The organism is Hymenobacter sp. BT730, assembly GCF_030542105.1.
In the GTDB taxonomy this organism is placed as follows: domain Bacteria; phylum Bacteroidota; class Bacteroidia; order Cytophagales; family Hymenobacteraceae; genus Hymenobacter.
This window is the reverse complement of sequence record NZ_JAUOFB010000002.1, coordinates 403,700-634,385: the sequence shown is the minus strand read 5'-3', so window position 1 is coordinate 634,385 and position 230,686 is coordinate 403,700. Positions and strand designations below refer to the sequence as shown.

191 protein-coding genes, 1 tRNA gene, 2 other RNA genes, 1 pseudogene and 2 riboswitches (1 of these 197 only partly in view) are annotated in these 230,686 nt (G+C 55.0%); of the genes and pseudogenes, 99 read left to right on the top strand and 96 right to left on the bottom strand.

Annotated features, from left to right (window positions below; all coding sequences use genetic code 11):
* The first annotated feature begins 1,108 nt into the window (after window positions 1-1,108).
* The 4 genes from Q4G72_RS09580 (at window position 1,109) to Q4G72_RS09565 (ending at window position 4,721) form a co-directional block, all read left to right on the top strand.
* Entirely contained in the window at window positions 1,109-2,611 is a 1,503-nt protein-coding gene (locus Q4G72_RS09580; RefSeq protein WP_303311193.1) for a hypothetical protein, read from the top strand.
* Window positions 2,612-2,689: 78 nt separating this feature from the next.
* Complete coding sequence (locus Q4G72_RS09575) at window positions 2,690-3,088, top strand: hypothetical protein (RefSeq protein WP_303311192.1); 399 nt, start codon at window positions 2,690-2,692, stop codon at window positions 3,086-3,088.
* Window positions 3,089-3,600: 512 nt separating this feature from the next.
* Window positions 3,601-3,927: a hypothetical protein gene (locus tag Q4G72_RS09570; protein WP_303311191.1), complete on the top strand. Its 327-nt coding sequence runs from the start codon at window positions 3,601-3,603 to the stop codon at window positions 3,925-3,927.
* A 200-nt stretch (window positions 3,928-4,127) separates the two neighbouring features.
* Window positions 4,128-4,721 carry a recombinase family protein gene (locus Q4G72_RS09565; RefSeq protein ID WP_303311190.1) on the top strand — a complete coding sequence of 198 codons (594 nt, stop codon included), beginning with the start codon at window positions 4,128-4,130 and terminating at the stop codon, window positions 4,719-4,721.
* 250 nt (window positions 4,722-4,971) lie between these two features.
* Here the strand turns inward: Q4G72_RS09565 and Q4G72_RS09560 are convergent, their stop codons facing one another.
* The 3 genes from Q4G72_RS09560 to Q4G72_RS09550 all read right to left on the bottom strand — a co-directional run bounded on the left by Q4G72_RS09560 (window position 4,972) and on the right by Q4G72_RS09550 (window position 8,056).
* Window positions 4,972-5,418 carry a hypothetical protein gene (locus tag Q4G72_RS09560; protein ID WP_303311189.1) on the bottom strand — a complete coding sequence of 149 codons (447 nt, stop codon included), beginning with the start codon at window positions 5,416-5,418 and terminating at the stop codon, window positions 4,972-4,974.
* A gap of 44 nt (window positions 5,419-5,462) precedes the next feature.
* Complete coding sequence (locus tag Q4G72_RS09555) at window positions 5,463-6,479, bottom strand: hypothetical protein (protein WP_303311188.1); 1,017 nt, start codon at window positions 6,477-6,479, stop codon at window positions 5,463-5,465.
* 239 nt (window positions 6,480-6,718) lie between these two features.
* Window positions 6,719-8,056: a hypothetical protein gene (locus Q4G72_RS09550; RefSeq protein ID WP_303311187.1), complete on the bottom strand. Its 1,338-nt coding sequence runs from the start codon at window positions 8,054-8,056 to the stop codon at window positions 6,719-6,721.
* A gap of 130 nt (window positions 8,057-8,186) precedes the next feature.
* On the opposite strand from Q4G72_RS09550, the gene Q4G72_RS09545 reads away from it, so the two are divergent.
* Together Q4G72_RS09545 and Q4G72_RS09540 are read left to right on the top strand one after the other, a co-directional pair.
* On the top strand, window positions 8,187-8,522 hold the full coding sequence (locus Q4G72_RS09545) for a YbaB/EbfC family nucleoid-associated protein (protein ID WP_044513373.1): 336 nt from the start codon (window positions 8,187-8,189) through the stop codon (window positions 8,520-8,522).
* A gap of 16 nt (window positions 8,523-8,538) precedes the next feature.
* Entirely contained in the window at window positions 8,539-9,660 is a 1,122-nt protein-coding gene (locus tag Q4G72_RS09540; protein ID WP_303311186.1) for a glycosyltransferase family 2 protein, read from the top strand.
* Here Q4G72_RS09540 and Q4G72_RS09535 read toward each other — a convergent pair.
* A pseudogene (locus Q4G72_RS09535) lies at window positions 9,661-9,771 on the bottom strand (PspC family transcriptional regulator); the annotation flags it as partial.
* Window positions 9,772-9,931: 160 nt separating this feature from the next.
* Here Q4G72_RS09535 and Q4G72_RS09530 point away from each other — a divergent pair.
* From Q4G72_RS09530 to Q4G72_RS09520, 3 genes are all read left to right on the top strand, one after another.
* Window positions 9,932-11,743: a tetratricopeptide repeat protein gene (locus Q4G72_RS09530; protein ID WP_303311185.1), complete on the top strand. Its 1,812-nt coding sequence runs from the start codon at window positions 9,932-9,934 to the stop codon at window positions 11,741-11,743.
* Window positions 11,744-11,841: 98 nt separating this feature from the next.
* On the top strand, window positions 11,842-12,834 hold the full coding sequence (locus Q4G72_RS09525) for a pyruvate dehydrogenase complex E1 component subunit beta (protein ID WP_303311248.1): 993 nt from the start codon (window positions 11,842-11,844) through the stop codon (window positions 12,832-12,834).
* A 173-nt stretch (window positions 12,835-13,007) separates the two neighbouring features.
* The gene (locus Q4G72_RS09520; protein WP_303311184.1) at window positions 13,008-13,559 is read left to right on the top strand and encodes a DinB family protein; all 552 of its coding nucleotides are present in this window, start codon (window positions 13,008-13,010) and stop codon (window positions 13,557-13,559) included.
* Window positions 13,560-13,570: 11 nt separating this feature from the next.
* Here the strand turns inward: Q4G72_RS09520 and Q4G72_RS09515 are convergent, their stop codons facing one another.
* Both Q4G72_RS09515 and Q4G72_RS09510 read right to left on the bottom strand, forming a co-directional pair.
* Window positions 13,571-14,023: an acyl-CoA thioesterase gene (locus Q4G72_RS09515; protein ID WP_303311183.1), complete on the bottom strand. Its 453-nt coding sequence runs from the start codon at window positions 14,021-14,023 to the stop codon at window positions 13,571-13,573.
* Window positions 14,024-14,045: 22 nt separating this feature from the next.
* Window positions 14,046-14,768, bottom strand: a complete 723-nt coding sequence (locus Q4G72_RS09510; protein WP_303311182.1) for a class I SAM-dependent methyltransferase — start codon at window positions 14,766-14,768, stop codon at window positions 14,046-14,048.
* 100 nt (window positions 14,769-14,868) lie between these two features.
* Between Q4G72_RS09510 and Q4G72_RS09505 the strand changes: the two genes are divergently transcribed.
* Window positions 14,869-15,252, top strand: coding sequence for a hypothetical protein (locus tag Q4G72_RS09505; protein WP_303311181.1), 384 nt, complete (start codon window positions 14,869-14,871; stop codon window positions 15,250-15,252).
* 224 nt (window positions 15,253-15,476) lie between these two features.
* Window positions 15,477-15,953: a nucleoside deaminase gene (locus Q4G72_RS09500; RefSeq protein WP_303311180.1), complete on the top strand. Its 477-nt coding sequence runs from the start codon at window positions 15,477-15,479 to the stop codon at window positions 15,951-15,953.
* Window positions 15,954-16,022: 69 nt separating this feature from the next.
* On the opposite strand, the gene ffh is transcribed toward Q4G72_RS09500, so the two are convergent.
* A complete protein-coding gene (gene ffh / locus Q4G72_RS09495; RefSeq protein WP_303311179.1) occupies window positions 16,023-17,378 on the bottom strand; it encodes a signal recognition particle protein in 1,356 nt (451 codons plus the stop codon).
* 145 nt (window positions 17,379-17,523) lie between these two features.
* Here ffh and Q4G72_RS09490 point away from each other — a divergent pair, with 145 nt between their 5' ends.
* Complete coding sequence (locus Q4G72_RS09490; RefSeq protein WP_303311247.1) at window positions 17,524-18,840, top strand: glycosyltransferase family 4 protein; 1,317 nt, start codon at window positions 17,524-17,526, stop codon at window positions 18,838-18,840.
* A 193-nt stretch (window positions 18,841-19,033) separates the two neighbouring features.
* Here Q4G72_RS09490 and Q4G72_RS09485 read toward each other — a convergent pair whose 3' ends face one another.
* Entirely contained in the window at window positions 19,034-20,851 is a 1,818-nt protein-coding gene (locus Q4G72_RS09485) for a hypothetical protein (protein WP_303311178.1), read from the bottom strand.
* 227 nt (window positions 20,852-21,078) lie between these two features.
* Here Q4G72_RS09485 and pseB point away from each other — a divergent pair, with 227 nt between their 5' ends.
* Window positions 21,079-22,104 carry a UDP-N-acetylglucosamine 4,6-dehydratase (inverting) gene (gene pseB / locus Q4G72_RS09480; RefSeq protein ID WP_303311177.1) on the top strand — a complete coding sequence of 342 codons (1,026 nt, stop codon included), beginning with the start codon at window positions 21,079-21,081 and terminating at the stop codon, window positions 22,102-22,104.
* 58 nt (window positions 22,105-22,162) lie between these two features.
* On the opposite strand, the gene Q4G72_RS09475 is transcribed toward pseB, so the two are convergent.
* Window positions 22,163-24,277, bottom strand: a complete 2,115-nt coding sequence (locus tag Q4G72_RS09475; protein ID WP_303311176.1) for a T9SS type B sorting domain-containing protein — start codon at window positions 24,275-24,277, stop codon at window positions 22,163-22,165.
* A gap of 150 nt (window positions 24,278-24,427) precedes the next feature.
* On the opposite strand from Q4G72_RS09475, the gene pseC reads away from it, so the two are divergent.
* The 19 genes from pseC to Q4G72_RS17880 all read left to right on the top strand — a co-directional run bounded on the left by pseC (window position 24,428) and on the right by Q4G72_RS17880 (window position 49,086).
* Window positions 24,428-25,591, top strand: coding sequence for a UDP-4-amino-4,6-dideoxy-N-acetyl-beta-L-altrosamine transaminase (gene pseC, locus Q4G72_RS09470; protein ID WP_303311175.1), 1,164 nt, complete (start codon window positions 24,428-24,430; stop codon window positions 25,589-25,591).
* A 14-nt stretch (window positions 25,592-25,605) separates the two neighbouring features.
* Window positions 25,606-26,262, top strand: coding sequence for a pseudaminic acid biosynthesis-associated methylase (locus Q4G72_RS09465; protein ID WP_303311174.1), 657 nt, complete (start codon window positions 25,606-25,608; stop codon window positions 26,260-26,262).
* Window positions 26,262-26,987 (top strand): cytidylyltransferase domain-containing protein, encoded by a 726-nt coding sequence (locus tag Q4G72_RS09460; RefSeq protein ID WP_303311173.1) that lies wholly within the window; start codon window positions 26,262-26,264, stop codon window positions 26,985-26,987. Before Q4G72_RS09465 ends, Q4G72_RS09460 begins: the two co-directional genes overlap by 1 nt.
* Window positions 26,984-28,474 carry a UDP-2,4-diacetamido-2,4,6-trideoxy-beta-L-altropyranose hydrolase gene (pseG, locus tag Q4G72_RS09455; protein WP_303311172.1) on the top strand — a complete coding sequence of 497 codons (1,491 nt, stop codon included), beginning with the start codon at window positions 26,984-26,986 and terminating at the stop codon, window positions 28,472-28,474. Before Q4G72_RS09460 ends, pseG begins: the two co-directional genes overlap by 4 nt.
* A 6-nt stretch (window positions 28,475-28,480) precedes the next feature.
* Window positions 28,481-29,533, top strand: a complete 1,053-nt coding sequence (pseI, locus tag Q4G72_RS09450) for a pseudaminic acid synthase (RefSeq protein ID WP_303311171.1) — start codon at window positions 28,481-28,483, stop codon at window positions 29,531-29,533.
* Between the two features lie 37 nt (window positions 29,534-29,570).
* Entirely contained in the window at window positions 29,571-30,518 is a 948-nt protein-coding gene (locus tag Q4G72_RS09445; protein ID WP_303311170.1) for an acyltransferase, read from the top strand.
* Entirely contained in the window at window positions 30,505-31,209 is a 705-nt protein-coding gene (locus Q4G72_RS09440; RefSeq protein ID WP_303311169.1) for a PIG-L deacetylase family protein, read from the top strand. Before Q4G72_RS09445 ends, Q4G72_RS09440 begins: the two co-directional genes overlap by 14 nt.
* 26 nt (window positions 31,210-31,235) lie before the next feature.
* Window positions 31,236-32,525: a glycosyltransferase family protein gene (locus tag Q4G72_RS09435; RefSeq protein WP_303311168.1), complete on the top strand. Its 1,290-nt coding sequence runs from the start codon at window positions 31,236-31,238 to the stop codon at window positions 32,523-32,525.
* Between the two features lie 5 nt (window positions 32,526-32,530).
* On the top strand, window positions 32,531-33,907 hold the full coding sequence (locus Q4G72_RS09430; RefSeq protein ID WP_303311167.1) for a DUF7033 domain-containing protein: 1,377 nt from the start codon (window positions 32,531-32,533) through the stop codon (window positions 33,905-33,907).
* Window positions 33,908-33,930: 23 nt separating this feature from the next.
* Window positions 33,931-35,409 (top strand): lipopolysaccharide biosynthesis protein, encoded by a 1,479-nt coding sequence (locus Q4G72_RS09425; protein ID WP_303311166.1) that lies wholly within the window; start codon window positions 33,931-33,933, stop codon window positions 35,407-35,409.
* Window positions 35,410-35,722: 313 nt separating this feature from the next.
* Window positions 35,723-35,814: riboswitch (SAM riboswitch) on the top strand.
* 313 nt (window positions 35,815-36,127) lie between these two features.
* A complete protein-coding gene (locus Q4G72_RS09420; RefSeq protein ID WP_303311165.1) occupies window positions 36,128-36,907 on the top strand; it encodes a phosphoadenylyl-sulfate reductase in 780 nt (259 codons plus the stop codon).
* Window positions 36,908-36,930: 23 nt separating this feature from the next.
* A complete protein-coding gene (gene cysD, locus Q4G72_RS09415) occupies window positions 36,931-37,842 on the top strand; it encodes a sulfate adenylyltransferase subunit CysD (protein ID WP_303311164.1) in 912 nt (303 codons plus the stop codon).
* 60 nt (window positions 37,843-37,902) lie between these two features.
* The gene (locus Q4G72_RS09410; protein WP_303311163.1) at window positions 37,903-39,189 is read left to right on the top strand and encodes a sulfate adenylyltransferase subunit 1; all 1,287 of its coding nucleotides are present in this window, start codon (window positions 37,903-37,905) and stop codon (window positions 39,187-39,189) included.
* A 47-nt stretch (window positions 39,190-39,236) separates the two neighbouring features.
* Window positions 39,237-40,034: a uroporphyrinogen-III C-methyltransferase gene (cobA, locus tag Q4G72_RS09405; protein ID WP_303311162.1), complete on the top strand. Its 798-nt coding sequence runs from the start codon at window positions 39,237-39,239 to the stop codon at window positions 40,032-40,034.
* 69 nt (window positions 40,035-40,103) lie between these two features.
* Window positions 40,104-41,948, top strand: coding sequence for an assimilatory sulfite reductase (NADPH) flavoprotein subunit (locus Q4G72_RS09400; RefSeq protein WP_303311161.1), 1,845 nt, complete (start codon window positions 40,104-40,106; stop codon window positions 41,946-41,948).
* A gap of 197 nt (window positions 41,949-42,145) precedes the next feature.
* Window positions 42,146-45,007, top strand: a complete 2,862-nt coding sequence (locus tag Q4G72_RS09395) for a TonB-dependent receptor (RefSeq protein WP_303311160.1) — start codon at window positions 42,146-42,148, stop codon at window positions 45,005-45,007.
* Window positions 45,008-45,018: 11 nt separating this feature from the next.
* Complete coding sequence (locus Q4G72_RS09390; protein ID WP_303311159.1) at window positions 45,019-45,792, top strand: DUF2490 domain-containing protein; 774 nt, start codon at window positions 45,019-45,021, stop codon at window positions 45,790-45,792.
* Window positions 45,792-47,507, top strand: a complete 1,716-nt coding sequence (locus Q4G72_RS09385) for an NADPH-dependent assimilatory sulfite reductase hemoprotein subunit (RefSeq protein ID WP_303311158.1) — start codon at window positions 45,792-45,794, stop codon at window positions 47,505-47,507. Before Q4G72_RS09390 ends, Q4G72_RS09385 begins: the two co-directional genes overlap by 1 nt.
* Window positions 47,508-47,559: 52 nt before the next feature.
* Entirely contained in the window at window positions 47,560-49,086 is a 1,527-nt protein-coding gene (locus tag Q4G72_RS17880; RefSeq protein ID WP_368408982.1) for a TSUP family transporter, read from the top strand.
* Window positions 49,087-49,160: 74 nt separating this feature from the next.
* Here Q4G72_RS17880 and Q4G72_RS09370 read toward each other — a convergent pair whose 3' ends face one another.
* The 7 genes from Q4G72_RS09370 to Q4G72_RS09340 form a co-directional block, all read right to left on the bottom strand.
* A complete protein-coding gene (locus Q4G72_RS09370) occupies window positions 49,161-50,618 on the bottom strand; it encodes an amino acid permease (RefSeq protein WP_303311157.1) in 1,458 nt (485 codons plus the stop codon).
* Between the two features lie 300 nt (window positions 50,619-50,918).
* Window positions 50,919-51,011: riboswitch (SAM riboswitch) on the bottom strand.
* A gap of 95 nt (window positions 51,012-51,106) precedes the next feature.
* Window positions 51,107-52,240: a glycosyltransferase family 61 protein gene (locus tag Q4G72_RS09365; protein ID WP_303311156.1), complete on the bottom strand. Its 1,134-nt coding sequence runs from the start codon at window positions 52,238-52,240 to the stop codon at window positions 51,107-51,109.
* Between the two features lie 199 nt (window positions 52,241-52,439).
* Window positions 52,440-52,694, bottom strand: coding sequence for a hypothetical protein (locus Q4G72_RS09360; RefSeq protein ID WP_303311155.1), 255 nt, complete (start codon window positions 52,692-52,694; stop codon window positions 52,440-52,442).
* A gap of 329 nt (window positions 52,695-53,023) precedes the next feature.
* Complete coding sequence (locus Q4G72_RS09355) at window positions 53,024-53,755, bottom strand: EcsC family protein (RefSeq protein WP_303311154.1); 732 nt, start codon at window positions 53,753-53,755, stop codon at window positions 53,024-53,026.
* Between the two features lie 24 nt (window positions 53,756-53,779).
* Window positions 53,780-54,292 (bottom strand): hypothetical protein, encoded by a 513-nt coding sequence (locus tag Q4G72_RS09350; RefSeq protein ID WP_303311153.1) that lies wholly within the window; start codon window positions 54,290-54,292, stop codon window positions 53,780-53,782.
* Window positions 54,293-54,371: 79 nt separating this feature from the next.
* A complete protein-coding gene (locus Q4G72_RS09345; RefSeq protein WP_303311152.1) occupies window positions 54,372-55,400 on the bottom strand; it encodes a Gfo/Idh/MocA family protein in 1,029 nt (342 codons plus the stop codon).
* A gap of 73 nt (window positions 55,401-55,473) precedes the next feature.
* Window positions 55,474-56,619, bottom strand: coding sequence for a DegT/DnrJ/EryC1/StrS family aminotransferase (locus tag Q4G72_RS09340; RefSeq protein WP_303311151.1), 1,146 nt, complete (start codon window positions 56,617-56,619; stop codon window positions 55,474-55,476).
* Between the two features lie 155 nt (window positions 56,620-56,774).
* Between Q4G72_RS09340 and Q4G72_RS09335 the strand changes: the two genes are divergently transcribed.
* A complete protein-coding gene (locus tag Q4G72_RS09335; protein WP_303311150.1) occupies window positions 56,775-57,635 on the top strand; it encodes a DUF6565 domain-containing protein in 861 nt (286 codons plus the stop codon).
* A gap of 54 nt (window positions 57,636-57,689) precedes the next feature.
* Here Q4G72_RS09335 and Q4G72_RS09330 read toward each other — a convergent pair whose 3' ends face one another.
* The 6 genes from Q4G72_RS09330 to Q4G72_RS09305 all read right to left on the bottom strand — a co-directional run bounded on the left by Q4G72_RS09330 (window position 57,690) and on the right by Q4G72_RS09305 (window position 61,302).
* Complete coding sequence (locus tag Q4G72_RS09330; protein WP_303311149.1) at window positions 57,690-58,598, bottom strand: glycosyltransferase family 2 protein; 909 nt, start codon at window positions 58,596-58,598, stop codon at window positions 57,690-57,692.
* Window positions 58,599-58,637: 39 nt separating this feature from the next.
* On the bottom strand, window positions 58,638-59,345 hold the full coding sequence (locus Q4G72_RS09325) for a cell division ATP-binding protein FtsE (RefSeq protein WP_303311148.1): 708 nt from the start codon (window positions 59,343-59,345) through the stop codon (window positions 58,638-58,640).
* A 92-nt stretch (window positions 59,346-59,437) separates the two neighbouring features.
* A complete protein-coding gene (locus Q4G72_RS09320) occupies window positions 59,438-59,641 on the bottom strand; it encodes a fructose-6-phosphate aldolase (protein ID WP_303311147.1) in 204 nt (67 codons plus the stop codon).
* A gap of 100 nt (window positions 59,642-59,741) precedes the next feature.
* Window positions 59,742-60,398, bottom strand: coding sequence for a fructose-6-phosphate aldolase (gene fsa / locus Q4G72_RS09315; protein ID WP_303311146.1), 657 nt, complete (start codon window positions 60,396-60,398; stop codon window positions 59,742-59,744).
* Window positions 60,399-60,481: 83 nt separating this feature from the next.
* Window positions 60,482-60,578, bottom strand: an RNA gene (ffs, locus tag Q4G72_RS09310) — signal recognition particle sRNA small type.
* Between the two features lie 235 nt (window positions 60,579-60,813).
* On the bottom strand, window positions 60,814-61,302 hold the full coding sequence (locus Q4G72_RS09305; RefSeq protein ID WP_303311145.1) for a carboxypeptidase-like regulatory domain-containing protein: 489 nt from the start codon (window positions 61,300-61,302) through the stop codon (window positions 60,814-60,816).
* A 288-nt stretch (window positions 61,303-61,590) separates the two neighbouring features.
* Between Q4G72_RS09305 and guaA the strand changes: the two genes are divergently transcribed.
* The 3 genes from guaA to Q4G72_RS09290 all read left to right on the top strand — a co-directional run bounded on the left by guaA (window position 61,591) and on the right by Q4G72_RS09290 (window position 64,723).
* Window positions 61,591-63,123, top strand: coding sequence for a glutamine-hydrolyzing GMP synthase (gene guaA / locus Q4G72_RS09300; protein ID WP_303311144.1), 1,533 nt, complete (start codon window positions 61,591-61,593; stop codon window positions 63,121-63,123).
* 143 nt (window positions 63,124-63,266) lie between these two features.
* On the top strand, window positions 63,267-64,022 hold the full coding sequence (locus Q4G72_RS09295; RefSeq protein WP_303311143.1) for a hypothetical protein: 756 nt from the start codon (window positions 63,267-63,269) through the stop codon (window positions 64,020-64,022).
* A gap of 5 nt (window positions 64,023-64,027) precedes the next feature.
* On the top strand, window positions 64,028-64,723 hold the full coding sequence (locus Q4G72_RS09290; RefSeq protein ID WP_303311142.1) for a type 1 glutamine amidotransferase: 696 nt from the start codon (window positions 64,028-64,030) through the stop codon (window positions 64,721-64,723).
* A gap of 19 nt (window positions 64,724-64,742) precedes the next feature.
* Here Q4G72_RS09290 and dgt read toward each other — a convergent pair whose 3' ends face one another.
* On the bottom strand, window positions 64,743-66,149 hold the full coding sequence (gene dgt, locus Q4G72_RS09285) for a dGTP triphosphohydrolase (protein ID WP_303311141.1): 1,407 nt from the start codon (window positions 66,147-66,149) through the stop codon (window positions 64,743-64,745).
* Between the two features lie 197 nt (window positions 66,150-66,346).
* On the opposite strand from dgt, the gene Q4G72_RS09280 reads away from it, so the two are divergent.
* The 5 genes from Q4G72_RS09280 to Q4G72_RS09260 all read left to right on the top strand — a co-directional run bounded on the left by Q4G72_RS09280 (window position 66,347) and on the right by Q4G72_RS09260 (window position 71,810).
* Window positions 66,347-68,197 (top strand): ABC transporter substrate-binding protein, encoded by a 1,851-nt coding sequence (locus Q4G72_RS09280; protein WP_303311140.1) that lies wholly within the window; start codon window positions 66,347-66,349, stop codon window positions 68,195-68,197.
* A 51-nt stretch (window positions 68,198-68,248) separates the two neighbouring features.
* Window positions 68,249-69,574, top strand: coding sequence for a glutamate-1-semialdehyde 2,1-aminomutase (gene hemL / locus Q4G72_RS09275; RefSeq protein WP_303311139.1), 1,326 nt, complete (start codon window positions 68,249-68,251; stop codon window positions 69,572-69,574).
* Window positions 69,575-69,694: 120 nt separating this feature from the next.
* Window positions 69,695-70,555, top strand: coding sequence for a hypothetical protein (locus Q4G72_RS09270; RefSeq protein ID WP_303311138.1), 861 nt, complete (start codon window positions 69,695-69,697; stop codon window positions 70,553-70,555).
* 21 nt (window positions 70,556-70,576) lie between these two features.
* A complete protein-coding gene (gene dcd / locus Q4G72_RS09265) occupies window positions 70,577-71,113 on the top strand; it encodes a dCTP deaminase (protein WP_303311137.1) in 537 nt (178 codons plus the stop codon).
* A 157-nt stretch (window positions 71,114-71,270) separates the two neighbouring features.
* Window positions 71,271-71,810: a DUF4890 domain-containing protein gene (locus Q4G72_RS09260; RefSeq protein ID WP_303311136.1), complete on the top strand. Its 540-nt coding sequence runs from the start codon at window positions 71,271-71,273 to the stop codon at window positions 71,808-71,810.
* Between the two features lie 68 nt (window positions 71,811-71,878).
* Here Q4G72_RS09260 and gldC read toward each other — a convergent pair whose 3' ends face one another.
* The 6 genes from gldC to Q4G72_RS09230 form a co-directional block, all read right to left on the bottom strand.
* Window positions 71,879-72,217 carry a gliding motility protein GldC gene (gene gldC, locus Q4G72_RS09255; RefSeq protein WP_303311135.1) on the bottom strand — a complete coding sequence of 113 codons (339 nt, stop codon included), beginning with the start codon at window positions 72,215-72,217 and terminating at the stop codon, window positions 71,879-71,881.
* 155 nt (window positions 72,218-72,372) lie between these two features.
* Window positions 72,373-73,497, bottom strand: a complete 1,125-nt coding sequence (gene dnaN, locus Q4G72_RS09250; RefSeq protein WP_121237433.1) for a DNA polymerase III subunit beta — start codon at window positions 73,495-73,497, stop codon at window positions 72,373-72,375.
* A 148-nt stretch (window positions 73,498-73,645) separates the two neighbouring features.
* Window positions 73,646-75,367 (bottom strand): gliding motility-associated ABC transporter substrate-binding protein GldG, encoded by a 1,722-nt coding sequence (gene gldG / locus Q4G72_RS09245; protein WP_303311134.1) that lies wholly within the window; start codon window positions 75,365-75,367, stop codon window positions 73,646-73,648.
* 16 nt (window positions 75,368-75,383) lie between these two features.
* On the bottom strand, window positions 75,384-76,109 hold the full coding sequence (gldF, locus tag Q4G72_RS09240) for a gliding motility-associated ABC transporter permease subunit GldF (RefSeq protein ID WP_303311133.1): 726 nt from the start codon (window positions 76,107-76,109) through the stop codon (window positions 75,384-75,386).
* A 165-nt stretch (window positions 76,110-76,274) separates the two neighbouring features.
* Window positions 76,275-77,183 carry a gliding motility-associated ABC transporter ATP-binding subunit GldA gene (gldA, locus tag Q4G72_RS09235; protein ID WP_303311132.1) on the bottom strand — a complete coding sequence of 303 codons (909 nt, stop codon included), beginning with the start codon at window positions 77,181-77,183 and terminating at the stop codon, window positions 76,275-76,277.
* A gap of 101 nt (window positions 77,184-77,284) precedes the next feature.
* Window positions 77,285-77,998: an SDR family oxidoreductase gene (locus tag Q4G72_RS09230; RefSeq protein ID WP_368408981.1), complete on the bottom strand. Its 714-nt coding sequence runs from the start codon at window positions 77,996-77,998 to the stop codon at window positions 77,285-77,287.
* Window positions 77,999-78,070: 72 nt separating this feature from the next.
* Between Q4G72_RS09230 and Q4G72_RS09225 the strand changes: the two genes are divergently transcribed.
* Window positions 78,071-78,772 (top strand): head GIN domain-containing protein, encoded by a 702-nt coding sequence (locus Q4G72_RS09225; protein WP_303311131.1) that lies wholly within the window; start codon window positions 78,071-78,073, stop codon window positions 78,770-78,772.
* Window positions 78,773-78,782: 10 nt separating this feature from the next.
* Here the strand turns inward: Q4G72_RS09225 and Q4G72_RS09220 are convergent, their stop codons facing one another.
* Window positions 78,783-79,496: an SDR family oxidoreductase gene (locus tag Q4G72_RS09220; RefSeq protein ID WP_303311130.1), complete on the bottom strand. Its 714-nt coding sequence runs from the start codon at window positions 79,494-79,496 to the stop codon at window positions 78,783-78,785.
* Window positions 79,497-79,611: 115 nt separating this feature from the next.
* Here Q4G72_RS09220 and Q4G72_RS09215 point away from each other — a divergent pair, with 115 nt between their 5' ends.
* Window positions 79,612-80,343: an MlaE family ABC transporter permease gene (locus Q4G72_RS09215; protein ID WP_303311129.1), complete on the top strand. Its 732-nt coding sequence runs from the start codon at window positions 79,612-79,614 to the stop codon at window positions 80,341-80,343.
* A gap of 90 nt (window positions 80,344-80,433) precedes the next feature.
* Window positions 80,434-81,243 (top strand): ABC transporter ATP-binding protein, encoded by an 810-nt coding sequence (locus Q4G72_RS09210; RefSeq protein ID WP_303311128.1) that lies wholly within the window; start codon window positions 80,434-80,436, stop codon window positions 81,241-81,243.
* Window positions 81,244-81,408: 165 nt separating this feature from the next.
* Here the strand turns inward: Q4G72_RS09210 and Q4G72_RS09205 are convergent, their stop codons facing one another.
* From Q4G72_RS09205 to Q4G72_RS09190, 4 genes are all read right to left on the bottom strand, one after another.
* Window positions 81,409-81,948 carry a YfiT family bacillithiol transferase gene (locus Q4G72_RS09205; protein ID WP_303311127.1) on the bottom strand — a complete coding sequence of 180 codons (540 nt, stop codon included), beginning with the start codon at window positions 81,946-81,948 and terminating at the stop codon, window positions 81,409-81,411.
* A gap of 112 nt (window positions 81,949-82,060) precedes the next feature.
* Window positions 82,061-82,681, bottom strand: coding sequence for a bifunctional nuclease family protein (locus Q4G72_RS09200; RefSeq protein ID WP_303311126.1), 621 nt, complete (start codon window positions 82,679-82,681; stop codon window positions 82,061-82,063).
* Window positions 82,682-82,863: 182 nt separating this feature from the next.
* Window positions 82,864-83,841, bottom strand: coding sequence for an electron transfer flavoprotein subunit alpha/FixB family protein (locus Q4G72_RS09195; protein ID WP_303311125.1), 978 nt, complete (start codon window positions 83,839-83,841; stop codon window positions 82,864-82,866).
* Between the two features lie 123 nt (window positions 83,842-83,964).
* The gene (locus Q4G72_RS09190; RefSeq protein ID WP_054413387.1) at window positions 83,965-84,705 is read right to left on the bottom strand and encodes an electron transfer flavoprotein subunit beta/FixA family protein; all 741 of its coding nucleotides are present in this window, start codon (window positions 84,703-84,705) and stop codon (window positions 83,965-83,967) included.
* 76 nt (window positions 84,706-84,781) lie between these two features.
* On the opposite strand from Q4G72_RS09190, the gene Q4G72_RS09185 reads away from it, so the two are divergent.
* Window positions 84,782-85,120 (top strand): tetratricopeptide repeat protein, encoded by a 339-nt coding sequence (locus Q4G72_RS09185; RefSeq protein WP_303311123.1) that lies wholly within the window; start codon window positions 84,782-84,784, stop codon window positions 85,118-85,120.
* Between the two features lie 6 nt (window positions 85,121-85,126).
* Here Q4G72_RS09185 and Q4G72_RS09180 read toward each other — a convergent pair whose 3' ends face one another.
* The gene (locus Q4G72_RS09180; RefSeq protein ID WP_303311122.1) at window positions 85,127-86,179 is read right to left on the bottom strand and encodes a cobalamin B12-binding domain-containing protein; all 1,053 of its coding nucleotides are present in this window, start codon (window positions 86,177-86,179) and stop codon (window positions 85,127-85,129) included.
* 523 nt (window positions 86,180-86,702) lie between these two features.
* Between Q4G72_RS09180 and Q4G72_RS09175 the strand changes: the two genes are divergently transcribed.
* The 3 genes from Q4G72_RS09175 (at window position 86,703) to Q4G72_RS09165 (ending at window position 88,387) form a co-directional block, all read left to right on the top strand.
* The gene (locus tag Q4G72_RS09175) at window positions 86,703-86,912 is read left to right on the top strand and encodes a hypothetical protein (RefSeq protein ID WP_303311121.1); all 210 of its coding nucleotides are present in this window, start codon (window positions 86,703-86,705) and stop codon (window positions 86,910-86,912) included.
* 168 nt (window positions 86,913-87,080) lie between these two features.
* Window positions 87,081-87,899 (top strand): transporter, encoded by an 819-nt coding sequence (locus Q4G72_RS09170; protein WP_303311120.1) that lies wholly within the window; start codon window positions 87,081-87,083, stop codon window positions 87,897-87,899.
* Window positions 87,900-88,129: 230 nt separating this feature from the next.
* On the top strand, window positions 88,130-88,387 hold the full coding sequence (locus Q4G72_RS09165) for a hypothetical protein (protein WP_303311119.1): 258 nt from the start codon (window positions 88,130-88,132) through the stop codon (window positions 88,385-88,387).
* A gap of 19 nt (window positions 88,388-88,406) precedes the next feature.
* On the opposite strand, the gene Q4G72_RS09160 is transcribed toward Q4G72_RS09165, so the two are convergent.
* The 4 genes from Q4G72_RS09160 to Q4G72_RS09145 all read right to left on the bottom strand — a co-directional run bounded on the left by Q4G72_RS09160 (window position 88,407) and on the right by Q4G72_RS09145 (window position 95,179).
* Window positions 88,407-89,741 carry a M20/M25/M40 family metallo-hydrolase gene (locus Q4G72_RS09160; RefSeq protein ID WP_303311118.1) on the bottom strand — a complete coding sequence of 445 codons (1,335 nt, stop codon included), beginning with the start codon at window positions 89,739-89,741 and terminating at the stop codon, window positions 88,407-88,409.
* Between the two features lie 282 nt (window positions 89,742-90,023).
* Window positions 90,024-90,800 carry a hypothetical protein gene (locus Q4G72_RS09155; RefSeq protein ID WP_303311117.1) on the bottom strand — a complete coding sequence of 259 codons (777 nt, stop codon included), beginning with the start codon at window positions 90,798-90,800 and terminating at the stop codon, window positions 90,024-90,026.
* 30 nt (window positions 90,801-90,830) lie between these two features.
* On the bottom strand, window positions 90,831-91,601 hold the full coding sequence (locus tag Q4G72_RS09150; protein ID WP_303311116.1) for a hypothetical protein: 771 nt from the start codon (window positions 91,599-91,601) through the stop codon (window positions 90,831-90,833).
* Window positions 91,602-91,657: 56 nt separating this feature from the next.
* A complete protein-coding gene (locus tag Q4G72_RS09145) occupies window positions 91,658-95,179 on the bottom strand; it encodes a pyruvate carboxylase (RefSeq protein ID WP_303311115.1) in 3,522 nt (1,173 codons plus the stop codon).
* A 200-nt stretch (window positions 95,180-95,379) separates the two neighbouring features.
* Here Q4G72_RS09145 and Q4G72_RS09140 point away from each other — a divergent pair, with 200 nt between their 5' ends.
* The 7 genes from Q4G72_RS09140 to Q4G72_RS09110 all read left to right on the top strand — a co-directional run bounded on the left by Q4G72_RS09140 (window position 95,380) and on the right by Q4G72_RS09110 (window position 103,267).
* Entirely contained in the window at window positions 95,380-96,093 is a 714-nt protein-coding gene (locus Q4G72_RS09140) for an SDR family NAD(P)-dependent oxidoreductase (RefSeq protein WP_303311114.1), read from the top strand.
* 36 nt (window positions 96,094-96,129) lie between these two features.
* Window positions 96,130-97,452: a cryptochrome/photolyase family protein gene (locus Q4G72_RS09135; RefSeq protein WP_303311113.1), complete on the top strand. Its 1,323-nt coding sequence runs from the start codon at window positions 96,130-96,132 to the stop codon at window positions 97,450-97,452.
* A 47-nt stretch (window positions 97,453-97,499) separates the two neighbouring features.
* On the top strand, window positions 97,500-98,129 hold the full coding sequence (locus Q4G72_RS09130; protein ID WP_303311112.1) for a TetR/AcrR family transcriptional regulator: 630 nt from the start codon (window positions 97,500-97,502) through the stop codon (window positions 98,127-98,129).
* Window positions 98,130-98,161: 32 nt separating this feature from the next.
* Entirely contained in the window at window positions 98,162-99,469 is a 1,308-nt protein-coding gene (locus tag Q4G72_RS09125; protein ID WP_303311111.1) for an ABC1 kinase family protein, read from the top strand.
* Window positions 99,470-99,550: 81 nt separating this feature from the next.
* On the top strand, window positions 99,551-100,438 hold the full coding sequence (locus tag Q4G72_RS09120; protein WP_303311110.1) for a dienelactone hydrolase family protein: 888 nt from the start codon (window positions 99,551-99,553) through the stop codon (window positions 100,436-100,438).
* A gap of 125 nt (window positions 100,439-100,563) precedes the next feature.
* The gene (locus tag Q4G72_RS09115) at window positions 100,564-101,037 is read left to right on the top strand and encodes an Mpo1 family 2-hydroxy fatty acid dioxygenase (protein ID WP_303311109.1); all 474 of its coding nucleotides are present in this window, start codon (window positions 100,564-100,566) and stop codon (window positions 101,035-101,037) included.
* Between the two features lie 43 nt (window positions 101,038-101,080).
* Entirely contained in the window at window positions 101,081-103,267 is a 2,187-nt protein-coding gene (locus Q4G72_RS09110; protein WP_303311108.1) for a tetratricopeptide repeat-containing sensor histidine kinase, read from the top strand.
* 8 nt (window positions 103,268-103,275) lie between these two features.
* Here Q4G72_RS09110 and Q4G72_RS09105 read toward each other — a convergent pair whose 3' ends face one another.
* Entirely contained in the window at window positions 103,276-104,067 is a 792-nt protein-coding gene (locus Q4G72_RS09105) for a LytR/AlgR family response regulator transcription factor (protein WP_303311107.1), read from the bottom strand.
* Window positions 104,068-104,255: 188 nt separating this feature from the next.
* Here Q4G72_RS09105 and Q4G72_RS09100 point away from each other — a divergent pair, with 188 nt between their 5' ends.
* Window positions 104,256-104,804: a hypothetical protein gene (locus tag Q4G72_RS09100; RefSeq protein WP_303311106.1), complete on the top strand. Its 549-nt coding sequence runs from the start codon at window positions 104,256-104,258 to the stop codon at window positions 104,802-104,804.
* Between the two features lie 78 nt (window positions 104,805-104,882).
* On the opposite strand, the gene Q4G72_RS09095 is transcribed toward Q4G72_RS09100, so the two are convergent.
* From Q4G72_RS09095 to Q4G72_RS09040, 12 genes are all read right to left on the bottom strand, one after another.
* Window positions 104,883-105,659, bottom strand: a complete 777-nt coding sequence (locus tag Q4G72_RS09095; RefSeq protein WP_303311105.1) for a phenylalanine 4-monooxygenase — start codon at window positions 105,657-105,659, stop codon at window positions 104,883-104,885.
* A 216-nt stretch (window positions 105,660-105,875) separates the two neighbouring features.
* Window positions 105,876-106,607, bottom strand: coding sequence for a phenylalanine 4-monooxygenase (locus Q4G72_RS09090; protein WP_303311104.1), 732 nt, complete (start codon window positions 106,605-106,607; stop codon window positions 105,876-105,878).
* A gap of 275 nt (window positions 106,608-106,882) precedes the next feature.
* Window positions 106,883-107,896 carry a 3-deoxy-7-phosphoheptulonate synthase gene (gene aroF / locus Q4G72_RS09085; protein WP_303311103.1) on the bottom strand — a complete coding sequence of 338 codons (1,014 nt, stop codon included), beginning with the start codon at window positions 107,894-107,896 and terminating at the stop codon, window positions 106,883-106,885.
* A gap of 34 nt (window positions 107,897-107,930) precedes the next feature.
* Window positions 107,931-108,713, bottom strand: a complete 783-nt coding sequence (trpA, locus tag Q4G72_RS09080; protein ID WP_303311102.1) for a tryptophan synthase subunit alpha — start codon at window positions 108,711-108,713, stop codon at window positions 107,931-107,933.
* A gap of 3 nt (window positions 108,714-108,716) precedes the next feature.
* Window positions 108,717-109,913 (bottom strand): tryptophan synthase subunit beta, encoded by a 1,197-nt coding sequence (gene trpB, locus Q4G72_RS09075; protein ID WP_303311101.1) that lies wholly within the window; start codon window positions 109,911-109,913, stop codon window positions 108,717-108,719.
* Window positions 109,910-110,566, bottom strand: coding sequence for a phosphoribosylanthranilate isomerase (locus Q4G72_RS09070; RefSeq protein ID WP_303311100.1), 657 nt, complete (start codon window positions 110,564-110,566; stop codon window positions 109,910-109,912). The genes trpB and Q4G72_RS09070 overlap by 4 nt, the downstream gene beginning before the upstream one ends.
* Complete coding sequence (gene trpC, locus Q4G72_RS09065) at window positions 110,566-111,378, bottom strand: indole-3-glycerol phosphate synthase TrpC (RefSeq protein ID WP_303311099.1); 813 nt, start codon at window positions 111,376-111,378, stop codon at window positions 110,566-110,568. Before trpC ends, Q4G72_RS09070 begins: the two co-directional genes overlap by 1 nt.
* Before the next feature lie 94 nt (window positions 111,379-111,472).
* Window positions 111,473-112,465, bottom strand: a complete 993-nt coding sequence (gene trpD / locus Q4G72_RS09060) for an anthranilate phosphoribosyltransferase (protein WP_303311098.1) — start codon at window positions 112,463-112,465, stop codon at window positions 111,473-111,475.
* Between the two features lie 139 nt (window positions 112,466-112,604).
* Window positions 112,605-113,183: an anthranilate synthase component II gene (locus Q4G72_RS09055; protein ID WP_303311097.1), complete on the bottom strand. Its 579-nt coding sequence runs from the start codon at window positions 113,181-113,183 to the stop codon at window positions 112,605-112,607.
* Between the two features lie 47 nt (window positions 113,184-113,230).
* A complete protein-coding gene (locus tag Q4G72_RS09050) occupies window positions 113,231-114,646 on the bottom strand; it encodes an anthranilate synthase component I family protein (RefSeq protein WP_303311096.1) in 1,416 nt (471 codons plus the stop codon).
* A gap of 287 nt (window positions 114,647-114,933) precedes the next feature.
* Entirely contained in the window at window positions 114,934-116,352 is a 1,419-nt protein-coding gene (locus tag Q4G72_RS09045; RefSeq protein WP_303311095.1) for an alpha/beta hydrolase-fold protein, read from the bottom strand.
* Window positions 116,353-116,399: 47 nt separating this feature from the next.
* Window positions 116,400-116,978, bottom strand: a complete 579-nt coding sequence (locus Q4G72_RS09040) for a hypothetical protein (protein ID WP_303311094.1) — start codon at window positions 116,976-116,978, stop codon at window positions 116,400-116,402.
* A gap of 726 nt (window positions 116,979-117,704) precedes the next feature.
* On the opposite strand from Q4G72_RS09040, the gene Q4G72_RS09035 reads away from it, so the two are divergent.
* The 3 genes from Q4G72_RS09035 (at window position 117,705) to Q4G72_RS09025 (ending at window position 123,483) form a co-directional block, all read left to right on the top strand.
* Window positions 117,705-120,716, top strand: a complete 3,012-nt coding sequence (locus tag Q4G72_RS09035) for a SusC/RagA family TonB-linked outer membrane protein (RefSeq protein ID WP_303311093.1) — start codon at window positions 117,705-117,707, stop codon at window positions 120,714-120,716.
* 10 nt (window positions 120,717-120,726) lie between these two features.
* Window positions 120,727-122,322: a RagB/SusD family nutrient uptake outer membrane protein gene (locus Q4G72_RS09030; protein ID WP_303311092.1), complete on the top strand. Its 1,596-nt coding sequence runs from the start codon at window positions 120,727-120,729 to the stop codon at window positions 122,320-122,322.
* A gap of 111 nt (window positions 122,323-122,433) precedes the next feature.
* The gene (locus Q4G72_RS09025; RefSeq protein WP_303311091.1) at window positions 122,434-123,483 is read left to right on the top strand and encodes a SusE domain-containing protein; all 1,050 of its coding nucleotides are present in this window, start codon (window positions 122,434-122,436) and stop codon (window positions 123,481-123,483) included.
* 83 nt (window positions 123,484-123,566) lie between these two features.
* On the opposite strand, the gene Q4G72_RS09020 is transcribed toward Q4G72_RS09025, so the two are convergent.
* Window positions 123,567-124,652 carry a T9SS type A sorting domain-containing protein gene (locus Q4G72_RS09020; RefSeq protein WP_303311090.1) on the bottom strand — a complete coding sequence of 362 codons (1,086 nt, stop codon included), beginning with the start codon at window positions 124,650-124,652 and terminating at the stop codon, window positions 123,567-123,569.
* A gap of 345 nt (window positions 124,653-124,997) precedes the next feature.
* On the opposite strand from Q4G72_RS09020, the gene Q4G72_RS09015 reads away from it, so the two are divergent.
* Window positions 124,998-125,846, top strand: a complete 849-nt coding sequence (locus tag Q4G72_RS09015) for an N-acetylglucosamine kinase (RefSeq protein WP_303311089.1) — start codon at window positions 124,998-125,000, stop codon at window positions 125,844-125,846.
* An 86-nt stretch (window positions 125,847-125,932) separates the two neighbouring features.
* Here Q4G72_RS09015 and Q4G72_RS09010 read toward each other — a convergent pair whose 3' ends face one another.
* Window positions 125,933-128,809: an alpha-amylase family glycosyl hydrolase gene (locus Q4G72_RS09010; RefSeq protein ID WP_303311088.1), complete on the bottom strand. Its 2,877-nt coding sequence runs from the start codon at window positions 128,807-128,809 to the stop codon at window positions 125,933-125,935.
* Window positions 128,810-129,001: 192 nt separating this feature from the next.
* Between Q4G72_RS09010 and Q4G72_RS09005 the strand changes: the two genes are divergently transcribed.
* The 9 genes from Q4G72_RS09005 (at window position 129,002) to Q4G72_RS08965 (ending at window position 142,947) form a co-directional block, all read left to right on the top strand.
* On the top strand, window positions 129,002-129,910 hold the full coding sequence (locus Q4G72_RS09005; RefSeq protein WP_303311087.1) for a DUF2279 domain-containing protein: 909 nt from the start codon (window positions 129,002-129,004) through the stop codon (window positions 129,908-129,910).
* A gap of 105 nt (window positions 129,911-130,015) precedes the next feature.
* Window positions 130,016-131,116 (top strand): Smr/MutS family protein, encoded by a 1,101-nt coding sequence (locus tag Q4G72_RS09000; protein WP_303311086.1) that lies wholly within the window; start codon window positions 130,016-130,018, stop codon window positions 131,114-131,116.
* A gap of 159 nt (window positions 131,117-131,275) precedes the next feature.
* On the top strand, window positions 131,276-132,166 hold the full coding sequence (locus Q4G72_RS08995) for an alpha/beta fold hydrolase (protein ID WP_303311085.1): 891 nt from the start codon (window positions 131,276-131,278) through the stop codon (window positions 132,164-132,166).
* 237 nt (window positions 132,167-132,403) lie between these two features.
* Window positions 132,404-134,266 (top strand): M1 family metallopeptidase, encoded by a 1,863-nt coding sequence (locus tag Q4G72_RS08990; protein ID WP_303311084.1) that lies wholly within the window; start codon window positions 132,404-132,406, stop codon window positions 134,264-134,266.
* Window positions 134,267-134,716: 450 nt separating this feature from the next.
* Window positions 134,717-135,119: RNase P RNA component class A (gene rnpB, locus Q4G72_RS08985), an RNA gene on the top strand.
* Window positions 135,120-135,195: 76 nt separating this feature from the next.
* Window positions 135,196-137,829, top strand: coding sequence for a cellulase family glycosylhydrolase (locus Q4G72_RS08980; RefSeq protein WP_303311083.1), 2,634 nt, complete (start codon window positions 135,196-135,198; stop codon window positions 137,827-137,829).
* Window positions 137,829-140,243, top strand: coding sequence for a glycoside hydrolase family 2 protein (locus tag Q4G72_RS08975; RefSeq protein ID WP_303311082.1), 2,415 nt, complete (start codon window positions 137,829-137,831; stop codon window positions 140,241-140,243). Before Q4G72_RS08980 ends, Q4G72_RS08975 begins: the two co-directional genes overlap by 1 nt.
* A 108-nt stretch (window positions 140,244-140,351) precedes the next feature.
* On the top strand, window positions 140,352-141,509 hold the full coding sequence (locus tag Q4G72_RS08970; protein WP_303311081.1) for a sigma-54-dependent transcriptional regulator: 1,158 nt from the start codon (window positions 140,352-140,354) through the stop codon (window positions 141,507-141,509).
* Window positions 141,510-141,720: 211 nt separating this feature from the next.
* Window positions 141,721-142,947: a S8 family serine peptidase gene (locus Q4G72_RS08965; RefSeq protein ID WP_303311080.1), complete on the top strand. Its 1,227-nt coding sequence runs from the start codon at window positions 141,721-141,723 to the stop codon at window positions 142,945-142,947.
* 119 nt (window positions 142,948-143,066) lie between these two features.
* On the opposite strand, the gene Q4G72_RS08960 is transcribed toward Q4G72_RS08965, so the two are convergent.
* Window positions 143,067-144,071, bottom strand: a complete 1,005-nt coding sequence (locus tag Q4G72_RS08960; RefSeq protein WP_303311079.1) for a long-chain-fatty-acid--protein ligase — start codon at window positions 144,069-144,071, stop codon at window positions 143,067-143,069.
* A 120-nt stretch (window positions 144,072-144,191) separates the two neighbouring features.
* Between Q4G72_RS08960 and Q4G72_RS08955 the strand changes: the two genes are divergently transcribed.
* The gene (locus Q4G72_RS08955) at window positions 144,192-144,716 is read left to right on the top strand and encodes a hypothetical protein (RefSeq protein WP_303311078.1); all 525 of its coding nucleotides are present in this window, start codon (window positions 144,192-144,194) and stop codon (window positions 144,714-144,716) included.
* Between the two features lie 71 nt (window positions 144,717-144,787).
* On the opposite strand, the gene Q4G72_RS08950 is transcribed toward Q4G72_RS08955, so the two are convergent.
* Window positions 144,788-147,205 (bottom strand): alpha-ketoacid dehydrogenase subunit alpha/beta, encoded by a 2,418-nt coding sequence (locus tag Q4G72_RS08950; protein ID WP_303311077.1) that lies wholly within the window; start codon window positions 147,203-147,205, stop codon window positions 144,788-144,790.
* Between the two features lie 308 nt (window positions 147,206-147,513).
* On the opposite strand from Q4G72_RS08950, the gene Q4G72_RS08945 reads away from it, so the two are divergent.
* From Q4G72_RS08945 to Q4G72_RS08930, 4 genes are all read left to right on the top strand, one after another.
* On the top strand, window positions 147,514-148,257 hold the full coding sequence (locus Q4G72_RS08945) for a DUF1573 domain-containing protein (protein ID WP_303311076.1): 744 nt from the start codon (window positions 147,514-147,516) through the stop codon (window positions 148,255-148,257).
* Window positions 148,258-148,404: 147 nt separating this feature from the next.
* The gene (gene ald / locus Q4G72_RS08940; RefSeq protein WP_303311075.1) at window positions 148,405-149,532 is read left to right on the top strand and encodes an alanine dehydrogenase; all 1,128 of its coding nucleotides are present in this window, start codon (window positions 148,405-148,407) and stop codon (window positions 149,530-149,532) included.
* A 73-nt stretch (window positions 149,533-149,605) separates the two neighbouring features.
* A complete protein-coding gene (locus tag Q4G72_RS08935; protein WP_303311074.1) occupies window positions 149,606-150,205 on the top strand; it encodes an SMI1/KNR4 family protein in 600 nt (199 codons plus the stop codon).
* 13 nt (window positions 150,206-150,218) lie between these two features.
* The gene (locus tag Q4G72_RS08930; protein ID WP_303311073.1) at window positions 150,219-152,162 is read left to right on the top strand and encodes an LTA synthase family protein; all 1,944 of its coding nucleotides are present in this window, start codon (window positions 150,219-150,221) and stop codon (window positions 152,160-152,162) included.
* A 38-nt stretch (window positions 152,163-152,200) separates the two neighbouring features.
* On the opposite strand, the gene Q4G72_RS08925 is transcribed toward Q4G72_RS08930, so the two are convergent.
* The 3 genes from Q4G72_RS08925 to Q4G72_RS08915 all read right to left on the bottom strand — a co-directional run bounded on the left by Q4G72_RS08925 (window position 152,201) and on the right by Q4G72_RS08915 (window position 155,021).
* Window positions 152,201-152,605 (bottom strand): response regulator, encoded by a 405-nt coding sequence (locus tag Q4G72_RS08925; RefSeq protein ID WP_303311072.1) that lies wholly within the window; start codon window positions 152,603-152,605, stop codon window positions 152,201-152,203.
* Window positions 152,586-154,463 (bottom strand): PAS domain S-box protein, encoded by a 1,878-nt coding sequence (locus tag Q4G72_RS08920; RefSeq protein WP_303311071.1) that lies wholly within the window; start codon window positions 154,461-154,463, stop codon window positions 152,586-152,588. Before Q4G72_RS08920 ends, Q4G72_RS08925 begins: the two co-directional genes overlap by 20 nt.
* A 99-nt stretch (window positions 154,464-154,562) precedes the next feature.
* Complete coding sequence (locus Q4G72_RS08915) at window positions 154,563-155,021, bottom strand: type I restriction enzyme HsdR N-terminal domain-containing protein (RefSeq protein ID WP_303311070.1); 459 nt, start codon at window positions 155,019-155,021, stop codon at window positions 154,563-154,565.
* A 103-nt stretch (window positions 155,022-155,124) separates the two neighbouring features.
* On the opposite strand from Q4G72_RS08915, the gene Q4G72_RS08910 reads away from it, so the two are divergent.
* From Q4G72_RS08910 to Q4G72_RS08900, 3 genes are all read left to right on the top strand, one after another.
* Window positions 155,125-155,898, top strand: coding sequence for an AMP nucleosidase (locus tag Q4G72_RS08910; RefSeq protein WP_303311069.1), 774 nt, complete (start codon window positions 155,125-155,127; stop codon window positions 155,896-155,898).
* 98 nt (window positions 155,899-155,996) lie between these two features.
* Entirely contained in the window at window positions 155,997-156,428 is a 432-nt protein-coding gene (locus Q4G72_RS08905; protein ID WP_303311068.1) for a hypothetical protein, read from the top strand.
* 37 nt (window positions 156,429-156,465) lie between these two features.
* Window positions 156,466-158,121 (top strand): amidohydrolase, encoded by a 1,656-nt coding sequence (locus Q4G72_RS08900; RefSeq protein ID WP_303311067.1) that lies wholly within the window; start codon window positions 156,466-156,468, stop codon window positions 158,119-158,121.
* Window positions 158,122-158,198: 77 nt separating this feature from the next.
* Here Q4G72_RS08900 and Q4G72_RS08895 read toward each other — a convergent pair whose 3' ends face one another.
* From Q4G72_RS08895 to Q4G72_RS08865, 7 genes are all read right to left on the bottom strand, one after another.
* The gene (locus Q4G72_RS08895; protein WP_303311066.1) at window positions 158,199-158,717 is read right to left on the bottom strand and encodes a DinB family protein; all 519 of its coding nucleotides are present in this window, start codon (window positions 158,715-158,717) and stop codon (window positions 158,199-158,201) included.
* 90 nt (window positions 158,718-158,807) lie between these two features.
* Complete coding sequence (locus Q4G72_RS08890; RefSeq protein ID WP_303311065.1) at window positions 158,808-160,223, bottom strand: MFS transporter; 1,416 nt, start codon at window positions 160,221-160,223, stop codon at window positions 158,808-158,810.
* 76 nt (window positions 160,224-160,299) lie between these two features.
* Entirely contained in the window at window positions 160,300-160,905 is a 606-nt protein-coding gene (locus tag Q4G72_RS08885; RefSeq protein WP_303311064.1) for a nucleotidyltransferase family protein, read from the bottom strand.
* Window positions 160,906-160,946: 41 nt separating this feature from the next.
* A complete protein-coding gene (locus Q4G72_RS08880) occupies window positions 160,947-162,134 on the bottom strand; it encodes an XdhC family protein (RefSeq protein ID WP_303311063.1) in 1,188 nt (395 codons plus the stop codon).
* A gap of 36 nt (window positions 162,135-162,170) precedes the next feature.
* A complete protein-coding gene (locus Q4G72_RS08875; RefSeq protein ID WP_303311062.1) occupies window positions 162,171-164,483 on the bottom strand; it encodes a xanthine dehydrogenase family protein molybdopterin-binding subunit in 2,313 nt (770 codons plus the stop codon).
* Between the two features lie 77 nt (window positions 164,484-164,560).
* Window positions 164,561-165,541 (bottom strand): FAD binding domain-containing protein, encoded by a 981-nt coding sequence (locus tag Q4G72_RS08870; RefSeq protein WP_303311061.1) that lies wholly within the window; start codon window positions 165,539-165,541, stop codon window positions 164,561-164,563.
* Complete coding sequence (locus tag Q4G72_RS08865; RefSeq protein ID WP_303311060.1) at window positions 165,538-166,188, bottom strand: (2Fe-2S)-binding protein; 651 nt, start codon at window positions 166,186-166,188, stop codon at window positions 165,538-165,540. Before Q4G72_RS08865 ends, Q4G72_RS08870 begins: the two co-directional genes overlap by 4 nt.
* Window positions 166,189-166,531: 343 nt before the next feature.
* Between Q4G72_RS08865 and Q4G72_RS08860 the strand changes: the two genes are divergently transcribed.
* Complete coding sequence (locus Q4G72_RS08860; RefSeq protein ID WP_303311059.1) at window positions 166,532-170,302, top strand: DUF8693 domain-containing protein; 3,771 nt, start codon at window positions 166,532-166,534, stop codon at window positions 170,300-170,302.
* Window positions 170,303-170,401: 99 nt separating this feature from the next.
* Window positions 170,402-170,854, top strand: coding sequence for an EamA family transporter (locus tag Q4G72_RS08855; protein WP_303311058.1), 453 nt, complete (start codon window positions 170,402-170,404; stop codon window positions 170,852-170,854).
* A 27-nt stretch (window positions 170,855-170,881) separates the two neighbouring features.
* Here Q4G72_RS08855 and Q4G72_RS08850 read toward each other — a convergent pair whose 3' ends face one another.
* From Q4G72_RS08850 to Q4G72_RS08840, 3 genes are read right to left on the bottom strand one after another with little or no spacing between them, the layout of a single operon-like run.
* Window positions 170,882-173,989, bottom strand: coding sequence for an efflux RND transporter permease subunit (locus Q4G72_RS08850; RefSeq protein WP_303311057.1), 3,108 nt, complete (start codon window positions 173,987-173,989; stop codon window positions 170,882-170,884).
* A 60-nt stretch (window positions 173,990-174,049) separates the two neighbouring features.
* Window positions 174,050-175,021 carry an efflux RND transporter periplasmic adaptor subunit gene (locus Q4G72_RS08845; RefSeq protein WP_303311056.1) on the bottom strand — a complete coding sequence of 324 codons (972 nt, stop codon included), beginning with the start codon at window positions 175,019-175,021 and terminating at the stop codon, window positions 174,050-174,052.
* Window positions 175,022-175,065: 44 nt separating this feature from the next.
* Window positions 175,066-176,283, bottom strand: a complete 1,218-nt coding sequence (locus Q4G72_RS08840; RefSeq protein ID WP_303311055.1) for a TolC family protein — start codon at window positions 176,281-176,283, stop codon at window positions 175,066-175,068.
* Window positions 176,284-176,599: 316 nt separating this feature from the next.
* On the opposite strand from Q4G72_RS08840, the gene Q4G72_RS08835 reads away from it, so the two are divergent.
* The gene (locus Q4G72_RS08835; protein ID WP_502213674.1) at window positions 176,600-177,181 is read left to right on the top strand and encodes a fasciclin domain-containing protein; all 582 of its coding nucleotides are present in this window, start codon (window positions 176,600-176,602) and stop codon (window positions 177,179-177,181) included.
* A 332-nt stretch (window positions 177,182-177,513) separates the two neighbouring features.
* A complete protein-coding gene (locus Q4G72_RS08830) occupies window positions 177,514-180,267 on the top strand; it encodes a S8 family serine peptidase (protein WP_303311054.1) in 2,754 nt (917 codons plus the stop codon).
* Window positions 180,268-180,451: 184 nt separating this feature from the next.
* On the opposite strand, the gene Q4G72_RS08825 is transcribed toward Q4G72_RS08830, so the two are convergent.
* Window positions 180,452-181,834, bottom strand: coding sequence for an alpha-amylase family glycosyl hydrolase (locus Q4G72_RS08825; RefSeq protein WP_303311053.1), 1,383 nt, complete (start codon window positions 181,832-181,834; stop codon window positions 180,452-180,454).
* A 370-nt stretch (window positions 181,835-182,204) separates the two neighbouring features.
* On the opposite strand from Q4G72_RS08825, the gene Q4G72_RS08820 reads away from it, so the two are divergent.
* On the top strand, window positions 182,205-182,591 hold the full coding sequence (locus tag Q4G72_RS08820) for a transmembrane 220 family protein (protein WP_303311052.1): 387 nt from the start codon (window positions 182,205-182,207) through the stop codon (window positions 182,589-182,591).
* Between the two features lie 25 nt (window positions 182,592-182,616).
* On the opposite strand, the gene Q4G72_RS08815 is transcribed toward Q4G72_RS08820, so the two are convergent.
* The 6 genes from Q4G72_RS08815 to Q4G72_RS08790 form a co-directional block, all read right to left on the bottom strand.
* Window positions 182,617-183,990, bottom strand: a complete 1,374-nt coding sequence (locus Q4G72_RS08815; protein ID WP_303311051.1) for an alkaline phosphatase family protein — start codon at window positions 183,988-183,990, stop codon at window positions 182,617-182,619.
* A 97-nt stretch (window positions 183,991-184,087) separates the two neighbouring features.
* A complete protein-coding gene (gene eboE, locus Q4G72_RS08810) occupies window positions 184,088-185,308 on the bottom strand; it encodes a metabolite traffic protein EboE (RefSeq protein ID WP_303311050.1) in 1,221 nt (406 codons plus the stop codon).
* Window positions 185,309-185,360: 52 nt separating this feature from the next.
* Window positions 185,361-186,536 carry a 3-dehydroquinate synthase gene (locus tag Q4G72_RS08805; RefSeq protein ID WP_303311243.1) on the bottom strand — a complete coding sequence of 392 codons (1,176 nt, stop codon included), beginning with the start codon at window positions 186,534-186,536 and terminating at the stop codon, window positions 185,361-185,363.
* A gap of 76 nt (window positions 186,537-186,612) precedes the next feature.
* Complete coding sequence (gene eboC / locus Q4G72_RS08800) at window positions 186,613-187,524, bottom strand: UbiA-like protein EboC (RefSeq protein WP_303311049.1); 912 nt, start codon at window positions 187,522-187,524, stop codon at window positions 186,613-186,615.
* Window positions 187,525-187,535: 11 nt separating this feature from the next.
* A complete protein-coding gene (locus Q4G72_RS08795) occupies window positions 187,536-188,441 on the bottom strand; it encodes a TatD family hydrolase (protein ID WP_303311048.1) in 906 nt (301 codons plus the stop codon).
* 59 nt (window positions 188,442-188,500) lie between these two features.
* Window positions 188,501-189,373, bottom strand: coding sequence for an EboA domain-containing protein (locus Q4G72_RS08790; RefSeq protein WP_303311047.1), 873 nt, complete (start codon window positions 189,371-189,373; stop codon window positions 188,501-188,503).
* Window positions 189,374-189,953: 580 nt separating this feature from the next.
* Between Q4G72_RS08790 and Q4G72_RS08785 the strand changes: the two genes are divergently transcribed.
* A complete protein-coding gene (locus Q4G72_RS08785; RefSeq protein ID WP_303311046.1) occupies window positions 189,954-190,139 on the top strand; it encodes a hypothetical protein in 186 nt (61 codons plus the stop codon).
* A 264-nt stretch (window positions 190,140-190,403) separates the two neighbouring features.
* Here the strand turns inward: Q4G72_RS08785 and Q4G72_RS08780 are convergent, their stop codons facing one another.
* The 8 genes from Q4G72_RS08780 to Q4G72_RS08745 form a co-directional block, all read right to left on the bottom strand.
* Window positions 190,404-192,863, bottom strand: a complete 2,460-nt coding sequence (locus Q4G72_RS08780; protein WP_303311045.1) for a TonB-dependent receptor domain-containing protein — start codon at window positions 192,861-192,863, stop codon at window positions 190,404-190,406.
* A 186-nt stretch (window positions 192,864-193,049) separates the two neighbouring features.
* Window positions 193,050-193,137, bottom strand: a tRNA-Ser gene (locus Q4G72_RS08775).
* Between the two features lie 79 nt (window positions 193,138-193,216).
* Window positions 193,217-194,290 (bottom strand): asparaginase, encoded by a 1,074-nt coding sequence (locus Q4G72_RS08770; RefSeq protein WP_303311044.1) that lies wholly within the window; start codon window positions 194,288-194,290, stop codon window positions 193,217-193,219.
* A gap of 152 nt (window positions 194,291-194,442) precedes the next feature.
* Window positions 194,443-195,210, bottom strand: coding sequence for a TatD family hydrolase (locus Q4G72_RS08765; RefSeq protein WP_303311043.1), 768 nt, complete (start codon window positions 195,208-195,210; stop codon window positions 194,443-194,445).
* 167 nt (window positions 195,211-195,377) lie between these two features.
* A complete protein-coding gene (locus tag Q4G72_RS08760) occupies window positions 195,378-196,553 on the bottom strand; it encodes a glycosyltransferase (protein WP_303311042.1) in 1,176 nt (391 codons plus the stop codon).
* Window positions 196,492-197,127, bottom strand: coding sequence for a polysaccharide deacetylase family protein (locus Q4G72_RS08755; RefSeq protein ID WP_303311041.1), 636 nt, complete (start codon window positions 197,125-197,127; stop codon window positions 196,492-196,494). The genes Q4G72_RS08760 and Q4G72_RS08755 overlap by 62 nt, the downstream gene beginning before the upstream one ends.
* Before the next feature lie 134 nt (window positions 197,128-197,261).
* A complete protein-coding gene (locus Q4G72_RS08750; protein ID WP_303311040.1) occupies window positions 197,262-198,392 on the bottom strand; it encodes a glycosyltransferase family 4 protein in 1,131 nt (376 codons plus the stop codon).
* Window positions 198,393-198,486: 94 nt separating this feature from the next.
* On the bottom strand, window positions 198,487-199,953 hold the full coding sequence (locus tag Q4G72_RS08745) for an oligosaccharide flippase family protein (RefSeq protein WP_303311039.1): 1,467 nt from the start codon (window positions 199,951-199,953) through the stop codon (window positions 198,487-198,489).
* A 142-nt stretch (window positions 199,954-200,095) separates the two neighbouring features.
* Here Q4G72_RS08745 and Q4G72_RS08740 point away from each other — a divergent pair, with 142 nt between their 5' ends.
* Complete coding sequence (locus Q4G72_RS08740) at window positions 200,096-201,205, top strand: GumC domain-containing protein (RefSeq protein ID WP_303311038.1); 1,110 nt, start codon at window positions 200,096-200,098, stop codon at window positions 201,203-201,205.
* Window positions 201,202-202,698: an O-antigen ligase family protein gene (locus Q4G72_RS08735; RefSeq protein ID WP_303311037.1), complete on the top strand. Its 1,497-nt coding sequence runs from the start codon at window positions 201,202-201,204 to the stop codon at window positions 202,696-202,698. The genes Q4G72_RS08740 and Q4G72_RS08735 overlap by 4 nt, the downstream gene beginning before the upstream one ends.
* A 50-nt stretch (window positions 202,699-202,748) precedes the next feature.
* Here Q4G72_RS08735 and Q4G72_RS08730 read toward each other — a convergent pair whose 3' ends face one another.
* A complete protein-coding gene (locus tag Q4G72_RS08730; protein ID WP_303311036.1) occupies window positions 202,749-202,874 on the bottom strand; it encodes a hypothetical protein in 126 nt (41 codons plus the stop codon).
* Window positions 202,875-203,110: 236 nt separating this feature from the next.
* On the opposite strand from Q4G72_RS08730, the gene Q4G72_RS08725 reads away from it, so the two are divergent.
* The gene (locus tag Q4G72_RS08725) at window positions 203,111-203,956 is read left to right on the top strand and encodes a universal stress protein (RefSeq protein ID WP_303311035.1); all 846 of its coding nucleotides are present in this window, start codon (window positions 203,111-203,113) and stop codon (window positions 203,954-203,956) included.
* Between the two features lie 118 nt (window positions 203,957-204,074).
* Here the strand turns inward: Q4G72_RS08725 and Q4G72_RS08720 are convergent, their stop codons facing one another.
* The 5 genes from Q4G72_RS08720 to Q4G72_RS08700 all read right to left on the bottom strand — a co-directional run bounded on the left by Q4G72_RS08720 (window position 204,075) and on the right by Q4G72_RS08700 (window position 209,045).
* Window positions 204,075-205,316: a PP2C family protein-serine/threonine phosphatase gene (locus Q4G72_RS08720; protein ID WP_303311034.1), complete on the bottom strand. Its 1,242-nt coding sequence runs from the start codon at window positions 205,314-205,316 to the stop codon at window positions 204,075-204,077.
* Window positions 205,309-206,484 (bottom strand): ABC transporter permease, encoded by a 1,176-nt coding sequence (locus Q4G72_RS08715; RefSeq protein WP_303311033.1) that lies wholly within the window; start codon window positions 206,482-206,484, stop codon window positions 205,309-205,311. Before Q4G72_RS08715 ends, Q4G72_RS08720 begins: the two co-directional genes overlap by 8 nt.
* Window positions 206,485-206,486: 2 nt before the next feature.
* Entirely contained in the window at window positions 206,487-206,744 is a 258-nt protein-coding gene (locus Q4G72_RS08710) for a helix-turn-helix domain-containing protein (protein ID WP_303311032.1), read from the bottom strand.
* 81 nt (window positions 206,745-206,825) lie between these two features.
* Window positions 206,826-207,980, bottom strand: a complete 1,155-nt coding sequence (locus Q4G72_RS08705; protein ID WP_303311242.1) for a glycosyltransferase — start codon at window positions 207,978-207,980, stop codon at window positions 206,826-206,828.
* 42 nt (window positions 207,981-208,022) lie between these two features.
* Window positions 208,023-209,045 (bottom strand): lysylphosphatidylglycerol synthase transmembrane domain-containing protein, encoded by a 1,023-nt coding sequence (locus Q4G72_RS08700; protein WP_303311031.1) that lies wholly within the window; start codon window positions 209,043-209,045, stop codon window positions 208,023-208,025.
* A 90-nt stretch (window positions 209,046-209,135) separates the two neighbouring features.
* Between Q4G72_RS08700 and ruvC the strand changes: the two genes are divergently transcribed.
* Window positions 209,136-209,771, top strand: coding sequence for a crossover junction endodeoxyribonuclease RuvC (gene ruvC, locus Q4G72_RS08695; RefSeq protein ID WP_303311030.1), 636 nt, complete (start codon window positions 209,136-209,138; stop codon window positions 209,769-209,771).
* Between the two features lie 18 nt (window positions 209,772-209,789).
* Here the strand turns inward: ruvC and Q4G72_RS08690 are convergent, their stop codons facing one another.
* On the bottom strand, window positions 209,790-210,185 hold the full coding sequence (locus Q4G72_RS08690) for a hypothetical protein (protein ID WP_303311029.1): 396 nt from the start codon (window positions 210,183-210,185) through the stop codon (window positions 209,790-209,792).
* A gap of 171 nt (window positions 210,186-210,356) precedes the next feature.
* Entirely contained in the window at window positions 210,357-211,163 is an 807-nt protein-coding gene (locus Q4G72_RS08685; RefSeq protein ID WP_303311028.1) for a PhzF family phenazine biosynthesis protein, read from the bottom strand.
* Between the two features lie 192 nt (window positions 211,164-211,355).
* Between Q4G72_RS08685 and Q4G72_RS08680 the strand changes: the two genes are divergently transcribed.
* The 3 genes from Q4G72_RS08680 to Q4G72_RS08670 all read left to right on the top strand — a co-directional run bounded on the left by Q4G72_RS08680 (window position 211,356) and on the right by Q4G72_RS08670 (window position 214,476).
* A complete protein-coding gene (locus Q4G72_RS08680; RefSeq protein WP_303311027.1) occupies window positions 211,356-211,898 on the top strand; it encodes an RNA polymerase sigma factor in 543 nt (180 codons plus the stop codon).
* A 220-nt stretch (window positions 211,899-212,118) separates the two neighbouring features.
* Window positions 212,119-213,480, top strand: a complete 1,362-nt coding sequence (locus Q4G72_RS08675) for a hypothetical protein (RefSeq protein WP_303311026.1) — start codon at window positions 212,119-212,121, stop codon at window positions 213,478-213,480.
* 33 nt (window positions 213,481-213,513) lie between these two features.
* Window positions 213,514-214,476: a hypothetical protein gene (locus Q4G72_RS08670; RefSeq protein WP_303311025.1), complete on the top strand. Its 963-nt coding sequence runs from the start codon at window positions 213,514-213,516 to the stop codon at window positions 214,474-214,476.
* A 70-nt stretch (window positions 214,477-214,546) separates the two neighbouring features.
* Here Q4G72_RS08670 and Q4G72_RS08665 read toward each other — a convergent pair whose 3' ends face one another.
* The 4 genes from Q4G72_RS08665 to Q4G72_RS08650 form a co-directional block, all read right to left on the bottom strand.
* Complete coding sequence (locus Q4G72_RS08665; RefSeq protein WP_303311024.1) at window positions 214,547-215,329, bottom strand: carbonic anhydrase; 783 nt, start codon at window positions 215,327-215,329, stop codon at window positions 214,547-214,549.
* 50 nt (window positions 215,330-215,379) lie between these two features.
* Window positions 215,380-216,984 (bottom strand): SulP family inorganic anion transporter, encoded by a 1,605-nt coding sequence (locus Q4G72_RS08660; RefSeq protein ID WP_303311023.1) that lies wholly within the window; start codon window positions 216,982-216,984, stop codon window positions 215,380-215,382.
* A gap of 121 nt (window positions 216,985-217,105) precedes the next feature.
* Complete coding sequence (locus Q4G72_RS08655) at window positions 217,106-218,506, bottom strand: HAMP domain-containing sensor histidine kinase (RefSeq protein WP_303311022.1); 1,401 nt, start codon at window positions 218,504-218,506, stop codon at window positions 217,106-217,108.
* Between the two features lie 111 nt (window positions 218,507-218,617).
* Window positions 218,618-219,295, bottom strand: a complete 678-nt coding sequence (locus tag Q4G72_RS08650) for a response regulator (protein ID WP_303311021.1) — start codon at window positions 219,293-219,295, stop codon at window positions 218,618-218,620.
* A 282-nt stretch (window positions 219,296-219,577) separates the two neighbouring features.
* On the opposite strand from Q4G72_RS08650, the gene Q4G72_RS08645 reads away from it, so the two are divergent.
* From Q4G72_RS08645 to Q4G72_RS08605, 9 genes are all read left to right on the top strand, one after another.
* Window positions 219,578-220,363 (top strand): polysaccharide biosynthesis/export family protein, encoded by a 786-nt coding sequence (locus Q4G72_RS08645; RefSeq protein WP_303311020.1) that lies wholly within the window; start codon window positions 219,578-219,580, stop codon window positions 220,361-220,363.
* 47 nt (window positions 220,364-220,410) lie between these two features.
* A complete protein-coding gene (locus tag Q4G72_RS08640) occupies window positions 220,411-222,798 on the top strand; it encodes a polysaccharide biosynthesis tyrosine autokinase (protein ID WP_303311019.1) in 2,388 nt (795 codons plus the stop codon).
* A gap of 45 nt (window positions 222,799-222,843) precedes the next feature.
* Window positions 222,844-224,415, top strand: coding sequence for a lipopolysaccharide biosynthesis protein (locus Q4G72_RS08635; protein ID WP_303311018.1), 1,572 nt, complete (start codon window positions 222,844-222,846; stop codon window positions 224,413-224,415).
* A gap of 46 nt (window positions 224,416-224,461) precedes the next feature.
* Window positions 224,462-225,706 carry a glycosyltransferase family 4 protein gene (locus Q4G72_RS08630; protein ID WP_303311017.1) on the top strand — a complete coding sequence of 415 codons (1,245 nt, stop codon included), beginning with the start codon at window positions 224,462-224,464 and terminating at the stop codon, window positions 225,704-225,706.
* An 11-nt stretch (window positions 225,707-225,717) separates the two neighbouring features.
* Complete coding sequence (locus tag Q4G72_RS08625) at window positions 225,718-227,019, top strand: O-antigen ligase family protein (RefSeq protein ID WP_303311016.1); 1,302 nt, start codon at window positions 225,718-225,720, stop codon at window positions 227,017-227,019.
* On the top strand, window positions 226,985-228,007 hold the full coding sequence (locus Q4G72_RS08620; RefSeq protein WP_303311015.1) for a glycosyltransferase family 2 protein: 1,023 nt from the start codon (window positions 226,985-226,987) through the stop codon (window positions 228,005-228,007). Before Q4G72_RS08625 ends, Q4G72_RS08620 begins: the two co-directional genes overlap by 35 nt.
* Before the next feature lie 68 nt (window positions 228,008-228,075).
* The gene (locus Q4G72_RS08615; RefSeq protein WP_303311014.1) at window positions 228,076-228,927 is read left to right on the top strand and encodes a glycosyltransferase family 2 protein; all 852 of its coding nucleotides are present in this window, start codon (window positions 228,076-228,078) and stop codon (window positions 228,925-228,927) included.
* Between the two features lie 23 nt (window positions 228,928-228,950).
* A complete protein-coding gene (locus Q4G72_RS08610) occupies window positions 228,951-229,859 on the top strand; it encodes an O-fucosyltransferase family protein (RefSeq protein WP_303311013.1) in 909 nt (302 codons plus the stop codon).
* Between the two features lie 17 nt (window positions 229,860-229,876).
* Window positions 229,877-230,686 carry the 5' portion of a glycosyl hydrolase gene (locus Q4G72_RS08605; protein WP_303311012.1) on the top strand. The gene runs 390 nt beyond the window's last position, so 810 of the gene's 1,200 nt are visible here — the first part of the coding sequence; the start codon lies at window positions 229,877-229,879; its stop codon lies beyond the right edge, outside the window.

Here is a 230,686-nt window from a genome sequence, read left to right as displayed (position 1 = left end):
TCAATTGCGCTTAATGGGCGTTTGGGCATTTACAAATGACTCTTTAACCACTAATAAATGAAATTCACGGCTCTTAACGGTACCATTTAACCCTGATACGGGGCGTGAAAATTTCACACCGGTCAGGGAGTAGGCAATTTGTACAGTCTCTCATCTTAGGCTAATGAAGGATTAAGATGTTGTGAAATTTTCACAGTCCGTATAACCATGAACCCTATCGCGCTGCATAACAACATTCGCGAGTAGAAGAATCTGAAATTAATCTCTGGCCTTTCCCAAGGCTAGGTCGAAAACATTAATGCCAGTCAATAACAGTTTGCTATAGACAGATAGCGAGGAGCGCTATTACAATAGACTATCCTTTCATTGAAATTTCAAACAAACCTGACCGGTATTCTGGTCAGGTTTTTTTATGTCCATCGGCAGTGTAATGCGCTACAGATACACAACGAATCCTACTGCCTTCATCACTCTCGCTACGCTTCGTTCTTCAGTTGTGCCTAGGGCACGGATTCTACCGATAACAGAGATTGATTTCTGATTAATATTGATTGTTTGGGCAATAAGAGAACGTAACAACGACAGTAGGTAAAGCGAGAGAAAGCAGGCGAAGTCGTTCTATTACCATTATTGCCCAAACAATAAACAACCATAGCTTAACTCATTGAAAACAAAGGAATAAGATCATTCATTTCTCATTCGATAGAAACCGTCAAACTAACGAATGAATGCAGCGCAGCGCAGCGAAATGAATTCAGAAGTAGTTTCCGCTACATGAGTGAGCGATGCATTTTCCTCTCTCGCTACTATGCTTCCATGTTTGGTTGCCCCTTTAAGAAAATATTCGACATCCGCACTCTACGGACCAAAAAATTCCCCACGCAGTTTTGCTACATCGGGAACAAAGCGAAACCAAGTTTCATCCCCGACGGAATTTCTCGAACATCGGGATTATTTATAGATGGTGGTTATCCATCCGGGGTGAAAGGAAGTTTCGTGTAATTCTCCCTTCCACATTCCAACCCGCTCAATTACACGCCCGGAATTGGAATACCGGTAATACATAACCTCAAACTTCAACAACTGATGAAGACAAAAATTACACGCATTGAAAACAGTAAGCGCAACCCCCAAAACCCCCAAGAAGAAATCCGTTAATCAGGAGAAGCATTTCTTTTTCCCATCGAATCTCAGCCCGAACGAATTGAATACGGTGCTGACTGGTATCCCCGGTAGTAGCAGTATCCTACGGGGAGTGATGTTTCTATACGACAATATCCTTGTCGATACCTACTGCGTGAAACCGCAGAAAGAAGAACCAGAACCCGAATTCCTGAAAGGGTACTCACAGGTTCATTCCGAAACCCTTCGCTCCTACTTCAGCAATAATTACGCTAAGGTGATTGACCTCCTGATACAGAAAGGGTATTTGGAACCACTCCAATACAATGAACGCGGCGAATACTTTGAGAACGGATATTACCATTTCGGTTGTACGAGCCAAGGAAGGTGCAAAAGCTTTCGTGTACCGGCACATCTATTCGCAGATGGCAAGAAGTATCAGGTTATCAAACAGAAGCTCACACAGCGCGAAATTAAGAAATTTGAAACCATACAAAACCGACAGATACAATACAGGGAAGAATTTCGCTTAACGGTGATTGAAAACATGAAGAACATCGAACTCCTACGGACTCCGGAAGCGCTGAAGACCGTTGACAAACTGTTTGCTTTAAACAAGGTCCGGGCTAGAGCAGAAACCTTCTTTGATGTTTTCAACCTGAATGCCGTTCCGAAAACCCCGGTCTGTAATTTCGGTCACCGGGTTCACTCGCAGGTCGTGTATTCCCCAAAGGTGTTACGGCCTTGGATGCGCTTCCGGGATGAACCCGATGCGCCACTGGTTGAAATTGACCTGATAAATTCCCAACCGGCCATCCTTGCCAACATTACCCCCAAGCTGATTCGGCTGTTTGCGCTGGAATGTGAAGCGGCTATCCCCTTCCTCGAAGAAGCGCTTAAGGAACCGGACTTCCAATACTACAAAGCGAAGTGCAATGAAGGGGTTATCTACGAATTCCTACGGGACGAATTCAACCGGGAATATGCCGATACCCTATGGGAACCCATTATTCGGGATGATGCCAAGGAAACGTATTACGTAGCGGGGTTCAGCAATTACCAGTACTACGAAACTACTACCGTACGGAAGTTCGAGCGGAAGCTGAACAAGGCAGTGTTGAAAGGCAACCCAGATAAAATAGAGAAGGCCCGGAAGAAGCTCTTCAAGGTGCGTAGCTACCATCTTTTCAAGAAGCTCTTCCCAGCGGCACACCGTCTGTTCACCCAGATTAAAGGACTGGATTGGTCCGGCTTCAACCCCGGGGAGCATCATTCCAACAACTGCCTATTGGCCCAGCGCATAGAGTCGGGTATCATATTCACCCGATTGGTGAAGGCATTGATTGACGCAGGTATCCCCAAGGAAAAAATTGTCACGATTCACGATAGCATCATGGTTCGGGAGAAAGATGAAGAAAAAGCCCGTAAAGTCATCCGGAGAGAACTGGACAAGCTTCACCTAAACATCCAATTGAAAACGAAATTCTAATTTTCACTCCTGTTTGAATATTAAATGAAATGATTATCATTACCCCGAACCCAATCATCCATCCAACTTACAAACATAATGGCACGTCAAACCCTCGAAGAACAAATGTTGGCTCTCCTGAACAAAGCGAAAGCTTCGAGCGCAGCACCATCACCAACCCGAGTTAAAGCGCGGGATATCAGCAAGGCACTTGCCATGTTTAAGAAATCTCAAGGCTTTTTGACGCAAGCAATTTCTCTGTTGGAAGGTAGTGATGATGCTGCAAATAAGTCCCCGAAGTATCAGGAGAACGTAGCCATATATCCATCGGCACCCTACGGACGCAAAGCGGATGGCACCCCCAAAATGGCTTCGGGAAAGCAAGCGCTGACAGATGAAGCCAAGGCTTTCAGTAATACCTATCCGGAGTTGTCTCCTACCGAAGGCGAAAGAGTAGGCAATGGACGGAAAGCCAAAGCCACTGGTAGCAAGAAATAATCATTAACCATGGATAAAGCATTTAAACCGTTACTCTTGCTATTGTTGGCCGGATTGATAGTGGTTTTGTACCTACATTCCCAGACTGGAAGATATCAGGTCGTTCGAACCGCTGGTGAGAATTCCATCCTTGTGGACAGCCAATCCGGAACTGCTTACAAAGCAGAAAACGGGAAGTGGGTAGTCGGACTGGAACGATAGCAATTTGGTATCTGCATGATAAAATTTAACATAAGCCCTGATACTCACAAGTCAGGGTTTCATGTTTCCAGATAGTGTCTAAATCATACTTACAACACTTTCAATTGGTTTATATACTGTCGAAATTCCTTACCAATGAACTGATACCTGTTGCATGAAAAATTCTAGCTTACCCAAGAACAACAGATAATTGCATACCGGTACATAAATAGGAAAGAACTTATGCAGCATGTTGAACGGTTAACTATCTTGCCTATACATACCCCCTTCCCATCTCCTACCCAATAGTAATTACCCTATAAAAATAGACCATGAAAAAGCTTCAACTTCTTCTATTTGTAGCCATTATCGGCTGCACCAATAAAAAGGCTCAAAGTGACATAGAGTTAGGCGAAATTGCTATGCAGAAAGCTATGCGGACAGTGATAAACGACAGCACGGCTTATATATCCCTGCGTTTCAACTATGATACAATAGAAACCATTGGAGATATTCGCAGTACCTACCGAGTGACCCATATTTACAGCAACAAATACAATCGAAACCAGACTAGAGAAATTCAACTGGAACTAGTTAAGTTTCATCGAAATGAGGACAGAGAGCCCAAGTTCTTTATCACGGATATCAAACAGTTATAAGAAAATTTACCATATCTATACTGGCGTATTTTCTTCCGTAAAAATTTAACAAAAAAACCGTCTCGAAAAACGACCGTTTTCCCGGACACTCGACGCTGGTGTAAATCCGTATTAAAAGAGGCAAATAATTGTCTCATAAACACGTCTCATTAATCTATGCTTCATTATCTTTGAAGTAGTAGACTTAATGAGACTTACCAATGATTTACGGATATGCCCGCGTCAGCACAGCGGACCAAAATCTCCATATGCAAGTGGATGCTCTCAAAGCATATGGCTGTACAAGTATTGCACAGGAAAAAGCTTCGTCCGTAAAAGAGCGCCCTACCTTGAGGAAACTGCTGACGGAATTACGTGCTGGTGACACTCTCGTCGTTTGGAAGCTTGACCGTCTGGGTCGCTCACTGAAAGATTTGGTGACGTTGGTTATTGGCTTTCAGGAGCAAGGAATCCAGTTTATCAGCCTACAGGATAATCTGGACACTACCACTGCTCAGGGTCGACTCATGTTTAACCTTTTTGCTTCACTGGCCGAGTTTGAAAGGGACCTAATACGCGAAAGAACAAACGCGGGTCTGTCGGCTGCGCGGGCTCGTGGTCGTCAAGGGGGCAGACCAAAAGGCTTGTCGAAAGAAGCTCAATCCAAGGCCGAAGCAGCGAAGACCTTATACTTGAAGCGAGATAAGTCAGTAGGTGAAATCGGCAAGCTGCTTGGTGTAGGTCGAGCTACTATCTATCGCTATTTAAACTACTTAGGAGTTAAAACGAGTCTCTCTGTCATGGAAATTTCTTAGACAAGTAACTAAGCCTTATCCTAAATATTTAGTTATAAAGCATATATAAGGAGAGAGCAGTTTAACTAATTTACTGTTTGCACTTGTGAAATTTTTACAAGTAGAAAGACATGGGTAACTATATTTCAAACCAATGTTATGTTGCCGGAGATAGAATACGTTTATAATAAGCTATTATGAGGCCATTACTTATAATAACCAACTAATAGAATAAAAATTTCAATGGCAGTGTATATAACAAGCACAAAAGTCATGAAATCTGTTTATTTAGCGTTATAGACATTTGATTAAATAAGTTTTTTAATTCCGAAATATCATTTTTAATATTCATAATCTCTCTTTTGCAATCCATAATATTCAAATCTTCGTTCTTTGAATCTCGGCTCTCAAAAGCTGTAGTACTTGATCCAGATAAGTCATGGTTATTACCTTTAAGCCCATTTATATTCATTAGTAAAGAATCTATTCTTCTTGATTGCAATTCAATTTTATTATTATAATTATCAAGTTTCATATTTATATTATCGGTTATTTTATCAATTTCAAACGCAGCATATACTTGAAAACTGTTCCCTTCATCAAACACGGGAGCTCTATTATAACCACCGCACTGCATGTTACCTGACCAACCTAAATCATGCCTGTCTATAACACATTCTGCTGGACCGGGCGTATAAAGTCTTGCAATGGTTTCCATAATTGAATGGCGTTACAAAGTTTAAAATTAGAGAAATAACAAATTTAATACGACAAATCGAAGGATCCATTTGTGATAGAAACAGTGCCGCTAGTTCCGTGGATTCCAGTGGCAGAGAATTCAAAAATTCCTTTAATTGTACGTGCAGACGAACTAAAGCTCGTAACTGTCATATACCCAGTCGTTGGGAATCCATAATATAAGGGGATCATAGCGCCACTCCGGTCATAATGAGCCATAAGTGGGTTACCAATTTTATACCCTCCGACACCAGAAAAAACTGGTAATTGCGGATTTGTTTCGATGTCAACATGCTCAGTATTATTACCATTAATTGCATCACCCGCAATAAATAGTTCACCTCCAATAATTGTACATTGCAATTTAGTAGCAGAATATGTTACCCCATTAAATACCCATGTCATTGTTCCAGTTACTGTATTCACAGTTTTAGAAACATTTACTAGATCTACATTTGTATTTCCTTCTGCAATAACAGTTACCGATCGTTCAGCTGGAGCATCATACCCATTTACGGGAATAAAAGACAATGTATACGTTCCAGCCTCAACAAAAAGTGTAAATTGACCATTAGATGACTCCGGAATAACATTGTATGTTTTTCCATTACTATTAGTTGCCACAACATTTTTAATAGCTGTAAATGGACTTATTTGTCCTCTAATTGCACCTAAATTTGACTTAACGGTTGTAGGACCAACATAGGTAGTAGAACCTTCACTAACATTAGCCGGAACTGGAGCAGGGGCTACGTAACCGTCGGCTGGGGTAAATGTCAAAGTATAATTCCCAACGGCAATGTTTGAGAAATTGTAACCACCACCAGATGGATCTGGAATGGCAGTATGTTTAGCTCCACCACTATGTAATGCTTCAACAGATGAAATAGACACTGATGGAAATACACTACCAGTTATTGATCCAGTTTTTGATCCAGTTTTAAGACTATCTGTATCGTCGTCTTCACAAGCTGGTATCAGAAATAGTAAAAAGGCGTTTAATAGCACATAGGCTAATCGGAAGTATAATTTTTTTTTCATTGCCCATGAGTTTAAAGGCAAATGCCTGTTGACTAACTATCAATGTTTTTCTTTTGCTAATATAGTCATATTTTTTGTTATTATATGAATATATTTATGACTAATTTATCCAACCATATAATTTACTTTTTTTAATATAGAAATTATATAAAGAGTCGTCGATCCCTCAAAACAATGCTATTTTGACACTTAATTCAACTTATAAGAAAATAAAGAATATAACTTTAAAGCACCCATGCCTAAATCCAGAGATTAGCTATAGCTTCTCGACCAGCTTGGCTACTCCCATAAGTATTCATAATAAGATGTGTTCCTTCGTGGCCAACGATATCGGCAATAGCTACGGGGTTTACTCCTCTCTCTAATGCCAGATTGATGAAATTTTTCCGTCCTGTATGGCAGGAAATTAGCTTGTCCTTAGTGAGATACTGCTTCGTAATCTTGCCCCCTCTATAAGTCTTCACCAGCTCCTTCCTTTCGGCTATTGATGGGATACGGCTACATATGGATTTGATATACTTGTTAAAATTTGACGCGGGGACATATTTGAAGTTGTAATCATGCGCCTCCAAAATTTCCTTGACCTTGGGAGCCATAGGAATGAAAATATCGGTGTCGGTCTTCTCCGTACTGAGCCGTATCTGACCGTTTACGATGTTGTCTCTGGTCAACCGGCTGTCAGAGAATCGGACTCCGGTTAAAGACATCAGTATGAACTGGTCCCGAACTACCCGTTCCGTAGGCTTCTCAATAGGCAGCGCTATTAAATCCGCCAGTTCTTCCTTGGTCAAGTAGATAACATTGCTCGTTTTCTTCTTCTTGAAGTCGAGTCTAAAGTCTTTGAGTTCGGAGATGTCCAGCCTTAATGTCCGGGCATAGTAGTAGACGACACTTTTCGTCTTCGTGATAAGGTCCGCTACGGTTTGTGACTGCTTCCCCTGCGCTAAGAGGAAGTTCTGAAATTCACGCAAGGTTGTCACGTTTACCTCGTCAATACGCCACTGGGGGCGAAATTTCGTCACCCATTCCGCTACATTGGTGAATAAGCGCAAGGAGTTCGGTTTGAGCGTTGACTCTCGGGCTTTACGGTAATCGAAAACAAATTTCGAAAGTAACCTCCCCTCGTATATACCCATCCGGAGCTCATAACTCTCCACCTCCTTCTTCTTGGCTTCTACCAAAAGCTCCAGTTCACGAAGCTCTCGGAGAATTTTTTCAAGTTCGGATTCACTGGCGACACACTTACTTTCCTGCAAAGGCTGAATAGCTGCTTGGTTAGCTAACAACTTGCCGTATTCATTGGCCATATTCGCCTTACAGGGCTCCAACCCTTTACCCAGTAAGTTCCGGGCTGTTACTTCCATCATGGCCCGAACGGACTCTATAGCGGCATTCAACTCGGGCGCTTGGGGAAGCTTGCTAATAACTCGACCGGTTTCAGCGTTGAAGTAGTCACGATGCACGACTGCGCCAGTTGACTTCACAAAGTGACTGCCCCTATGCGTATGCTTTACGTAAATTGCAGCCTCAGTCGAAGACTTACCGGTTACTCGCAGGAGATAGCTGATTTTGGACATTCTATAGGAATGTTACCGTTGTGAAATTTTGACACAGAAGCGATATGGGCATTACTTTTCTGTATCAATCCTGTATCAATTGAAATTCAAAAACCCTCTTTTTTAGCCACTACGTAAAGATTTTGAGCATATGTTTGATATGATGGGGATGATGGGGAAGGTAAAAGAGCTCCAGGATAAAATGAAGCAGGCGCAGGATGAACTGCAGCACCTCACGGTTACGGCAGAATCGGGCGGGGGCCTGGTGAAGGCTACCGTGAACGGCCAGCGCCGCGTGCTCAAGCTGGACATCGATGAAAGCCTGCTCTCCGGCCCCGACCGTGACATGATGGCCGACCTGGTAGTGGCCGCTGTGAATAAAGCGCTGGAAGAAGTAGGCGAAAAAGCCAAGGAAGAGCTCAAGAACAAAACCTCCGGCCTGCTGCCCAACATTCCCGGTCTCGATTTCGGCAACCTTGGCCTCTAGTCAGCCTACAAACCTTGTGGGTTCCTGCGCTGATGTAGCCGTCGTTATTCTGAACTGGAATGGCCTGCGCTGGCTGCAGCAGTTTTTGCCGGAGGTAGTGGCCCAGGCCGATGGAGCCACCATTGTAGTAGCGGATAATGCTTCTACCGATGAGTCGGTGGCCTGGTTGCGGGTGCAGTTTCCATCCGTTCGGGTGCTGGTACACGCTACCAACCTAGGTTTCTGTGAAGGCTATAACCAGGCGTTGCGCCAGTTGGATTTCCGGTACTTCGTGCTACTGAATTCAGATGTGGCCGTAACCCCGGGCTGGCTGCTCCCTCTACGCCGGCTGCTGGAAGAGCGGCCGGCCGCGGCCGCCTGTCAGCCCAAAATTTTAGCTCAACAGCAGCCTACTCATTTTGAATATGCTGGCGCCGGCGGGGGCTACCTCGACCGGCTGGGCTACCCGTTCTGCCGCGGCCGCCTGTTTGACACCCTGGAGGAAGACCACGGCCAGTATAACGATGCGCGGCCGGTGGCCTGGGCTACCGGCGCCTGCATGATGGTGCGCGCCAGTGCCTGGCACGCGCTGGGCGGCCTGGAGCCCGAGTTCTTTGCCCACATGGAGGAAATTGACCTGTGCTGGCGCCTGCAGAACGCGGGTCATGAAATCTGGTACCAGGGCGGCAGCACTGTTTACCACGTGGGCGGGGGCACGCTGCACAAGAGCAACCCGCGCAAAACCTACCTTAACTTCCGTAACGGGCTGGCATTGGTCTATAAAAACTCGGCGCCAGCTGAGCTAACCAGCACATTGGTGCAGCGCCTGTTGCTGGACTGGGTAGCTGCCGCCCGGTTCCTAACCCAAGGGGCAACCGGGGATTTCCGGGCGGTGTTGCGGGCCCACCGGGATGTACTAAGGAAGCTTTCTTATTGGAAGGCGCAACGCCAGGAGGCCCGGTCACACCTTTCCGTAGCCCAACGGGCCGGCACCTACCAGGGCAGCCTGGTGTGGGCATATTTTGTACAGGGAAAGCGGACGTTTACGGAGCTACAAATCCCAAACGGTGCTGCGCTGCCGGCGCAAAGCCCGGCGCACGTTCATCCAGAACGCCAGCGCGAAGTAGAGCACCACAGGGGAGCCAAACGTGAAGAATGAAGCGTACACAAACGAGAGGCGCACACTGCTGGTAGAAAACCCTAGCCGCTCGCCCAGCGCATTGCAAACGCCGAAGCTTTGCTTTTCAATAAAGTCGGTTAGTCGTCTCATAGCCCTTACTATCAACAGCTGCCTTTAGTGGCTAACCTGGTCTAAGGTAACACGATACGCCGAAAGGCACAACTTCTACCTGGCATTTTGCCCCAAGATACGCCCCTTGTCAGGAGTTTTTCGTTTGTTGTCTGAAATTAGCCTACCACGTTTTCAATACATGATCAGCCTATCCGTGCGCGTTTTACCACTATTTCTAGCGGCCACTCTCGGCGTCACCTTGTCGGGTTGTACGCTTACCCGGATGATGAAGGTTGCGGGTGAGGGTCAACAAATTACTGTTCAGCCTTCAGTGCTGGACACCAATGGCGAAAATGTTCTGTTTGAAGTGAAGGCGAAAGTACCCGCAGCGCATCTGCGCAAGGGAAAAGCATATAACCTGAACCTCAGCTACCGCTACGATAATGGGCTGCGGGAAGATACCGTGGGCCGCCTCAGCTTTGTGTCTGGCGAGTACGTGTATGATGAGGACCGCAAGGACCAGTTGGTAGTCAGCAAGCAGTTTTCGTTTCCCTTCACGCCGCGCAAAAACCCGGGCCAGTTGCTGGCCACCCCTGAAGCCCGTCAGCGGCGGACGGGCGGCAAAGTGCGCACGGGTAAACAATTTCAAATAGCCCGCGGCATTGTCACTACCAGCCGGCTGGTGGTGCGCCAGGATACGCTCATTCCTTACCTGCCGGAAACGGCCAGTCTGGAAGGGGGCGGCACCCGCGTGTTGCCTTTCTTCTTTGACACCGGCGAAAGCAAAATCCGCAACTACCTGGGCACAAATGTGGCCGCGCTGGAAGAATTCATCGAAGCCAACCAGAAAACCGAACTGGTGATGGTGGTGGCCGGCAACTCGCCGGAGCCCGCCGAAACCAAAAACCCGCACCTGGCCGACCAGCGCGTGCAGGCCCTGGTGAAGTATTATAAAAACCGCGTAGACGTCAGCTCTTACCTGAACTCGGTGAAAGCTATTCAATTTGACACCCGCGCCTACCGCAACCGCTGGGACTTGTTCGTGAACAAGGTGCAAGAGTCGGCGCTGCAGCCGGCGCAGATTGACTCCGTGCTCACCATTCTGAATGAGTCGGAAGGCACGTTTGCCGAACGGGAGCTACAGCTGCATAAGCTTTCCTTCTTTGATTATCTGGAGCAATACATTTATCCGGTGATGCGCTTTGGCACGGTGGCCGTGAAGTACAGCGCCCCCAAACGGTACGAATCAGAAATCTACCTGCTCTCCAAAAAAATTGTGGAGAAGCAAATGGAGGCCGATGCGCTGACGCCCGAAGAGCTGCGGTATTCGGCTACTCTCACGCCACTGTTGGCCGAAAAGCAGCGCATCTATGAAACTTCCATTGCTACTACCGGCCGCTGGGAGGCCTACCACAACCTGGGTGTGGTACTGGCTGCCCGGGCAGATAAGGAAGTGAACCTACGCGTGAAACGGGCTTACCAGCGCCGGGCCGCCACCAACTTCACGCTGGCCGCGCACCGTAACCCTACCGCCCTTACCTTCTACCGCACCGCCACCGCCTACCACCGCGCCGGCGACAAGCTGGAGGCCCTGCAGAACTACGACTACGCCATTAAGCTGGGCGGCCCTCGTCCCATTCTGAATAAAGTATTTGCCGATAAAGCCGCGCTGGAAATCGAAGTAGGCCAGCCCGATGATGCCCTGCGTAGCCTCAGCTTCAGCGACAAATCCTACCAGAATACTATGAACCGCGCCCTGATTTACCTGCTGAAGGAAAACTACGAAGGCGCGGCGCAGATTTACCAAGAGGCCCTCACCCTCAAGCCCAACGATGCCATGGCGTACTACTGCCTGGCCTTAGTAGCTGCTCGTCAGAAAGACGAAGCCCAAATGGGCCAGTACCTGCGCAGGGCCGTGCAGCTGGACCGCCAGTTTGCCCAGCGGGCCGTGGAAGACCTGGAATTCCGAGAGTTTACCGCCACCAAAACGTTTGTGGAGGCCTTAAAGTAGTGTTGTCTCTGGCATTTGCCCGTCCCGTCTGAGCGTCGTAGCTTTACGGGCCGGAAATCCTCCGGCTTTTTCTTTCTGATTTTTCGACTTTCTGTCAACTGACGACTATGCGGACCATCCAATTCCGGGAAGCCCTGCGTGAAGCCATGTCTGAAGAAATGCGCCGCGACCCGCGCGTATTTCTCATGGGCGAAGAAGTAGCTGAGTATAACGGTGCTTACAAAGTAAGCCAGGGCATGCTCGACGAATTCGGCCCGGAGCGCGTAATTGATACGCCTATTGCTGAGCTGGGCTTTGCCGGCATCGGCGTTGGCGCGGCCATCAACGGCCTGCTGCCCATCATCGAGTTCATGACCTTCAACTTCTCCTTGGTTGCTATTGACCAGGTGATTAACTCGGCGGCCAAGATTTATTCGATGTCGGGTGGTCAGTACTCCTGCCCTATCGTATTCCGCGGCCCTACCGGCAACGCCGGTATGCTTTCCTCGCAGCACTCGCAGAACTTCGAGAACTGGTACGCCAACTGCCCCGGTCTGAAAGTAGTGGTTCCCTCCACTCCTTACGATGCCAAAGGCCTGCTGAAATCCGCCATCCGCGACGCCGACCCGGTTATTTTCATGGAGTCGGAACTGATGTACGGCGACAAAGGCGAGGTGCCGGAGGAAGAATACCTGATTCCGATTGGCAAAGCCAACGTAGTGCGTCAGGGCGACAGTGTGACGCTGGTAAGCTTCGGCAAAATGATGAAAGTGGCTTTGGCCGCGGCCGATGAGCTGGCGAAAGAAGGCATCAACGCCGAAGTTATCGACCTGCGCTCCGTTCGTCCTATCGACTACGATACCCTCATTGAATCGGTGAAGAAAACCAACCGCATGGTGGTGGTAGAAGAAGCCTGGCCCCTGGCCAGCATCAGCTCGGAACTAGCCTACATGGTACAGCGCCGCGCCTTCGACTACCTCGATGCCCCCGTAGTGCGTATTACCTGCCAGGACGTGCCCCTGCCCTACGCGCCTACCCTCATTGAGGCTTCGCTGCCTAATGTGGCCCGCACCGTGGCTGCTGTGAAGGAAATAACCTATCAGAAAGCGTAGCTTTTAGCTTTCTGATACCAAAAAGCCCCACTGGTATATACCGGTGGGGCTTTTTGTTTGCTTTGGCCTGCTACCCTTAGCCGTTGGGCCGCTGGCTGCGTAGCAGGCATATTCCTCCATACTGAGCCGAATTCGTACTTTACTGCCTTCCTTCCCTTTTCCCACTCATTCATATGAACCACCGCTTACACATACGCTTTGAGCAGTTGGAACGAGCCACTAACCGCCTGCTGACTTCAGCTTCCGATTTAGGTGAGCAAGCTAATCAAGCACCAGGCCCCGGCCAATGGTCGGCGGCGCAGGTGGTGCAGCATCTGGTGGTGGCGGAGAGTGGAATAGGCCAGTACATAGAAAAGAAGCTCCTGCAAGCGGAGGGCTTACAAAAAGGCGGGGTAGGGTCCTTTCTCAAGTCCAGACTATTACGGGTGCTGTTACGCCTGCCCTTTACCCGCTTTAAAGCCCCTGCTTATCTGACTAACCTAACCCCAGAAACAGTTCCGACCCTGCCTGAGCTTCGTGCCCAGTGGGAAGCAACCCGCCGCCGCCTGGAGCGCACCTTAAATGAGTATCCGGGCAAATTCCTGGACCGGGCCATTTTCAAGCACCCACGCTCCGGTATGCTTACCATCACCCAAACGATGGACTTTATGCTGGACCATATTCTGCATCACCAAAAGCAGTTGGAGCGCATCAGCAAGCAAGTGGCGGTTAAAGCCGTGAAATAAGGCGTTAGATCTTATTCCTCCTTTTTGCGCACAATATCAGCATAGGTATCATGGTGGGTTAGTTGCCGCATAACGGCGGTAATTTCTGCTGGGGGCACCACCAGCTTGCGGGCGCGTAAATCCAGCCAGGCCCCGTCAACGGTAACGGTGGCCGCCAGGCGGTTATCGGCCTTATAAATGCTGTGCACAATACGCCAGCGGGACCCATCTTCATTAATCCCAGCCAGCTCGCCTGTAACCCGGATCTGCTCGCTTAAGCCTACTTCCTTGAAAAACCGCGTGTCCTCACGAAAAAGGATGGGCCCGATGGCCAGCTTAGCGAAGTGCGCTAAGGAAAAACCCTGCTCGGACAAAAACTCCAGCCGTACCTGCGCCGCATAGTCGGTGTAGGCAGAGTGGCGCATGTGCATGTTGGGGTCGAGGTCGGCCCAGCGGGCAGTGTAGGTTTTGGCGAATTCAATCATCCGAAAGAAAGTTTTTGTTAAGCTAGCGCACGGTAAGACGCACCAGATACTGTTCTTGTTCGTCTTCACTGACAAACTCTACTTCATAGCCTGCCGCTTCAGCATAGTCCTGCACAATACCCGCGCCAGCAAAAAGCCAGTGGAATGGCGCGCCGGTTTCATCTTTATACGTCATGCGGTACTCTACCTCGCCGTGGTACGGACCGTTCAGGTTGAATACCAGGGCGCCGTCCTCATCTTCGAACAGATAAGAAATATCGGACGAGGTAGCCAGTATCTGACCACCCGGCAGCAGAAGCGGGCGGGCGTATTCCAGAAATTGCTCCAGCCCTTCCAGCGTGCCTACCAGGCCCAGGCCATTCATGAGCATAAGAATGGTATCGTAATGGCCGGGCGGCAAGGAAAACAGGTCGTGGCAGGCCACTTCCCGCACGCCCCGCTCCTCCATTACCTGCACGGCACCAGGCGAAACATCCACGGCTTTCACCTGGAAGCCTCGGTTTTGCAGCTCCAGCGCATGGCAACCGGCCCCGGCCCCAACATCTAATATGCGGCCACGACACTCTTCCAGGGCGGTGCGCTCCAGTTCCGGCATTTCCCAGAGGGAGCGGAAGAAGTATTGAGCCGGCAGCTCTTCATCATCGGCTACGTTGGAATGCACCACCAGTACCGCCTTTGGGTCGGTGCTGTGGAGGTAAGCTAGCAGGGCGTGGCCCAGTGGATCGGGAGAGACAGAAGCAGACATGGGGCGAAGATAGAAAGGATGACGGCCAAAGTGGGTACCGTATCCTTTCCTATCGGCTCTTCGTTGACACCACCATACCTCCCTTTCGCCGTTTTTAGCCATGTCCGTTAACCTGGATTACCTTGACCCCGCCCTGCTTCCTTTGGAAGAAAAAGTGGAAGCTTACCTAAGCGCCAAAGAAGACTTACAGAAGGCTATTGTAGCCGCCCATACCCGGGAAGGCCAGCCTGTGCCGGAGGAGTTTGAACAGCGCTCTGCCACTGGTTCCTTCGACCAGCAGGCTGATGAAGTAGAAAATGCTGTAGAGAACTTACAGGCTGATCTGGCCATACTGCGCCGGGAGATTATTGAAATGCTACCCGTGCGCAACGAATGGGTAAAAGTAAACTTGGGCTATGGCCCTAGCCGCGTGGGAGCCTTCCGTAACGAGAAAAACCCGCTGCCAGAGGGTGAGGACGAATATATTCTGCGGGTGGTGCAATAGGGTTATTTTTGGAAAATAAAAAAGGAGCAGCTAATAGCCGCTCCCTTTTCCACAACCAAAACACCTAAAAAACTATTCTTTCAAAACACAAATAGCAATTTCGATGCCACTCTGACTGTGGCTAAAAAATTATTAAAATAAATTTCAGGCACTTCGCTGGTAAAGCACTTTCAATTCCTCCTTACCCCAACCTTGGCTACCTTGCACCCTTAATAAGTAAGATCATGCAAGACCCCAATCCTGAGTTTATGCGGGAGGCCATTCGCCTCTCAGTAGAGAAGATGCAAGCCGGCTTTGGTGGCCCATTTGGGGCAGTCATTGTGAAAGACGGCCAGATTATCGCCCGGGGCTTCAACCAGGTTACCAGTACCAACGACCCTACCTGCCACGCCGAGGTTGACGCCATCCGGAAAGCCTGCACCACGCTGGGCACCTTCCAACTCGACGACTGCGACCTGTACACTTCCTGCGAGCCGTGCCCCATGTGCCTGGGCGCTATTTACTGGGCCCGCCCGCGCCGCGTGTTCTACGGCAATACCAAGCAGGATGCCGCCGCCATTGGCTTCGATGACCAGTTTATCTACGACGAAATCGAGAAGCCCCTCCCCGACCGCCAGATTCCGATGCAGCAGCTACTTCGCGAAGAAGCACTGGCGGGCTTCCGGGCCTGGGAGCAAAACACTGGCAAAACGGAGTACTAAGCTCCTTAAGCCATAAAAAAGCCCGAACGATTCCTCGTTCGGGCTTTTTTTGTACGATAGGAAAGGCGCTTAGCGCATGCCTCCGCCACCGCGCATGCCCATCATGCGGGCCATTTGCAGCATGCCGCCTTTGCTCTGGCTCATTTTGTTCATGGTGCGCATCACTTTGCGCATGTCCTCAAACTGCTTCATCAGGTTATTTACCTGCTGAATATCGGTGCCGGAGCCTTTGGCCAGGCGGCGGCGGCGCGAGCCGTTCAGCAATTCGGGCTGGGCGCGCTCCTGTGGGGTCATGCTCTTAATAATGGCCTCAATCGGCTTGAAGGCATCATCATCGATATCCACTTCTTTGATGGCCTTGCTCATGCCGGGAATCATGCCCACCAGATCCTTCAGGTTGCCCATCTTCTTGATCTGCTCCAGCTGGGAGAGGAAGTCATCGAAGTTGAACTGGTTTTTGCGGATCTTCTGGTTGATGCGCTTGGCTTCTTCCTCATCGAACTGCTGCTGGGCGCGCTCTACCAGCGAAATAACGTCGCCCATGCCCAGAATACGCTGGGCCATCCGGTCGGGGTAGAACATGTCCAGCGCCTCCATCTTTTCACCCGTAGAGATGAACTTGATGGGCTTCTCCACTACCGCACGGATAGACAGGGCCGCACCACCGCGGGAGTCACCGTCGAGCTTGGTGAGGACCACGCCGTCGAAGTTGAGCCGGTCGTTGAAGGTCTTGGCCGTGTTTACGGCGTCCTGACCCGTCATGGAATCTACCACGAACAGGGTTTCCGAGGGGTTGATGGCGCGCTTTACGGCCTCAATCTCACGCATCATCTGCTCGTCCACGGCCAGGCGGCCGGCGGTATCAATGATGACTACTTTCTTGTTGTTCTTCTTGGCAAACTCAATGGCGTTTTGCGCAATCTGAACGGGGTTTTTGTTTTCTACTTCGGAATATACTTCCACGCCAATCTGCTCGCCCAGCACTTTCAGCTGGTCAATAGCGGCGGGGCGGTACACGTCAGCGGCCACCAGCAGCACCGTGCGGTTCTGCTTTTTGATGAAGCTAGCCAGCTTGCCGGCGAAGGTGGTTTTACCCGAGCCCTGCAGACCCGACAACAGCACCACGGCCGGGTCGCCTTTGATAACGATATCCTGCTTTTCGCCGCCCATGAGCTGGGTCAGCTCATCGTACACGATTTTGGTCAGCAGCTGACCCGGCGACACGCTGATGAGCACGTCGCGGCCCATGGCCTCTTCCTTAATCTTATCGGTGACGTCTTTGGCCACCTTGTAGTTCACGTCGGCATCCACCAGCGCCCGGCGGATTTCCTTCACCGTGGCGGCTACGTTGATTTCGGTGATGCTGCCCTGGCCTTTCAGCGTTTTGAAGGCCTTATCTAATTTGGTACTGAGGTTATCGAACATTGAATAGCGGATTTGCGCTGATTTCTACTGCTGCTGATTTCGAAGAAATACTCCGCATCGGCCAATTTTTCCCAAAAATAACCAGAAAACCCCGAAAGCCGACTACTGCTTACCTTCGCGGCTTCACCTTTGCTTTCCATTGCCCGTGTCTACGCTGCGCCTGCTTGTGATTACCTATTACTGGCCGCCCTCCGGCGGCGCTGGCGTGCAGCGCAGCCTGAAGTTTGTGAAGCACCTGCCGTCCTTCGGCGTGGAGCCTACCGTGATAACCGTAGACCCCGAAAAAGGTGCCTATCCGGTGCTGGATTTGTCGTTGGCGGCGGATATCCCTCCTTCCGTCCGCGTGCTGCGCACCGATACCTCGGAGCCGTTTGGCAGCTACAAAAAACTCACCGGCCGCCAGCAGATTCCATACGGTGGCTTCGCCAATGAAAGCAAAACCAGCCTCACGCAGCGGTTTTTCAAGTTTGTGCGCGGCAACATCTTCATCCCGGACCCGCGCCGGGGCTGGAACCGCCACGTGCTGCGCGCCGTGGAAGAATTGTATGCCAAGGGCGAGAAGTTTGATGCCGTACTCACAAGCAGCCCGCCTCACTCTACCCAGCTCATCGGCCTGGAGCTTAAAAAGCGTTACAACCTACGCTGGCTGGCCGATTTGCGCGACCCATGGACGGACATCTACTACCATCATGAGCTCAACCAAACGCCTCTGGCCCGCTGGCTGGATGCCCGCTACGAGCGCCAGGTGCTGGAGCAGGCCGATGCTGTACTAGTAACCAGCCCTGACACCAAGCGCCTGTTTCTGGGCAAGTCATCTAGCCTTTCCAGCGAGAAATTTCATGTGCTGCCCAACGGCTACGATGAAAGTGACTTCCGGGAGCCCTCCACCCCACCCGCCGATACGCTGCTCATCACCCACACCGGCACCATTTCCGAGACGTACCACATAGAGCTGTTCCTGAGTGCGGTGGCCGAGTGCGCCCGCCAGAACCCGGATGTGCCGCTGCGCCTGCGTTTTGTAGGAAAAGTATCGGATGGGGTGCGCCGGCAGCTGGAGGAAAACGACCTCACTGAGCTCACCGAGTTAATTCCATTTGTGCCGCATGATGAGTCCGTTAGCTATTTGCTGCGCAGTACGGTGCTACTGATGGCTATTCCTGATGTGCCGCATAATCTGGGAATTTTACCTGGCAAAGTATTCGAGTACCTGGCTGCCAACAAGCCCATTATCTGCATCGGCCCCTGCGACTCTGATGCGGCCCACCTGCTGGATGAATGCGGGGCTGGCCGCGTGTTGCCCTATGATGCCTACGGTGCTATGCTGGATTACCTGACCAACCTCTGCGAGCTGTGGCGCGCCAATTCCAGCCTCGATTTGCCCAAGCTTACCCATGCCGGCTACTCCCGCCGGGCCCTTACCAAGCAACTGGCCAAACTGATTAAAGCGCCACTGTCAGCTTAAGCCTGCGCCAGCCTTTCCCTTACTCCGGACTTCTCCTACTTGTGTCATCCTGAGCAAAGCGAAGGACCTTGTCACGCTAACACGGCTCTTGTCACAACATGATAAGGTCCTTTACAAGCTCAGGATGACAAATAATTTTGATTGGGTGGTAGAATAGTTTTTTTGAGCATTCTGTTGAGCAGACAGACTTGTGCTAAAGCTTCTGCCACAAGCCACGCAATTTGGCGGGCACCAAACTTACGGCCCGCGCTTTTAGATCTACCCAGCTAGAGTGCTCCAACTGGCGGCCGTGCCATTGGCCAATGGCCTCTGCCACGCGTTGGGCCAGTGTGCGGTAGTGCTGGCGCTGGTAGTGGCGTAGGTTGTTGGTGACATCGGCAGGTGTGTGCACAAAATCCCGGACGTCGAGCACAAAACAATTATAGGCCTGAGCTGCAAAATCAGCCAAGGCCTGATTCATTAGTACGTGGCGCGCTTTGGCGCCTGTTTCACCCGAGCCAGGCACTTCTATTTCGGCGCCGTTGAGAAAGAAAATGGGTACGTGCGCTGGCACTTGGGCCCGCAGCCAGCGCAGGTTGGCCGTAAAACCCTCGGGGCTGAGCTGACCTTCGAAGGTGAATTCCTGCTGGAAACGCTGTAAGAACGCTTCGTCCATTCCCCGGAAACGACGTTTGGCAAACTTTGCCGCCTGGGTGGCCCGGTCAGCTGCAATTAAGTTGTTGTAGCCGCCGAAAGGAATTAGGTGACCGGTTGACTTTTCGCGGTATAAATCCTGGGTGTAGTCCATCAGGGGGCTATACACCAGCACGTCATAGGCTTCGTTCCAGAGTTTGGTCTGGAAAGCTTCTTCGCCTAGAAACGGGAGACTAGCGGCCAGGCGCTTATGCTCCGTTTCGGGCCATTCGCGGCCACCTTTTAGCAGGGCGGTATGTTCTACGTGAACCGGAATCTGATTCTCATTCACGTAGTTGAACTCCTCTTCTACTGCCAGATCAAAAGCCTGCAAAAACGGGGTGAGCTGCCCCAGGTCGCAGCCGCCTTTCAGTAAGACGCGCAGCTTCTTGGTTACCGCATTTTCTGAACTAAGTGGGGTGGCGGCAGATTCGTCGGCTTCCAGGGTTATCCAGTCGGGCCGGTCGGTTTGGTTGAGTTCGGTGGCTACTTCGCCCTGCACTTCCAGTTGGGGGAAGCCCAAAGATGCGTATGTGAACTGCTCTACACCCAAATGCAGGATGCGGCAGGAAAATACCAGTTGCTCCAGTGTATAGTCAGACAGATTCAGACAGTACACGCCTACAAGGCCGTAGTCGCCGAAACGGTCCTGCACGCACACGGTGCCCCAGCGGCGGTTGGCATCCTGAAAACTGGCTTGCAACTCCTCTTTTTTGACGCGACGCTTGGTAAAATTGAGCTGGTTGGAGCGGTTAATTAACTCCTCAATCCGGTCGAGGTCCGGCAGAACGGCCTCGCCTTTCCGGAAATGGATGCGCACCTGCGAATCGCGCAGAAAAGCCAGATTATCCTGATAAGTAGAGCGGGCTTGCTGCTGGCGCTCCAGCAATTTGTATTGCTCCAGGCGTGAGAGGCCGGGGTCGGGTTTGCCGCTGGCGCGTAGCAGCGGGGCCAGCGTGGCCAGGTCGGCGGGGTCGGCTACCTGCAGTTCGGGATTATAAAACTGCGCTTCGGCCCGATTAATGGGGTTATCATCGAGAAACAGCGCGTTGGGGGCCCGAAGTTGCATCTGCTCCAGTAGCCGCTTGATAATAGGGCCTTTGGGTTGCCAGCTGATTTGCGGAAACACGAACATGTCGCGAATACCCAGCTCGATGAGTTTCGCTTCCGCTGCTGCGAAGTCATTTTTGGAAACGATAGTATGCACGATGCCCCGGGCCACCGTATCCCGCACTAGGTCCAGGTTTTCTTCTAAGGCTTCAATGGCCCCTTCAGAAAGGGTGCCGCGCCAGAACGTATCGTCCAGATCCCAGATAACGACTTTGACGGGTTCGGGCATACAAAAAGCAGATTGCAGTAGAAACAGATAACCGACGGGCATTCTGCGCTGGCGAAAGTTCTATCCTGATCGGAAAACCTCCCAAAAGGAGAACTTCAAACAGCGTCAGTCCCTTTACAAACGCCGGACGATAAGTCCGGCGCACAAAAGTACGCAAGCTCGTCCCGGAATGCCTACTTTTGCCCTCCTTACCCGGCCGGCCCGTTTGCCGGCCTTGTTTTCCTCGCATGGCCCTCGACCTCAATCATAAATCCATTCTGGTAACCGGTGGCACCGGTTCTTTTGGCAAGCAGTTTGTTCGCACGGTACTGGAAAAGTACCCGCAGGTGAAACGCCTAGTGATTTACTCGCGCGACGAGCTGAAGCAGTTCGAAATGTCCCAGACATTCTCGCACGCCCAATACCCCGCTATTCGCTATTTCATTGGTGATGTGCGCGACGCGGAGCGCATGAAGCGTGCCTGCGAAGGCATCGACATTATTGTGCACGCAGCAGCCCTGAAGCAGGTACCGGCCGCCGAGTACAACCCGATGGAGTGCATCAAGACCAATATCTTCGGCGCCGAAAACGTCATCAATGCCGCGCTGGACTGCGGTGTGCAGGAAGTGGTAGCACTCAGTACCGATAAAGCCGCCGCGCCTATCAACCTCTACGGTGCCACAAAGCTCTGCTCGGACAAGCTCTTTGTGGCCGCCAACAACATGAAAGGCGCACGTGACTTGCGCTTTTCGGTAGTGCGTTACGGCAACGTAATAGGCTCCCGTGGCTCGGTAGTACCGTTTTTCCTGCAGCGCCGCAAGGACGGAGTTTTGCCTATTACGCACCCGGACATGACGCGCTTCAACATCTCTCTGGAGGAAGGTGTGGATTTGGTGCTGTATGCGCTGGAGCACTCCTGGGGCGGCGAGATTTTCGTACCCAAGATTCCTTCCTATAAAATCACGGACGTAGCGGAAGCCATTGGGCCGAAGTGCAAGCAGGAAATTGTAGGCATCCGCCCCGGCGAGAAGCTGCACGAGGAAATGATTACGGAAACCGATGCCTTAAGCACGGTGGAGCTGGACCGTTATTACGTCATCCTGCCTGCTACTCCGCAGTGGGATACCGAGAAGTTTATCTCCCATTTCGGCGGCAAGCCCGTACCGCTTGGCTTCCACTACAATTCCGCCAACAACGACCATTGGCTGTCGGTGGAGGAAATCCGGGAGGAAATCCGGCTGCACGTGGATGAAGAATTCACGCATGACTGCTAGGCATAAAATAGATGAGCGGCTCTTGAGAAGCCGCTCATCTATTTTATGCCTAGCTAGTTTACCGGACAACTTCTACCCAACCCCGGTACTGTTTGCCGGAGATATGCGTGAGTAAGTAGTAGTACACACCATTAGCTTCGCCTGTAGCCCCCCACTGGTTATCATAATTTTTGGCTTGATATATCCGGCGCCCCCAGCGGTTATAGATTTCAACCTGCCATTGTTCAGAAGTTAGCCCTTTTAACACGAAGGTGTCATTCTGATTATCCCCATTTGGTGTAATGATGTTTGGAATGATAAATGGGCAGTTTGCCTCCCGCACTACAATTTCATCCTGCCCAGAGCAGCCACTGGGAGAAGTTGCTGTTACAGTATAAGTACCCGCTACAGATACTAATAAAGTACTTCCTGTTGTACCATCCTGCCAGCGAAATGTAGTGCCCGTGGGTTGAGCACTAGTACGTAGTAACACCGGTTTTGCCAGGCAAGCAACCGTATCAGCTCCAAGTTTTACTACAGGCACTGGTACCACTTCAACAACTACCGAGGTAGTGGCAGAGCAGCCTTCAAGAGAAGTAACTGCTACAGAATAGGTCCCTGCCTGCTTCACCACAAACGATGCAGCAGCTGAACCATCCTGCCAGCGGTAAGTTGAGCCTGCTGGCTGAGCATTAGTAGTCAGCGTTAATTGGCTTCCTTGGCAGAGTTTCTGAGTAGCAGGCCCTATGGTAACAGTTGGTAAGGAATTCACTGTTACCTGTTGGGTTACGGTGATAGGCTCCTGAATATCGGGTAAGGTTACGCTGAGCGTAACAGAATAAGTCCCAGCTTTGCTATAGGCATGTGTTGCCGTTTGCCCACTCCCTGTATTAGTTGAACCTGCCCCAGTATCACCAAAATTCCAAGTGATTACTGCATCAGGCACGTTGGGTGTTACGGATGCGGTAAAGTTGGTAGTTGCTCCTACACAGACGGCTGGCGCCAAGAAGTTAACCGTTGGCAGAGGATGGATGAAAGCATTCGGAAAGTTTGGCAAGCCATTCTGAGCCAGCCGCCCAAGCAGAGGCACTGCGTTCTGACGGTAGTCACAATTAGATCCTAAGGCATTAGGAGAGTTAATAACATGAAGTGCCTGGTCATTAAGTACAGAGACATAAATCTTATCATCAGGTCCTCTTAGCAGGGCACCTGTAAAAGCATTAGTATATGCGATAGTCCGCAACGAGCTATTAATAGCCTCTGTTGATCCAGCCAACAGGTTAAACTGCATGATTGCCCTATTGGTACCTGCACCACAATACAACCGAGAGTTATCAGGGGAGAACTCCACACCATAGCTTGAACCAGAATAGGCAGTAAGCGGCTGATAGTTAAAAACTGTACCAGTAGATTTATTGAAGCTATATAATTCAAAGCCTGTATCCCGTTGAGCCAAGGCCAGACGACTGCCGTCTGGAGATATGCGCATATAGCCAACAGCATTTGCTGCTCCGAAAAAGCTTCCGCCGCCCTGGTGTGTAGGCCCAATGTTACTGGTAACAGGTGTGGTACTCACACCACTGGGAGACAATAGAAAACTGTAAAAACTATTGTTCTGCCAACCATGCACCACAATCCAATAGTCCCGACCATTGCTATGCAAGGCTGCCGTCAGCTTTTCAGTCACTTTACCCGTTTGGGTTGGGGTTGGCAACCGGACAGCTTTCGTGGCCGTGACATCTCCCAGCCCCCCACGCAGACTCATGTCTACAATAGAATAGCGGAGACCTCCTACTAGATTATTATCAATGGCGTCTACCACAAAAATGTAGTACAGGGTGGTGCTGCCTGGCTTCTTCAGCATCATAGCAACCTGAGAGGCCGAAGTGTGCCCGCCCAAACCGCTGCCATTCGGCATGAGTTGATGCTTTGCATCCCATACCTGCTCGCCGTTGCTATACATCAGCAACTGGCCGGCAGGAGTCGAAACAGAAGCGCAGCCTTCGTAAGAAGTGAGCACCCCATTCGTCTGCGCAATTGGCACCCCAGAAATAAATTTTACGCCAGCCTGGTTGCCGAAGTACCAATTTGTCTTTTCTCCTTGGGTAACAAGCTGTGCGAATAATGCTCTAGGGAAAACTGAAAATAGCAGCAGGGAAATAAAAAACGAGTAATAAGAGTATCTTTTTTTCATTCAATCAGGATTGACAATCAGCTTATTAAAATGGAGTTACAAGCAAGATGTAAGCATATTCAGGTTCTGCAAAAATAGTATCTAAATTGCTTGTTACGCCTGATTTAAGAACTTTACATCTTCGCTGTTGGGTATAGTGCCACTTTGTTTATGAATACTCCAATTCCGTATGGCCGTCAGCATATTACAGATGCTGATATTGAGGCCGTAGCAAAAACTTTGCGCTCAGATTTTCTCACGCAAGGCCCTAAAGTGGCAGAGTTTGAGCAGAAGTTTGCCACCTATACTGGCGCCCGATATGCAGTGGCAGTATCTAATGGAACGGCGGCCTTACACCTATGCGCTTTGGCTCTTGGCGTACAACACGGCCAACGAGTAATTACTACCCCCATTACGTTTGCGGCATCAGCCAACTGTGTTCTTTACTGTGGTGGTGAAGTTCATTTTGCTGACATAGATCCTGCAACCGGACTCATCGATTTAGGTGCCGTCCGTCGGCTGTTGGAAAGTTTTCCAAAGGGCCACTTTCATGGTATAATTCCGGTCGATTTTGCCGGTTTAGCAGTTGATTTAGAAGCCGCCCGGAAACTGGCTGATGAATTTGGCCTATGGATTATTGAGGATGCCTGCCATGCACCTGGTGGTTTCTTTATTGATTCTAAAGGGCAGCAGCAGCATTGTGGCAATAGCCAGTTTGCAGATCTAGCCATCTTCAGCTTCCATCCTGTCAAGCATATTGCTACCGGCGAAGGTGGGATGATCACCACCAACCGGGAAGATCTGTATCAGGAACTGCTCAAACTGCGCACCCATGGTATCACGAAAGATCCTGCCCAACTGCAACGTAACGAAGGCGGCTGGTACTATGAGATGCAGGAGCTAGGCTATAATTACCGAATGCCCGATATGCTCACCGCACTGGGCATTAGTCAGTTGGAACGCGCCGACTCGGGTCTGGCACGCCGCCGCGAACTTGCTGCCGTCTACGACGCTGCTTTTACTGCCTTGCCAGGCTTGCAGGTACTCACTCCTGAAGCAAAAGGCCATGCTTACCACCTCTATATCATTCAGGTAGCCGACCGTAAAGGCCTGTACGACTTCCTACGCACCAAACAGATTTTTGCGCAGGTGCATTACATACCGGTGCACACTATGCCCTTTTACCAGGGGCTGGGCTGGAAATCCGGCGACTTCCCGCAAGCAGAACAGTATTATGCGCACTGCCTGAGCATTCCCATGTTCCCCAGTCTAACCGATGAGGAGCAGCAGTACGTGGTTGAATGCGTGCGGGAGTTTGTGACCACTTCTAACTAGTAAAGACCAATTTAATGTCCGTATCGACACGACAAGAAGAGTTCTGGGCCGGCGACTTCGGCCGCGCTTATACTGACCGTAATTCGCGCCCAGTGGCAGAATGGAACGAGTTTTATCGTACCACTTGGGGACTAACTAAAACAGAAATGAACGCCGCTTTCCTGGGGCATCTTTCTCCGGAAAGCCGCATTCTGGAAGTAGGCTGCAATACAGGTATGCAGTTGACGGGCCTACAACAGGCTGGTTTTCAAAACCTCTACGGCGTGGAGCTGCAGCCGTATGCAGTAGAGCGAGCCAAGGAATTTACCCAGCATGTGAACATCGTGCAAGGCAGTGGCTTTGACCTCCCCTTCAAAGACAACTTCTTTGACGTAGTGTGCACCAATGGCGTGCTGATTCACATTGCTCCCGCCGATTTGCCCCGGATAATGAGCGAGATGGTGCGTTGTTCGCGGCGGTATATCTGGGGATTTGAGTACTTCAGCCCGGAGATTACCACTGTACCCTATCGCGGCAATGAAGGTTTTTTGTGGAAGGCTGATTACGCCAAGCTTTTCCTGGCTCAGTTTCCGGAGCTGCGTCTGGTAAAACAAGAGTTTTATCCGTACCAGACTGCCGCGGAGAAAGGAAACGTGGACAGCATGTACCTCCTAGAAAAAGTAAGTCGCTAATGCTCCGGGTAGGCGTGATTTCGCAGGCGCGCATGACCAGTACACGCCTGCCAGGCAAGGTATTGATGCCAGTAGGCGGGCTTCCGTTGCTGCATTATCACATCGTGCGCCTGCGCGAGAGTAAGCTGCCGCTCTATTTAGCAACGACCATCAACGCCACGGATGACCCATTGGCGGCATTTGCCGAAGCCTATGCTCTACCCTGCACCCGCGGCGACGAACAAGATGTGCTGGGGCGTTATTACCAATGCGCTACTGAGCATAAGTTGGACATCATTGTGCGTGTCACTTCGGATTGTCCGTTGCTGGATGGCAAGCTTATTTCGGAAGCAGTAAACGAGTATCAACGTCTTGCTGATCCCCGGCTATACCTTTCTAATGCCCTTTCGCGCACATTTCCCCGGGGCTTTGATTTTGAGGTCTTTTCGCGGGAGTTGCTCACCGAGGCATTTCACGCGGCTACTTTAGCCAGCGACCGGGAGCATGTCACTCCCTATATACACCAAAACCGATCTGGGCGCGTCCATTTCCGCCACATTACCCGCACGCCTGACCGCAGTTCGTACCGCTTAACGGTTGATACAGCAGAGGATTTTCTACTGGTCAAAACGCTGATTGAGCAATACGATGCCCATCGGCTTACGGCGGATGAATTGATAGACCTCTTAGATGCTCACCCGGAATTGGTGGCCATCAATGCCCACATCGAGCAAAAGAAAGTGTGACGAACTCTCTACTTCCACGCGTCGTTTTTCGGGCCAATGGCAATTCCCAAATTGGCCTGGGTCATGTCGTGCGTTGCCTGGCGCTGGCAGATATGCTCCAGTCCGATTTCACTTGTGTTTTTGCAATTCAGGAGCCAGATGAGCAGGTAGAGAAGCAAATCAGCAAGGGTTGCGCTGAAGTCTGGCTGGTTCCCTCCTTTAGCAATCTACAGGAGGAAGCGGAGTGGCTCCTTCAGCAGCTACGACCCACTGATATTGTAGTGCTGGATGGCTACCATTTCACCCCAGCGTATGCCTATTCACTTTGGTCTCGCCCGCAACCCGTGGTCAACATTGATGATCTTCTTGCTCAGGATCAGTGGTCGGATGTAGTTATCAATCAGGCCGGCGGCATCAAACCCGGCACTTATCAGACCGTACCGGGAGCAGAACTCTGCCTGGGTCCTGCCTACGCGTTATTACGCCGTCCGTTTCAGTTCGCCGCGCAAAAAGCCGCTTCAATACCTGATGTGCAACAGGTATTCCTGAATATGGGCGGCGCTGACCCGCATAACCATACGCTGACCTTGCTGCATCAGCTCCGGCAGCGTTTTCCTGGTAAAGCCATTGAAGTTGTAACCGGCGCGGCTTATCCCCATCAAGCAGATCTGGAGCAGCAGATTCAGGACCTAAAGCACGTCACCCTGCATCATAATATTCCGGCCGAAAAACTAGCTGCGCTCCTGCACCGGTGTGGAATTCATGTTTGCCCACCGAGTGGTATGGCATATGAGTGTTGTGCAGTAGGTGGCCTGCTTTTTCTACACCCCATTGCCGATAACCAGCGGTATCTGCTGGCTTATCTAACGGAGGCAAAACTCGCTCTTCCCTATTCCGAACTGGCCCATGTGCCAGAAGCAGAACTCTTGCCGCTGGCACAGAGTATGACTCAGCGCCAACGTCAGGTATTTGATGGGGCTGCTGGCTCTCGCTTTCGGAAAGTATTTGAGGCTTTGTATGGCTCATACCAACTCACCATTCGGCACGCTCAATCCTCGGACGCCGCCCAATATTTTACTTGGGCCAACGACCCGGCAGTTCGCCGCAATGCCATCCACACGGCTCCTATTGAGTGGGATGTGCACGTGCGTTGGTTTTCGCGGCGTGTAGCAGCTACCGATTCATTTCTGTATATTTTTGAACAGGTTGATCAAGCGGTAGGTCAAGTGCGCATCGACTTCGAAGAGAGTGTAGGCACCATTGATTACTCCGTGGCAGCGGCTTATCGAGGACAAGGTATGGGCCTAGCTATCCTCCGCCGGGCACTGGGCCTACTGCGGCGAGAGAAGCAAGGCGCCTGGACATTATTGGGGCAGGTAAAGTCCGATAACCTTGCTTCCTGCCGCGTTTTTCAGCGGTTAGGTTTTATCCAGCAGCCCACGATTCGGCAGCACGACGAAAATTATGAAGTCTTTCGGCTGGAGGTAGCTTCCGTCAATATTCCCTGAGTTACTATGCAGAATATCATTTTAGGTAACCACCAGATTGGTGCCGCCCACCCCCCGTTCATTATTGCTGAAATGTCAGGCAACCATGGCCAGTCTCTGGAAAAAGCCCTGGCAATTGTAGATGCCGCGGCCGATGCCGGCTGTCAGGGCCTGAAAATCCAGACCAGCACCCCGGATATGCTGACGCTTGACAGCCGGGAGCCGGACTTCATTGTGCGTGGTGCCAACGATGATTGGGAAGGCCAGTCACTGTATGAGCTTTATACAACCAATCATACGCCTTTTGAGTGGCACGCCCCGATCTTCGCCCGTGCCGCCGAGCGGGGTATGGTAGGCTTCAGTTCCCCTTTTTCAGTAGAGGCTGTTGATTTTCTGGAAACATTAAGCTGCCCGGCTTACAAGATTGCCTCGTTTGAAAACAACTGGCCCGACCTGATTCGGCGGGCGGCGCGTACAGGTAAGCCCGTTATCATTTCTACCGGCATGGCTAATCTGGCCGACCTGGAACGTATGGTCCGCATTGTGCGCGAGGAAGAAGGCAATGAGCAATTAGTGCTGCTGAAATGCACCAGCACATACCCCGCGCTACCGCACAACACCAACTTGCAGACTATACCACACCTCCGGGCTATGTTCGGCTGCCACATAGGGCTTTCTGACCATACTATGGGCACCGGTGTGAGTGTAGCCGCCACAGTACTCGGTGCTACGGTTATTGAAAAGCACCTTACCATCCGGCGTGCTGATGGCGGACCTGACTCCTCCTTCTCCATGGAGCCAGACGAAATGCAACGACTGGTACTGGAATGTCGGCAGGCCCAACAAGCGCTGGGTACGGTGTTCTATGGCCCCACGGCAGCGGAGAAAAAGTCGTTAGGTTTCCGCCGCTCCATTTACGTGGTACAGGACTTAGAAGCCGGTGATTTACTGAGCAAAGAGAATATCCGTGTTATCCGCCCCGGACACGGCCTAGCGCCGCATCATCTACCCGAAGTACTAGGGCGCCCCGTACGCAGTGCCATTCGCCGTGGTACTGCCTTAACTTGGGATGCGCTCTAGCATCCAGCAACGACACTGATTTACTACCTTCACGGCTATGGAAATCCGGAAATTCGAGAACGGGAGTTACATTATTGCCGATCATCTAACCATTGGCCGCAACTTTCGAATTGGACCTAATACCACTATTCGGGCTACTTCCTGCATCATTGGCGACGATGTAACGTTGGGTGCTAACAATGCTTTCCTGGTTGGCCAAAAGCTAACTATTGGCAATCTGACCATTTTCGGCAATGCGAATAACCTCACGGCGCGTACCATTCACATTGGCGAGTATGTGTACTGGGATTCGAATGTAGTGGTAGGGCACGGCGGCAAATTCAGTGAAGATGCTCACTTGCGGGTTGGTTCCTATTCCATGATTTGTGCTCGTATTACGCTCAATGTTAATCATGCCATTAGCATTGGGGAATACGTAGGTATTGGGGAAGATGTAGCGGTGTGGACACATGGCTCTTATTTGCCCATTCTGGAAGGATTCCCGGCAGATTTTGGCCCCGTAAACATTGGCAACAAAGTTTGGCTGCCGGCTAAATCTACAGTACTGCCTAACCGTCGCATCGGCAACAATGTGGTTATAGGCACCAACTCCCTGATCAACAAAGATTTACCTGATGGCTGCCTGGCGGGGGGCATTCCGGTCAAAATTCTCCGGGAGAATTTCTATCCCTGCCACGACTCGGCCCGCGACGAGCAATTAGTTCAGCGCATCATCCATGATTATGAGCAACTGGCGGTATATAAGCAGTTGAACGTACAAATTTCGTATCAACCAGCTACGCATGAGTTGCGGTGTAATGAGGTGGTTTTCCACCTCGACACCATGTTAACGCAGGGTGTGTTTACCGCCGTTGAGGAAGACTTTCGGGATTTCCTGCGCCGCCGGGGCATTAAGTTCTACACCGGTCAGCCTTTTTCTTCCATTCTACCGGAAGAATACCGCCGACTGCTAGCCGTTTCCCCTGATTCTGATGGAGTGGAGTAATAAAAAGATTTTGGTGGTGGTTGCCCACCCGGATGATGAACTGTTAGGCCTAGGTGCTACAATTCATCGTCTGGTTAAGCAGCAAGGCTGCGTAGCCCGAGCGGTTATTTTGGGCGAGGGCATTACTTCTCGATCCACAGTGCGTGACCCGGAGAAGTGGGCAGTTGAGTTGGCCGTTCACCGTGGTAACATTCAACGGGCCGCCGAAGCCATTGGCTACACCTCCACCGGCATCTACGACTTTGCTGATAACCGTTTCGACTCCGTTGATTTGTTGGATCTTGTGAAAGTAGTGGAACAGGAAAAGGAAGAATTTCAGCCCGACATCATCTTTACCCACCACGGCGGCGACACTAATATAGACCACCGACGCACCTTTGAAGCGGTAGTTACCGGCACCCGCCCTTTGCCGGGTGAGCCTATGCGCACAATTATTGCCTGCGAAACGCCATCCTCTACAGAGTGGCAGGCGGCTAATTTCCCCAATCCATTTCTACCCAATTTTTTTCTGGCGGTTTCAGAGGAAGATGTGGCCGCTAAAATTGTGGGCATGGAAGCTTATGAATTTGAAAAAAGGGCGTACCCACACCCTCGCTCCCCCGAAGCGTTGCGGATTCAGGCTCAGCGCTGGGGGGTTGTTATTGGGCAACCATTTGCCGAGGCCTTTATGCTAATTCGGCATATTGGATAACCGTTGGGGGCCATCTAGCTCAAGCCATGATTCAACAGTTGACCGAGCGTTTTCGGAATATTCTTTATGCCCGGTTAACCGACCACTTTGCCTCGTTTCCCCAGCATCTATTAGCAAAAATATCCCCTCCTAACCCGTTCTGGCGCTTAATTAAAGTTCTGGGATATACGGGCGTACGATTGGTTGGCAACCTGTTTCAGCCTATCATTAATCGGGAGAAATTGCAGGGAGCAGTCTGGTTGTATGTGGTGAGCCAGAACAATTATGAATCGTTACAATTTGTACGGGAGGCCCGGCCCGATAGTGTGTTCGTAGCGGGCCAAAGCAAAACTATTGGACGTTATAACAAAGCAGTGAATCGTCTTTCCCTGCGTAGAAAGCTATTTTACTACTGGCAGTTTCCATTAGTACTATTTGGGTTGTATAAAGCGGAAGGGAAGCGTGCCTGGCGGTATTTTGATTTGATTTATAATGCTATTGGATATTACGAAGTATACATGCGGTCATTGCGTCATTATCGACCTAGGGCCGTGATTTTCGCTAATGACCATAATGACGACACCCGGGCTCTACTCCTAGCAGCCCGTGCTTGCGGCGTGCCAACAGCTTACATTCAGCATGCCAGCGTCAGCATAAATTTTCCACCGCTTAGTTTCGATTTGAGCTTACTGGAAGGACAGGATGCGCTGGATAAATACCAACAGTGCGGCCCTGTTCATGGCCAGGTAGAATTGGTGGGGATGCCCAAAGCCGATGCTTTTTTATCCCAACGCAACGTTAACCCGACCGTGCAACGCGTAGGAATTGCCTGTAACGCGCATGATTCTTTGGAGATGTTGCACGCTGTTGTACAGCATGTGAGCCGGGTTTTCCCCAAACTTATTCTGACTTTTCGTCCTCATCCCAGCGACCTGCGAGACTTCCGTTTTCTAACGAACGACCTTCCAGCGTTGCTGTTTTCAAATGCGCAGCAGCAAAACGTATTTGAATTTCTCCTTCAGCAAGATGCCTTGATTGCGGCAGATACCAGCACGCATCTGGAAGCTACCTTATTAAATGTGGCCAGCATCTATTTCCGATTTGGTAATCAGACCATTGCTGACGACTATTATGGATATGTAGCCCATGGACTCGTTGCGCGGGCTGCTACTTTGCAAGATTTGGAAGCGCAGTTACAACACTTAAGTCAGCACAAACCGGCAGACCTTTATCGTCGGGCGGCTTACTACAATGCGACCTTAGGTACTTCCGACGAAGGACATAGCCAGGAGCGGGCCCTGCGGCTTTTGGCGGGTTGGTTGGAAAATGTAGCTTGACCTTTATGTCTGCCGCCCTGCCTCCACTAAGCCCAGCGACTATTTCTGTCGAAACCCGTCTGGCGTATGCACTACGGCATTTTCAGCAGGCCTACGAACCCATGCCTAAGGTTTCCATTGGCTACGAAGCGACAGACGCCATTCAGCTGACGCGGGGTGACCTGAACTTCTTCGATGGGCAAAGTCCTTACCCACCCACGCCCACGCGGCGGGAATGGCGGAATCAGATGCTGCCATTTTTCTTTGACCATTTACCGGCCGAGCTCCTGCTTAGGCTAATTCCAGGCAAAGCTCATATCGGCGTAGACCTTATCTCTGCTATATTTTACTTGCTGAGCGGCTGGCAGGAATATTTCTCCGACGAACGGGACCAACACGGGCGCTTTCCATTTTCGGCTAGCGTGCAGTATCGTTACGGGTTCGGGACAGTGCCAGTGATTAACTATTACTTTGATATTCTCAAAACGGCAATTGAGCACGTAACGGGCCAAGTGCTATATCCGCGCCGCTGGGCTGATGGTGCTGACTGGACTGCTTTTATTACGCACGATATCGATAACCTATACAGCGCGTGGAAAGCTCCTACAAAAGCGGCCCTGCGCCAGGGAAACCTACTGAGCTTCTGTAAGCAACTCTGGCAGCATGCCATGCAGCAGGATGCCTGGGATAATCTGGGCCACGTACAGCAAACCGTATCTGCTCACGGCGCCAAAAGCACCTTCTTCTTTTTACCAGAGCACCGGAAGGCAGCGAATGGGACGCCCAACGCCGATTATCGGTATCATCAAATCCGTCCAGCGGTAGACAATTTACTGAAAGCCGGGGCAAGTATAGAGTTGCATGGCAGCATCGGTACCTCTATCAATGCCAATAATCTGCATTATAATGCGGAACAGATTTGTCACTTTGGCCCCACAGGTCAGGGACTTCGTTTTCACTACCTGAGCTGGGAGCCCCGGACCACGCCCGCGTTGGTAGATGATTTGCTTTTTGTGTTTGACAGCACGCTCGGCTTTGCTGAGCATTTTGGCTTCCGCAATTCCTACTGTCTCCCATTCCACCCCTTCAATTTTAACACGGGAAGGGCGTGCGACTTTCTGGAAATTCCGCTGAATATCATGGATGCTACGCTGTACCATCCCAATTATTTACAGCTGGCACCGGAGGAAATCTTACCTGCCTTAACGCCCATGCTCCAGGAAATTGAGCGGTTTGGCGGCGTGTGCACGGTGCTGTGGCATAATGAGAATTTCGACCCGGCAAACAAGCACAACGGCCCACGTCAGTTCCACGAATTGATGGAGTACCTTCGCAGCCATAATGCGGCATATGTAAACGGTTCAGAAATTCTGACTGCTATGCACGCTCGACAGGACTTATAGAAGACTACTAAGCAACTACCAACTTGGGCATCGTTCAGCGGCAGGGACTGCGCAATACCCTGATATCCTACATTGGGCTAGCCCTTGGGTTCGTAAATACTACGCTGCTGCTGCCGCGGTTTCTAGCGCCTAGCCAGTTGGGACTCACGCAGGTGCTGGTATCTATTGCCACCATATTTGCGCAGCTATCCGCGGTAGGATTTGCGAGCATGGGCATTCGGTTCTTTCCTTATTTCCGGGATGCCGAAAACCGCCACCATGGCTTTCTGCCGTTGCTACTGGGCTTACCGCTCATTGGCTTTGCGGTGGTTACGGTCCTATATGTAGTGGGGCAGCCAGTCATTCTGAGTTTGTATTCGCATGATGCCGGCTTACTGGGCCCCTATTATCTATGGGCCATAGTCTTGGCCCTGTTCACGCTGCTTTATTCCCTGCAGGATGCCTATTTGAAAGGGCTTTACCACACGGCCTTTTCCTCTTTCCTGCAGGAAATTCTGCTGCGTGTACTGATAGCAGGCGCAGCATTTCTATTTGGGACGGGTTATCTGACTTTCCATCAGTTTGTCCTGGCCTACATCGGGGTCAATAGCCTGATTACACTCTTGCTCACGGGTTATCTGGCTTATATCGGCGAGTTGCATTTGCGGCCCACCCGAGCAGTATTGAAAGTGCGGCCCGTGCGTGAGTTGGTCAACTTTGGGGCTTTTGCTTTACTCGCCAACATCTCGGGCACCGTGATAATGACGGTTGATTCCCTGATGCTGGGTTCCAAAATAAACCTGGCCGCCGCCGGGGTCTACGCCATTGCCATCAACATCAGTACTGCCCTGACTATTCCGTGGCGGGCCCTCAGCAAAATTGCATTCCCCCTGCTGGCCGAGTACTGGAAGGAAAACGACCAGCCCCGCATGGCCGATTTCTACCGCAATACCACGCGCCTGCTGACCACTTTGGGCTGCTGGCTGGCATTGGGCATCGGTCTCAATCTGGATTTCATCTACCACCTTATTCACCGCCCGGAGTACGCCATTGGCACCACGGCCGTGTTACTGCTGCTGGCCGGCAGGTTATTTGACAGCATCACCGGCGTGAATGGCATTATCGTGGTAACCTCCCCGCGCTATCGTTACGATTTGATCTTTAACATTTCCCTGGCGCTGGTTACAGTGGGGCTTAATTTGCTGCTGATTCCAGCGCTGGGCCTGACCGGAGCAGCCCTGGCCGCGCTGCTCTCCCTCACCAGTATTAATGTGGCCCGCACGTGGTTTGTGTGGTATAGCTACCGCATGCAGCCCTTCACCTGGCGCATTCCCCTCATTGTTTTTTTAGCCGCTATTGCCGGGGTTTGTGGCTGGCTGATGCCGGCTCTTGGCACTCCGTTCTTGACTATGCTGCTCCGCTCCGGAGTGCTGACTGTAGTGTATGTCGGACTGCTTTTAATTACCAATTCGGCTCCGGAAGCGCTACCCTTTTTGCAAAAAATGAGTCGTAGGTTTAAGTGAGAAGCAATTGAAGCATTTCACGAACTAGCCTTCTTAAAAGGCAGGTTTTTAGAAGAATACTTGCTAATTTTTTAAGGTTACTGCCTGACCAATTATTGCTTATACACTGTTTAAACAGCATTTTCCAGCAAATAGCCAGCTGAATACAATTTCTCTATTAGCATATTTTTCAGAGCAACTTAATTTACACTTGACGTCAGTATATCAGTTCTAATTGTGCAGCTATTCAGCATCTCCTGAAAAAATAAAATTTGGAAGTGTAAAATTCCGGCCCCTACCTTTGGGGTACCAATTCTTTACCACCAAAGGATTGTTTTTATACAGAGGCGTGGAGAGACAGGCTCTACGAAGCGCCGGCAACCAGCGGACCATCCGAAACGGTGCCAAGTCCTGAACATATAAAAACAACAGACCGTGAAACGCTTCCTCAACTCCGCTACTACATCCGCCACCTCCTCTGCTGTACAGCATGGGTGTTGTGCTATGATGGGTATGCCCTGTTGTTGCTAGCACCACGCCCCTCCGCTTTTCTGGTTGTGTGCTCCTGATGGCCCGCTGATGCGCATTTGCGCATAGCCGTTACGCAGCAGTACACCCCGCCTTCTGCCTCGCCGGGCACTACGCGTCGTTGCGCTATAACGCCGCTGCCCGCTGCCGGGGCCATTGTTTGGCCGGAATCCGGGCTACCTGCCTGGTCCTCCCCTCCCATTTTCTTGATATGTCCGCAGCAGATGCTGCGCCGGCCGTCCACGCGTTGCTGGACGACCTGCGCCCCCGGCTGATTCAGGCTTCGGCTCTAGAGCGGCTGCGCCTCGTGGCCGAATACTTTCCCGAGCAGGCCGTGTTTTCCACCTCTTTCGGGCTGGAAGACCAGATTATCAGCCACCTGATTTTCGAGTTCGACCTGCCCATTCAGGTGTTCACGCTGGATACCGGCCGCAACTTCCAGGAAACCTACGCCACTTGGAACAAGACGCTGCTCAAGTATCAGAAGCCCATTGAGGTATTCTTCCCGCAGCAGGCAGGGGTGCAAAATCTGCTCCTGGAAAAGGGCCCGAACTCCTTCTACGAGAGTGTGGAGAACCGTAAGGAATGCTGCTTTATCCGTAAAGTAGAGCCCCTGAATAGGGCTTTAGCGGGCAAGCAGGCGTGGGTAACGGGCATACGAGCCGAACAGTCCCAGAACCGCCAGACCATGGACCCGGTGGAGTGGGACGCCGCGCACAACCTCGTCAAAATCCATCCGCTGTTCGACTGGACCTGGGAGGAGGCAGTAGCCTTCACCCAGAAGCACAGCATTCCGGTGAACACGCTGCATCAGCAGGGCTTCGTCAGCATTGGCTGCGCCCCCTGCACCCGCGCCATCCGGCCCGGCGAAGACTTTCGTGCCGGCCGCTGGTGGTGGGAAGATCTATCAGCCAAAGAATGTGGCCTGCACGCCACGGCCGCGCACAACGGCCCCGACCCGGTGGTAGAACCGGTGCCGGCCGCCAACTAAGTATCCAGTTAGCTTCATCCAACATGATTACCCCTACTTTCGATTATCTCGACCGGCTGGAAGCCGAAGCCATTCATATTCTGCGGGAAGTGGCCGGCCAGTTTGAGCGGCCCGCGCTGCTGTTTTCCGGTGGCAAAGATTCTATTGTTCTTACGCGTCTGGCGGAAAAAGCCTTTCGGCCCGGTCGGTTTCCCTTTCCGCTGGTGCACGTGGATACCGGTCACAACTTTCCCGAGGTGCTGGCTTACCGCGATGCGCTGGCCGAGCAGTTGGGCGAGAAGCTGATTGTGCGCAGCGTGGAGGAAACCATTAAGCGGCAGCGCCTGCGTGAGCCCGGCGGCAAATACCCCAGCCGCAATCCGCTGCAGACTTATACCCTGCTGGAGACTATTGAGGAGTTTGAGTTTGATGCCTGCATTGGCGGCGCCCGCCGCGACGAAGAGAAGGCCCGCGCCAAGGAGCGCATCTTCTCCGTGCGCGACGAGTTCGGCCAGTGGGACCCCAAGCGCCAGCGCCCCGAGCTGTGGAACATCTACAACGGGCGAATTCAAAAGGGCGAAAACGTGCGCGTATTCCCCATTTCTAACTGGACGGAGCTGGACGTCTGGCGCTATATCCAGCGCGAAAACATTGCCCTCCCCGATATCTATTTCGGCCACGAGCGCACCTGCGTGGTGTTGCCCTCCGGCCAGCTGCTGGGCCTCACGGAACATATTCGACTGGACCAGGACGATGAAATTGTCACCCGCCAAGTACGCTTCCGCACCGTAGGCGACTCCACTTGCACCGCCGCCGTGGAGAGTGACGCAGCCACCGTGGAAGACATTATTGAAGACCTGCTGCTGGCCAAAGTAAGTGAGCGGGGCGCTACTCGCCTCGACGACAACATCTCGGAAGCCGGCATGGAAGACCGGAAGCGCAACGGGTACTTCTAGCCCCAGGCAGTTCTTCTCAACCCACTACTTACCGGCTGCCTACTGGTACGCCTCCCCAATATGGACCTTCTCCGATTTATCACCTGCGGCAGCGTCGACGACGGCAAAAGCACCCTGATTGGCCGCCTGCTTTACGATTCTGAATCAGTATCCCTGGATGTGCTGGCCGCGCTGGAAAAGCGCCAAGCCTCCAATGGCATCGTGGACTTAGCCCTGCTCACCGATGGCCTGCGCGCTGAGCGGGAACAGGGTATCACCATTGATGTCGCCTACAAATACTTCACCACGCCCCGCCGCAAGTTCATCATTACCGATGCGCCCGGCCACGTACAGTATACCCGCAACATGGTGACGGGCGCCAGCAACGCCGACCTGGCCATTGTGCTGGTGGATGCGCGCCAGGGCGTGATTGAACAAACCCGTCGCCACACACTTATTGCCGCGCTCTTGGGCATTCGCCACTTTGTGTTGGCCGTGAACAAGATGGATCTGGTGCAGTATGATGAGACGATTTTCAACCAGATTTCCGCCGACTACGCGGCTCTCACCGACCACTTCCAGCTGCCCAAAGCCACAGCCATTCCGCTAAGCGCCCTGAACGGCGACAACGTGGTAACCCGTTCTCAGGAGCTGCCATGGTATGCGGCCCCCAGCCTGCTGGAACACCTGGAAAGTGTGCCCGGCTCGGTAGAAGTTGCCGCCGCTCCTCGCTTCCAGGTGCAGTATGTCATTCGCCCGCAAACGCCGGAGCTGCCCGACTACCGCGGCTATGCCGGCCAGGTGCTCAGCGGCCAATACCGCCGCGGCGACAAAGTGCGCATCCTGCCATCAGGGCAGGAATCCGCTATTGAAGCTATTGAAGTAAGCCAGCAGGAAGTAGAAACGGCCACGGCGCCACAGGCGGTAGTAATTCGCCTGCGCGATGATGTGGACGTGAGCCGCGGCGACACCATAGTACCGCTGAATGACGAGCCTACGCTGACGCGGGAACTGGAAGCTACGCTGTGCTGGATGAGCGAGCAGCCCTTGTGGCCCGGCCGCAAGCTGTTGCTGCAGCACCATTCGGCGCTGGTGAAAGCCGCCATTCCGGCCATTCTGCACAAAGTAAACGTGCACACCTTCGCCCGTGCCGCCGCTGACTCGGCCCAGCTAAACGACATCGTGCGGGTACGCCTGAAAACCGCCGTACCGCTGGCCGTGGACAACTACCACCAGAACCGGGCCACCGGCTCCTTCATTCTGGTGGATGAACTGAGTGGTGACACCGTAGCCGCTGGCCTCATCGGCGAAGCCAATGCCAACTACTTCACGGCGCCTACTTCGCCGCCGGTTGCCTTTTCTATTTAGTGGCTTACGGCCTGCTACGGCCTGACGCCCCCCACTCATTCTCTGCCATGTCACTCCAAATCCAACCCCGTCTGACGGTCCTCGGTGCCGGCCCCGGCGACCCGGAACTTCTCACGCTCAAGGGCGTGCGGGTGCTGAGTGAGGCTGATGTAGTGCTCTACGATGCCCTGGCTAACCGGGAGCTGCTGCAGCATACCCGGCCGGAAGCCCTGCTGATACCCGTGGGCAAGCGCCGGGGCATGCGCAGCCACTCGCAGGACGAAATCAACGCCCTGATTGTGGAGTACGCCCACCGGTACGGCCACGTGGTAAGGTTGAAAGGCGGCGACCCATTCGTGTTTGGCCGGGGCCGGGAGGAAATGCTGTTTGCCGAAGCACATGGCCTGGCCACGGCCTACGTGCCCGGCATCAGCAGCGCAGTAGCTGCCGCGGGCAGCGTGGGGATTCCGGTTACGCACCGCGGGGTCAGTGAAGGGTTTCGGGTGATAACGGCTACCACGGCCAGCGGCGAGCTGGCAGCCAGTGTGGCTGATGCCGCCCGCTCCCGCACCACCACAGTCATCCTGATGGGCCTGGGAGAGCTGGAAAACATTGTGCGTTTGTTCAGTGAAAATGGGCAGGCCGATACTCCGGCCGCCATTATCCAGAACGGCACCCTACCTACTGCCCAAGTGGTAACTGGCCCGGTGGCCGAGTTGCCAGCCCGCGCTCTGGCTGCCGGCATAGGTGCTCCGGCCATCATCATCATTGGCGAGGTTACCCGACTGGCTACCCCTGAAACCCTTCGTACTGCGCTACCCAACGCGGAGTTTGCTACTGCTACCGCCTACGCGGAAGTAGCCTGATTTGACTGTGTCGGCAGCGCGGCTGCCGGCTCTGATAGCACTGCCTCTACTGCCCGAACTCTTCTTGCTATGTCTTCCTCTTCTTCCATCACGCTCCCCATCGGCTTTGATGAGGCTACGTTGCAGCAACTCGCTACCGGCCTCAGCGACCAGCAGCTACTCTGGCTGAGCGGATATTTCTACGGTCGGGCCGCGGGTGATGCGGGCAGCTTGCCGGCCCCCCAAACGGCAGCGGTTACAGCTCCCGCGGCGAATAATACCCTTACTATCCTTTTCGGCTCGCAAACCGGCAACAGCAAGAAAGCGGCAGGTCTGGTGGCTGATGCTGCCCGGCAGCACGGCCTGCAGGTGGCCGTGCGCGACATGAACGACTACCCCACCAAGGAGCTGAAGAACGAGCGGCAACTGCTGGTGGTAGTCAGCACCCAGGGCGAAGGCGACCCACCCATTGCGGCCGAAGAGCTGCATCAATTCCTGCTTAGCAACCGCGCCCCTAAGCTGCCGGAGCTACGCTATGCTGTGTTGGCCCTCGGGGATAAAAGCTACCTGCAGTTCTGCCAGACCGGTTTTGAGTTCGACCAGCGCCTGGCTGAGCTGGGGGCCAAACGGCTGACGGAGCGGGTAGACTGCGACGTGGAGTTTGAAGCCGAAACCAAACGTTGGGCCGGCCAGGTGCTGGAGGTAATTGCCCAAGCTGTGCCCGCTGCCGCGCCGGTGACAAACCAGGTTTCCGCGAAAGTAACGCTGACGCCGCAGCCCCAGGTAGCGGCCGGCGCAGTGGAGTTGGAAGAACGGGTGGAATACACCAGCCATAACCCATTTGCAGCAGAGCTGCTGGAGAAAATTCAACTGAATGGCCGCGGCTCCACCAAGGAAACCTATCATCTGGAGTTCTCTCTGGCAGGCTCCGGGATTCAATACGAAGCCGGCGACGCCCTGATGGTGCAGCCCGTAAACCAAACCGAACTGGTGCGGGAAGTAGTGCAGGCCGGCCGCCTGGATGCCGGCGCCCCGGTGCAGCTGAACGGCATCGAGCTGGACTTGCAGTCCGCCCTGACGGAGCGGCTGGAAATATCAGTACTGACGCGCGACGTGCTGGAACGCTACGCTGTCGTATCCCCGCAACACCCCAGGCTGCGCGAAATCCTCGCTGACAAAGCTCAACTGCCCGCTTACCTCTACGGTCGTGATGTGGCCGATTTGCTGCGCGAGTTTCCCGTGGAGCTTTCGGCGCAGCATTTGGCGGCGGTGCTGCGTCCCTTGCCGGCGCGTGCCTATTCCATTGCCAGCTCTTTACTGGCGCACTCCGAAGAAGTACACCTCACTGTAGGGGCGGTGCGCTACGATGCCCACGGCCGCCGCAAGCACGGCGTGTGCTCCGCTTATCAGGCCGATTTGCTGACTGTTGGCGATGCTGCCCGCGTGTGGGTAGACCGCAACGAGTACTTCAAGCTCCCCCAGAATTCCGCGGCGGATATCATTATGGTGGGGGCCGGCACCGGGGTAGCGCCCTTCCGGGCTTTTGTGGAAGAGAGGGCCGAAACGAATGCCTCGGGCCGGAACTGGCTGGTTTTCGGCAACCCGCACTTCACCACCGATTTCCTCTACCAAACCGAGTGGCAGCAGCACCTCAAGCACGGCACCCTCGACCGCCTCGACGTAGCTTTTTCCCGCGACCAGCAGGAGAAGCTTTACATCCAGCACCGCTTGCTGCAGCAAAGCCGGCGGGTGTACGACCAACTCGAAAATGGCGGCTACTTCTACGTGTGCGGCGATAAAAACCGCATGGCTGCTGATGTGCGCCAGGCACTTTTAACCATTGTAGCGCAGGAAAGCGGCCGTGATGCCGAGTATGCCGCTGAGTATGTAAAGCAACTGCGCAAGCAGCGCCGCTACCTCGAAGACGTGTACTAGTCCCCCTATTTCACCTTTAAAACCCAGCAGAATGCGCGTGATGCAGAAACGATGTTGTAGCCGGTAAAGGCTGATCAGTGCCTGACTGAGCAGCTAACCCCGACAGCCTATGGCACCCCGGGAAGCAGTGCTTCCCTCCCTTTCCGCCGGTCTTATCTGACCATTCTACTCTTGTTTCTCCAAACCCTATTTCTGTTATGAAGAAGTACTACGCTTCTTTCTGGATTTTCCTGCTCCTTCTGCTGGTGAGTATCGTAGCCGCCCAGGCCCAAGACCAATTAATTTCCATCAGCGGGACCGTCCGCGAAAAGGACACCCAGCAGCCCTTGCCCGGCGTGAGCGTGAATGTGAAGGGCGGCATCATGAGCGCCCAGAGTGACGCCAGCGGCAAGTTTGTGCTGCAGGCCTGCCTGCGTTTCCCCTTTACCCTGGTCTTTAATACCATTGGCTACGAGCCGCGCGAACTGGAAATTGCCAGCGGCAGCCAGCCTATTGCCGTGCAGCTGGAATCGAAGCCGGTGCTGGTGAATGAGGTGGTGGTTTCGGCCTCGCGGGTGGAGGAAAACCGGCTGAAGTCGCCGGTGGCTATTGAGAAGCTGGATATCCGGGCCATTAAGGAAACGCCCGCGCCCAGCTTCTACGATGCGTTGGAAAACGTGAAGGGCGTGCAAATGACTACCAGCTCGCTCACCTTTAAAGTCCCCAACACCCGCGGCTTCAATATTCCCAACAACTTCCGCTTTATGCAGCTGGTAGATGGGGTGGATATGCAGGCCGCTACCCTGGGTGTGCCCTTAGGCAATGCCATTGGGCCCACCGAGCTGGATATTGCCAGTGTGGAAATTACGCCTGGCGCGGCCTCGGCCCTGTACGGTATGAATGCTATTAATGGCATGGCCAACCTTTCTACCAAAAGCCCTTTCACCTACCAGGGGCTGAGCGTGTACCAGAAGGTAGGCGTGAACCACGTGGATGGCAAAGACCGGGACCCCAGCTCCCTCACCGAATCGGCCATTCGCTACGCGCAGGCTTTCAACAATAAATTCGCTTTCAAGCTGAACTTCAGCTACCTGCAGGGCACCGACTGGCTTTCGGATACGCAAATCGACCAGAACCCGCAAAACCTAAACTCGGCTAACCCGCGCTTCCCGGAGCTAAGAGGCGCCAACAACCCCGCCGCCGACCTCTGGAACCGCTACGGCGACGACCGGAGCGGCAACGCGCCGGTGACCATTCAGTACCAGGGCAAGACCGAAACCTTCAACGTGCGCCGCACGGGCTACTACGAGAAGGATTTGATTTCGCCCACCGTGCGCAACCTCAAGTTTGATGGCGGCCTGTTCTACAAGCTCACCGACAAGCTGGAGCTTTCCTACGGCTACCGCTACGGCCTGATGGACGGCATTTTCCAGCGCGGCAACAAGATTCAGCTGAAGGATGTAACGGTGCAAAACCACAAGCTGGAACTGCGCGGCGCCGACTACTACGTGCGCAGCTACGTGCTGGTAGAAAACACCGGTAAGTCCTACAACCTGAACCCGCTGGCCCTGAACCTGGACCTGCAAAACGGCACCAATACAGACTGGGGCAAACGGTTTCAGGATAAGCTGCAAGAGCAGGTAAACGCCGGCATCGATCTGGCCACGGCCATGCGGCTGGCCCGCGCCACTGCCGATGCCGGCCGCGCGGAGCCCGGTACGGCTGGTTTCGAGGAACTCAAAAACACCATTACCGGCATTAATAACTGGGACAGCGGCGTAAACGTGCCCGGCGCCCCGGCTACCGGCGGGGCCGCCCTCTGGCAGCGCAGCCGCACTTACCACAACGAAGCTCAGTGGAACCTAGGCCCGCGCATCCAGTTTGCTGATGTGGTGCTGGGCGTTGATGCCCGGGTGTACGAGGTGATTCCCGACGGCAACAACTTTGTGGACTTCTCCAAACCGCTGGTTGACCGAGCTACTCCCGGTGGCGAGAACATCTACTACAAGAAGTATGGCGCTTTTGCCCAAGCTACCAAGCTGCTGTTCCAGGACCGCCTCAAGCTGAACGCTTCGTTACGCATAGATTACAACCCCGAGTTCAACCCTAAGCTGAACCCTCGGGTGGCAGGGGTGTACACCATTGCCCAGCGCCACAACCTGCGCGCTTCCTTCCAGAATGGCTGGCGCTTCCCGGCTTTGTTTGAGGCACTATCGTTCGTGAACAACGGCAACGTGCGCCGCGTGGGTGGTCTGGCCCGCGTGAATGAAGGCCTCGGCTTCCTGGAAAACTCGTACACGCTGGCCTCGCTGGATAACTTCACGGCCGCCGTGAACAAAGATGTAGCGGCCGGCCTGAGCCGTAATGATGCCGCCCTCAAAAACCGGGAGGTGCTGCAGGTAGCCAACCTGCCAACCGAGGAACCCGAGCACATTAATGCCTTTGAAGTGGGCTATAAGAGCGTGTTGCTTGATAACCGCCTTGCCCTGGATCTGGACGCCTACTACAACGAATACACGGGTTTCCTGGGGCAGGTGGAAGTAGCCGTACCGAAAACCGGACCGGTGCAGACGGATGCGGCGGTGCTGGACATGCTCACCCGTTCTAAGCAGGACCGTTACCGGGTGTATACCAACGCCCGCAACACCTACCGCAGCTACGGCTCGGCTTTGGGCATCACCTACAACTTCTTCCAGAAGTTCACCGTGGCCGGCAACGTGAACTACAACAACATTGCCGCCAACGAGGAAAAGGACGTGTTCATCACCGGCTTCAACACGCCCAAATGGACGACCAACCTAAGCTTCGGTAACCGGGAAATTGTGCGTAATGTGGGCTTCAACGTGGTGTGGCGCCACCAGAATGCTTTCCTGTGGGAGAGCCAGCTGGCTAACGGCCAGATTCCGGCCTACTCCAGTGTAGATGCCCAAGTAAACGTGCGCATTCCGTCACTGAAATCGACCATCAAGCTGGGTGGCACCAACCTGCTCAATGACCGCTACATCCAGTACGCGGCGGGCCCCACCATCGGTGGCCTGTACTACGTGGCCCTGACGTTCGACAACAACATCATTCGCTAATGCCACGCCGTATGCAACGCGCCTTTCTCATTTCGCTTCTTCTGGTGCTCCCAGCGTTACCGCTGCGGGCCCAGAAGCAGTATGTGCGGGAGCAACAAACCTGGCTGGGCGTTTTCAACCAAACGCGCTTTTCGCAGCGCTGGGGCTCCTGGACCGACCTGCACCTACGCCTGCACGACCACTTCGTACAGGAGAAATTTCAGGCCCTGGCCCGGGTGGGGCTCACATATTACCTGACCGATGACGTGCGCCTGACCGGGGGCTATGCCTACGTACACCACTACCCCGATGGCGCCCGCACCGTGGGCCAGCCCGAGCACCGCCCCTGGCAGCAGGTGCAGTGGTTCACTAAGTTTCCCAAGGCCCGCCTGATGCAATGGGTGCGGCTGGAAGAGCGGTTTCGGCGCACCATTCAGAACAATGAGCGCACCGACGACTTCGATTTCAACTACCGCACCCGCTACAATGCGGCCTTGTTCGTGCCGCTGACCAAGCGCGGCTTTGAGCCCGGCGGCCTGCAGTTTCTCCTCAACAATGAGGTGATGATGAATTTCGGCCGGGAAATCCGCTACAATTACTTCGACCAGAACCGGCTGTTTGCCGGGCTGGTGTACCAGGTAAACAAGCACGCCCAGCTGCAGGGCGGCTATATGCACCTGTTTCAGCAGTTGCCGGCGGGCAGCACTTACCGGAATCAGCACACGATCCGGCTGTTCTATTTCCACAATTTCGACCTGCGGCCCACGCCTCCGCCGGTCCCCACACCTACCCCCACGCTACCCTAATGGCTGATACCATAAAGCTTTCCGAAGTGGAACACGTGAAGGATGCCAGCAATTATTTGCGCGGCACCCTGGCCGAGAGCGTGAAAAACCCCATTACCGGCGCCCTCTTCCCCGATGATACGCACCTGATTAAATTCCACGGCTCCTACCAGCAGACGGACCGCGACCTGGACAGTGAGCGGAAACACCAGAAGCTGGAACCGCTCTACTCCTTCATGATACGGGTGCGCGTGCCCGGCGGCGTGGCTTCTTCCGCCCAATGGCTGCGCATGGATGAGCTGGCCGATGCCTACGGCAACCACACGCTCAAGCTTACTACCCGGCAAGCCTTCCAGCTGCACGGCGTGCTAAAGCGCGACTTAAAAGAAACTATTCAGGGCTTCAATGACGCCCTGCTGGACAGCATTGCGGGCTGCGGCGACGTAAACCGCAACGTCATGTTCAACCCCAACCCGCACCAGTCGCGGGTGCATGAGCAGGTGTATGCGGTAACGCAGGCCATTAGCGCGCACCTCACGCCCCGCACCGCGGCGTATTGGGAATTATGGCTCAACGGAGAATCTGCCTACAGCTGCGTACCGAATGAGGGCGAAGGGGATTTCGAACCGATTTACGGCAAGACCTACCTGCCGCGCAAATTCAAAATTGCGCTGGCCGTGCCGCCCTACAACGACACCGACATCTTCGCCAATGATCTGGGCCTGATTGCCATTGAAGAGCACGGCGAGCTGCTGGGCTTCAACGTGGCGGTGGGCGGCGGCATGGGCATGACCTTCGGCATGCCTGACACCTACCCGCGCTTGGCGGACATCATCGGGTATATTCCGGCTGATCAGGTGGTGGACGTGTGCGAGAAAATCGTGACCATTCAGCGCGACTGGGGCAACCGGGAAAACCGCAAGTTCTCCCGCCTCAAATACACCCTGGACCGCGTGGGTCTGGACGTATTCAAGCAGGAGCTGAACCACCGCCTGGGCTTTGCGCTGGAGGCCGCCCGCCCCTACACTTTCCGCAGCTCCGGCGACGCCTTTGGTTGGAGCACCGGCCCTGATGGCGCCCGCCATCTGACTCTCTTTGTGGAAGGCGGCCGCATTCAGGACCTGCCCGGCAACCAGCTGAAAACGGCGCTGCGCAACATTGCCCATTTCCATACCGGCGACTTCCGCCTAACCGGGAATCAGAACCTGATTCTGGCCAACGTAGCGCCCGAGCATCTGCTCAGCATTCAGGCCATACTCTCGGAAAACGGCGTGCCGGTGGAGGCCAACGAGGTACACACGGGCCTGCGGCGGGGTGCGTTGGCTTGCGTGGCGCTCAATACCTGCAGCCTGGCTTTTGCCGAGGCCGAACGGTATCTTCCAAAACTTTTGGATAGATTAGAGCAAGTCATTCGCCAGCAAGGCCTTAGCCAGGACGAAATTATACTGCGGATGACGGGCTGCCCCAACGGCTGCGCCCGCCCCTACCTGGGCGAAATCGGGTTGGTGGGCCGCGCCGTGGGGCGCTACAATCTGTACCTCGGCGCCGCTTTCAATGGGGAGCGGCTGAACAAGCTCTACAGGGAAATGTTGGATGAAGACGGCATTGTGCAGGAGCTTACCCCCCTGCTAGCCGATTACGCTCAAAACCGCCAACCCCAGGAGTCGTTTGGGGATTTTTTAATACGCCAGGGCTATGTTCAGCCCACCACCCACGGGCTCAACTTTCATCAGTAGCCCACCAAATCAGCCACTCTACTAGGTGACTGATTCCTGCTCTCTACTCTCTGTGACCACAACCAAAATGCCTCTCCCTTCTAATACCCCCATGCCCCAGCCGGAGCCTCCGCCGCAGCCCGGTACCAACCGGCTGTTTCCTGTGTTTCTGAAGCTGGAACAACTGCACGTATTGCTGGTGGGCGGCGGCGCGGTAGGCCACGAAAAGCTGTCGGCGATGCTGCTGAACAGTCCTGATGCGCCCATAACGGTAGTGGCTACCTGGTTTTCGCCGGAGCTGCTGCTCCTAGCTGGGCGCCACCCCTCCGTGCAGTTGCGCGAACAGCCCTACCAGACCACTGACCTGGTGGGCCATGACCTGGTGATAGTGGCCACCAATGACAAGGAACTCAACCTGCGCATCAAAGCCGATGCCACGCTCCAGCGTCTGCTCTGCAACGTAGCTGACACGCCCGAAGCCTGCGACTTTTACCTGGGCTCCATTGTGCAAAAGGGCGACCTGAAAATTGCCATCAGCACCAATGGTAAGTCGCCTACGATTGCCAAGCGCCTGCGCGAAATGCTGACCCACGCCCTGCCCCACGAGCTGCACGACGTGCTTCAGCACATGACCGTGATTCGGGAAAAAGTAGGCGGCGACTTCGCTAAAAAAGTAAAGTCGTTGAATGAGGTAACGGCGGAACTGGCGGGTGGTCCGGCCTATGAGTCGCCGGCCGCGGCACGGTGGCGTCATATTGCCACTGGTTCCTTGCTGGCCTTTGCGGCCATGCTGGTGTTCAACATCCTCTCCTATTACTTCACGTGGCAGCAGGTATGGGAGGTGGCTACCTCTTCCGATACGTTCTTTATTTTCGTAGCCATCGGGTTTGGCGCGCAGCTCATTGATGGACTACTAGGCATGGGCTACGGCGTAGTGACGGCCATCAGTCTGATGAGCCTGAATATTTCGCCGGCAGCCGTAAGCTCCAGTATCCATACTGCTGAAATGTTTGCCAGCGGGGCCTCGGGCTACCATCATTACCGCTTCGGCAACGTGAACCGCAAGCTGTTTAAAGTGCTTCTGATTCCGGGGGTATTAGGTGCTATTACGGGCGCTTATCTATTATCAGAGTTTGGGGAGCAGTACGGGGCGTATGTGAAGCCTTTCCTCTCCCTTTACCTGTTGCTGCTGGGTCTGCGCATTATTTCCAAAGCTTTTTCCAAACCCGGCCCTCGCAAAAAGCATAAGAAGCTAGGCGTTCTGGCCGCGGCCGGCGGGTTTCTGGACTCGTTTGGCGGTGGCGGCTGGGGCCCTTTGGTTACCAGCACGCTCATTGCGGGTGGCCGCACGCCGCAATACGTTATTGGCTCCGTGAGCGTGACTGAGTTCTTCGTCACGTTTGCCAGCGCCGTCACCTTTTTCGCCACCATTGGCATTTCTCACTGGCAGATTATTCTGGGGCTGATTGTGGGCGGCGTAGCCGCGGCCCCGCTGGCTGCCCGCCTCGCCGGCCGCATTCCCGTACGCTGGATGTTTGTAGGCGTGGGGCTGATGGTCATTGTGTGGAGTATGTGGTCGTTGCGTAAGCTAATGATGTAATTCAGAAAACGCTGCAACCAAAAAGCCCCGCCGTACTACACGGCGGGGCTTTTTTATCAAGAAGAAAGTGCTTTCTAGGCGGCCTGTTTCTGCAGAGCTTTCTGCCTTAGCTTACTATGTTTCTTGCCATAGCCGAAGTAAATAGCCAACCCAATAGCCAACCATACAAAGAGGCGAATCCAGGTATCCAGCGGCAGGGAAAGCATCATAATCAGGCAGGTCACAATGCCTAGAATGGGCACCAGCGGCACCCACGGCGTGCGAAAACCACGTGGCGCATCGGGCTCTTTCTTGCGCATGATGAGAATGCCGATACACACCATTACGAAAGCCAGCAGGGTACCAATGGAGGTCATTTCCCCCACTACTGAAATAGGCACAAAGCCCGCAAAGAGGGATATGAACAACCCCAGCAGCAGATTGGACTGCAACGGCGTACGGAACCGCTCGTGAATACGCGAGAACACCGGAGGCAACAGCCCGTCTTTTGCCATAGAGAAAAACACGCGGCTCTGTCCTAGCAAATCCACCAGAATGACGGAAGTATAGCCGATAATGATAGCCAGAATAACGGCGGAGGAAAGCCAGGCATAAGGCGTTTTTTCAATGGCAATGGCTACCGGCGCGGCGCTGTTTTTAAACTCCGTGTAGTTGGCCAAGCCCGTCATGACGTGGCCAAAAAGTACAAACAGCACCGTGCAAATCAGCAGGGAGCCGATGATACCAATGGGCATATTCTTCTGTGGATTCTTGGTTTCCTGCGCCATGGTAGCCACAATATCAAAACCGATAAACACAAAGAACACTACACCCGCACCCCGCAGAATGCCGCTCCAGCCAAACTCTCCAAACACACCCGTATTCTGCGGAATGTAGGGTTGATAGTTGGCCGGATCAATGTACTGCCAGCCTAGGGCAATGAACACAAGCACTACGGCCACCTTCAGCGTAACAACTAGGGCGTTAAACCACGCCGAGCCGGAAGTACCACGAATAATAATCATGGTAATAGCCAGCACGATGAGCATGGCCGGAATATTCACAAAACCATGCACGGTGCTGCCATCAGCCAAAGCCGCTGTTTCAAACGGCGACATCACCAGCTGGGGTGGCAAATGAATGCCATACTTGCTTAGAAACTTCAACAGGTACTGCGACCAGCTGATGGCCACCGTAGCCGCGCCCACGGAATACTCCAGGACCAAATCCCAGCCAATAATCCAGGCAAACAGCTCCCCCATGGTGGCGTAGGCATACGTATAAGCCGAGCCGGAAACAGGCACCATAGACGCAAACTCAGCATAGCACAACGCCGAAAAAGCGCAACCCACGGCAGCTACTATAAACGACAGAGTAACAGCCGGGCCGGCATTGTTGGCGGCCGCAATTCCCGTGAGCGAGAACAAGCCAGCCCCAATAATTACCCCGATGCCAATGGCAATCAGATTGAAGCCGTTCAGACTTCTTTTAAGTGTGTGCGCGCCGGTTTCGGCCGCTTCCTGCCGCAGCAGTTCCAGTGATTTTTTCAGCATACAAAGTAGTAGGCGCACACCGGAAAACCCGGTATTACGCAGCTTTAAAAAGCCATACCCGCCCTACAGCTCTATTGCGGCAGGCATACAGGCGGCGCCGGGCTCACGCGGGCGACGAGGCAATCAGAAATAAGAAAAGGTAAAGGGAGCGGCACAAGTGGCTCAACGCCTACGCCGCTTCAGCACGTTTCAACAGCAACAACAGCCCATAGTACAGCAGGCCGTAACAGGCATGCGCCGGCTAACGTCATTAACGGAAAGAGGGGCAGAAAAGCGAGACAGGAAGTCCACGGCAACTTGTTTTTATATGGTCAGGAATTGGCACCGTTCCGGCAGTAGCGGATGGTTGCCGACGCTTCGTCGAGCCTGTCTCTCAGCACCTCTGTATAAAAACAATCCTTCGGGCTAGAAAGAATTGATGCTGCAAAGGTAGAACCGGATAAACGGCTTTGCAAACCGGATATTCTATACCCTAAGCACCTTAATGCTTACAGCACACACGCGGTTGAAATAGGTTCAGTTATTATATCATCCAGCAATGCACGCAGGCGCTCCAAATCAACCCGCCCTGTCATGCGCACCATATCCAATGTCTCTGGGTCACATACTAGGTAATAGTATTCAAGAGAAGAGTAGAGCGCCAACCTATAATATACGTTATTCAATAGCTCTGGCGCAGCTATTTCTATTATTGTTGTCCCGGGCAGCATGAAAACCAGATTGGTTAAATTTGCGCCATGTACTCCCAGTAAAATATCTGTATCGTGCATCATAGAAACCTGCTCCTGAAAGGTCATTTCCTCGAAGAGGACGGTTTCGAATCCATATTCAGATAGCACTTTCAGCAACTCAGCTTCATTCGCTACAACACGAAGGGAAGCATTTGCACGCGAGGCATAAACTCGGCGTTTCCTCTGCTTAATTTGTAAAGGCGGGCAAAAAGCATTTAGCATTGCTACCCGCATCTGTTGCACATATTGCTCTTCCTGATAAGTAGGAAAATCACTCAGATTGGAAGGAAGCGCTCTAGGAACTAGCAGTTGTGGCACTTTTACCACCTCTCCAGTAGAAAGCGGCAATAGCTGTGTAAAGCCAAGCGCCTGAGCTGTACTCAAAATAAACTCCGGCGTAGGCGAAGGAACAATTAGAATACAGTTAGGCGCTAGCTCACGCAAGAGTAATAGCCTTGGAAGTGATTCTATTACCCAGTGAAAGTAATTCTGCGTTGACCACTGGTCATGGGCCACCGCCACAACCTTCCCGGCTTCAGGCAGTTTTAATTTCTGTGCCCTGACTTGCCGAAGTAGAAATGAATTTTGAAAATTTTTCTCAGTCCCGGGATGTAAACTTGGTGTAAACAGCCGTAAGTTTTTAAATACTGTTCCGTGCCCTGAGAGGAACACATCTTGCAAAGTATATACATGTCCGGGCGGCGGATTTACTACTTTCACAAAGCTCCGCTGCAACGAAGCAGGAAGCCGAGAAAAGTTGACAGGTAGCTGGTAAGAGAGTATTGCTTGAGGCAAATTTATCTCAGAAACCAACTTGTCATTCCAATCAGATTGGCGAGACGAATAGAAACGAAGCAGGTTATTGATTATAGATTTAACCAGACGATACATAAACTGCTTCTCATTTGCATGTACTTTTCATACACAAATAACAGCAATTGCGACTGTTTTTTGGTTATCTATACTTCCTATTATTATATAAACATTCCATCTAATAGCACTTTTTTATAATTGTTCCATATACATATAAAAAAGAAGCAGCACCAACCCATAGGTTAGTGCTGCTTCTTTAACTCATTTTGAACAAGGACTAACTGGCTGGCTGAGCATTTTTAGGCTTGCGGCCGCGCTTGGCCCCACCGGTACTGGCTGCACGGGGCTTACGCTCTTTAGCCACTGGCTGATAGTCATCAGCCAGCACCTCTTCCATTTGGGAAACAGCCTGCTGTAGAGCAGTAATAGCCGTTGACACGCTACGTACAGCCTTACGCAAATCTTTTTTTACGATTTCGCTATTCTTCGCGGTTTTGAGAGCTTCTTCGAGTTGACCGAAATCAAATGCCATGGTAAATGGAAGTAAAATGAGTGATAAGGAAACGCAGGGAAATAACTCCCCTTTGTAATTTGAGTACAAACCTAAGATAAAATAATTAACAATTGCTTCTTTTCAGATATTTCATAATATAAATGACTAATTCTTGATTAGTGCCTTAAATACGAATAAGAGCATACAGCATGTCATTTACTTACTCTGAATAGAATAAAAACCAGAATGTATATTCTACAAGCTTCAACTTTCTATAAAATGGAAACTGGGAGCCTTATTATGATTTTCAGCCAACCTCTTGTAATATATGCTTTTTTAATACCCAGCTCCTCAACCGAAAGCCGCTGCTAATTGATATTTTCTGCCGAAAACCACCGCATCCGGTAGCAGTTTATGGCGGTTTCTCCTAACTGCTCCAAAAGCCGATAATTAGCAATGGCCCCTACTGCTGCGCCAATAACCGGTATTAATTGGGCCATTTTAGCCAGATCAATATAATCACGGTACTCTTGTTGGAAAGTGCGCCAATCAAACTCATTCACATCGGTAGGGAGGGTTTGGCGGTAGGTTTCCCAATCGGCAATCCGTTGATATACTTCATTGCGCGTGTGCTGGCTACTGAAGGCTAGCTGAAAGATATGCAGCAGATATAGTCGCTCCGTATAATCACGCACATCATATCCATACAGGGCCGCTATATCAAACAGAAGTTTAAGCTTTAAGCTTAGCAGTAGGGGAAAATCGGCCAGGCCCAGCAGAAAACCACCCGCTCCCGTTACGGCACCTTCTGCGGCTGCCGTGTTGCGGTAATATCGAATGCGCTTACGCACCAATGTTTCGCGCTCCTGTAATGCACCTTCTGAAAGTGCCTTTCGAGTGATTTGCATGGACCCAAACAACACCCCGCGTACCATTTGCTTTATAGCAGTGGTTAGCGCCTGATGCACCTTCTCCGGCAGCAGCGCATTTAAGCGGGTTTGCACACGCCGCGCAAAACGGTTGAGCAGCGAAGGTTTTTGCTGCATGCGTTTTTGCCAGGTGTTCAACTCGGAATAAGCTTGTGCAGGATAGCCTGTCATAGTTTTAAGAAATTTGTTTCTGAGTTACTTAAATACATTTACGTAGCTCATAATCCAGACAAAGAGGCCACCCAGCAATAAAACTGTATAGTTTATTTGTTCAGTAAATTTTCCGGGACTAAATGGCCGAGCGTTAACTGCCAGCTGCCTTAATTTATTCCGGAAAGCTATATAATCCTTCAGCCATATAGAGCGAACTACAACCTCATTGTTTTCTGTAATTATTCTTAATGTTTCGCCATGATACAGCAGGCTGTTCTGCCAAGCAGTTCGGTTGGAATATTCTATCTTCTCCTTCTTCACATCCAGCCTGATAATAGCGTCATAAGGGAGTTTCCGGCTTATAAACAGGCCCCTTTTGAATACCAGGAAGCCATCCATTAGAAGTACGTGGCGAAAAAAAAGTATTTCTGAGGCTGCCCAAAGGGCCGCAAAAAACCACAAGCCAAAAAACAGTGTACCGAATATCTTAACAGGAAAAGTCCCGTTACTCCAAAAATCAATTATGGCATCTCTAAATAGTATGAGCAAGTTCACGCAGAACAAGCAACATTCCGTTTGAAGCACCAGATAAGCAGGCTTTATTCGGCTTCTAAAACGCAGCATAGAAGCGTACTTACTTTAGCTTATATATTCGCTCAATAATCTCCACTACTTTCAAGCCCTCCTGCGCATTTGTGGTGGCAGCGCACCGGTTCTGGATAGTATCCACAACATTTTCAATTACCTGCACATGATTGGCAGCGCTACCCTGGTAAGAACCATAGTTATTGGCGGGGTTGGTGGGAGGTAGCACTGGCTGCTGATAATGCTGTAGGTGGCAGTATTCCACCTTATCCATATACTGGCCACCTAGACGGAGGCTGCCGTTTTCAGCCACTACAGTGAGGGAGCTTTCCAGGTTTTGGTCCCACACGGCGGTGCTATACTGTAGCGTGCCGCTCCCTCCGCGCACCAAATCAAAGGTAATCAGGCCGCTGTCCTCAAACTCCGTCAGGTTTTGATGGTTGAAGTCAAGGAAGCGCGCCGAGATATTGGTGATGTCACCGAACACCCAATACAGCAAATCCACGAAATGGCTGAACTGCGTGAAGAGCGTGCCGCCATCCTGGGCCTGCGTACCACGCCAGCCTCCAGGGAGGTAATAGCGGACGTCGCGGTTCCAGAAGCAGTTGAGTTGCACCAAGTACACCTGCCCTAGCCGACCTTCTTCATAAATGCGCTTCAGCCAGGCAGCAGGCGGCGAGTAGCGGTTCTGCATCACTCCAAAGACTAACTGGCCGGTAGCTTGGGCGGTCAGAATAATATCCTCGGCATCGATAGTGCGTAGGGCAATGGGCTTTTCAACCAGTACGTGTAGCCCAGCTCGCAGGCCCTGAATGGCCTGAGGCGCGTGCAGATAGTTAGGTGTAGCTACCGTCAGTACATCGGCCACAGTACCGGAAAGCAGGTATTCCTCGAGTGAAGTAAAGAAAGGCACTCCCGGAAACTCAGCGGCCAAACCCGGACGCAACGTTTCCTGCACATCTACTAAGGCAAGGAGTTGGGCGCCAGGCTGCCGCGATACCAGCGTTGCATGCCGCCGGCCAATATGGCCCACACCACAAATAACGAAGCGGACAGCAGGAAGGGCAGAATAGCTCACGAAGGGCGAATGTAGCGGGAACAGCGTATATCTTTTCTATGTGGGAGGGAAAGCGGATAAAAAGCTTCACCCTTTAGAAAAAGCATTTCACTGCATCGGTAATATAGGCTACCTGCTCAGGCACCAGCGTTGGGTGGATTGGCAGGGACAAAACGGTTTGGCAAAGGTGTTCCGCTACCGGAAACTGCCCGGTCCGGTAGCCTAAATAATGGTAAGCAGGCTGCAGATGCACTGGCAAAGGGTAATACACCACGCTGGGTACCCCTTTGGCTAGCAAGTGCTGTTGCAAAGCGGCACGACATCCTGCCTCCGTAACCCGAAGGGTATACTGATGAAATACGTGCGTGCTGCGTGGGTCGCGCGCTGGGGTGTGCACGCCTGCCATGCCCGTAAATGCAGCATCATACTGAGCCGCTACGTGTTGGCGGGCAGAAGTCCACTGGTTTAGATACCGCAGCTTAACCTGCAGCAAGGCCGCCTGCATAGTGTCTAAACGGGAGTTAAGGCCAATGTACTCATGCTGGTACTTGCGTATTTGGCCGTGGTTGGCCAACTGGCGTAGCAGCTCGGCCCGGCTGGCGTCCTGTGTGAAAAGGGCGCCCCCGTCGCCCATGGCACCCAGATTTTTACTCGGAAAGAAAGAGGTAGTGCCCACCTCTCCTACTGCTCCGGCTACCCAGGTTTCACCGGAACGGGTGGTAAAGGTGGCACCAATGGACTGGGCATTGTCTTCAATAAGAGCAATATTGTTCTTGTCAGCAATACGGCGCAGGCTTTCCAAATCGGCGCACTGCCCAAATAAGTGCACGGCTATGATGGCGCCGGTACGGGGGGTGAGGGCGGCTTCTACGGCCTTCGGATCCAGCATAAATGTATTGGGCAGTACATCTACCACCACAGGAACCAGGCCCAGGATGGCCGCCGCTTCCAGCGTGGCTACATAGGTAAAAGCGGGCACCAGCACCTCACTCCCGGGCGGCAGGCGCAGGCTCATCAATGCTAGCTGAAGCGCATCGGTACCATTGGCGCAGGGAACCACGTGAGATATACCCAAATGCTGACTAAGGGCCTGGGCAAAAGCCCCTACCGCCGGGCCCTGGATAAAAGAGCTTTCCTTCAGGCAATGATGCAGGGCCGCCTCCAGCTCAGCGTGGATGGGAGCATGCTGGGCGTGCAGGTCCAGCATCAGGATAGGCGGGTTTAAGGCAGAATTGGCCAAACAGGAAGGATAAGGGAGCTTCCTCAAAGATAGAAATCGGCACGATACCCCGGGAGTTAGCCCGGCGTAACCCCCGGCTGAAAGCCTGCGTTAAGCAGAGAAAGGATACTCCTCCCATAGTACTCTTTATTCCCCCTCACTTCTTCCCTACTACCATGATAAAGAAAACCTTCACCATAAACGCCCTGGCAGTTATTCTGTTAGCTGGCGGCGTATCGTTTACGCACAGCAGCTGCACCCGCTCTGATAAAAAGGAAGTTTCGCAGGAAGGCGAACAGGCTTATAACGACTTCAAAACTTTCGTAACCGACGCGGAAACGAAGTCGGAAAATGTAGCCAATGAAACTGAAGCAGATTACAATCAGGAAACCACGCAGCTGAAGTCTGACTTTGATACAAAAGTAGCGGCGGTAGATAAATATGCTGATCAGTATGATGATGCCCGCCGGCAGGAAATTGAGCAGCTGCGCACCCGTTACACTACGGCTTACGACAAGCGGGATATGACCTGGAAAAACCGGGCATCAGCCACCACCACTGCTACTGGCACTACTACAGCTGTGAAAATGGGCAAGTACTACAAGCCCATGACCAGTGAGTATGCGGCCGTAACGCCCCAGAACGTGCGGGCCAAATATGAAGCCTTCACGGCCATGGTGAAAGAAAACGAAAACCGTTACGATATCGACGATTGGCGCAACGTAAATGCCGACTGGCAGGCGCTGGATGCACGATATGACCAAATCAAAGACCAGGTATCTACCGCCGACCGGGAGGAGATTACCAAGGAGAAAGCGAAGTATGCCGCTTTTAAATCCTTTGATAAAACGGAATCCCGCATAGCGCAGGGCGCCGATGCCGTAGGTGGTGCTGCCAAAGATGTAGGGCAGGGCGCTAAGGAAGTAGGCAAAGACGTAGGCCATGGGGCCAAAAAAGTAGGCAGCAAAGTGGGCAATGCCGTGAAAGGCGCCTACAAGGAAGTCAAGAGCGAGGTTAAAAACACCGACAACGACTAACCCACCCCTAGGTTACTGGAATACTGAGCGCCAGCCTTTCTACAGGCTGGCGCTTTATTTTTTCCGTTGCTGGCGGCGCAGTTCCTGCAGCGCCCAATAAAGCTTCAGGGCATCTAAGTGCCATAACTTGGGAGCAGCAGAAAGCAACGCCCGTTGAATCCGTTTGCTCATCAGCAGAAACCCTGCCCGGTACACCTGCCCCAAACCCATGCGCCGTAGCATAAGGGCCGCGCGCAAAAGCCCCGTATCACGTCCCCACCCGTTGGAATAATACAGATACACCAGATTGCATACGGCCTGCTGCGTTTTGTACAGAAAAGCGGAGGCCGGCTCCAGACCATCATGCAGGGCGGGATTATCAATATGATGTATGGTGATACCGGCTTCCCGCAGTTGCCAACCGAGTTTGCTATCCTCATGGCCGTAATGCGTCAGGGTCTCATCCAGCCTGAACTGGCGGAAAACCTCGGCCTGCATTAGCACATTCTTGAGGATAAAGGGTGCCCGGGGCTGTTGCTGCCGCTGGGCTGCCGGGCTAGCTTCCCGTCGCTGGCCATAGAGCCAGCGCAGTCGCAACTCCGGATTAGCGGGGGCACGCTCAGTATAAACAGTGCCACCCACTATTACTGCTGCTTCCGATATAGCGGTGGCATAGCGAGCCAGAAACTGCTTATCAGGGGGAGAAATATTGTTATCCAGCAGCAACAGCCACGGATATCGGGCTGCCGCCGCCAGCCGGTTGCGAATAGCTGACCGGCCAATATTATGCGGCAGTTCCAGGTAGTGGACCTTTGGCCAGGTAGCCACTACCCGGTTTAGCCGACGCGTAGATTCTTCTGAACCATCATCCAGACACAGAATTTCTACCGGGCCAGGCCAACTGGCCGCTTGTTGCACCAGTGCCTGCACCAGTTGGGTTACGTCCCGGTTATAAATGGGCAGCAAAACCGACAAGCCGGGCATGGCAATGCGAAATATCGGGAAAAAGAATGCGGCTGTCGGCTAGCTGCCGCTCAGCTCCATGGGCAAGGCGGTGGAGTCCAGCAGTTGGCCATCCTTGCATTGTAGTACTCGCTTGGGGTAGTTCTTGATGAGCTGATAATTGTGCGTAGCCATCAGCACGGCAGTGCCGGCGTTGTTAATTTCCATAAACAGCCGCATGATGCTGTCGGTCACATCAGGATCCAGATTGCCGGTGGGCTCATCAGCCAGGAGCAGCAAAGGTTCATTCAGCAGAGCCCGGGCAATAACTACACGCTGCTGCTCGCCACCTGAAAGCTGATGCGGCATTTTACTGCCTGCATTCGACAAGCCGACGCGCATGAGCACTTCCGAAATGCGCTGCTTTTTCTGCGACTTGCCTTTCCAGCCGGTGGCATTCAGCACAAACATCAGGTTTTCAGCTACTGACCGGTCGAAAAGCAGCTGAAAATCCTGAAAGATGATGCCCAGCTTGCGGCGCAGCATCGGCACTTTCCCGCTGCTAAGGCGCGGCAGGGCAAAACCAGCCACCGTACCTGCCCCGGCGCCCAGGGGCAAATCGGCATATATAGTTTTCAGCAGGGAGCTTTTGCCCGAGCCGGTACGTCCCACCAGGTACGCAAACTCCCCTTTGTCCAGTACAAACGACACTTTCTGCAGCACGGTATTCACATCCTGCATAATGTAGGCATCGTGAAGCTCGATAACCGGGTTGGCAGCGGTGGGCATAAAAGCAAAATTGCGCGAAGCATGACTTCGCTTGTTCAAGAAATCAAAATAAGCTCCTCAGAAGCCTTTGGCAACTGGCACCGAGCCTGCAGCTATACGTCCAGCTTTTGCAATTTACCAAACTCCAGGCCCTCAATTACGCCTGCCAGCGCAATTTCTTTGCCTTCCAGCCCGTAACGGTGCAAATCTTTCAAGGGGCGGTCGGCCCGGAAATAGGCTATCAGCACAAAGTTCTCATCCCGCAGCTGGATGTAATCCGGAATTTTGGCCTTGCCTTTTACTTTGATGATGTACACCGCTTTGCTTAGCTAAGTCTGACTTCTGTATCCTGAATGACGGTCTGGCAGATGAGCCCTTCCATCATTCAGAATACATACCATCAGCAGGCAGAAAAGATTATTCGTTTACGCGCTTATGATCCGCCAGGAACGTGGCCAATCCTTTATCGGTAAGCGGGTGGTGCAGCAACCCGGTAATTACGCTCAGTGGGCAGGTGGCTACATCGGCACCCAGCTCAGCGCATTGGATGAGGTGGGGTACGTGGCGCACAGAAGCCGCCAGCACCTGCGTTGGGTAACCATAGTTGGAGAAGATGTCCACAATCTGCTGAATCAGCAGCATTCCATCGGCTCCGATATCGTCCAGACGGCCTACAAACGGCGAAACGTAGGTAGCACCAGCTTTAGCCGCCAGTAGTGCCTGCCCAGCCGAGAAAATGAGCGTGCAGTTGGTCTTGATGCCTTTCTCCGAAAAATAACGAATGGCTTTCACCCCGTCCCGAATCATGGGCACCTTTACTACGATATTGGGGTGCAGTTCAGCCAGGGCCTCTCCTTCCCGAATAATACCCTCGTAGTCAGTGGCAATTACCTCGGCCGACACGTCGCCGTCTACCATTTCGCAGATCTGGCGGTAGTGCGACATTACGGCATCGGTGCCTTTAATGCCCTCTTTGGCCATCAGCGAGGGGTTGGTGGTTACACCGTCGAGCACACCTAGCTCTACGGCTTCCTGAATTTCCTTCAGGTTGGCGGTATCAATGAAGAATTTCATGCGGGTAGATTGGAAACAACAATGCCCCAAAGCTAACCGATTGCGGGCAAACGCACCGCGCGGTTTCGTTGGGGCATGGACAAAAAAAAGCGAACCAATATCGCACCGCTCAACCACCTACCCTTGCTACCTTCCGGTCCTGGGGGAGTTCAGCGGGAGCTGGTCGTACTGATTCGCCGTTGCAAATATACACAGGTTTTCGTGGGCCGCGCAATAATTCAGCATTATCTGCCGGTAAAGGAGCTTTTAGACTTAGTAAACTTACTAGCAGTCAGCAGGCAACGCTCTACAAAAAATTTACTACTCAGCTTTCCGCTCGCACTCTTACAAACAAAAAAAGGAACGCCGATGCGTTCCTTTTTTTGTTGTTTTCATAGCGCAGAGAGAGTACGGGGTGGAGCGAAGGGTGGGGTGGTTATTTTACTCGGGATTTATTACGGGTGGCAGCTGCGGCCTCCAGATACACGTTCAGAGGCAGAGGGTTACTGACGTTCAACTCTTTATCTACATAGCCCATATAGCTAAACAGCAGGGAATTTATGCCGACTGGTAACTTTAAGGTATACTCGCCGTCGGCATTGGTGCTGGCGGCTACCGCGGCGCCTTTCACATACACGGTAGCTCCTACCAATGGCTGGCTTTCTTCATTGAAAACTTTCCCTTTCAACTCTACCATCTCTGGTTTAGCAGGCGCAGCTGCTACTTCGGCGGTTGAAGTGGCCGGTGTAGTTAGCCCTGCCAGTTCTTCAGCGCCCACTTCAGTGGTTGGAGCAGGCATATGCATCACCTGAACTGCTACCAGCGAAGAGGCTGGTGCATCGGTTGGCTCCGGAGCGGTTTGAGCCAGCAGGACGGTTGGCGCTAACCAGGCCAGTAATGCCAGCGAAGAAGAGAAGTAACGCATGACAGTTAGAGATTTGAGGAGGAGTACTGAAACAAAGGTGCAGGATTATGGCTACCCACGAAAGGTATATTGTGACGTAATTGTGACTTAAAGGCCTATAGCAATACATTGTACTTTACAGGCCAATACCGCATATAATATCCTTATTAGTGAGACTATTTTAATTTTTAAAGCCATCCAATTCTTCTTATTTGTGACATTTGATAATACATAACTAATGCCCTGGCTGCAAAGGAAGCTTTGTTGAAATGAGTTTTGTCGGCAGGCTGGGTGGCCTTACCTTTGCCCATGCCTCAACAGATTCTGATTCTCGATTTTGGGTCGCAGTACACGCAACTCATCGCCCGGCGTATCCGGGAATTGAACGTCTACTGCGAAATTCACCCGTATAATCACGCCCCGGACCTCACTGAGGATATCCGGGGCGTTGTGCTTTCGGGTTCCCCTTGCTCCGTGCGCGATGCGGAAGCGCCAAATCCCGACCTCTCCCGCTACCTGGGCCACGTGCCGGTGCTGGGTGTATGCTATGGAGCCCAGCTTCTGGCCCACCAGCAGGGTGGCGAAGTGATGCCCGCCACCATCCGGGAATATGGCCGCGCCCGCCTGGCCCGGGTGCACCATGACTCTCCCCTGCTGCATGGCGTGCCCACGGAGTCGCAGGTATGGATGTCGCACGGGGATACCATCAAAACTCTGCCCGCAGGCTACGAAATTATAGCCAGCACCCCGGAAGTAGCCGTTGCTGCCTTCCATATTCAAGGGCAGGATACCTACGGCATTCAGTTCCACCCCGAGGTAACCCATTCTACCGACGGCAAAACGCTGCTGCAGAACTTTGTGGTCAACATCTGTGAATTGGATCAGAGCTGGACGCCGGAGCACTTTGTGGATAGCATGGTGGAAACGCTGCAACGCACCATTGGAGAGAAAGACCAGGTTATTCTGGGTTTATCCGGCGGAGTAGATTCCTCCGTAGCGGCGCTGCTGTTGCACAAAGCCATTGGAAAACGGCTGCACGGCATCTTCGTCAACAATGGCCTCCTTCGCAAAGACGAATACGAACAGGTACTACACTCCTATAAAGACCTGGGCCTGAATGTGCGCGGTGTAGATGCCTCTCCAGAATTCTATGAAGCCCTAAAAGGCCTCTCCGACCCAGAGCTGAAGCGTAAAGCCATTGGGCGCACCTTTATTGAGGTATTCGACCGGGAAGCCCAAAAAGTAGAGGGCGCCCGTTGGCTGGCCCAGGGCACCATTTATCCCGATGTCATCGAGTCGGTATCGGTAAAGGGCCCGGCCGTGACCATCAAGAGCCACCACAATGTAGGTGGGCTGCCTGAGAAGATGAATCTGCGCATTGTGGAGCCGCTGCGAGCCTTGTTTAAGGACGAAGTGCGCGAAGTAGGGCATACACTAGAGCTGCCGGTGAACATTCTACACCGTCACCCCTTCCCCGGTCCCGGCTTGGGCATTCGTATCCTCGGTGATATTACCCCCGCCAAAGTAGACCTGCTGCAGCGCGCCGACGCCATTTTCATCAATGGCCTGAAAGAGTATGGCCTGTATGACCAGGTATGGCAGGCCGGCGTGATGCTGCTGCCCATCCAGAGCGTAGGCGTTATGGGCGACGAGCGTACCTATGAGCAGGTAGTAGCCCTGCGCGCCGTGACCAGCGTAGATGGCATGACGGCCGACTGGGCCCACCTCCCCTACGAGTTCCTGGCCGATGTGAGCAACAAAATCATCAATCAGGTACGCGGCATCAACCGCGTAGTGTATGATATCAGCTCCAAGCCGCCCGCAACTATTGAATGGGAATAGCAGATTTAGCCGCTGTGTATTTACATCTAAAAAAGACTGCTGGTAAAACGCCAGCAGTCTTTTTTCTTTTAGAATCTCCCGGTCAGTGTATCTTTACGCTGGTGCCGCTTATTGGCAATCCCCCTTTTTTGTCAATCTGACAAATGCTTGATAACCCTTTTCGGGTTTTGCGCCACGTAAGTCTGGCGCTGTTGCTGCTACTCCCCCACTTTCTCACAGCCCAGCAGCTACCTTCCCACCATTCTCCCTCACCCGATAAGGCCAGTGTGCACGGCATGCTGGTGTTTGGTATCCATCAGGTGTATGCCTCGCATTTGCCCATGTTCCACAGCCCGCATAATTACCAAGTGCTGCTTGAGCTGGAATTATCTGATTCAGCCCGAACCGCTTATCAGCAAAGTCAACAGACATTTCCGGCGGAGCTGGTTTACACCTTAGAGCCCGAAAAATTTGTCTTGCCGGAAATGGTGGCGCATCCGCGCTCCTTTCGCGCGGCACTTTATCGAGGACATTTTGAGCGTGGGGGCACCTGCATTGCCCGTAACGTAACCGTGCGTATTAAGCGGGTGCTTTATTTTCAGCCCCTGCACCCCGATGGGCAATCTGCCGCGCAGGCCCATTTTCTGCTGCTGGGAAATAAGCAGGAGCAGTACCTGATTCACCGGATAGAACGCCGCCCGGATTTTGATCAGGTAGTCCGGGTAACCGCACCTGTGGCTGCCCGCATGCGACACGCGCTACGTCGGAATGGGGTGGTGGAATGCATCCTGGAGGGCCCAAACCTCGGGCAGCCGCTGACTGCTCATACTGCAGTTCGGAGTACAGCACTCAAATCCCGGCAGTCTTTTTCGGTGCTGCCAGGGTCCGTTCTGTATTTAGAATTTGACGATTTACGCTAACAGCTATGCGCCTGCATATTGTACAACACATGGCATTCGAGGGGCCCGGCACTCTTGTTCAATGGGCCTCGGAACACGGGCACGTGCTGAGTTTTACGCATTTTCATGCTCCAAACCCCTACTTGCCGCCGCTGGATCAGGTTGATGCGGTAATCATATTAGGTGGAGTGATGAGCGTGCATGAGGAAGCGGAATGGCCTTGGCTAAGCACTGAAAAGGAATTTATTCGGGCCGCTATTCAGGTTCAGAAACCGGTGTTGGGCATTTGCCTGGGAGCCCAGTTAGTTGCCGAAGCCCTGGGAGGTGAGGTCTACCCAAATGAGGTAGCTGAAATTGGGTTTTACCCTGTTACGACAACGGACGTGGCAAAGCGTCATCCTGTATTTCAACACCTTCCCGCTACCTTCTTCGCCTTTCACTGGCACGGCGAAACCTTTACCCTGCCCAAGGGCGCCTTGCCCCTGGCAACCTCAGCCGCATGTGCCAATCAGGCATTTGCCTGGGGCTCCCATGTAATTGGACTCCAGTTTCATGCAGAAATTTCTGATGATTTACTGAACCAAATGCTCGCGAATGAAAGTGAAGACTTAATACCTGGGCCATATGTACAAAGCCTGGCACACATACAGACGCGCGCGGCTGCATTGTTACCGGAAAGCCAGCTATTTTTCTCGCGCCTACTTGATGCCTGGCTAAATTAACAATGGTAAAAACCAGGGACTAGAACCCCTTTGGCAGATCGATGCCTTTTATGGTCCGGTATAAGGCCAGGGCATTCTGATCCGACAATCCCCCAATAAAATCGGTGAGCAGCACAATTTGCTCATAGGCTGGTAGCTCCACCTGCGGACCAAGGGCTCGAAACTGCATCGGCAGCAAATCCAACAATTTGCGGCTGCGGTGACTTCGCTGGGCATCGAAGGTGGCGTGCAGGAAAGCATCCAGCAGGCCGCCGAGCACCTCAAAACCAGCGGCTTCAATTTCCAGTACCGGCCGGCTGCGGTACAGCTTCTCCACCGACAGCATCTGTACTTCCTGCAACTCGTGCCAGCACTCCAGCTCTTTCACCAAAGGCTGGTCATACTGCCCGGCAAGCATAGCGGGCACGTGTTCGGCAAAGCGTTGGGATACCTCATCTACCAGTTTACCAATGAGGCGGGCGCGGATATAGCCTAACTCCTCGCGCCAGTCGTGCCACTGTACACTGGCCCGGCGAGTGGGCGGGTCGTTAAGCATGCAGCGCAGCAGCTTCAGACCATGATGATGGTCAATAAGGCCGAGCTTAAGGCCATCTTCAAAATCGATGATGCGGTAACAAAGGTCGTCGGCGGCTTCTACCAGAAAGGCCAGCGGATGGCGGTGGTAAAACCCGGCACCTTCCTCCCCTTTTGGCAGTAGCCCCAATTCGTCGGCCACATGCCTGAATCGACCTTTTTCACACTGAAAGTAGCCGTACTTTTTCTCACTGGTTCCACCCGTACGGGCGCCGGGCTCTATTACGGAAGGCCGGGGATACTTCGTAAATGCGCCCAGCACGGCATATGTAAGGCCCAGCCCCGCCGTGCCAGTGCTGTGCGCCGGGTAGGTATGAGTCAGAATCCGAAAACCGGCGGCATTACCTTCGAAATGCTGCAAATCGGCCTGCTGTGCAATGGACAGGCCCGTGATAAACCGCTCGGCTTCCCGGCTGGTAAAATAGGCGGAAATGGCATCTTCACCAGAGTGGCCAAAGGGAGGGTTGCCAATGTCGTGACTCAGGCAGGCGGCGGCAACAATGTCGCCAAAATCCTGATCGAGGGTAGGTAGCGCGGCAGCCAGGTCGGAATCCGCCTCCATTAATCTACGCCCACTCAGGCGGCCTAGGGAGCGGCCCACGCAGGCGGTTTCTAAAGAGTGCGTGAGCCGGGTATGCACAAAATCGGTTTCCGGCAACGGCATGACCTGAGTTTTGCGCTGTAGTCTACGAAAGGCCGAGCTGAATACTACCCGGTCATAATCGGCTACGAAGGCCCCGCGCACCACGGGCGTATCGGCTACCAGGTGCAGTTGCGGCTGATCGGGGTAACGACGACGGGCCAGCAGGCGCTGCCAGGACATAGCGGGCGAAGCGGAAGAGGTAAGATGCATGTAGCGGGGAGGTTATCCCGCAAAATACAGGTATTCGGGAAAGAGCAAGAATGTGCTGTTTCGTTGCTTCCTTTTTAGCTGGCGCTGAAAGCATAATCTTCCTGCACCATACTACGTACCTTTGTCCGGCACTTTTAATCAGCGGGTTGTTTGCTGCTGATTCATCCTTTCACTCCGGTCCTCCAATGAGGCATTTTATGACGCTGCGCTTTGCGAGCTTTGGTCTGGGATTTTGTCTCGCTCTTACGGGCCAAGCTCAGCCATCTACCGCCCAAAAAGTTACGCCTCCTGCAAAAACAGGCACTACTGCTACCAGCAAAGCTCCGCCTGCAGCAAAACCAGCGGCACCCGTCAGGCCCAATGTTACCCCCGCCAAACCCGCCGGTGCCAAGGCCCAGCCCGCACTCCCCGGCAACCTCCGTTCTTCGGATCAGAATACGCGCTACCAAAATGGCAAGCTCCTGATTGAGCAGGGCCGATACGAGCTGGCCATGCAGGAGCTGCAGCCACTTACGGTGCCCACTGCCCGGTTTAAGCACGCGGCGGAAGCCGCTTATCTATATGCAGTGGCTGCTACCCGGGCAAAGAAATGGGCGGAGGCAGAGCAGATGCTCAACCTGCTGCGCAGTGAATATCCTACCTGGCCGGCTCTGGCTGAAGCCTATTTCCTGCAGGGACAGATTTCCTTTGAACAGGGTGAAGTAGGTAATGCCCTGCAGGTCCTGAGCCAGATTCCGGCAGGAAAGCTGGAGACCGAGCGCACTGCACTAAAGGCCACTTACCTGCCGCGCATCAAGGACAAAGCCTTGTTCCAGAATATGGTACGGCGCTACCAGCAGGATGCTATTGTGGCCACGGCTTATGCCGACAAGCTGGTGCTGGGTGGCTGGTATACTGATGCCGACAAAGCGCAGCTGGAACAGCTCATAAGCCAGTTCTCCCTCGATAGGTCCCGCTACTCACCGCGCGTTCGGCCTCAGAAGAAAAGCAGCTATAATGTGGCTGTGCTTCTCCCCTTCGAGCTGCACGATACCAGCTGGGAAAAGCAGCGTAAGCTTCAGTTTGTGACGGACCTCTATGCGGGCATGCGCCTGGCGCAGGACTCCCTGCAGCGGGAAGGCCGCTCCCTGCAGCTCTTCGCCTACGATACCGGCTCCGATACGCTGCAGCTCAAACGTATCCTGGCTCTGCCGGAGCTGGCGGCCATGGATATGATTGTGGGCCCGGTATACAAATCAGGTAGCAAGCTGCTGGCGCGCTACGCCCGCGAGCATCAGATTATCACCATCAATCCTTTGTCGCAGGACGGCGACCTGGTGCTGGATAACCCCTGGCATTATCTCTATGAGCCCAGCTCCGTGACGCAGGCCCAGCAGGCTGCTCAGTTTGCCTTCAATAACTTCCCTGGCCGTACAGCAGTTGTTTTATACGAAGACAGTAAGGACGAAAAGGCCTTCGGTGAGACGTATAAAACCACCTATGAGGCGCTGGGCGGAAAAGTGCAGGTGCTACGCCGTATTAATTCCGATGTGGATGAATCCCTGGCGCAGGGCTTTGCGGGAATTGATCTGAAAACGGTCAGCCATCTGGTAATGGCTACCGAGGGCCGCAAGGCTGGGCCATATACTTTTGGTCTGATGCAAAGCCAAGGGGCACGCCTCCCCCTCATTACCTATGCTTCCTGGCTGGAGAACCCTAAGGTTTCATTAGGCCAGTTGGACGCCCGCGAGGTTTACTTTTTGTATCCGCATTATCTGGACAAAAATGCCCCCGGGGTGCGGCGCTTCCGCCAGCTTTACTTGCAGCAGCAACATTTGCCCCCTTCGGTGTTTTCCAGCATTGGCTTTGAGCTGCTTTATTATTTCGGCTCCCGGCTGCATGAGTACGGCTCTGTTTTTCAGACGCAGCTGGCCAATTCCGGACCGGTTTCGGGCATGCTGTTTCAGGGCATCGGGTACCCCGGCGGCCGTCACGATAATCAGTATGTGCCCATCACCAAGCTGGAACGCATGGAGGTGGAAGTCCTGAACCCGGTGGATGGCCGGTAAACTTCAGCGCCCTTAGCCCTGCTCCTTTTGCAACCTGAATGTTCTTTTGATATGAAGTCTTCTATTTCTCCGGCTCCTGAGCTTACGCTTGGTACCAGCAATGCCCTGTTTGAGCGGGCCAAGCAACATATTCCCGGTGGCGTAAACTCGCCGGTGCGCGCCTTCCGCGCCGTGGGCGGCCATCCGGTTTTCATGAAGTCGGCAAAAGGGGCCTGGCTCACGGATGTTGACGGTAACCAATACCTTGATTTCATAAACTCCTGGGGGCCCATGATTCTGGGCCACGCCCCGCAAATTGTGCTGGAGGCTGTACAGCAGGCTATTCCCGACTCGCTTTCCTTTGGGGCCCCCACGCAGCGCGAGGTAGAAATGGCCGAGCTGATCAAGCAGATGGTACCCAGCATTGAGAAGGTTCGGCTGGTGAATTCAGGCACCGAGGCTACTATGTCGGCCATTCGGGTGGCGCGGGGCTATACCGGCCGCGACAAGATCCTCAAGTTTGAAGGTTGCTACCACGGCCACGGCGACTCTTTCCTGATTGCCGCCGGCTCCGGAGCCCTCACTTTGGGCTCGCCCGATTCGCCCGGCGTTACTGAAGGCGTTGCCAAAGACACACTCACAGTACCTTACAACGACCTGGACGCCGTGCGCCGGGCTATTGCTGCCAATTCCAGCCAGATTGCCGCCATTATTATTGAGCCGGTGGTTGGCAACATGGGCCTGGTAGAGCCCGCCGAAGGTTTCCTGCCGGGCCTGCGCGAACTGTGCACCGAGCACGGCATCGTATTCATTTTTGATGAGGTGATGACGGGCTTCCGGCTGGCGCCGGGCGGTGCGCAGGAGCTCTATGGCATTAAGCCGGACATGACCACGCTGGGCAAAATCATTGGCGGAGGTATGCCAGTGGGCGCGTACGGCGGCCGTCAGGATATTATGGACAATGTAGCCCCCGCGGGTAAAGTGTATCAGGCGGGTACACTCTCCGGCAACCCCATTGCTACCGCTGCCGGCATTGCTCAGCTTACCTACCTACAGCAGCACCCGGAGCTATATACCGAGCTCAACCGCATCAGCACCCGCATTGCCAATGGCACCCGGCAGATTGCCGCCGAGCTGGGCCTGAACTACACGGTCAATCAGGTGGGCTCCATGTTCAGCCTGTTTTTCACCACCGAGCCCGTAACAGACCTGGCCAGTGCCAAAACTTCCGATACCGAGGCATTTGGCCGGTATTTCCGGGCTATGCTCCACCGCGGTATCTACCTGGCACCGGCGCAGTTTGAGGCTCTGTTTGTTTCTACTGCCATTACAGATGAATTGGCAGACCATTACTTGACGGCCTGCCGCGAGTCGCTGATTGAAGCCCACGGGCTGTAATTTCCCTGAGGCAATTCTGAAACTGTCATCCTTAGTCAAGCTGGGGATGACAGTTTTTTTTCTACAGCTCCCAACCACGACAGCAACCGGTTACCTTTGCGGGCAAATCTGCCTTGTCTTATGCCTCGTTTCCGCTTTCTTTTCCCGGTATTACTGCTCATTCTGCTGCCTAACCTGCTTTGGGCGCAGCTGAATGGCCCGGCTGCTGATAACAAGCGCCTGTTCGACCGCACCGTAGACGAGCTGAATTTCCGAACTATGGAAACCGTGTACGATAAGTCGTTTACGCGGCGCAAATTTCCGGTAAACCTGCGCACGGCTAAAGACCGGCGTGCTTTCGATGATTTTCCCGGTCGCGACGACCTGCACACTCTCTTCCAGAATTACAACGGCGTAGCCGAGCGCTACAAGGCCCGCTTCGGCAAAGGGCGCACGGATCTGGCCGAATTTGAGAAGCAGCTCAACAGCATTGTGCTGGACCGCAACTTCGAGTTCTTCATTCACAACCTGCCCCGCGACGAGCGGGTAGCCCTGATCCGGGCGCTACAACGGGAGATTAAGCAAGCCACCGCACAGTTTAACGCCTCCGAAGACCCTGCCCCCGACGAAACGACCGTGGACGGTGCCGCCGTGCCACCCGCTGATGTAGACGCCGAAGCCACCGTAGCGGCTCCGCTGGAAGATGCCACGCCACAGCCGGAGGAAACCACGACCACTACTACCATAACCTCCCAGGCCGCCAGCCCACAGGCAGCACCCTCCCAGTACGGCTGGCTAGACTACCTGACACTGCTGCTGGCCGGCACCTCCCTTTTCCTGGTGGGTCGGCTTACCCTGGTAACCATTCCGGAGCTGCGCGGCCGCCTGGATGCCTTAACGTCTTTTGGAGAAGAGGAGCCGGAGGTAGAAGAAACCATGGCACCGCGCCGCAGCTCCGGCCTGCGTGAAGACCGCTACGAAGAGGAAGAAGAACAAGCGTAAGTATTACATCAAAAGTCAGCCATGATTCTCACCGATCAGCAGATTCTCGCCGAGATTGAGCGGGGCAATATTGTCATCCAGCCGTATGATCGGACCTGCCTCGGCACCAATTCCTACGACGTGCACCTGGGCCGCTACCTGGCCACCTACCGCGACGCCGTGCTGGATGCCCGCCAGCACAATCAGATTGAAACCTTCGAAATTCCGGAGGAAGGCTATGTACTGGAGCCTGGTAAACTGTATCTGGGGGTAACGGAAGAATATACTGAAAGCCACGCCCACGTACCCTTTCTGGAAGGCAAAAGCAGCGTAGGCAGACTCGGCATCGACATTCATGCTACGGCTGGCAAAGGCGACATTGGGTTCTGCAACACGTGGACGCTGGAAATCAGTGTTTCTATGCCCGTGCGCGTGTATGCCGGTATGCCTATCGGCCAGCTGATCTACTTTGCAGTGCAGGGCAATGTGGAGACGTTCTACAACCGCAAGGCCAACGCCAAGTATAACGACCGCACCGATAAGCCGGTGGAATCGATGATGTGGAAGAATACCTGGTAATCTGGAAGTAGCTTGGTGAAGCTACGTCTTTGTCAAAGCTGGTCGGTCCGAACTCCTTGGCACAGTTTTTCGTTAAGGGAAAGTAATTTATCGGAAACTGCACCAGCCCAGGTGCTGCTTTTGTTAGGAAACCGACCACAGCTAACGAACCATGACCATGCGTAATACACTTGCCATTGCCGCTTTGCTACTGGCCACTACCATTGGTGCTCAGGCTCAGCAGAAATCGTTTATCACCACTACACAGGATAAAACCCGCTCCTCGCCACGCCTGAATGCGGCTGCTGTGGAGTACCGGGCCGACCGCCTGTCGGACCAGATGGTGCGCCAGCTGCGTTTGAATGGTTATCAGGCCTCGCGCCTACGCTCCATTAACGAGGATAAGGTGGCTAAAATGGCTGCTATTGAGCAGAAACATGCCGGCAATCAGCAGCTTATTGATGAGCAGTGCAAAGGCGTCTGCAAGGAGCGGGATAAGGAGCTAGCCTCTGTCTTGTCTACCGACCAGTACACGAACTACTACGATTCTCGGTCCATGTTCTATAAGTATGATAAAGACTATGCGGCTCGTTCCACCAATATCATGCTCGTAAAATCGGTACAGGAGCCGCTGCCCGCCAGCAGCAAAGGCGCTGTTATTGCGCCTAGCCGCCCGGAGGGCCGTAGTACACCGGCCAGCAGCGTACGGGGCCGTTAAAGCATCCTAATTCATAAAAAAGCCCCACCTGGTTTTCCAGGAGGGGCTTTTTTATGGTTACTGTAGTGTTACTTCTGCGTTTTCTGCTCTGCGTCGATGTGCTTAGAGAGTTCAGCGCACAGTTCACGCATCTTGGTGGCCATCACTGTATCATTAGTAGCCGTCATGATGGTTTCCGCCATGGACCCGATGGTATCCACAATGAAATACTTCATAGCATCCACCGGCATGTCTTTGGTCCAGAGGTCAATTTTCATAGTGCCCTCCTGGTTCCGGTCCCAGATAGAAACGTTAATGGCTTTGGCAAAGTGAATATCAGGGCCGGCATCGGTAGCAGTCCAGCTGATGGCCTCAGGCACTTTCTGGTCGTCGAGGGCAATGCTGAAGCGGATTTCAGATTTTTTCATCGGAAGGATGTTCTTGTAAAAAGTTTGTCATCCTGAGCTTGCGAAGGACCTTCTTCCATTGGTGCGGCCATCGTTAAGACGACTTATTCCAGTGGGAGAAGGTCCTTCGCTTTGCTCAGGATGACAGGTGTATTTTTTGTTCGGATGAACAGCTACTACACGTAGTTGTTCAGCATTACCGGCATTACCAGCATCAGAATGCTTTCGTTGTCGTCGGCAATGGTGGGCATGAGCAAGCCGGCGCGGTTAGGCGTGCTCAGTTCCAGGGTAATTTCTTCGGAGTCGATGTTTGACAGCATTTCAATGAGGAACTTGGCGTTGAAGCCAATTTCCATATCCTCGCCATCGTACTGGCAGGCCAGCTTCTCGTTGGCTTCGTTGCTGAAGTCGAGGTCTTCGGCCGAAATCGTCAGCTCCGAACCCGCCAGACGCAGGCGCACCTGGTGAGTGGTTTTGTTGGAGTAGATGGCAATGCGCTTCACCGAGTTCAGCAGCGCAGCCCGGTCAATAATGAGCTTGTTCGGGTTCGAAACCGGAATGACGTTCTCGTAGTCGGGGTACCGCTCATCAATCAGGCGGCACACTAGGCGCATCTGATTAAAGGAGAAGAATGCGTTGGAGTGGTTGAACTCCACGCGCACCGGCGTAGCCTCAGAAGGCAGTGCGTTTTTGAGCAGGTTGAAGGCTTTGCGTGGAATGATGAGGTTAGCCGTTTGGCCGGCGCCTACATCCTGACGGCGGTAGCGCAGCAGGCGGTGACCATCGGTAGCCACAAAGGTGACCTGGTTATCGGCCAGCTGCACCAAAATGCCCGTCATAGCCGGCCGTAGCTCGTCGGTGCTTACCGCGAAAATGGTCTTGTTGATGGCGCGCGCCAGCGACGAAGACGGAATTTCGATAGGCGCCGAGCCTTTTACCACCGGCACACGGGGGAAATCGGTAGCGTTTTCGCCGGCCAGCTTGTAGCGACCGTTGGCCGAGCTGATTTCGATGGTATAGGTCTCTTCGTCCAACGTGAAGGTTACAGGCTGGTCGGGCAGGTTCTTGAGCGTATCCAGCAGAATGCGGGCAGGTGCCGCAATTCGACCACTTTCGCGGGCTTCCACGGGCAGCTCTGTCATCATGCTGGTTTCCAGGTCGGAGGCCGTAATCGTCAGCTTGCCGTCCTCAATCTCGAAGAGAAAGTTCTCCAGAATGGGCACTACAGGATTATTCGTGACCACGCCATTGATGCTCTGCAACTGCTTGAGCAAGGCGGAAGACGAGACGATAAACTTCATATAAAGGGCGGTTGTCGGGCGTTTTTGGAAGAGGACAAAGATAGGAAACAGCGGGGTATTTTCGGGGTGAAATTCAGCAGAAGCAATATCCTCAATTTCACCCCGAAAATACCCCATTTAAGGCGCTACGCGTCTTAGAGCTTCCCTCCTAGAAGGAGGCATACTTGCGCTTACGTAACCACGCCCGCACACCCCCAAATAATCCTAACAGCATTAGTGGCGCGCCAATATTCAGCAGCTGCCAGCGGCGCTTTTCTTCATTCACCTTCACTTTATCCAGTGGCCGAAGGGTAATTTCTTTGCTGCGCACGGCAATTAGCCCGGTTTCATCGAGGAGGTAGTCAGCGGCATTTTGCACCAGTTCCCGGTTGGCAAACTCAGTGGTTGCCATTCGGTCGTAGCCCAGGCGCAGGGGGCGGCCGGTTTTGGTGTCCACATCATTGCGAACAAAGTCACCATCGGAAACCACCAGGATTTTTCCGGGGCGGGCATTGGGCGTTTGCGCGGGCTGAAACTCGGTGGTGCCGGGCTTGGTGCGGTTGGCGAACAAGGAGCGGAACTGACCTTCCAGCAAATAGCCCACGGACTTGGGGCCATTAGTGTAAAGTTTGGGGTCGGGCGGCAGGCGGGCATCGTTCAGGTTTACGGGCACCGGCGCGGGCAGCACGCGGGTGTAGCGCGAGGTGAACATGAGCGGCGTTTTGCGGATGCCTGCGGCCTTCACCGTGTCAATAGTGCCCACAAACTTGAAGTACACGGCATCCAGGTTGCGGGTAATAGGGTGCGGGCTGAACGAGTTAACAATGGGATAAAACTGCCAGGGCATGGGCTCTACCTGCGGCTTATTGCCGGTAACGCCCGTCACGAGCGGAATAAGGCCGGAGTTGATATCCAGGATCAGGTCGCCGTTGAAGCGGGCGCCGTACTTGAAAAGCAGGTCGGTGAGGTTCAACTCGATGGGGAATGAGAGCATGCCGCCGCGGTTGGCACTGTCCAGGTTCACTCGCATCATATCCACGAAAAACATGGCGCGGCCGCCCTGGGTGATGTACTCATCCAGCTTAAACTTCTCGGCCTCGGTATAGGGGCGCTGTGGCTTGGCTATGATAACGGCAGCCAGCGGCTTGAGGCTAGGCACCTTGCTAAGGTCCACGCGGTACACGTTGTAGTCGCGCTGCAGGGAGCCAATCATATCGGCCATTTGCAGGTTATCCAGCTCGCCGTGGCCTTCTACTATGCCAATAACTTTGCGGGTGCTGGGCTGCAGGCGGCGGATGGTGCTGGCCATTTCATATTCCAGCCCCTCGATGCTCTGGTTGAGGCGCACATCGGGCGCGGCGGCCTGGTTGCCGCGTAGCAGCAGCACATTTTGCTCCTTGCTGCCTACGGTAATGGTAGCCCAGGGAAAGATGATTTTCTCGACCCGCTTTCCGTTTTCGTTAGCGCCCAGATTAGTGGGGGTCAGTCCTTTTTGAATAAGGCGCTGGTATTCCTTGTTGCGGGCTTCCTCAGAAGAAGCCGCCGCGGGGTCTACGAACACATAGCGCAGCTTGGAACCGGCATGTACCTGCATTTCGTCCAGGGTTTCGCGGGTGGCCTGCTGCAGGCGGCGGAAAGCGGGCGGGAAGTCACCGGCCAGGTACACCGTTACGGTCACGGGCTCGGCCATCTGCTCCAGCAGCTGCTTGGTGGCCGGGGCCATGCTGTAGCGCTTGTCCTCGGTGAGGTCTAAGCGGAAGAAATACAGCTGGGCAATGAAATTGAGGACAAAAAGCGCCAGCATAAACAAACCGAACCGGAGCAGGTCCTGCTGTTTGCGGGATTTAACCGGAGCAACGGGCGCGGGCAGGGCGTTGGGAGTAGTTTCCATGCGTCAGAAAGTCCGGTTACCAATTGCGGCTGCGCAGCACAAGGCGGGTAGAAACCAGCATCAGTGCCACGATGGAGAAGAAATAGAGCAGGTCGCGGGAGTCCACAAGGCCTTTGCTCATGTCGCGGTAGTGCGCGGCAATGCCGAACTGCCCGATGTAGTAAGCTGGAGCGCCATCAAACAAAGAGGCCAACGAATCGAACCCGGAATACACTAGAAAGCAGCCCACCACGGCCACCAGAAAGGCAATGATCTGGTCGCGCGTGAGGGCCGAAGCCAGCACGCCAATGGCCGCAAATACGGCCGCCAGCAGCGCCAGCCCGAGGAAAGAACCGGCAAACGCGGCAGAATCAATATTGCCAACGGGGTTGCCGAGCTGATTTACCGAGAAGTAGTAAAGCAGCGTGGGCACCAGCGCCAGAAGGGCCAGCAGCAGGCAGGCCAGGTACTTCCCTCCTACCAGCTGCCCATCAGTGAGGGGCCGCGTGAGCAGCAGCTCAATGGTGCCGGCCTTCTTCTCCTCCGCAAACGTGCGCATGGTAATGGCCGGAATCAGGAACAGGAAAATCCAGGGGGCCAGGTTGAAGAGCGTCTGCAGGTCGGCAAAGCCGTAGTCGAGCACGGAGCTGTCGGGGAATACCCACACGAACAGGCCGGTAGCCACCAGAAACACCCCAATAACCACGTAGGCCACCGGCGAGTTGAGGAAGGCGTTAAATTCTTTGCGAAGGATGGCGAGCATCTAAGGCTTTTGTAGGCTGTAAAAAATCTTTTTGTCATCCTGAGGCGGTAGCCGAGGACCTTATCACGCTAGAACCAGTCGTTGCTTCGACAATCGTTCTTTAGTCAAAAGGTCCTTCGCAAGCTCAGGATGACACTTGTTCTAGGATAGTGGTTGACACTAATTCTATTTGGTCAATTCGCCGAACACCTGCTCCAGAGACTGTTCTTCCTGGCGCAAACCCAGTAGAATCCAGCCTTGCTGAGCGGCGAGACGGGAAATAGCGCCGCGCTGGTCGGTGGTGCCGGTCGTTCGAATGCGCCAGGTGTTGTTAGGGCCGGGCTCCACTGCTTTCACTTCGGGCAGCCGGCGCAGCACTTCCGCGTCAATCGGGCCTTCGAACTCGGCACGAATGATGGTTTCGCCCTGAGCCAAAGCACCTAGTTCCCGCACCGGCGAATCGGCCACGAGCTGGCCGCGGCTAATGATGACCACCCGGTCGCAGAGGGCCTGTACCTCGGGCAGAATGTGGGTGCTGAAGATGACGGTTTTGTCCTGGCCCAGTTCACGGATAAGCTGGCGGATTTCGCCAATCTGGTTGGGGTCGAGGCCGGTGGTGGGTTCGTCCAGGATGAGTACCTGCGGGTCGTGCACCAGGGCCTGCGCCAGGCCTACGCGCTGGCGGTACCCTTTGCTCAGGGCGCCAATTAATTTATTCTGCTCCCGGCCCAGCCCTACCCGGTCCACCATTTGCTGCACGCGGCTCCGACGCTCCTGGCCTTTCAGGCCGTGCACGGAGCCGATGAAATCGAGGTACTCGTGCACGTACATATCCAGGTACAGCGGGTTGTGCTCAGGCAGGTAGCCTACCCGGCGGCGCACTTCCAGCGGGTGCTCCACTACGTCGAATTCAGCCACGCGTACGCTGCCGCTCGTGGGCGGCAGGTAGCCAGTGGCAATTTTCATGGTGGTGCTTTTTCCGGCCCCGTTCGGCCCCAGAAAGCCCAGAATCTCGCCCTTGCCCACGCTAAACGAAATATCGTTTACGGCGGCCTGGGTACCGAAAAGCTTGGTCAGGTGTTGAACTTCTACCATAAGGTATAGCGCGAAGCTCCAGCTTCGGGCAGTATGGCTGATGTTGAACGAAGTGTAGCAAGCCGCTCAACGATACACGAAGCTGGAGCTTCGTGCTAGTGCTATTTCTTGGGTTGTAAGGGGCGCATCTCAATATCCACGATGTGGAAGTTGAAGGGCGTTTCAATGGCATGCACAATGGTGGCGGCAATGTCCTCGGGCTGCATCATAGAAGCGTTGGCTTCGGTGCCGGGAATTTCATCGAAGAAATTGGTCTGCACCGAGCCGGGATACAGGCACGTTACTTTTATTCCATCATTCCGCACTTCCTTAAACAAGGACTGCGAGAAGCCTTTTACCGCAAACTTAGTGGCGCAGTAGCCGGCCATTTTCTCGATGCCCTGCTGACCGGCAATGGAGGAAATATTGATAATGTGGCCCAGCTGCTGCTCCCGCATTTGCGGCAGCACAGCTTTGGTGCAGTAGAACAGGCCATGCACGTTGGTGTCAAACATGAGGTGCCAGTCCTCCGAATCGAAGCCGTCTACCGGGCCGGAAATGCCCAGGCCGGCGTTGTTGACCAGCACGTGCACTTCGTCGCCCAGTTGTTCGCGGGTTTCGGCGTAGGCTTTTATCACGGCCGCTTCCTTACGCACATCGCACTTGAAGAAGTGAAAACGCTCGTGCTTCAGGTGTTTGGGTGCGGTGCGGCCCCAGCCCGCCACGATGGCACCATGCGCCAGCAGGGCCTCGGCCGTAGCCAGGCCAATTCCTTTGCTGACGCCTGTCAGAATAGCTACCTTGCCAATCAGGTCCATTGCGTGAAGATGTTTCAAGTTGCGTTTCGGCCGCAAGATAGAGCCTCTGCGGCGCTTTTCAGTAGTTGGCTAACGCTGACATTCACGTTGGTGTTGCTGTCCGGCTGCAAGCCGGACCATGAGCTGGACTGCTTTAAAAGTACGGGTAAGGTAATCACCACCCGCCGGGAACTGCCCCCTATCCACACCCTCACGGTTTTCGATAACGTGGATGTGAACTTGGTGCAGGATACGGCCACGTTTGCGGAAGTGCGCACCGGCAAAAATCTGCAGCAGGACCTGGAGCTAACCGAGCAGGACGGCTCCCTCACTATTCGAAATACCAGCCGCTGCAATTGGGTGCGCCGCTATGATGTACCGCGCGAGGTAACCGTCCATCTCCCCTCCCTGCTCAACCTTTTTCAGAAAGGCCAGAATACGGTACGCACCCAGGGTACTTTCCGCACGGAGAAGCTTTTCTGCCACCTGGTAGGCGCCGGCGACTTCGACCTGAACGTGGATACCCGCTACCTCTGGCTGGATTTATATGAGCTGGGTGATATTCGTGTGACTGGTCGCACCGATACATTGCACTTAACCCTCGGAGGACTGGGGTCTGTGTATGGCCGGGATTTAAACGCGCGTCGCAGTGTTGTGCAGATAAACCGCGCCACCGCCGGCAATGCGCACTTGCAGGTCACGCAGGAATTATATGGCACCCATGCCGGCGCTGGCACCCTGTTTTATAGTGGTCACCCGGCAAGCGTGGCGGTGTCCGTTACCGGTAAAGGAAAGTTAATGCCGGTGGAATAGACAGCAATGGCTAGATATCCCCTAGTTGCGGACGAATGAGAAGCTCTTCCACTACGGCGCGGCGGGACAAGGAATAGGCACTAAATATGGCATCGGCTACGTCTTCCGGGCACATAAAACGCTCCGGCGGCAAGTCGGTACCCTCCCAGCTGTTGGTAAGCGTGGCACCGGGCAGCACGGCCGTTACGCGGATGTTGTGCTCCCGCAACTCGGCGCGCAACACTTTGGTCATTCCATACAAGGCAAATTTGGCAATGCAGTAGGAGCCGCCGTTGGTATAGGCTGTAATACTGGCCGTGGAACACATATTGAAGATATGCCCGGCGCGGCGCGCAATCATATCCGGCAACAGGCCCTGGGTCACGTCATAGGCACTGTAAAGGTTCACGTCAATCATGTGGCGCAGTTGCGAGCCGTCGGTAGGCTCATCCTGCAGGCGGCCAGGCTCAAAGCCGCCGGTATTGTTTACCAGCACTTCTACTTCTCCGTTCAGGCTACGTACAAAATCCACGAAACGGGCGGCATCACGAGGCTGGCTTAAATCGGCAGCGAGGGTGTATACGCTTACGTTCGGATAAGCCTGCGCCATCGTATCACTTAAAACCAGTAAATCGGCAGCCGAGCGGGCGCAAGTGACGACGGCATGGCCCTCTTGGGCAAAGCGTTCCACAATGGCGCGCCCAATTCCTTTCGTACCACCCGTCACTACGATTAATTTTTGCATTCCTTTACTTGTTGAATCGGTTTTTACGTAAGGGGAGCGAATCCGCACTGGCAGTTTTCTTATGCCGGACTGCTCCTCCGCAAGTTTCCGCTTTTCTGCTTTAGTTTCGCATTATATGGTCAAAACCTTCGGCTCTTTCATTCTTTTCATGCAGAGTATGCTCACCCGCAAAGAGCGGGTGCGGGTGCTCTGGCAGCGTACCCTAGACGAAGCTATTCTGATTGGGGTTGACTCCATTTTCATTGTGGCCATTGTTTCGGCTTTTATTGGAGCAGTAACCTGTGTGCAGATTGCCTACAACCTCACGAACCCGCTTATTCCTAAATCCACCATTGGGTTTATGGTACGCGAAATGACTATCCTGGAGCTGGCCCCCACTATCACCAGCATTGTGCTGGCGGGAAAAGTAGGCTCCAGCATTGCTGGCGGGCTGGGCACCATGCGCATTACCGAGCAGGTGGATGCACTGGAGGTAATGGGTATTAACTCTGCCTCTTATCTGGTATTGCCCAAAGTAGTAGCAGCCATCCTGATGTTTCCGCTGTTGGTTATTATGGCCATGGGCCTGTCCATCTTTGGCGGGTATCTGGCGGGCACGTTGTCGGGAGCTATGTCGGCGCAGGAATACATTGAGGGTATTCGCACTGATTTCATTCCTTACAATATTGCCTTTGCGTTGATTAAGTCGGTGGTTTTTGCCTTCCTGGTTTCGGCTATTTCCGCGTATAAAGGCTACTTCACCAAAGGTGGAGCCCTGGAAGTAGGCGCAGCAAGTACAGGCGCCGTAACCAACTCCATCATTGCCATTCTGATTGCCGATTACGTATTGGCCGCTGTGCTTTTATAAGTTGTTTGCAGCCATTGGTTTTGTTCGACGGTATTCCGACCTTGATAGAAGCCTGCTGCTCATAGCCCACCGCTTTCTGTTACTTCCAACATGATTGAAGTTCATAACGTCCAGAAATCCTTCAATGGCAACCAAGTGCTGAAGGGTATTACCTGCACGTTTGCAACGGGCAAATGCAACCTGGTGCTGGGTGGTTCCGGCACCGGCAAAAGCGTACTGTTGCAATGTATTGTGGGCCTCATGCAGCCTGATATCGGCAGCATCACCTTTGATGGCACCATCTTCACCAACAACAAGGTGCAGATCCGGCAGGAAATCCGCCGCAAAATTGGCATGCTGTTCCAGGGGGGTGCCCTCTTCGACTCCATGACCGTGTATGAAAACACGGAGTTTCCGCTGAAGATGCTCACGCCGGAAATGAGCAAGGAAGAGCGCCGCGACCGGGTGGAGTTTTGCCTGAAGCGCGTGGGCCTGGAAAATGCCGGCAATAAAATGCCTTCTGAAATTTCGGGTGGCATGAAAAAGCGCGTGGGCATTGCCCGCGCCATTGCTCCCAACTGTACCTACCTGTTCTGCGACGAGCCCAACTCCGGCCTCGACCCCGCTACCAGCATCAAGATTGACGAGCTGATTCACGAAATCACCCACGAGTATCAAATCACCACCGTCGTCATCACCCACGACATGAACTCCGTGGTAGAAATCGGCGACCATATCATCTTCTTACACAAAGGCTTGAAGCTTTGGGACGGCAACAAGGACGAAATCCTGAACGCCCAGGTACCGGAGTTGCGCGAATTCATTTTCAGTAGCAGTCTGGTACGCGCTGCTAAACGCGTAGAAGAAACATCCGGAGGAGGTTTGGAAGCGTTGGCCAATGAGCCACTTTCGGAAGTATAGAAGTATAGCTCAGCAATAAAGGGAGGCTGCATTTAGGCTTTCATATTAGCCATAAAAAAGCCCTTGACGTCATTGTGCACGTCAAGGGCTTTTTAATTTTGGTTGAAGCTGATTGCAGCCTTTATTGTTGAATTCCGGTATTTCTGAGAGAGTTGGGTTATCCCTTCACCACCACCCTTCCCTATCGCGCAAGCTGGAAATATGGGCCAGGTGGTGCCGCCCATGCCAGGCATACATAGCCAGGGCCTGATCCAGGGTGAATTCCTGCTGTGAGCCGGGATGGTAGAACCGGCGCGCCCACTGCTCCTCGGTAAGCTGGCGCAGGAGCGTAGTCCAGCGCGAGTGCAGGGCATTTAGCAGTGACAAGGATACTCCCACAGATGTGGCCGCCACATCTGGCAACTCTGCCCAGGCACCTTCATCATAAGGCTTGATAGTGGGCAACTCTTCCGTAAGGGCCAGCCGGAAACGCATATAAGCATTCATGTGCGAATCGGGCAGGTGGTGCAGAACCTGGCGCACTGTCCAGCCACCGGGGCGGTACGAGGTGTTTAGTTGCTCCGGGCTAAGCCCAGCGGCAGCGGCCCGTACCTGGTCGGGTAGCATGGCCAGTTGGGCCAGCAGCCCCATGCGGGCACCTGATGAAAGTGGGCCGGTTGGTAGCTCTGCCTGGCCAATAGGATAGCGAAGGTCGGTTTCAATCATAAGCAAAAGAACAGATGCGGACGGTAAGGTACAAGGTTGCACTAAGACGGAATCAACCTAAAACAGCAATGGCTTCCTGTGGGGAAGCCATTGCCGGGTATGCAGTAAGATTTTAGTCTTTCCGCTTGTTGAGTTCGTCGCGAATTTTGGCGGCTTTTTCGTAGTCCTCTTTCTCCAGGGCCTGAGCCAGCATTTTAGTCAGCTCATCCAAAGAAACCTGCCCGGTAGGCTCACGCGGCTCAGTGGGCGTAGGTCCGGTGGAACCGCTGTCATCATCCTCATCCTCGTCGTCCTCATCCGAGTCCTCGCCGGTTTCGTCGAGGTCAGAGAGAATAATGCCGGCTTCGCTCAACACACTTTCCACGGTGTAAATCGGCACGCCGAAACGCAGGCCAATGGCAATGGCATCGGAAGGGCGGGCATCCAGCTCAAAGGTGCTGGCCCCATCAGAACACACAATCTTGGAGTAGAAGACGCCTTCCTTCAGGTCAGAAATCAGCACTTCCAGAATAACCACGTGCACATGCTCGGCAAACGACTTAAACAGGTCATGCGTGAGCGGACGGTTGGGGCTTATCTTTTCTATCTGGATAGCAATACTCTGAGCTTCAAACATGCCGATGATAATCGGTAGCCGCCGGTTACCGGTTTTTTCCCCCAGAATAAGGGCGAAGGAGCCGGATTGGGACTGGCTGGAGGAAAGGCCCAGAATTTCGAGCTGTATTTTTTTCAAGGTTCTTGGGGTCTTGAGGACGTAGGGTCTTAAGAACGGAGTGGCAGGCCTAAATAGGTGATACGTGCAAAGAAAAGAAAGGCTCCGCGCCCGTACTAGGAAAACCAGAAAAAGACTTAGGGTCTTGAGAAAACCGATTTACAATGAAACCCGATTTTCTCAAGACCCTATACTCCTAAAACCTAGCCCAGTTCTTTTACGGCCTGGGTTAGTTTGGGCAGTACATCGAATACGTCGCCTACAATGCCATAATCAGCGGCCTTGAAGAACGGAGCTTCGGGGTCTTTGTTGATAACCACAATTACCTTGCTGGAGTTTACCCCGGCCAGGTGCTGAATAGCACCCGAAATGCCGCAGGCAATGTACAGGTTGGGCGAAACGGTGATGCCCGTCTGACCTACGTGCTCGTGGTGAGGGCGCCAGTCTACATCTGAAACCGGCTTGGAGCAGGCCGTGGCCGCACCCAATGCCTTGGCCAGATCCTCAATGAGATACCAGTTCTCAGGGCCTTTCATGCCACGGCCACCAGATACCACTTTATCAGCTTCAGGCAACAGAATACCGCCGGCCTGGTCCTGCATTACTACTTGCTTGGGGGCATCGGCAAAGTCAGCATCCGTAAGCTGGGCAGAGAAAGCAACTACCTGAGCAGTTTTGCCGGCTTCGTGCAGAGCCTCGATGGAGTTTTTCTTAACGGCAATGATTTTCCGGTCGCCCTGCAGGGTAACGTCAGCAAAGGCTTTGCCCGAGAAGGCACCGCGCTTCACCAAAAACTGACCATTGTTTACTTTAGGCAGCTCTACTACGTTGGTAGCCAGGCTTGCCTGCAACCGCACCGACAGGCGCGAGCCAACAGCCGCACCAATGTTAGAGTTAGCCAGCACAATTACCTTAGAATCTTCCTGCTGGGCAGCAGTGGCAATGAGCTTGGTATAAGCACCATTCACGAAATCTTTCAAGCGAGGCTCAGCGTCATACAGCACTTTGCTGATGCCTTGCTCACCCAGCTTGGCCAGATTGGCTTCAGTGGCCTCCCCTACGGCAATAGCCGTGGCGGAAGTACCGAGCATCTGGGCTACCTGGCTTCCGTAAGAAGCCACTTCCAGCGAAGACTTTTTCACTTCGCCGTTATCACATTCTACTACTACGAGTACGGACATATTTCCTGGAATTATGAATTCATCCTTCTAAAGCCTTTGTTCATTTAAATCCATCAAAACCACTGATTCACAGACGTTTTAACAGACCCAAGAACCCAAACCTCAAAGTATATAATTCGAAGTTTAGATAACTTTGGCTTCGTTGCGGAGGAGCTTGATCAGGTCGCCGGCGCTTTCAGCGGGGATAAGCTTTACGCCTTGCTTCTTAGGGGGCAGTGCGTATTCAGCTACCTCGGTGCGGGCACCTTCGCCTACGGGCTCAATGACCTTCAGCGGCTTGGTGCGGGCCGTCATGATGCCGCGCATGTTAGGGATGCGGGGCTCACACATGGGCTGCTGGCACGAGGCTACGAAGGGTGTGTTTACCTCCACAATTTCTTTTCCGCCTTCAATTTCGCGTTCCAGCGTGGCAGTGTTGCCGTTCATATCCAGCTTCATGGCCGGAGCTACGGTGGGGATGCCCAGCATCTCGCCTACCATGCCATGTACCTGGAAGCCGTTGTAATCGATGCTCTCCTTACCCATCAGAATAACATCGTAGCCGCCTTCTTTGGCTACGCTGGCAATCTGTTGCGCCACGAAATAAGCATCCTTAGGATGAGCATTCACGCGGATGGCGTCGTCGGCCCCAATGGCCAGCGCCTTGCGGATATTGGGCTCGGTATCGGCCTCACCTACGTTCAGCACCGTTACGGTGCCGCTGCCTTGGGCTTCTTTCAGCTCAATGGCACGGGTGAGGGCATATTCATCCCAAGGGTTTATCACGAATTGCACCCCTGCTTTGTTGAATTCCTTGTTATCGGGGGTGAAGGTGATTTTGGTGGTCGTGTCGGGAACGTTGCTGATGCAAACGAGAAACTTCATCTACGGCTGCTTGGATGGACGGATAACTACGGGAAAACCCCAAATTTGGGGCGAAGATACTGAAAACTCACTCCCTATGGAAACCGCGTCAAGCCGCTTGCAGCAACTCCTCGCCTTCTACCAAGACGACCCCAACGACCCCTTCACGATATACGCGCTGGCCACCGAGTATCGTCCCACCGATCCACAGAAAGCTTTGGGCTTCTACCAGAAATTACTGGACGAGCACCCGGATTATGTGGGTACGTATTATCACGCTGGTAAGCTACTGGAGCAGCTGGAAAAGCCCGAAGAAGCTGAAAAGATTTACCGCCTGGGCCTGCAGGTAAGCCGCCGTGCCGGGCAGATGCACGCTGCCAGCGAGCTACAAGGCGCGCTAAATCATGTGCTAGGGCTAGATTATGAAGACGACTAAGCGGGCTTAAAAAACCGTTTTCGTCCAGGCCACGGCTTTGGCGGGGGAAGCGGCAAAAGCATCGGCGCCGGTGGTTTTCCAAAGCTCCGCGTCGGTGCTGAAGGCGGCACCACCTACCAACACTTTTATTTTGCTGAGTTGCGGGTTTTGCTCCTTGGCCACCACCAGTTCACGTACCACGGTCACGTGTTGCGGCATGGAGGCCGCCATGGCCAGCAAATCGGGCTGCAACTCTTCCAGCAGATGGAGCAGGCTTTCGGTAGGCGTATTTACACCCAGATAGTAGATTTTCCAGCCTTCCATCTCCAGATAGTCGGCAATGATGCGGGCACCCATACCGTGCAGGTCGCCGGCTACAGTAGTTACCACGGCCATACGGCCGTTGCGAGGCAAAGCGTGCCGAAATTGGTACAATTGGGCGGCAGCCAGTTCCGTGGTGGCAGTACAGAAATGCTCCTGGGCTATGTTAATTACCCGGCGATGCCACCGCTCTCCTACTTCCCACTGTACTGGTACAAATACATGCTCATATATGGCACGCACATCGGTGCTGCGGCGGGCTTCTGCCACAATTAGCTGGATAGCGGCCTGCCGGTCGGCAGCCATAAGTGCCTCTAAATAGCGGGAGGCCAGTTCGCCTAGTGGATTATCGGCCATAGGAAACGTCACCTTCGGAATGTCTACCGAGGGCAACGACTCACTTAGATAGCCAATGGCATCGTTCAGGTATTTGGCAGCCAGAATATAGGCGGTGATGGGCAGCCGCTGAGAAAGCACTTGTTTTAGGGCGACGAGTTGCGCCGTTAGCTCTTGGTCGCGCGCCTGGCTGGTGTCCTGCCTGCGTAATTGCTCAATGTGCGTATCAAACAAGGGGGCACTATCCATCTGAATTGCCAGAGCCAATGGATAAATCTGGGTCTGAATCTCGGTCAGCTTTTTAGTCTCATCTGCCGCTGCTCCGTTGGTGGCAGACTGATAGGCTCGAAGGGCAGTATAGGCGACTTCATCGGTACTCTCAATGAGGGTACGGGCAGTTTTCTGGGCAAGCTTGGCACTCATGCGGCGAAAATTACAAAATCATTAGTTATCCTCGAGCCTGCTTAAACTATATAAACAGCTATATAATCCCATCTACTATATTCTGCTGACCGCTTCTATCCTCTTTTTATTCCTTCAAACCGTATTACGGCCTTTTATGTGGTTTAGCCATCCCTACTTGCCTTTATATTCCTTATGCTGAAGCTGTCCAGGAAAGGCGCGACATCGGTTGCCCACCCAATGCCCCTGGTTCCCTGCGGTCCTCCTATTGTTCCCGTTTGCCCCTGCTGACGGCTTAAAAGGGCACGCCAGTCGACTTCCTAAACAGCTTTAGTAGCAGAAACGGGTCATAGTGTTTGATCTAATTGATATGTAGTGCTAGTACATCTATTGTAAAATCAGGTATAACCCAGCAAATGGTGATCCGTCGGGCCCTTTGTCGGATTCCCACTCTTTCAACAGCATAAAAAGTTGATTTAAAAAGCATTATAATGTATTTTATGGATGTCGCAGGCAGCTTACTTTCCTGCCTGAACACTTGGTAATGCAGCCCTTCACATATCAGCAGGCCCATACATATGTTCATAACTGGCTGGAAGCACACCCGGACCGCCTGCGCTACCAGCGCAATGACCCCGACCTATTGCGCAACTGGTGCGATGCTGCCGAGCGCCGCTTACTGAGCGGTATTCCCGACGATGCCCCGTATATATTAGAGCGGTTTGCTAATAAGGCTGAAACCTCTTCCATGTAGCTCTTAGTCCGTTTCTACCCAAGGGCTCCTTATATCTAGCTGACTAAGAATACATATCAACTGAAAATAAACAGCCTTATTTCAAAACCTTGCCGGGCAAAGCCCCGTAAAAGAGAGGTCTTCCTTTTCCCAACTGAACTTTAGAGCCGGCATTGTTGTCCGGCTTCTATGCGTAAGACCATTCTGCTGGGGCTGGCCGTGCTTATAGGCACCGCTACCCGCACCTTGGCCCAAACATCGGGCGACGAATTAACTGACTCGCCGTTTGTGCGAAACATCCGCCCAGACCGGCCGGGTGTCACCATCACCACCAACATGCTCTATCCGGGCCAGGTGCAGGTCGATGCCGGCATCAGTCAGCTGCCGGCTACGGAGCGGTTTGGCGCCAGCCGTACCATGTCTTCGGCCACATTGCGGGTAGGATTCTTTAACCATATTGAGTTACGGGCTACCCAGAACTATCTGCACGCGCAGCCCCAGCGAGCCACGTTAGAAGGGCCTGCTATTCCATCGGCAGCAGGTTTTGCGCCACTTACAGTTGGGGCTAAGTTTCTAGCCTCTACTGTACAAAACGCCCGCTCACAGGTGGTAGTGCTGGCCGAAATGACGCTACGTAACGGCGACGCCTCTTTTCCCTACAAAACTTATGAGCCCTCGGCCCGCCTGTTGATTTCGCAGATGATAGGCGACCGATATGGTCTGGAAGGCAACTTTGGCTTCACTCAAAAAGGCTTCCGGGCTGCCGACACGAAGCGCGGGCAATACCTAGGTTCGGTGGCCCTTAATGGGCCGCTTAGTTCTCATTTTGGTTTCTTTTCCGAGGCATATGTGCTGGGCCGACAAACCTGGCAGCCGGGCGTTACTACTGGCGTTTACTGGCGGCCAGTCCCGGGTTTCCGGGTTGATGCCAATGCCGGGCATCAGTTTAATGCACCGAATGGGGGCCTGCAGCTGGGCGCTGGGGTAAGCGTACGTCTTCCCTACTAATAAACAGAAAGTCTAAGCTTCAATCTTATAAATCTGGTCCTGTATCTTCTATTAGAAAGAAGATGCAGGACCTTTTTGTGTTTATATATTTTATAAAAATAATTCTGATAAAAACCCAAAACACTAGGAAATAGCAATCCACTCCCATAGTTTTGTTTCATCCTATCTATAATACTTACAAAATACAGATGAAAACTATTTACCGTTTCTTATTACTATTCCTTCTCCTATTGATTGCGCACGCCAGTACCCGGGCGCAGTCTGAGCAGCGTGCTCCCTCCCGTACCGTTACGGGCCTCGGTGACCCAGAACCTGCTATGCCTCGTATCCTATCCAGCCCTATTGCCGGGATTAGCCTGGAGTCACTTTTTGAAGGCAACCAGTCTGAAACGCCGGACAGCCTGCCGCAGGACCGGATACCAGCCACCAAAAAACAAGAATCGCCGGGGCATACCTCCGAGGAGAACCAGTCGGGCAAGCCGCGTTAGTACTGCAGCCACAGAACGACTACCGAGCGTCGGTTCCGGCATTCACAATCCGGGTGGGTGTATCCTTACCAGAAATAATACTGGCAGCACTCTGTGCAATGGCAGTAATTACTGCCGTCATGTTCTTGAGATTCAGGCTTTCGACCTCATCATCAACTGAGTGGTAGAGGTTATCGGTTGGAATCTGGTCGGTGCTAATGGTGTGCGCCGGTACGCCCAAGCGGGCCAGGGTAGCATTATCGGAGCGGTAAAACAGTTGCTGCTCGGGGTACGGGTCCGGCTCAAAGCGGAAGGCGCTGCCTGCCAGATTGCGCTGCAGGATTTTACCGAAGTCTGATTTATCATACCCCGTAATAAAGGCAGTATTAGGGCCAAACTTGGCGGGCTTCCCAATCATTTCAATATTGAACATGGCCACTACCTGCTGAGCCGATATTTGCCGGGAGAAATATTGGGAGCCAAACCCACCTATTTCTTCTGCTGCAAAAGCTACGAAAACCAGGGTGCGGGCATTGTTCTTCTGCTTCTTGAAGTATTCAGCCAATGCTACTACCGCACTGGTGCCGCTCGCATCATCGTCGGCTCCATTTGCAATGGAGTCGCCGGCAACGGCCGGCAAAATTCCCAGATGGTCATAATGGGCAGAGAAAACTACCTGCTCATTGGCGCGGTTTTGATCCTGGCCCGGGAGCACGCCTACCACATTGCGCATTTCCACGGCATGCACCGTGGTGTTGGCCGCTACCCGATAGTGTATAGGGTTGTTATTCACGGCTACCAAAGCCAGCACCGTTGAAAAAGGGCCGGGTTTTTCGGGACGCAACTGGCCACTCTGCAAACGGCGGCTTAGCTTTTTAAATGCCTCTTCGTGAGCTGGATCTACAAAAACCACAATGTTTTCGCTAGGCTCCAGCAAGGGCCTGATAACCTTACTGAAATTGGCTTCGGCCCCCAGTACAATGACGCGGGCTGCAGGGTCATCATCTTCAGCCCAGTTTAAGTGGGGCTGGCCGGAAACCAACAATGTCTTTTCTTTGGCAATGGGCACATTATTGAGCATCACATACAGGGCGGTGGTGCGGGTCTCATAGGCAGTAAATATTTGCTCATAGCTGGTGAGCCCGGGAAATTTTTGCAAGCCGATACGGTTGAATTCGGCCGCTAGAAACTTAGCGGCCAGCAAGCCGCCCACCTGGCCAGCGCGGCCTTGCATGGCATCAGCAGCCAGCGTTTTCTCTACACGCTCCACCGTGGCCGCCGAAATTACGACAGCTGTAGTGGCACTAGTTTTTTTCTGGGCCAGACAAGTAAAAGCAGCCCAAACAAATACAACTATGAAAGTAATGGATTTCATACCACAAGGTAGGCAAATTGCCTCAGGTAGCCGAAACCGATACCGGCATTATCCTTTTTTCTACCATCCTATCTTTCTGGTTCACTAATATGCTCAAGGTGCTTTAAACTGCATAATTTAAACTAATCCAAGCTAATCCTTTAACTTGCTCTATATGCATGGGAGGCATCGAAACACACCTATCCTTATAATAATGCAAGAAACGGCGACTTTAAACGGGCTGGAAAAAGAAAACCCGCTGGCCAAGACCAGCGGGTTCTGTTAAGAAGTTGATAAGCTTCCTTATTTTTGGGAGGCCAACTGATTCAAGTGCGACACGGCATTAAACAGGTCGTCTTCCGTTTTAAGACTGGCTTTTTTAAGCTGCGCACGCAATGGCTCGGCCCATTCAGCGGGAACGGCAGCTAATAGTGCCTTCTGAGAAGGTTTTATCAACGTCATGGTTCCCTGCGGATTCAGCAGATAGTACTCGGGAGCATCTACCAACTCATCGTATGGGCGGTCGGCACTATAGGCTTGCTGGGTACTGGCCTTGTACAGCGTTTTTACGGGCCGTTTGAGCAAGCTATAGGGGCCGGAGGGATGCAAAACCTCCAGAAATTCCGGCCGATTGGGCTGATTGGGGAGGTTGGAGAAAAGCCGGAACCTATGCGTGACGGCCTGTCCTGGCAGGGCGTGAGCATCGTTCAGAGTAAACTCTACAATCCGTCCTTGGTCTACCCAAATGGAGTCTCCCTTGGGTCGACGCGCCATAATCTGACGGGCATATACATCGTACTTAAGGGGCACATTTACTACCCGTTGATTGGTGGAGAGCAGTATATCACCAGTACTCCAGTTAGGCAGAAAATAGGGAGTTCCTCTGAGCCCCTCGTACATTTTGTTCTTCACCATCACCACGGTGTTGACATCATTTCCAGCCAACAACCGCAGATTTTCCTGTTCATTGAGGGGGCTTCCCGGTACCTGCTGGCCAAGCGCTGCGGGGGCAGCAAACATTACCAACATAAGCAGACTGCCTACTGCTTTCGGAAAAACAAAAGCGACATAATTCTTCATAATACCGCTAGTATACAGGTTTTCCCGGAGCTATTTCTTTTGTGCAGCCAGTACATTGAGCCGGGAAACGGCGTTAAACAAGTCATCTTCTCCCCGAATTTTGGCCCCTTTCTGCAATTGCTGCCGTAGAGCAGCAGCCCAGTCTGCAGGAACAGCGGCCAGAAATGCCCGCTGCGTAGGTTTTACCGGCAGCAGCTGACCAATAGGTGAAAGCAGGTAATATTCCGTAGTGTTGGTTAGCTCATTGTAAGGCACGGCCGGCACGTAGGGAGTTTCTGCCTTAGCCGGAATCAGGTTCTTGCCGTAGCGCTTCAATAGGAAATAGGGTCCTTCATCATTCAGGACTTCTAGAAACTGAAAAGGCTCCTGATGCCCTGGTAGATCTGCAACTCGTCGAAAATGCCGCTTAACAGGTGCTTTCCCCGTCCAGGCATCAATAATGGTGAACTCCGTTATTCTAGCGGGATCTACAAAAATAGAATCTCCCTGCGGCCGCTTTACTACCAAGTTATGACTGTAAGCATCAAACTTGAGCGGCATTTCCGTAATTATCTGCTCAGAGGTGAGCACCACCTCACCTACTCCCCATTTAGGCCAGACATACTGAGTACCCTTAAGCGGCGTATTGCGCTGCTGAAAGAGCATGCGTGTATTGGTGGCATTAGTGCCACCCAGCATAAATACACTTTCCGGGTCATCGGATTTAGGCACCACGCTCTGAGCATTTGCAGCGGGCAGCAGCAGAAAGCCAGTAAAGCCCAGAAGCGGAATTCGGGCCAGAAAACAGAACCGGGACAACATATAATGGCCTGATAGAAGGTGGATAGAATTGGTAGTAAGATAATTCCTTTTATGATTTATCCCAGCGTTACTACCAAGTCATCGGCATGCACCAGGGTACCTTCGGGCAGATTTACGGCCTGCACTATGGTATCCTCTGAAGCGGTGATGGTGGTTTCCATTTTCATAGCCTCAATAATGAACAGCGGCGCGTTGCGCTTCACCTGCTGGCCATCCTTCACCAACACTTTGGACAGCAGCCCCTGCAAGGGCGCGCCTATCTGGCGGGCGTTGGCTTTGTCCGCCTTGGGGTTTTGCACGCGCTTCACCTCCACACTGGTGTCCCTGATTTCCAGATTACGGGTCTGGCCGTTGAGGGAAAAGAAAATGGTCCGGCAACCGTCCTCGTTTACCGGCCCAATGCTTTGCAGCCCCACGATGATGCTTTTGCCTCGGGCAATTTCAATAATGGTTTCCTCGCCCGGCTGCAGGCCGTAGAAAAACACCTGGGTGGGCACTACTGATACCTCGCCGTACTGCTGCAGGTGCGCCCAATATTGCTCAAATACTTTGGGGTAGAGGAGCCAGGAAAGCAGATCCGTAAACTTGCTCCGCTGGCCAAATTTCTCCTCAAACTTCTGCCACTCAGCGTCAAAATCAATGGGCGCAAGGTGCTCGTTGGGGCGGTCGGTGAAGGGCTGCTCGTCTTTCAGAATAGCCTTCTGCACGTCTTTAGGCCAGCCGCCTTCGGGCTGGCCAATATCCCCACGGAACAACTCCCGCACCGATTCCGGGAAGCTCAGGCTGGGGCCTTTTTCCAGCACATCGGCTGTGGTCAGGTTATTGGAAACCAGAAACAAAGCCATGTCCCCTACCACTTTGGAAGAAGGCGTTACTTTGATGATGTCGCCGAACAGTTGGTTGACATCGGCAAAGGTGGTTTTCACGGTTTCAAACTTATCCAGCAAGCCCAGAGAAGCGGCCTGCGGCCGAAGGTTGGAGTACTGTCCACCCGGAATTTCGTGCTGGAAAACCTCGGAAGTACCGGCCTTCAGCCCCGACTCAAACGGATAGTAATGCTCGCGCACAGCTTCCCAGTAGTTCGAGAATTCGTTGAGGGAGCGTTGCTCAAACTCCCGGTGGCGCGGCTGCCCACGCAACATCTCTACTACTGAGTTAAAGTTGGGCTGCGAGGTAAGGCCCGACAGGCTACCCAAGGCTACGTCAATTACATCAACTCCGGCCTCCACTGCTTTCAGGTAGGTAGCGGCCTGCAGGGAAGAAGTATCGTGGGTGTGCAGGTGGATGGGCAGGCTGATGGTGTCGCGCAGGGCGGTAACCAGCTCTTTGGCCGCGTATGGCTTTAGTAGCCCGGCCATATCCTTGATGCACAGAATATGGGCACCGGCTTCTTCAATCTGTTTAGCCAGACGCAGGTAATATTCCAGGGAGTATTTCCGGTTGCGCTTGGGGTCCAGAATGTCGCCGGTGTAGCAGATGCTGGCTTCGGCTAGGCTCTGGGTTTTATTGCGCACAAAACCAATGCAGGCTTCCATACCCGGCATCCAGTTCAGGGAATCGAAGATGCGGAACACGTCGATGCCGGTTTCCGCGGCCTGCTCTACGAAGCGCTCCGTGAGGTTATCGGGGTAGGCTTTGTAGCCCACGCCATTGGCCCCGCGAATGAGCATCTGCAGCAGAATATTAGGCACTGCCTGGCGCAGCTTCGCCAGCCGCTCCCAGGGGTCTTCGTGCAGGAAGCGAAGCGCCACATCAAACGTAGCCCCTCCCCAGCATTCCAGCGAAAACGTTTGGGGGTGCATGCGGGCGTAGCTTTCGGCCACTTTCAGCATATCGAAAGTGCGCATGCGTGTGGCCAGCAGGCTCTGGTGCGCATCGCGCAGGGTGGTATCGGTGTAGTGGATATGCTTTTCGGCGCGCAGCCATTTGGCAAACTCCTGCGGCCCCAGCTCGGTCAGCTTCTGCTTGGTGCCGGGCGGGAAGGCCGCCGTGTGCGCTACTTGCCCATTGCCGGCAGGTGCCGCGTCGGTTGTGGCATCCAGCGCCATGCGCCAGCCAGTGGCCGGGTTTACCTCCGGCAGGCGCGGCTTGCGCAGCTCGCGCTTAGCGTCAATCAGCCCTCTCACATCGGGGTGGCCGTTCACAATTACGTCGCCCAGGAAGCTGAGCACCTTGGTGGCCCGGTCCAGGCGCGGCTTAAATTTGAACAGCTCCGGGTGGTCTTTGATGAAGTCTACATTGGCTTCGCCGGCCATGAAAACCGGGTGCGCAATGATATTCTGCAGGAACTGAATGTTGGTGCTCACGCCGCGTATCCGGAACTCATCCAGGGTACGGGCCATTTTAGTAGCAGCACCCTGCAGCGTGGGCGCGTGGGTGGAAACCTTGACCAGCAGGGAGTCAAAAAACGGCGACACTTTCACGCCGGTGTACACCGAACCCTGATCCAGCCGGATGCCAAAGCCGCCCGCCGAGCGGTAGGCCGTAATGGTGCCATAGTCGGGCTTGAAATCCTGCTCAGGGTCTTCGGTGGTGATGCGGCACTGAATGGCATACCCAATTTTCAGCGGCGTTACTTCCGGGCCCAGCCCGACTTCCGGGTCGCTGAGGCGGCGGCCGTCGGCAATGTGCAGCTGGGTTTTAATCAGGTCAATGCCCGTAATCATTTCGGTTACAGTGTGCTCTACCTGAATACGGGGGTTTACTTCAATAAAGTAGATTCGGTCGTGCTCGGGATTCACCAGGAATTCCACGGTGCCCACGTTGTTGTAATTTACAGCCCGGCCCAGGCGCAGCGCATACTCATACAGGAGTTCCCGCATGTGCTCGGGCAGGTTGAGCGAGGGCGCCACTTCTACCACTTTCTGGTAGCGGCGCTGCACGGAGCAGTCCCGCTCGTAGAGATGGGTAAGGCTACCGTGGTTATCGGCTACCAGCTGCACCTCAATGTGCTTGGGCTGCTCCACAAACTTTTCCAGGAACACGGTATCGTCGCCGAAGGCTTTAAGGGCCTCATTGCGGGCCTCGTAAAAGCCCCGCTCCATCTGCTCATCGTCGCGGATGATGCGCATACCGCGCCCACCCCCGCCGGAAGCCGCTTTCAGCATGACAGGGTAGCCGATGCGGTGCGCCTCTTCCTGCGCAATTTCAAACGTGGTCAGGTCCTGAATGCTGCTCTCGATGATGGGCACCTGACACTGCACCGCCACTTTTTTCGCGGCTACCTTATCTCCTAATGCCTCCATCACCTCGGGGCGCGGGCCGACAAAGATGAGGCCTTCCTCACCGCAGCGGCGGGCCAGGGTAGCATTTTCACTCAGAAAGCCATAGCCCGGATGGATAGCATCAACCCCGTTCTCCTTGGCCGTCCGGATAATGCCTTCAATGTCCAGATACGGCTTCAAGGGCTCATCGTCGCGGCCTACCTGGTAGGCTTCATCGGCCTTGTAGCGGTGCAGGGAGTAGCGGTCCTCGTAGGTGTAAATAGCTACCGTGGTAATGCCCAGCTCAGTTGCCGCGCGCAGTACACGAATGGCAATTTCGCCCCGATTGGCGACCAGCAGTTTGCGGATATTCATCTTGGAACGTGGAGTTTGGATGGAACAGGGAAGGTGCTGCAAGCTACGGAATGGTGTGCGAAGTGTTAGCGAATTTTTGCTAAAATCATATTTTTCGCAAACTACACGCTCCTGTTAATTCTTGAATAAAGTAAAAAACGCGCAAACCTTCTCTGCCCACTGCAGTTTGCAGAGGACCTTTCTCAATTCACCTTCCACGCATGGAATTCGCGGATAAAAACATCCTGCTTGTGGGCGCTTCTTCAGGTATCGGGCTGGCTACGGCCCGCCTGCTGCACCAGTTAAACGCCAATTTATTTACTGCCTCCCGCCACCTGTCTCCGGAGCTGGCCGAGCTGAATACCACCTTCATTGAGCTGGATGTAACAAAGCCCATCGGGGGGATGCTGGATGGCTTGCCCGAGGTGCTGCACGGCGTGGTGTACTGCCCCGGCAGCATTAAGCTCCGCCCGTTTGAGCGCATTCCGATGGACGATTTCCGGGCAGATTTCGAGTTGAACGTATTGGGCGCGGTGCAGGTATTGCAGGCCACCATGAAGCGACTTAAGAAGGCTTCCGGAGCCTCTGTGGTGCTGTTTAGCACGGTGGCCGCTGAAACCGGTATGGCCTTTCACGCCAGCATTGCTACCTCCAAAGCGGCCGTGGAAGGTCTGGCCCGCTCCCTGGCATCGGAATATGCCGGCAGCGGCGTGCGGGTAAATGCCATTGCCCCTTCCCTAACAGATACACCACTGGCAGCGGCGCTGCTGAACACCCCGGAAAAGGCCGAGGCCAGCGCCAAGCGCCACCCACTACAACGCGTGGGTCAGCCCCAGGACCTGGCCTATATGGCCGCCTTCCTCCTCTCCGACCACGGCTCCTTTATTACCGGGCAGGTGTTGCCCGTAGATGGCGGGATGGGCCGCTTGAAGTAATGCTGTACTTTCCGCAGACATCTACGCTAGCAGCACATGGCTAAAATCGTATTGTTCTGGCACCGGCGCGACCTGCGCCAGCATGATAACGCGGGCCTCACGGCAGCGCTGCAAAGCGGCTACCCGGTGGTGCCGATGTTTATCTATGACCGGGATATTCTGGAAGCGCTGCCCAGCCGCCGGGATGCGCGTGTCACGTTTATCTACCAGGAAGTGGAGCGCCTGGCCCAGCAAACGGAACAAGCCGGCGGCACTTTCCTGGCCTACCACGGCCAGCCAGTAGAGGTGTTCGAGCAAGTACTGCAGCAGCTGGAGGTAGCCGCCGTGTACACTAATGAAGATTATGAGCCCTACGCCACTGCCCGGGACACGGCCGTGGCGGAACTGCTGAAGGCGCGCGGGGTGGAGTTTCGCTCGCTCAAAGACCAGGTCATCTTCGCCAAGAATGAGATTCTCAGTAAGTCCGGCACACCCTCCAAAGTGTTTGGGGCCTACAGCAAAGCCTGGCAAGCTTCGCTGCGCGACGAGCACTTAGCCGCTTACCCCACGGCCGAACTCTTCCGGACCGACAATCTGCAAGCCTTGCCCGCTGCGCCAGCCCGCCCCACGCTGCCGGAAATGGGCTTTATTCCCTTTGAGCAGTTTGTGCCCTCCGCCGAGTTGCCCGATGAGACGCTAGTCCGCAACTACCATAACACCCGCGACAAGCCCGGCCTGGTAAATAGCAGCACACGCCGCTCGGTGCACCTGCGGTTTGGCACCCTGAGCGTGCGGGAGCTGATGCAGCAGGCGCGGGAGCTGAATCCTAAACTGCTGGGCGAGCTGATCTGGCGCGACTATTTCATGATGCTGCTCTGGCACTTTCCTTTCACCGCTACCGAAAGCTACGACCCGCGCCTGCGCCGCGTGCCCTACCGCAACAACGAAGCGGAGTTTGCTGCCTGGTGCGAAGGCCGCACGGGCTACCCGCTGGTTGATGCGGGCATGCGGGAGTTAAACCAAACGGGCTATATGCCCAACCGGGCCCGTATTGCCGCCGCGGGCTTTCTGGTGAAGCATCTGCTTATTGATTGGCGCTGGGGCGAGCGGTACTTCGCCGATAAACTGCTGGATTATGACCTGGCCCAGAACGTGGGCAACTGGCAATGGATGGCCGGCACCGGCGCCGTGGCCGCGCCCTGGTTCCGGGTGTACAGCCCGCAAAGCCAGCAGGAACAGTACGACCCCACCTTTGCCTACGTGTGGCAATGGATACCCGAGTTCGGCACCTGCGAATACCCCAAGCCCATTGTAGACCACAAATTTGCCCGCGAACGGGCCATTACCACCCTGCGCACTGCTTATAAAGCAATGGAGTAAACTTCGGCGCCGGAACCAAGCAGGTTCCGCACGGTTATAGACGTACTATGGAAAAGGAGCGCATCAAACAAGCCTACCTCGATTATGTGCTGCGCAAAGGCAGCCCGCCCGCCTCGGTCTACAAGCTCACGCAAAAGCTGGGTCTGCCCGAGCAGGAATTCTACCGTTTCTATGCCAACTTCGATGCCATTGACCGGGAGCTGTGGGCCGATTTTGGCCGTCAGGCCCGCGCTACGGCCGAGAAAGAGCCGGTATGGGCGCAGTATAGCAGCCGCGAAAAGCTGCTCAGCTTCTACTACACCCTGCTCGAAATTCTAAAGCGCAACCGTAGCTACGCCTTGCAGGCGCTGCGCCGCTCTCTGCACCGTATGCCCGGCCTTACGCCCCGCGTGCTTGATGATTTCCGGCAGGAATTTGAGGTTTTTGTGGCCGAACTCCTGCGCGAAGGCCGCCGCACAGAGGAAGTAGCCTCTCGCCCCATCATTCAGGATCAGTACCCGCGCGCCTTTTGGCAGCAGATGCTGTTTGTGCTGGGCTTCTTCGCCAAAGACGATACCGTGGACTTTGAGCGCACCGATGCCGCCGTAGAAAAAGCCGTGACTCTGAGCTTCGACCTGGTAGGCCGCAACACCTTGGATTCCGCCCTGGATTTGGTGCGCTTTCTAGTGCGGCGGTAGACATCCAACCTGCTTTTCCCCTTTCCAAATTCATGGAAGAAACCTCCAAATCCCTCGACTCCCTGCCTACTACCAAAGTGGCGCGGGCGGCGCGCTTTGCTAAAACCGGCTTTAACGTGGGAGCCAACTACGTGAAGCACTACGCCAAGCGGGCAGTAGGCGCCGAAAGCACCACCCAGGATTTGCACGAAGCAAATGCGGCGGAGCTCTACGGCACGCTGAGCGAGATGAAAGGCTCGGTGCTGAAAGTGGCTCAGATGCTGGCCATGGAGAAGAACATTCTGCCCACAGCCTACGCCAACCAGTTTGCCCAGGCCCAGTACCAAACCCCGCCCCTGTCTGGCCCGCTGGTAGTAAAGGCGTTTCGGGATGCTTTTGGTAAGTCACCCTTTGATGTGTTTGAGGAGTTTGACATAAACGCCCGGCAGGCAGCTAGCATCGGGCAAGTGCACTTTGCCCGCAAAGAAAGCCGGGCCCTTGCCGTGAAAGTGCAGTACCCCGGCGTGGCCGACAGCATCCGCTCAGATATCCGGCTGGTGAAGCCCATTGCCCTGCGTATTCTGGGACTGGATGAAGCCACCGTGCGGCCCTACCTGCAGGAAGTGGAAACGCGCCTGCTGGAAGAAACCGATTATGCACTGGAACTGCGGCGGGGCCAGGAAATTGCGGCCGCCTGCGCCCACCTGCCGCACCTGCAGTTTGCCCAATATTACCCGGAGCAGTCTTCGGCCCGCATCCTGACCATGGACTGGCTGCCGGGCCAGCACCTGAAAGAATTTCTGGCTACGGCTCCCTCACAGGAAGTTCGCAACCAGCTGGGCCAGGTGCTCTGGGATTTCTACATGTATCAGCTAAACGAGCTGCGCCAGGTACATGCCGACCCGCACCCGGGCAACTTCCTGCTCCGAACCGATGAAGGCGGCACCCTGGGCGTGCTGGACTTTGGCTGCGTAAAGGAAATTCCCGCGGAGGTGCACCGGCTATTCACCGCTCTGCTAGCCCCGGAGACCCTGACTGATCAGGCCTTGCTCACAGCGCTACTACAGGAAGCCGGCGTGGTGCGCCCGGAAGATGCCGCTGCCAAACGAGAATTTTACGTCAGCACCATGCAGGCCTCGTTGGAGCTGGTAGGCCGCCCTTTCCGGCAGGACACGTTTGATTTCGGCGACCCTACCTATATGCAGGCCCTGTATGCTTTAGGTGACGACCTGATGCAGCAGCCCGAGCTGCGCCAGCAACGGGAACCGCGGGGATCCGAGCATTTCATTTATTTGAACCGCACCTACGTGGGCCTGTATGCTTTCCTAACTGAGCTAAAGGCGCAGGTTCGCACCCGCTAAGCAGCCTGCTTATTATCCGGAAGCTCTTCCTAACTTTTTACTTTGCTTTCCTTCTCACTCACTATCCACTCTCCTATTTCCATGAAAAAAATCTGGACGCTTTGCCTGGCGCTGCTGGGCACAGCCACCCTAGCCTCGGCGCAAACCACGACTTCGGCCGCAAAACCAGCTATGAGTTGCTGCGCCAAGCCAGCAGCCAACCAGCAAGCCACCGAAGCCTTTGCCATGCTGGCCTCCAACGAGGAATTCTCCGGCGGCCACGATGCGCCCCTGCCCTACGAGTACCAGGGCCCCGGTGAGATGATTGAATTCAAAACTACCGACGGCCAGACCGCTCGCGGCTTCGAAATCAAAAGCAACGTACGATCCGACAAGTATCTATTCGTGATTCACGAGTGGTGGGGTCTGAACGACTACATCAAGAAAGAAGCCGCCCGCTTTGCCACCGAGCTGAAAGGTGTCAACGTTGTTGCTCTCGACCTCTATGATGGCAAAGTAGCAGAAACGGCAGATGAAGCCGGCAAGCTGATGCAGGCCGTGCAAACGCCCCGCGCCGAGGCCATCATTAAAGGAGCTATTCTCTATGCCGGCCCGAAAGCCCAGATTGCCAGCGTAGGCTGGTGCTTTGGTGGTGGCTGGTCATTGCAAACAGCTCTGCTGGCCGGACCAAAAGCGGTAGGCTGCGTGGTATACTACGGCATGCCAGAGAAAAGCGTAGACCGCCTCAAAACGCTGAACACCGATGTTCTGGGCATTTTTGCTGCCCAGGATCAGTGGATTTCCCCCACGGTAGTTGGCGAGTTTGTGCGCAACATGGAAACGGCCAAAAAGAAGGTGACCATTAAAAACTATAACGCTGACCACGCCTTCGCCAACCCCTCTAACCCCAAATACAGCAAGGAGTACGCCGAAGATGCCCATGCGCTGACGGTAGCTTACCTGCGCAAAAACTTCAAGCTGAAAGGCTAACTGCTCTACGGCAGCTTTTCGAATTCCCCTTACACACGCCTTTCCGGATTCCGGGAAGGCGTGTTGCTTTTATAAGAATTGTGAATCGCCTATTTTTAATCGCCCCACTCTATTCCTACCTCACCATGTCCACTACGCTAAATGCTTTATTGACCGAATACGGTGACAGCCACCAAAATCCTACCAACAAGCTGGTGCACTGGATATGCGTGCCGCTGATCATGTTTTCTCTTTTGGGCCTGCTGTGGTCGGTGCCTATGCCGGCGGGGGTGCGCGCACTTAGTCCGTGGCTGAACCTGGCTACGGTGGTCATGGTACTGGCCGTGGTGTATTACTTCCGGCTCTCGGTGCCACTAGCCATTGGTATGGTGCTGATTAGCGCCGCTATGGCATTAGGGTTGAAGCAGCTAGAGGCTAACGCCGTGCTGCCGCTGTGGGCCATCTGCCTCATCATTTTCGTGGTGGCTTGGATAGGGCAGTTCTGGGGCCATAAAGTGGAAGGTAAAAAGCCCAGCTTTCTGAAAGACCTACAGTTTCTGCTGATTGGTCCGCTGTGGCTGCTGCACTTTGTATACCGCCGCCTGGGCTGGCAGTATTAGCACCCTTTTTCTATACCGATTTTTGATTTCTGCCTATTGCTACATGATACTCTCTGCAACCAGCTTCCGGGTAAGCTGCCTTATTGTCTGCCTGCACCTTAGTTCTATTCTCTCGTCGGCGGTAGCATTTGCTCAGCCTTCAGCGCGGGCGCAGCAGCTCACTAAACGCCTGCAACTGCCGCAACTAGCTGATACTAGTCGTATCAATACGCTGAATGACTTAAGCTGGGAACTGCTCAATACCGGACAGCCAGACACAGCCTGGGCACTGTCGCAGCGGGCTACCCGTTTGGCGCAGCAAAGCCGCTACCCGGCTGGTTTGTCGCTGGCTTATCGTACAGCCTGTGAGTTTCTGATGCGGAAAGGCGAGTTGCAGGAAGCCAGCCGCTTCGCCCGCCTACAGCTAACTGAAGCCCAGAAAACCAACCAGAACCCGCTCCTGCTGCGCGCCTACCGTAGTCTTACTCTTACGGGCAATATGCTGGGCAATTTTGACCAGGTGCGGCAGTATGGCCGCCAGGGTCTGCAACTCAGCCGGCACCTTGCGCTACCCCGCTGGCAGATAGACTTTGCCGGTGACCTGGCTGATGCCTTTATGCGCCAAGGGAAATACCCGCAGGCGCTGGTATATTATCTGCAGGCCAGCGGCCTGGAAGAGCAACACCATTTAGATGATTTGAAGCCCTATACGGCGGCCAGTATCGGCAATATCTACTTGTTTGAAAAGGATTACCCCCGGGCCATTGAGTACACCCGTAAATCGGCTGAGCTCTTCCGCCAGGCCGGCAACCTGGCTTTCGTGGCCCATTGCTATAATAACCTGGGCGACGCTTACTCCGGCCAGAAAAATCTACAGGCGGCGCAGCAGGCCTACCAGCAGGCCCGGCAGATATTTCAGGAACAGAAAAGCCCTTTCGAGGCAGTATCGGTCAGTGCTCTAGGGCAAATCAGTTATCAGTTGGGACGTCATCAGGAGGCCCTGGCTTATCATCAGAAGGCATTAGCTGGGCTTCGTGAATTGGGAGAGCAGAACATGCTGGTAACTGGGCTAAACCGGGCGGCTCAAACTTATGCAGCCCTGCACAACAATACCCAGGCGGAACTATTGGCCGGCGAGAGCCTGCAACTGGCCCAGCAGTTCGGCATCCGCGCCGACCAGTTGGTAGCCGCTGATCTACTGGCTCGCCTGGCTAAGGAGCGCGGCAACTTCCGTCAAGCGCTACACTTTGCGGAACAGGCCGCCAGCCTGCGCGACTCGGTATTCAGCCACGAAAAATCGGAGGCCATCGGCCGTTTGCAGGGGAACTTCGAGTTAAGTCAGGAACGCCAGCATGTGCAATTGCTACGCAAGAACCAGCAGTTGCAACAGCAACGCTTGCACCAGCAGAGGTTACTGTTGGGCGCATTGGCCTTGGGCTTTGTGGTGGTATTAGGCGCCGGGCTCATGCTCTGGCGCATAAATAAGCTTCTCTCCCGCAAGAACCGGGAGATTGAAGAGCAGCGCACCGCCCTGGCCCAGCTGAACGCTACCAAGGACCGGCTCTTTTCCATTATCGGCCATGACTTGCGCGGGCCCCTCAACTCGCTGCACGCCTTTGTGTCCCTGCTCAATATCCGGCAGCTACCGCAGGAGAAGCTTATCCAATATGCCCAACGCCTCAACCAAACGCTGGACCAGACCCTGGCGCTGATTGACAACCTACTAAGCTGGGCAGCCGTGCAGATGCAAGCCTCCGAGCGGGTGAACCCGGAAGCTATGCGCCTGCAGGAAGCAGTGGAGGAAAACTTCCGCCTATTGCGCACTGCTGCTGAGCAAAAAAACATTACCCTGCTGCACACACTGGATGCTACGGAGTGGGCGTGGGCAGACCCCGATATGGTACGGCTAGTGTTGCGCAATCTGCTTAGTAACGCTATTAAGTTTACCCCCACTGGCGGCCAAGTGCAAGTAAGCAGCACCCAGGAAGATGGGTTCTGGCAGCTGGCTGTTTCAGATACCGGCGTAGGCTTAGTAGCGGAAACATTGCAGGCATTGCTGAGTCCTGCCGAGCCGGCCCGTAGTACGGCTGGAACTGCTAAGGAAACCGGCACCGGTCTGGGCCTGGTGCTGTGTCGGGATTTTGTGGCACGCAACGGCGGCCGATTATGGGCCGAAAGTGCCGGGCCGGGCTCCGGCACTACTTTCTATTGCACTTTCCCGCAGGCCGCGGCACTCAGTATTGTAGCGTAGGGTAAGACCTAACTGGAGCGGCGCGTAATTAAACGGTTTTGCACCACCCGCTCTGTAACCGCGTCTCGAAAGGTCAGGCTCAGCGGAACAGCCACTTTCAGCAGCTTCACATCCTGATTGGTAATGACTTCAATTTTGCTGGCATTAACCAGAAAGGACCGGTGTGTGCGCACGAAAAGCAGCGCGGGTAACTGGCTTTCAATGTTTTTTAAATTGACCAGGGTGATGTGCACGGTGCCATCTTCCAGGTAAACCTTGGTAAAGTCGCGCATAGCCTCAATGTAGACGACTTCATTATAACGCAGCTTCACAAACTGCATTTCTGTTCGAATGAAAAAGTATTCCTCCGCGGGTGTGCTGCCGGGGGGTACTGATTCATCGGGTGCCGGGACTTGCTCGGGTATAGACAGGGCTTTCCGCCGGTACTGCAGAATCTGGCGGGCTTTATCAATGGCCCGCAGAAACCGGTCGAAGGCAAGTGGCTTGAGCAGATAGTCTACGGCATCTACCTCATAGCTTTGGGCCGCATATTTCTGGTGCGAGGTCATAAAAATGACCAGGGGTGGCTGGCGTAGCGCGCGCACCAGCTCCAGCCCGTTCAGGCCCGGCATTTCAATATCAGAGATAAGCAAATCAGCGGGCTGCCGGGCCAGCTGCTCAAATGCCGCCAAGGGCTGTTCATGCAGCCCCACCAGTTGCAAAGAGGGTACCTGCTCCACAAAACTGCCCACCAGGTCCCGCATCAGGAGGTCATCTTCCAGCACCAGGCATGTAATGGGCGGCTCTGTAGCAGGCATCATAAGCGAGTAAGGTAGCAACCGCAGATCTGGTAGACCGGCCAACCAGCCCATCGACTTTCTCCCCGGTCTGGTAGACTTGCCTGTGTGGCCTTGGAGCCAGGCATATAGTTTCAGACTGGCTTTCCGATTTAAAGGAAAGCCCTGTCGGCAAATTCTTATTCCTCTTCCCTAATTCCAAACATTCACTCATGCAAACTCTTACTTCCCGTTCAGCCCGCGTGCTCGTTGCTCTTGTTTTCCTATGTGTTAGTGCCTCACTAACCTCCTGCGACAAAATTAAGGATGCTGTTAAGGTGAACTTCAATTATAACGTGGCGAATCTGAATTTTACCCTCAATCCTACTACTCAAACCAACTTCTCCACCACTGTTTCCCAGACTTCCGGCTTGCAGACCGAACTGGACAAAAACAAAGCAGCAGTAGAGAAAGTAACGCTAGAATCGGCAGTATTTAACCTGACGGGCACCTCCAATGCCAATGACAACTTCGGGCTAATTTCCGGTGGTGAAGTGTATATCAAGGCCAACGGTCAGTCGGCTAAGCTGGGCACGTTCACCAACGCAGAAACCAACACGCAAAGCATCAACCTCACTGTGGATAGCAGCGTGGACCTGAAGCAGTATCTGCAAGCCACGGAGTTTACGGTGGAGCTGAAAGGCACAACCCGCCGGGCCATTCAGCAACAAATGTTTGTGAATGGCTCCCTCAAGTTTAATGTAACTGGTAAAGCAAAGTAATTGGTGTGAAGTAGTGTATCAGAAAAGCCCGGCTCCGCTGCAACGGAGCCGGGCTTTTGCGTGCATAACAATGCCATTCTACTCTACCAGCCGCGCCTTTAACTGACTCAGGCTCTCCGCCAATTGATCCATGCTTACCAGCACAAAGTACAACTCCTGAAAATGGTCTTTCTCAAAGGGAGTGGTTAGTACACCATCTAGCGAGAACTCCAACCGGGTGGGTTTTTCGCTGAGGCTGAACTTCACTTCTCCGTGCGAGGAAAGCAGACCGGCCCCATAGATGCGCAGGCCATCGGGCTGGCGCAGCAGGCCAAACTCGGCGGTAAACCAGTACAGGCGCGTGAACAGCTCCAGTGTGCCGGGCCAACGCTCGAAATGCTGCACGGCGGCTTCGCCTAGCTCCTGCAGAAAAGAGGCAAACCCTGGGTTCATCAGTAGCGGCACATGGCCGAATACGTCGTGAAACATGTCGGGCTCTTCCAGGTAATCCAGCTGTTCCAGTTTGCGCAGCCACGTGGTAGCGGGAAATTTCTTATCGGCCAGCAGACCAAAGAATAAAGCATCATCCACAATACCCGGCACTACTACCAGTTCCCAGCCGGTGAGTGCCTGCAAACGTGGGTTGACCTCGGAGAAATCCGGAATGGCATGGCGGTGAAAGCCAATTTCGCGCAGACCTTCCAGGAAAGGCTCAGCCGCCCGGCCCGGCAGCAACGCCGACTGCCGGTCGAACAACAATTGCCATACGTGCTGGTCGGCGGCGGTGTACTGGGCGTATTGCTGCTCCATTAATGGCAGGGTGGCCAGCGCGGTGGCGGTATCGGGCAGCAGAGAAGCGGAGGAAAAAGTCATCATAAAAAAGCGAAAAACGATAAGGGCAGAAAAAGAGAAAGCCTGCCTCCGCAGAGCGGAAGCAGGCTTGAGAAGTATGTCGGAGGTTAGTGCTTATCCTCGCTGACACGCCGTAGCCGCTCCGCTCCTGGCGGGAGCGTAATAAGCATAAGCGTAATAGCGGGAGACAAGCCGAATCATGCGAGTAAAGATATTGGGCAAACCGGAAGAAACAAGCGGCTAGACGGTTTTAAGCTGCCAGTCGGTAGACAGCAAGGCCGCCAGCTCGGCTACGCTTTCCGTGAGCTGCTCCCAATTTGGGAGTACAAAGTATTGCTCCTGAAAGCGTACTTCCGTGAAGGGCGTATGCAATACGGAAGCGAGGTCAAAGTCGCGGCGGATTGTTTCATCATCTACGCAGTGGTGCGTTTCGCCGGCAGACGAAAGCAGACCTGCACCGTAGATGCGCGGCTTACCATCTTCCATTACCAACCCAAATTCTACCGTGAACCAGTAGAGCGCGCGAAGGCGCTGCAAACCCTGAGCATCGTTCAGGTGCAGGCGGGCTACGTGGCCCAAGAAGTGGAGGAAGTTGGCAAACGCCGCGTCCGTCAGCAAGGGCACGTGCCCGAAGACATCATGAAACAAGTCGGCTTCCTCAATGAAGTCAAACTGCTTCATGGGCCGGATCCAGGTAACCGCCGGAAACTTCTTCTCCGCCAGCAAGGCAAAGAAAGTAGCATCATCTACCATACCGGGCACCGCCACCAGTTCCCAACCGGTATAGCTACCCAGCCGCTCGTTCACTTCCTCAAACTTCGGAATGGCGTTGCGGTGGAAGCCAATGCGCTTGAGGCCCTGCGCAAAAGCGGAGCAAGCCCGCTTGTGCAGCAGCGCAGTCTGGCGGTCGAACAGAACTTTCCAGACTAATTGGTCCTGAGCAGTGTACTGGTCGTAGTGTTGCGCGAACATGGTAATGGACATAAAAAAAGCCCGGCTCCTGGAAGGAGTCGGGCTTTTGTGGTTTTCAGCGTGTAAGTAGCATGTAGCGCTCTTAGCTTCCGTACCGGCAATGCAGCCCAACTCCGTTTCGCATATTGCGAATCGGGGTTAGATAAAAGCATTTCACGGATTGGTTCTGCATACTGATTGCAAATATATAGGCAACAGCTAATTAGTTGTATCTGAAAAAGGGAATTATTTTTTCGGGAAGGCTAAAATGGCTATTCCAGCACAAAATAGGACCGTTATTCCAACTCTTGCCGCAGGTAATAAACGCGGCGCAAATTCCGAATCAGGCGCTCCGACTCCGCAAAGTTTAGGGTCTGCTGCCCGTCGGAAGCGGCTTCTTCCGGCTTTTCGTGCGCTTCGTAGATGATGCCATCGGCGCCGGCCATAACGCCGGCCAGCGCCATAGGCGCCACATGCTCCCGAATGCCGATGCCGTGTGAGGGGTCGACGATAACGGGCAGGTGCGTTTTCTCTTTCAGGATGGGCACGGCATTCAGGTCCAACGTATTGCGCGAGGCCGTCTCGAAGGTGCGGATGCCCCGCTCGCATAGAATCAGCTTTTCATTACCCCCGGAAAACACGTATTCCGCCGAAGAGAGTAGCTCTTCAATGGTGCCGGAAATACCGCGCTTAATCATCACGGGCTTGTCTACGCCGCCCAGAGCATCCAGCAGATTAAAGTTCTGGGTATTGCGCGCGCCTACCTGGAACACATCCACGTAATCGTGCATCTCCTCTACCTGTGACACCTGCATTACCTCCGTCACAATCTTGATGCCGCGGGCCCGGGCCATTTGGTGAAATAGCTTGAGGCCATCCATGCCCAAACCGCGGAAGGAATATGGGGAGGAACGGGGCTTGAACACGCCGCCGCGCATGATGCGCACGTCATTATCCACCAGGTGCTGCATGATCAGTTCCATCTGCGCTTCGCTCTCAATACTACAAGGGCCGGCGGCCAGCGTGAGGCTCCCCTCTCCTATCCGCACACCGTCGCCGAGGTCGAGTACAGTGGGGCGCACGCGCCATTTGCGGCTCACCAGCTTGTAGTCGTCAGATACCCGATGGATATCGAGGATGCCTGGCAACTGGCCAATGGCACGCAGGTCAATTTCAGCTTTGCCAATAGCCACCAGGTAGTGGGCGCGCTGTGTTTTTACGTCGGTTACTTTGTATTTGAGCGCCTTGATGCGTGCTTCAATATCAGCCTGGGCAGTAGCTGAGATATTGGGTTCGAGTTGGATAATCATTGAGTAGAGAAAATCAGGAGGGCAGAGAAAAGAATTACTGAAGCACCGACTGCACAAAGCGGCTGGCCGCCGCCGGGGCATCCTCGGTATCATCGAGGGCGCGGATCAGGGCAGAGCCGATGATGGCGCCTTCAGCAAACTGGCAGGCGTGTTGGAAGGAAGCTTTGTCGCCTATGCCGAAGCCAATCAGGCGCGGGTTCCGGAGCTTCATGTCTTCGATGCGTTGGAAGTAAGCGTCCTGCACCCCTTCGGCCTGGGTATTGGCACCGCCGGTGGTGCCGGGACCGGATACGAGGTAGAGGAAAGAATCTGTTAGGTCGTCGATGCGGCGGATGCGCTCTGTGGCGGTTTGCGGGGTAATCAAGAAGACCGGGCGCAGGTTATAGCGCTGGAAGATTTCCTGATATTCGGCCACGTAGTCGTCCAGGGGCAGGTCGGGCAGAATGATGCCATCCACTCCTACCGCTGCCGCTTCCCGGCAGAAGTTCTCTACCCCAAACTGCATTACCGGGTTCAGGTAGCCCATGAGCAGAATGGGCGTGTCCGGCACCTGACTCCGGATATCGGCCAGCTGGCGAAACAGCACCCGCAGGTTCATGCCATTTTTCAGCGCCACGGTGCTGCTTTGCTGAATAACGGGGCCATCGGCTAGTGGGTCAGAAAATGGCATCCCGATTTCAATCAGGTCTGCTCCGGCATTAGTTAAAGCAGTGAGCAGCGGTACCGTAGAATCCAGCGTGGGGTAGCCGGCCGTGAAGTAGATATTGAGCAGGCCTTTCTTTTTGCGGGCGAAGGCCTGAGCTATGCGGTTGGTCATGGGTTACAGAATCGTGTCGGCGTACTTCAGGTAGGTTTCCAGGTCTTTGTCGCCGCGTCCGGATAAGTTTACTACTACTACATCATCGGGCCCGGCGCCCAGCTGACCCAGCGCAGCTAGGGCGTGGGCCGTTTCCAGGGCGGGAATAATGCCTTCCAGTCGGCTCAGCTCCGAGACAGCGCGCAAAGCATCCTCGTCTTCAATGCTGATAAACCGCGCCCGGCCGGCGTCGGCCAGGAAAGCGTGCAGTGGCCCAATACCTGGGTAATCGAGCCCCGCCGAAATAGAATACGGCTCGGTAATCTGGCCTTCCTCATCCTGCATCAGCAATGTGCGGGAGCCGTGTATAATGCCCGGCGTACCTAGCACCGAGGTAGCCGCTGAGTGGCCGGAATGAATCCCATGGCCGGCCGCTTCCACCGCTACCAGCTGCACCGAAGGCTCTTCCAGGAAATGGTAGAAAGCACCCGCCGCATTAGAGCCCCCACCCACACAAGCCACCACATATTGCGGCAGCTCGGAACCGGTTTTTTCCAGCAGCTGTTTGCGCATCTCTTCGCTGATAACCGACTGCAGCCGCGCCACCAGATCGGGGTACGGGTGGGGACCTACTACGGAGCCGATGATGTAGTGCGTATCCACGGGGTTGGAAATCCAGTCCCGGATGGCCTCGTTGGTGGCATCTTTCAGCGTGCGGCTGCCACTCATGGCGGCGCGTACTTCGGCTCCCAGCAGGCGCATGCGGTAAACGTTGGGCTTTTGCCGCTCCATGTCCACCTCGCCCATATACACAATGCACTGCATCCCCATGAGGGCGCAAACCGTGGCAGTAGCCACACCATGCTGGCCCGCGCCGGTTTCGGCAATGATGCGGGTTTTGCCCAGGCGCTTAGCCAGCAGAATCTGCCCTACCGTGTTATTGACTTTATGGGCGCCGGTGTGGCAGAGGTCCTCGCGCTTCAGGAAAACGCGGGTGTTGTATTTCGCTGACAGGCGCTTAGCCTCAAACAGCGGCGTAGGACGGCCCACATAGTCCCGGAGCAGCATCTGGTATTCCTCCTGAAACTCGGGCTCGGCCAGAATATCGAGGTATTGCTGGCGCAGCTCCTCTACGTTGGGGTAGAGCATTTCGGGAATGAAAGCTCCGCCAAACTGGCCGTAGTAGCCACGCTCCGTGGGTTGCTGGTAGGTTGGTTTCATGACGGTATAGAAGTTGAGACGTCGGGCGTCCGGATTTCGTGGAATAATTGCTGCAGCTGTACGGCATCTTTCACGCCGGGCGCGGTTTCAAACCGACTGTTCAGGTCCAGTGCAAACAGGCCGGGCAGGCAGAGGTTGCGTAATTCGGCAGCGTGCTCCAGTGCCAACCCACCCGCCAGGAAGTATGGCACCGGTAAAGTGTATTGTTCCAGCAGCTGCCAATTGAAGGTGGTGCCATTACCCCCGGGCTGGGCGCCCACGGTATCAAAAAGGAAGTAGGTAACGCTGCCCACATAAGGTGCCAGCACTGAAAAGTCGAACGTCTCTCCTACCGCAAAAGCTTTGCTGACGGGGATACCTGCAGCTTGCAGCGCGGCGCAAGTTTCAGGTGTTTCGGAGCCGTGCAGCTGCACCAAGTCCAAGCTAAATTCCTGCACCCGTACCCTAATTACTTCCAGCTCTTCATCTACGAACACCCCGACTTTCAGAATCTCCGCGGGCAAAGCCGCCGTGTCGGCCGGTTGCAGGGTTGCGCCTGCAAAACGCTGGGACTTTGGGTAGAAGATAAAGCCCAGGAAATCAGGCCACAGCGCAGCCACGGCGCGCAGGTTATCGGGCCGCGCCATGCCGCAAACTTTCAGGCGAAGGCTCATTAGAGTAACGTTACCGCTTCAGTGTGGCGCAATTGCTGCACCAGCGCGGCGCAGGCTTTTTCCGGCCGACTGTTGCGCATGAACGTTTCGCCAATGAGGAACCCGCGGTAGCCCACGGCGCGCAGGGCTTCAATCTCGGCGGCCGAAGTCAGCCCGCTTTCCGTCACTTTCACAAACTCACTGGGAATGCGCTGGGCTAGTTCGCCGGAAGTATCCAGGCTCACGGAAAAGTCATGGAGGTTGCGGTTGTTGACGCCCACCAGGCTCACGGCATCAGGATGCAGGGTGCGGTCTAGCTCTTCGGCGTTGTGTATTTCGAGCAGCACTTCCAGGCCCAGGCTTTTGGCAAAACGACCCATGCGCAGCACTTCTTCGGGCGTGAGTACCGCCGCAATAAGTAGCACCGCATCGGCCCCAATGCTTTTGGCTTCCAGAATCTGGTATTCATCTACCACGAAATCCTTGCGCAGAATGGGGCAGAAATTGTAGCGCCGCGCCGTAGTTAGGTCCTCATTCTTGCCGCCGAAAAACTCCGTATCCGTCAGGATGGATAAGGCGGAAGCGCCGGCCTGCATATAGCCCAGCGTGGTGCGCTCTACCGGGGCATGCGCATTAATCACGCCTTTGCTTGGCGACTTCCGCTTGAATTCGGCAATAATGCCGCTCAAATCGTCGCGCAGCAGGTAGCGGCGCAGGCTCAGCGGCTGGGCATTCATGTACAGGCTTTGCTCAAGCAATTTGGCAGGCACTAAGCCCTGGCGGGAAGCTACTTCCTGTCGTTTGTGGACAATGATTTTATCGAGAATGGTCATGATTGAAAGAGCTGCAGGCTCTGTTTGAGTACTTATTTATTTCTTCTGTCAGCCTGAGGTTGGCAAAGGATGACTAAACATTTTTTGAACTGGCTTACTGCGCGGAGACCAGCTCGCGCAGTGCCTGCCGGGCGCGGCCGGAGTCCAGTGACTCCTGTGCCGCAGCTAAGGAAGCGGCCATACTGAAGTTAGGTTCCAGACAACTAATGGCGAGGGCAGCGTTGGCCGTTACTACGTCTCGCTGGGCGCGGGTAGCACGGCCCTCCAGCACATCCAAAAACAACTGGGCCGATTCAGCGGCGGTGCGGCCACCAGCCAGTTCAGCGGGAAGCGTGGTTGCCAGTCCGAAATCAGCCGCCGTTACCAGCCGCTCCCCTACCGGCGTGGCCAGTTTGGCGGTGGCCGTTAAGGAGAGTTCATCGTAGCCATCCAGGGCGTGCACTACGGCGTAGCTGGTATCGGTTTGCTGCAATAAGTAGTTATACAACCGCAGCAATTCCAGGCTGAAAGTGCCTGCCACCTGAAACTTAGGGCGGGCCGGATTTACGAGCGGCCCCAGAATATTGAAGAAAGTACGCACGCCCAATTCCCGCCGCACCGGACCCGCGTGGCGCATAGCCGGATGGAAGGATGGCGCGTGCAGGAAGCAGATATTAGCTCGCTCCAGTTGGCGCTGCAGAACCTCGTTACTGGCCCCAAACCCTACGCCCAACTGCGCCAGTACATCCGAGGAACCACATACGGAGGAAACCCCGATGTTGCCATGCTTGGTTACTTTATAGCCTGCGCCGGCCACCACAAAGCAAGCCAGCGTGCTGATATTCAGGGTGTCTTTGCCGTCGCCGCCGGTGCCCACAATATCTACCGTGTCGCGGGTGCCCAGTTCCGGGTCACGGCTAAGGCTGAGCAGCGCGTCGCGAAAACCAGCCAGCTCCGGTACCGAAATGGGGCGCATGCGGTACACCGTCATGAAGGCTGCCATTTCCGAAGCATTGGCTTCACCCTGACCGATGCGAAGCATGGCTTCCCGCGCTTCGGCGTGCGAGAGCAGCTGTTGGTCAAATAATTGATTAAGTATCTGTTTCAAAATTGTTGAATAGGGCGTGATTTCATCATTATTAAAACTGTCATCCTGAGCTTGCGAAGGACCTTCTCAGGCAAGCACGAGTCCTTGTTACCAGAGTAGCTCTTCAGTCAGAAGGTCCTTCGCAAGCTCAGGATGTTAGTTAAGCCAGTTCCGGGGAAAGCCAGTTGCGCAGCATCTGGTGGCCGTGCTCTGTGAGAATAGATTCCGGATGAAACTGCACGCCGCGCACATCATACTCGCGGTGGCGGAAGGCCAGTACTTGGCCGTTTTCGTCCAGCGCGGTGACTTCCAGTGTGTCGGGTATCGACTCAGGCCGCACGCTCCAGGAATGGTAGCGGCCGACTTTAAAGCGGGCGGGCAGGCCGGCAAACATTCTATCCTTGGCTACTACTTCCGCTTCGGTGGCCAGTCCATGCAGTACCTGTGGCAGGTTGTACAGCTTGCCGCCAAAGCTCTCGGCCAGTCCCTGGTGCCCCAGGCACACGCCCAAAATGCGTTTGGTGGGCGCGTACTGGCGAATAATTTCCGGCATCAGGCCGGCTTCAGAAGGCAGACCGGGGCCGGGGGAAAGGAGGATGGCATCGTATTCGGCCACATCTTCCACCGTCAGCTTATCGTTGCGGATGATGGTGACATTATCGGTGTGGCCCAACTCCCGCAGCACTTGCACAAGGTTGTAGGTGAAGGAGTCGTAGTTATCGAGAACGAGGAGTTCCATAGTTGGGTGGGCTTATAAGTTGGTAGTTAGGAGGGGGTTATGATTACCTAAACCAGTTCGGCTTCTTTTAAGGCTTTGCGTAGGGCAGCCAACTTGTGGTGCACTTCCTGCAGCTCGGAGTTGATATCGGAGGCGGCTACTACCCCGGCGCCGGCCTGGAAATAGAGTTGGTTGGCAGTGCTCAGGAAGGAGCGAATCATGATGGCGTGATTGAAGTCGCCGTTGAAGCCCAGGTGGCCGATGGCGCCGCCGTAGTAGCCGCGGGCGGTGGGCTCCAGGCCATCAATGAGCTGCATGGCGCGGTGCTTGGGGGCTCCGGAAAGGGTGCCGGCCGGGAAGGTATCGGCCACTACCTGCAGGGAGCTAGCCTTGGGAGCCAGTTGGGCCGTTACTTCACTTACGAGGTGAATGACGTGGGAGTAGAACTGAATTTCGCGGAACACCTTTACCTCCACTTTGTCGCCGTGGCGGGCCAGGTCGTTGCGGGCCAGGTCTACCAGCATTACGTGCTCGGCATTTTCCTTGGGGTCGTCGGCCAGCTTCTGGGCCAGGGCGGCGTCTTCGGCATCGTGGCCGGTACGGCGGAAGGTGCCGGCAATGGGGTAAAGGCTAGCCTGACGGCCTTTCACCAACAATTGGGTTTCGGGCGAAGAGCCAAAAATCTTGAAGGAGCCGTAATCGAAGTAAAATAGATACGGCGAGGGGTTGATGGAGCGCAACGCCCGATATACGTTGAACTCATCACCGGAAAAGCCCTGCTGGAAGCGGCGTGACAATACTATCTGGAACACGTTGCCGCGGCGGCAGTGCTGCTGCCCCTGCGCCAGCACCTGCAGAAACTCCTCGTCGGTCTGGTTGGTCTGCTCCTCACCCACTGCCTGAAACTTGAAATCCGGCAGCGAAGGATTGCGAATGAGGTTTACCAGGCGCGTGAGGCTACTTTCGTCCGTCGGCTCGCCGGCCAGGTTGTGCTCAAACACAAACAGCTCGTTGCGGAAGTGGTTGACGGCAATAACGTAGCGGTAGGTGCTGTACAGGATATCCGGAATTTCACCGGCCGGCAGCTTTTCGGTGTTCAACTCCAGATCCTCGAAGTACTGCACGGCCTCGTAGCCAATGTACCCGAACAGCCCCCCGGTGATGAAGTCGTGGCCGGTTTCTTCGGTCTGAAAGCTGTTGGAGAACTGCTGCAGCCGTGCCAGCGCCTGCCGGGGTTCCGCCAGCGTTTCGGTGTGGGTGGTATCGTCCGGGAAAGTCAGGGCCAGCTCGCCACCGCGCAGTTCAAACCGGGCCAGCGGATCAAAAGCCAGGTAGCTGAAGGCGTTTTGCTGGCCGTGGTAGTCGGAGCTTTCCAGCAGCAGGCAGTTGGGGTACCGGTCGCGGAGGCGCAGGTATAGGCCTACGGGCGTTACGGTATCGGCTAATACGCGCTGGAAGCGGGTGGTGAGCTGGAAGGTTTGCATATGCGGGGCTGGTGGTTGAGAGAGGGTTCCAGCGCCGGGCAGCAATAAAAAAGCCCGGCGGGCGGCCGGGCTTTCTGTTAAGTCGATGCGAAGTTGATTGATACAACTCTAACGCACGCACAGGTTGTCCCGTCCGGAATTTCCGAGGGGCCACCACCATGCCTGCAAAGTCAATTGAGTTGTCATCAGAGGAAAGACAGCCTGAGGGGCTGCGAATGCAAAGGTAAGCCGGCCTTTTTATGAAGCAAGCAGAAAGCGCTGCACAGGCCAAAATTTTAATATTACGGCTACTGCTTCATAAAAGCCTGGGACCCAACCTCCTTGCCAGATGCTACGCGCAGAACGTACCAACCTTTGGCCAGCCGGCTCACATCCACCGTGCCGCCATTTCGCACTTTAGCCTTGGCGACCTGCCGGCCGGTTCCATCCAGAATTTCCACCTTAGCATCTTTCACCCCCGCGGGCAACTGTACTGAAAGCTGCCCTTGCGTAGGGTTAGGATACGCACTGAAAGCCAGGGCCACTCGGCTATTCTTAGTACCCGTGGGTGTAGCGGCCGGAAACAGCCATTGGTATGCTGCCGGAAACTCACGGTTCCAGAACCACTCCGAGTGCTTGCCATCTTCCATGGGCTTGAAGCTCATATCAGCGGCGTCGAAGCCTACTTTCTGTAGCGAGTCGCGCATATCAGCCATTAGCGGAACCATGGTTTCATCCTCGGTTGTACCCGAAATGAAATAGAACTTTGTAGGCTGTTTATAGCCGGTTTTGCGCACGTACTCAAACAAGGGCTGCTTGGCAAACCAGAAAGCCGGTGAGAAAACGCCTACTTTACTGTATACCCCGGGGTACTTTACGGCAGCATACACCGAGATTAACCCGCCCATGCTGCTGCCCGCAATGCCGGTATACTCGCGGCCCGTGAGGGTGCGAAAATGGGCATCGATGTAGGGCTTCAGGGTCTGGGCCAGAAAGTCGACGTACTTATCCCCTTCTCCGCCGGCTTTATATTTTTCATTCCGCCAGGGAGAATATTCATCCAGGCGCGAATTCCCGCCATTATCTACGGCTACAACGATTGCGCCCGTAGGATCCTGACCAGACTGTTGCAATTGGCTCAAGGCTTCGTCAACGCCCCACTCGCCGGAGAAGCTGGTGCATTTATCAAACACATTCTGGCCATCGTGCATGTACAACACCGGGTAACGACGGGCTGAGGTAGCATAGTCGTTCGGCAGATAAATCAAAACGCGGCGGGTCCGGCCATTCAGCTCGGGCATAGCAAAGCTGGTACTGATCACCTGCACATTGGGCTGCAGCGCGGTGCTGGCGCAGCTTGTTGTTCCGCCGCCCAGGTCTTTCCAATTCTGCACCTGCAGTTCTACAGTGGCCGGCGACGCTCCAAAGGTATAGGTGCGGTTGGCTACATCATTGTTTTTGGAATCGGTCTCCGTTTTCTCCCAAGAGCCTCGGGTAAACTTAAACTGAATAGCGCCAGTACTTTTGGGCAGGGTTACCTGGTAGGTGCCATCGGGGTTCTTGGTAAGGGCCGTGGTGCCAGGGTTCCAACCATTAAAAGAGCCAGCAATGTAAATGGCATCGGCGGCGGGAGTTGTCGTGGGCACGGCAGTCAACTTAAAGGTAACCTGGGCTTGTGCCATGGATACCGTCAGGAAAAGTGCCGCAGAGGCAAAAAGGTGTTTCATGCGCAGTGCTGAAGCGGGTAAGGGAAAAGTAAGAACTGGAGCAAAGGTCACCGAATGCTGGCACCGCGTTGCGCGGGCTCCAGCATTCGGAGCACATACACGGCCCGTACGGAGTCCAGCCCGGGCAGCACATTGGCCTGAAAGTCTAAGCGGGCACCCCCATGGCCATCGTTTACCAGGGAGCGGTACTGGCTGGCATCATCCTGAAAAACATAAAAAACACCTTGCTTAGGCTTGCGCAGGCGCACATACTGGCTGCGGCCGTCGCCTACAGGCTGGCGCTTGGAAGTGGCGAGACCAAACGTGCCCACAAGACGCATGCGGTCCTTATTCTTAGCCGAGCCCGGAAGTTCCCGGTTATCTATGCCGTCAAAGTAAATATCGGGGCGGTTGATGAGCTCCTCAAACGGCAGTATGGCCACCTGGGGTAACACCTTGGCATCCATTACCAGCTGCTGAGCGGCGTTGCCCGGCTGCTTTTCGCGGTAAAATACCAGAACCGGGTCGTCCAGTCGCACCGTTTTGATACGAGGCGCGCGGGGCGCTTTTCCACCCCGGCCCTGAGCCATAGTGCTCAAGCTAGCAAGCAACACTCCGGCGAGCAGAGCGAACAAAATACGTTTCATACTATGCGAAGCTACACAAACCAACCGCACCCTGTATATTCTTATACTATAATTCTCTCTGGCTCCCTCATCCGATAAATAGCCTCAGCCTGGTTGCCGCTTATACTTTACAAATAGGATTACCATGTTGCCAGGTCTGTTTCTACCCGTTGCCTGGAAAAGCGCACCAAATTTGTGGCTTCGTTAGAAAGCTCTCATAAAATAATTGGCAGAGGCAGGGGCCTAAAATCACCATCAGATTCTCTCTCTCCCCGGTTTTTCGCTCCTGGTTTAGCTATCAGCCCAGAGAGACTCTCATCAACATTCACCTTACCTTATATGATGCACCCCGAATACATAAAAAGGCCTCTATGCATTAGAATCTGCTGAATTTTCAGTATTTTATTCATCCAAGCAGCAAAAATTCAGACCGCTGTGGCCGGTTTTTACTTCCACATAAAGAGGAGCGTGAGTGTTTGAACAGCAAACGATTGAGGAACAGCGAAATTTCGCCCGTAAAATAGACTTATTACAATACGAGGCCGAAGGCGGACCGACATTGTTTTTGTCGCGGGCAAAACTTTATCTTGCGAAGATTCTTAACAAATCTTGACTTGGAGGCACTACATTGAGTTGACTAAATAGCGGTACTTTTTCCTACAAATAGTACTTATCTACGATGCCAAGACCAATGCCCAACTGAAGGAATTTCCATATTTTTTTCCCTTACATTCAACCCCTTCCTTAATGAAACACCATTATCTGCTGAAACTACTGTTTCTGCTGTTGTTCTTGTGCACTGGTTTTACCAGCGCATTCGCCCAAACCGGCTCCATTAGTGGGCGGGTAGTGGACGAAAAGGCCCAAGGGCTGCCAGGTGTGACAGTGCTTATTGAAGGCACCTCGCTGGGCACCTCTACTAACTCCGATGGTCAGTTCTCCATCCAGAACATTCCGGCCGGCCCACATGTGGTTATTGCTTCTTTCGTAGGCTTTACCACTACACGCCGTAACGTAACGGTTCAGGCTGGGCAAAATATCCCCGTCGACGTTAATCTCTCTGAAAACACCACGCTGCTGAATGAAGCCGTAGTAATTGGTTACGGCACCCAGCGCAAGCAGGACCTGACCGGTGCTGTAGAGCAGATTTCGGAAAAGCAGTTTGTGAAAGGCCAGGTAACCAACCCCGAGCAGCTGGTGCAGGGTAAAGTAGCTGGTTTGCAGGTAACCACCGGTGGTGGTGCTCCCGGCACAGGCTCTTCCATCCGTATCCGCGGTGGCTCCTCGCTTTCTGCCTCCAACGACCCGTTGATCGTAATTGACGGTGTGCCTGTAGACAACCAAAGCATTTCCGGTGCGCCCAACGCTTTGTCGATGATTAACCCCAACGACATTGAGAGCATCACGGTGCTGAAAGACGCTTCTTCCACGGCCATCTACGGTTCGCGTGCATCTAACGGTGTTATTCTGGTTACCACCAAGCGTGGTGTGCAGGGTGAAAAACTCGCCGTAAATGTTAGCTCACAGAACTCTATTTCTGAGGCTATCAAGTTCGTTGATGTACTGAACGGTCCGGAATATCGGGCACTGGTAAACAGCCGTGGTAACGCACAGCAGAAATCGATTGTTGGCAACTCCAACACCGATTGGCAGAAAGAAATCTTCCGCACTGCTAACACTACCGATAACAACATCAGCCTGTCGGGTGCTGCTGGCGCTATTCCTTTCCGGGTTTCAGGTGGCTACCTCGACCAGGAAGGTCTGTTGCTGAAGAACGACCTGAAGCGCTACACCGGCGCTATCAGCTTAACCCCCAGCCTGCTGGATAATAAACTGCGCGTAACCCTGAATCTGAAAGGTTCCTGGATCGACAACAACTTCTCGGCCGGCGACGCCGTTGCCGCTGCCGTGTTTTATGATCCTACACAGCCGGTCTATTCCAATGATCCACGCCTGGCTAAATACGGTGGGTACTATCAAAACCTGGACAATGATGGCAATGTCAACACCCTGTCAGGACGCAACCCAGTTGGTTTGATTAACCAGCGTCGCGACCGTAGCACAGTAAAGCGTAGCATCGGCAACATTCAGCTGGACTACCGCCTGCCGTATATTGATGGTCTGAGCGCCAACCTGAACGTGGGCTATGACGTGCAGCGTGGCCGCGGTTCCGTTTTCGTAGCGCCTAACTCGGCTACGTTTGTGGGCGCCCGCCTAGGCAAAGGCAGTAACAACCCCTATGCTGCTGACAACGACAACAAGCTGTTGGAAGCTTATTTGAAGTACGACAAGGAAATCGGCGTAGGTCGTTTGGAACTGCTGGCAGGTCACTCCTACCAGGCCTTCGATTACAAGACCTTCATTTTTGATGACCGCACCGCTACGGGTGAAGTCTTCACGAAAGCTTCCCTGCCAATTACGGGCAATGACTTCTATGACCCGGCTTATCGCCTGCTGTCGTTCTACGGTCGTGCCAACTACAACATTAAAGACAAGTACCTGTTCACTGGCACGTTCCGGGCTGACGGCTCATCCCGCTTTCCGGAAAGCAACCGTTGGGGCTACTTCCCATCCGGTGCTTTTGCTTGGCGCATCAAGGGTGAGGACTTCCTCGCCAGCTCTTCTGCCGTTTCTGATCTGAAGCTGCGCTTTGGCTATGGCCAGACCGGCCAGCAGGATCTGGGCCAGGGCACCAACTACTCGGGCCTGTATGGTTACCTGTCCCTGTATACGCCTAGCCGTAACACAGGCGCTCAGTATCAGTTGGGCGACCAGTTCTACAACACCTACCGTCCGGGCTTCTACAATGCTAACCTGAAGTGGGAAACCACCACTACCTACAACGTAGGTCTGGACTACGGTTTCCTGGACAACCGCCTCTCGGGTTCGGTAGATGTGTACAAGCGCGACACCAAAGACCTGCTCAACTTCATTGAAGTTGCTGCCTTGTCTAACCTCTCGAACGCCGGTAACTTTAACGTAGGTAACCTGACCAACCGTGGGGTGGAAGCCGTTCTGAACGTAGATGTAGTTCGTGGCGACAAGTTTAACTGGTCGTTGAACGCTAATGGCAACTACAATGAGAACGAAATTACCAAGCTGACCAACGTAGAGAATCCAAATTACATTGGTGTGCAAACCGGTGGCATAGGTGGTGGCGTAGGTAACACCATTCAGATCAACTCCGTGGGTTTCCCAGCTAACTCCTTCTTCGTTTACCAGCAGGTATATGGCGCTGATGGCAAGCCATTGGAAGGCGTATATGTTGACCGTAATGCTGATGGCGTAATCAATACCTCCGACCGTTACCGCTATAAGTCTTCGCGTCCCAAGTGGCTGTTGGGCTTTGGCTCTAACGTAAGCTATGGCAAAGCCAGCCTGGCCTTCACCATGCGCTCCAGCCTGGACAACTACGTTTACAACAACATTCGCTCAGGTTCTACCTTCTCGCAGAACTCAACCGGCTTCCTGAGCAATGCTAATCACGAAGTGCTAGAGTCCAAATTCAGCACCGCGCAATATTTCTCTGACTACTACATCGAGAATGCCTCTTTCCTGCGCATGGAGAACATTACGCTTGGCTATAACGTGGGCAAAATCGCCCAGGACAAGGCGAACGTAAACCTCTCCCTGTCTGTTCAGAATGCATTCGTTATCAGCGACTATTCAGGACTAGACCCAGAGGTTTTCAATGGCATCGATAACTCCATTTATCCACGCCCCCGCACGTTCACGCTCGGTCTGAACATCGGCTTCTAAAATTCTTCCCATGAAAAATAAATTTGTACGCAGTTTAGGAGTAGCGCTCCTACTTGCTGCTTCTCTTTCACCGCTTTCCTCGTGTGTGAATGAGCTGGATCAGTCGCCTGATTTTCTATCTAACACAGAAATCGTTTACCGCGACCCAGCCCAGATTCAGGGAGTACTGGCCCGTCTGTACGCTACGCTGGCGGTAAGCGGTCAGGAAGGCCCAGCTGGTCTGCCCGACATTTCCGGCATTGATGAAGGCTTCTCCAACTACCTCCGTCAGTACTGGGGTGCTCAGGAGCTGACGACGGATGAGGCTATCATTGCCTGGAACGACGGCAGCCTCCCCGACTACAACAAGCTCACTTGGAACGCCAACAACGAGTTTGTACGGGCTATTTATGACCGTATCTTCTATCAGATTGCCCTCTGCAATGAGTTCATCCGTCAGACAACACCGGAGAAACTAAGCGAGCGGGGTATCTCAGAAGCTGATAAGGGCAAAATCAACACGTTCCGTGCCGAGGCCCGCTTCCTGCGTGCCCTCAGCTACTGGCATGCCATTGATATGTTTGGTAACGTTCCTTTCGCTGATGAAACCTCGACCGTAGGCAATACGCCTCCGCCGCAGCAGTCTCGCCAGTTTGTATTCGATTACATCGAGAAAGAACTGAAAGCTATTGATGCCGACCTGTTGGCTCCCAAAGCTGTTTATGCCCGCGCCGACAAGGCGTCGGCCTGGATGCTGCTCTCCAAGCTTTACCTGAACGCTCAGGTATATACCGGCAAGGAGCGCAACAATGATGCAGCCATCTATGCCGCTAAGGTATTGGACGCCAACGCGTACAGCCTGGCTCCTAACTATCAGGATCTTTTCTTGGCTGATAACGACAAGTCGGCTGCCCGTAACGAAGTTATCTTCCCCGTAACGTTTGACGGCCTGCACACGAAGACCTATGGTGGCATGACCTTCCTGGTGCATGCTCAGGTAGGTGGTAGTATGAAGCCTGCTGACTTTGGTGTGAATGGTGGCTGGGGTGGTAACCGCGCCAAAAAGAACCTGGTAGAGCTGTTCCCCGGCGAGGCAGAAAGCACCGATGAGCGGGCCTTGTTCTACACGCCTGGTCAGACGAAGGAAATCAACGACATCTTCACCTTTACGGATGGTTATGCCGTTTCGAAGTATAAGAACGTAACGTCTACCGGCGAAGCAGGCTCGGATACGGAAGGAAACTTCCCCGACACCGACTTCCCCATGTTCCGTCTGGCAGATGATTACCTGATGTATGCGGAAGCTGTTCTGCGCGGTGGTGCCCCCGTTGGTGGCCGTACTGCCCTGGATGCTGTAAATACGGTACGTGCCCGTGCCGGTGCTACCGCACTGAGCTCCGTTGATCTGGACGATATTCTCGATGAGCGCGGCCGTGAGCTGTACTGGGAAGGTCACCGTCGTACGGACCTTATCCGCTTCGGCAAATATACCGGAGGCGACTACTTGTGGCCTTTCAAAGGCGGTGCAAAAGAGGGTACTTCCGTGGAGAACTTCCGTGTGCTGTTCCCCATCCCTTCTACTGACTTAGTAGCCAATCCTAACCTGAAGCAAAACCCAGGTTATTAATCGATAAGAGTTTTTTATCGGGTGTTGAACAAAGCACCGGTACGTTGCTGTTCAGCACCCGATGAAGAGCCCTCTTCTTATCTCATTTTCAGTCTTAAACATCAGTTCCACATGAAAAATTGGCTTACCCAACTAGTAGGGGTCTGCGCAGCCGTCTTTCTTTTTTCTTCCTGCGAGAAGGATGAAGTGAGAGTCATGGCACAGCCAGGAAATGCTCCTACGCTTACGGCTTCTGCCAACTCCGTTACACTGGTGCAGGAAGATGCCAGCAAAAATGCTGTGACGCTTTCCTGGAAGCCCGGCAACTATGGCTTTGACGCGGCGCAAACGTATGTTATTCAATTCGACAAGAAGGATAACAAGTTTGCGAAGCCTTATGAATATAAGGCCGGCACCAGCACTTCTAAAACCTTCACGGTTTCCGAAATCAACAACATCATGTTGGCGCTTGGTCTGCCTACGGGCTCTGAGGCTTCCGTTGAGGTACGTGTGACTTCTAATCTGGCCACTAATGCTCCTTCTATCCCGGTAAAAACCCAGGTGTCGGGCACTACTACTCTGACGGGCACTCCTTACCTCTCGTTCATTGCTTATCCTTCCATCCAAGTTCCTGGTGGATACCAGGGCTGGAGCCCTGCCACTGCGCCGTTCCTCGCTTCGCCTAACAGCAATGACGTGTATGAAGGTTACATCTATATGGATGCAGCTAGTGAGTTCAAATACACCGTTGGCCGTAGCTGGGATGTAAACTATGGTGATGATGGCACTGGTTCAGGCCTTGCTCCTAATGGTGGCAACATAAAGACTAGTGCCCCCGGTTATTACAAAATGAATGTAGACCTGGGTACGAAAAAATACTCCGTTACGTCCACTACTTGGGCCGTAATCGGCTCGGCTACTGCTGGTGGCTGGGATGCTGAAACCCCTATGACCTATGACGCTGCCAACGGTGTTTGGAAGGTTACCACTACCCTGGGTGCTGGTGAGTTAAAGTTCCGCGCTAACAATGCCTGGGCCATTAACATGGGCGACAATGGTGCAAACGGTTCTCCTGATTATGACGGTTCAAACATTGTGTCTCCAGGTGCTGGATCGTATACAATCACGCTGGACCTGAGCAAAGGTGCTGGTAACTACAGCTACTCCATTAGCAAGAACTAGTTCCTCCCTCCGCTTTAATAATAAAAAGCCCCGCTGCTCAGCAGCGGGGCTTTTTTGTTTGCAGGGTCTACTAAAGAAAAAGCTTAGTTAATTATCACCTTCTGGCTGGTCAGTTGGTCGCCTACGCGCAGCTTCACCAGGTAGGTGCCAGCTTGTAGATCGGAAAGTTGGTACTCCTGGCGCCCAGCCTGCTTTGCAGATGACAGTGAGCGTACGCGCTGGCCCAGCAGGTTCACTACTTCCAACGCTACATCCTGACGACCATTTACAGTATATACAATTTTAGCTTCGCGAGCCGGATTAGGGTACACACCAAACCCTAATGTACGGGCTACTTCGGCGCGGCTGGCTTGGACACCAGTCCCTACGATGTAAGTAGCATACTGCTTCCCGGCTAGCGTATTGAAATCGGCAGAAGACCCTAAATCTGTGAGTTGGCCTACCACTTGCGGCAATACATCAGAGGTAAAAGCCCCACCATCTTTAACATATGCAGCCATTACGTTTACTGCATTGCCATCTACTATACCTAAAGCTGTTTTATCTAGCTCTACCTCAAATCCTGAGCCGGCAGCAGTTGCAGCTGTAACGTTTGCTGAACTCAAATAAGAATAGCGTGCCCCCATAAATGGACCACTGGTGGCTGTACCATTATGGGCAGTACCCGTTTTAACACCTTCTCCTTGATAAGAGTCGGGAACCTGCGCTGTATTTCCGTTCGTGTAGTCTACGAAGCTGAAGTACGCGGGCGTCATGTTGGCCGGTGAGGTTGTTACCCTGAAACCATAGTCCGTTTCGAAATCCATGGTTGGGGTGTGTTTCAGTGGGCTTTGTCCATCTGCCCCACCCTTTAGTTGAGTCCCTGCAGGGACACCAGTTTTACCAGGTACGTTCAGGTATACTACAATGCCTGGGTAATTGTCAGCAGTTTCTGCTGCACCTACCACCATGATATAAAGCTTGGTAGCCGACTCTCCGATATACAAAGACTGTAGGCCCAAAGTACCAGCCGAATGGGTGCCAGCATAAGTACTAACTAATTGGTAATGGTTAAGCCCAGTACCAATTTCGGAAGCAGAGACTTTGCCATCTACGGTAATCTGAGCTTGCGCAGTAAGGGCAGAAGCCCCAAGGACACCAACCGCCGCGAGAGTAAGTAATTTTTTCATTGAGAGTAGGTAAAGGTTTAATACATGAAAAATGAAAAGATTGTGAAGCAAAATTGAAGTAACTGTAGCCAGACTTTCCCCGGCTAGTTAAAAGTAAGCCTTATGCACAGAATACAAAGGGCTTAAGATAGTATTATGGTGTGTTACTTTCACCTTCTTTATATTATCTGAGATGCAGACAAAAGGTTACATACACCCCATATTTTGCACACGCCCTACTATGTACCCAACCAGGCGTTATGCCAGCATATTTATGTAATCTTATGTGGGGCGTGAGGTTATAAATTTTCCGGTCCTGTTATCTTTACCCTTCCTCTGCATTCGCAAACAACCAATCCTTCCTATATGATCATTATTGCCGACGGCGGCTCTACCAAAACCAACTGGTGTCTGATTGACAATGAAGGCACCAAAATCTACTTCAATACCGAAGGCTACAACCCGTATTTCATTGATACGCCTGGTATTGTAGCTTCCCTGGAGAAGAGCCTGCCCGATACCCTGCCCCGCGCCGAAGTAACGGAGGTATACTACTACGGTGCTGGTTGCTCGGTGCCTGAGAAAGTGGCAGTAGTGGAAAATGCCATGCGGCAGGTGTTCACCAGCTCGCGCGTGTATGTGGGCCATGATCTGTTGGCAGCAGCCCGTGCTTTGCTGGGCCGGAACATCGGCTTTGCTGCCATTCTGGGTACCGGTACTAACACCTGCCTCTATAATGGCAAAGATGTAGAGCTGAACATCGACTCTTTGGGTTATTTCCTGGGTGATGAAGGCAGCGGCTCATTCATTGGCAAGCGCCTCCTGCGTGACTTTATGCGCGGTTACCTTCCCGATGGTCTGCAGGATGCCTTTAAGGATCAATACGGCCTGACCAACGAGGAAATCTTCGACCGGCTTTACAATCAGCCCTTGCCGAACCGCTTCCTGGCCTCGTTCAGTAAGTTTGCCTACGACCACAACAACATCAGCTACTGCCGCGAGATTGTACTGGATGGGTTTGAGACCTTCTTCAATAACCTGGTAACGCACTACCCCAACTTCCAGAACTACTCCTTTAACTGTGTAGGCTCGGTGGGCTACAATTTCCGCGACGTGCTGGAGCAGGTAGCCAAAAGCCACGGTATGGAAGTCGGCAAAATCATCCGCTCCCCTATCGATGATCTGGTGAACTACCACACCACTTTGGTTAAGTAACGGAATAAGTAACTTCAGATACCAGAAAATAAAAAGGCCGCTCCCCAAGGGGAGCGGCCTTTTTATTTGACAGCTTATGATTCAGCTTAGTGCTGCACCTGTAGACGGGTAGTTACCTGCGTCTCGCCGGCTTGTAACCGTACCAGATAGATACCATTGGCCAGGCTTTCTACTGGTAGCTGCAATTCGTGCGCGCCGGCCGCCTGCTTGCCCGTAGCGGGCAGCGTGCGTACAGTAGCACCCAACAGGTTCTGTACCGTTATATGCACCGTTGTAGCCTGGGGCAGCGTGTAGCGCAACATAGCCACCGAACTGGTGGGGTTAGGCACCACCGTATAGCCCAGGGCCAGCACAGCCCGCTCGTTACGGGTAGCCAGCACCGTACCGGCTGGCTTAGCAACTTTCTTGGTCAGGAACACGAAGTACTGGCCGGGAGCCAGCGTGAATGTGCTATCCGTTTTGTTGATTTTGAGGCTGGTGCCATCCAGGTAGTTGTACCAGGTACCGGTCTTCTGGAACTTCGGGTTAATGGTAGCAGACTTCACATCGAAGTTGCCCAGCACCGTAATGTTCTGGTCGGCATTGTTGAGGTGAATGGATTTCACCGCTCCGCTTACGTCCTGTGTGAACGTGGTGTAGTTCTCAAATACCGGCTCGTCCTTCTTCAACTGAATCAGGCTGCGGTACACATCGTAGAGGCGGCGGCGGTTGGCGTTGGTGTAGTAGTCCCACAGGGCCGGCTTGTTGCCGAGTTTGCAGCTTTGGTCCTGGGCATACTTTGTAGGATCGGTGCCATCATCACCAGGGTAGGTACCATTAGGGCACATAAAGATGCCTTTGTCGTAGCCTACTTCGCCAAACTGCCAGATCATGCGGGCACCAGGCACGGTGAAAAAGAAGGCGGCTGCCGCTTCCTGACGGGCTAAAGCCGTATTCAGGGTTTTCACCGAGTAGCTGCCGGAGCTGTTGCCAAAACGCAGATTCTTATACATCAAGCGGTCCTCATCGTGGCTTTCCATATAAGTCACCAGGTTGGGGTCCGTCCAGCCGCGCTGCTTATAATAGCCCCAGCTCAGGTCTGATTTGCTGCCATCGTTGTAGCCCATCGTAGCCTCATTGTAGTTGGAGGTCATCTTGCCCCACAGCATCAAACCTGCGGCCGAAAGTGCCTTGGCTTCTTCGTTGCCCACAAAGGTTTCCAGAATGGCGTAGGAACCGGCGCTGACTGCTTGCTGCGCGGCGTAGTAGTCTTTCCAGATGTTCACCCGTGACTGGTCAAACACCGACTCGTAGGTAGCTTCCGTTTTCTGCACCTGGCTGAAACCGCCGGCCAGGTCGTAGCGGTAGCCATCAATGTGGTACTCTTGCAGCCAAAACTTGATAACTTCTTTGGAGAAATAGCGGGTATACTCACTTTCGTGGTTGAAGTCAGTACCCACGTTATAGGGGTGCGTAGGCGTAGCGTTAAACCAGGGGTTATTGCTGCTGTACAGCTGCACCATGGGGCTCTGGCCGAACGAGTGGTTCAGCACCATGTCGAATACCACGGCAATACCACGCTTGTGGGCTTCGTCGACGAGCTTTTTCAGGTCGTTCTTAGTGCCGTAGTATTTGTCAGGCGCAAAGTAGAACGATGGATTATAGCCCCAGCTTTCGTTGCCTTCAAACTCGTTTACGGGCAGCAGCTCCAATACATTAATACCTAAGCGCTTGAGGTAGTCCAGCGAGTCCGTGACGGTCTTGTAGTCGTGGCGGGCTACAAAGTCGCGCACCAGCAACTCATACACCACCATATCCAGCTTGTTTGGGCGCTGGAAGTTGGTTACCTGCCAGGCATAGGCAGTCTGGTTGGTTTGCAGTACGGATACAATACCCGTGGTTTTGCCTGTAGGATATGCCTTCAGGTTAGGATACGTAATGGCCGGAATGTACTGGTCATTGTTGGGGTCCAGTACTTTCTCCGTGTAAGGGTCCGCTACGCGCAGGCCATCTACCAGGTACTGATAGGCATACTCCTGGCCGGCGGTGAGGCCGTCAATCTTCACCCACCAGCGCGTGTTCACATCATCAGTAGCGCTGGTTTTGCTCATCTGGTATTTCACATCGGGCTGCCAGTTGTTGAAGTCTCCGAGGACGTAGGCATTAGTCTTGTTGGGGGCCGTCAGGCTCAGAATAACAGAAGTACCTCCGCTCAGATAAGTTACTCCGTCTTTTTTGGCTCCGGCCGGCAGTGCGGTTATGGTAGTTGCCGGGCTTACAAATACGGTTACTTCATCTGTGGCCGTAGTGCTGCCGCTGGTAGCCGTTAGCTTCAGCACATTGCTCCCCTCCTGAGTCAAAGTAACATCCTTGGTCAGGATGGTAGCGTTGGTTGTCTGCTCTACCTGGGTCCCATTCAGGGTAAGGGTGAGAGTGGATGCTGCCGAGGCCGTGCCCGATACGCTTACACTAGCGTTTTTATTGACGAACGAGCCCGTGGTGGGGCTGGTGAGCCGTACGGAAAGGGCCGAGGTTTGCGCTACATCCACAAAAATGTCCTTTCCGCCCGTGTCACGACCCGATTTGGTACCGTCGGTGCTGCGGAACAGCATGGCCAGCTTCAGGATTTTCTCGCCTGCAGGCACCCCATAGAAGGTACGCGGGGTGAAGGTGAGGGTATAGAGGTTGGCATTGGTGGTGCTGCGGGTCAGCTTCTCCTTCTCAATAGGTGGCGTCCAGGCCTTGCCTATCACATATTTCCAGTCAGAGTTGCTGGTGCTTTTATCGGTAATTACACCCGTCCAGATATACACGTCGCCGGTGTAGTTTTTCAGGCCGGCGTCGCCTTTGGTGGCATCAAATGTCAGCGTCACCTGATCATCACCTGTGAAGAAGGCAGACTGGGCGGTAACCACCTGTGCCTGCGCCATGGGAAGCGCCGCCAGACTAACCAGCCACAGCAAAACAAGTCGAAGTAATTTCATTAAACAGAGGTTGAGTGGGAAAAACAGATGGAGAACCTGCGAAGCAGACAAAAACAGCGAAAATTCGTCGCAAATGCTGAGTTCTGAATCTTAAAGATACCACGGCCGAGCTCGGCTACCAAAGGACGCGGGCGGTTTTCTTGTAGTTTTGCGGGATGACCGTGCCCCTTAGTGCCGGCCCAGAAAGGAGTTATGGCGTGGTACGCGCGTACGTTCGGATTATGCCTGCTCTTACTACTGGCACTGCGCTGTTCGGCGCAGGTGCCTTTGGCTCCTGTTGATACCAGCCACGCGGTTGCGCCCCACCGTTTGCCGCTTCTGGCCGGTACCGGCACCGCAGCCTATGCTGGCACACTCTACCTGCTCAGTGAAGGCTGGTATACTGGCGAAAGAAGCCGCCTGCATTGGTTTAATGACTTGCCGGAGTGGAAGCAAATGGATAAAGCGGGCCACTTCTGGGGTGCCTTCCACGAAAGCCGCGGGGCCGTAGACATGCTGCAATGGGCCGGGGTGGCTCCCAAAAAAGCCATTTGGTACGGTAGCATGGTGGGCTTTCTGCTGCAAAGCCCCATTGAGCTGCTGGATGGCCGCGACCCGCAATATGGTGCTTCGGCTACTGATCTGGCCGCCAATTTTTTGGGCTCGGCAGGCGTACTGGCCCAGCAGCTGGCCTGGCAGGAGGTGCGCCTCATGCCCAAATACTCCTTTCATACCACCCGCTACTCCGGCCTGCGGCCCAATGTGCTGGGCCGAAGCCTGGCCGAAAAGCACCTGAAAGATTACAACGGCCAAACCTACTGGCTGTGCGCCGATATTGGTGCCTGGCTGCCTGCCACCAGCCGTTGGCCGCGCTGGCTGCAACCTGCCTTGGGCTATGGAGCCCAGCAAATGGTGTACAATGATGCGGATACCAATGCCGCCCTGGGCCTGCATCCCTACCGCCAGTACTATCTCTCCCTGGATGTGGATTTGCGCCGGATTCCTACGCGCAGCAAGCTCCTGCGCCGGGTATTCTACGTGGCCAGCATCTTTCATCTGCCCGCCCCCGCTTTGGAGTATAACAAGCGGCGCGGCATGGTGCTGCATGGGCTTTACTGGTAGCCGTGCCCATGTAAAGGGGCATTTCTAACGTTCTGCTCAGCCGCGGGCGTTTTTTGCGCGTTACCTTTGTTGCACCTATTCCATCTGACTTTTTTCTTTTTTGATATGAACGTAGGAGACAGAGTCCGCCTACTTACCGGCCGCGAAGAGGGCATTATTACCCGCATCCTCGACAACGACCTGGTAGAAGTAGCTATTGATAACGATTTCACGATTCCCGTACTGCGCCGCGAGGTGGTAGTAGTTGCCGCTGAAGAAGGTAAAGCCTTTGACCGCACCGCTCCTATTCCCAAACCCGGCCAGATGGGCAAAGGCAACAAGGCAGCTGCTGCCCGGCCAGCCAGCGCACCCATTACGGCCCCGGCCGGCAACGGTGCCGCGCAGGCCGCTCCACCCAAGGCCCCGGCTCCATTGCCTGCGGCACAGAAAGGTTTGTATCTGGCCCTCACCCACCAGGCCCCGGAATTGCTTTCAGTACAGCTTCTCAATAATACGGAGGCCGATGTGCTGTTTACCTGCGGCGAGGAACGCCCCGACCGCCCCTACCGCGGCCTTATTTCGGAGAAGCTAGGTCCCAAGCTGGCCAGCCGCCCGCTGGCGCACCTGCACCTGAAGGATTTTGAGGAGTGGCCTGCTTACGTGCTGCAGGTTTTGCCGCATCAGGTAAACGGCGCCTCCGCGTTTGAGCTGCTCACCAAACGTGTGGCCTTTAAAGCGGCCACCTTCTACAAGAGCCGGCAGCAGGCCCCGCTTCTCCAGCGCGAAGCCTACTTGTTTCAGCTGGATGAAAAGCCCGCCGCGGCCTTAGCGCTGCCACCCGAAAAGCTGGCCGAAGCCCTGAAGCAACAGCTTTCCGGTGATGCACCCGCCAAACCCGCTGCTGTGGCTCCTGCCCCGGAGCCCGCCAAGTCCCTGGTAGCGCCTCCGCATGAGTTGGATCTGCACATCGAAGCCCTGCGCCCGGAAGGAGCCGAAGGGCTATCGAACACTGCTATGCTGAAGCTACAGCTGGATGTGTTTGAAGATGCCCTGAGCCGGGCCCTGGCCACCAACATGCACGAAATTGTCTTTATACACGGAGCCGGCAATGGCACGCTGCGTAAAGAGATTCATAAGCTCCTGAGCCGCAACCGCGACATCAAGTTTTTTGAAGATGCCCGCAAAGAGAAGTTCGGGTACGGTGCCACGCTGGTACGCTTGAAGTAAGTCAAGTAACGCCAGACACCTGTCATCCTGAGCGGGCGAAGGCCCTTGTTATGCTAGAGCGAGTCGTTTGTACGATTATCGTTCTTGCGTAATAAGGGCCTTCGCCCGCTCAGGATGACAGTTTTATTTTAATAATTCCTCTGATAGCTGCTCAAATTTATGCCCGCCCCTACTACCGCTCAGCCACTTACCGTTCCTCTACCTGATGGCCGCCAACTAGGGCTCACGCGCTATGGCAACCCGGCGCATCCGGCCGTTATTTTTCATCATGGATATGCCTCATCTGGCATTGCGGTACCGGAGTGCACTGCTGAGCTGGCCCGTCTCGGCCTGCAGATAATGGCCCCCGACCGCCCAGGTTCCGGCCTGTCGGATGTAGATGAGAACTTGACGCTGGAGTCGTTTGCAGCTGATGTGCTGTATGCGGTGGATGCCCTGCAAATTCCCGGGCCGCTGGCGGTGGCCGGATGGTCTGGAGGTGGTGTGCACGCGCTGGCACTGGCGGCGCTATACCCCGAGCGGGTGGCCACGGTGCAGCTGCTAAGTACGGCCCTGCCCTTCGGCGACGAAGAGGCCTATGCTGAGCTGCACCTTCGCTGGAAGGCTGCGCGTTTTGTAAACGACTATCTCCCCATTTTGGGCAAGGTAGCGCTGGTAGAACTCAGTGCCCAATGGCAGCAGAAGCCCGATAAAATGATTGACTCGCTCCTGGGCTTGCTGGGCCCCACCGAGCAGGCCGTGAAGGACCAACCCGCGCACCGGGCACTGCTGCGTGATGCGGCCGTACATGGGTTTGCCAATCAGGGCCAGGGCGTGTATTTTGATGGCCGCGCCCTCTGTCAGCCGCCCGCTTTTCAGCTGGAAGCCATACAGGCCAGCACTACCATCTGGCACGGCACCGAGGACTCAGTCTGGCCACCAGACAATTTGGATTTCCTCGCGGAGAACATTCCCGAAGCCCGCCTCCAACTACTACCCGGTGAAGGCCACATGCTGTATTTGAATCATTGGGAAGCAATTTTGCAGAGGGTGCGGGCGGAAATGAAGTAGCCTTTTACAGCATCTATTTTATACCTTCTCTCGCCTTAATACATATGTCATCCTGAGCCCCGCGAAGGACCTTATCACTGCTGAACGATAATCGTTACAACGACTCGTGGCAACGTGATAAGGTCCTTCGCGGGGCTCAGGATGACAGTGCCTTGTAAAGTGCCGTTTCAAGGAAAGCCATAGCCATACCCGGCCTAATGGCGCGCGGTGTTACTTTGCAGAAATCTTCTGCCCTTTATGAATCTGAAGTTCCTCGCCGCGCTGCTTTTCGTTAGCGCCCCCGTTCTGGCTCAGCAAGCCCTCCCTATCCCGCGCAATCTGCAGGCCACCTACCAGAAAGGTACCCGCTCCGAAGACGGTAAACCCGGCCCCAAATACTGGCAGAACACCGCTGACTATACCCTCAACATCAATTTCGACCCTGCTACCCGCTTGGTGCAGGGCACGGTGGATATTGCCTACATCAACAACAGCCCCGATTCGCTGCGGCAAATCTGGTTTAAGCTCTACCCTAACTACTACCAGAAAGGGGCCCCGCGGGTATCGTCGGTGAAGCCGGAAGACCTGCACGATGGGGTGAAGATTGCCCAATTGAGCGTGAACGGGGAGGCCGAGGATGTAGCCAAGCTGAAGATTGATGCTACCAATATGCCCGTGAGCATTAAGCCGCTGGCGCCGGGGCAAACGGCCCGCGTGGCCATCAGCTACTCCTACACGCTCAACAAAGGCTCGCACATGCGCACCGGCGAGGTGGAGGAAGGCGCACATTTCGTGGCCTACTTCTTCCCGCGCATCACGGTGTACGACGACATTGATGGCTGGAACCGCCTGCCCTACATTGGCTCTCAGGAGTTCTACAACGATTTCAGCAACTTCAAAGCTGCCATTACGGTGCCCAAAAACTTTGTGGTGTGGGCCACCGGCGACCTGAAAAACACCGACCAGGTTCTCACGAAAAAGTACGCCAAGCGCCTGCGCGACGCTGAGAAGAAGGATGGCATTATCAGCATCATCACCGAAGCAGACGCGAAACGCCGCGACATCACGGCCCAGAATGCCACCAACACCTGGCAGTTTGAGGCGAAGAATGTAACCGACTTCGTGTTTGCCACCGCCGACCATTACGTGTGGCAATCTACCAGCCTGGTAGTAGACCCCGCCACCAAGCGCCGCACCCGCGTAGATGCCGTGTACAACACCAAGCACAAGGACTACGAAGAGGTAATTCACTTTGCCCGCAAAACGGTGCAGGCCATGAGCTACGACTTCCCCAAGTGGCCCTTTCCCTACTCCCACGAAACCATTTTTGATGGCCTCGACCAGATGGAGTACCCCATGATGGTGAACGACAACCCCACCGAAACCCGCGCCGACGCCATTACCCTCACCGACCACGAGATATTCCACACGATGTTCCCGTTCTATATGGGCATCAACGAAACCAAGTACGGCTGGATGGACGAAGGCTGGGCCACCATTGGCGAGTGGCTGATTTCGAAAATAATTGACCCTACCCTGGACGATGACTACGGCATTGCGCCCTACGCCCGCGCCGCCGACACCGAGGCCGACATGCCCATCGTGACGCTGAGCACGCAGCAGAGCGGCACGCCGTTCTTTCTTAACTCCTACCCCAAACCCGGCCTTGGCTATCTGTATGTGAAGGATTTGCTGGGCGATGAGCTGTTCACGCAGGCGCTGCACACCTACATCCGCAACTGGAACGGCAAGCACCCCATGCCCTACGACTTCTTTAACTCCATGAACGAAGGCGCTGGTAAAAACCTCAACTGGTTCTGGCAGCGCTGGTTCTTTGATGGGGGCTACCCCGACCTGGCCATTGCCAGCGTAACAAAGCAGGGTAATGAGTCGCAAATCGTGGTAGAAGCAAAAGGCACCAAGCCCGTGCCGGTGGATTTGACCGTCACGTTTGCTGATAACTCCACCCAGCAACTACACCGCACTATAGCCGTATGGGAAACCGGCGCCAAATCCGTGACTATTCCGGTGCCCTCGGCTAAAGTGGTGACAAAGGTGAAGCTGGGCGCTACGCTGGTGCCGGATAGTTTTCCAAAGGATAATGTGTGGGAGAGAAAATAGTATGTATGAGCCAGTCCAAATCAGTTGGATGACAAGAAAGCAAGGATTCTATGTCTTTTTAACATGCCTGCTACTTTTTGTAATCCTGCTTATCACTGTCACAGCTTTCAGCATTTGGACCGATCAAATCCATGAAATCTTATTTTCACTCGGCTTGCTTTTGATTTCCGCATATCAATATTGGTTTACTTACTATGTTTCGGTTGATGAAAACTATATTTTTATTGAGAATGGCAGAGGCAAATTCATTAAATCCATAGACGAAGAATTTAAAGTAGAATCCGTCAGCGGTTTTACATACAGAATATGCTTCAAGAATGGGCAGACATTTAATTTCAATTGCGCGCCTGATTTTCATTTTGGGGTAAATCGGAATAAGGCCAACATGCTGGAACGAATTATCAGGACAGGGCATGAAAATAGAAGGCCTTAAGTCCTACCTTTGCCTCAGTGATGGGTCGCCCCACCGCGGCGCCTTACGCAAGTAGGGCGACGAGGAAAGTCCGGGCAACGCAGAGCACCCTGCTTCCTAACGGGAAGGACTGGTGAGCGTAAAGCAAGCCAGGACAGCCAGTGCCACAGAAAACTACCGCCTACGTGGTCCTTCGGGGCCGCCGGTAAGGGTGAAAAGGTGCGGTAAGAGCGCACCAGCGGCCGGGCAACCGCGTCGGCTGGGTAAACCTCAGGGGTTGAAAGACCAAATAAGCTGGTACGTGGGTCTTCGGGCCTGCACCGGGCGGCTCGTCCGGCGCCAGCGGGTAGGTTGATGGAGCCTTTCCGCGAGGACTGGCCTAGATAAATGGTGGGGCCGCGGCAACGCGGACAAAACCCGGCTTATAGACTCATCACCCACAGCAAACGGCCGTCGCATAACCCTGCGGCGGCCGTTCTGCGTTGTAGCCCAGTATTTCTTCGCGTAGCTTTCGCTCATGAATTATCTATTCCCCTCCAGGTTGGCTGGCCTTCCCCGCAAAAGTTATCTATTCTACTTACTGGCTGGCTGGTTTCTGACCCTGGGTTTGCCCACGGCCCACGCCCAAAAAGCTCCCCCCACTACCGCCGATATTTACATTGACCCCGCCGGGGTCATTCGCTGGCAGGGCAGCCGCCAGGAAGTAGCTCTTTTTGGGGTGAATTATACCACGCCCTTTGCCTACTCCTACCGGGCGCATAAGAAGCTGGGTGTGAATCTGGAGCAGGCCATTGATCAGGATGTGTACCACCTTTCCCGGTTGGGAATTGATGCGTTTCGGGTGCACGTCTGGGACGTAGAAATAACCGACACGGCTGGCAACCTGCTGGACAACGAGCACCTACGCCTCTTCGATTATCTGATTCAGAAGCTCAAGCAGCGCAACATTAAAATACTGCTTACGCCCATTGCCTACTGGGGCAACGGCTACCCCGAGCCCGACACGGCCATGACAGGTTTCTCCAGCATTTATCCCAAGAACAAAGCCTACCGGATTCCGCGCGCCATTAAGGCCCAGGAAAACTACCTCACGCAGTTCCTCAACCACCGCAACCCCTACACCAAGCAGCTCAACCGCGAGGACCCCGACATCATTGCCTACGAGGTGTGCAACGAGCCACACTACAGCCAACCGGAGGCGGAAGTGAGCAGCTTTGTGCAGCGCATGGTGGCAGCTATGCGGGCTACCGGCTACCGCAAGCCCATTTTTTACAACATTGCCGAAAGCCCCGCGGTATCTAATGCTATTCTCAGCAGCCCGGTAGATGGCTTCACGTTCCAGTGGTACCCATCGGGGCTGGTAAACGGCCATTCGCTGCGCGGCAACCCGCTGCCTTACGTTAATCAATACCCCATTCCATACCAGAAAGACCCTCGCTTTACTGGCAAGCCCCGGTTGGTGTATGAGTTTGAATCCGGCGACATTCTGCAGCCGCAGATGTACCCCATGATGGCGCGCAGCTTCCGGGGCGCCGGCTTCCAGTGGGCCACGCAGTTTGCCTACGACCCGCTAGCCATTGCCTACGCCAACACCGAGTACCAGACGCACTACCTGAACCTGGCCTACACGCCCGCCAAAGCCATCAGCCTGCTCATTGCCGGCCGTGTTTTCCGTCAGGTGAAGCGTGGGCAGCAGTTTGCAGCTTTCCCTAATGATTCGGTGTTTGACAACTTTCGGGTGAGCTACCGCGCTGGCCTGAGCGAGCTGAATTCGGAGGAGGAGTTTCTGTACACCGGCACCACCACCACCAAGCCGCGCAAACCAGCAGCGCTGCGCCGCGTGGCCGGTACCGGTTCATCGGCTGTGGTAAACTACGAAGGCACCGGCGCCTACTTCCTGGACCGCCTGGCCAACGGCGTGTGGCGGCTGGAAGTAATGCCTGATGCCATTGCCGTGCGCGACCCATTCACGAAAACGTCCCTGAGCCAAACGGTTACGCACATCTTCTGGAACACGCAGCCTATGCGCCTGTCACTGACCGGTTTGGGAAATGATTTTTCGGTGCGTGGGTTGAATGAGGGCAATACCACGCAGACCCAGGCCCAGAACGGGCTGGTACGGCTGCAGCCAGGCGTGTATCTGGTAGCCGGCAAAGGCCGCAAAACAACGGCTTTTACAGCCCAAACCTTGTTGGGCGCTATCCGCCTGGGCGAGTTTGTGGCGCCGGCTCCTACCACCAAGCAAGTGCAGATAGTACACACTGCCCCCAGTCAATTACCAGCCGGGCAGGCAGCCACTATCCGGGCTACTGTAGCCGGAATAGAACCTACCGACTCCGTACTGTTAGTAGCTCAGCATTTCTATGGCGCTACCCGTACCCTGCCCATGCGTCGGCTCACACTCACCACAGTCGAAGCCACTGTACCCGCGGAGCTGTTATACCCGGGCCTGTTGCGCTATTGGATGGTGGTAAAGCATCAGAACAAGCAGACTACTTTTCCCGGCACTGTGGCAGGAAGCCCGCGTAACTGGGACTTTGTTGCAAAAGACTATTGGGAAGCGCCTATTGTATCGGCTGATGCAGCCCTGCCCATTTTCCTGGCCTCGCAAGACCAGCAGCGCATCGAAGCCGGCGGAATAACCGGTGGCGGCTGGGCCGACTATGTGACCACCAGCACTGCCAGCGTAGTCCTGCGTCTGCTGCAGAGCCCGCCCACTCCCAACGCTGCGGCGGCTTCGGAAACCGCTCCCATAGCTTTCCTCCGCACCTACTTCCAGGACCGGCTATCCACACGCGCGGCAGACGTAGCTACCATGAAGGAACTGGTTATTCGGGGCCGGAAAGGCGCCGGCGCCGGCCGTGTGCAGTTAGTTCTCATTACCCGGGATGCCGCTGCGTATGTCGCTAATGTGGAACTGGGCGCAGATATGCAGGACGTACGGGTGCCGCTCAGCGCTTTTCAATTGGGCAGCCAGGTGCTGCTTCCACGCCCCTACCCTGGCTTTTTACCCTTTAGCTTCCAGGCACCCGGCCCCACCAAACTGCCCTTGGCAGAAACGGAAGTACTGCAAGTACTACTTCACCCGGGCACCACAACCACTACTGCCACTCGCCCTTTTCTTGACCTCGAATCGATAGTTCTGCGCTAATGCTATATCGTTGCTTATGCTCCCGCGGCCTGCCTCTGGCGCTGGTTGTATTTCTAATGCTGGCGGCATGCACCCGCCAAAGCACTACCACCCAGAGCCAGGCCTCCATCGGTTCATTTAATGCTGACTGGGAATTTGTGCGGGATGTGGATACGCTGGTAGGGCCTGCTTTCTTTACCCGGGAAGATGCGGCCCGGCCCTGGGCAGCGGTGTCGTTGCCACACACGCCCCGCCTGGAGCCCGTCGTCACTACCGCCAAACAGTGGCAGGGCACCTGCTTCTACCGGCGCTTTTTCCGGGTGTCGGCAGCGGATACCAGCCGCCGCGTGGCCATCCGCTTTGAGGGCGCCATGCAGGTGGCCGATGTGTATCTGAATGGCCACCATGTAGGGCACCACGAAGGCGGTTACTTGCCTTTTACCGTTGATCTGACGCCCAATTTGCGCCCCAACGAAGACAACTGCCTACTGGTGAAGCTCAACAATGAGGACAACCCTACCATTCCCCCCGGTAAGCCGCTGAAGGATCTTGACTTCAACTTTTATGGCGGCTTGTACCGCCCGGTGCAGTTGCTGGTACAGGACCGGCTGCGCATTACCGATGCCGTAGAATCTGGCCGGGTAGCGAGTGGAGGCATCTTGCTCCATTACGAAAATGTGAGTGAGCAGCAGGCCACGCTCCACGTGCAAACTGAAATCCGCAACGACCACCGTGAGGCGCGCACCACCCAAGTGCGTACTGTGGTGCTGGATGCCGATGGTAAGGAAGTAGCCCGCACCCTGACCAATGCGCCGCTGCTTACTCCCGGTGGAGCCACCGCGGTAAAGAAAAGTCTTTCGTTAAGTACTCCTAAGCTATGGTCACCGGCCCGGCCTTACCTCTACCGGGTGGTGGTGGATGTGCTGGATGCAAAAGGTAATTCCCTTGACCACCAGGAAGTGCAGACCGGCGTGCGCACCATTCGCTTTGCTGCCGATGGTTTCTTTCTGAACGGCCAGAAGCTGCGCCTGCGCGGCACTAACCGCCACCAGGAATACCCCTACCTCGGCTACGCGCTTTCCGATGAGATGCAATACCGCGACGCCTGGAAAATTAAAGAGGCCGGCTTCAACTTTGTGCGCTGCTCGCATTATCCGCCTTCCCCGACTTTTCTGCAGGCGTGTGATGAGCTGGGTATTCTGGTAATGGATGCCATTCCCGGCTGGCAGTTTTTTGGGGATAAAACGTTCCAGCGCAACAGCCTACAGAATGTGCGCGACATGGTGCGCCGCGACCGGAACCATCCCAGCATTGTGCTCTGGGAAGCGGCTCTCAATGAAACGGGCATGAGCGAAGCCTTTATGGACCAGGCCCACCAGGCAGTGCACGAGGAGTTACCCTTCTCCACGGATATATACACATGCGGCTGGCTGGACTATGCCTACGACGTATTTATTCCGGCTCGTCAACACGCTAAAGCCCCGGATTACTGGCATAAATACGCCAAGAAAAAGCCCATCCTGCTTTGCGAGTACGGCGACTGGGAGTACTATGCCCAGAACGCCGGCTTTAACCAGAAGGAATACCAGGACCTGAAAGAGTCGGAGCGCACCTCACGGCAGTTGCGCGGCCAGGGCGAGCGGGCGCTGGTTCAGCAGGCGCTTAATTTCCAGGAAGCCCACAACGACAACTTCATTGGCCCCGCCATCGGCGACGCCAACTGGCTGCAGTTTGACTACAAGCGCGGCTACGCCCCGGATATTGAGTCCTCGGGCATCATGGATATCTTCCGCCTGCCCAAATTTGCGTTCTACTTCTACCAGAGCCAGTACGGTCCAGAGCCGGATGCTATGGGCTTTGGTAAGCCCATGGTGTTCATAGCTAATTATGCTCAGCCTGCTTCCTCCCGGCAGGTGCGGGTATACAGCAACTGTGCGGAAGTAGAACTACAGCTGGATGGCCGTACCATAGCCCGCCAACGTCCTGATAAGGACCGATACTCCAATAACCTGGCTCATCCTTCCTTCACCTTCACAATGCCCAACTTTACAACCGGCACCCTACGGGCCGTGGCCTATCAAAATGGCAAGCCTGCTGCTGAACAAACCCGCCGTACACCCGGTCCGGCGCATCATCTGCAGCTCAGCTATGACCGGAGCGGGCGTGAGCTTACCGCTGGTCGCCAGGATGCTGTCTTTGTGTATGCTACGGTGGTTGATGAGAAGGGTACTCCCGTACCAACTGCTACTACTTCAGTTCGATTTATAGTCACGGGTGATGCCGGGTTAGTAGGCGACAACCCGGTTTCCGCTGAGGCAGGCATTGCCACGGTGCTGCTGCGCGCCGGCAAAAAGCCTGGCTCGCTAGGCCTCACGGCTTCGGCCGATGGCCTACCCGACGCAACTCTTTCGCTGACAAGCGTAGAACCCCGCTAGTAAATACCAGTACAGAAGTAGCGCCTTCCGCTTCAGTTGACCATAGCCACCCGTTTTGCAGCTGGCTTTTCGTTACTTTTATTTCCCTTATTCGCCCTTTCCTCGCATATGCCCCGCATCCTGATAATTGACGACGAAAAAGCTATTCGGAACACTCTAAAGGAGATTCTGGAATACGAAAACTACCAGGTAGACCAAGCCGAGGACGGCCCCACGGGCCTCGATATGCTCATCAAGGACAAGTATGATGTAGTGCTTTGCGACATCAAAATGCCCAAGATGGATGGCATTGAGGTGCTGGAGCGGGCCCGCATCGTAGCGCCCGATGCCGCCTTTATCATGGTATCGGCACACGGCAACGTGGAAATGGCCGTAGACGCCACCAAAAAAGGTGCCTACGACTTCCTGCAAAAGCCACCAGACCTAAACCGCCTGCTGGTAACGGTGCGCAATGCCTTGGACCGCACCAAGCTGGTAGCCGAAACTAAGACTCTGAAGAAGAAAGTAGCTAAAAGCTCCGAAATGGTGGGCTCCTCCAGGGCACTGGAAGCCGTGCGCAAAGCCATTGAAAAAGTGGCCCCTACGGATGCCCGCGTGCTGATTACCGGCCCCAATGGTGCGGGCAAGGAAATGGTAGCCCGCCAGTTGCACGAGCTCAGCAACCGCAACAATGGCCCCTTGGTGGAAGTAAACTGCGCCGCTATTCCCTCGGAACTGATTGAGTCAGAGCTGTTCGGCCATGAAAAAGGCTCGTTCACCTCCGCCGTGAAGCAGCGCATCGGCAAGTTTGAGCAGGCCGATGGCGGCACGCTTTTCCTGGATGAAATTGGGGATATGAGCCTTTCGGCTCAGGCCAAAGTGCTGCGCGCGCTGCAGGAAAACAAGATTACCCGCGTGGGCGGCGAGAAGGAAATTTCCGTGAACGTGCGGGTACTAGCCGCTACCAACAAAGACCTGCAGCACGAAATTGCCGAGCGCAACTTCCGCGAAGACCTCTACCACCGTCTTTCCGTCATCCTCATCAAAGTGCCCTCGCTCAACGACCGGCGCGAGGATATTCCGGAGCTGGTGCAGAAGTTCCTGCAGGACATTGCCAACGACTATGGCAACAAGCCCAAGAAAATCGACGAGGCGGCTCTGAATTACCTGCAGGGCCTGGACTGGCGCGGCAACATCCGGGAGCTGCGCAACGTGGTAGAGCGCCTCGTCATTATGAGTGACGACACCATTACGGAAGACGACGCAAAAGCTTACGCCGGCAAATAATTTCGGCGGCTTACGCCCCTTTTATTCAGCGCCCCTGCCCTCTCCCGGCAGGGGCGCTTTGCTTTTCCGGAAGCCAACTACGGAACCATTAAAATTTGGTTGCTGTCTGAAGAAAACAAAATGGCGAATTGCATCTTTTCCAGCGCTGGAAGCCGGAAACAGATGAATTCAGCACCGATTTGGTGTTTTTCCATCAACCCAATCCCATTTCATGTCGAAATCCTTGTTGAATTTCCGGGTAGGAATCGTAGTGAGTGCCGCTACACTGAGCATGGCTTTACTGGCCGGCTGCGCCAAAGACACGGTAGCTCCAGCCGAGCCTTCCGCATTGTCTGGCATAAGCGCTACGGCAGATGTCAAAGCTGTTGGGCAGGTTATTCCCGGTCGCTACATTGTGGTGCTGAAGGAAGGCAGCGTTGGCTTGACTACGGAAGCCTACGAGGAAAAAATCAAGAAAGTGAAAGGCGTTGCGCAGGGCCTGCTGAAAAAGCGCGGGCTGCGCCCCGAGAAAGTAGACCGGGCCTATGGTCACGCGCTGCAGGGCTTTTCTGCTGAGCTGACATCCGAAGAAGCGGCTCAGCTGGCTCAGGATGCCAGCGTAGCCTACGTGGAGCCCGACCAGGTTATTAAGGTTGAACAAACTACTGGCGGCACCACTACCACTTCCACGCAATCCATTCCCTACGGTATTAAGCGGGTTGGCTATGGCAGCGGCGTAGGTAAAGTAGCCTGGATAATCGACACCGGCATTGACCTGACCCACCCTGACCTGACGGTGGATAAAGCGCGTAGCCGCACGTTTATCACCACCGGCACCGATGCCCCTACAGCCAACGATGGCAACGGCCACGGCACCCACGTAGCGGGTACTATTGCTGCCAAAAACAACCTGGTAGGTGTTGTAGGTATAGCAGCTGGCGCAACCGTTGTGGCAGTGAAAGTGCTGGCAGCCGATGGCAGCGGCACCTCCTCCGGCGTTATTTCCGGCATCGACTACGTCTCGGCAAATGGCAAAGCAGGCGACGTAGCTAATATGAGCTTAGGCGGCAGCACTTCCCAGGCCTTGGATGATGCCGTAACCCGTGCAGCCAACAAGGGCATTCTATTCGCCGTGGCCGCCGGTAACGATGCCCAAAGCGCCACCCTGCACTCCCCGGCCCGCGTGAACAATGCCAACGTTTTCACCATTTCGGCCATGAACAACCTCGATACCTGGGCTTCGTTCTCCTGCTTCGGCAACCCGCCGGTAGATTACTGCATGCCCGGCGTGAGCATCACCTCCACTTATAAAGGTGGTCAGTATGCTACTATGAGCGGCACTTCTATGGCTACCCCCCACATGGCTGGTGTATTGCTGATGCGCGGCAAAAGCTTCACCCGCAGCGGCTACGTGAAATCGGATCCTGACGGCAAGCCCGACCCCATTGCGCATTTGTAAGCGTCTGACTTTGTATGCATCATAAAAGAGAAAACCCTGACCAAATCCGGTCAGGGTTTTCTCTTTTATGATGCTTCGTCTGCGGCTCTGCATGGCGGAATTGAGGCTTTGCTTTGCTCTTACCCCACCATCTGATTACAGCCGCGCACGTCGGAGTTGTCCATGCGGCCCAGCACCTCAAACGAGTTATCGGGGTGCATTCTGGCCAGGTCTTTGGTTTCGATGAAGGCACAGCTGTCCACGTTGGCCAGGTCAATGACGTTAATGGCACCATCGGGGCGGTTTTCACTCAGGGAGAAAGGGTCGGAAGGGTCTCGGAGGAGGATGCGTAGCTGCGGGGGCGCGTGGAAGCGGCCGTCGCCGAGGCTGTAGGCTTGGGAGAGCAGCTCCGTCATGCCATATTCGGAATGAATACCGGCCGGGCCAAAGGCTTGCTGCAACTCCGCGTGCAGCTCTTCGCGAATCATTTCCCGGCGGCGGCCTTTCATGCCACCGGTTTCGAGGACTGTGAGGTTTTGCAGGGCCGGAGCAGCTCCAAATTCGGCCACCAGATCCAGCAGCGCATACGATACCCCGATCAGCATAATGCGGCGGCCGGGCACTTGCTTCGCCTCACTTAGAGCTTGGAGAAGGGCAGCGTGGTTGCGCAGGAAGAAGGCGGGTTGGTGCTGGCCCGAGGCGGCGGCAAAATGCTCCACCATGGCCACTAACGAGGAGTTTCCCTGTTCCAGATACGAGGGCAACAGAGCCAGAAAAATCCAACCGGAAAGTGGGCCGTAATACTGTTCAAAAATGCGGGCGGCGTTGCGGCGGTACAACTGCGGCTCACGCACAAAATGGCGGCTGCGCTGCTGTAGGGTTGTGCCGCTGCTCAGAAACAATTCTTCTGGCTTCCACTCCTGCGGAAGGGTACGCACCTCATGGGTTTTAAAGAACTCGATGGGCAGAAACGGAATGTCCGTCATTTGCTGAACCTGGTCAGCTTTACGGCCTAGCAGCGCCAGATATTCCCGATAGGGAGGACAATTCACGGCTTGATGCCGAAAAAGCTGTAGCGCGGCATCTTCAAAAGAAGCCGGTGTCAAACTATCCAATGCCTGGAGATGCTGCTGGCGGAAACTCATTAGCGTACAACTGGGTTTTGGGAAAGCAACAAAGTGCGGAGTGCTTCGTTGAGAATCCGTACCTTTTCCCGCCCACTTAGGGGTATTTCTATTCGTATGGCTCCCACGTCTACATTTCGCTTGGTAAGGTCTTCAGCATTAATTATCGGCTGCGGCCTGCTGTTGAATGCCTGCATCACGCCCCCGGATTACCCGGATACGCCTAGTATTGAGTTTAAGGATATCAAAGCGGTGCGCAAAAGCCCGGTTACCGGCACTTATGATTCCGTAGCGGTAACGGTTTCATTTAAGGATGGCGACGGTGACCTGGGGCTGGACCCCACGGACACCATTCCTCCCTACAACCAGTACAATGCTGACGGGACGGAAAACCGCTTCTACAACAATTACTTTTTTCAGCCGCTGCTAAAAGGGGAAGACGGCGTGTTCCGCCCCCTTGATTTTGCCTTTCCCTATAACAGCCGCTATCCACGCCTGACGACTACGGAACGCAATGAGCCCATCAAAGGTGACCTGACGTTTTCACAGCTGTTCTTTCGCGGCTCCTTCCCTGCCGGTGCTGAAGTACGCTTTGAGGTCACCATTGTAGACCGTGCCCTGCATGAAAGCAACAAAGTAATGACCTCCTCCATCATCATTCCCTGAAGTAGTCTGTCGCCACCAAAGCAAACGCCCACCCCTTCGATAACCGAACGGATGGGCGTTTTTCTTGCAGCTTAGTAGATAGCCGGGAACTGTTTGGGGTCGGCTTCCTGCATCAGCTCATACACGGCATCAAACACATCTTCGGCGTTGGGCTTGCTGAAGTAGTCACCATCGGAGCCGTAGGGCGGGCGGTGCGGCTGCGCGGCCAGGCAGCGTGGCTGTGCGTCCAGGAACTGGTATGCGCCCTGCTCGTCCAGCACCTGCTGCAGCATATAGGCCGTAGCGCCGCCTGGCAAGTCTTCATCAGCAAAAAGCACGCGGTTGGTTTTACGAATGCTGTCCGTGATGACATGCTCCAAGTCGAAGGGCAACAGCGTTTGCACGTCGATAACTTCGATGGAAATACCTACGTCGGCCAACTGCTTAGCGGCATCCAGGACAATGCGGCACATGGAGCCGTAGGTTACCACCGTTACATCGGAGCCTTCGCGCAGGGTTTCGGGCATGCCCAAGGGCAGCGTAAACTCGCCTACGTTCTGTGGGATTCGCTCTTTCAGTCGGTAACCGTTCAGGCACTCAATTACAATGGCCGGCTCATCGGAGCGCAGCAGCGTGTTGTAGAAGCCGGCCGCCTGCGTCATGTCGCGCGGGACGCACAGGTGCATGCCGCGGATGGACCCCAGAATCATTTGAATGGGTGAGCCGGAGTGCCAGATACCTTCCAGACGGTGGCCGCGGGTGCGCACTATCAGCGGAGCTTTTTGGCCGCCTTTGGTACGGTACTGCAGGCAGGCCACATCATCACTCAGAATCTGGATGGCGTAGAGAAGGTAATCCAGGTACTGAATTTCCGTAATGGGACGCAGGCCGCGCAACGCGGCACCTATGCCCTGCCCCACAATAGTGCACTCCCGGATACCGGTATCGGTTACGCGCAGCTCACCAAACTTATCCTGCAAACCCGCAAACGCCTGGTTTACGTCGCCAATCTTACCCACATCTTCCCCGATGGCGAAAATGGTAGGGTCGCGGCGGAAGTTGGCTTCGAAGCAAGCCTGCAGCACCTCGCGGCCGTCTACCAGGTGGGCATCGGCGGCAAACTCAGCGGGTACTACTTCAATGTTGCCTACGGCCTGCTCGCTCTGGCTGTAGAGGTAGGAGTTGTAGCGGTCGGCATTTTCGGCCAGAGCCTGTTCCAGCCAGTTCTGCAGCTCGCGGCGGGCGCCGCTGCGCTGGCTGCGTACCTGCCGCAAAGCACGGCGCACAGTACGCACCAAATCGGCGCGGATGGGCGTGGTGTTGTGCTCCAGGTGCTCTACCAGCTCGTGCAGGCTGTTTTCGGTCCCGGTTTCGGCTACCAGCTTATTCAGTAGGGCTACGGTTTCGTCGCGCTCCTGCTTAATGGGCGTGAAGAAGGCATCCCAGGCCGCTACGCGGGCCAGTTTTACTACGTCCCGGCTTTCATTCTCAATCTGCGTAAGCTCCTCTTCCGTGGCGTGGCCTTCGGTGAGCATCCACTCGCGCATTTTGGTCAGGCAGTCGTGGGCTTCTTCCCAGCCAAGGCGCTCCTTGCTCTTGTAGCGCTCGTGCGAGCCGCTGGTGCTGTGGCCCTGGGGCTGGGTTACTTCGGTTACGTGAATCAGCACGGGCACGTGCTGAGTGCGGCACAGCTCGGCGGCCCGCTGGTAGGTATCTACCAGAGCCGGGTAGTCCCAACCCTTCACCACGAAAATCTCAAAGCCCTGCTGGCCTTCGCCTTCGCGCTGCAGACCCATCAGGATTTCGCTGATGTTCTGCTTGGTGGTCTGGTACTCGGCGGGCACGGAAATGCCGTAGTGGTCGTCCCACACGCTCATCAGCATGGGAATCTGAAGCACGCCGGCGGCATTCAGCGCCTCGAAGAACATGCCCTCGGAGGTGCTGGCGTTGCCAATGGTGCCGAAGGCTACCTCATTCCCATTGATGGAAAAGTCGGTGCGGTCGTGCAGTTCCGGGTTCTGGCGGTAGAGCTTGGAGGCATAGGCCAGACCCACCAGGCGCGGCATTTGGCCGGCGGTGGGCGAAATATCGGCGGAGGAATTCTTGGTAGTGGTCTGGCTTTTGAAGTTGCCGTCCTCGTCCAGCAGGCGGGTGGCAAAGTGGCCGTTCATGGCGCGGCCACCGGTAGCGGGCTCAGCGTCCACGTCGGGGTGAGCGTAGAGCTGGGCGAAGTATTGCTGCAGGGTCAGCTCACCAATGGCGAACATGAAGGTCTGGTCGCGGTAGTAGCCGGAGCGGAAGTCGCCGTTCTGGAAGGCGCGGGCCATGGCCAGCTGAGGCAGCTCTTTGCCATCACCGAAGATGCCAAACTTGGCTTTGCCCATGAAAACTTCCTTGCGGCCCGCCAAGGAGGCGTGGCGGCTTTCCCAGCCCAGACGATAGTCGCGGAGCAGGTCTTCTTTGCTGAGCGCAGCGGCAGCGGTAATTTCGGCGGATGCAGGGGTGGGCATACGGGTCGGGTGGGCAGGGGGAGGGAAGAATGAGTGCGGCAAAAACGCGCCGCGGCGGCCGCGGTTATTCCGGTCGGCGGGTCAAAAGTACGGATTTGGGCGCGACCATCAACCGTCGGTCATTTCCAGCCCTGTACGGGTGCACAGCGTTTTTGGCTATCTTTGAAGTAGCATTCTGCTCCGGCTGCCTGCCGGCAGTCTGGGCACCTTATTTGCGTACGGCCTGCGGCCCTGTTTCTTCATTACACTTAAAACCCGCATCTGTGGCGGGTACTATTATGAAACATCTTTTCGCACTTGTATTTGCCTTGTCAATAACCTTAGGCGCCCGTGCCCAGGGTGTTATTACTTTTGAAAAAGAGCTGCATGATTTTGGTAAGATTGCCGAAGGAACACAGGCCACCCACGAATTCCGCTTCAAAAACACTGGCAATCAACCCATCGTGATTAATGATGTGCGGGCTAGCTGCGGCTGCACCACCCCGGACTGGACCAAAACACCCGTATTGCCCGGCAAAAGCGGTATGGTGAAGGCCGTGTATAACAGCGCTGGTCACTTGGGCGTGTTCAATAAAACCGTGACTATTACCAGCAATGCCGCCACTCCCAGCAAAACGCTGACAATTCAGGGCACCGTATTGGCTAAAGATGAAATGAAAAAGGCGCTGACGCCGGCCCAGCTAGCGCAGTCGCCGCGCCTGGTGCCGGACCGCACTGTGCATGATTTTGGCAAAATGGAAGCTGGCCAACAGCCTATTGCGCGCTTTACTGTGCGCAACACCGGCAAAACTGACCTGGTTTTGGGGGCTTTATCCAGCAACTGCTATTGTGTAGGCTTTAAAAGCACTCCTGCTCCCATTAAACCCGGCCAAAGTGCCGTGCTGGAACTGATTTACAGCCAGCGCAAACTGGGCACTATGACTGATGAAGTAACTCTTAATTCTAATGACCTGCACGGCGACACCAAGCTGACGCTGAAGGCCAACGTAGTAAAAGACCTGAACGTAGGAAGCATGGTAAAGGAGAGTGACTCTACGGTGCCGTTTAAGTAAACCATCAAACCATATGATAACTGTCATCCGGAGCGGGCTTCGGATGACAGTTTCTTTTTTACCGTGCCGCCACATGTAATTCCGCCTTATCTTTGCACCCGCTTTCAACGGCAATTTTTCCACCCACCCTCACATTAGCTTTCTGCCATGATCATCGGCGTACCGAAAGAAATAAAGAATAACGAAAACCGCGTGGGCCTGACGCCTGCTGGCGTAGCTGAATTCCGCAAGCACGGCCACGAGGTGTACGTGCAATCTACTGCCGGTTTGGGCAGCGGTTTCCAGGACGCCGAATACGAGCAGGCTGGCGCTACCATTCTGCCTACTATTGCCGATGTATATGGCAAGGCTGAAATGATTGTGAAGGTGAAGGAGCCGATTGCTTCGGAGTATCCCCTAATCAAGGAGAACCAGCTGCTGTTCACTTACTTCCACTTTGCCTCCGGCGAGGAGCTGACCCACGCCATGATTGAGCGCAAAGCCGTGTGCCTGGCTTACGAAACCGTAGAGCTGCCCAGCCGCGCGCTGCCCCTGCTCATTCCGATGAGCGAAGTGGCTGGCCGTATGGCTCCGCAGGAAGGCGCTAAGTACCTGGAGAAGCCGCTGAAAGGCCGCGGCATTCTGCTGGGCGGCGTACCCGGTGTGAAGCCGGCTGAAGTTCTGGTACTGGGTGCCGGTATTGTAGGCACGCAGGCCGCTAAAATTGCCGCTGGTCTGGGTGCTCAGGTTACCGTAATGGACATCAACCTGAACCGTCTGCGCGAGCTGGACGACTTCATGCCCAAAAACGTGGTAACGCAGTATTCCAACGAGTACAACATCCGGGCAGCAGTGAAAACCGCTGACCTCATCATTGGCGCCGTGCTGATTCCGGGTGCAAAAGCTCCCCACCTCATCACGCGCGACATGCTGAAGACCATGAAGCCCGGCACTGTGCTGGTGGACGTGGCCGTGGACCAGGGTGGCTGCATCGAAACCTGCAAGCCAACCACCCACGAAGACCCTACCTTCATCATCGACGACATTGTGCACTACTGCGTGGCCAACATGCCCGGCGCGGTGCCTTATACTTCTACCCTGGCCCTGACCAACGCTACGCTGCCGTACGCCGTGAAGCTGGCGAACCTGGGCTGGCAGGAAGCCTGCCGCCGCGACGAGGCCCTGCGCCTCGGCCTGAACGTGGTGAATGGCAAAGTTGTGTACAAAGGCGTAGCTGATGCCTGGAACCTGCCGCTGGAGTCGGTTGAGTCGGTAATGGAAGTAGCCGTTGCTTAATTAAACAGCTGATTTAGCGTATTAAAGCCTTTCCGGCCCTGGGTCGGAAAGGCTTTTTACCTTTGTCCCACTTATGAAAGGCATCATTTACACTGGTGGCGAGCTAACCGACCTCGTCACGTTTGCCCGGCTTCCCTCCTATCTGCAGACTTTTTTGCGTGAGCAGAACGGAGTGGTGGCTTACTTTGGGGGGCTGCATATTCGGGGCTGCGTAACGGAGCCCACGTGGCACTCTTTGGCGGAGGCGTGGCAGGGCCTGCACGCTTTCTGGCGTGTTTACGACACGGTGCAGGAAGCCGACATTCCCTTTGCCCAGGACTGCGTAGGCAACCAGTTCCTGCTGCGCGGCGACGCGGTGCTGTTTCTGGACACCGAAACCGGTGAGCTGGCTGATCTGGAAGTGGACTTCAAGCATTTCCTGTTCGGGGCCGAGAAGTTTCCGCTGGATGCCCTGGGCATGGAGCCATTGCGCACCTTTCAGCAGCGCGGCGGGGTGCTACAGCCTGGGCAGCTTTTGAGCCTATATCCGCCAGTGTGCGTGGCCACTGAAAAGCAAACGCCTACCATCAAGCCCAAAACAGTGGCCGAGCGGCTGCAATGGCTGGCCGATTTCTACCGGCAGATAAAGGATTTGCCCAGCGGGCAGCGCATCCGCTTCCGCCCGGCCGAATAGCTTTTTCTGCCTGATGCCCTCCCTCCCGCTGCGTTTACTGCTTCGTCGGTTTGCCCTCTTGCTGGGGGTGTATGTGCTGCTGCGCGCGGGGTTTTATGCTTTTAATTACGATACGTTTCAGGAGGCCTCGGCGGGTCAGGTAGCGCTGGCCTTCTGGCACGGTTTCCGGTTCGATATTTCGGCCCTGCTGCTCCTGAACCTGCCTTTCGTGGTGCTATCCATAATTCCGGCGCTGGGGCGCAGGTGGCAGCGGCTGTTGTGGGGTATCTACCTGCTGCTGAATGCGCTGGGTATTGCCCTGAACATTGTGGATTGGGAGTACTTCAAATTCATTGGCCGCCGCACCAGCAACGAGCTAACCACCATTGGGGCTGATGTGCAGCGGCAGGCCGGGCAGTTGGTGGGTAACTACTGGTTTCTTGTGCTCCCGTTTGTGCTGCTGCTGGCGGCGCTGTGGTACTTCTATCCCATGCCGGAAAGGTGGCAGCTGGTTAGTGATGCTGATGAACAACCAACTTTAAAAAGGCGCCCACCCGGAAACAGACATTGGTTGCTGCTGATAGAGGCACTACTAGTAGGTGGATTTACCGTGCTGGGTATCCGAGGCGGGCTGCAGCTAAAGCCCTTGCGTACGGGCGCTGCTTTTGCCCAGCAGCCAGCCACGCTGGGTCACCTGGCCCTCAACAGCACCTTCACGTTCCTGAAAAGCCTGGGTTATGAAAACCTGGAACACCGCCGCTATTTCGCCTCGGAGGCTGATTTGCGGCAGGCTCTGGCAGTCGACCCGGCGCCAATGTTGCCAGCTCCGGAGCCGCGCCGCGACAATGTAGTAGTGCTGCTATTGGAGAGCTTTGCTTCGGAATACACGGGCGTAGAAAATGGCGGCCGCGGCGGCTACACTCCTTTCTTTGATTCGCTGGCAACGCATGGCGGGGTGCTTTTTCAGGAGCACTATGCCAATGGCCGTCGTTCTATTGAGGCGCTGCCGGCTGTGCTGGCGGGGCTGCCGCCTTTGCTGGAAAGCCCGTTCATTACCTCCAACTTCCAAACCAACGAGCTGCACGGACTGGGCGAAATCCTGGGCAAGCAGGGCTACACTACGTCTGTGTTTCATGGCGCCGAGAATGGCTCTATGGGTTTTAATACCTTTGCCGGGGTAGCCGGCATTCAACGTTACTATGGCCTGAGCGAATACCCCGGCAGCCGCCAAAGCCCTGATTACGATGGACACTGGGGTATTTTTGACGAGCCCTACCTGCAGTATTTCAGCCAGCAGCTGAGCCAGCAAAAGCAGCCTTTTTTTTCAACGCTATTCACGCTGTCTTCGCACGAGCCCTTCACAGTACCACGGCAATACAGCGGGCGGTTTCCAAAGGGTACGCTGCCCATTCATGCGGCTATTGGCTACACTGATTTTGCCCTGCGCCAGTTCTTCGCCGCGGCCAGCCAGCAGCCCTGGTACCGGAATACGCTGTTTATTCTCCTAGCCGACCACACGTCCCAAACCGACCGGCGTGGCTATCAGAATACCTTGGGCAGTTACAAAACACCGCTGCTGGTTTTCCATCCCGGTCAGCCATTGCCCGCGGCAAATGTGCACCGCATCACGCAACAGGCAGATGTACCGGCCACTGTCCTCGATTATCTTCGGGTGCCTGCCCAGGGCAAGTTGCTGCCTTTCGGCTACTCTGTTTTTGATACCACCAACACCGGCCGGGCGGTTTTTCTGAGCGGCGGGTCCTGGTTTCTGGTTCACTCCGATTTTGTGACCGAGCTAACAGCCGACGACCAGGTGCGCCTCTTCCCTTATCAAACGCACCGCCTACCCGCTATGCCCCTGGCAAATCCGGACCCGCAAAAGTTACGGCAGTATGGCAACGAGCTGAAAGCCTGCGTGCAGCTTTATATTAATGGGCTGATTGACAACCGGCTGTATCAGCACCCAAAATCGTCATAAAGCTGCCCTATACGCTTTCTGAGCTGTTTATCTAAGCGTTATTCCCCATTATTAGGCTCTCCCGCCAGACGGGAATGAATAGCACGAATCTCCTCACTATCAATGGGTTTGTGAATGAGGCCGGCTACAAGCGTATATCGTTTGGCCTTTTCCATATCTGACAAGGCCAAAGAAGAAGTCAGAATATAGATGTGACAGCGGCCCGCCAACTCGTCCTGATACGGCTTTAGGGCATCCAGAAACTCCCAGCCATTCATAACCGGCATATTCAGATCCAGGAATACGACGTCGGGCGGGGCAGCTTTCTTCTCGCCGACCAGGGTAGTTAAGGCTTCGGTAGCGGACTGAAAGGTGGAAATGCAATTTGAAAAGCCTTCTGCCCGCAACAACTGCTCGGTAAGATAAATACCGAGGTCATCGTCATCAATCAGGTAGGTTTTCATCTGCATGGTGGCTAAAATAAAGAATAAATCGGGTACCCTCATTCATCCGGCTTTCAACCGTAATCTGCCCACCCATGGATTCTACGTGGGATTTTACCAGAAACAGGCCAATCCCCCGGCCTCTTTTATCGGTGTGAAAGCGCCGGTAGAGCTGAAAAACATCCTCGCCCGCCTTTTTCTGATTGAACCCCGAGCCATTGTCTGCAATGGTAATGGTGGTACCCTCGTGGGGCTTGTCTACTGCTTTTATTTCGATACGCAAAGGCCGCTCGTCTGAGCGGTACTTAATGGCGTTGGAAATCAGATTATGAAAAATGCTGTGAAAATAAGCCCGGTTTCCGCGCACGCGCAACGTTTCGGGAATGTCACAGATGATCTGTCCACCACTCTCCTGCAGTGGTTCTTCTAAACCCAAAAGAGCCTGTTGGCACACCGCAGCCAGGGCAACCGGCTCGGGGCGGTAGCCCCCCTGCTTATCCCGAATGGACAGAATGCTGGTTACATCCGTCAATATTTCATCCAGCAGCTCCATGCTGGTCTGTAGGTTTTTCACCGACTCATCGAACACCGGGGAGTCTTTTTCCACGCGTGAAATCAAATCCGCATAGCCGATGGCATTAGCCAGGGGTGCCCGCAGGTTATGGGATACGATGTAGGCGAACTGCTGCAAATCCGCATTTTGCTTAAAGAGCTTATCGGCCATGAGGCGCTGCCGCTCCTCTGTTTCTTTGCGCTCGGTGATGTCCTGCATGGAGCCAATCATACGTTCGGGCTTGCCCGTAGCATCCCGCACGATGTAGCCCCTATCAAAGACCACTGCCCAGGACCCGTTTTTCTGTTTAAAGCGGTACTCATCCTGCCAGAGCGTGGTGGTTGAGTGGTTCACTTCCCAGAGCTTGCCATTTAATACCCTGTCTTTGTCCTGAGGGTGCACCAATGCCAGCCAGATGTTGAAGGGAGAAGGGTTTTGCTCCAGCTGATGCCCAAAGGAGGTTTCCAGTCCCTCGCCCCAATAAATGGTGTCGGTGGCAATGTTCCAGTCATAAATAGCATCGGTGGTTGCCCGCAACACATACTGAAACCGCTCGTTGCTGAGCCGCAAGGCCTCTTCCGTTCTTTTTTGATCGGTCAGGTCATGCACTACGCCCACCAGCTGGGTGCAAACCCCGGCCTCATCCAGCACGGGCGTCACGCTGACTTCGCCCGTCACCTGCCCCGTGGGATAGTCAGAAGTTTCCAGCCAGGCAACACGCTTTTGGGTGGTAACGGCTTCCTGATATTTTGCTAAAACCAGGCTTAGAGATGGTTCCGGAATGATGGCGTCCACATAGCTGCCAATTACTTTTTCCGGCGGCAGCCCCGTAGTTCTCTGGAAGGCTTTATTGGCGAAAGTGAACCGATACCGGCCATCCGGCTCCACATTCAGGACAAAAGTGACATCCGCAATGGAATCGAAGATAACGGAGAGCTGATGTTCCCGCTCCTGTAGGGCGAGGGGAGCAGAAGGTGGCTCCAAGCCTACGCTGGCCATACCATATACCCCTCTGATTTGTCCATCGGCCAGCAGCGGAAACAGGTGTAAGCTCTGCTTCTGAGGCGAGGCGCCTAACAGCACAGTTTCCAAGTGCACCATTTCGCCCGCCGCCGCCCGCTCAAAGCATTGCCGGCCATACGCGGCCGATTCCGGCGGCAGCAGTTGAAAAAAGCTGGTGCCTGCCAGCTGCGCGGTGGGCAGACCCAGCAACGCAGTAAAGCGAGCATTGCACTGCCGGAAATTCCCGTCTTCGTTCAGCATAAAAACGGCCGCTGCACTTTGCTCAAACCGCCTATTCACTGGCAATTCATCCCACTTCTGCATGGCCTTCAAGATTAGAGGTTGCAGGCTCCCACCGCCCTCGGCTAAATAAAGTAAAATTGCCCCGAACCTGCACTAACCTTCTATTTCTACCGGATTAAATCAGCGAGAAACACTGCCCGGATAGGCAGGTACTTCATGGAGCCGCTCGTTGGTACGCGCTTCAAAGTTTACGCGCCAGCAGAAATGGTCCAGGCCGTTGGTCAGCAGCAACAGCGGTGCACCAATGGTTTGGTTATACACAGCAGCCTGCTGAGCTACGGCCGCTGTAATCGGCACCGATGGGGCTTTGCACTCTACCAGCAGTAATGGGGCTCCTTCTGGCCCCATGGCACATAAATCGGTGCGCTTCTGGCGCTGGTTGTAGCGGTGGCCCCGCTCCAGGCTCAGCAGGCCTTTGGGGTAACCCCGGTGGTTGATGAGGTAATGTACTACATGCTGGCGCACCCATTCCTCGGGCGTCAGCACCACGTTTTTGCGGCGCAGAATGTCCCATATCAGCGAATTTACGCCAGATTGTGTAACTTTGTAGTCGAAAGGCGGCAGGTTCAGTTCTTGCATCACCTCCAAAGGTACGGCCCCTGCGTTTCGCTTTTTTTCTGGCTGCCGTCGTTCGTAAGGTCGACGGCTTTTTTGCAACCTATTCCCACCTAATCCATAGCCTATGAAATCAAAATCTGACATTGTAGAAAACTGGCTGCCCCGCTATACCGGGGTGCCTCTGAAGGAGTTTGGCCAGTATATTCTGCTGACCAACTTTATCAATTACGTAAATATGTTTGCCGAGCAGTTTGGCGTGGAGGTGCATGGTCTGGATAAGCCTATGCAGACCGCTACTGCCAATGGCATTACCATTATTAACTTCGGCATGGGCTCGCCCATGGCGGCCACGGTCATGGACCTGATTTCGGCCGTGAAGCCCAAAGCGGCCCTGTTCCTGGGCAAGTGCGGCGGCCTGAAAAACAAAACCAAGCTCGGCGACCTGATCCTGCCCATTGCAGCTATTCGCGGTGAGGGTACTTCCGATGACTATCTGCCCGCCGAAATTCCGGCCCTGCCCTCCTTCCGGCTGCAGCGCGCAGTTTCCTCCATGATTAAGAAGCATGAGAAGGACTACTGGACAGGCACAGTATATACCACCAACCGCCGCGTGTGGGAGCACGACGAGAACTTTAAAGAGTACCTGCGCCAGATTCGGGCCATGGCCGTGGATATGGAAACCGCTACCATTTTCACGGTGGGTTTTGTAAACGAAATTCCCCACGGCGCGCTGCTGCTGGTGAGCGACAACCCCATGACGCCTGAAGGCGTGAAAACGGCCGAGAGCGACAAGAAAGTTACCACCGACTACGTAACTGCCCACCTGCAAATCGGTATCGACTCGCTGCTGGAGCTGAAAAACTCCGGCGAATCGGTAAAGCACATGCGCTTCGAGTAAGAAAACATTCAATTACTGACATATTAATTTGAAAGGCCACGGCGCAAATCACCGTGGCCTTCTTATTTTCACGGCCGTTGCAGCCAACCCCAGTGCGTATGCCTTCGTCTGCCCCCGCCTTTCTTGCCATTGAGTACCGCGCCGACCTGCAGATTTTGATTGGCCGCTGGATGCGTTCTGTTATGCCCTTTGAACTACACCAGGGCTATGGCAAACTCCTGGACGAAGCCGTGACCTACAAGTGCCGCTATTGGCTGGTAGATATCCGCCGCCGTTCTTTTGTAGACGGCAATGATGTGGCCTGGATGATGGAAACGTTTTACCCGCAGGTGCAACCTCGCCTGGGCCGCACCACTTACCTGGCCTACCTGATGGCGCCGCACCAGTTGGCGGGAGTTCTCACCGATTCCAGCATTCCGGACCTGTCCGTGTTAGAAGGCCGGCCATACCAGCTCCAGCGGTTTACCGATGAAGCCGCCGCGCTGGAATGGCTGCAGCAGTGCTATGAGCACGACACGGTGACCAGCTAAAGCTGGACGATGCGGTGGAGTTATGTACTTTCGCTGCATGACCTTCTTGCTACGCTACCTCCCTTTGCTGGCCCTGCTTAGCAGCGCCGCCTGCCAGTCCACCAATTCCCGCCAGCCCGCCGATTTGGTGGTGTTTAATGCGACAGTATACACCGTCGACTCAGCTTTCAGCAAAGCTCAGGCTTTTGCCGTGAAGGATGGCCGTTTTCTGGCCGTTGGCTCCGCCGATGAGATACGGAACAAGTACCAGGGGGCCCAGGAATTAGACGCCAAGGGGCAGTTTGTGTACCCGGGCTTTTACGATGCACACTGCCACTTCTACCGCTACGCCCTGGGCCTGCGCGATGCTAATCTGGTAGGTACCACCTCCTGGGCTGAAGTAGTAAGCAAGTTGCAACAGCACCGCCAGAACCAGCCGCAAGCCGCCTGGCTGACTGGCCGCGGCTGGGACCAGAACGACTGGGCCGACAAGCAGTTTCCTACTAAAGACACCTTGGATGCGCTATTTCCCGATACGCCCGTTTTTATTACCCGCGTAGATGGGCATGCGGCGCTGGTGAACCAAAAGGCCCTGGATTTGGCCGGTATTACGGCCCGTACCCCCATTAGTGGTGGCACTATCACCAAAGATGCTAGCGGCCAGCTCACCGGTTTGCTTGTCGATAATGCGGTTGATCTGATTTCAGCTAAAATTCCGGAGCCGACCAAGGCTGAAGCCGACAAGGCCCTGCTCCTGGCACAGCAGCAATGCGTAGCGGTGGGCCTTACCAGCCTCGCCGATGCCGGCCTCGAGAAAGCCAACATTGACCAAATGGCTGCTTTGCAGCAGCAGGGCAAGCTAAAAGTACGCCTCTACGCCATGCTGGCTCCCACCAAGCAAAACCTTGACTTCTACCTGAAGAACGGGCCCGTTTTCCAGGACCGCCTCACAGTATGCAGCTTTAAAGTATATGCCGATGGTGCCTTGGGCTCACGTGGTGCCTGCCTGCTCCACCCCTACGCCGACCGCCCAAAGGAAACCGGGTTCTTGCTTTCTTCTATTGGCGAGTACCGTACGCTAGCCAAGAAACTGGCAGCCAGCAAATTTCAAATGAACACCCATGCCATTGGCGACTCCAGCAACCGCTTGCTGCTGGATATTTATGGTGAAGCCCTGAAAGGGCAGAAAGACCGGCGGTGGCGCATTGAGCATGCGCAGGTAGTAAGCAAAGCCGATGTACCTAAGTTTGGCCAGTACGGTATTGTGCCTTCTGTACAGCCTACGCACGCAACATCGGATATGTACTGGGCTGGCGAGCGGCTGGGGGCAGAGCGCCTGAAAACTGCCTACGCTTACAATGACCTGCGCAAACAATACGGACAGGTGGCACTGGGCTCCGACTTCCCCGTGGAAGACATCAACCCGCTCTTCGGCTTCCACTCCGCCGTAGCCCGCCAGGATGCCAAGAACTACCCGGCAGGCGGCTTTCAGATGGAAAATGCCCTCAGCCGCCCCGATGCTCTCCGCGGTATGACCACCTGGGCCGCCCACGCCGCCTTCGAGGAAAAGCAAAAAGGCAGCATTGCGCCCGGCCTAGCCGCCGACTTTGTGGTGCTGGATACGGATTTGCTGGAAGCCCCGAAGGAGAACCTGCGTGGTGCGAAAGTGCTCCGCACATTTATTGCCGGCGAGCAGGTGTTCGAGAAGAAATAATTCTGCTATCCAATAAAAAGGCCGCTCAACCTTCCGTGTGGAATCGTTGAGCGGCTTTTTTGGGGAGCAGAATTTCCTTATCCCCAGCTTGGGTCATCTGCGCTGGGGCCATACATCCCGGGCAGAGGAATATCGAGTAGACGCAGATAAACGGAAAGCTGCCCCCGATGGTGGATACTATGATTTAGGCCCATGATGCGCAAGGCAGCCCCTTTTGAGCGCTCCATCAGAGTTTGTTCGCCACGGTGCAGGCGGAAGCTGTGGGTGAGTTTTTCGTCGGAGGAGTCTTGCAGGGCCTGGCGTAAAGTGGCGCTGTACTGGTCAAAGCGGGCCAGCAACTCCTCACTGCTGGTGGGGGTTGGTCCGGGCTTAGGCCCGTTGGGGTCCAGGAAGTCGCGCGAATCGTGCTGCACGAAAAGCTGCTTGAAGGCCAGCAGATTTACAATGTGACTGGCCAGCTGCCACAGCTTCATGCTCTTGGGGTGGGGCTGATAGTCGGCCTTTTCATAGGGCACGCGCTCCAGCAGCTTGCGGGTGATGGCTAATTCGTGGTCCAGCTCGGCCAGAATGTTTTCCTGAAGGGAGGAAGTATGCATGTGGGTGGAAATGGGAAAGAGAAAGGGGTAAAAAAACACGAGCATCAACTCCGTGATGCTCGTGCAATAAACTCATCCTATCGGAATTTTTCAGGAAGCGGGTACCGCTACATTGGGCGTAGCAGGTGGGGTGCCCAGCGCCTGCGCATCAGTGGCATGTACTTCCCGCAGCTTTTTACCCCGTAACCGAAGCAGGAAAAACAAACCCAGAATAAAGAACACAATAAGCGCCAGAATGCTGTAGCGCATAGACCCCGTAAGTTGGGCAATAACCCCAAATACAGCCGTTCCAATTACAATGCTGAGCTTCTCTGTCACATCAAAAAAGCTGAAAAAGGAGGCCGTGTTGGGTGTGTCTTCCGGAATGATTTTGGAATACGTAGAGCGCGACAGGCTCTGAATGCCGCCCATCGTCAGGCCAATAACGGAGGCCAGAGCATAGAAGCTCCACCCGGCCTGCACAAAGTAGCCCGCAATGCAGATCAGGGCCCAAATCACCACCGACCAACTCAGGGCCCGGGTATTACCAATGGCCTCCGACAACCGCGCAAACAGGTATGCGCCCAGAATAGCCACTACCTGCAACAGCAGGATGGTGATAATCAGGGCTGAATCGTCCAGGTGCAGCTCGTCGGTACCAAACAGGGTGGCTACATACATTACTGTCTGCACGCCCATGTTGTAAGTGAAATAGGCCAGCAGAAACTTCTTCAGGTTAGGCAGATGCTGGAGCTGATTCCATACTTTAGCCAACTCCCGGAAGCCGTTCAGCACCCAGCCACTGTCGCCGGTGCTGGCACCGACAGCTCGGCCAGGGTCTTTGGGCAGGGTGAAGAAAGGAATCTGAGCGAAACCGGCCCACCACAAACCTGTGAGCAGAAACGACAGGCGCGCGGCCTGCCCCTGCGAAACGCCCACAACATCATGAAACTGATTGATGACCAGGCAAATCACCAGCAGAATAACGGAGCCTATGTAGCCCATGGAGAATCCGCGGGCGGAAAGCCGGTCATACTGGTCTTCGGTAGAAATATCCGGCAGGTAGGAATTGTAGAATACGATGGAGCCCGAGAAGCCCACCGTAGCCGCAATAAAGACAAACGTGGAGGCCGTGAGCGTACTGTCCGTAAAGAAGTACAGTCCGGCACAGGAGGCCGCACCCAGGTAGCAGAAAAACTGCAGAAACAACTTCTTGCGGCCGGAATAATCAGCCAGCGACGTTAGAAACGGGCTAAGCACCGCAATCAGAAGGAAGGCCGCAGAAATGGCGTATGTCAGCAGCGAAGAGCCCGGCACCTGCAACCCCAGAAAATCCACCGGGCTTTTACCGCTGTCAGTGTGGGTGATGGATTTCACTACCCCACTCCAGTAAATGGGAAAAATAGAGGACGTAATGACGAGCGGGTACACCGAGTTAGCCCAGTCATACATCGTCCAGCCGTTGGTGATGCGCTTGTTGTTTTTGGGCGCTGCTACCGGAGCAGCTGCCACAGAAATAGTAGTCATGAGGGCAGAATGAGAGGATGACACCGGGAAAGATAGCGGGATTTTACTGATGCATTTTCAGCTTCTATGTCCGCCATCAGCAACCGGGAAATGTGCCTTTGGCTTGTTGGAGCAGCTGCTCGTACTGTGCAGGCGTATCCACATCAAGAGAAGCGGCGGAAAACGGTACTGTAGCCACCTTATTTGGGTGCTGGCGCAGAAGCTGACGAGCACCGGCCTCGTCTGACATACTGCGTAACAGCGGTATCACTTCCTTTCCAAAAAGCGCCGGCACGCCCTGAATTTCGGCATATTCCGTTGCTACGATGGGGCAGTTGGCCGTCAGCTGCTTTTGCTGCAATGCCCGGAGCAAATCCGATGTAATCAGGGGCTGGTCACAGAGCATGATGAGCACGCCAGTAAGCGGTGCCAGGGCTTCGGCGGCCCGCAGCCCGGCCTTTATTGAAGCGCCCATACCCCGTTCCCAGCTTTCATTGCGCGTAATGGCCACCTGTAAGCCGGCAAGCTCCGGCAGCAGCTCTTCGTGTAAAGCGCCGGTTACTACTACCACAGGACCCAGATCTGCGTGAATGGCTGTTTCTGCGGCCCGCCGCAACAAGGATTTTCCCTCAAATGGCAAGAGCTGCTTGGGTTGCCCCAGCCGGGAAGAGGCCCCGGCAGCAAGGAGAATTATGGCAGGCATATGAAATAGTAAACACTCATTCTAAGCTGATGAAGGGCAGCTTAGATACCGCATACAGCATTTACCTGCCCCTGGAGTGCCAAAGGTCTATCTGCCTGATAGGGAAGATGAATAGGATCCGGAGAATCTCGCAGGAAACCGGCCGGCCGACTGGCCAAAACCGCCTGAATTTCGGCTACAATGGACAGCGCAATTTCTTCGGGGGTTTCGGCCCCCAGGTTCAGGCCAATGGGACTATATAAGCGCCCGGCCAACCTCGCTGCGGCATCCGGAAAATCCTGCTCCAGGTCGGCCAGTAGCCGCTCGTATTTCTTGCGCGGCCCCAGCAGCCCAATGTAGGGAACAGGCGTGGGCAACAAGTGGCGCAGCACCTCCAGATCATAATAGAAATTATGCGTCATCAGCAGCGCGATGCTGCCATCGTAAAGCGCCTCTTTCACTTGCTCCAGCGGCAGCACCTGCACCTGTTCCGCGTCGGGAAAGCGCGCCGGCTGAGCCTGGGCCGGGCGGCCATCTACCACCCTAACACGCCAGCCCAAACCCGCCGCCAGCCGCACCAGGGGCTGCACATCGTTGCCGGCACCATATACCGTAATTCGTACCGGTGGCCGCAGCAACTCCAGGCTGACACGCATTATGCCGCCACCCACGGCATAGCTACGGCTGGCTGGCTGGCCAGCGGCCAAAGTAATCCAGGCATCTGCCAGTACAGCTTCATAGCCTTCACTTTCCGCTGACAGAGTGCCTGCTACCTTTCCCTCCGCCATCAGCAATAACCGCTGGCCTACCTGCACTTCGGTGCCTGCGCCTTCCCAACTGTATACGGTGGCGAATACCCCCGGCGCTTCTGCCTCATTTGCCCAGCAGCGCAGCAGTTCCATGGGGTTTGCCGGGTTCTGATAATCCAGAGGCTCCAAAAGAATCTGGACCACACCCTGGCATCCCAGCGCGGAGCCGAACTGCAAGTCATCGTCGGGGTCGGTAGAATCGTAGGTGATGATGGTGGGGCGTCCCTGCAGTATGGTACGGCGGGCGCGCTGCCGGGCATCCCCTTCCAGACAGCCGCCACTAATGGCGCCCGTCAGTTGCCCATCCTCCGTCACCAGCATCCGTGCACCGGGGCGCCGGTAGGCCGAACCCGCAACAGCTACAACGGAAGCTAGGGCGCACATCCTTCCCGCTGCCCGGTAGGCATCGTAGGCTTGAAGCAGGCGTTGCAGTTCAGTCATGCTTGATGCGGATGAGAAATAAATATCCTAGGTGATTTACACGGTGGCAGCGGTGCCCAGTAGCTTGTCCGGCGTAATCGGCAGACTGCGGATGCGCTTGCCGGTAGCATGATACACTGCATTGGCCACGGCCGCTGCTACACCCACCATGCCCAGCTCGCCAATGCCTTTCACCCCCATAGCATTGATATAAGGGTCTTTTTCATCCACAAACTCAATGGTCATATCCGGAATGTCGGCTTGTACTGGCACGTGGTACCCAGCCAGGTCAGCATTCACGTAGCGCGCAAAATTCTGGTCGCGCTCGGTGGCTTCCATCAGGGCAGCCCCAATCCCGAAAATAGCGCCGCCAATCATTTGGCTACGGGCAGTTTTAGCATTCAGAATGCGCCCGGCACCGTGCACCCCTACCCAGCGCGTAACCCGCACCGTGCCCAGTTCGGGATCTACGCGCACTTCGCAGAAATGCGCCCCGAAGGAATGCATGGAATAAGTCTTGGGCTGGCTGTTTTGGTCAGTGGTTTTGTCGTCGCCCTCAAAACCTGCTCCGTAGCGTCCCATACCCGTGCTTTCAATATCGGTGAGACGCGCCCGTTCCAGAATGGCGGCAAAAGGCTCTGCTTTGCTGCGGTCCTTTTTCAGCATCAGCGTGCCACCTTCCACGATAATATCGTCCATTTTGGCGCGATACAACGGCGACTTGCTGTCGGCGCGGGCCAGCTCTTTCACTTTGCGCCACACATCCTGCGCCGCTACAAAAATGGACGACGACACGGTGCCGGCCGCTACCGAGCCACCGGAGTTAGGCGCGGTAGGCAGTGTGGTATCCCCTAGCTCAAAGCGGATGCGGTCCGGCGGCAGGCCCAGCACATCAGCAGACGTTTGCGTCATTACGGTATAAGTGCCGGTGCCCAGGTCGGTGGCGCCGCTTTGCACCACAGCGCGGCCATCAGCAAATAAGCGTACCCGGGCAGTACCCTGGGAGCTGTGCACGGGGTAGCTGGCCGTGGCCATGCCCATGCCCACCAGGTAGCGGCCGTCACGGGTCTGGCCGGGCTTGGGGTTGCGCTTGCTCCAGCCAAACAGCTCGGCTCCGCGGGCATAACATTCCTTCAGGCTTTTGCTTGACCATGCTTTACCATCGTTGGAGTCCTTTTCAGCGTAGTTTCTGAGCCGGATTTCAATGGGGTCGATACCCAGCTGGTAGGCAATATCATCCAGCGAGGACTCAATGGCGAAAGAGCCCGGCGCCTCACCCGGGGCCCGCATAAAAGTAGAGGGCATCACATTGGCGCGTGCCAGCTGATAGCTCGCTTCGAAGTTAGGGCAGGCGTAGAGCATGCCAATAATCTTGCTGTTCGACTCAGCATAGTTGTCCCAGGGCGAAGTGGTGGACGTTTTCTCGTGGATGAGGGCCGTGAGCTTCCCCTCCTTGGTGGCACCTACCTGCAATGTCTGAGTCTGGTCTTCGCGGTGCCCCACGGAGGTAAACATTTGTGGGCGAGTGAGCACCAGCTTTACCGGGCGCCCTACGCCCCGGGCTACCTGGGCGGCCAGCACGGTATGCGGCCAGCAAGAGCCTTTGCAGCCAAAGCCTCCGCCCAGATACTGCGTTATCACGCGCACCTGCTCCCGGGCCAGCCCAAACGTAGCCGCCAAAGAGGTTTGGGTGCGCGTGATGCCCTGCGTAGCATCATACACCGTAAGCCGGTTTCCTTCCCAGAAAGCCGTAGTAGCCGCCGGCTCCAGTGGGTTGTGGTGGTTGATGGCGTGCGTATACGTAGCCTTGTGCTGCACTGCCGATTGCGCCAGCGCTTCTTTCGGGTTGCCGCGCACCGTGTGGCCAGCCGTTTTCCCATCCTGAATTGCCTGCGGGTCAAAGAGCTTCGCTTTGGGGTCCTCGAAGCTGGCAATGGGCTCAGCGGCTTGGTAGCTTACTTTTACCAGCGTAGCCGCATGCTGGGCCCGCTCCAGGGCATCAGCAATAACCACGGCTATGGGCTGGTTGGCGTACTGCACTTCGTTGTTGGAAAGCGGCATGTACTTCATGGGCGGCGACCAGCCTTTGGGCTTGTCGGGGCTATTGGGAAGTACGGCCAGCGGGGGAATATTCAGGTGCGTGTACACGGCCAGGACGCCCGGCGCCTTCTCTGCCTGCGTGGTATCTAAACTCACCTTGGCATTGGCCATGGCGCTGGTAACCAGCACGGCGTACGTGAGCCCCGGCAGGGCAAACTCGGCCGAGTAGCGGGCCGCCCCCGTTACCTTCGCCCGACCGTCTACCCGGTCCATAGGTTTGCCCACTACCCCACCAGCTGGCTGTTCAAAAAACTTTGGTTCACTGCTCATGTAATCAACCTTTAGCGCATGAAGTGTGCCGCGAAGCAAGTACACCCATTTTACTGATTATCATTTCATTAATAATCTCAACCCGCTACATCCTGCAAGGCCCGAACCAGCGTATTTTGAGCCAGCTCCACCTTAAAAGCATTGTGCTTATGGGGCCGGGCACCCTGGAGAGCAAGAGCTGCCGCGGCCCGGAAATTTGCCTCCGTCGCGGCTTTGCCAACCAACAACTGCTCGGCGGCCTGAGCGCGCCAGGGCTTGGTACCTACACTGCCCAGGGCTACTCTGGCCGAGCGGATGGTTCCCCCCTGCACATCAAGCCCCACCGCGGCCGAGACCAGGGCAAAAGCATAGCTGGCCCGGTCGCGCACTTTCAGGTATTTGGATTTGCGGGCGTGCTCGGCAGCAGGCACGGTGACGGCCGTTATCAGCTCACCGGGCTCCAGCGTGGTTTCGCGCTGGGGGGTATTGCCGGGCGTGAGGTAGAAGTCCAGCAGGGGTACGCGGCGGGCTTTGCCTTTGGCGCTTTCCAGGTGCAACACGGCATCCAGGGCAATGAGGGCCACGGCCAGGTCGCCGGGGTACGTGGCAATGCACTGGTCACTGGTACCCAGGATAGCGTGGTTGCGGTTTTCGCCGTTGATGGCGGGACAGCCGGAGCCCGGCTGGCGCTTATTGCAGGGAAAAGCCGTGTCGCGAAAATAACCGCAGCGGGTACGCTGCAGCAGGTTGCCGCCGATGCTGGCCATGTTGCGCAGCTGGGGTGAAGCCGCCAACAGCAACGACTCCGAAATGGCCGGATACTGCTGCATGACCAGGGCATTTTCGCCTACGTCGCTCATGCGCTCCATGGCCCCAATGCGCAGACCATCCGGGGTTTCTGTAATGCCTCTATACGGCAGGGAGTTAATATCGACGAGCTGGCTGGGCTGAAGCACGTTCAGCTTCATCAGGTCCAGTAGGGTGGTGCCGCCGGCCAGGTAAGCCGCCTGCTTGTCGTCGCGGAAGGCACCGGTAGCCTGTTTGGCCGAAGCGGCGGTTTGAAAGGCAAAGTTGTTCATGACTTACCGTCTCCTTTCCCGGCTACTTCCTTAATAGCGGCCACAATGTTGGGGTAGGCACCGCAGCGGCACAGGTTACCGCTCATCCACTCCCGAATTTCAGCATCATTCTTAGTATGGCCCTCCTGCACGCAGGCCACGGCCGAGCATATCTGGCCCGGGGTGCAGTAGCCGCACTGGAAGCCGTCGTGCTTCAGGAAAGCGGCTTGCATAGGGTGCAGCTCCTCTCCTTTCGCCAGACCTTCGATGGTGGTAATTTCTTTGCCTTGGGTAGTAATGGCTAAGGTGAGGCAGCTGTTCACGCGGCGGCCATCTACCAGCACGGTGCAGGCCCCGCACTGGCCCTGGTCGCAGCCTTTTTTGGAGCCCGTCAGATTCAGGTTTTCGCGCAATGCATCCAGTAGCGTGACGCGCGGCTCCAGACGCAGGGTGCGTATGCTACCATTCACTTTCAGCTTCATTTCCGTGGCCCCTTCCACTTTGCCGGTGTAGGCAGCCAGCTTCTCGGCCTGGCTGATAAAGGGCGGGGCAACGGCCAATCCTAAGATGCCCGAAGCCTGCTTGATGAAGGTTCGGCGGGAGCCGTCGTCCGGGCGCTGCTCGGGCGGAGGTCCCCCGGCGGTGGGGTCGAAAGTATCAGGATGCATAAAAAAGGCGGCTGGTTACAGGTACAGAAGATACGGCATTTGGCAAAAAAGGAGGACGCAGCACGGGAAATATGGTAGCCCAACAAGAACTCTGGGCTTGTTAGCAGCTCCTGAATACCAGAATAAAACAAGATTTTATAGCATCACATAATGATGTGATTCACTGGAAATGTCTCAGAATCATTCCGATGTTTGCCTTTCAATCCCCCAGAGATACTCAATTCGGCAGGCCGGTTAGCGGCCTGAAAGGGGCCTGGGGCCATATGCTACGGTGCTTTTGATCCTGGTTTCGGCACTTAGCCTGAGCCGCGGCTTTTCTTCTAATCTTTTTCTACTACCTGCTATGAAACACCCTTACAAAGCGGGCTGTGCCCAGCCTGGAAGTGGGCGGCCAACCCTCCCACCCTTCTTTCTGATTACCCGAAGCTGGCTACTCCTTCTGGCCTGTCTGCTAAGCTTAGGTGCTTATGCGGCCCCAGGCAACGACTTATGCACTAATGCAACAACGATAACCGCCAGCGCTACCTGCACGCCGCTGGCCGGCACCTTGTTCGAGGCCAGCGGCTCGGGACCAGCTCCTAGTGTGGGCCAGGCCGATGACGATGTGTGGTACAAGTTTGTGGCTACCTCCAAACAGCACACTATTACTCTGGATGCCACGGGCGGTACGGACTTAGTGCAGCAGCTGTTTTCCGGCACTTGCGGCGGTCTGGTCTCCATCAAATCCTCCGACCCCGAAATTATGGTGGTGTCGGGGCTCACCATTGGGGCTACCTATTATTTGCGGGTGTATTCCTACTTCGGCAACCCGCAAACTGTAGCTAGTGGTGCCTTTACCATCTGCCTGAATAACCCCGGCCCGGCTCCCGCCAACGACGAGTGCACCAGCGCCATTTCCCTTACGCCCAGCAAGACGTGCACGGGTACGGTAGGCACCGTTGCCGGCGCCACGCCCTCAGACCCCGACTCTTTCACCGGCGAGGCTAATGATGATGTGTGGTACTCGTTTGTGGCCACCTCCGTGCAGCACATAATCACCGTTGACCCTACGGGTGGCACCGACATGGTACACCAGCTTTTCCGGGGCAACTGCGGCACCCTGACGTCGCTGTTCTCCTCAGATAATGAAGTGCTAACCGCCACGAATCTGACGCCCGGGGAAACCTATTACCTGCGGGTGTATTCTTACTTCAACGCCCAGTATAGCGGCAATGCTGCCAAGTTTACGGTATGTATTGACCGCCCCGATTCGCCACCTGTAAACGATAACTGCGCCAACGCCATTAGCCTGACGCCGGGCCTGACCTGCCAGCCTATCAGCGGTACGCTGTTCAGCGCTACGCAAACTACGCTCCCCAATGATGGTGCCTGCGGCAATCCGGATGATGATGTGTGGTATAAGTTTGTGGCTGCCGCCTCGGCGCAGGGCATCTCCGTAACGCCCAATAGCGCGGTGGATATAGCGCTGGAGCTGCGCTCCGGAGCCTGCCCCGGCACTAAGCTGCGCTGTAAGGACCAGGGCGGCGCTGGCAGCACTGACTCCATCAGTGCCCAGCACCTAACCCCTGGCGCCACCTATTATGTGCGGGTATACTCCTACGCGGCTAGCCCTACCACGGCCACCACGGGGGCATTTACGATTTGCGTCACCACTCCTAAAGTGTGTGATGCGCCCACTGCCCTGACGGCTACCAACATCAATTCTACCGCGGCCACCCTGGGCTTTACGGCCAGCGCGGGTGGCGCCTCCTACAAAATAGAATACGGCCCCAAAGGCTTTACGCCCGGGGCAGGCACTGTCAAGAACATCAGTAGCTCCCCTACCACTATCACGGGACTAACGGCCAGCACGCAGTACGATTTCTACGTCACGCAGACGTGCTCCAATGGGCTGACCAGTGTGCGGGTAGGCCCTAAAAGCTTTACTACTTCGGCACCTGTCTGCGAAGTACCTACCAACCTGAATACGAGTGGCATTACTGCCTTTGATGCTACCCTGAACTGGTCGGCGGGTGCTGGTACGGTAGCCTCTTACCGGGTAGAGTATGGGAAACAGGGCTTTACGCAGGGTACCGGTACCGTGCTGACGGTTATTGGTGCCACCACTAAACAGCTTACCGGGCTCACACCCAATACTTCCTATCAGTTTTATGTGCGCCAGAACTGCGGTACTGGGGTGGATAGCCCCGTGGCCGGCCCCGTAACTTTTAAAACGCTGGAGCTGGGCGACTTGATTGTAGACAAGCAGATGAATGTGCAGGGCAACTACAACAACGTAACCGTAACGGGTACGGGTGTTGCCATCCTGACCGGGCCGCTTACCGCGGCGCAAAACATGACGGTGCAGCAAGGCGGCATTCTACGCACGGGTGCTTTCCTGGCCACCGCCAACAAATTTACCCTAGCCGATGGGGCCACACTGGAAATTGGCGCTGCCGAAGGCATTTCTGCCAATGGCGCCACGGGCAGCGTGCGGGGTACTACGCTCACCTTCAGCCCATTTGCCAACTACGTGTATAATGGCAGTGCGGCCCAGGTAACCGGAGCAGGACTGCCGCAGCAGGTGCGCAGCCTCCAGGTAACCGGTGCGGCCCCCCTTACCCTCACCCGTGAGCTAACGGTGCTACAAGTGCTGAGTCTGAAACAGAACCTGGTGACTAACGGCAAAACGCTGCTGCTTCGCTCTACCGCCGGTGGCTCGGCCCTGGTACACAACAATGGCGGCACGGTGGTCGGAAATGCAGTAGTGCAGCATTTCCTGCCGCCCACCCCCAATGGTCTTTTCACTGATTATCTGCTGTCTACTCCTGTGCAAAGCACTACGCTGGTGGATCTGACCACACCCGGGTTTACGCCCGTGGTGAACCCGGCCTACAATACTGCCTCCGACCCCAGTAAGGTGACGCCCTACCCCAATATCTTCAGCTACGACCAATCCCGGGTGGGCAGCACGAACGATTGGGCGGCTGATTTCCAGAAAGGCTGGAAGTCGCCGGCGGCTACCAGTGAGAATATGGTAACCGGCAAAGGCTACCTGGCCACGGCCGGCACTGCTGCCAGCAACGTTGACTTTGTTGGTTCCCTGCTCAATGGCACCGTGAATGTATTCCTGCTCGACCGGGGTACGCCGCCTCAGGCTGGCTGGCACCTGGTAGGCAACCCGTACGCCTCGCCGGTAGACTGGACAAAAGTGTATTCTACTGCCACTGGGTTGGATGCGGCAGTGTATCAGCTGAAGCATAACGGCGCTTATAGCGCCTCGGTGAATGGCATTGGGGGCAGCCCGATTATTGGTTCCGGCGAAGGATTTCTGACCCACGTGAGTACGGCAGGCACGCAGGGCAAATTCTCCTTTACCAATTCCGCCCGCGTTACTACCTTTACTCCCCACACCTATACGCCGCCTACCAATGAGACCCGGCCGCTGCTCCAATTGGGGCTAAGCCGCAATGGCATTGGTGATACCCTGTTTGTGTATTTCCAGCAAGGTGCCAGTGCCGCCTTCGACCCTACTTTTGACGCGTACAAAGTACCCGTTAAGAATGCGCCGCAGCTAGCCTCGGCCGTAGGCACCTCCCTGCTTGCCATTGACGGGCGTCCGGCCCTAGGCACCGCTGATGTAGAAATACCGCTGGCCATTAACGCCCCGGCAGCGGGCAGCTACTTATTCCGGGCCGCCTATCTGCTCAATGTTCCTGCTACCACCTTTGTATATCTGCGGGATGCGCAAACGGGTAAAAACATCAATCTAAAGCAGTTACCCACCTACAGTTTCTCCGTGTCCGCGGCCGGCTTGAACCAGAGCCGTTTCACCCTTCTGTTTACCCGCAGCGCCATAACCACTACTCTCCCCGAAAAGCTGCGGGCCCAGGTAGCCCTATATCCAAACCCGGCGCATCACCTGCTAAAAATGCAGATTGGCCGCGAGCTGGGCCGCAAAGGCGTGCAGCTCCAGCTCTACAATGCCTTGGGCCAGCAGGTAGCGCAACGTAGCCTGCCAGCCGGCGCCACCGGCGAGCAGCAGTTGTCGCTGCAAGGGCTGGCGCGGGGCGTGTACATGCTGCGCCTCACCGTAGCCGATGGCACCATGACTCAGCGTATTGTGGTCGAATAAGCAGGCTACAATTTCCTGACTCCGCCAACCACAGAGGCTACCCCATCCGGGTAGCCTCTGTGGCATTTAGTAGGCAACGGTCAGTTGCCAGTTGCCGTTATGGCACCATCAGTTCAGTTCTTTATTCGGCTTTCTATGTGGTGGCTCTACGCCTTGCTCTCCGCCCTTTTTGCCGCTCTCACGGCAGTGCTGGCTAAAATCGGTATCAGGGGGGTTGACTCTAATCTGGCCACCGCTATTCGCACGGCGGTTATCCTGGTACTGGCCTGGGGTATTGTCTACTTTCGGGGTGGAGTGGAGCAGATGGGCAGCCTCACACGCACCAACTGGACGTTCCTGATCCTGTCGGGAATAGCAACCGGGCTGTCCTGGGTATTTTATTTTCGGGCGTTGCAGGTAGGGGAGGTATCGAAGGTAGCCCCGGTAGACAAGCTTAGTGTGGCGCTGGCTATTTTGCTGTCAGTGTTATTTCTGGGAGAGAAACTAACCTGGCAAGGGGGCTTGGGGGCAGGGCTGATTATTCTGGGTACGTTGGTGTTAATCTGGCAATAGACCCTACTGCCTTACCCAAATTCGGGCCTATGCTAATGCGGGAGGGTTGCCCTTCCGGCTATAGGCCAGCCGCAACAGGCTGGGTAGCACCACCAGAAGTAAAGGCAAGGCCAGCACCAGCCCCCCGATTACGGCAATGGCCAGGGGCTGATGGAGCTGGGCACCGGCCCCAATGCCCAGGGCCAACGGCAACAAGGCAGCAATGGCGGCCAGCGCCGTCATTAGCTTGGGGCGCAGGCGGGCGGCAATGGCATAGCCAATAGCCGCTTCCACCGGCGAGCTACGGCGGGCATCATTGAACTGTTGCATCGTGAAAATGGCGTTTTCGCCAATGATGCCCACCACCATAATCAGACCGGTGTAGGAGCCCACATTGAGGGGTGTATTGGTAAGGTAAAGCGCAAGGCTGCCGCCGGCCGGACCCAGAATAGCAACCAGCAGGATAAGCCCGGCGGCTTTCAGGTCTTTGAACAGAAACAGGCCTACGGCAAACACCAGCAGACAGGCCGTAGCCAGAATGGTGAGCAGCTCCTGAAATGACTGCTGCTGCTCGGCATAGCTGCCGCCGTACTGAATAAAGTAGCCGGGCGGCAGGTTCAGGTTTCGGTCCAGGGTCTGGCGTATGTCCTGCATAGCCGAGCCTAGGTCGCGGCCATTTAAGCGGGCCGTCACGGCTGTCATGGCCTGCAGGTTTTCGCGCTCCAGCTCGGCTTCTCCCGCTGTTACCTGCACCTGAGCCAACTCATCCAGACGCAGGCGCTGGCCGGTGGGCAGAAAAATGGGCTGCTCTTTCACCTGCTGCAGGGAGGCCAGCGCGGCCCGCGGGTAGCGCAGCCGAATGGTGAGCAGTTGCTCTCCTTCCAGCACACTACCGGCCTCTACGCCCGCCAGCTGGGTTTGCAGCTGGCTCTGAAAGTCGGTGGCTGTGAGGCCGAACTGGGCCAGGCGGCGCGGTTCCGGGCGCACGTCCACGGCCGGCCCCATTCGCACAATCCCATCGAAGACATCGGCAGTGCCTTCCGTTTTTTCCACAATGCCCGCCACCTCTTCCGCCAGCCCATACCGAGTTTCGGCATTAGGGCCGAACACCTTAATTTCAATAGGCTGTACGGTACTCATCAAATCCCCCAGCATATCCCCTACCACTTGTCCGAAATCAATGGTAAGGGCGGGCTGAGTGCTTTCGATGCGCTGGCGTATGTCATCAATCACCTCATCGGTGGTGCGCTTTCGGGCGGTATTCAGCCGAATCAGGAAGTCGCCGCTGTTTGGCTCCGTAATGAAGAAGCCCATTTGGGTACCTGTGCGGCGCGAGTAGCTAGCCACTTCCGGTACCTGTAGAATCAGCTTTTCGGCCTGCCGCAGCATTCGGTCTGTTTCTTCCAGGGAAGTGCCGGGCGGCGAGTTATAGTCTAGCACAATGGCGCCCTCGTCCATTTCCGGCAGAAAGCCGGTGGCCAGGCGCGGAATAATCAGGACCATTACTCCCATCAGCCCCGCTATACCAAACACACTCCACAGCGGATGGCGGATAACGGAGCGAACCCACGGAATTTCGTGGTGCTGGGCCTCCACCAGGCCGGGCTCATTTATTTCCGGTTCCGTTTCTTCGGCCGGGGTCTCCTCTACACCAGGGGCTGGTTGCGTTGCTTGCGTCCTATTGCGGGAAAGAAGCAGATAGAGTACCGGTAGGCCCAGCCATGCCACCACAAAAGAACACAGCAAGGCTACGACCATAGTGGTAGCCAGCACTCTGAAATAGGCGCCGGCCACCCCACTCAGCAGCACGAAAGGCAGGAAAATAACGATGGTGCTCAGAGAGGAGCCAATGAGCGCCGGCAACAGATGCTGTACCGAGCGGCTCACAATTTCATGGACCGATGCCTGCGGGTGCTCCTCGCCTATCCGGTGCAACTGCTCCACCATCACCACCGCGTCGTCAATCATCAGCCCGATGGCAGCGGCCAGCGCCCCCAGCGTCATGATATTGAAAGAATAACCAAGCCCGAAGTATAGCACGGTTACCGTTAGAGCCAAAGCAATGGGAATGGCCAGCAGAATGGTGAGCGTGGCCCGCCAGGAGCGCAAAAACAAGGCCGTGACCACCAGGGCCAGGGCCAGCCCGATCCACAAAGAGTCCTGCACTGAGCGCACCACCTCCGACACGAAATCGGCCTGATCATAGTAGGGGCTCAGCTGAATACCGCGGGGCAGCCCGCCCTGCAGCGCCTTTACTTTGGCTTTCACGCCTTCTGATACCTGCACCACGTTGGCATCAGGCTGCCGCGACACGGAGATAAGCACAGCATCGTGGCCGTTGGCGTTGATGCGCGTATATTCCGGTTGCTCGCCCACGCGCACGGTAGCTACATCGGAGAGGCGCACAATGCGGCGGTTATCATTGCGCAAAACCACATTTTCGATGTCTTCCTTCGACACCAGGGAGGCATCCGTCACCGTCAGGTAGAGGCGGCGGTAGTCGGTGAGGTAGCCATTGCTTTGCACAAAGTTGGTCTGACTCAGACTGGTGCTGATATCGGTAGGCGTCAGGCCGAGCGCCGCCAGCTGATCGGGCTGCAATTCCACCTGGTACTCCTTAGTGCGTCCGCCCTGCACGTGCACCGCCGATACGCCTTCTACCTGCGAGAGAAAGGGCTTAATGGTGTACAGCGCCAGCTTGCGTAATTCCAGGGCGCTACGCCCCGGCGCTTCCAGCGTGTAGCCCATCACCGGCAGAATAGCCGGGTTCATACGCTCCACGGTAATCTGCGTGGTAGGCGGCAAATCCGCCCGAATCTGATTCAGGCGCGATTCAATGGTTTGCTGGCTGCGCACTACATCTACATTCCAGTCCAGGTAGGCTGATATCTCGCAGGAGCCCCGGCTGGTAGTGCTGCGCAGCAGCTTCAGGTCGGGTACCTGCTTCATGGCATCTTCCAGGGGCTTGGTCACCGTCACCATCATGCGGTCCACCGGCTCCAGACCGTTTTCGGCAATAACCTTCACCTTTGGAAACGTCACCTCCGGAAATAGCGCCACCGAAATGCGCTTATAGGCCAGCCCTCCCAGCGCCAGCGCCAAGGCCAGCAGCACGGCAATGGGTGCTTTGTATGCCTGAAAAAAGGAAGTGCGCATGAGCAACGAGCAGTGACGGTATAAATTGATATGCAACGAGAAGCCAGAGGTTAGCCTACGCTATTTCTTGAGCAGCCGCACCGCCGCCGTGTCTTCCAGCCCATAGTTGCCGGTAACCAAAATGCGGTCCTGCGCGGAGAACTTCGGGCTTTTGATTTCCAGGTGCCCCTCCTGTTCCTGGCCGGGCTGCACCGGCACGCGCACGGCGGTACTGTCATTGAGCAGGCGCATTACCCAGAAGTTGGTTTGGGTTTCGTCAGTGAGCACGGCCTCCTGCGGAAGCGTCTGGGCCTGGTAGGGAGTGGTTTTATCCACTTCAATGGTTACGGCCAGGTTTTCGGGGAGCGGTGGTGCGGAGCCTACTACCCGCACGGTATAGCGCTGGGTTTGCGCTGACATATCCGTAGTAGGCAGCAACTCGGCTACCCGGCCGGGCAGCACGCGCCCATCGGGCAAGGTGATGCGGCAGGGCTGCCCGGTACGCACGTAGCGCAACTGGGTAGCGGGCACATCCAGCACAAAACCAAAACGGCTTTGGTCGTACACCACTCCCAGTTGTTCCCCATCCTGCACGTAGTCGCCGGCCAGCTTATCTACGCTGGCGAGCACCCCAGCACGACCTGCCGCAATGCGCACAATGCCACTGAAGCGCAGGCGCGGGTCGCCGGTGAGCTTATCCAGGTGCAAGGTGCGGGCTTCCTTGGTTTGCAGCGTAAACACCGTTTGGCCAGCGCGTACCCGCTGCCCCGGCACAGGTACGGGTGCCAGCAGGTAGCCGGTAGTGGTAGCCCGCAGCACATCCTTGGCCGGATACGCTGATACCGCGCTCAGGTGCAGAATATCCGAGACGGTATCCGTATGCACCTGTACTACAGTTACCGCGGGGCGGGCCCGTACTTCGGTTTCTTCCTCCGATTCATCGGGGCCCTTTCCGTGGCACTGCGCAAAGCACAACAGGCCCAGCATAAGCGTCCACTGCTGCCCCCATAAGCTGCCAGAAAACCAAAGCCAAGACCGTTTCAAAATTCGCATAAACAGAAATGAAAAACACAAAAGCTGTACTGGAAACCAAACCACTATTCACCCAGATAATCAAGGGCATATAAGTTGCGCAAACGCTCGGTTTCAGCCTGCGTCAGGTTGAACTGAAAGGCGCGGTAGCTGTTGACCAGCTGGAGGTAATCGATGATGGAAATATCACCGGAAGCCAGCTGCTGGCGGCCGGCTTTCACCAGCGTTTCGGCCACTGCCAGCTGCTGGCGCAGGGTGGCGTTGAGCTGGTTGCTGGCCCGCACCAGGCCTTCCAGCTGGTCGTACTGCTGGCGGCGCTGGACGGTGAGAAAACGGCGGTAGCCCTGCCGGATTTCCTCGGCTACCTTCAACCGGTCGTAGGCAATCTGGCGCTGGTGCCCATCAAACACCGGCACCGTTAGCATCAGCCCTGCACTCATACCTACGCTTCGCGCCAGCCTGAGCGGCGTGGGCGAGGCCGACTGCATCCCGGCATCAACCACCCAACTCACTTGTGGGCGGTAACCGAAGTCAATGGCACGGCGGTCCAGCTGCAGGCGCAGGCTATCCAGGGTGTACTGACGCTGCGCCACGGCACTAAGGCCGGCCAAGGGACGGTGCGTGGGTGGCGTGGGGGTTTCCAGCAGAATAAAGGCTGTATCGGCCACTCCGCTGAGGTAGCGCAGGATACCCAGCTCGCGGCGGTAAACAAGCTGGTCCTGCTGCACACCCACCTCCTGGCTGCGCAGGGAGAGGTAGTAGGTGAGGTACTGGGTTTGCTTGAAGATACCACCGTTTACAAGTTGGCGTAACACTTCATCCTGCTGGCGAAGCTGGCGCAGCAGGGAACGGCTGAACGTCCATTGCTGCTGGGCGGTATAGGCGGTCAGGAACTGGTCGGTAATGGAGCGGCGCAGGTCCAGCGCCGCCAGCCGACCGCTGTTGCGCAGCACCTGCCCCTGGCTTTCCAGAATGCGGAAGTCGTTTTGCAGAACCGGCCGGTTGAACAAGGGTTGCGTGGCGGTAACCACGGCGGCATAGTTGCCGCCATTGGAAACGGCCTCATCATAGCCTACACCGCGCACGGTGGGGGCAGCCATGATGGCCGCTGTGCCTGTGAGCTGGGGGCGCTGCTGGGCTACACGGCGCAAGCTGTCCAGGCGGGTTTGGCGCACCTGACCGGCATAATCAGCCAGCAGTGGGCTGCTGGCGCTGGCCACGCGCAGAAAACCGTCCAGGTTACGCGGTGACGCTGGGGCCTGGGCCCAGGCCACACTTTTCATACTTAGCAGCAACACAAAAAACAGGCCGATGGACGGCCTTATTTGCCTAAAAGCAAAGCAGAAGAACAAGCGGCAGGTAGGTACAGACACAGGCATAAAAGTGTCGGTGGATTCGGCGGTAAAGCGGAAATGCGCCCGTAGGCAGAACATTGGAATGGGCATTGTACGGGGCAGCCCAAAAAGTGGCTTACTGATGTTGTGGGAAAGAAATCAGATAGGCTCCTGGAAAAATTTTATCCCTCCCTAAATCCGGCAGACGGGGTCTGGGCGTAGGTGCTGCTATCATTTCAAAACCTACTTCCATCTCACTTCCCACATGAAAAAGACCTTATTCTCCCTGGCCTTCGCTGCCCTGATTGGCGCAGCTTCCACTACCGCTTCGGCTCAGGCCATGATGAGCCCCAAGTCGGCTACCGGCACCGTTTCGGTAGGTGGCCAGGCTATGTATCCCAACAAGAATATTGTGGCCAATGCGGTAAACTCCGCCGACCACACCACCCTGGTGGCCGCCGTGAAAGCGGCCGGCCTGGTAGAAACGCTGCAGGGCAAAGGCCCATTCACCGTTTTCGCCCCTACCAACGCCGCCTTCAATGCGCTGCCTGCTGGCACCGTAGAAACTCTGGTGAAGCCTGAGAACAAAGCCACGCTCACCAAAATCCTAACCTACCACGTGGTAGCCGGCAACATGACGGCCGAAAAAATTATGGCGGCCATTAAAGCTGGCAAAGGCACGGCTACGCTCAAAACCGTGAGCGGCGGCACGCTGAAAGCCATGATGAACGGCCCTAAAAATGTGATATTAGTGGATGAAAAAGGTGGCACTTCTACCATCTCGACCTACGACGTACTGCAGAGCAACGGCGTGATTCATGTGATTGATAAAGTATTGATGCCCTAAGTTCTGCGCAGGCGCCCCACCGTCGTCTGCTCAGCTAAAAAGCCTGTCTCTATTGAGGCAGGCTTTTTTGTGTTTTGCTACAAAACTTTGTCAGGGTATTATCCCATTTATGTATTCTATCAGCACCCACCCCAGGCAAGCTCGGCTATAAATCTTCAAATAAAGATTTTTTACTATATCATCAAATAAACTTCGTATTCATTGATAAATCAACAACAAAAGCCGCCATTTTAGATTGTATCATTCAAATAATGGCACTTTCTGTAAAAACCATAAAAAGAGGCCGCACGTAGGTTTTTTCGAATCTCTTCATAAAGCCACCACCCCTTTTTATGAAAAAAACCTTACTTGGCTTACTGCTCTGGATGGGCAGCTCAGTAGCCGCCTTCTCACAAGCCTATGTCGATTCGCATCTCAAGTCGGTGCTGTCGGATGCCACTACCCTGCATCAGGTAGTGGTTACTTTTAAGGGCGAAGGCGCGCCATCCGTCACCCATCTGGCCTTACTACAACGCCTGGGTATACTGCACGGCCGCACCATGCATGCGCTGCCCATAGCCGGGGTGCTGGCTACTACGGCCCAGATTAATCAGCTAGCCGCTGACCCCAGTGTGGTATCCGTATACTTAAACCGCTCGTTGCAGCAGGATAACGACGGGGCTACCGCCCTTACAGGCGCTCAGCGCGTGCGCCAGGAGCCGGTGTTTACGCAGCGCAATGCCGGTTTACCGGTATCGGGCACGGGTATTGGCGTGTTGGTGAATGACAGCGGCATTGATGGCACGCACCCGGATTTGAAGTTGGGACAGAACCTAAAGCAGAACGTGCTGGGCACCACTAACCTGAATGCGCAGGACCCCATGCTGCCCATCACCTACGTGGAGAATGTGCCCAACACCGACCAGACCGGCGGCCACGGTACGCACGTAGCCGGTATTGTGGGTGCGACGGGCGCGGCTTCTAATGGCAAATACGCCGGTGTAGCGCCCGGTGCCGACCTGATTGGCTATGGCACCGGCGCCGGCCTATTTATTCTGGATGTAGTTGGCGCTTTTGATTATGCACTGGTGCATCAGTTTCAGTACAACATCCGGGTTATCACCAACTCTTTTGGCAACACCTCGGATATAGCGACGGATGTAAACCTAGCTGACCCGATTACACTGGCCACCAAACGGTGCGTTGACCGCAACATGGTGGTCGTATTCTCGGCTGGCAATTCGGGTGCCGGCTCGGGCACCATTACTGGCAACTATAAGAAAGCCCCTTGGGTTATTTGCGTAGCCAATGCGGATAAAGCCGGCGTTCTGGCTCCCTCCTCTTCGCGGGGACGCAAGGGTATGGGCGGCACCTTCACGGTAGACGGTCAGAGCTTTTCGTGGCGCGATGAGCCTACCGTAACCGCCCCCGGCACCGACATTGTATCTACCCGCACAGTTTCTCCAGTAGGGGTACTCAGTACGCAACAGGACGCTGAAACCATTCCACCGGCCCAACTACCCTACTATACCACCCTCACGGGGACTTCTATGGCGGCGCCGCACGTTGCCGGTATTGTGGCGCTGATGCTGGATGCAAACCCGGCCCTGACGCCCTATCAGGTAAAAGCCATTCTGGAAGAAACTACCACCAATCTGCCCAACCGGGAATCCTGGGAAGTAGGCCGTGGCATGGCCAATGCCTATGCCGCCGTGGACCGCGCTTATCGTGCGGCTGGCTACGGCTCCAGCGTAAATGCCACACGCACGTTCTTTAGCACGGTAAATACCAGTATTTCCAGCTCGCCCTTCACCATTGATTTTAACCCCGCTACTACCGCTACCAACACGCGCACCTTCAGTGTGGCGGCCGGCACCTCGTCGCTGGAAGTAAGCTGCAAAGTATCGGGCCTGTTGGGCGAAACCGGCAACCCCGTGAATCTGGTGCTGCTCTCCCCCACTGGTAAACGGTATGCCTCGGGTATTTCCGTTCTGTTTGCTACCAGCCCTGGCCGCGCGGTAGCGGTAGCAGGACCTGAAGCCGGCACCTGGACCATTCGGCTGGAAGGCTTGCAGGGGGTAGCGCTACCTGAAACGGTAAACGGCACTATTTCCCTGAATCAGCTGCTTGGTACCACAGGCCTGGGTGATGTTGCTTCGCACCCCGCCAGAGCCTCCATTGAAATGGCCGTGGGCAAACGCCTGATGGATGGCCTTTCCAATGGATTCAAACCGGACCAAAATCTGACTCGCATTCAGCTGGCCGATTACTTGCTGATGGGCCAGGCCATCCGCCAGTTCCTGCCCCTGAATGGCGCCACTACTTTTGGCGATGTAAGTGCGGCGCAGCAATTACTGGCTACTTCTGTAACAGCTCAGGGCGCAGCCTTGCGTGACCGGTACTATGCGCAAAACGGTGTGATGCAGGCAGTAGCGCCCGGCTCTTTTGGACCCAACCAGGCCGTAACCCGCGCCAGCCTGGCTTATTCTCTGGTGCAGAGCCTGGGCTTGCAGAACAAAGCCCAGCAGAGCACCGGCTCTGTAACGGTTGAGGTGGATGGCCGTCGGATTCCCATTGATGATGCCGCCCAGATACCAGCCGGGCTGGCCGGCTATGTGCAGGTAGCATTGGACATGAACATCATCAATGCCTACTACACCCTCAGCCAGGGCCCATACGATTTGCTGCCTACGCTGCACGCTACCTTTAAGCCCATGCAGGCGGTGAAGCGGGCCGATTTTGCCGTGATTGTGACCCGCACCCACGAGCAGTGGAATTCCTCGCTGGCTGATGTAACTGCCCAGCCAAGCTCCTCGGCCCTGCGAACCAGTGGAGCAGACCGGGCAGGAGAAACGGCCGCTTTTGTAGCTCCTAATCCATTTGTCGATCAGGCGCTGCTGAGCTACTACCTAACCCAGGATGGCCCTGTTCGACTGGAAATTTTTGATATGATGGGCCGTAAGGTGAAAACGGTAGTGCAGGCAGTGCAGACGGCAGGCCCTCATCAGCAGCTAATTGAAGGTGCCTCTCTCCCGGCTGGCACTTACCTCTTCAAGCTACAGGCAAACCGGAAAACACAGAGCGGGCGCTTAGTCCTGACGCACTAGCTTTCATTTACTGGTTAAAGGTATATGACAAAGGCCCGACTCTATGAGCCGGGCCTTTGTACGTCTTATCAAATCTGATTTTGGTAAACGAGGCAGCAGAAGGATTTTCTGGTTAGTGCTTTCCTGGTTTCATAAACAAAAGAGCGAGGCAACTCAGCCGGATATGACTCCCTGTTTGCCAGCCTTATTTTTTTAATATCATATACCCGTAAGGCAGTAGCGAAACCTGCTCACCCAGCGTAACGGCGCCGCCCTGCAAAGCATTAGTCCAGGTAGTGTTAGCCAAAGCCGCCGGCACCGTGTATGTCTTGGTAGCATTGCGCACATTGACCAGGACCAAGACCTGTTCGTTGCCTTCAGTTTTTGTAAAAGCACATACATCAGCGCTGCTGTAGGCGGTGGGAGTACCATGCCGCAGCGCAGCACTACCGTTGCGGGCTTTCAGCAGTTGCTTGTAGGCGCGCGTGATGTCCGGGCGGGTATCCCAATTTACTTTTACCGAGGTGAAAGGAAACGGAATGGCCGTAGTCATGCCCGATTCCTGGCCGTTGTAAATCATGGGCACGCCCTTATAGCAGGAGGCAATAACGAAGGCTGACATGGCACCAGCATCTCCCCCGAATAAGGCGACGGGCGTGCCATCTGAGCCGTTTACATCGTGGTTAGTGGTATAGCGCACTACCTGCTGTGTGCCCGTTGCACCTGCGTATTCTTTGGTGTTCAGGCCATCAAAAGTAGTGGCAGCAGCACCCCGACGGTAAACGTCCCACAGCCCCCCGTAGAAGTTAAAACCGAAGATATAATCGAAACCGCTGGTAAAGTGGGAGCTGCGGGTACCTTCTGCCAGCAGCAGCAGCTTGTGGGTTTTAATATTACGCAGGGTATCAACGGCTTGCTTCCAGAAATCGGTAGGCGGCGCATCGGCATAGTCACAACGGAAGCCATCCACGTTGGCCGTGTATACCCAGGATTTCATGGCCGATATCATCTCCAGCCGCATAGCCGCATTATTGAAGTTCAGCTGAGCTACATCGGTATAGTTGGTGTTAGGCGGGCTTTGAATAATGCCCGAGGAGTTTTGCAGATACCAGTCTGAATGATCCGAAATCCAGGCGTTGTCCCAACTGGTGTGGTTAGCCACCCAGTCCAGCATTACGCTCAGGCCCCGGGCGTGGGCCGCATCTACCAGGGTGCGCAAATCGTCCAGGGTGCCAAATTCAGCATTTACTCCCCGGTAGTCCTTCACAGCGTAGGGAGAGTTAACGCCCTTCACCTGCCCGATGGGGTAAATGGGCATCAGATATATCACATTAGCACCCAGCGCCTTAATAGAATCCAGCCGCGCCGTAACGCCCGAGAATTTGCCACCCTGGCTAAAAGCCCGCATGTTCACCTGGTAAATCACGGCATCCTGACGCTCCGGCACGCCGGCAAAGGGTGTACCGTACTGTGTAGGTGTAGTCGATACGGGTGGAATAACTGGCCCTGGTGTAGCCGGATTATCAGACTTGCAGCCGGATAGAAACCCAGCAGCCAGAAGAAGAATAAGGCATTTTCTAACTGCCATTTGCAACAAGGCCATAGGGACTGATTTATAAGTAGTAGAAGATGTTAGGCCCAAACACTGAGATGGTACTGCCGAGCATAGCCCTAAAGGTAGCCTTTGAGAATTAAGTTCAGGCATGCCGCATTCGCACTAAGACTTTTACATCAAGCCATGTCCGAAATAACAGCTTCAGGAATTAGGCTTTCATCCGTCAAAGCAACAAGCACAGGTCTACTAGTCTGAAGCGGGCAAACGCAACCGCTATTGCAGCCAAAAAGCCTAATTATACAGGGAAATAAATATTATTATTTATTGAAGAAATTACACTTATTTATATAATAGCAGCTGATTACATACCCTTCTCAGAACCTCACCTTTTAAGCTTAATCTAATGAGGATCTTCGCTTTAATATTGATGATACTCTTCGTGGGATTTGCAGCCGTGCAATACAATGATCCGGACCCGTACCTGTGGATACCGATTTACCTTTTCCCGGCCATTATTTCAGGGTTCATTTTTTCCGGCCGCAAAGTCTCTCCTTTCATACTGATTTTTGGGGCGCTTGCCTTCTTGTTGTTTTCCTACTTCCAGTGGCCGGCGCATTGGGAGGGCGTAGCCCTGAAAAACGGAATGAAGGATATTAATATCGAGGAAGGGCGGGAAGCCTTGGGATTGATTATCTGCGCCGGGGCACTGCTGCTATACTGGGTATACCTGACGCGGTTTAAAAAGGAAGCGGCAACCCATGCAACCGGCGGCACTCTATCCCGGAGCTAAGTTTGCCTGCACTTAACCAGCTATGCTAGGCCTGCAAATGAGCTAAGATGATATCGAACACCGCTGGGGCTTCCACTGCTTCCCCAGGCAATAGCTGAGTGTTACGGCTCATTAGCAGCGGCCCTTCGGCAGGAGTTTCAGGCGGGCGGCCATGCGAGCCTTTTATCAGATTCGCATCCAGAGGAATAATATCCATCAGCATTCTGAAGCCTAGCTTTTTACGCAACAGCTTAAGGCCTACTTTGGGCTTCAGGAACCGGATGGCAGGATTGGTGAACATCTCCACCGGGTCGTAGCCGGGCTTGCGGTGAATATCAACGATGCGGGCAAAATCCGGGGCCCTGGCATCATCCAGCCAATAATAATAGGTAAACCAGGCGCCCTTTTCGGCTACAGCAATCAGCTCGCCGGCGCGGGAATGGTCCAGGTGGTAAGCCGCCTTCTCTTCGGGACCAATTACCTTTTCTACCCCGGGCACCTTTTCCAGAAGCTGGCGCACAGCACTGATTTTGGATGGATCCTGGACGTAGATATGAGCCAGCTGGTGGTCTGCCAGAGCAAACGCCTGGCAGGTGCCCGCATCCAGCAGCTCCAGCCCCCGCTCCTCCCGAATGGAGAGGTACCCGTTTTCCCGCAATACCCGGTTTAGGTGCACCGGTCGGGAGACATCGGCAATACCATATTCCGACAGAAAAATCACCTGAGCTCCGGTGCGTTCAAAATAGGTGGCCAGGTGTTGGCACACGCCATCAATTTCCAGCAAATCGGTAGCCACACGGGCATCCTGGGGGCCATAGCGCTGGGCGTTGTAATCCAGGTGCGGAAGATAGACCAGCGTTAGGGTGGGGTTGTAAAGCTTATCGGTTTCTATGGCCGCTTCGGCAATCCATTTGCTGGAGTTAATGGTTGTGCGCGGCCCCCAGTACTCGAAAAGCGGAAACGCTCCTAACCTGGCTTCCAGCTGGGGGCGCAGTTCCATGGGGAAGGTGTAGCAGTCAGGCATTTTGCGGCCATCGGCCAGGTACTGCGGCCGCGGGGTAACCACATAGTCGGCGGTGCTGTACATGGCATACCACCAGCAGATGTTGGCGCAGGTAAAGGTGGGATCTTGGGCTTTGGCCACCTCCCAGATCTTAGGCGCTTCTACCAGCTTATTGGACTGCCGCCAGAACTTCGGCTCGCACTCATCCCGAAAATACCAGCCATTGCCCACTACCCCATGTTTGGCAGGCCACTGCCCCGTGAGATAAGTAGCTTGTACCGAGCAGGTTACTGCAGGCAGCACCGGCCCTATTGATACTGTTTTCGCACTTTCTGCCCACCGCTTCAGAAAGGGGGTATTCTCTCCAATCGAGGCCGGGGTCAGCCCTACTACATCAATCACAACTGTTTTACGCATAGCAGCTTACTTTCCGAAAATGGCAGGAGCAATGTAGGGGGCCTCGCCTGGCAGGCGCAGCCATGCTTTGGCAATGACTGACTTTTCTAAACCTACCTTACAAGGGATGAAGCTGCTCCTTTACCCACGTTAGCTCTCTGCCAATGGAGGAAATCAAATCCTGTTTAATTTCCGGGGGCAATACTTCCCAGGTATAGGTTTCTACTTCTAAGTAGCTGGTAATAGGCTGGTCGGCTAGTTCCCGCAATACTTTCACGATTTCGGACTGGGTGGATTGTAAATGGTTATAGCACGCCAGAAACACCGGCACGTGAAAATGGGAGCGCCACTCCCGGGCCTGCTTTTCCATTATATGGGGCAAGGCTGCCGGTAAATCGGCGTAGTGCGTAATGCTCTCGTCCTGGTTGCGCACCAGCACCTGGTGCAGGTAAGTGGACTCGGCAAAGGCCCCGAACTGGTGGGTTAATTCCTGCCGCTCCTCCATCTCCAGGGGCAAGTCTGCCTTTAGGGCTGCGCTAATCTGCACCCTGCCTATTTTAATGTTTTTAGCGGCCAGTTGCGCAAAAACCGTGGCGGGTTCCTCATAAACCAGAGCAAAATGGCACACGTCGTAGCACAATTGCACGTGTTCGTAAACTGCCTTTAGCGCCACCTGCGTGCTTAAACCCAGGCGCTGTTGTAGGTGCCGCGAAATCTGTGGCAACAGATATTGCTCGTAGTAGGCAATGAATTCAGCTGTGTTTTCAAGCAGTCCATCCGGTTCCGGCTCAATATCCAGGTGAATAAGCCGCCCGGTTTGCTCCCGCAACCCGACGAGCTCTTCTACCAGCTCGGCCAAGTGCTGCGTGCTGGCCTGCAGCACTGCCTGGGTTTGCTCTTCGTTGCCCGCCAGCCAGGGTTTGTAAGACAAGGGAGAAGTAGAAATTCCTCCCTCCAGGCCTTCAGGCAGTAACGCGGCCAGTACCCGCGCCAGGCACTGAGTGTACGCCAGCCGCGCCGGAGTTGTCCAGTCAGGCTGGTGCACCTCATCCTTCACCACTTCTCCGTGAAAGCTGCCAAAAGGAAAGCCGTTGATAATTGGCACATAAAGCTCGTGGCGGTCCAGCCAGGCTTTGAATTCCGCCAGTTGCTCGGGCTGTTCCAGCACCCTGCTGGCTTCATTGGATAGGCGCAAGCCCAGGGCGAAAGGCGCATCAGGCGAAATCTGCTCCTTTATCGGCAGCACATATGTCCGCAGACTCTCAAACACCTCCGCCCAGGTTTCCCCCGGATGGATGTTGGTGCAATAGGTAAGGTGCCTACCCTGCTGAATATTCATAGCTTTTGAGAACCGGCCGGTGAGAAAGGAGGACGTGGGTTGCCGCGCATGTTCAGCATATAACGGCGGGCTGATACTCTCGAAGCTGACGCACGGCTTCCATCAGCAACTCATTTTCCATTTCGTGCACCTCCACCCCCCGGCCAATTGCCTCTAGCAGCGTCACGGTTAGCTTACCCCCCAGATGCTCCCGGAACTCCTGCAGCCCCCGCAATAGACTTTGCGGATGCGTGGCATCCTCTAGGTGCATTGCCATTTCGGGGGCATAAAGCGCAAAGCCCAGTGTGCGCATCACATCCAGGATTTGCTCCAATTCGGTACTACTAATGCGCCCCTGCAAGTGGGAATACGTAGAATCCAGTGCAATACCCATGGCTACAGCTTCGCCGTGGCGAAGGCGGTAATGGCTCAGCTGTTCCAGTTTATGCGCTGCCCAATGGCCAAAATCCAAGGGGCGGGAAGAGCCCTGCTCGAAAGGGTCGCCGCCGGCAATGTGCTGCAGGTGCAACTCCGCACAGCGGTGAATCAGGTACTGCATTGTGGGCATGTCGCGGGCCGCGAGCCGGGAGGCATTTTCCTGAATGAAATGAAAGAACGCCGCATCCTTAATCAGCGCCACTTTCAGGGCTTCGGCCATTCCGCCGCGCCAGTCCCGGTCTTCCAGGGTCAGGAGAAACTGCGCATCGTTAAGGACGGCATACGGGGGAGCGAAATTGCCCAAGAAGTTCTTTTTGCCGAAGGCGTTGACGCTGTTTTTCACCCCAATACCGGAATCGTTCTGCGACAAAACCGTAGTAGGAATGCGGATGTGCCGGATGCCACGGTGCGCGACTGAAGCCACGTAGCCTACCAGGTCCAACAACGCGCCGCCGCCCAGCCCCACCACGTAAGAATGCCGGTCGATATGGTTAGTATCCACGGCTTCCAGTAATTGCTGGATAAGGGCAGGCTGATTTTTACACTGCTCGCCTCCGGGAATAACCGTTATTGGCCCGCTAAGCCGCATGACGGCCCCATGCGTTGCCACATAGTCTGTAATGGCGGCTTCCAGGTACGGGTGGTGCTCCATCACGCCACTATCCAGCACAAAAAAAACTTTGCGGGGCTCATCTCCCCCATCCTGGCCCAGCACCTCGGCCAGCAATGGGTTATCCAGCTGAAACAGGCCCTCCGTGAAATGAACCGTATAGGAGAAAGCAACCTGAAACTGCTGCTGCAAAGAACAAATAGACATGGTGGTAGGCAGAGAAGCGTGGAGCAATAAGCGCGCAAGTACTATGGCAGAACAGCCAGTAGCAGGGGCGCTAGGTAACAGCAAACACCCGGGCCAGCAGAACCGATACCGGGAACAAGGCCAGCACAATAAGCCCATACCACCAGCCGGCAAATCCGGCGGCCAGGGTAGCATCCAGCAGGATCAGGGCCATGATGCCTGCTTTCACCGCCAACCGAATATCCAGAGGCTTTAAGGAAGTAATGGCTTTAACCAGCGGCGGAAAAATCAGGTAGCTAAACAAGGCGAGAAAGGGCACAACATACAGGGCATGAATCTGCGGTAAGCGCATCAGCATCAGCACGCTGCCTATCACGAGACTGTATAATCCCAGTGACCCAAGCAGTATTTTTTTGTCGCCGCCATGCACCTCGCCTCTACTAATAGCCGTGATGGCCGCTATGTATACCACCGGCAATAACGCCAGGTACCAGTATGACTGTACCGCAGCGGGAACGGCACTAAGGCCGAGCAATAAATTGCCGCCCCGGCAGGCACCCATATTCAGCGGCCCCAGTATGGGTTGTTTTTTACCGTAGGCATCATACCCCAGGGCCAACAGGGCAACCAGAGTGGCAATCAGACCACTGGTATTGGAAACCTGAAAAGCAGCAGCTACCCCGCCTACCAATAATAGGATACCCAGCATTGTGGCGCTCAGGCGACTGGCGGCGCCGCTGGGAATAGGCCGCTCCGGTCGCTCCACCCGGTCCAGGTCGGCATCAAATACATCATTAAATACCACCCCGCCGCCATATAAGCCAATGGTAGCCACTATCAGCCAGAACAGCACGCGCAGTTGCGGATGCGGGCCAGCCACCGCACCTGGGAGCAGCAGCAGCTGCACGGAGCCCGACGCGGCAAAGCCAAACAGGATATCCGCAATGGCCGTGACAATATTGGCGGGCCGCATCAGAATGAGGTGGGCAAAAAACCGGTTCATGGCCAGTGCTGCTAGCGGATGATAGTGGGGTCTGCTTCAATTTTGGGAGTTTGTCCGCCCCGCAGAATCGAGTTGCCGGAGAATTTGAGGCTCTGGTCAATCACGTGGTCCGTAAGCCAGTCACTTTCCTGCATCTGCCCGCTTTGGCTAAAGGCCGCCAGCGCATTCTGATAGGTAACCAGCTGCACCGTTTCGGCAGGAATGCCGCGTTCCAGCATCAGTTGGGCAGTTTTGGGCACTGCCAGCGGGTCGCTGATGCCCCAGTCGGCCGCGCTGTTGATAAAAATGCGCTCCGGGCCATAGTGCTTCACAATTTCCGTCATCCGCTCGTTCCCCATCTTTGTATGCGGATAGATGGTGAAGGCTGCCCAGAATCCCCGGTCTAACACATCCTGCACGGTTTCTTCATTGTTGTGGTCAACAATAACCATGGAAGGATCCAGGCCGTGCTCCAGGGCTACTTCCATGCTGCGCAGGGTGCCTTTCTTTTTATCCCGATGCGGCGTATGTATCTGTACCGGTAGGTTTACTTCCTTGGCCAGTTGCAGCTGCAGCCGGTAGTATTTGTCCTCGGCCGCCGTCTGGTCGTCGTAGCCTATTTCGCCCACGCCCACTACGCCTTCTTTGCAAACGAACAACGGCAGTAGCTCCATCACCTCTTCGGCCAGGGCTTCGTTATTGGCTTCTTTAGAGTTCAGGCCAATGGTGCAGTAATGCTTTATCCCGAACTGACTAGCCCGAAACCGCTCGAAGCCAATCAGGTGACTGTAATAGTCCTGAAAAGTACCTACCTGCGTACGGGGCTGGCCCATCCAGAAAGCAGGTTCAATTACAGCCACCACACCAGCGTTCCGCATGGCTTCATAGTCATCGGTGGTGCGGGAGGTCATGTGCACGTGGGGGTCGATAAAGAACATAAAGCGGTGGTTTAGTTGGTGGAGGCTGCGGAATGGGTGTAAGCGTTTATAGCAGCGGGTCAGGCCGCGTAAGCCCTTTCACCGATACTTTGCCAGGTAAAGGCACCTTCCGTTATTGTTTTCTTTATTTCCGGGTGCTGGTTCAGCAGCTCCCGGGCTATCGGCAGGTCACTTTCTGTTAATGCTAATGCTGCCGCCTCCTTTTCTAGGGTATTTGCACTTTGCAGGAGCCGTTGAATATCCGGCATATAGTTTACTGTGAGATAAGGACTGACTAAGCGCCATACTTCCGGGGTAAGCGTGCGGCCGGCCGCCCACCGCTCATGTGCATAGTCTATCAGCATTTGGGCCAGTGCGGCATTGTGCCGTTGGTCCAGGCCATAAATCCGGTGTAGGGGCCGCACATTAAACACCGCCTTCAGAATCATCTGATTCCATGCTTCCGTGGGCAAAAAATCGTGCGGGTAAGGGTTGTTTAACGCAATAGCATCAAATACCTGCGTCATGGTGGTGCGCACCCCTTCGGCGGCACGCTTCACGTGGCTTTCCGGGTGGGGCAAAAGAGGCAATGCCGCGTAGAGCGTGGTTAATTCCGTAAGATCAGCCGTCGTGAAAAGCCGGTTTAAAATAGCAGTATAGTCCGTGGGGCTTTGGTGAGGAGCATGTAGCAGGAGCAACGTGCGCACCGCTTGGTCAGCAGTCCAGGATTCTGGGTTGAACCCCGAGCGCAACTGATTTGCCTGCGCTAGTTGCGGAGGAGCTACCTGTAAAAGGTGCTTGCCCACAAAGCGGGGCGCCCTGCTGAAAGCCAGGAAAAAATCCTTTTCCGTGTGCATAGCATCCAGCTGACTGGTCAGCCAAGCCAGGCCCGCAGATGGCAGTTGTGCTATCAATAGCGACTGGAAATAGGCTGTATAGCTATGTAAAGGCATGGCAGCTTAGACAAAATCAAACAATAGGTACCTATTCACTTACCAGTAAGCACTTTCCTCAAGCAGCGGCGTCAGACTTCAAATTCTATCTAAGAGATGTTAAGCAAACTGTAAAGCCACTTTATCAAAGTAATTATGGTGTTAGCCTAGTTCAATGCCATTATACTACAATAATTTATTATTTACATTATATCATTGTCAATAATTATTATTTGAAAATTTTAAACAATTTCATGCTTAAGCCAAATTACTGGCGGTATAGCATAGGCTATACCTGGCTTTAGAACAGGTGTGGCTTATTAGGGTGATGTAGGTGCAGGTAGCTCCAGAATGGCTTGCCTAAAGCCGACGCCTTATGCTGCCTACTAAGCGGAAAACTCCTCCCTGTCTTTTCTCCGCTACCCCGTCTCTGTCTTAGGTTTTTGGGCAGCCTTACCTGCACCCTATGCAAGAGCCATCAACATGCTTTTTCTGCAAGGCTACTTCTAAAAATTCTCCAACTTATTCTGTCCCGTGGCTATAACCTTATGGATATGATTCTCAGTATAAAAGCCTGAGATAAAACCACTACCCCCGTTATATGCAGCACGAATACAAACGCGCCCTGGCTGGCCAAATGGAAGAGGCCCTCCTCCCTATCATCATGGCTCATTTTCATCGGGCAAACCAGCCGGATGCCCGGCACCATATTATTGCTACAGAACATGCCAAGCAGGTGGTGCAGGAACTGGCCGGCAAGGTTGTACGACTCGCCATTCCGGCATGAGCGTCCGTTAAAAGACTCCGGCGCCTTCAATTTTTCAATAACCTCCCAACTCCCTTATAGCTGTAGTTTTCAGCATTAGAGGGAGTTGGGAGGTTTACTATTCTATACGGACGCCTCTCTTCTGCAACCCCGGGTACCAAGCACATCTAGCAGGTTTGTCCGTTTCGTGGTGCGGTTCGCGGCACATATACCTTTGGCCGGAACACAACTGAGCCCACTAAACCGCTTCAGCAGTTTAGAAATTATCTCCCTGCTGTACTTATGCTATCCTGCCCGGCGCTTTTCTTCTTCGGCCCCGCTGGTACGGCGGCGTGTGGGCGCTACTTTCTGGTTGCCAAATCGGTAGCTAAAGGTGGCCGTGACCACGCGGGTATCAAACCGCTGGTAAATGCGCTCCTGGTAATTATTATAGAGGGAAGTGGCCCGCGTTTTCTGGGTGTAAAACAGGTCAGCGGCGCTCAGCTTCAGGCTGCCTTTATTATCCAACAAGCTTTTGGAGATACCCGCTACCAGCTGCCCACGGGCCCGGATATCAAAAAAACCCTGCTGCTGTCGTGACTGCAGAGTACCGGTCAGGTCAGCGCCCCAGCCGTGGCCCAGCGTAAAGCTGTTATTTGTGGTGAAGTTGATGGTGGGTCGGCCTTTGTGGAGGGCGGTGCCGCCCAGCGTACCCTGATAGCTGGCATAGTACCCCACCAGCGTATTGTTGCTGCTCCACCATTTAAAAGGCTCAAAGGGGGCGCTAATGGTCAGCGTGTAAGTATCCAGCCGATCCAGATTCACGTCCTGCACGACCACAAAATTGCCGGGTCCCGCCACCGGCTGCACCGATCCGGCCAGGGGAAGACTGGTACGGGACCAGCCCAGCTCGGTGGTAAATTTTTCGCGGAAGGTGTGGCTCAGCTCCAGGTTATAGCTGGTTTGTGGGCGCAGGCCGGGGTTGCCGCTGCCGTAGGTGGTAGCATCAATGAAGATGCGGAAGGGATTGAGCTGGCCGTAAGTAGGCCGGTCAATGCGCCGGCTCAGGGACAGCGACACCTCATGCCGGGCACTGAGACGCCGGCGCAGTGCGGCGCTGGGGAAGAGCTGCGCGCAATGCCGCGGCGGAAAGGGGTTGTCGCCTACCTCCTGTTGGCCGGAGGAGGTGGTTTGCTCAGCCCGCACTCCGGCTGTAAGCGTAGTGGCTGGCGTAGTATGGGTGAGAGTCAGGTACCCTGCATTGACGTTCTCGCGGTAGCGGAAATGGTTGGTTTGATTCCGGTCGATGGTGGTCGTGTTGTCTTGGGTAAGGGTAAACAGCACGTTGTTATCGGAGCTGACCAGGCTGGTTTTGAAACCCGCTTCCAGCTTGGCTTGCTTGCTAAGCGGATGGGTATAGTCAGCTTTCACGGACTCGATAATCAGGGTGCCGCGCTGGTCGCCGTTGCGCGTGACTGGGGACTGAACCGGTAGGTCGTAGGTCGTAGCCAGAGTTTGCAGGCGGGTGTTGCGGAACTGGGCATAGTCGACATCCAGGGACAGCTCCCGGCGACCGAGCGAATCCACAAACTCGTGCTTGAAGTTGAAGTTGGCTGCTGCGTTAGGCGTGCGCACAGTGCGCAGATTAATGGCCTCATACTGGGCCGTGGGACGACCAGCGGCATCGGCCTGCACGGCGAAATTAGTGCCGTCCTGCGGTGAGTTGGCTGCCTGTCCATTCACGGCCAGGCCCACCGTGGTGCGCGGCGAGAGGTTGTAGTCCACCCCTGCTTTCCAGGTATGTACCAATTGCCGCACCCTGATATAGTTTTCCTGGTCGCTGTTGCCTACCACTTCCCCACTGCTGAGAAAGTCGCGGTGAATGGATAGAGCGTTGAAGGCCTCCCGGTCGGCGTAGCCATAAGTGCCAAACACGTTGGTTTTGCCGTGGCGGTGGTTTAGGGTCAGGCTGGTGTTGTACTTGTTATATCGGCCGCGGCCGTAGCTGGCGCTCAGGTTGCCGTTGGTGCCCTGGCGCTGGTCTTTTTTCAGATTGATGGCAATGATACCGGCTCCCCCCTGGGCATCGTACTTCGCCGGTGGGTTGGTAATGAGCTCAATGCTCTTGAGCTGATCTGCCGGCAGCGCCCGCAGGTAGTCGGCCAGTTCCGTGCCGCTCATGGGCTGGCGCTTGCCATCAATGAGCACCAGCAAGCCTGGGCGGCCCTTCAGGTTTAGAGCATCGCCAGAACCCACTGTTACGCCCGGGGAGCGGGTCAGGACCTCCAGCGTGGTGGCACCCGCCGAAAGCGGGTTGTCTTCCACGTGCACAATGGTCCGGTCAGCCTGCCGCTCAAACAACGGCTTGCGGGCCGTTACAGTCACTTCCTTCAGCGCTGTAGCGGCGTTGGCCCGCAACACCATGGCCGGCAGCGCCAGGCCGGCAGCCGGCAACTCAAACGGGGCACTCCAATACCGTTCAAACCCCACCTGCGCCACTGAGACACGGTAGCGCGCACCACTCAGGGCATCAATCTGGAAATGCCCCTGGGCATCACTGAACTCAGTTTTAACCACCGCCGAATCGGCGGCCTGGTGCAGGGTAATGGTGGCAAATTCTACCGGAGCCCCGGCCGCCGTGCCCACCTTACCCGTGAGCGGTGCCCGGATCTGGGCAATGGCGGGCATTACCAGCAGCCATACGAAGAGGAAAACAATGCAACGAAGCGTTGCCCAAGCGGGCACAGAGGGGGTAAAAAACAGCATAGAGTAAGAGAAGCGTCCGTCAACGACCAAGTTACCGGCCATACGTTGCATCACTAAGAGGCAGCCGGCCGCTACGACCCAAATTGTCTCCGCTGCTTGATTTCTGCTTACACATTACCAAGTGCTAAGCTTTAGCGTGTTCTGAAAACACAAACCCCGTTCCTGAAGCAGAAACGGGGTTTATTGCAGAGAGGATGGGATTCGAACCCACGATGAGCTTTAGACCCATACACACTTTCCAGGCGTGCTCCTTCAACCACTCGGACACCTCTCTGGATGCGGAAAGCGGTGGCAAAGTAACGCCCCTTTTTCGGGATACGCAAGCCCCGGGGCCGATTCCTGCCGAGTATTCCCTAGCCGAGCGAGATTTCGCCGCGTAAGTCGCGGGTGAGGCCGGCGGCGGTTTCGGCGGGCGTCAGGGGGTGGCCCAGCACGTACATCATCTTGGTAATGGCTGCTTCGGTGGTAATGTCGTCGCCGCCGATGACGCCCAGGTCGCGGAGGTGGGCGCTGGTTTCGTAGCGGCCCTGCTGCACGCGGCCTTCGTCGCACTGGCTAACGTTGAGGATGTGCAGGCCCCGGTCGATGGCATCGCGCAGAGCCTGGGTGAACCAGGGGGCAGTGGGGGCATTGCCGGAGCCATAGGTCTCCAGCACACAGCCGCGCAAGTCGGGTACTTCCAATGAAGCGCGCACTACCCGCTCGTTAATCCCAGGAAACATCTTCAGAATGCTTACCCGGTCATCAAACTGACGGTGAAAGAGTGTAGGGCCGGGCGGTATGGCTGTCCGGATGGCGGGCTCATTGTATTCCAGATCAATACCGGCGCGGGCCAATGGCGGGTAGTTCTCGCTTTTAAAGGCATTGAAGTGGCCACTTTCTACCTTCTTGGCACGGTTGCCACGCAGCAGAACATTGTGGAAGAAGATGCACACTTCCGGCACCCGCGCCCTGCCGGTTTGCGGGTCGAGGGCCGCGGCGAATTCCAGGGCAGTTAGTAGGTTTTTGCGGGCATCGGTGCGCACCTTACCTACGGGCAGCTGGGCGCCGGTGAAGATGACGGGCTTAGTGAGATTTTCAAGCAAAAAGCTCATGGCGGAGGCCGAATACGCCATGGTATCGGTGCCGTGCAAAATCACAAACCCATCATAGGCCTCGTAGCTCCGCTCAATAAGCGCTACCAACGTGAGCCAGTCGGAGGGGGCAATGTTGGAGGAGTCGATGGGATGCGCCAGGCTGTGGACCGTGAGGCGCACATTAAACTGGTGCAGCTCGGGCATCAGACGCAGCATACTACTGAACTCCATGGGCACCATCTCGCCGCGGCGGTTGTAAGCCATGCCAATGGTGCCGCCCGTGTAAATCAGCAGCAAAGAAGCCTCAGGCGCGGCCGGGGCGGCAATGTTAATATCCAGTAATTGGTTCAAAGGAACAGGAAAACAGGGCCGGACAAAGCCCGGCAGCGCGTGGGTGGTGGAAGTGGGAAAGCAGGTGGCAATTTGCGCCGGGTGGGTAGGCCCGGCGAATTGGCAAGCTAGGGCTTTGCCCACGCTTTTCCCACGCCGTCGTGCAACTTTTGCTAGAGGCTAAACAAGGCCTGTGCGTTGCGGGTGGTGGCCTCGGCTACTTCTTCCACTTCCCGGCCCAGCATTTCGGCTACGCGGCGGGCTATTAGCGGCAGGTAAGCGGGTTCGTTGCGCTTACCGCGGTGCGGCACCGGCGCCAGATACGGGCAGTCGGTTTCCAGCAGTAGATGCTCTAATTCCAGGCCTGGCAGCACCTGATCCAAGCCACCGTTTTTGAACGTAGCCACTCCCCCTATTCCCAGCTTGAAGCCCATTTTGATTACCCGCTCCGCCTCGGTTCGGGAGCCGGAAAAGCAGTGGAACACCCCCTGCAGGGTGCCGTCCTGGGCGGCTTCTACCAGCTCGGCAGTTTCCTGAAAGGCGTCGCGGGTGTGGAGTACGAGCGGAAGCTTGTGCTGCTTGGCCAACTGAATCTGCACCCGCAGGGCTTCCTGCTGCCAGCCTAAGGTGGTTTTGTCCCAATACAGATCAATGCCGCACTCCCCTACCGCCGCAAACGGCCGCTTGCCCAGCCATTCTTCCACCAGATACAGTTCCCGCTCAAAGTCTTTATTCACAGAGCACGGATGCAGGCCCATCATGGCAAAGCACAGCTGCGGAAAGCGGGCTTCGGTTTCCAGCATCACATCAATGCTGGTGTGATCAATGTTGGGCATGACGATGGTGCTCACGCTGGCCTCCAGGGCGCGGTGCAGCATATCGTCACGGTCGGTTTTAAACTGCTCGGAATAGACGTGGGCGTGCGAATCAGTGAGGTGCATAGTTTATGGTATCAAAAGCAGTAGTAAGCGAATTTGATTTTGCGAAGGTAGACGACGAGCAGACGAATCATGGACACGAAGCTATAAAGTGAAGAGTCAACTGCGCTCAGCATGACAAACCGATTAATACTTCCGTGTCGCCACACTTTATAGAGTCGATATCTCCCCTACTTATATTGGCGGCCTTTCCACTCAAACCGGATGGGCAGTAGCCGAAACAGCCCCAAGCTAACGGTAAGCCCCAGCGTGTAGAATTCGAACAACGGAAGCAGCCGTAAGGGAGCACGCCGACCAACCCGATGAAAACAGAGCGCCGCCAACACACCTTGTAAAAGCATTTTCGCGCCTAAAACTACCAGCGCGGCTAGGGGCCCAACCACCAAGGCCAGCACCAGCAGTGCCGGATAGAAACCGGCATACACCAACAAGCCAGCCTGCAACCACCATGGTAGGCCTTCTACCCCACGCAGCCAGCGGCGGCGCTGGTGCAGCAGTAGGCTGACGGATGGCATGGGTAGGGATTCGGCCAGCACTTCGGGCCTAAATACATTGCGGAAGCTGAAACCCTGCTGCAGCACGGCCTGGAAAAGCTCATAATCTTCTGTTACTGAAAATGGCAGCCGCTCGTAGCCGCCGGTGGCTTCGTAGGCGGTGCGGGTTATCAGCATGTTGTTACCCATAGCCGTAACCGGCCGACCTAAATCAGACACCACCTGTACTAATCCCAAAGACAGCAGCCAGTCCAGCCCCTGCAGCTGATCGAACAGGCGCGGACCTTCCACCAATGTGAGGCCGGTGACGGTGCCTACCCTGGGCTGCGCGTGTACCAACAACCCTGTTAGCCAGGAGGTGGGCACAGCTATGTCAGCATCGGTAATAAAGAAATATTCTGTGGTGGCGAGGCGGGCCAGGTGGGCCAGTACGTTGGCCTTGCCCAATGCCGTGCCCATGGTATCGGTGATAGGCACGCAGCGAAAGGTGCCCGCGTAGTCCTGCATAGCCCGCTCGGCCAGGGTGCGGGTGCGGTCTGAAGAAGCATCATCACCTACCAGCACTTCCACCAGTTCGGGTGGGTAGTGAAGCTGGCGAATATGGTGAAGGCAGCGGCCAATGGCGGCTTCTTCATTACGGGCGGCAATGAGGATGCTCACGCGTGGCAACGGGTTGGGCAACGGCTCCGGAGCCGGACTGCGGCGTAGCGCAAACAACAGCGTGGACACGCTCAGGATCAGAAACCAAACCGCCAGATACAGCGTGAGAGCCGTGACCATCAGCCCGAAATTATAAAGCGGCAAACTGATACCCCAACGCCGCAAAGTGGGCCAGGTAGCGCGGCAGTACATAGCGCAGGTTGCGGCTGGCTTTCAGGCTGTCGTGAAACACCACAATAGAGCCGGGCTTGGTTAGGCTGATGGACGTGTTTAAGCACTCCTCGGAATCGTATGTGGCGTCGTAGTCGCAGGTGAGGACGTCCCACATAACCAGCTGGTGGGTGGCGTGCAAGTGGCGGGCCAGCGGGATGGTAATGCGGCCATAGGGCGGGCGCAGCAAAGGCCGGGCCTCGGGGGCAGGCAGCACAGCATCCAGGGCCTGCTGGCAGCGCGTTACATCAGCCAAATACTCGAGGCGGGAGGCGGTCCAGCCGCTGAGGTGGTGGAAGGTATGATTGGCCAGACGGTGGCCGGCGGCCAGCACCTGGCGGGCAATATCGGGGTGGCGCACCAGGTTTTCGCCTACGCAAAAAAAGGTACCCTGCGCGTTAAAAAGGGTCAGCTGCTCCAGTACAAAGGGCGTTTCTTCGGGAATGGGGCCGTCGTCAAAGGTCAGATACAGCACCTTTTCTCCGCCTACCGGCATCTCCCAGAGCGCTTCCGGCAACAGGCGGCGCATAGGGGCTGGCATTCGGTGTAAACGCATGATTTTCGAGTTCTGAAAGCTGAATTACGATATCAAACAACGTTTGACAGGACGAAGATACTGCAGGCTGGGCTATGGAACCGTTTTGCTTTCGCTCTACCGTTGCCCGATCAATGCGAGATTCTTCTCATTATTTACTTATTGGTCACCTCCAGCAATATCTGCCAGAGCGTATTGGCACTTTGGTCCCAGGAAAACCGCTTGGTATTTTGATGCCCCAAACATATTAGCTCCTGACGGCGGGTGGCGGAGTTATGTACCAACTCCAGGCCATCGGCAATGGATTCTACCGAAAATGGATCTACCAGTTGGGCAGCGCCGCCGGCTACCTCGGGCAATGAGCTGCAGTTGGACGTAATAACCGGGCAGCCACAGGCCTGGGCTTCGATGATAGGAATGCCGAAGCCTTCGAAATAAGGCACGTAAGTGGTGGCCAGAGCAGCAGCATAGAGCTGCACCAATTCGGCATCAGTGACGCGGCCGGTAAGGTGCACGTCGCGGCGGTACTGTAACTCGCGGTATACCTCGAAAATAGGCCCGGCCTGCCAAGCGGTACGGCCTACAATAAGGAGCTTGGCGGAGGAGCCGGTGCGCGCCTTAAACTCATCAAAAGCCTGCAGCAGATTCACCAAATTCTTGCGCGGCTGCAGGGCACCTACAAACAGGAAGTAGGGTTTACCCGCGCTAAACCGGTCCCGCGTATCCTGTTGATCCTGGGGTAATTGGGGCTGAAAATGGTCGTCGGCAGCATTATATACTACCCGGATGCGGTCAGTGGGTACCTGGTAGGTATGGATGAGGTCCTGACGGGTAGCTTCGGATACGGCTACCACCCGAGCGGAGGCCCGGGCAAAGCGCGGCGCAAAGTAGTGGTAATACCACCTTTGCAGGGGGGCTACATCTTGCGGAAAGTGCTCGAAAGCGAGGTCGTGAATAACCGTAATGCGGGGCACGCTGGTATTCAGTGTGGTATAGCCATCGGGGCTGAGCAATACAGCCGGGCGGAAGCGCAACAGCCACGCTGCTACGGCTACTTCAAACCACAGCACATATAGAAACGGATGCCGGGCCGGTGGGTAGAGCACATGCGGCACCACGTTGGGGCCAAACAGGTAACGCTTATCATAGTCCCGATCAAACAGAAAATGAAACGTGTGTTCGGGATGTTGCCGTACCAGCCGCTGCAGCGTTTCAAAAGTAAAACGCCCGATGCCTTCCAGCTTGTCGCCGGGCAGCAGGAAACGGGTGTTGACGGCAATGTGCACGAGCGGGAAGGATTGGGGAGTGAAAGAGCGGCAAAATAGACAATCAGCCGCTCACGCAGGTATGCCGGCCGTTAGCGGTACCCTACCGGGAAGCTCAGCGGCGCAAAAGGGCGCGTATCTCCCCTACTTTCACTATTTGGAGCAGCAGCAGAATAAGGCCGAAGGCCAACCCCGCACCAATGGATTCTAATAACCACTGTTGCAGCCACATCTGCAGCCCATACCAGGTTGCGCACAGTAAGCCAAAAGCCAGCGCCAAACGGCCCAGCAACGCCCATGGAATAGCAACCCGGGCCCGCCCCCGCACTAAAAACAGGTAGCCAATCGACACAAACAATGCGCACCAAAGCGTATTAAGCGCGGCCGCGGTTGCCCCAAAACGAGGTAGCAGCAACACATTCAGACCCACATTCAGCACAATACTGCCGGCTACCAGGGCACTTACGGCACGCTCCTGGTTGCTGCTGGTGAGCAGTGTACTGTAGATGGCAAAAAAAGCGTGCACCAGTACGTTCACAAACAGCACTTTCAGGCAGAAAGCCATGTGTGCTATTTCGGCGGCAGAGCTGTGCGTGAACTGCCAAAACAGCACTTCTCCCCGGAACAAAACAAAGGCACATACAAAAAGCATGGGCACCGTAACAATGCGCTGCCCAAACCATAGTAGCTGACGCTGCTCCAAGGGGCGCGCGCTGGCATAGGCAAACTTGGCAAAAAACAGCGGCAGCACCGTCCAGAGGTACATCATCACGGCATCTACCCAGCGGTAGGCGCCGGCGTAGTAGCCAGCTTCCTGCGGCGAAGCCAGCCGCTCCAGCATCACCATATCAATCCGCTCGTTCAGGCCATACAGCAGCGTAATAAGGGCGAACGGCAGGCTTTGCTTCAGTACCGAGCGGGCCTGCTGCCAGCGCAGCCGGTAGCGCTGCCACCCAAACAGCCTCGATACCAATATATAGAGTACTATAAAGGTGAGCAGCGTGGCCACCGCCCGGGCACTGATATAGCTATCCAGGGTAAGGCCGACTGGCAGCAGCAGTAGCACTAGTGCCAGCAGCAGCACTTTCTCCAGCACCGAGAGCAGGGCGTCGGTATTAAAGCGTTGGCTGGCCTGCAACGTACCGCGCAAAAACTGCGTGTATTGCATCAGCAGCAACCCGGCACCGGTTAGCGCCAGGAGGGTGAGCGTATGCCCGCGGTAGCCCAGCACAAAACCGGTGGCGACAATAAGCCCCAGGAAACCTAGGGAAAGCCAGCCTTTCAGGGGCAGAATGGTGGGGAAATACTCCGGCAGAAATGTAGAATCGGCGGCCACCCGCTTGGTGGCGTGCTGCGTCATACCCAGATCAGAAACCGAGGCAAAGATGAGTGTAAGCGCATACAGGGCGGTAAATGTACCAAAGGCCGCGTGCCCCAGGCGGTCCTGCACCAGGTTTTCCACCACAACCCAGCCGGGTTTTACCAACAGGTTGAGCAGCACGACGAAGCTGATATTTCCTAAAAATTTTTTGATGCGACTGTCGGCTGAGTGGATGGCAAAAATACGATTGGCACCGAACAATGTGTATTTTTCGGCCCTATACGATTCTTCTGCTATTTTTCCGCAGCAGCCGGCCCAGCGCTTTTCTGCCCACGAAATGCTATTCCCTGTCCTGGCCGGATAAATGCGGCCTTTGCTACCCGATAATTGTATTTTTGTCTCTATGCCCGATTCTTCCTATTCGCTTCTGCATTTATGGCCGCTGCTCAGCCGTTGGAAAAAGCCCGTTTTGCGGGCTCTGCTCCTTACGCTGATAGTGAGCACCATAGTGGCTTTTCTACTACCCAATCAATATAAGTCGACGGCTGTATTTTACCCCACTGCCCCACAAAGCACTGACCCCGACCAGATTGTAGCTGAAGGCGCCAAGCTGGAACCCGGGGGAACGGCCGCCGACCTGGACCGCATCATCACCATTGGCACCTCCCTGCCTGTGGCCGAGCAGGTAGTGCGTAAGTTTGATCTGCAGCATCATTATGATCTGGGCGATACCAACACCGACAAGGTGCACCAGGCCGTACTGGATGAGTTCAGCAGCAACCTGCGCATTATTCCGTCGGAGCGCGACGCCATTGAGCTGACTTTTATTGATGAGGATAAATTTCTGGCCGCTAACGTGGCTAACACGCTGGTGCAGATTATTGACAGCATCAACCAGCAGCTGACCACTGAGAACCGCCGCAAAGTGCTGGCACTTTACCATTCCCGGTACGCTTTTCTCAAAACGCAATACCAACTCACCCGTGACAGTCTGGTGAACACCCGCCAGCGCTACGGGGTATTTGGCATGGATCGGGAGTCGCGCTATTTGGCTAAGGAAGTGGTGGAAACCGAAACGGAGCTGCAACGGGCCGAAGGCGAAGTAGCGGCTGGCGGCGGCTCTGCTGCCCGCGTGGCCGGCCTGCGCCGCGCCCTGCGCAACCTCACCACGGCTGAAGGCGGCAACCGCATCAACCTGGAAAACTACCTGACAGCCGCCGACGATGTTAGCACGCTTTACGCGCGTTTTCTGAACCTGCAGGAGCGCCTGGTGAAAGCCCGGGGTGCCTACGAAGACACCGAAGTCAGCCTGCGGAATAAGATTTCCTCCATTTATACCGTGCAAAAGGCTTACCCCGCACTGCGCAAGTCTCAGCCCATCCGGTGGCTGATTGTGGTGGGCTCCGTCACGGTTATGTTTGTGCTATCCGTCATTGTAGTGAGTCTGCTGGAACTGAGCCGGACGCAACTGCCGGTATTTAGCGCCCGCCGTGAGCGGGAATACGCTGAATGAACCGCCTGACGCTGCCTGTGGCGTGGCGGCGGCGCCTCCCGGCTGATGCCCTAACGTGGCTTTACTCGGCTTTTGTGCTACTGTTGCTGGTATGCGGCAGCATAGCGCTGCTGGCCGATGTGCTGTGGTGGTGGCTGGTGCCTCTGGCGGTGCCGGCCGTGGTAGCGCTGCTGCAAGACTGGCGCTGGGCTTACTATCTGCTCCTGTTTTCCCTAGCGTTTTCGCATGAAATCAACCTCCCCAGCGGGCTAAGCACCGATATTCCCTCGGAGCCCCTGATGCTGGTGGTGACGGGGTGTTGCCTGGCGGCCCTCATAACCGGCTCCGTCCGCCTGCCAGCACGCCTGCTCCGCCACCCCCTGGTACTGCTGGTATTTCTGGCCTGGCTGTGGGCAGCCGCCTGCACCCTGGTTTCGGTAGATGTACTGAAGTCAGTGAAATACCTGCTGGCCAAAACCTGGTACCTTCTACCGTTTGGGCTAGTCACGTGGCTGGTTGTGCGGCGCCCCGCCCACGTATGGCGCGTAGCGGGTTGTTATGCCTTCGGGGTTTTTATCTCCACGCTGTATACCGTGGTACGCCACGCCAGCCACGGCTTCTCCTTCGATACCATTCATCAAGCTGTTCAGCCGTTTTTTCGCAACCACGTGATTTACGCGGCCACCCTGGCCCTGCTGATTCCCTACGTCTGGTATGCGGCCCGGGCAGCCGAAACACGCTGGGCCCGCCGCCTGTGGCTGGCCGCATTCGGGCTGTTTCTCTTTGGCGTGTTTACCTCTTTTACCCGGGCTTCTATTCTGGCCGTGGTACTCTCCGGAGGCTTTTATTGCGTTATCCGCTGGCGGCTCACCCGCCTTGTACTTATCGGCTCGGCCATGGCCACACTTATTGCCGTGGGCTACTTTGTGCAGCAGAACAAGTACCTATTGTATGCGCCGGATTATGAGAAAACCGTTTTCTACGGCGACAACTTCGAAAAGCATCTGGAAGCTACTTACAAGCTGGAAGACGTCTCGGGCATGGAGCGACTGTACCGATGGGTAGCGGCAGCCCGTATGTTTCATGATAAACCCATTACGGGCACCGGGCCCAGCACTTTCTACCCTGAGTATAAGCACTACACCGTCAAGAGCTTCCGCACGTACGTGAGCGACAACCCGGAGCACTCCACCACTCACAATTATTTTCTGCTGCTGCTGGCAGAACAGGGGTTACCTGGCCTACTGCTTTTTGTGCTGCTATTGAGCACAGCGCTGCTGCTTATTGAGCGACTATATCATCAGACTCGCCTCCCCAGCTTGCGCTATGTAGTATTGGCCGCAGGGTTGTCGTTTTATATCATTGTGTTTCACCTACTCCTGAATGAGCTGGTGGAAGTAGATAAAATCGGCTCTTTCTTCTTTATAGCCCTCGTTATTCTGATTCGAGTGCAGGAGTGGGTTTCTTACCCTGAGGCAGCTCTCCCAATAGATAGTCCTTCTCCACGCGCCTGACGCGGCTATAATTCTCTGGGCTTTCTGCGGGCCTTCCTTGAAGGTGCTTGTTAGCGGTAAAAAATATTGTAGAGAATCCACAGCGCGGCAATTACGGCCATGGCGTACCACCCCCATTTAGCGTAATTATCAGAGGGAGTTTTGCGGGGCGGACGATTGAGGCCAGGGAGTTTCATATCTATAAATATCGGGCGGGTTGAACTAGAAGGGAAAAGGTACTGAATAGGAAGCGGCATGCAAAAGATTGGTTCTCTCCCGCCTACAGCCACTAATAGCAAGCACCCCAATAAACAGGAGCTAGGCAAAAATAAATTAACTATGAATCAAGATAATATCTTGACAATGCAATTTTATATGTATATAATAACATGTTTAGAAACATATTCTCAGCTCTTCTCTTCCTATCAGAGTCATGAAGAATTTTCTTGTCCCCACCAACTTTACCGCCGAAGCGCACCATGCCTTTGAGGTAGCTCTTCAACTGGCTCAGCGGGTAGGCGGCCGCGTGGTGCTGCTTCATAAGCCAGACTTGCCCGGCGGCTCAGGGTTTGTATCCAGCGGCAGTGGCAGCAAGGGCGACGGCATGGACGATGTATTTGCCATCCGCCTGCTGCAGAATATAAAGTACAAGATGCATGAGCTGATGCGCGAAGCCCTGCGCCGTTTCAATAATATTGAGCTGGATGAAGTCATCAGTACCGAAAGCCTGACAACGGCCATTCTGGATACCATCCGCTCCCACAGCATCGACCTGGTAGTCATGGGTACCCAACCGGCCAGCCAGTCCCGTCCCTGGTGGTTAGGCTCTAATACCGAAAAAGTAGTGCAAATGGCTCCCTGCCCGGTGCTCACTGTAAAACACGCTCAGCCCAACTTCGACGTGCAGCACTTAGTAGTGGCCTCTGATTTCTCGGACGAGGCAGACCGTATAGTGCCCCAGCTGCGGGAGCTGCAGGAGCTATTCCCGGAAGCCAAGCTGCACCTGCTGGATGTGGTGGCGCCCGGGCGCAGCCACGAAGCGCCCCTGCAGCGCATCCACTCCTTTGCCAGCCGCCACGAGCTGGATAATTATGAGCCCGATGTGATTGATGCGCCCCGCGTGCGCGAAGGCATCCCCCGCTTTGCCGAGCAGGCCCACGCCGATTTGGTGGTGATGCTCACGCACGGGCACACCGGCCTCAGCCACCTTTGGCATGCCAACACCGCTGAAAACGTGGCCACCCACACCAACGCCCCCGTGCTAACCCTGCGTACTTAAGTTTCTGATAATACAACAGTTATACTCGCTTAAACTGTAAAATCCCCATTCACCAGAAGCATATTCTGTTGAATGGGGATTTTATCTAAAGCCGCTCTTTTAGCAGGGCAGGAAAAGCTTACTTAAACCGGCAGCTGAGGATGGTAATATCATCGGCAAACTGGTTTCCTTTCACGTTGAAATTGCGAATCTCTTCCAGCACTTCGGTGTGCAGCGTGCGCAGAGGCAGGTAGCGGGAACGGCGCAGGAAATCCAGCACACCTTCCTCGCCGTATTCGTCGCCGGCTTTGTTGAATACTTCCGTCAGGCCATCGGTGTAGGTAAGCAGCAGGGCTTTAGGGCGAATGGTGATGCGCGACACTTTCAGGAAGGGCAGCTCATCCATAATGCCCAGCATCGTGGCTCCATCGGCCAAGTACTCCACCGTGTCGTCGTCCTGCAGCAGAATGGGCGAGTTGTGGCCGGCATTTACGTACTGCAGCTCCCGCGTGGTGCGGTTATAGATGCCGAAAAACGCCGTGATAAACTTCTCTGACACGGCATTGCAGTAAATCAGATTGTTCAACTCAGCTACCACCGTGGCCAGTTCCACGCCCTGGCGCAGCAGCGTGCGCAGCCCGGCCTGGAAGTTCGACATCAGCAACGAAGCCGGCACGCCTTTCCCGGATACATCGGCCACGCAAAACAGAAACCGCTCCTCGTCAATGGTGACGACATCGTAATAGTCGCCGCCAATGGCGGTGTGGGGCACGTAGCTGGCATGCACAGCTACTTGGGCATCGTTGGGGAGCTTGCGCGGGAAGAGCATAGTTTGCACCTCCTGGGCAATTTCAATTTCCTTGCGCATGGCGGCAGCTGCTACCCGCTGCCGGGCCAGGCGGCGGTTCTCAATAGCTCCCAGCAGGATGTTGCTCAGGGTTTCCAGAAACTTGGTGGCTTCGCCATCGGCGTAGTCCTCGTGCACGTTGCCGATGAGGATGTAAGCCAGCACCTCGCCATTCTGCAATACCGGAATCAGGGTTTCCAGCAGCTGCCACTCCGGCCCAAGCTGGGCAGCGGCGACAGTACAGGGCTGCAACTGGGTTTGCTCCTGCACCAGGGCAGGCACGGGCAGCTTTTTGAAATCGGGCAGGCCGGCGCCAAAGGAAAGCATGCACTGCCACTCCCCTTCCTCCTGCACATACAGCACCAGACGGCGCACGTTTAATTGACCCAGCAGCGTGAACTGGAAGATTTTATACAGCGCACCCTCCGGCGAGTCCTGGTTGATGGACTGCGTGATTTCCAGTAAGGCGTTCAGTTCCCGCTCCTTCAGAAAGAAGCGTTTTTCGAGCGAAATAAGGCGGGCTGATTCAGGCATGAGAAAGCGGGGTTTTCGGATCGTAGGCGTCGCGCAGGCCGTTGCCGAGCAGGTTAAAGCTAAGCACCAGCAGGCTGATGGCCAGCCCGGGCAGCAAAGTCAGCCAGAGGCCGGCCTGCGTGCCCAGCAGTTGAAAGCCTTCGTTCACCATCAGGCCCCAGGAAGGAGCCGGTGGCTGCACGCCCAGCCCCAGAAAGCTGAGGCCGGCTTCCAGCAGAATGGCTGCCGCAAAGTTACTTGTTGCAATTACAATCAGCGGGCCGGTCATATTGGGGAGCAGGTGGCGCGCAATCAGGCGGCTTTGCGGCAAGCCTAGTACGCGGCCCGCCTCTACAAAGGTTGTGGTGCGCAGGCTCAGCATCTGGCCCCGCACTACGCGGGCCACATCCACCCACATGGTAAGTCCCACGGCCACAAACGATGTCCAGACGCCTTTGCTATCCAGGGCCAGGGAAATGGCAATGACCAGCATAATGCCCGGAATACTCCATACCACCGTCATCAAGCCCAGCAGCAAACTATCTACCCAGCCGCCCACGTAGCCGGCCACAGCCCCAATGAGCATGCCCAGGGCCAGGGAGATAAGCACCGCCACCAGCCCGATACCCAGGGAGATGCGCGTGCCCAGTAGCAGACGGCTTAGCTCGTCGCGGCCGGCTTTGTCGGTGCCCAGCCAATAGGTGCGGTGTACTATGTGGGTTGACTCCACCTCCCGGCGCAGCTCGGCAGCCGGGCCGGAATGCCCCGTTATTTGGGCCAGCGAGTAGCGGCGTGATTTATCCGCCAGGGCGGAATGGTTACGGTAGGGTTCGGTAATAAGTGAATCACCGACAATACGGTAGCTGCCGATGGGCTGCTCAGCATAACGCGGGGCCCGACCCTGCCACCAGGTAAGAAATACGTTATCGGCAGTGACAGAATCCTTAGGGGCGGGCAAGCGCAGAATGGTAGCTTGGAAGCCGGGCGGCTCTTTTTGCAGCTGCACAATGCTGTTGTTGGCCGAAGGCGAATTATCAGGCAGCACCCAGTAACCCAGCACTGCAATGAGTGTGCACAGCGCAATAAAGCCCAGCCCGAACATGGCCGGCTTGTTGCCGAGCAGGCGCTGGCGCACATAGTAGCTTGGCGGCCGCGCAGTAGTAGGTGCAGGAGCGGTAATGACAGCCACCGTTAGCGGGTATTGTGCTGCAGCAGGCCTTCTTTGGAGGCCAGAAAGAAAGCATCCCGGCCAATGGCCCCGAATGAGGTAGGCTCATAGGCCAGCTCGGTATCTGGGTCGGGCCAGTAGCTGCGCACCAGGCCTTTTTCCAGCAGGCTGCGCAGGTGCTGCTCCAGCTCGGCGGTAGAGAGGCCGGTTTTCTGGAGCAGGTCTCGGAAGGAAGTGACGAAGTACAGCTCGTCGAGGATATCGAATTCGGCGTCGGTCAAGGCAGCAGGGGCTGAAGTGAAGTAAGCAAATGTAACGCAGCCGGGGAAGAAGTGCGCGGCCGGACCTGAGTATTTGCCGCGCTACTGCACCTGCCGGCCTTTCCACTGGTATTGCCCGCGCCGGGCGGCCAGGGCTACGGCCAGCGCATACGGCGCATAAAGCAGCTGCAAAGGCAGCAGCCACCACAATAACTCCCCACGGCCAAGTAGCTGCAATACGGGCCGCAGGAATAATATATCAGCCCCCAGTTTCAAGAGCCACCCGCCTGCTACCCAAGGCCATATTGCGGACCATAGTAGCAGCGAAAATAGACCCAGAAAAAGAGCCATATTGGCCAGCAACACCAATACAGCCAGACGTTTAGGTGCGGCCGTCTGGTAATGCGGCCACTTGCTGGCCCAGCGCACCCGCTGCCGCAGCAAACTGCTAATGGTGCCCTGCGCGGCAGTACTGACCGTGGCTTTTGCTTCTTTTAAAAACTGAATGCCGCTGGGGTAGCGCTGTTGCATTTTATGCAGCAGAAACTCATCGTCGCCGCTAGCCAGGTGGGTGTTGCCGGTGAAACCTCCCACGGCCGCGAAGGTGCTGCGCCGGTACCCCAGATTAGCGCCGTTGCACATGGTAGGAGCTTTTTGTCCGATGCAGGCGGCCCCCACCCCTACCAGCCCGGCCATTTCCAGCGCCTGCAATTGCGCTAGCCAGCCGGAGCCCATCAGTCGCACCGGGCCGCTTACAAATTGAGTGGCGGGGTCGGCAGCCGCCAGAGCGTGCAACCACAGCCAGTCGGCAGGCACGCGGCAGTCGGCATCGGTGCAGACTATCCACGGGGCCTGAGCCACGGTCAGGGCGGCTTCCAGCGCAGCCTTTTTTCCGGTGCCTTGCTTCGGATCATCAGCCAAAGGAAGAAGGCGCAGTTTAAAGGGCACCTGCTCTGCGGACTGCCGCACCAAGGAGGCGGTGGCATCGGAGGAATGATCATCAACCACAATTACTTCGAACTGTGCTGCCGGTAGGGTTTGCGCTTCTAGGTCCTGCAGTAAACCCGGCAGGTTTTCCGCTTCGTTGCGGGCAGCAATTAGCACAGAAAGCTTGGGCAGGTCAATATCTAAAACAGAAAAGGCGGAAGGGTTGGGATTGGTCAAGTGAGGTAATGCAGGCAACATCGGAAGCTGTTGCCAGGCCTGCCGGAAGCGTAGCATGGCCACCGCATACAGCAATGGTGGTAAGAGTAGCATCAAGCCCCAAATAACTGTTAGTCCGCTCACGAGGCAGTGTCTTTAATTCCTCTTTTTCCGAAACACTTTCACCCGCAACACAAACAGCAGCCCGGCCGCACTAGGCAAGGCAATATTGATAACCCATAGACTAAGGCTGGCACTCAGCACCGGCAACACCGGCTGTCCCAGCAAACCAAACAAGTGGGTAGCCGACAGTTCCCGCACGCCTACATCCGCTAAGGCATTGAGCGAAGGCACCAAGGATTTCAGCAGCAAAGTACCGGCAATGGCTGACAGCCCCGGCCCTACTTCCGGCCGGGCGCCATATGCCCACAGCAGCAGCATAAACTGTCCGCAAAACACCAGATACCGCAACCCCGATACGGCCAAAACCGAGTGCAACAAACTAGCCGGATAGGTAGGCATAACCGCCAGATACCGCCGGAAGCGCCGCAGGGGCCGCACCAGCGTAAGGGCCGCCAGCAGCAACCGGCTGCGGTACAACGGCACTAGTAAGGCTATATTAATAGCTACAGCCGCGCCTATCACCCCCAACTTGGAAGCAGGATAGCCGGTTAAATAGAACGTAAGCAAAAAGTAGAGCAACCCGGCCGTGCCCGCCAGCATAGTAGCCACCATCTGGCAGTAGCGGCCTAGAAAAACCGCGCCTAGGGCATCCAGCCGGCGGCTTTTTAGCTCGATGATTCTGCCGGCATAGTCGCCCACGCGGTTGGGGGTGACAAAGCCTAGGGTGAGGCCCACTAACACAGCCCGGAAGCTGCGCCGGAAAGAAACCGGCTCCAGATGCCGGGCCAGCCGCCACCATTTCCAGGCTTCCAGCCCCCAGTTGACGGGTACCAGCGCCAGCGCGGCCAGCACCGGCCCGCGACCTGCCCCGGTTAGCGTAGAACTGAGCAGTTGCCGCCAGGCCGCGGCCGTGGCTTCATCGGCAAACACCGAGTGGTACAGCAGCCCCAGCGTGAGCAGCGTGACGAGCAATTTGCCACCTACCACCCATATGCGCCGACGACGCACCAATTCTTCGGGCTTTCGTGCGTAGTTTTGTAGTGGTTCGGGGGGCAAAATGGTGGCGGATTTGGCGTACTCAGCTGGCAAGTTATCCAGCCCTACGCAATAAAGCGCCCGTCCGTCGTGCTTCTTCCCCGGTCCGCTATGATTTTGCCTCTCTCCTCAACTGAATTACTGCCTAAAATTATCATGGGCGTCGACCCCGGCACCCAGATTATGGGCTACGCCGTGATTGAGGTGCGCGGCCAGCACGTGACGGTGCTGCGCTACGATGTCATCGATATGAAGAAGCTGGGCACCAACCACGCCCTCAAGCTCAAGCGCATTTATGAGCGGATGACAGAGCTGATTGAGGAGTTTTTGCCCGATGAGCTGGCCATTGAAGCCCCGTTTTTTGGCGTAAACGTGCAGAGTATGCTCAAGCTGGGCCGGGCGCAAGGCGTAGCCATTGCCGCCTGCCTCTCCCGCCAGATTCCCTATGTGGAGTACGCCCCCACCAAGGTAAAGCAGTCCGTAACCGGCTCCGGCAACGCTACCAAGGAACAGGTAGCCCATATGCTCCGCCAAACGCTGAAGCTGCCGCCTATCGAAGAAGCTCCCAAGTTTCTGGATGCTACCGATGCCCTGGCCGTGGCGCTTTGCCACCACTATCAGAAAGGCAACAACGTGAAAGCCGGTGGTAAAAGCTGGGGCAAGTTTCTGGCGGATAACCCCGGTAAGCTGGCCGCGCCGGTGGCAGGGAAGAAGGCAGTGGCTAGCAGGAAAAAGCCGGCGGCGTAATTACCTAAATTTAAAAGACTAGGCAGTGAAGGATATATGAACAGGCTGTAGTTCAACAAACTCTACCACACAATTCTCGAATCCATTTTTTCTTACAAGCCACAGTTCCCATATCTCATCCTCTACCATAGAATTTATCACAATCGATTCGACTTTATAGTCTAAAAGCAAGCCACTAGCATACTCACACTCATAAAGCTCACTTGCCCTTTTCTTTAGGGTATCAAAATTCGCGGTAATCAGTCTAAATACTTTTTTATGCTTAGGATCTGAATGTTCATTTTTAGCTATCAGTGTCAATAATATTGACCTATCATCCCCAATTGATATATCCTTTTCAAGGTAAAAACCGACCTCTGACTGACTAATTCTTACCTCTCCAAAAGCGGCATCTATTATTGTTTTCCTTGACATTAAAATCAGATAAGTAAAGTCGATTAGCGGCAACTATATGTATCGGGTGTGTGGAGACGCAAGTATGCGTCTCTTTTGAAGTATTCATGTAATTAGAAGGGTGAGACGAATACTTTAGTCTCTACAATTTAAAAATGCTATTCATGCATTTGAAGTAAAGTCTAATCGCTACTACCCTACCTCAATCTCCCCCTTCAGATACGTCAGGGCCTGGCCACTAATCCGCACCCGGTCGCCGTGCAATTCGCACCACAGGTCGCCACCGCGGGCGGACACCTGGCGGGCGTGCAGGGTGGTTTTACCGAGCTTTTCGGCCCAGTAGGGAATGAGTTGGGTGTGGGCTGAGCCGGTAACTGGGTCTTCATCAATGCCCACGCGCGGCCCGAAAAAGCGGGATACAAAATCGACGCTGCCGGTGCCGGGCGCGGTAGCCACCACACCACGGTATTCCACTTTAGCCAAATGCTGAAAATGAGGCTTGAGGGCACGCACTTCGGCTTCGGTAGAGAAAACAGCAATCAGGTCGGCGTTAGGGCTGGCTAATATGTTGAGCGGCGTGGCACGCAGGCCGTCAATCAGACCATCAGGGTGCACGGGCAGCGGATGTGGTGGGTTGCTGGGGAAATTCAGCGTGAGGCGATTATGCTCGCCGCGTGTCACGTGCAGGGCGCCGCTTTTACTGTGGAAGATGATTTCCTCGCCCTTAAAATTGAGGTGGTGTAGCAGCACGTGGGCGGAGGCCAGGGTAGCGTGACCACAAAGCGCTACCTCCACGGCGGGCGTAAACCAGCGAATATCAAACTCATTCTCCTCTCCTGCCCGGGGCACGAAAAAGGCGGTTTCGGCTACGTTATTCTCGGCGGCAATGGCCTGCATCAGCGCATCGGGCAGCCACTCGGTGAGTGGGCAAACACCGGCTGGATTGCCCGTGAAAATTTTATCAGCAAAAGCGTCGATTTGATACAGCGGGAGAAGCATAGCTTGCGGGATGAATGTGCTGGCGAAGTAGCCGATAGTTCGGCAGAAAACAAATTGTATTTAGCCAATTGGGTTGAAGGAGCGGCAGCCTAAAAATATATTTTCAGCTCACGCAACCGGGGCTGGCACCTGCCGGTCATGGGTGTAGAACGCTAGCGTACGACATTTCTATAGATTCTATTTTACCTGCCTATGGCTGAATCAATAAATGCACTGGTTGAAGGTTGTCGACGAAATCAACCAGCTGCGCAACGGGCGCTTTATGAGCGTCTGGGCTATCAGTTAATGGGTGTTTGCATGCGCTACTGCTCTTCTAGGGCTGAGGCCGAGGATGCCCTGCAGGTAACGTTTGTAAAAATATTTACTCGGCTGGAGCAATTCCGGGGCCAGGGGCCTTTTGAGGCTTGGGCGCGGCGCATTGCCGTTACCACCTCCCTAAATGCTTATCAGCAACAGCGGCAGCATGTAGCGCTGGAAGCGGAAGAAGTGACCATACTGGCTCATCCGGATGGCACCCCCTTCGACCAGCTCTCGGCTGAAGATATCATCCGACTAATGCATCAGTTGCCGCTGGGTTACCGCACGGTGCTGAATCTATACGCTATTGAAGGCTATAGCCACGCCGAAATCAGCGACCTGCTAGGTATCTCGGAAGGAACCAGCAAGTCGCAATTGTCACGAGCCCGCCGCTTGCTTGAAGAACGGATGCTTGTTCCAACCAACTCTTCTCACTAACATGACTGACCACGAATCGGAACAATTCTACAACGACCTACGCCAAAAATTGGAAAATTTTGGCGGCCCCGTTCCTGAGTCCGTATGGTCCGGGATTCAGGAAAAAATGCCTGTTGCGAATCGCAAACGGCGGATTTGGCCTTTGTTACTGCTGTTGCTGCTCTGTAGTAATTACTTCATTTATTTAGGCTTAGGCCCCTCTTCCCCTCTGCGCCAGAAATTGCTTGGTCAGAAGACGCAGCAGTCAGAGGTTGCTGGTTCCTCCACCGCGCGCAACGCCACGGCTGGTAATCAGCCCCTAGCTACTGTAGCAGGTGGTGGTAACAGTGGTAACCTGAAAGCCACGGAGCAAGATGCTCTTACTTCAAACTCTGGCACGGGGGGACCGGATGCTTCCTCTTCGGGCACTATGGTAACAGGTTCGGGCAACGTTCCTACTGTTGGGACGGAAGCTTCGCGGACCTCGATTTTGCCGCTGGTAAATCCGCGCAGCAAGGATACTCCTGAAAACCCGGCTGAAGCAGAAGCAGCTAAGCAAAGGGAAGTTGAAACCCGCCGCGCCAAGGTTTTATTCGGTTCCCTGGCAGCCGGAGCTGGCAAGCGTAATAAAAAGGTCCAAAGCGGCCAACTGGCTGAGGGAAGTCAAACCAGGATTTCGTCCCGCTCCGGATCAAAAGCTTTCCGGCGGCGCGGCCCAGCTGGCTCTGAGCGTGTTGGCGCTACTTCCACGACACGTACTGGCAATGAAACCGCGCGGGATTATGCGTCTTCCTCAAACTCCTCTACTACTTCGACAGAGAAACGCCGGGGTCGGGCGGCCAAGCAAGCCAAGTTAACTTATGAGCCCCTTGCGCTCCGCCCGGTTATTGTATCCGAGTTGGAGGTTGAAGAGCCGGAAGTGAATAAAAAGCGTCGTCCGCGCACTAAGCGTACCCGCATCAACCGCACGCTTCAAAAAATGGGCGTAGAATTGGTAGCTGGCACGGGAGTTTCATACCGTAAGATGGGCGGCATCACCACGCAGCTGCAGAGTCTGGAAAAGCCCGGAGTGAGCTATTCTGGCCATTTAGGAGTGACCTACGCACTCAACAAGCGCCTGTCGGTGATGGCCGGGGCCGGGTATGCGGAATTTGCTACCTCCCTGAATTATCAGCTAAAGAAAACTGCTCAGGATGCAGCTACGAAAGTCTCCTTCCGTGATGTGCACCGGTATTTCTCGGTGCCCGTGCAGATGCAATATCAGATTTTGGGTAACCACCGCTGGAACATTGGCACCATGGGTGGCGCTACAGTAAGCCTGCGGAGCAGTTCCCGCACTACGGAAGGCAACGCCTGCGCCTGCACCCAGCGCGACTGGGAACCGGGGGTAGCCTCCCCTTACCGCGCCACCAACCTCCTGCTAACGGCAGGGGCCTTCGCCAATTACCAGATGGCCGTAGGCCAATGGTTCACCCTTCGGCCGCAGGCGCAGTATTTCCTGAACTCTATTACTGACCCAGCTCAAAATCAGGCTGCCCGCCACCCCTGGAATCTGGGGGTAGAAGTAGGCGTGATGTGGGACCTGGCTCCCCGCAAGAAATAATTGATGTTCATCTCCTCCTTATTATCCTTTCCCATGCAGCGCACCCTTAAGTGGCTTTCTGCCCTCCATATACTCGTTTTCTCCCTTACGGGCTGTGAGCTTAGCCCTGATGTGGTTATCTGCAAGGATGGTACCCCTCCTGTGGTAGGCACGCCGGCTACCATTCAGGAAATACCGGCGAAGCTGGGTCCGCCCATGCAGCTGTTTACTTATGATCCTACCCGGGAAAACACCTTCACCAGTACCCAGGGCACAGCAATTCTCATTCCGGCTAATGCTTTCGTGCAGGAAAATGGCCAACCCGTTACCACCCCGGTGCATCTGGAAATGCGGGAGGTGTTTAACAAGGCCGATATGGTGCTGGCTGCAATGCCTACCATCAGCAACGGGCGCATTCTGGAGTCGGCGGGAGAACTGTACTTATCTCCCCAGGAAAAAGTAAAATGGGCGGAGGGCAAGACCATTGAAATGACGACTACCGTTCCACCGTCAATTGCCAGTATGGCCGGTATGCAGCTGTTTTCGGGCGCATCTAACCCCGGAGTAGGATGTTTTAACTGGGATGTGGTGCTGGATCCGGGTTCAGCCCTGACCGTTACGGGGCAAAAAGCAAAAGTAACCATCAGCAGTACCCTGCTCAACACGGGTGCTAGCTGGATCAACCTGGACCGGTTTCTGCCCGACGCCCCCAAGGATACGATTGTAGCCAACATTCCCGGCGACACTGTGGACGTAGTTAAAAACACCATGGCCTTTGCCCTGATCCGGGACATGAACAGCGTAATTCGTTTATGCGACTCCTCGGAGCCAGGGACTTTGCAAACGCCGGGCATTCCCCTAGGCACCGCGGTTAGTGTGGTAGTAATCCGTACGCTGAACAGCAAGATGTACTTTGGACGGACCAATACGATTGTGGATGGCAAAAAGTACCTAACCCCTAACATTCTGGAAATAACCCCAGAGGCTTTGATAGACTCACTTAAGCTGTTGAAGTAAGTACAGCGCGTATAAAAAAGCCCGCTTCCAGAATCCGGAAGCGGGCTTTTTCTTGTAATAAACTCAGGGATTAAACTGATTTGGGCAGGGTGGCTTCATTATCAGCTTTGGCCTTGCCGTTTTTGCTCTGCTCCGTGCCTTTTCCGGCTCCTTGCGTTTGTGGGGTTTGCTCCGGCAGCTCTTTGCTAATATGCTCTTCCGGTACCTCTTCCGCGTATTTTGCAGCTTTGGTCCCGTAGATATGGTCCAGGTCCTTGATCATGTCCTCATCCACTTGCAGGTCTTTCAGCAGGCCTTCGCGGATGTCATATACCAAGCCGTGCAGACGGAGGGCGTTGCCGCTTTTCAGGGCGTTCTGGATGATGTTGGTTTTGGCCAGGTTACGCACCTGCTCAATAACGTTGAGCTCTACCAGGCGGCGTAGACGCTCCTCATCGTCTTTAATGCGCAGGAACTCGGTTTCGTGTACCCGGATTACGTCGCGGATGTTGGTGAGCCAGTTGTCAATCAGGCCGTACTGCTTGTCGGAAGCAGCTGCGGCTACACCGCCGCAACCGTAGTGGCCCACTACCATAATATCCTGCACGCCCAACACTTCCACGGCGTACTGCAGCACGGATAGCAGGTTGAAATCGGTGTGCACTACCATGTTGGCAATGTTGCGGTGCACAAACATTTCGCCGGGGCCAGTGCCGGTGATGGCCGAGGCTGGCACCCGCGAGTCGGAGCAGCCGATGAACAGATAGCGGGGCTGCTGGCCGAGGGCTAGCTTTTCAAAGTATTGGGGGTCGGAGGTGCGCTTCTGCTCCACCCACTTGCGGTTATTTTCCAGAATTGGCTCGATACCTTTCATATGCAATAGTACTCGAAAAGGGTTGATGAAATACCAGACAAAGGGCTGTTTTAGTGGCCTACTGGGCTTACCTGCGGAATATCCCGCAGCTCCAGGTCAATGTGTCGTTCCAGAGCATTTACGCGGAAGTTCTCAATAGCTTCCAGCACATCGTAGTCAATTACCTCAGAGTCAGAGCCATCAATAATGACGCGGGCCCCGGGCTTGAAGCGGTCCAGCAGCTGCACGATGCTGGCTTTATTTAAAAAGGATACGTGCTCACTCAGTTTTAGATGGAACGTACCTGGCTCGCGGGAAGGCTCGTGGTGGAAAAAGTACGCCGACTGGTAGTTGGCCTTCAGAATGAAGAATACGGCTACCACCAAACCAATGCTCACGCCTTTCAGCAAATCACTGAACATAATGGCTATTACGGTAATAATGAAGGGGAGGAACTGTTCCCAGCCCAGTTTGTACTGCATGCGGTACAGGGCAGGCTTGGTGAGCTTAAAACCCACCAGCAGCAGCACAGCCGCCAGCGCCGACAAGGGAATCAGGTTCAGCACGGGGGCCAGAAACAGCACGCTCAGGAGCAGTAGGGTGCCGTGGATGAAGGCCGACATTTTGCTTTGACCGCCGGCATTAATGTTAGCCGAGCTACGCACGATAACGGCCGTCATGGGCAGGCCACCCAGCAGAGCAGCTACTATATTACCTACGCCCTGGGCCTTGAGCTCCCGGTTCTGGGGAGTATGACGCTTATGTGGGTCCAGCTTATCAACGGCTTCTACACTCAGCAGGGTTTCCAACGAGGCCACTATGGCAATGGTGAAGGCTACGCCATAAGTAGCAGGCCGCATCAGGGCGCTCCAATCGGGAAAGGTAAGCAAGCCGCCCAGGTCGCTTATCGACGATACCACGGGCAGTTTCACCATATGCTCGGGCTGTACCTGCAAGGTGGGGGCAATGCTGCCCAGCAACAGATTCAGGCCAATAGAACCCGCTACTACCAGCAGCGCAGCCGGCACCATTTTTACTGCCTTGATGCGCTGCATGGGCTTGCTTTCCCATAACAGCAGCACCAGCATCGAAATGCTGCCTATTAGAATGGCACCAGGGCTCAGCGCACCCATAGCGGCTCTAATCGAGGAAAACGTGTTCTGGCCGTTTAGCTGAAAGAAGTTGGTGTCTTCGAAGTAATCGGTGTCGGCGCCTAAGAAGTGCGGTATCTGCTTCAGAATCAGAATAAGACCAATAGCCGCCAGCATACCCCGGATGACGGACGAGGGGAAGTACATGCCAATTATGCCGGCTTTAACATAGCCCATAATTAACTGCAGAACCCCGGCTACGACGACAGCTGCCAGAAACGCTTCGAAAGTGCCCAGGGTCTGAATAGCCGTGAGCACAATAACCGTGAGGCCGGCTGCCGGGCCACTCACGCTCAGGTGGGAGCCGCTGAGCCAGGATACTAACATCCCCCCTACTACGCCGGTAATTATGCCCGCCAGAAGGGGCGCGCCAGAGGCCAGGGAAATACCCAGGCACAGGGGCAGCGCTACCAGAAATACCACCAGGCCGGCGGGGGCATCGTTGCCCAGGGTGCTTAGGTAACTCCCGGGCTCGGTACTAACCGGAGTTGGGTCTAACTTCACTCTTTCTGCTGTCTTACTCATGGCTTTCTACGCTTGATAACAAAGGAACCGGAACGGGTGGCCCAAATACAATGCAAGAGTAGAGCAGCGCAGTTAAGGGAGCGTTAAAAGGGAATTAAATTGTGATTAAAATACCCCTGGCTTAAGCAAAAGGCAATATTAGCCATACCTGGGTGCCGTGGCCCAGCTGGCTTTCTACCTGAACCCGCCCACCATGCAGCTCCATAATTTTGGAAGTGAGCGGCAGGCCAATACCATGGCCCGGCACATTGCGCACAGCCTCGGCCCGGAAGAAAGGCACAAATACCTGCTGCCGGTCAGTTTCGCTCATGCCCATTCCCTGGTCGCGCACTTCCAGACTTACGTGGCCGGGCGGTGCTGTCAACGAGGCCACAATAGGCTGATTCTGGCCCGCCGAGAATTTGCAGGCATTTTCCAGCACATTTAGTACCGCTACCAGCAGTAGTGCCTCATTGCCATGCACGGAAAATGGCCCGGTACGGCCATCGGGCAGGGATTCCCCAAATTCCAGATCGATGCGGCAGGTGGGGTGGCGGCGCTGCATTTCCTCGTGCGCCAGGAGTAACAACTCGTCGAAGCGCACGTGGGTACGGGAAATCTGGGAGGGGTCGTCGGAGGCGCGGGCTATCTGCAGCAGCCCATTGGTGAGGTCTTTCAGCAAACGGGCCGCATCCAGCGTGCTGCGCAATACCCGGCGGTACTCATCGGGTGTACGCTCCTGCTGCAGCAGCGCCACTTCCAGTTCGCCAATGATGGCCGTAAGCGGAGTGCGCAGCTCATGGGAAGCATCGCGCACGAAAGTGCGCTGGCCGGCGAAGGCCGTTTCCAGCCGGTCGAGCAAACGGTTGAAGCGTTGCGCCAAGTGAGATACTTCATCCTGCCCATCGGACATCGAAAGGCGCTGGTGCAGGTCGGAGGCCGTAATACTATCCACCTCCCGCACAATACGCTGCATAGGGCGCAGAGCCTGTCCGGCAAAAAACAACCCCCCAATCCCCACCACTACCAACGATACCAGCAGCCCGCTGAGCAGAATAACCCGCAGGGTTTCCAGCTCCTGGCGGCTATCGGCATCCACGGAGGAGGCCACTACCACAAACGTGCGCTGCTGGCGCGCATCGTGGTAGCGCAGCCCTACGGTTTGGCGGTATGCCTTCTCGCGGCGCACCACTCTGCCCTGCGCCAGTACCTGCTGCAGCAACGCTGCCGATACTGGCTGATATACTCCGGCACCTTCCCGGAACACCACGCGCGGGCCATCATAAACGCGCACCTGCTCTTCGGGCAGGGTGCGGTAAAACTGCCGCAGGTAGCGCCGGTAAGAGGCCCGGCTGGCTTCATCGGCCCGGTTGGCGCCATCGGCATACACGTGGCCTACTACCAGGGCCCGGTCAAAGAGGTTATCAGTAAAAGCCTCGCGCCTCGCCCGAAACGTGAAAAAGTATATTACCACTGAAAACAGCAGCAGCGTAATGGCCAGAATAGCGCCAAACTGCAGCGCCAGCCGAGTGCGAATGGTCATATGGGAGTTGCCGGCGCCAGTTAGGGGTTGTCAGCTTTACTGGTTTATTTTCCAGGTCGTAGCGCTATGCCTGATCTAATTACAGGGAATTCTCATGCCCGCTAGTAGCACTTATTCTTCCTTCATGACGTAGCCCATGCCTACCAGGGTATGTATGAGTTTGGGTGAGAAGTCCTTATCAAGTTTCTTGCGCAGGAAGTTGATATACACATCAATGACGTTGGAGCCAGTATCGAAGGAGGTTTCCCAGACCTGCTCCAGAATATCGACGCGGGAAACCACGCGGCCCTGGTTGCGCAGCAGAAAATGCAGCAGGGCAAATTCGCGGGCCGTTAGCTGAATAAGCTGGCCCGCACGGGTTACCATTTTGCGGGTGGGGTCCAGGGTTAAGTCGGCCAGCCGCAGCACGGCCTCTGAGGCGGGGCCTTCGTGCCCCCGGCGCGTGAGTGCCCGGATGCGCGCCAGCAGCTCCTGAAAAGCAAAGGGCTTCACCAGATAATCATCGGCTCCGGCATCCAGGCCGCGGATTTTATCATCGGTTTCGCCTAAGGCCGTGAGCATTAGAATGGGCACGCGGGTATTCTCGGCCCGAATGCGCCGGCACACGTCCAGCCCGTTCAGGCCGGGCAGCATCTGATCCAGAATAATCAGGTCGTATTGCCCATCAAAGGCCTGGTGCAGGCCCTGCAGCCCGTCCATAGCTACCTCTACGGTATGGGTTTGCTCACTGAGGCCTTTATAAAGAAAGGCCGCCACTTTGGGCTCATCTTCTACCAGCAGGATCTTCATACTTCAATGTTAGGGGGCCAAAATACGCGGTTTGGGCGCAGCACTTCCACCAGGCCCACGCCCGGGAAGCAGGCCAGGAAATAGCCGAACTATATTGTCATTATTCAATACAAATTATTGTAAGAATAATTTAAATAATTCTTGACTTTATGAATGCAATCCTATAGGTTTAAAGAATTATTCAATCGTTCGATTTTTGATCAACTTCTAAAAAATTAGTCTTCTATTCTTCTTTTCCTCTGAGTACCTGTCCTGATTTTTCACTTGTCCGCCACCGTCGTCATGCGCTTTTTTTCACCTTCTATCCGGTATTTTGTGTTGTTGATGAGTGTGGTTTTCTCGAGTTGTGTGAGTCAGAAAGAGCTTCCTTACCTACAGGATACTCAGTACTCCACCTCCACGCCGGTATCGGCGGAAAATACCAGGCCTACCTATCGGGTGCAGCCCAATGATATCATGTCTATTCAAGTGCAGAGCACGCAGTCTGTACTTAGCTCCATTTTCAACCCTACCAACGTCAACGCCTTTCTGAGTGCTGACCCTGGTAATATGTACCTGACGGGTTATTCCGTGAGTGAGCAGGGCTTCATCAACCTGCCCACCATTGGGCCCCTAAAGGTGGAGGGACTCACTGTGCTGGAAGTACAAAGCCTGGTGCAGAAGGAAGTAAGCCGCTACGTGAAGGATGCCAACGTGCTGGTGAAAATATCCAGCTTCAAGGTGACTATTCTGGGAGATGTGCGCAACCCCGGGCGATACTACATTTATAATGGGCAGGCCACAGTGCTGGAAGCCCTGGGTCTGGCCGGCGACCTGAACCGCCTGGCAAACCGCAAGAACGTGAAGCTGATCCGGCAGACGCCTGCGGGCTCGGAAGTGGTACTGCTGAATCTCACGGACCCCAACCTGCTTAAGTCGCGGTACTACTACATGCTCCCGAACGATGCGCTTTACGTGGAGCCGCTGAAGGTGCAGAATGAGCGCGCCAACCTGGCCAATCTGGGTTTGGTGTTCTCCGGCATTACCACCTTAGCCCTATTACTTAACTATCTGAATGTAAACCTTTAATAAAAGGCAAGCTCTCTACCTCCCCACTTCTTTATTTTTTATTGCCCATGGACCCACAAGCAGCTTCCGACGGAATTGACCTCCATCAGCTATTATTTCGGATACGCACCCGGTGGCCTCTGGTAGTGGGGTGCCTACTCGTGGCTTTTGCATGTGCCTTTCTCTATCTACAGGTGAAGGCACCAGTATATGATTTTAAGGCCACCATGATGCTCGGCTCGCAGTCCAGCGGCTCCAAGCAGGCCCAGGAGCTCTTGAAGCTTCTGGAAATCAAGGACAAAAGCGTGAAGATGGAGGATGAAATAGGCATGGTTACTTCGGTAACCATGGTGAAGCAGGCCATGGAGCGCTTGCCCCATTTCACCACCGCCTATTACGTGGTGCCGGACACGTGGGTGAATGCCGCCTTCCCCCTCAAGAAGCGCGAACAGGCCATGGAGATGTCGCCCTTTCGGGTAACTCCTACCCCCAATGTTCCCCAGCTAACGGGGGTTCCCATTCGTATCGACATCCTCCCCGATGGACGCTACCATGTGCAGGCAGATGCCGACAAGGGCGAGTTGAAGAATCTGCAGACCGGCGCGCTTATCCGCCCCGTCACGAATGTTCATATTAATGAAACCATACACCCGGGCACGGAGCTGAAACATCCACTGCTCACGCTGCGCATTGACCGGAATGAGGGCATTGCCACCGAAGGCAATGCGCAGTACTTTGTGAAGCTAGTAGATAAAATGACCCTGGTAGGACAGCATCTGGGGCGGCTGAAAGTACGCGCCACTGATCAGGAGTCGCACATTATTGAATTGATGGCTAGTGGCCCCGTCCCGAAGCAGCAGGAGCAGTTTCTGGATACCCTGATGAGCGTGATGCTGGCCAACGAGGTGCAGGACAAAAACCGGGTAGGCCAGCGTACCCTTGATTTCCTGGACGGGGAAATTGCCAAAATGGCCGCCTCCCGGCAGCAGTCGGCGCAGGACCTTAGCACCTTCCGCACCAACCGCGGCGTGGTGAACGTGGATGCGCAATCGTCTAACCGCGTCTCGCAGTTGACTAACCTGCAGTTGGAGCGCGCCCGCGTGGCCACGCAGCGCAAGTACTACCAGAACATGCTTAGTTATCTGCGCAACAACCGAAGCCTCACGCAGGTAGTGTCGCCGGCCAGCATGGGTATTTCTGATCCGGTGCTCAATAACATGGTGCTGCAGTTGGCGGACCTCAGCTCTCAGAAAGCGGCCCTGGGCGTGAATGCCAGCAACGACAACCCGATGGTAACGGTGCTGGATGAGCGGATGAAAACTACCCGCGAAGCACTGAACCAGATCCTGACTAACCTGCTTCATACCAGCGACATTGGCCTGAAAGATCTGGATACACAGGTAAACCAGGTGCGCGGCGACCTGAACCGCCTGCCTGAGGATGAGCGGCGCCTGGCCATACTGCAAAGCAAGTCTGACTTCAACGACAAGAACTACAACTTCCTGCTGGAGAAGCGCACGGAAGCTGCCATTGCCCTGGCGACCAACTCTACGGACAAGAAAATTGTGGACCATGCCGTCATGCAGGGTTCCGGACCTTCGTCTCCCAAGCCCCTGTTTGTAGGGCTGATTGCGCTGCTTTCCGGCCTGATTATTCCCATTGGCCTGCTGCTGGTAACCCAGAAGGTGAACCGGCGCATTCAGGGCAAGGAAGACCTGGCCCGCGTAACGGATATTCCCCTGCTGGGCGTGGTGGCGCACGCCACCAATGCCGAAAAGCATCAGATGGTGCACGAGCCGAAAGGACTGGTGGCTGAGTCGTTCCGCTCAATCCGCGTGAACCTGCAGTACCTGTCGGGTGGGCTTGAGAAAAAGGTGATTGGGGTAACTTCCTCCGTACCCGGTGAGGGCAAGAGCTTCTGCGCCGTGAACCTGGCGGCCGAACTGGCCCATTCCGGGCGGCGCGTGATTCTGGTGGAAACTGACCTGCGCCAGCCGACTATGGCCTCCTACTTTAAGTTGCCCGCCTCCGACAAGGGCCTGGCCACTTACCTCGGCGGCCTGACCACCTTCGAAGACAGCGTACGGCCTTCCGGCGTAGAGCGGCTGGACGTCATGACTTGCGGTCTGGTACCACCCAATGCCACCGAGCTACTGGAAACCCCACGCATGGCCGAGCTGCTGGAACGCCTGCGCGCCGAGTACGACTACATTGTGCTGGATACCCCGCCGGTGGGCTACGTGGCGGAATACTTTGTGCTGATGCGCTTCCTGGACGCCAACATTTACGTGGTGCGCCAGAACTACACCGACCTCGCACTGCTCAGCCAGATTAATGATCTGCACCTGGAGAAGAAAATTAAAAACGTGTTCCTGGTTATCAACGACGTGCACTTTGCCAAAACCTACGAGTACCGGCACCGCACCAAATCCTATAGCTACGGGTATTCTCACTAATTAAACCCGGGTCTCGGGCATCCTTACGCGTCTATCCTCTTTCCCATGCCAGCCCCGCTCACTACCACGCCACCAACGGCCACGGCAGCCCCCGGCAGCCTTACGGGAGCAGCTATTCAGGGTATGAAGTGGACTACTATGGCTACGCTGGCTACCTCGGTTCTGCAGGTGGGCTACACGGCCATTATGGCCCGCCTGCTTACTCCGGCTGATTTCGGGCTGGTGGCTCTGGCAGCTATTTTTATGCGGTTTGGCGGCTACTTTGCCCAAATGGGGATGGAGCAGGCCCTTATTCAGAAAGCAACCCTGACCCCTGCCGATATACGGGCGGCCTTTACATCGGCCGTGGGGCTGGGCTTGTTCTTTGCTGGTTTGCTCTGGCTTCTGGCCCCGTTGGGTGCTCGGGCCTTCTCGCAGCCGGCTGTGGTTCCTATTATTCATGCTATGGCTGTGGGACTGGTCCTGATGGGCATTTATGCTACCTCAGTGAGCCTGCTGCGCCGCCAGATGCGCTTCCGGACGCTGGCCCTTATGGAGGTCAGCACTTTTCTGATCTGTTATGGCGGGGTGGGTATTACCATGGCCTGGCGGGGCTACGGCGCGTGGAGCCTGGTAGGCACACAGCTAAGCCAGAGTATGCTACTGCTGCTGCTGGGCTATGCCGTAACGCGTCATCCTATTAAGCCTTTGTTTAGCTGGCAGGTGTACCGACCGCTGGTGCAGTATGGGGGCTGGTCTTCGGTAGCCAGCTTCTGCGAGTACATGACCGGCGAGCTGGATAAAATGGCCATCAGCCGCCTGTGGGGCGGCGCGGCGCTGGGCCTCTACAGCCGCGCCGCTATGCTCATTGCCCTGCCGGCCTATACGCTCACGGCCAGCGTGACCCGGGTAGCGCTTCCCTCCTTCAGCCAGGTGCAGCACGACCGGCCCCGCCTGCGCGGGGCCTACTTGCGCAGCCTGGTTCTGACGGGGGTACTCATTATGCCCATCTGCCTGGGAGCCGCCGTGGCCGCCCCCGAGTTGGTGCGCGTCATGCTGGGCCCGCAATGGATGGATGCCGTGCCTATTTTCCGCGTCATATGCCTGCTTTACAGCCTGAGTACCATGAACATGTTTGCTGTAACCGTGTGCGATGCTACCGCCAACCTGCCTCGCAAGCTGGTTCTTACGCTTACGCATGCGGCGGCCATGCTGGCGCTGTTTGTGCTGCTGCGTGGGTTTGGGCTGGTGGGCATAGCCCTGGCGGTGCTGCTAGGCGAGGTGCTGCGCACGGCCTTTTATTTGGTTCTGATGCGGCGGATACTGCAGGTGGAGCTTAGCGCATTAGCCCGGTGCTATGTACCAGCCCTAATACTCAGTGGCGGCGTAGCCGCCACTATTGCCCTGGTAGCCACCACACTGCGGGCTGCCTTCGTGCCACTCCCGCTGGTATTTGTAGCAGAAATGCTGACCGGCATCATCAGTCTCCCCTGCCTCATTCTGCTATTGCCGCTGCCGGCTTTGCAGGCCGAGGTGGTTCATCTGCTTAGCCACCTGAATACCCGGGCGCTGCCGGTGGTGGGCCCGGCCTTGCTGTGGCTGCAAAGGCAGCTGCAACCTTCTACTTTATCCGCATAAACCTGCTGGCTTCTGCTATAGCTTGTCGGCAGCTTTTTCTATTCCAATGTCTGTATTATCTACTGCCTTTCCTCCGCTCACAGCAACTTCTCAGCCGGCCCGGGTGGCCGAGCCGGGGAAGCCTGTGCATCGCCCCAGGCTGAAGGTGCTCTGGCTGGCGCAATATCCTTACCCCAGCGCGGGCATGGGCCACCCGGCCCCGTGGGTGGCAGCTCTGGCGGCCAGCCTGCGCCGGCAACCGGAAATAGAGCTGACCATTCTGGACTGGCATCCCGGCCTTAGCAAGCCTATTGATGAATTTGATAAAGACGGGATTCACTTTATTTACCTGAGAGCCCCATCTTTCCGGCAAGATCTTCTTACGCTTTATGCGCAGCGCGTGCATTCGGCCCGCAAATACCTGCGTCAGCATCATCATGCTTATGATGTGCTGCACCTGCATGGCTCCGAATGGCAGCTACCGGCGGTGGTTCCCGGGCTGGAGCGGCCCGTAGTGCTCTCGGTACAAGGGGTGATAACAGAATATCTGCGCTACCTGCCCGAAAACTGGTCGAGGCTCCGTCTTTCCTGGAAAATAGGCGAGTTTTATGAGCGCCGCTACCTGCCCGCAGTGCACGAGTTTATCTGCCGCACATCCTGGGATAAAGCCCTGATGGCCAGGCTAAGCCCCGGTGCCCGCATCCATCACAACTGGGAAATGATGCGCCCGGAGTTTTATGAGCCGGAAGCGCAGCCTGCCGCTGAGCCCCGACCACAGGTGTTATTTACCGGAGGCAATCAGTTGATGAAAGGCTTTAAGGAAGTGGTGGCTGCCTTTTCGATTATCCGGCAGCAAAGTCCGCTTAAACTGGTTATGGCGGGTCGAGTAACGTTGGCGGAAGTAAATCAGGAAGCCCGCAAGCTGGGACTGACGCCTTTTTCGGCCGATGAAGTGGAGTGCGTGGGGTTCTGCAATGCCCGGCAGTTAGCTGCCCTCATGCGGGAGTCTTTTTGCCTGCTACATCCCTCCTACATCGACAACAGTCCCAACACGGTTTGCGAAGCCCAGCTAGTGGGCCTGCCCGTGGTAGCCAGCCAGGTAGGCGGCGTACCCGATTTAATTGAAACCGAGTCAACGGGTTTACTAAGTGACCTGAACCCCGCCAGTCTGGCGGTTCAGGTGCTCCGACTATACCATAGCCCTGAACTGGCCGCTACGCTGCGGCGGGAAAGCCGGCAGGTGGCCGCCATCCGGCACGACAGGGAAACCATTGTGCAGCGCACCATGGCTATTTATCACACGCTTTGCTGACCTCTGCTGCTATGAAAATCAAATTTGGTATTCCCCGCGGTCTGTACCTGTTTGGCGTTCTGTTCATGAGCAGAATCTATACAGAATTCTTCGTCGCGTGGGAAGGCGACCCGCTGCTGCGGTACTATGCTTTTGCCCTGCTGGGCATTACGGTATGGGTAACGATGCGCAATCTGCGCTACCTCACCGGGGCCATGGGCTGGTGGTTTGGCCTCACAGTGCTTAGCCTGGTATTGCTGGCCTTTGAGTCATATGGAGGCTGGGGACGCTGGTTTGTGTACCTGCACGTGTTCAGTAAGCTCACCGATTTCCTGCTGGTCTTTGGCGTGTATGCTTATTATCAGCGCTGGGGCCTGCCCGACTTAAAGCTGCTGATTGGCAGCATTCCGCCAATACTTTTCCTGAACCTGGTCATTTTCCACCCGGAGACCTTCACTATGGAAGGCTTCCTGAAACAGGAGCGGGGTGTTTCGTCAGCTTCGGCGTTTCTACTCATTCTGCCCTTGCTGTATTACCTGAATGTCTATTTCAAGAAGGGCTCCATGCTCTATTTAATAGCCTTTTTCAGCACGCTGGCGCTCATCGTTTTTCTGCAGCACCGCACGGTTTGGGTTACTACCGGCATTGTGCTAGCCATTGACCTGCTACTGCTGATGCGCACGGTCTCTGTGCGCCCGACGTTAAAACGGGTGGTGCCCATGCTGGTACTGCCGGTGCTGGCCGTGTCTTTGGGCGGCCTGGCTATTGTGCTCAATAACGAAGCGGTACAGAAGAAATTCGAACAAAACATAGCGGACATTCGCAACCCCGAGAAGCAAGGCACGGGCAACTTTCGGCTAAATCAGTTTGAAGCGTACGTCCCTTTTCTGCAGGAGTACCCCATAGCCGGTATGCGGCTGAAGGGCTTTGAACTGCCGATTCAGTTTTATCACCGCAATACCGGAGAGGCGGTATGGGCAAACGGCACCGGTCACCACTTTCACAGCTTTTACGTGGACCGGCTTTTCTACTTTGGCTTGCTGGGCCTGCTGCTGGCTGTTGCTCCCCCTATTTACCTGGTACTAAAACGACTGCGCCAACCAGCCCCTATGACTCTGGAGGCTGTTACGCTGGTGGCCTATGTGTGCGGAGGGCTGGTGTACGGGGTTTCCTACAACTGGCCCGATTACTACCTGGGGCTGCTGGGCCTAGCCCTGTCGGCGGCTACGGTAGCTGATACCGCTCCGGCCCCGGTGCCGGCTCTTTCTCGTCCTGTTACCCGCCAACCCAAAGCTGACCATGCCTCCATCCCCAGTGTCCTGCTCCACAGCTGATCGGGAGACGGCCGTTCTGTTCGTCATCTTTAACCGCCCCGAGCTTACCCGGCAGTCCTTCGAGGCTATTCGGGCAGCACGGCCCGCCCGCCTGTACGTGGCCGCCGACGGCCCCCGCGCCAGCCGCCCTCACGAGGCCGGGCTGTGCGCGCAAACCCGCGCCGTGGTAACCGATGGCATCGACTGGCCTTGCCAACTCCAGACCTTGTTTCAGCCCACCAATCTGGGGTGCAGCCGGGGTGTATCTACTGGCATCAACTGGTTTTTTGAGCAGGAGCCCGAAGGCATTATTCTGGAAGATGACTGTGTAGCCGGGCCTGACTTTTTTCCTTTTTGCCAGGAACTGCTGTCCCGCTACCGCCACGACACACGCGTGATGCACATAGGCGGCAATAACTTATTCCAGGAAGCCCATCGGCATTCAGCCTCTTCTGATTCTTACTACTTCTCCAGCCAGGTGCATTCCTGGGGCTGGGCTACGTGGCGGCGCGCCTGGCAGCTGTATGACTTTGAGTATGCCCTACTACCCGAGCTGCGCCGCCGCGGGCTATTTCGTACCATGTATCCATCGGTGCTGCAGCGGTATTACTGGCTGCAGAAATTTGAAGGGATGCGCCGCGAAGCGTACCCCCCCCATACCTGGGATTATCAGTGGCACTTCACCGTAGCGGCCAACTCCGGGCTGGCCATAATTCCGGCGGTGAACCTGGTTCAGAACATTGGCCTGGGTCCCGATGCCACGCACACCGTCAGTGGTTCGCACCACCTGGCCGGGCACACGCGCTACCGGCTCTCGTTTCCGCTGCAGCACCCCACCCCTGTGCTCGGTGACTACGCCCGCGACCAGCGCCAGTTCCGTCGGTTTCTGGCCGGCCGGTTTCTGGCCCGTCTAAAGCGGCTGCTGATGGTGCCTGAAAAGTGGCGGCCACGCCAGTTGTCACCTTCCGAAACGGCGCCGGCCTCCGGTTACTCAGTGCCGGCCACTTAACCGCTCCGCCTCATTTGCCCGCCTTTCCCACTGCTCATTATTGCTGCCCACCGTAGTTCCTCTCTCCTATGCTCTACGTTATTATTCCGGTATTCAACCGCTGGGCGTTTACGCAGGCTTGTTTAATTTCTTTGCGGCAGCAAACCGAGCAGCACTTCCGCGTGATTGTGGTAGATGATGGCTCTACTGACGGCACCGCCAACGCGCTGGCCCGGGAATTTCCGGAGGTGGAAGTGCTGCGCGGCAACGGGGAGCTGTTCTGGACCGCGGGCGTCAACATGGGCATCCGGCAGGCCTTGGCGCACGGCGCTACCCACGTGCTTACCCTCAACAACGACGTGGTGGTGATGCCCGACTTCCTGGAGAAGATGATGCTCTGGGCCCGCCGACAGCCCCGCGCTGTGCTGGGAGCTTTAGAGTTGGATGCCAACACCCAGCAGCCAATTTATGGGGGTGAGCGGTTTAGCTGGCTCACGCACCGCAGCGCCTTTCTGCTGCAGCAGCTGCCAGCCGAGGAGCACCAGGGCCTGCACCCGGTTACCTACCTCCCGGGCCGGGGCCTGCTGATTCCTGCCGAAGTGCTGCGCACCATTGGCTTGTTTGATGAGCGCCGCCTGCCCCACTACCTCGCCGACTACGACTACACCAGCGTGGCGCGTAGGCGCGGCTTTCCGGTATACGTCAACTACGATGCGCGCCTGCTGACCTACCCCGAGGAAAGCGGCCAGCAGCAAACCCGCCGCAAGCGCACCGTGCGCGGCTACTATCAGCATCTGTTCGGCATCCGGGGGGGCGGCAACCTGCGCAACTTCACCTATTTCGCCTGCAAAAACTGCCCGCTCCTGTTGCTGCCGCTGTTTCTGCTGATTGGCTATGTCCGTCGACTGGGCGGGTATTTCCTGCCCCATAAGCTGGCTTAGGGCGCCCCACCTTCTCTCTCCCGTTGATTTTCTATGCTATGGTTATCCTCGTGAAGCGTACCGGACAGTTAGGCAACCGCCTGTTTCTGTTCGCCCATTTCATCAGCAATGCGGCGGAGTACGGCTACGAGTTGTGCAACCCCAGCTTTGGCGCGTACGCGCCATTTTTTGAGGCCACGGCCACCGGGGAGTTTGGCGGATTGCCGGTGTCGCTGCATCCTTTTGGCAAACAACGGGCCGGGTTCGATAAGGTGTTTGGCCTTCTGCAGCATCCGCGGGCATTCAGGCTGCTACGCGGCGCCACGCAGCTGTTGCCAGCCAGCCGGCTCACGCTGGTTCATTCCGCCGATGACGATGACACCTGCTTCGACCTGAACCAGCCGGAATACCTGGCGCAGGCGCGCAGCAGTAACATTGTGCTGGCCCACGGCTGGCTATTCCGGGATAAGCGCCACTTTGTACGGCATGCCCCACGCCTACGGCAGCTGTTTGCCCCCATAGCGCCCCACCGCCATGCCGTGGCCACCCTGCTGGAGCAGGTGCGCCGTACGGCCGATGTGGTGGTGGGCGTGCATCTGCGTCGCGGCGATTATGCCCACTTCGCCGGGGGGGCCTTCTACTATACCAATGCTACCTACGCCCGCGCCATGCGCCAGCTGCGCGACCAGCTGCCGGCGCAGCAGCGGGTGGCCTTTCTGCTTTGCTCCAATGAAGAAGTAGAACCCGCTGATTTTGCCGGATTAGCAGTGCACCGCCCCACCGGGCACTTCGTGGAAGACCTCTACGCCCTGGCCGGCTGCGACTATATACTGGGTCCGCCCAGCTCTTACTCGCTCTGGGCATCCTTTTATGGACAGGTTCCCCTCCTGCATCTGCAGAATGCCCAACAGCCGGTAGCATTGCCTGAATTTGAGGTTTTTCTGGATACCTAAAACTTCTTCTGATGCTTATGATCCGCCTCCTGGCTACAATTCTTATGGGTGCCTGCCTCACCATTCAGTCCTCCCAGGCCTTTTTATCCGGGGGGCCGAACGGCCCGCTGGTAATACGCCAGGGCGGCACGTACAGCGGCACCTTTATCAGTACGGATGCCAGCCAGCCCTGCGTACGGATTCTTACCCGTGAGCCGGTGTTGCTGCGCGACAGCTACCTGAAAGGCAGCGGCCATTTGATTGAAGCTGCGCCCGGCGCCTGGCTTACAGTGGAGAATTGCTACGGGCGGGGCGTGCTGCCTCAGATTCCGGAAACTGCGCGGGGCCGGTTTTTGGTGGCCGAAGGCGCCCGCATGCTGCGCGTCGAGCATTGCACCATGGAGCAGACAACGGGTATTTACGTGCTTCGCTGGAGCGGCGAAGGCACCCCGGAAGAAACTCTGACCATACGCTACAACCGCTCCCGTAACATTGATGGCCGCTACTGGAATGGTGGCCGTACCCGCGCCAGCTGGCTCAGCCTGGATAAGGTGTTGCATGTGCCCGGCATGGAAATAGCCTGGAACCAGGTGATTAATGAGCCTGACAGTTCCCTGGTAGAAGACAACATCAATTTCTTTAACTCCTCGGGCACCCCGGAAAAGCCTATTCGGTTGCACAACAACTACATTCAGGGGGCTTATCCCTACCCGGCCACCAGCAGGGAATATTCCGGCTCTGGGATTATGATGGATGGCCAGGGCACTTCTGCTGAAACCAGTACCGCTTACGTCCAGGCCTATGCCAACCAGGTGGTAAACACCTGCAACGCGGGCATGAGCATTGCT

Excerpts from the sequence above, each read along its gene's own strand:
- Q4G72_RS09575 (WP_303311192.1), top strand. The coding sequence starts at position 2,690 with ATGGCACGTCAAACCCTCGAAGAACAAATGTTGGCTCTCCTGAACAAA.
- Q4G72_RS09570 (WP_303311191.1), top strand. The coding sequence starts at position 3,601 with ATGAAAAAGCTTCAACTTCTTCTATTTGTAGCCATTATCGGCTGCACC.
- Q4G72_RS09565 (WP_303311190.1), top strand. The coding sequence starts at position 4,128 with ATGATTTACGGATATGCCCGCGTCAGCACAGCGGACCAAAATCTCCAT.
- Q4G72_RS09560 (WP_303311189.1), bottom strand. The coding sequence starts at position 5,418 with ATGGAAACCATTGCAAGACTTTATACGCCCGGTCCAGCAGAATGTGTT.
- Q4G72_RS09555 (WP_303311188.1), bottom strand. The coding sequence starts at position 6,479 with ATGAAAAAAAAATTATACTTCCGATTAGCCTATGTGCTATTAAACGCC.
- Q4G72_RS09550 (WP_303311187.1), bottom strand. The coding sequence starts at position 8,056 with ATGTCCAAAATCAGCTATCTCCTGCGAGTAACCGGTAAGTCTTCGACT.
- Q4G72_RS09545 (WP_044513373.1), top strand. The coding sequence starts at position 8,187 with ATGTTTGATATGATGGGGATGATGGGGAAGGTAAAAGAGCTCCAGGAT.
- Q4G72_RS09530 (WP_303311185.1), top strand. The coding sequence starts at position 9,932 with ATGATCAGCCTATCCGTGCGCGTTTTACCACTATTTCTAGCGGCCACT.
- Q4G72_RS09520 (WP_303311184.1), top strand. The coding sequence starts at position 13,008 with ATGAACCACCGCTTACACATACGCTTTGAGCAGTTGGAACGAGCCACT.
- Q4G72_RS09515 (WP_303311183.1), bottom strand. The coding sequence starts at position 14,023 with ATGATTGAATTCGCCAAAACCTACACTGCCCGCTGGGCCGACCTCGAC.
- Q4G72_RS09510 (WP_303311182.1), bottom strand. The coding sequence starts at position 14,768 with ATGTCTGCTTCTGTCTCTCCCGATCCACTGGGCCACGCCCTGCTAGCT.
- Q4G72_RS09505 (WP_303311181.1), top strand. The coding sequence starts at position 14,869 with ATGTCCGTTAACCTGGATTACCTTGACCCCGCCCTGCTTCCTTTGGAA.
- Q4G72_RS09500 (WP_303311180.1), top strand. The coding sequence starts at position 15,477 with ATGCAAGACCCCAATCCTGAGTTTATGCGGGAGGCCATTCGCCTCTCA.
- ffh (WP_303311179.1), bottom strand. The coding sequence starts at position 17,378 with ATGTTCGATAACCTCAGTACCAAATTAGATAAGGCCTTCAAAACGCTG.
- Q4G72_RS09485 (WP_303311178.1), bottom strand. The coding sequence starts at position 20,851 with ATGCCCGAACCCGTCAAAGTCGTTATCTGGGATCTGGACGATACGTTC.
- pseB (WP_303311177.1), top strand. The coding sequence starts at position 21,079 with ATGGCCCTCGACCTCAATCATAAATCCATTCTGGTAACCGGTGGCACC.
- Q4G72_RS09475 (WP_303311176.1), bottom strand. The coding sequence starts at position 24,277 with ATGAAAAAAAGATACTCTTATTACTCGTTTTTTATTTCCCTGCTGCTA.
- pseC (WP_303311175.1), top strand. The coding sequence starts at position 24,428 with ATGAATACTCCAATTCCGTATGGCCGTCAGCATATTACAGATGCTGAT.
- Q4G72_RS09465 (WP_303311174.1), top strand. The coding sequence starts at position 25,606 with ATGTCCGTATCGACACGACAAGAAGAGTTCTGGGCCGGCGACTTCGGC.
- Q4G72_RS09460 (WP_303311173.1), top strand. The coding sequence starts at position 26,262 with ATGCTCCGGGTAGGCGTGATTTCGCAGGCGCGCATGACCAGTACACGC.
- pseI (WP_303311171.1), top strand. The coding sequence starts at position 28,481 with ATGCAGAATATCATTTTAGGTAACCACCAGATTGGTGCCGCCCACCCC.
- Q4G72_RS09445 (WP_303311170.1), top strand. The coding sequence starts at position 29,571 with ATGGAAATCCGGAAATTCGAGAACGGGAGTTACATTATTGCCGATCAT.
- Q4G72_RS09440 (WP_303311169.1), top strand. The coding sequence starts at position 30,505 with ATGGAGTGGAGTAATAAAAAGATTTTGGTGGTGGTTGCCCACCCGGAT.
- Q4G72_RS09435 (WP_303311168.1), top strand. The coding sequence starts at position 31,236 with ATGATTCAACAGTTGACCGAGCGTTTTCGGAATATTCTTTATGCCCGG.
- Q4G72_RS09430 (WP_303311167.1), top strand. The coding sequence starts at position 32,531 with ATGTCTGCCGCCCTGCCTCCACTAAGCCCAGCGACTATTTCTGTCGAA.
- Q4G72_RS09420 (WP_303311165.1), top strand. The coding sequence starts at position 36,128 with ATGTCCGCAGCAGATGCTGCGCCGGCCGTCCACGCGTTGCTGGACGAC.
- cysD (WP_303311164.1), top strand. The coding sequence starts at position 36,931 with ATGATTACCCCTACTTTCGATTATCTCGACCGGCTGGAAGCCGAAGCC.
- Q4G72_RS09410 (WP_303311163.1), top strand. The coding sequence starts at position 37,903 with ATGGACCTTCTCCGATTTATCACCTGCGGCAGCGTCGACGACGGCAAA.
- cobA (WP_303311162.1), top strand. The coding sequence starts at position 39,237 with ATGTCACTCCAAATCCAACCCCGTCTGACGGTCCTCGGTGCCGGCCCC.
- Q4G72_RS09400 (WP_303311161.1), top strand. The coding sequence starts at position 40,104 with ATGTCTTCCTCTTCTTCCATCACGCTCCCCATCGGCTTTGATGAGGCT.
- Q4G72_RS09395 (WP_303311160.1), top strand. The coding sequence starts at position 42,146 with ATGAAGAAGTACTACGCTTCTTTCTGGATTTTCCTGCTCCTTCTGCTG.
- Q4G72_RS09390 (WP_303311159.1), top strand. The coding sequence starts at position 45,019 with ATGCAACGCGCCTTTCTCATTTCGCTTCTTCTGGTGCTCCCAGCGTTA.
- Q4G72_RS09385 (WP_303311158.1), top strand. The coding sequence starts at position 45,792 with ATGGCTGATACCATAAAGCTTTCCGAAGTGGAACACGTGAAGGATGCC.
- Q4G72_RS09370 (WP_303311157.1), bottom strand. The coding sequence starts at position 50,618 with ATGCTGAAAAAATCACTGGAACTGCTGCGGCAGGAAGCGGCCGAAACC.
- Q4G72_RS09365 (WP_303311156.1), bottom strand. The coding sequence starts at position 52,240 with ATGTATCGTCTGGTTAAATCTATAATCAATAACCTGCTTCGTTTCTAT.
- Q4G72_RS09360 (WP_303311155.1), bottom strand. The coding sequence starts at position 52,694 with ATGGCATTTGATTTCGGTCAACTCGAAGAAGCTCTCAAAACCGCGAAG.
- Q4G72_RS09355 (WP_303311154.1), bottom strand. The coding sequence starts at position 53,755 with ATGACAGGCTATCCTGCACAAGCTTATTCCGAGTTGAACACCTGGCAA.
- Q4G72_RS09335 (WP_303311150.1), top strand. The coding sequence starts at position 56,775 with ATGATAAAGAAAACCTTCACCATAAACGCCCTGGCAGTTATTCTGTTA.
- Q4G72_RS09330 (WP_303311149.1), bottom strand. The coding sequence starts at position 58,598 with ATGCCCGGCTTGTCGGTTTTGCTGCCCATTTATAACCGGGACGTAACC.
- Q4G72_RS09325 (WP_303311148.1), bottom strand. The coding sequence starts at position 59,345 with ATGCCCACCGCTGCCAACCCGGTTATCGAGCTTCACGATGCCTACATT.
- fsa (WP_303311146.1), bottom strand. The coding sequence starts at position 60,398 with ATGAAATTCTTCATTGATACCGCCAACCTGAAGGAAATTCAGGAAGCC.
- Q4G72_RS09305 (WP_303311145.1), bottom strand. The coding sequence starts at position 61,302 with ATGCGTTACTTCTCTTCTTCGCTGGCATTACTGGCCTGGTTAGCGCCA.
- guaA (WP_303311144.1), top strand. The coding sequence starts at position 61,591 with ATGCCTCAACAGATTCTGATTCTCGATTTTGGGTCGCAGTACACGCAA.
- Q4G72_RS09295 (WP_303311143.1), top strand. The coding sequence starts at position 63,267 with ATGCTTGATAACCCTTTTCGGGTTTTGCGCCACGTAAGTCTGGCGCTG.
- Q4G72_RS09290 (WP_303311142.1), top strand. The coding sequence starts at position 64,028 with ATGCGCCTGCATATTGTACAACACATGGCATTCGAGGGGCCCGGCACT.
- dgt (WP_303311141.1), bottom strand. The coding sequence starts at position 66,149 with ATGCATCTTACCTCTTCCGCTTCGCCCGCTATGTCCTGGCAGCGCCTG.
- Q4G72_RS09280 (WP_303311140.1), top strand. The coding sequence starts at position 66,347 with ATGACGCTGCGCTTTGCGAGCTTTGGTCTGGGATTTTGTCTCGCTCTT.
- hemL (WP_303311139.1), top strand. The coding sequence starts at position 68,249 with ATGAAGTCTTCTATTTCTCCGGCTCCTGAGCTTACGCTTGGTACCAGC.
- Q4G72_RS09270 (WP_303311138.1), top strand. The coding sequence starts at position 69,695 with ATGCCTCGTTTCCGCTTTCTTTTCCCGGTATTACTGCTCATTCTGCTG.
- dcd (WP_303311137.1), top strand. The coding sequence starts at position 70,577 with ATGATTCTCACCGATCAGCAGATTCTCGCCGAGATTGAGCGGGGCAAT.
- Q4G72_RS09260 (WP_303311136.1), top strand. The coding sequence starts at position 71,271 with ATGCGTAATACACTTGCCATTGCCGCTTTGCTACTGGCCACTACCATT.
- gldC (WP_303311135.1), bottom strand. The coding sequence starts at position 72,217 with ATGAAAAAATCTGAAATCCGCTTCAGCATTGCCCTCGACGACCAGAAA.
- dnaN (WP_121237433.1), bottom strand. The coding sequence starts at position 73,497 with ATGAAGTTTATCGTCTCGTCTTCCGCCTTGCTCAAGCAGTTGCAGAGC.
- gldG (WP_303311134.1), bottom strand. The coding sequence starts at position 75,367 with ATGGAAACTACTCCCAACGCCCTGCCCGCGCCCGTTGCTCCGGTTAAA.
- gldF (WP_303311133.1), bottom strand. The coding sequence starts at position 76,109 with ATGCTCGCCATCCTTCGCAAAGAATTTAACGCCTTCCTCAACTCGCCG.
- gldA (WP_303311132.1), bottom strand. The coding sequence starts at position 77,183 with ATGGTAGAAGTTCAACACCTGACCAAGCTTTTCGGTACCCAGGCCGCC.
- Q4G72_RS09220 (WP_303311130.1), bottom strand. The coding sequence starts at position 79,496 with ATGCAAAAATTAATCGTAGTGACGGGTGGTACGAAAGGAATTGGGCGC.
- Q4G72_RS09215 (WP_303311129.1), top strand. The coding sequence starts at position 79,612 with ATGGTCAAAACCTTCGGCTCTTTCATTCTTTTCATGCAGAGTATGCTC.
- Q4G72_RS09210 (WP_303311128.1), top strand. The coding sequence starts at position 80,434 with ATGATTGAAGTTCATAACGTCCAGAAATCCTTCAATGGCAACCAAGTG.
- Q4G72_RS09205 (WP_303311127.1), bottom strand. The coding sequence starts at position 81,948 with ATGATTGAAACCGACCTTCGCTATCCTATTGGCCAGGCAGAGCTACCA.
- Q4G72_RS09195 (WP_303311125.1), bottom strand. The coding sequence starts at position 83,841 with ATGTCCGTACTCGTAGTAGTAGAATGTGATAACGGCGAAGTGAAAAAG.
- Q4G72_RS09190 (WP_054413387.1), bottom strand. The coding sequence starts at position 84,705 with ATGAAGTTTCTCGTTTGCATCAGCAACGTTCCCGACACGACCACCAAA.
- Q4G72_RS09185 (WP_303311123.1), top strand. The coding sequence starts at position 84,782 with ATGGAAACCGCGTCAAGCCGCTTGCAGCAACTCCTCGCCTTCTACCAA.
- Q4G72_RS09180 (WP_303311122.1), bottom strand. The coding sequence starts at position 86,179 with ATGAGTGCCAAGCTTGCCCAGAAAACTGCCCGTACCCTCATTGAGAGT.
- Q4G72_RS09175 (WP_303311121.1), top strand. The coding sequence starts at position 86,703 with ATGCAGCCCTTCACATATCAGCAGGCCCATACATATGTTCATAACTGG.
- Q4G72_RS09170 (WP_303311120.1), top strand. The coding sequence starts at position 87,081 with ATGCGTAAGACCATTCTGCTGGGGCTGGCCGTGCTTATAGGCACCGCT.
- Q4G72_RS09160 (WP_303311118.1), bottom strand. The coding sequence starts at position 89,741 with ATGAAATCCATTACTTTCATAGTTGTATTTGTTTGGGCTGCTTTTACT.
- Q4G72_RS09155 (WP_303311117.1), bottom strand. The coding sequence starts at position 90,800 with ATGAAGAATTATGTCGCTTTTGTTTTTCCGAAAGCAGTAGGCAGTCTG.
- Q4G72_RS09150 (WP_303311116.1), bottom strand. The coding sequence starts at position 91,601 with ATGTTGTCCCGGTTCTGTTTTCTGGCCCGAATTCCGCTTCTGGGCTTT.
- Q4G72_RS09145 (WP_303311115.1), bottom strand. The coding sequence starts at position 95,179 with ATGAATATCCGCAAACTGCTGGTCGCCAATCGGGGCGAAATTGCCATT.
- Q4G72_RS09140 (WP_303311114.1), top strand. The coding sequence starts at position 95,380 with ATGGAATTCGCGGATAAAAACATCCTGCTTGTGGGCGCTTCTTCAGGT.
- Q4G72_RS09135 (WP_303311113.1), top strand. The coding sequence starts at position 96,130 with ATGGCTAAAATCGTATTGTTCTGGCACCGGCGCGACCTGCGCCAGCAT.
- Q4G72_RS09130 (WP_303311112.1), top strand. The coding sequence starts at position 97,500 with ATGGAAAAGGAGCGCATCAAACAAGCCTACCTCGATTATGTGCTGCGC.
- Q4G72_RS09125 (WP_303311111.1), top strand. The coding sequence starts at position 98,162 with ATGGAAGAAACCTCCAAATCCCTCGACTCCCTGCCTACTACCAAAGTG.
- Q4G72_RS09120 (WP_303311110.1), top strand. The coding sequence starts at position 99,551 with ATGAAAAAAATCTGGACGCTTTGCCTGGCGCTGCTGGGCACAGCCACC.
- Q4G72_RS09115 (WP_303311109.1), top strand. The coding sequence starts at position 100,564 with ATGTCCACTACGCTAAATGCTTTATTGACCGAATACGGTGACAGCCAC.
- Q4G72_RS09110 (WP_303311108.1), top strand. The coding sequence starts at position 101,081 with ATGATACTCTCTGCAACCAGCTTCCGGGTAAGCTGCCTTATTGTCTGC.
- Q4G72_RS09105 (WP_303311107.1), bottom strand. The coding sequence starts at position 104,067 with ATGATGCCTGCTACAGAGCCGCCCATTACATGCCTGGTGCTGGAAGAT.
- Q4G72_RS09100 (WP_303311106.1), top strand. The coding sequence starts at position 104,256 with ATGCAAACTCTTACTTCCCGTTCAGCCCGCGTGCTCGTTGCTCTTGTT.
- Q4G72_RS09095 (WP_303311105.1), bottom strand. The coding sequence starts at position 105,659 with ATGATGACTTTTTCCTCCGCTTCTCTGCTGCCCGATACCGCCACCGCG.
- Q4G72_RS09090 (WP_303311104.1), bottom strand. The coding sequence starts at position 106,607 with ATGTTCGCGCAACACTACGACCAGTACACTGCTCAGGACCAATTAGTC.
- aroF (WP_303311103.1), bottom strand. The coding sequence starts at position 107,896 with ATGATTATCCAACTCGAACCCAATATCTCAGCTACTGCCCAGGCTGAT.
- trpA (WP_303311102.1), bottom strand. The coding sequence starts at position 108,713 with ATGACCAACCGCATAGCTCAGGCCTTCGCCCGCAAAAAGAAAGGCCTG.
- trpB (WP_303311101.1), bottom strand. The coding sequence starts at position 109,913 with ATGAAACCAACCTACCAGCAACCCACGGAGCGTGGCTACTACGGCCAG.
- Q4G72_RS09070 (WP_303311100.1), bottom strand. The coding sequence starts at position 110,566 with ATGAGCCTTCGCCTGAAAGTTTGCGGCATGGCGCGGCCCGATAACCTG.
- trpC (WP_303311099.1), bottom strand. The coding sequence starts at position 111,378 with ATGACCATTCTCGATAAAATCATTGTCCACAAACGACAGGAAGTAGCT.
- Q4G72_RS09055 (WP_303311097.1), bottom strand. The coding sequence starts at position 113,183 with ATGGAACTCCTCGTTCTCGATAACTACGACTCCTTCACCTACAACCTT.
- Q4G72_RS09050 (WP_303311096.1), bottom strand. The coding sequence starts at position 114,646 with ATGCAAACCTTCCAGCTCACCACCCGCTTCCAGCGCGTATTAGCCGAT.
- Q4G72_RS09045 (WP_303311095.1), bottom strand. The coding sequence starts at position 116,352 with ATGAAACACCTTTTTGCCTCTGCGGCACTTTTCCTGACGGTATCCATG.
- Q4G72_RS09040 (WP_303311094.1), bottom strand. The coding sequence starts at position 116,978 with ATGAAACGTATTTTGTTCGCTCTGCTCGCCGGAGTGTTGCTTGCTAGC.
- Q4G72_RS09035 (WP_303311093.1), top strand. The coding sequence starts at position 117,705 with ATGAAACACCATTATCTGCTGAAACTACTGTTTCTGCTGTTGTTCTTG.
- Q4G72_RS09030 (WP_303311092.1), top strand. The coding sequence starts at position 120,727 with ATGAAAAATAAATTTGTACGCAGTTTAGGAGTAGCGCTCCTACTTGCT.
- Q4G72_RS09025 (WP_303311091.1), top strand. The coding sequence starts at position 122,434 with ATGAAAAATTGGCTTACCCAACTAGTAGGGGTCTGCGCAGCCGTCTTT.
- Q4G72_RS09020 (WP_303311090.1), bottom strand. The coding sequence starts at position 124,652 with ATGAAAAAATTACTTACTCTCGCGGCGGTTGGTGTCCTTGGGGCTTCT.
- Q4G72_RS09015 (WP_303311089.1), top strand. The coding sequence starts at position 124,998 with ATGATCATTATTGCCGACGGCGGCTCTACCAAAACCAACTGGTGTCTG.
- Q4G72_RS09010 (WP_303311088.1), bottom strand. The coding sequence starts at position 128,809 with ATGAAATTACTTCGACTTGTTTTGCTGTGGCTGGTTAGTCTGGCGGCG.
- Q4G72_RS09005 (WP_303311087.1), top strand. The coding sequence starts at position 129,002 with ATGGCGTGGTACGCGCGTACGTTCGGATTATGCCTGCTCTTACTACTG.
- Q4G72_RS09000 (WP_303311086.1), top strand. The coding sequence starts at position 130,016 with ATGAACGTAGGAGACAGAGTCCGCCTACTTACCGGCCGCGAAGAGGGC.
- Q4G72_RS08995 (WP_303311085.1), top strand. The coding sequence starts at position 131,276 with ATGCCCGCCCCTACTACCGCTCAGCCACTTACCGTTCCTCTACCTGAT.
- Q4G72_RS08990 (WP_303311084.1), top strand. The coding sequence starts at position 132,404 with ATGAATCTGAAGTTCCTCGCCGCGCTGCTTTTCGTTAGCGCCCCCGTT.
- Q4G72_RS08980 (WP_303311083.1), top strand. The coding sequence starts at position 135,196 with ATGAATTATCTATTCCCCTCCAGGTTGGCTGGCCTTCCCCGCAAAAGT.
- Q4G72_RS08975 (WP_303311082.1), top strand. The coding sequence starts at position 137,829 with ATGCTATATCGTTGCTTATGCTCCCGCGGCCTGCCTCTGGCGCTGGTT.
- Q4G72_RS08970 (WP_303311081.1), top strand. The coding sequence starts at position 140,352 with ATGCCCCGCATCCTGATAATTGACGACGAAAAAGCTATTCGGAACACT.
- Q4G72_RS08965 (WP_303311080.1), top strand. The coding sequence starts at position 141,721 with ATGTCGAAATCCTTGTTGAATTTCCGGGTAGGAATCGTAGTGAGTGCC.
- Q4G72_RS08960 (WP_303311079.1), bottom strand. The coding sequence starts at position 144,071 with ATGAGTTTCCGCCAGCAGCATCTCCAGGCATTGGATAGTTTGACACCG.
- Q4G72_RS08950 (WP_303311077.1), bottom strand. The coding sequence starts at position 147,205 with ATGCCCACCCCTGCATCCGCCGAAATTACCGCTGCCGCTGCGCTCAGC.
- ald (WP_303311075.1), top strand. The coding sequence starts at position 148,405 with ATGATCATCGGCGTACCGAAAGAAATAAAGAATAACGAAAACCGCGTG.
- Q4G72_RS08935 (WP_303311074.1), top strand. The coding sequence starts at position 149,606 with ATGAAAGGCATCATTTACACTGGTGGCGAGCTAACCGACCTCGTCACG.
- Q4G72_RS08930 (WP_303311073.1), top strand. The coding sequence starts at position 150,219 with ATGCCCTCCCTCCCGCTGCGTTTACTGCTTCGTCGGTTTGCCCTCTTG.
- Q4G72_RS08925 (WP_303311072.1), bottom strand. The coding sequence starts at position 152,605 with ATGAAAACCTACCTGATTGATGACGATGACCTCGGTATTTATCTTACC.
- Q4G72_RS08920 (WP_303311071.1), bottom strand. The coding sequence starts at position 154,463 with ATGCAGAAGTGGGATGAATTGCCAGTGAATAGGCGGTTTGAGCAAAGT.
- Q4G72_RS08915 (WP_303311070.1), bottom strand. The coding sequence starts at position 155,021 with ATGCAAGAACTGAACCTGCCGCCTTTCGACTACAAAGTTACACAATCT.
- Q4G72_RS08910 (WP_303311069.1), top strand. The coding sequence starts at position 155,125 with ATGAAATCAAAATCTGACATTGTAGAAAACTGGCTGCCCCGCTATACC.
- Q4G72_RS08905 (WP_303311068.1), top strand. The coding sequence starts at position 155,997 with ATGCCTTCGTCTGCCCCCGCCTTTCTTGCCATTGAGTACCGCGCCGAC.
- Q4G72_RS08900 (WP_303311067.1), top strand. The coding sequence starts at position 156,466 with ATGACCTTCTTGCTACGCTACCTCCCTTTGCTGGCCCTGCTTAGCAGC.
- Q4G72_RS08895 (WP_303311066.1), bottom strand. The coding sequence starts at position 158,717 with ATGCATACTTCCTCCCTTCAGGAAAACATTCTGGCCGAGCTGGACCAC.
- Q4G72_RS08890 (WP_303311065.1), bottom strand. The coding sequence starts at position 160,223 with ATGACTACTATTTCTGTGGCAGCTGCTCCGGTAGCAGCGCCCAAAAAC.
- Q4G72_RS08885 (WP_303311064.1), bottom strand. The coding sequence starts at position 160,905 with ATGCCTGCCATAATTCTCCTTGCTGCCGGGGCCTCTTCCCGGCTGGGG.
- Q4G72_RS08880 (WP_303311063.1), bottom strand. The coding sequence starts at position 162,134 with ATGACTGAACTGCAACGCCTGCTTCAAGCCTACGATGCCTACCGGGCA.
- Q4G72_RS08875 (WP_303311062.1), bottom strand. The coding sequence starts at position 164,483 with ATGAGCAGTGAACCAAAGTTTTTTGAACAGCCAGCTGGTGGGGTAGTG.
- Q4G72_RS08870 (WP_303311061.1), bottom strand. The coding sequence starts at position 165,541 with ATGAACAACTTTGCCTTTCAAACCGCCGCTTCGGCCAAACAGGCTACC.
- Q4G72_RS08865 (WP_303311060.1), bottom strand. The coding sequence starts at position 166,188 with ATGCATCCTGATACTTTCGACCCCACCGCCGGGGGACCTCCGCCCGAG.
- Q4G72_RS08860 (WP_303311059.1), top strand. The coding sequence starts at position 166,532 with ATGAAACACCCTTACAAAGCGGGCTGTGCCCAGCCTGGAAGTGGGCGG.
- Q4G72_RS08855 (WP_303311058.1), top strand. The coding sequence starts at position 170,402 with ATGGCACCATCAGTTCAGTTCTTTATTCGGCTTTCTATGTGGTGGCTC.
- Q4G72_RS08850 (WP_303311057.1), bottom strand. The coding sequence starts at position 173,989 with ATGCGCACTTCCTTTTTTCAGGCATACAAAGCACCCATTGCCGTGCTG.
- Q4G72_RS08845 (WP_303311056.1), bottom strand. The coding sequence starts at position 175,021 with ATGCGAATTTTGAAACGGTCTTGGCTTTGGTTTTCTGGCAGCTTATGG.
- Q4G72_RS08840 (WP_303311055.1), bottom strand. The coding sequence starts at position 176,283 with ATGAAAAGTGTGGCCTGGGCCCAGGCCCCAGCGTCACCGCGTAACCTG.
- Q4G72_RS08835 (WP_502213674.1), top strand. The coding sequence starts at position 176,600 with ATGAAAAAGACCTTATTCTCCCTGGCCTTCGCTGCCCTGATTGGCGCA.
- Q4G72_RS08830 (WP_303311054.1), top strand. The coding sequence starts at position 177,514 with ATGAAAAAAACCTTACTTGGCTTACTGCTCTGGATGGGCAGCTCAGTA.
- Q4G72_RS08825 (WP_303311053.1), bottom strand. The coding sequence starts at position 181,834 with ATGGCAGTTAGAAAATGCCTTATTCTTCTTCTGGCTGCTGGGTTTCTA.
- Q4G72_RS08820 (WP_303311052.1), top strand. The coding sequence starts at position 182,205 with ATGAGGATCTTCGCTTTAATATTGATGATACTCTTCGTGGGATTTGCA.
- Q4G72_RS08815 (WP_303311051.1), bottom strand. The coding sequence starts at position 183,990 with ATGCGTAAAACAGTTGTGATTGATGTAGTAGGGCTGACCCCGGCCTCG.
- eboE (WP_303311050.1), bottom strand. The coding sequence starts at position 185,308 with ATGAATATTCAGCAGGGTAGGCACCTTACCTATTGCACCAACATCCAT.
- eboC (WP_303311049.1), bottom strand. The coding sequence starts at position 187,524 with ATGAACCGGTTTTTTGCCCACCTCATTCTGATGCGGCCCGCCAATATT.
- Q4G72_RS08795 (WP_303311048.1), bottom strand. The coding sequence starts at position 188,441 with ATGTTCTTTATCGACCCCCACGTGCACATGACCTCCCGCACCACCGAT.
- Q4G72_RS08790 (WP_303311047.1), bottom strand. The coding sequence starts at position 189,373 with ATGCCTTTACATAGCTATACAGCCTATTTCCAGTCGCTATTGATAGCA.
- Q4G72_RS08785 (WP_303311046.1), top strand. The coding sequence starts at position 189,954 with ATGCAGCACGAATACAAACGCGCCCTGGCTGGCCAAATGGAAGAGGCC.
- Q4G72_RS08780 (WP_303311045.1), bottom strand. The coding sequence starts at position 192,863 with ATGCTGTTTTTTACCCCCTCTGTGCCCGCTTGGGCAACGCTTCGTTGC.
- Q4G72_RS08765 (WP_303311043.1), bottom strand. The coding sequence starts at position 195,210 with ATGCACCTCACTGATTCGCACGCCCACGTCTATTCCGAGCAGTTTAAA.
- Q4G72_RS08760 (WP_303311042.1), bottom strand. The coding sequence starts at position 196,553 with ATGTACTGCCGCGCTACCTGGCCCACTTTGCGGCGTTGGGGTATCAGT.
- Q4G72_RS08755 (WP_303311041.1), bottom strand. The coding sequence starts at position 197,127 with ATGCGTTTACACCGAATGCCAGCCCCTATGCGCCGCCTGTTGCCGGAA.
- Q4G72_RS08740 (WP_303311038.1), top strand. The coding sequence starts at position 200,096 with ATGCCCGATTCTTCCTATTCGCTTCTGCATTTATGGCCGCTGCTCAGC.
- Q4G72_RS08735 (WP_303311037.1), top strand. The coding sequence starts at position 201,202 with ATGAACCGCCTGACGCTGCCTGTGGCGTGGCGGCGGCGCCTCCCGGCT.
- Q4G72_RS08730 (WP_303311036.1), bottom strand. The coding sequence starts at position 202,874 with ATGAAACTCCCTGGCCTCAATCGTCCGCCCCGCAAAACTCCCTCTGAT.
- Q4G72_RS08725 (WP_303311035.1), top strand. The coding sequence starts at position 203,111 with ATGAAGAATTTTCTTGTCCCCACCAACTTTACCGCCGAAGCGCACCAT.
- Q4G72_RS08720 (WP_303311034.1), bottom strand. The coding sequence starts at position 205,316 with ATGCCTGAATCAGCCCGCCTTATTTCGCTCGAAAAACGCTTCTTTCTG.
- Q4G72_RS08705 (WP_303311242.1), bottom strand. The coding sequence starts at position 207,980 with ATGCTACTCTTACCACCATTGCTGTATGCGGTGGCCATGCTACGCTTC.
- ruvC (WP_303311030.1), top strand. The coding sequence starts at position 209,136 with ATGATTTTGCCTCTCTCCTCAACTGAATTACTGCCTAAAATTATCATG.
- Q4G72_RS08690 (WP_303311029.1), bottom strand. The coding sequence starts at position 210,185 with ATGTCAAGGAAAACAATAATAGATGCCGCTTTTGGAGAGGTAAGAATT.
- Q4G72_RS08685 (WP_303311028.1), bottom strand. The coding sequence starts at position 211,163 with ATGCTTCTCCCGCTGTATCAAATCGACGCTTTTGCTGATAAAATTTTC.
- Q4G72_RS08680 (WP_303311027.1), top strand. The coding sequence starts at position 211,356 with ATGGCTGAATCAATAAATGCACTGGTTGAAGGTTGTCGACGAAATCAA.
- Q4G72_RS08670 (WP_303311025.1), top strand. The coding sequence starts at position 213,514 with ATGCAGCGCACCCTTAAGTGGCTTTCTGCCCTCCATATACTCGTTTTC.
- Q4G72_RS08665 (WP_303311024.1), bottom strand. The coding sequence starts at position 215,329 with ATGAAAGGTATCGAGCCAATTCTGGAAAATAACCGCAAGTGGGTGGAG.
- Q4G72_RS08660 (WP_303311023.1), bottom strand. The coding sequence starts at position 216,984 with ATGAGTAAGACAGCAGAAAGAGTGAAGTTAGACCCAACTCCGGTTAGT.
- Q4G72_RS08655 (WP_303311022.1), bottom strand. The coding sequence starts at position 218,506 with ATGACCATTCGCACTCGGCTGGCGCTGCAGTTTGGCGCTATTCTGGCC.
- Q4G72_RS08650 (WP_303311021.1), bottom strand. The coding sequence starts at position 219,295 with ATGAAGATCCTGCTGGTAGAAGATGAGCCCAAAGTGGCGGCCTTTCTT.
- Q4G72_RS08645 (WP_303311020.1), top strand. The coding sequence starts at position 219,578 with ATGCGCTTTTTTTCACCTTCTATCCGGTATTTTGTGTTGTTGATGAGT.
- Q4G72_RS08640 (WP_303311019.1), top strand. The coding sequence starts at position 220,411 with ATGGACCCACAAGCAGCTTCCGACGGAATTGACCTCCATCAGCTATTA.
- Q4G72_RS08635 (WP_303311018.1), top strand. The coding sequence starts at position 222,844 with ATGCCAGCCCCGCTCACTACCACGCCACCAACGGCCACGGCAGCCCCC.
- Q4G72_RS08630 (WP_303311017.1), top strand. The coding sequence starts at position 224,462 with ATGTCTGTATTATCTACTGCCTTTCCTCCGCTCACAGCAACTTCTCAG.
- Q4G72_RS08625 (WP_303311016.1), top strand. The coding sequence starts at position 225,718 with ATGAAAATCAAATTTGGTATTCCCCGCGGTCTGTACCTGTTTGGCGTT.
- Q4G72_RS08620 (WP_303311015.1), top strand. The coding sequence starts at position 226,985 with ATGCCTCCATCCCCAGTGTCCTGCTCCACAGCTGATCGGGAGACGGCC.
- Q4G72_RS08615 (WP_303311014.1), top strand. The coding sequence starts at position 228,076 with ATGCTCTACGTTATTATTCCGGTATTCAACCGCTGGGCGTTTACGCAG.